The 230,686-nt window shown below is 71.2% G+C and carries 185 protein-coding genes, 5 tRNA genes, 4 pseudogenes and 1 riboswitch (2 of these 195 running past the window's edge); of the genes and pseudogenes, 132 read left to right on the forward strand and 62 right to left on the reverse strand.

Going from position 1 to position 230,686, the window contains the following annotated elements; all coding sequences use genetic code 11:
• Together ACIPSJ_RS14625 and ACIPSJ_RS14630 are read left to right on the forward strand one after the other, a co-directional pair.
• Positions 1–1,377 carry the 3' portion of a carboxylesterase/lipase family protein gene (locus tag ACIPSJ_RS14625; protein ID WP_401345876.1) on the forward strand. It extends 87 nt beyond the left edge of the window, so 1,377 of the gene's 1,464 nt are visible here — the last part of the coding sequence; the start codon falls outside the window, past its left edge; the stop codon is at positions 1,375–1,377.
• A 28-nt stretch (positions 1,378–1,405) separates the two neighbouring features.
• Complete coding sequence (locus ACIPSJ_RS14630; protein ID WP_355717062.1) at positions 1,406–1,903, forward strand: carboxymuconolactone decarboxylase family protein; 498 nt, start codon at positions 1,406–1,408, stop codon at positions 1,901–1,903.
• On the opposite strand, the gene ACIPSJ_RS14635 is transcribed toward ACIPSJ_RS14630, so the two are convergent.
• Positions 1,900–2,631, reverse strand: a complete 732-nt coding sequence (locus ACIPSJ_RS14635) for an alpha/beta fold hydrolase (RefSeq protein ID WP_401345878.1) — start codon at positions 2,629–2,631, stop codon at positions 1,900–1,902. The genes ACIPSJ_RS14630 and ACIPSJ_RS14635 overlap by 4 nt on opposite strands.
• Positions 2,632–2,785: 154 nt before the next feature.
• On the opposite strand from ACIPSJ_RS14635, the gene ACIPSJ_RS14640 reads away from it, so the two are divergent.
• The gene (locus ACIPSJ_RS14640) at positions 2,786–3,526 is read left to right on the forward strand and encodes a GntR family transcriptional regulator (protein WP_359218810.1); all 741 of its coding nucleotides are present in this window, start codon (positions 2,786–2,788) and stop codon (positions 3,524–3,526) included.
• Between the two features lie 42 nt (positions 3,527–3,568).
• On the opposite strand, the gene ACIPSJ_RS14645 is transcribed toward ACIPSJ_RS14640, so the two are convergent.
• A complete protein-coding gene (locus ACIPSJ_RS14645; RefSeq protein WP_355717068.1) occupies positions 3,569–4,357 on the reverse strand; it encodes an SDR family oxidoreductase in 789 nt (262 codons plus the stop codon).
• 352 nt (positions 4,358–4,709) lie between these two features.
• Here ACIPSJ_RS14645 and ACIPSJ_RS14650 point away from each other — a divergent pair, with 352 nt between their 5' ends.
• Positions 4,710–5,840, forward strand: a complete 1,131-nt coding sequence (locus tag ACIPSJ_RS14650; protein WP_359218814.1) for a VCBS repeat-containing protein — start codon at positions 4,710–4,712, stop codon at positions 5,838–5,840.
• A gap of 74 nt (positions 5,841–5,914) precedes the next feature.
• Here the strand turns inward: ACIPSJ_RS14650 and ACIPSJ_RS14655 are convergent, their stop codons facing one another.
• Positions 5,915–7,546, reverse strand: coding sequence for a multicopper oxidase family protein (locus ACIPSJ_RS14655; RefSeq protein ID WP_401345882.1), 1,632 nt, complete (start codon positions 7,544–7,546; stop codon positions 5,915–5,917).
• A gap of 223 nt (positions 7,547–7,769) precedes the next feature.
• Complete coding sequence (locus ACIPSJ_RS14660; RefSeq protein ID WP_365691975.1) at positions 7,770–8,423, reverse strand: N-acetylmuramoyl-L-alanine amidase; 654 nt, start codon at positions 8,421–8,423, stop codon at positions 7,770–7,772.
• Between the two features lie 60 nt (positions 8,424–8,483).
• Here ACIPSJ_RS14660 and mnmA point away from each other — a divergent pair, with 60 nt between their 5' ends.
• The gene (gene mnmA / locus ACIPSJ_RS14665) at positions 8,484–9,620 is read left to right on the forward strand and encodes a tRNA 2-thiouridine(34) synthase MnmA (RefSeq protein ID WP_359218819.1); all 1,137 of its coding nucleotides are present in this window, start codon (positions 8,484–8,486) and stop codon (positions 9,618–9,620) included.
• Here mnmA and ACIPSJ_RS14670 read toward each other — a convergent pair.
• A complete protein-coding gene (locus tag ACIPSJ_RS14670) occupies positions 9,596–9,922 on the reverse strand; it encodes a DUF427 domain-containing protein (RefSeq protein ID WP_401345885.1) in 327 nt (108 codons plus the stop codon). The genes mnmA and ACIPSJ_RS14670 overlap by 25 nt on opposite strands.
• 130 nt (positions 9,923–10,052) lie before the next feature.
• Between ACIPSJ_RS14670 and ACIPSJ_RS14675 the strand changes: the two genes are divergently transcribed.
• Together ACIPSJ_RS14675 and ACIPSJ_RS14680 are read left to right on the forward strand one after the other, a co-directional pair.
• On the forward strand, positions 10,053–10,592 hold the full coding sequence (locus ACIPSJ_RS14675) for a TIGR00730 family Rossman fold protein (RefSeq protein ID WP_359218822.1): 540 nt from the start codon (positions 10,053–10,055) through the stop codon (positions 10,590–10,592).
• 16 nt (positions 10,593–10,608) lie between these two features.
• On the forward strand, positions 10,609–11,307 hold the full coding sequence (locus ACIPSJ_RS14680) for an SDR family oxidoreductase (RefSeq protein WP_401345886.1): 699 nt from the start codon (positions 10,609–10,611) through the stop codon (positions 11,305–11,307).
• Between the two features lie 39 nt (positions 11,308–11,346).
• Here the strand turns inward: ACIPSJ_RS14680 and ACIPSJ_RS14685 are convergent, their stop codons facing one another.
• From ACIPSJ_RS14685 to ACIPSJ_RS14695, 3 genes are all read right to left on the reverse strand, one after another.
• A complete protein-coding gene (locus ACIPSJ_RS14685) occupies positions 11,347–12,570 on the reverse strand; it encodes a cytochrome P450 (RefSeq protein WP_401345889.1) in 1,224 nt (407 codons plus the stop codon).
• A gap of 157 nt (positions 12,571–12,727) precedes the next feature.
• Positions 12,728–13,930 carry a cytochrome P450 gene (locus ACIPSJ_RS14690; protein ID WP_359218828.1) on the reverse strand — a complete coding sequence of 401 codons (1,203 nt, stop codon included), beginning with the start codon at positions 13,928–13,930 and terminating at the stop codon, positions 12,728–12,730.
• A gap of 239 nt (positions 13,931–14,169) precedes the next feature.
• Positions 14,170–14,880: an IclR family transcriptional regulator gene (locus ACIPSJ_RS14695; protein ID WP_401345890.1), complete on the reverse strand. Its 711-nt coding sequence runs from the start codon at positions 14,878–14,880 to the stop codon at positions 14,170–14,172.
• Positions 14,881–15,189: 309 nt separating this feature from the next.
• Between ACIPSJ_RS14695 and ACIPSJ_RS14700 the strand changes: the two genes are divergently transcribed.
• The 7 genes from ACIPSJ_RS14700 to gatB all read left to right on the forward strand — a co-directional run bounded on the left by ACIPSJ_RS14700 (position 15,190) and on the right by gatB (position 24,617).
• The gene (locus tag ACIPSJ_RS14700) at positions 15,190–16,191 is read left to right on the forward strand and encodes a methionine synthase (RefSeq protein ID WP_401345892.1); all 1,002 of its coding nucleotides are present in this window, start codon (positions 15,190–15,192) and stop codon (positions 16,189–16,191) included.
• A 13-nt stretch (positions 16,192–16,204) separates the two neighbouring features.
• A complete protein-coding gene (gene ligA / locus ACIPSJ_RS14705) occupies positions 16,205–18,400 on the forward strand; it encodes an NAD-dependent DNA ligase LigA (protein WP_401345894.1) in 2,196 nt (731 codons plus the stop codon).
• 212 nt (positions 18,401–18,612) lie between these two features.
• On the forward strand, positions 18,613–20,844 hold the full coding sequence (locus ACIPSJ_RS14710; RefSeq protein WP_401345895.1) for a putative bifunctional diguanylate cyclase/phosphodiesterase: 2,232 nt from the start codon (positions 18,613–18,615) through the stop codon (positions 20,842–20,844).
• A gap of 207 nt (positions 20,845–21,051) precedes the next feature.
• Positions 21,052–21,348 (forward strand): Asp-tRNA(Asn)/Glu-tRNA(Gln) amidotransferase subunit GatC, encoded by a 297-nt coding sequence (gene gatC / locus ACIPSJ_RS14715; RefSeq protein WP_067164579.1) that lies wholly within the window; start codon positions 21,052–21,054, stop codon positions 21,346–21,348.
• Between the two features lie 6 nt (positions 21,349–21,354).
• On the forward strand, positions 21,355–22,848 hold the full coding sequence (gene gatA, locus ACIPSJ_RS14720; protein WP_359218838.1) for an Asp-tRNA(Asn)/Glu-tRNA(Gln) amidotransferase subunit GatA: 1,494 nt from the start codon (positions 21,355–21,357) through the stop codon (positions 22,846–22,848).
• Positions 22,845–23,087 carry a hypothetical protein gene (locus ACIPSJ_RS14725; RefSeq protein ID WP_089098594.1) on the forward strand — a complete coding sequence of 81 codons (243 nt, stop codon included), beginning with the start codon at positions 22,845–22,847 and terminating at the stop codon, positions 23,085–23,087. Before gatA ends, ACIPSJ_RS14725 begins: the two co-directional genes overlap by 4 nt.
• A gap of 15 nt (positions 23,088–23,102) precedes the next feature.
• Positions 23,103–24,617 (forward strand): Asp-tRNA(Asn)/Glu-tRNA(Gln) amidotransferase subunit GatB, encoded by a 1,515-nt coding sequence (gene gatB, locus ACIPSJ_RS14730; protein WP_355717105.1) that lies wholly within the window; start codon positions 23,103–23,105, stop codon positions 24,615–24,617.
• Between the two features lie 70 nt (positions 24,618–24,687).
• On the opposite strand, the gene ACIPSJ_RS14735 is transcribed toward gatB, so the two are convergent.
• On the reverse strand, positions 24,688–25,497 hold the full coding sequence (locus ACIPSJ_RS14735) for an SAM-dependent methyltransferase (RefSeq protein ID WP_401345899.1): 810 nt from the start codon (positions 25,495–25,497) through the stop codon (positions 24,688–24,690).
• A 186-nt stretch (positions 25,498–25,683) separates the two neighbouring features.
• Between ACIPSJ_RS14735 and ACIPSJ_RS14740 the strand changes: the two genes are divergently transcribed.
• The 5 genes from ACIPSJ_RS14740 to ACIPSJ_RS14760 all read left to right on the forward strand — a co-directional run bounded on the left by ACIPSJ_RS14740 (position 25,684) and on the right by ACIPSJ_RS14760 (position 30,988).
• Complete coding sequence (locus ACIPSJ_RS14740; RefSeq protein ID WP_401345902.1) at positions 25,684–26,001, forward strand: hypothetical protein; 318 nt, start codon at positions 25,684–25,686, stop codon at positions 25,999–26,001.
• A gap of 130 nt (positions 26,002–26,131) precedes the next feature.
• On the forward strand, positions 26,132–26,704 hold the full coding sequence (locus ACIPSJ_RS14745; protein ID WP_359218845.1) for a GNAT family protein: 573 nt from the start codon (positions 26,132–26,134) through the stop codon (positions 26,702–26,704).
• A gap of 35 nt (positions 26,705–26,739) precedes the next feature.
• Positions 26,740–27,387: a hypothetical protein gene (locus tag ACIPSJ_RS14750; RefSeq protein ID WP_401345905.1), complete on the forward strand. Its 648-nt coding sequence runs from the start codon at positions 26,740–26,742 to the stop codon at positions 27,385–27,387.
• A gap of 197 nt (positions 27,388–27,584) precedes the next feature.
• Positions 27,585–27,776: a hypothetical protein gene (locus ACIPSJ_RS14755; protein ID WP_355717119.1), complete on the forward strand. Its 192-nt coding sequence runs from the start codon at positions 27,585–27,587 to the stop codon at positions 27,774–27,776.
• A gap of 173 nt (positions 27,777–27,949) precedes the next feature.
• Positions 27,950–30,988: an AAA family ATPase gene (locus ACIPSJ_RS14760; RefSeq protein WP_401345907.1), complete on the forward strand. Its 3,039-nt coding sequence runs from the start codon at positions 27,950–27,952 to the stop codon at positions 30,986–30,988.
• Between the two features lie 112 nt (positions 30,989–31,100).
• On the opposite strand, the gene ACIPSJ_RS14765 is transcribed toward ACIPSJ_RS14760, so the two are convergent.
• Positions 31,101–32,249 carry a PQQ-dependent sugar dehydrogenase gene (locus ACIPSJ_RS14765; protein WP_359218850.1) on the reverse strand — a complete coding sequence of 383 codons (1,149 nt, stop codon included), beginning with the start codon at positions 32,247–32,249 and terminating at the stop codon, positions 31,101–31,103.
• 232 nt (positions 32,250–32,481) lie between these two features.
• Positions 32,482–33,480 (reverse strand): aldo/keto reductase, encoded by a 999-nt coding sequence (locus tag ACIPSJ_RS14770; RefSeq protein ID WP_401345910.1) that lies wholly within the window; start codon positions 33,478–33,480, stop codon positions 32,482–32,484.
• Positions 33,481–33,555: 75 nt separating this feature from the next.
• On the opposite strand from ACIPSJ_RS14770, the gene ACIPSJ_RS14775 reads away from it, so the two are divergent.
• The 6 genes from ACIPSJ_RS14775 to serA all read left to right on the forward strand — a co-directional run bounded on the left by ACIPSJ_RS14775 (position 33,556) and on the right by serA (position 43,523).
• On the forward strand, positions 33,556–34,506 hold the full coding sequence (locus ACIPSJ_RS14775) for a 2-hydroxyacid dehydrogenase (protein ID WP_401345912.1): 951 nt from the start codon (positions 33,556–33,558) through the stop codon (positions 34,504–34,506).
• Between the two features lie 402 nt (positions 34,507–34,908).
• Positions 34,909–37,923: a putative bifunctional diguanylate cyclase/phosphodiesterase gene (locus tag ACIPSJ_RS14780; RefSeq protein WP_401345914.1), complete on the forward strand. Its 3,015-nt coding sequence runs from the start codon at positions 34,909–34,911 to the stop codon at positions 37,921–37,923.
• A gap of 254 nt (positions 37,924–38,177) precedes the next feature.
• On the forward strand, positions 38,178–40,028 hold the full coding sequence (locus tag ACIPSJ_RS14785) for an acetolactate synthase large subunit (RefSeq protein ID WP_359218857.1): 1,851 nt from the start codon (positions 38,178–38,180) through the stop codon (positions 40,026–40,028).
• Between the two features lie 21 nt (positions 40,029–40,049).
• Positions 40,050–40,574, forward strand: coding sequence for an acetolactate synthase small subunit (gene ilvN / locus ACIPSJ_RS14790; protein ID WP_355717132.1), 525 nt, complete (start codon positions 40,050–40,052; stop codon positions 40,572–40,574).
• Positions 40,575–40,704: 130 nt separating this feature from the next.
• Positions 40,705–41,703 (forward strand): ketol-acid reductoisomerase, encoded by a 999-nt coding sequence (ilvC, locus tag ACIPSJ_RS14795; protein WP_393661246.1) that lies wholly within the window; start codon positions 40,705–40,707, stop codon positions 41,701–41,703.
• Positions 41,704–41,933: 230 nt separating this feature from the next.
• Entirely contained in the window at positions 41,934–43,523 is a 1,590-nt protein-coding gene (gene serA / locus ACIPSJ_RS14800) for a phosphoglycerate dehydrogenase (protein WP_355714219.1), read from the forward strand.
• 62 nt (positions 43,524–43,585) lie between these two features.
• Here serA and ACIPSJ_RS14805 read toward each other — a convergent pair whose 3' ends face one another.
• Positions 43,586–45,100, reverse strand: coding sequence for an MFS transporter (locus ACIPSJ_RS14805; RefSeq protein WP_401345918.1), 1,515 nt, complete (start codon positions 45,098–45,100; stop codon positions 43,586–43,588).
• Between the two features lie 98 nt (positions 45,101–45,198).
• Here ACIPSJ_RS14805 and ACIPSJ_RS14810 point away from each other — a divergent pair, with 98 nt between their 5' ends.
• Both ACIPSJ_RS14810 and ACIPSJ_RS14815 read left to right on the forward strand, forming a co-directional pair.
• Positions 45,199–45,774 (forward strand): TetR/AcrR family transcriptional regulator, encoded by a 576-nt coding sequence (locus ACIPSJ_RS14810; protein ID WP_359221438.1) that lies wholly within the window; start codon positions 45,199–45,201, stop codon positions 45,772–45,774.
• 124 nt (positions 45,775–45,898) lie between these two features.
• Positions 45,899–47,089: a hypothetical protein gene (locus tag ACIPSJ_RS14815; protein ID WP_401345921.1), complete on the forward strand. Its 1,191-nt coding sequence runs from the start codon at positions 45,899–45,901 to the stop codon at positions 47,087–47,089.
• A gap of 275 nt (positions 47,090–47,364) precedes the next feature.
• Here ACIPSJ_RS14815 and ACIPSJ_RS14820 read toward each other — a convergent pair whose 3' ends face one another.
• Entirely contained in the window at positions 47,365–48,624 is a 1,260-nt protein-coding gene (locus ACIPSJ_RS14820) for a PucR family transcriptional regulator (RefSeq protein ID WP_401345923.1), read from the reverse strand.
• A gap of 181 nt (positions 48,625–48,805) precedes the next feature.
• On the opposite strand from ACIPSJ_RS14820, the gene ACIPSJ_RS14825 reads away from it, so the two are divergent.
• Positions 48,806–49,732: a proline dehydrogenase family protein gene (locus tag ACIPSJ_RS14825; protein ID WP_359221443.1), complete on the forward strand. Its 927-nt coding sequence runs from the start codon at positions 48,806–48,808 to the stop codon at positions 49,730–49,732.
• A 60-nt stretch (positions 49,733–49,792) separates the two neighbouring features.
• The gene (gene pruA, locus ACIPSJ_RS14830) at positions 49,793–51,424 is read left to right on the forward strand and encodes an L-glutamate gamma-semialdehyde dehydrogenase (protein ID WP_401345927.1); all 1,632 of its coding nucleotides are present in this window, start codon (positions 49,793–49,795) and stop codon (positions 51,422–51,424) included.
• A 78-nt stretch (positions 51,425–51,502) separates the two neighbouring features.
• Here the strand turns inward: pruA and ACIPSJ_RS14835 are convergent, their stop codons facing one another.
• On the reverse strand, positions 51,503–52,351 hold the full coding sequence (locus ACIPSJ_RS14835) for a helix-turn-helix transcriptional regulator (protein WP_401345929.1): 849 nt from the start codon (positions 52,349–52,351) through the stop codon (positions 51,503–51,505).
• A gap of 86 nt (positions 52,352–52,437) precedes the next feature.
• On the opposite strand from ACIPSJ_RS14835, the gene ACIPSJ_RS14840 reads away from it, so the two are divergent.
• The 3 genes from ACIPSJ_RS14840 to ACIPSJ_RS14850 all read left to right on the forward strand — a co-directional run bounded on the left by ACIPSJ_RS14840 (position 52,438) and on the right by ACIPSJ_RS14850 (position 54,104).
• Positions 52,438–53,133, forward strand: coding sequence for an SDR family NAD(P)-dependent oxidoreductase (locus tag ACIPSJ_RS14840; protein WP_401345932.1), 696 nt, complete (start codon positions 52,438–52,440; stop codon positions 53,131–53,133).
• A 17-nt stretch (positions 53,134–53,150) separates the two neighbouring features.
• On the forward strand, positions 53,151–53,687 hold the full coding sequence (locus tag ACIPSJ_RS14845; RefSeq protein ID WP_401345934.1) for a GNAT family N-acetyltransferase: 537 nt from the start codon (positions 53,151–53,153) through the stop codon (positions 53,685–53,687).
• Positions 53,688–53,972: 285 nt separating this feature from the next.
• Positions 53,973–54,104, forward strand: a complete 132-nt coding sequence (locus ACIPSJ_RS14850; protein WP_015493350.1) for a hypothetical protein — start codon at positions 53,973–53,975, stop codon at positions 54,102–54,104.
• 79 nt (positions 54,105–54,183) lie between these two features.
• Here ACIPSJ_RS14850 and ACIPSJ_RS14855 read toward each other — a convergent pair whose 3' ends face one another.
• Entirely contained in the window at positions 54,184–55,749 is a 1,566-nt protein-coding gene (locus tag ACIPSJ_RS14855; protein ID WP_401345936.1) for a purple acid phosphatase family protein, read from the reverse strand.
• A 132-nt stretch (positions 55,750–55,881) separates the two neighbouring features.
• Here ACIPSJ_RS14855 and ACIPSJ_RS14860 point away from each other — a divergent pair, with 132 nt between their 5' ends.
• From ACIPSJ_RS14860 to ACIPSJ_RS14875, 4 genes are all read left to right on the forward strand, one after another.
• On the forward strand, positions 55,882–56,925 hold the full coding sequence (locus ACIPSJ_RS14860) for a 3-isopropylmalate dehydrogenase (protein WP_359221453.1): 1,044 nt from the start codon (positions 55,882–55,884) through the stop codon (positions 56,923–56,925).
• 239 nt (positions 56,926–57,164) lie between these two features.
• Entirely contained in the window at positions 57,165–58,271 is a 1,107-nt protein-coding gene (locus ACIPSJ_RS14865) for a branched-chain amino acid aminotransferase (protein ID WP_359221455.1), read from the forward strand.
• A 93-nt stretch (positions 58,272–58,364) separates the two neighbouring features.
• Entirely contained in the window at positions 58,365–59,438 is a 1,074-nt protein-coding gene (locus ACIPSJ_RS14870; RefSeq protein ID WP_355714262.1) for a hypothetical protein, read from the forward strand.
• 83 nt (positions 59,439–59,521) lie between these two features.
• Positions 59,522–60,754 carry a KamA family radical SAM protein gene (locus ACIPSJ_RS14875; RefSeq protein ID WP_401345940.1) on the forward strand — a complete coding sequence of 411 codons (1,233 nt, stop codon included), beginning with the start codon at positions 59,522–59,524 and terminating at the stop codon, positions 60,752–60,754.
• A 6-nt stretch (positions 60,755–60,760) separates the two neighbouring features.
• On the opposite strand, the pseudogene ACIPSJ_RS14880 reads toward ACIPSJ_RS14875, so the two are convergent.
• Positions 60,761–62,277: pseudogene (locus ACIPSJ_RS14880) on the reverse strand (cytosine permease).
• A gap of 126 nt (positions 62,278–62,403) precedes the next feature.
• Here ACIPSJ_RS14880 and ureA point away from each other — a divergent pair.
• From ureA to cimA, 8 genes are all read left to right on the forward strand, one after another.
• Positions 62,404–63,102 carry an urease subunit gamma gene (gene ureA / locus ACIPSJ_RS14885; RefSeq protein ID WP_401345942.1) on the forward strand — a complete coding sequence of 233 codons (699 nt, stop codon included), beginning with the start codon at positions 62,404–62,406 and terminating at the stop codon, positions 63,100–63,102.
• Entirely contained in the window at positions 63,099–64,811 is a 1,713-nt protein-coding gene (locus ACIPSJ_RS14890) for an urease subunit alpha (RefSeq protein ID WP_401345943.1), read from the forward strand. Before ureA ends, ACIPSJ_RS14890 begins: the two co-directional genes overlap by 4 nt.
• Before the next feature lie 34 nt (positions 64,812–64,845).
• Positions 64,846–65,883, forward strand: a complete 1,038-nt coding sequence (locus ACIPSJ_RS14895; RefSeq protein WP_365691035.1) for an agmatine deiminase family protein — start codon at positions 64,846–64,848, stop codon at positions 65,881–65,883.
• A 10-nt stretch (positions 65,884–65,893) separates the two neighbouring features.
• A complete protein-coding gene (locus tag ACIPSJ_RS14900) occupies positions 65,894–66,493 on the forward strand; it encodes a TetR/AcrR family transcriptional regulator (RefSeq protein WP_359221463.1) in 600 nt (199 codons plus the stop codon).
• A 136-nt stretch (positions 66,494–66,629) separates the two neighbouring features.
• A complete protein-coding gene (locus tag ACIPSJ_RS14905) occupies positions 66,630–67,916 on the forward strand; it encodes a TolB family protein (RefSeq protein WP_401345946.1) in 1,287 nt (428 codons plus the stop codon).
• A 62-nt stretch (positions 67,917–67,978) separates the two neighbouring features.
• On the forward strand, positions 67,979–69,103 hold the full coding sequence (locus ACIPSJ_RS14910) for a hypothetical protein (RefSeq protein WP_401345948.1): 1,125 nt from the start codon (positions 67,979–67,981) through the stop codon (positions 69,101–69,103).
• Positions 69,104–69,140: 37 nt separating this feature from the next.
• Complete coding sequence (locus ACIPSJ_RS14915; RefSeq protein ID WP_401345949.1) at positions 69,141–70,442, forward strand: MFS transporter; 1,302 nt, start codon at positions 69,141–69,143, stop codon at positions 70,440–70,442.
• 284 nt (positions 70,443–70,726) lie between these two features.
• Complete coding sequence (gene cimA / locus ACIPSJ_RS14920) at positions 70,727–72,337, forward strand: citramalate synthase (protein WP_359221468.1); 1,611 nt, start codon at positions 70,727–70,729, stop codon at positions 72,335–72,337.
• A 28-nt stretch (positions 72,338–72,365) separates the two neighbouring features.
• Here the strand turns inward: cimA and ACIPSJ_RS14925 are convergent, their stop codons facing one another.
• A complete protein-coding gene (locus ACIPSJ_RS14925) occupies positions 72,366–72,860 on the reverse strand; it encodes a hypothetical protein (RefSeq protein WP_359221470.1) in 495 nt (164 codons plus the stop codon).
• A 15-nt stretch (positions 72,861–72,875) separates the two neighbouring features.
• Positions 72,876–74,741: a ricin-type beta-trefoil lectin domain protein gene (locus ACIPSJ_RS14930; protein ID WP_401345952.1), complete on the reverse strand. Its 1,866-nt coding sequence runs from the start codon at positions 74,739–74,741 to the stop codon at positions 72,876–72,878.
• Between the two features lie 127 nt (positions 74,742–74,868).
• Here ACIPSJ_RS14930 and ACIPSJ_RS14935 point away from each other — a divergent pair, with 127 nt between their 5' ends.
• Together ACIPSJ_RS14935 and ACIPSJ_RS14940 are read left to right on the forward strand one after the other, a co-directional pair.
• Positions 74,869–77,880, forward strand: coding sequence for a glycoside hydrolase family 3 protein (locus ACIPSJ_RS14935; RefSeq protein WP_401345954.1), 3,012 nt, complete (start codon positions 74,869–74,871; stop codon positions 77,878–77,880).
• 39 nt (positions 77,881–77,919) lie between these two features.
• Entirely contained in the window at positions 77,920–79,296 is a 1,377-nt protein-coding gene (locus tag ACIPSJ_RS14940) for a hypothetical protein (protein WP_401345955.1), read from the forward strand.
• Between the two features lie 114 nt (positions 79,297–79,410).
• On the opposite strand, the gene ACIPSJ_RS14945 is transcribed toward ACIPSJ_RS14940, so the two are convergent.
• Positions 79,411–79,869 (reverse strand): MarR family winged helix-turn-helix transcriptional regulator, encoded by a 459-nt coding sequence (locus tag ACIPSJ_RS14945; RefSeq protein ID WP_401345957.1) that lies wholly within the window; start codon positions 79,867–79,869, stop codon positions 79,411–79,413.
• 185 nt (positions 79,870–80,054) lie between these two features.
• Between ACIPSJ_RS14945 and ACIPSJ_RS14950 the strand changes: the two genes are divergently transcribed.
• Positions 80,055–80,738, forward strand: a complete 684-nt coding sequence (locus ACIPSJ_RS14950) for a DUF899 family protein (protein WP_401345959.1) — start codon at positions 80,055–80,057, stop codon at positions 80,736–80,738.
• 63 nt (positions 80,739–80,801) lie between these two features.
• On the forward strand, positions 80,802–81,410 hold the full coding sequence (locus ACIPSJ_RS14955; RefSeq protein ID WP_401345962.1) for a YdeI family protein: 609 nt from the start codon (positions 80,802–80,804) through the stop codon (positions 81,408–81,410).
• A 55-nt stretch (positions 81,411–81,465) separates the two neighbouring features.
• On the opposite strand, the gene ACIPSJ_RS14960 is transcribed toward ACIPSJ_RS14955, so the two are convergent.
• Complete coding sequence (locus ACIPSJ_RS14960) at positions 81,466–82,062, reverse strand: YceI family protein (RefSeq protein WP_359221486.1); 597 nt, start codon at positions 82,060–82,062, stop codon at positions 81,466–81,468.
• A gap of 457 nt (positions 82,063–82,519) precedes the next feature.
• On the opposite strand from ACIPSJ_RS14960, the gene ACIPSJ_RS14965 reads away from it, so the two are divergent.
• Positions 82,520–84,115, forward strand: a complete 1,596-nt coding sequence (locus ACIPSJ_RS14965) for an acyl-CoA carboxylase subunit beta (protein WP_355714307.1) — start codon at positions 82,520–82,522, stop codon at positions 84,113–84,115.
• Between the two features lie 35 nt (positions 84,116–84,150).
• Positions 84,151–84,348 (forward strand): acyl-CoA carboxylase subunit epsilon, encoded by a 198-nt coding sequence (locus tag ACIPSJ_RS14970; protein ID WP_359221487.1) that lies wholly within the window; start codon positions 84,151–84,153, stop codon positions 84,346–84,348.
• A 164-nt stretch (positions 84,349–84,512) separates the two neighbouring features.
• Here ACIPSJ_RS14970 and ACIPSJ_RS14975 read toward each other — a convergent pair whose 3' ends face one another.
• From ACIPSJ_RS14975 to ACIPSJ_RS15010, 8 genes are all read right to left on the reverse strand, one after another.
• Entirely contained in the window at positions 84,513–85,094 is a 582-nt protein-coding gene (locus ACIPSJ_RS14975; protein ID WP_123973912.1) for an ATP/GTP-binding protein, read from the reverse strand.
• Complete coding sequence (locus ACIPSJ_RS14980; protein WP_359221488.1) at positions 85,075–85,644, reverse strand: DUF742 domain-containing protein; 570 nt, start codon at positions 85,642–85,644, stop codon at positions 85,075–85,077. The genes ACIPSJ_RS14975 and ACIPSJ_RS14980 overlap by 20 nt, the downstream gene beginning before the upstream one ends.
• Before the next feature lie 96 nt (positions 85,645–85,740).
• Positions 85,741–86,154 carry a roadblock/LC7 domain-containing protein gene (locus tag ACIPSJ_RS14985; protein WP_093825739.1) on the reverse strand — a complete coding sequence of 138 codons (414 nt, stop codon included), beginning with the start codon at positions 86,152–86,154 and terminating at the stop codon, positions 85,741–85,743.
• A 10-nt stretch (positions 86,155–86,164) separates the two neighbouring features.
• Positions 86,165–89,449 carry a nitrate- and nitrite sensing domain-containing protein gene (locus tag ACIPSJ_RS14990; protein ID WP_401345967.1) on the reverse strand — a complete coding sequence of 1,095 codons (3,285 nt, stop codon included), beginning with the start codon at positions 89,447–89,449 and terminating at the stop codon, positions 86,165–86,167.
• 387 nt (positions 89,450–89,836) lie between these two features.
• Complete coding sequence (locus ACIPSJ_RS14995; RefSeq protein ID WP_046729249.1) at positions 89,837–90,412, reverse strand: ATP/GTP-binding protein; 576 nt, start codon at positions 90,410–90,412, stop codon at positions 89,837–89,839.
• Positions 90,393–90,791 carry a DUF742 domain-containing protein gene (locus tag ACIPSJ_RS15000; RefSeq protein ID WP_019058642.1) on the reverse strand — a complete coding sequence of 133 codons (399 nt, stop codon included), beginning with the start codon at positions 90,789–90,791 and terminating at the stop codon, positions 90,393–90,395. The genes ACIPSJ_RS14995 and ACIPSJ_RS15000 overlap by 20 nt, the downstream gene beginning before the upstream one ends.
• A gap of 110 nt (positions 90,792–90,901) precedes the next feature.
• Positions 90,902–91,315 carry a roadblock/LC7 domain-containing protein gene (locus ACIPSJ_RS15005; RefSeq protein WP_023546525.1) on the reverse strand — a complete coding sequence of 138 codons (414 nt, stop codon included), beginning with the start codon at positions 91,313–91,315 and terminating at the stop codon, positions 90,902–90,904.
• 9 nt (positions 91,316–91,324) lie between these two features.
• Positions 91,325–95,293: a nitrate- and nitrite sensing domain-containing protein gene (locus ACIPSJ_RS15010; RefSeq protein WP_401345970.1), complete on the reverse strand. Its 3,969-nt coding sequence runs from the start codon at positions 95,291–95,293 to the stop codon at positions 91,325–91,327.
• A gap of 570 nt (positions 95,294–95,863) precedes the next feature.
• Here ACIPSJ_RS15010 and ACIPSJ_RS15015 point away from each other — a divergent pair.
• The 9 genes from ACIPSJ_RS15015 to ACIPSJ_RS15055 all read left to right on the forward strand — a co-directional run bounded on the left by ACIPSJ_RS15015 (position 95,864) and on the right by ACIPSJ_RS15055 (position 99,806).
• Positions 95,864–96,052 carry a hypothetical protein gene (locus ACIPSJ_RS15015; protein WP_355714315.1) on the forward strand — a complete coding sequence of 63 codons (189 nt, stop codon included), beginning with the start codon at positions 95,864–95,866 and terminating at the stop codon, positions 96,050–96,052.
• A gap of 123 nt (positions 96,053–96,175) precedes the next feature.
• Positions 96,176–96,961: a fumarylacetoacetate hydrolase family protein gene (locus tag ACIPSJ_RS15020; protein WP_355714316.1), complete on the forward strand. Its 786-nt coding sequence runs from the start codon at positions 96,176–96,178 to the stop codon at positions 96,959–96,961.
• Complete coding sequence (gene gltX / locus ACIPSJ_RS15025) at positions 96,945–98,429, forward strand: glutamate--tRNA ligase (RefSeq protein WP_401345973.1); 1,485 nt, start codon at positions 96,945–96,947, stop codon at positions 98,427–98,429. Before ACIPSJ_RS15020 ends, gltX begins: the two co-directional genes overlap by 17 nt.
• A 78-nt stretch (positions 98,430–98,507) precedes the next feature.
• The gene (locus ACIPSJ_RS15030; protein ID WP_401345975.1) at positions 98,508–99,239 is read left to right on the forward strand and encodes an HAD family hydrolase; all 732 of its coding nucleotides are present in this window, start codon (positions 98,508–98,510) and stop codon (positions 99,237–99,239) included.
• Between the two features lie 91 nt (positions 99,240–99,330).
• Positions 99,331–99,402 (forward strand) — tRNA-Gln (locus tag ACIPSJ_RS15035).
• A gap of 21 nt (positions 99,403–99,423) precedes the next feature.
• Positions 99,424–99,496: transfer RNA gene (locus ACIPSJ_RS15040), tRNA-Glu, on the forward strand.
• Between the two features lie 28 nt (positions 99,497–99,524).
• Positions 99,525–99,597: transfer RNA gene (locus tag ACIPSJ_RS15045), tRNA-Glu, on the forward strand.
• A gap of 21 nt (positions 99,598–99,618) precedes the next feature.
• Positions 99,619–99,690: transfer RNA gene (locus ACIPSJ_RS15050), tRNA-Gln, on the forward strand.
• 43 nt (positions 99,691–99,733) lie between these two features.
• Positions 99,734–99,806 (forward strand) — tRNA-Glu (locus ACIPSJ_RS15055).
• Between the two features lie 56 nt (positions 99,807–99,862).
• On the opposite strand, the gene ACIPSJ_RS15060 is transcribed toward ACIPSJ_RS15055, so the two are convergent.
• Positions 99,863–100,507 (reverse strand): MerR family transcriptional regulator, encoded by a 645-nt coding sequence (locus ACIPSJ_RS15060; RefSeq protein ID WP_401345978.1) that lies wholly within the window; start codon positions 100,505–100,507, stop codon positions 99,863–99,865.
• A 90-nt stretch (positions 100,508–100,597) separates the two neighbouring features.
• Here ACIPSJ_RS15060 and ACIPSJ_RS15065 point away from each other — a divergent pair, with 90 nt between their 5' ends.
• Positions 100,598–101,098: a DUF4188 domain-containing protein gene (locus ACIPSJ_RS15065; RefSeq protein WP_401345980.1), complete on the forward strand. Its 501-nt coding sequence runs from the start codon at positions 100,598–100,600 to the stop codon at positions 101,096–101,098.
• Positions 101,099–101,336: 238 nt separating this feature from the next.
• Here the strand turns inward: ACIPSJ_RS15065 and ndgR are convergent, their stop codons facing one another.
• Entirely contained in the window at positions 101,337–102,053 is a 717-nt protein-coding gene (gene ndgR / locus ACIPSJ_RS15070) for an IclR family transcriptional regulator NdgR (RefSeq protein ID WP_089098541.1), read from the reverse strand.
• 205 nt (positions 102,054–102,258) lie between these two features.
• Between ndgR and leuC the strand changes: the two genes are divergently transcribed.
• The 4 genes from leuC (at position 102,259) to ACIPSJ_RS15090 (ending at position 105,558) form a co-directional block, all read left to right on the forward strand.
• On the forward strand, positions 102,259–103,683 hold the full coding sequence (gene leuC / locus ACIPSJ_RS15075; protein WP_401345981.1) for a 3-isopropylmalate dehydratase large subunit: 1,425 nt from the start codon (positions 102,259–102,261) through the stop codon (positions 103,681–103,683).
• Positions 103,684–103,689: 6 nt separating this feature from the next.
• The gene (gene leuD / locus ACIPSJ_RS15080) at positions 103,690–104,283 is read left to right on the forward strand and encodes a 3-isopropylmalate dehydratase small subunit (protein WP_359221500.1); all 594 of its coding nucleotides are present in this window, start codon (positions 103,690–103,692) and stop codon (positions 104,281–104,283) included.
• Positions 104,284–104,569: 286 nt separating this feature from the next.
• Positions 104,570–104,800, forward strand: a complete 231-nt coding sequence (locus ACIPSJ_RS15085; RefSeq protein WP_355714330.1) for a hypothetical protein — start codon at positions 104,570–104,572, stop codon at positions 104,798–104,800.
• Positions 104,801–104,940: 140 nt separating this feature from the next.
• The gene (locus ACIPSJ_RS15090; RefSeq protein ID WP_359221502.1) at positions 104,941–105,558 is read left to right on the forward strand and encodes an HU family DNA-binding protein; all 618 of its coding nucleotides are present in this window, start codon (positions 104,941–104,943) and stop codon (positions 105,556–105,558) included.
• Between the two features lie 95 nt (positions 105,559–105,653).
• Here the strand turns inward: ACIPSJ_RS15090 and ACIPSJ_RS15095 are convergent, their stop codons facing one another.
• Positions 105,654–105,857 carry a hypothetical protein gene (locus tag ACIPSJ_RS15095; protein WP_359221504.1) on the reverse strand — a complete coding sequence of 68 codons (204 nt, stop codon included), beginning with the start codon at positions 105,855–105,857 and terminating at the stop codon, positions 105,654–105,656.
• Positions 105,858–105,867: 10 nt separating this feature from the next.
• Entirely contained in the window at positions 105,868–106,506 is a 639-nt protein-coding gene (cofC, locus tag ACIPSJ_RS15100) for a 2-phospho-L-lactate guanylyltransferase (protein WP_359221506.1), read from the reverse strand.
• A gap of 155 nt (positions 106,507–106,661) precedes the next feature.
• Here cofC and ACIPSJ_RS15105 point away from each other — a divergent pair, with 155 nt between their 5' ends.
• From ACIPSJ_RS15105 to ACIPSJ_RS15115, 3 genes are read left to right on the forward strand one after another with little or no spacing between them, the layout of a single operon-like run.
• Entirely contained in the window at positions 106,662–107,492 is an 831-nt protein-coding gene (locus tag ACIPSJ_RS15105; RefSeq protein WP_401345985.1) for a lysophospholipid acyltransferase family protein, read from the forward strand.
• Positions 107,489–108,499 carry an NAD(P)H-dependent glycerol-3-phosphate dehydrogenase gene (locus ACIPSJ_RS15110; RefSeq protein WP_355714345.1) on the forward strand — a complete coding sequence of 337 codons (1,011 nt, stop codon included), beginning with the start codon at positions 107,489–107,491 and terminating at the stop codon, positions 108,497–108,499. The genes ACIPSJ_RS15105 and ACIPSJ_RS15110 overlap by 4 nt, the downstream gene beginning before the upstream one ends.
• A gap of 59 nt (positions 108,500–108,558) precedes the next feature.
• Positions 108,559–109,716, forward strand: coding sequence for a D-alanine--D-alanine ligase family protein (locus ACIPSJ_RS15115; protein WP_401345988.1), 1,158 nt, complete (start codon positions 108,559–108,561; stop codon positions 109,714–109,716).
• A gap of 125 nt (positions 109,717–109,841) precedes the next feature.
• Here the strand turns inward: ACIPSJ_RS15115 and ACIPSJ_RS15120 are convergent, their stop codons facing one another.
• Positions 109,842–110,330, reverse strand: a complete 489-nt coding sequence (locus ACIPSJ_RS15120) for a DUF3515 domain-containing protein (protein WP_401345990.1) — start codon at positions 110,328–110,330, stop codon at positions 109,842–109,844.
• Between the two features lie 20 nt (positions 110,331–110,350).
• On the reverse strand, positions 110,351–110,584 hold the full coding sequence (locus tag ACIPSJ_RS15125; RefSeq protein ID WP_355714353.1) for an Lrp/AsnC ligand binding domain-containing protein: 234 nt from the start codon (positions 110,582–110,584) through the stop codon (positions 110,351–110,353).
• Positions 110,585–110,790: 206 nt separating this feature from the next.
• On the opposite strand from ACIPSJ_RS15125, the gene ACIPSJ_RS15130 reads away from it, so the two are divergent.
• Both ACIPSJ_RS15130 and thiD read left to right on the forward strand, forming a co-directional pair.
• On the forward strand, positions 110,791–111,756 hold the full coding sequence (locus tag ACIPSJ_RS15130) for a thiamine-phosphate kinase (protein WP_046733970.1): 966 nt from the start codon (positions 110,791–110,793) through the stop codon (positions 111,754–111,756).
• Positions 111,753–112,589, forward strand: a complete 837-nt coding sequence (thiD, locus tag ACIPSJ_RS15135) for a bifunctional hydroxymethylpyrimidine kinase/phosphomethylpyrimidine kinase (protein ID WP_401345993.1) — start codon at positions 111,753–111,755, stop codon at positions 112,587–112,589. Before ACIPSJ_RS15130 ends, thiD begins: the two co-directional genes overlap by 4 nt.
• Here the strand turns inward: thiD and ACIPSJ_RS15140 are convergent.
• The 3 genes from ACIPSJ_RS15140 to rpmB all read right to left on the reverse strand — a co-directional run bounded on the left by ACIPSJ_RS15140 (position 112,564) and on the right by rpmB (position 117,187).
• The gene (locus ACIPSJ_RS15140) at positions 112,564–113,790 is read right to left on the reverse strand and encodes an FAD-dependent monooxygenase (protein ID WP_401345995.1); all 1,227 of its coding nucleotides are present in this window, start codon (positions 113,788–113,790) and stop codon (positions 112,564–112,566) included. The two genes, thiD and ACIPSJ_RS15140, sit on opposite strands and share 26 nt — an antisense overlap.
• Positions 113,791–113,824: 34 nt before the next feature.
• The gene (locus ACIPSJ_RS15145; RefSeq protein ID WP_401345998.1) at positions 113,825–116,905 is read right to left on the reverse strand and encodes a BTAD domain-containing putative transcriptional regulator; all 3,081 of its coding nucleotides are present in this window, start codon (positions 116,903–116,905) and stop codon (positions 113,825–113,827) included.
• A gap of 96 nt (positions 116,906–117,001) precedes the next feature.
• Positions 117,002–117,187 (reverse strand): 50S ribosomal protein L28, encoded by a 186-nt coding sequence (rpmB, locus tag ACIPSJ_RS15150; protein ID WP_003993230.1) that lies wholly within the window; start codon positions 117,185–117,187, stop codon positions 117,002–117,004.
• 260 nt (positions 117,188–117,447) lie between these two features.
• Here rpmB and ACIPSJ_RS15155 point away from each other — a divergent pair, with 260 nt between their 5' ends.
• Positions 117,448–119,133 carry a DAK2 domain-containing protein gene (locus ACIPSJ_RS15155; RefSeq protein WP_401346000.1) on the forward strand — a complete coding sequence of 562 codons (1,686 nt, stop codon included), beginning with the start codon at positions 117,448–117,450 and terminating at the stop codon, positions 119,131–119,133.
• Positions 119,134–119,142: 9 nt separating this feature from the next.
• Here ACIPSJ_RS15155 and ACIPSJ_RS15160 read toward each other — a convergent pair whose 3' ends face one another.
• Entirely contained in the window at positions 119,143–122,055 is a 2,913-nt protein-coding gene (locus tag ACIPSJ_RS15160) for a tetratricopeptide repeat protein (protein WP_401346268.1), read from the reverse strand.
• An 8-nt stretch (positions 122,056–122,063) separates the two neighbouring features.
• Positions 122,064–123,890, reverse strand: coding sequence for an HSP90 family protein (locus tag ACIPSJ_RS15165; RefSeq protein WP_359221518.1), 1,827 nt, complete (start codon positions 123,888–123,890; stop codon positions 122,064–122,066).
• Between the two features lie 170 nt (positions 123,891–124,060).
• Here ACIPSJ_RS15165 and ACIPSJ_RS15170 point away from each other — a divergent pair, with 170 nt between their 5' ends.
• The 8 genes from ACIPSJ_RS15170 (at position 124,061) to mutM (ending at position 132,460) form a co-directional block, all read left to right on the forward strand.
• Positions 124,061–127,291 (forward strand): helicase-related protein, encoded by a 3,231-nt coding sequence (locus tag ACIPSJ_RS15170; RefSeq protein ID WP_401346003.1) that lies wholly within the window; start codon positions 124,061–124,063, stop codon positions 127,289–127,291.
• Between the two features lie 139 nt (positions 127,292–127,430).
• Complete coding sequence (gene rsmD, locus ACIPSJ_RS15175; protein WP_393540199.1) at positions 127,431–128,018, forward strand: 16S rRNA (guanine(966)-N(2))-methyltransferase RsmD; 588 nt, start codon at positions 127,431–127,433, stop codon at positions 128,016–128,018.
• A gap of 26 nt (positions 128,019–128,044) precedes the next feature.
• On the forward strand, positions 128,045–128,524 hold the full coding sequence (gene coaD / locus ACIPSJ_RS15180) for a pantetheine-phosphate adenylyltransferase (protein WP_355714369.1): 480 nt from the start codon (positions 128,045–128,047) through the stop codon (positions 128,522–128,524).
• Between the two features lie 58 nt (positions 128,525–128,582).
• The gene (locus ACIPSJ_RS15185) at positions 128,583–129,695 is read left to right on the forward strand and encodes a cell division initiation protein (RefSeq protein ID WP_359221521.1); all 1,113 of its coding nucleotides are present in this window, start codon (positions 128,583–128,585) and stop codon (positions 129,693–129,695) included.
• A gap of 133 nt (positions 129,696–129,828) precedes the next feature.
• Complete coding sequence (locus ACIPSJ_RS15190) at positions 129,829–130,479, forward strand: DUF177 domain-containing protein (protein WP_359221523.1); 651 nt, start codon at positions 129,829–129,831, stop codon at positions 130,477–130,479.
• 2 nt (positions 130,480–130,481) lie between these two features.
• On the forward strand, positions 130,482–130,655 hold the full coding sequence (gene rpmF / locus ACIPSJ_RS15195) for a 50S ribosomal protein L32 (protein WP_007493396.1): 174 nt from the start codon (positions 130,482–130,484) through the stop codon (positions 130,653–130,655).
• An 8-nt stretch (positions 130,656–130,663) separates the two neighbouring features.
• The gene (gene rnc, locus ACIPSJ_RS15200; RefSeq protein WP_359221525.1) at positions 130,664–131,515 is read left to right on the forward strand and encodes a ribonuclease III; all 852 of its coding nucleotides are present in this window, start codon (positions 130,664–130,666) and stop codon (positions 131,513–131,515) included.
• 84 nt (positions 131,516–131,599) lie between these two features.
• Positions 131,600–132,460: a bifunctional DNA-formamidopyrimidine glycosylase/DNA-(apurinic or apyrimidinic site) lyase gene (gene mutM / locus ACIPSJ_RS15205; RefSeq protein ID WP_359221527.1), complete on the forward strand. Its 861-nt coding sequence runs from the start codon at positions 131,600–131,602 to the stop codon at positions 132,458–132,460.
• Here mutM and ACIPSJ_RS15210 read toward each other — a convergent pair.
• Positions 132,433–132,852 carry a helix-turn-helix domain-containing protein gene (locus ACIPSJ_RS15210; RefSeq protein ID WP_365691118.1) on the reverse strand — a complete coding sequence of 140 codons (420 nt, stop codon included), beginning with the start codon at positions 132,850–132,852 and terminating at the stop codon, positions 132,433–132,435. The two genes, mutM and ACIPSJ_RS15210, sit on opposite strands and share 28 nt — an antisense overlap.
• An 81-nt stretch (positions 132,853–132,933) precedes the next feature.
• Complete coding sequence (locus ACIPSJ_RS15215; RefSeq protein ID WP_401346009.1) at positions 132,934–134,070, reverse strand: CAP domain-containing protein; 1,137 nt, start codon at positions 134,068–134,070, stop codon at positions 132,934–132,936.
• A 189-nt stretch (positions 134,071–134,259) separates the two neighbouring features.
• Between ACIPSJ_RS15215 and ACIPSJ_RS15220 the strand changes: the two genes are divergently transcribed.
• The 4 genes from ACIPSJ_RS15220 (at position 134,260) to ACIPSJ_RS15235 (ending at position 140,879) form a co-directional block, all read left to right on the forward strand.
• Positions 134,260–134,541, forward strand: coding sequence for an acylphosphatase (locus ACIPSJ_RS15220; protein WP_355714388.1), 282 nt, complete (start codon positions 134,260–134,262; stop codon positions 134,539–134,541).
• A gap of 383 nt (positions 134,542–134,924) precedes the next feature.
• Positions 134,925–135,128 carry a hypothetical protein gene (locus ACIPSJ_RS15225; RefSeq protein WP_093498859.1) on the forward strand — a complete coding sequence of 68 codons (204 nt, stop codon included), beginning with the start codon at positions 134,925–134,927 and terminating at the stop codon, positions 135,126–135,128.
• A gap of 257 nt (positions 135,129–135,385) precedes the next feature.
• Positions 135,386–139,213, forward strand: a complete 3,828-nt coding sequence (locus tag ACIPSJ_RS15230; RefSeq protein ID WP_401346011.1) for an AAA family ATPase — start codon at positions 135,386–135,388, stop codon at positions 139,211–139,213.
• A gap of 247 nt (positions 139,214–139,460) precedes the next feature.
• Complete coding sequence (locus ACIPSJ_RS15235) at positions 139,461–140,879, forward strand: sugar porter family MFS transporter (RefSeq protein ID WP_359221533.1); 1,419 nt, start codon at positions 139,461–139,463, stop codon at positions 140,877–140,879.
• 232 nt (positions 140,880–141,111) lie between these two features.
• On the opposite strand, the gene ACIPSJ_RS15240 is transcribed toward ACIPSJ_RS15235, so the two are convergent.
• Positions 141,112–142,083, reverse strand: coding sequence for an LLM class flavin-dependent oxidoreductase (locus tag ACIPSJ_RS15240; protein WP_359215874.1), 972 nt, complete (start codon positions 142,081–142,083; stop codon positions 141,112–141,114).
• A gap of 57 nt (positions 142,084–142,140) precedes the next feature.
• Positions 142,141–143,613, reverse strand: a complete 1,473-nt coding sequence (locus ACIPSJ_RS15245; protein WP_401346014.1) for a cytosine permease — start codon at positions 143,611–143,613, stop codon at positions 142,141–142,143.
• 128 nt (positions 143,614–143,741) lie between these two features.
• Between ACIPSJ_RS15245 and ftsY the strand changes: the two genes are divergently transcribed.
• Positions 143,742–144,935, forward strand: a complete 1,194-nt coding sequence (gene ftsY, locus ACIPSJ_RS15250) for a signal recognition particle-docking protein FtsY (protein ID WP_359215879.1) — start codon at positions 143,742–143,744, stop codon at positions 144,933–144,935.
• Positions 144,936–145,034: 99 nt separating this feature from the next.
• Here the strand turns inward: ftsY and ACIPSJ_RS15255 are convergent, their stop codons facing one another.
• Positions 145,035–145,691, reverse strand: a complete 657-nt coding sequence (locus ACIPSJ_RS15255; protein WP_359215882.1) for a bifunctional DNA primase/polymerase — start codon at positions 145,689–145,691, stop codon at positions 145,035–145,037.
• A 457-nt stretch (positions 145,692–146,148) separates the two neighbouring features.
• Between ACIPSJ_RS15255 and ACIPSJ_RS15260 the strand changes: the two genes are divergently transcribed.
• The 6 genes from ACIPSJ_RS15260 (at position 146,149) to ftsH (ending at position 155,769) form a co-directional block, all read left to right on the forward strand.
• The gene (locus ACIPSJ_RS15260; RefSeq protein WP_359215885.1) at positions 146,149–147,633 is read left to right on the forward strand and encodes a hypothetical protein; all 1,485 of its coding nucleotides are present in this window, start codon (positions 146,149–146,151) and stop codon (positions 147,631–147,633) included.
• Between the two features lie 331 nt (positions 147,634–147,964).
• Positions 147,965–149,305 carry an ammonium transporter gene (locus ACIPSJ_RS15265; RefSeq protein ID WP_359215888.1) on the forward strand — a complete coding sequence of 447 codons (1,341 nt, stop codon included), beginning with the start codon at positions 147,965–147,967 and terminating at the stop codon, positions 149,303–149,305.
• The gene (locus ACIPSJ_RS15270; protein WP_355726789.1) at positions 149,302–149,640 is read left to right on the forward strand and encodes a P-II family nitrogen regulator; all 339 of its coding nucleotides are present in this window, start codon (positions 149,302–149,304) and stop codon (positions 149,638–149,640) included. Before ACIPSJ_RS15265 ends, ACIPSJ_RS15270 begins: the two co-directional genes overlap by 4 nt.
• 35 nt (positions 149,641–149,675) lie before the next feature.
• A complete protein-coding gene (locus ACIPSJ_RS15275) occupies positions 149,676–152,135 on the forward strand; it encodes a [protein-PII] uridylyltransferase (protein WP_401346019.1) in 2,460 nt (819 codons plus the stop codon).
• 93 nt (positions 152,136–152,228) lie between these two features.
• Positions 152,229–153,776 (forward strand): signal recognition particle protein, encoded by a 1,548-nt coding sequence (gene ffh / locus ACIPSJ_RS15280; protein ID WP_355726792.1) that lies wholly within the window; start codon positions 152,229–152,231, stop codon positions 153,774–153,776.
• Between the two features lie 49 nt (positions 153,777–153,825).
• On the forward strand, positions 153,826–155,769 hold the full coding sequence (ftsH, locus tag ACIPSJ_RS15285) for an ATP-dependent zinc metalloprotease FtsH (protein ID WP_401346022.1): 1,944 nt from the start codon (positions 153,826–153,828) through the stop codon (positions 155,767–155,769).
• A 124-nt stretch (positions 155,770–155,893) separates the two neighbouring features.
• Here the strand turns inward: ftsH and ACIPSJ_RS15290 are convergent, their stop codons facing one another.
• Entirely contained in the window at positions 155,894–156,751 is an 858-nt protein-coding gene (locus tag ACIPSJ_RS15290; protein WP_359215899.1) for a methyltransferase domain-containing protein, read from the reverse strand.
• A gap of 565 nt (positions 156,752–157,316) precedes the next feature.
• Between ACIPSJ_RS15290 and ACIPSJ_RS15295 the strand changes: the two genes are divergently transcribed.
• The 19 genes and pseudogenes from ACIPSJ_RS15295 to ACIPSJ_RS15385 all read left to right on the forward strand — a co-directional run bounded on the left by ACIPSJ_RS15295 (position 157,317) and on the right by ACIPSJ_RS15385 (position 174,667).
• The gene (locus ACIPSJ_RS15295; RefSeq protein ID WP_093498845.1) at positions 157,317–157,913 is read left to right on the forward strand and encodes a hypothetical protein; all 597 of its coding nucleotides are present in this window, start codon (positions 157,317–157,319) and stop codon (positions 157,911–157,913) included.
• Between the two features lie 286 nt (positions 157,914–158,199).
• Positions 158,200–158,619, forward strand: a complete 420-nt coding sequence (rpsP, locus tag ACIPSJ_RS15300) for a 30S ribosomal protein S16 (RefSeq protein ID WP_123973851.1) — start codon at positions 158,200–158,202, stop codon at positions 158,617–158,619.
• Positions 158,620–158,624: 5 nt separating this feature from the next.
• On the forward strand, positions 158,625–158,864 hold the full coding sequence (locus ACIPSJ_RS15305) for an RNA-binding protein (protein WP_005479813.1): 240 nt from the start codon (positions 158,625–158,627) through the stop codon (positions 158,862–158,864).
• Positions 158,865–158,976: 112 nt separating this feature from the next.
• Positions 158,977–159,519 carry a ribosome maturation factor RimM gene (gene rimM / locus ACIPSJ_RS15310; RefSeq protein ID WP_359215903.1) on the forward strand — a complete coding sequence of 181 codons (543 nt, stop codon included), beginning with the start codon at positions 158,977–158,979 and terminating at the stop codon, positions 159,517–159,519.
• The gene (gene trmD, locus ACIPSJ_RS15315; RefSeq protein ID WP_355726802.1) at positions 159,519–160,352 is read left to right on the forward strand and encodes a tRNA (guanosine(37)-N1)-methyltransferase TrmD; all 834 of its coding nucleotides are present in this window, start codon (positions 159,519–159,521) and stop codon (positions 160,350–160,352) included. The genes rimM and trmD overlap by 1 nt, the downstream gene beginning before the upstream one ends.
• A 136-nt stretch (positions 160,353–160,488) precedes the next feature.
• The gene (gene rplS, locus ACIPSJ_RS15320; protein WP_123973848.1) at positions 160,489–160,839 is read left to right on the forward strand and encodes a 50S ribosomal protein L19; all 351 of its coding nucleotides are present in this window, start codon (positions 160,489–160,491) and stop codon (positions 160,837–160,839) included.
• Between the two features lie 47 nt (positions 160,840–160,886).
• Positions 160,887–161,582 carry a signal peptidase I gene (lepB, locus tag ACIPSJ_RS15325; protein ID WP_355726804.1) on the forward strand — a complete coding sequence of 232 codons (696 nt, stop codon included), beginning with the start codon at positions 160,887–160,889 and terminating at the stop codon, positions 161,580–161,582.
• A complete protein-coding gene (gene lepB / locus ACIPSJ_RS15330) occupies positions 161,575–162,663 on the forward strand; it encodes a signal peptidase I (RefSeq protein WP_359215913.1) in 1,089 nt (362 codons plus the stop codon). The genes lepB (ACIPSJ_RS15325) and lepB (ACIPSJ_RS15330) overlap by 8 nt, the downstream gene beginning before the upstream one ends.
• Complete coding sequence (gene lepB / locus ACIPSJ_RS15335; protein ID WP_355726807.1) at positions 162,554–163,561, forward strand: signal peptidase I; 1,008 nt, start codon at positions 162,554–162,556, stop codon at positions 163,559–163,561. The genes lepB (ACIPSJ_RS15330) and lepB (ACIPSJ_RS15335) overlap by 110 nt, the downstream gene beginning before the upstream one ends.
• Positions 163,562–163,652: 91 nt before the next feature.
• On the forward strand, positions 163,653–164,450 hold the full coding sequence (lepB, locus tag ACIPSJ_RS15340) for a signal peptidase I (protein ID WP_401346026.1): 798 nt from the start codon (positions 163,653–163,655) through the stop codon (positions 164,448–164,450).
• Positions 164,440–164,946 (forward strand): NUDIX hydrolase, encoded by a 507-nt coding sequence (locus ACIPSJ_RS15345; RefSeq protein WP_359215919.1) that lies wholly within the window; start codon positions 164,440–164,442, stop codon positions 164,944–164,946. The genes lepB (ACIPSJ_RS15340) and ACIPSJ_RS15345 overlap by 11 nt, the downstream gene beginning before the upstream one ends.
• Positions 164,947–165,002: 56 nt before the next feature.
• Entirely contained in the window at positions 165,003–165,311 is a 309-nt protein-coding gene (locus ACIPSJ_RS15350) for a DUF2469 domain-containing protein (RefSeq protein WP_008745401.1), read from the forward strand.
• Positions 165,312–165,443: 132 nt separating this feature from the next.
• Positions 165,444–165,815 (forward strand): YraN family protein, encoded by a 372-nt coding sequence (locus ACIPSJ_RS15355; RefSeq protein ID WP_355726813.1) that lies wholly within the window; start codon positions 165,444–165,446, stop codon positions 165,813–165,815.
• A gap of 1 nt (position 165,816) precedes the next feature.
• Positions 165,817–166,917: pseudogene (locus tag ACIPSJ_RS15360) on the forward strand (YifB family Mg chelatase-like AAA ATPase); the annotation flags it as partial.
• Between the two features lie 136 nt (positions 166,918–167,053).
• The gene (locus ACIPSJ_RS15365) at positions 167,054–168,613 is read left to right on the forward strand and encodes a serine/threonine-protein kinase (RefSeq protein WP_401346031.1); all 1,560 of its coding nucleotides are present in this window, start codon (positions 167,054–167,056) and stop codon (positions 168,611–168,613) included.
• 417 nt (positions 168,614–169,030) lie between these two features.
• Complete coding sequence (locus tag ACIPSJ_RS15370) at positions 169,031–170,302, forward strand: integrase (protein ID WP_401346032.1); 1,272 nt, start codon at positions 169,031–169,033, stop codon at positions 170,300–170,302.
• Positions 170,299–172,200 (forward strand): hypothetical protein, encoded by a 1,902-nt coding sequence (locus tag ACIPSJ_RS15375; RefSeq protein WP_401346033.1) that lies wholly within the window; start codon positions 170,299–170,301, stop codon positions 172,198–172,200. Before ACIPSJ_RS15370 ends, ACIPSJ_RS15375 begins: the two co-directional genes overlap by 4 nt.
• Positions 172,191–174,275 (forward strand): hypothetical protein, encoded by a 2,085-nt coding sequence (locus ACIPSJ_RS15380; protein ID WP_401346035.1) that lies wholly within the window; start codon positions 172,191–172,193, stop codon positions 174,273–174,275. The genes ACIPSJ_RS15375 and ACIPSJ_RS15380 overlap by 10 nt, the downstream gene beginning before the upstream one ends.
• Complete coding sequence (locus ACIPSJ_RS15385) at positions 174,272–174,667, forward strand: hypothetical protein (RefSeq protein ID WP_401346036.1); 396 nt, start codon at positions 174,272–174,274, stop codon at positions 174,665–174,667. The genes ACIPSJ_RS15380 and ACIPSJ_RS15385 overlap by 4 nt, the downstream gene beginning before the upstream one ends.
• 58 nt (positions 174,668–174,725) lie before the next feature.
• Here ACIPSJ_RS15385 and ACIPSJ_RS15390 read toward each other — a convergent pair whose 3' ends face one another.
• The gene (locus ACIPSJ_RS15390; RefSeq protein WP_401346038.1) at positions 174,726–175,367 is read right to left on the reverse strand and encodes an RES family NAD+ phosphorylase; all 642 of its coding nucleotides are present in this window, start codon (positions 175,365–175,367) and stop codon (positions 174,726–174,728) included.
• Positions 175,364–175,852 (reverse strand): hypothetical protein, encoded by a 489-nt coding sequence (locus tag ACIPSJ_RS15395; RefSeq protein ID WP_401346040.1) that lies wholly within the window; start codon positions 175,850–175,852, stop codon positions 175,364–175,366. The genes ACIPSJ_RS15390 and ACIPSJ_RS15395 overlap by 4 nt, the downstream gene beginning before the upstream one ends.
• Before the next feature lie 116 nt (positions 175,853–175,968).
• Here ACIPSJ_RS15395 and ACIPSJ_RS15400 point away from each other — a divergent pair.
• The 4 genes and pseudogenes from ACIPSJ_RS15400 to ACIPSJ_RS15415 form a co-directional block, all read left to right on the forward strand.
• Positions 175,969–176,484, forward strand: a pseudogene (locus ACIPSJ_RS15400) (ATP-binding protein); the annotation flags it as partial.
• Positions 176,481–177,626: a DNA-processing protein DprA gene (gene dprA, locus ACIPSJ_RS15405; protein WP_401346042.1), complete on the forward strand. Its 1,146-nt coding sequence runs from the start codon at positions 176,481–176,483 to the stop codon at positions 177,624–177,626. The pseudogene ACIPSJ_RS15400 and the gene dprA, both read left to right, overlap by 4 nt.
• A 312-nt stretch (positions 177,627–177,938) precedes the next feature.
• The gene (gene whiG, locus ACIPSJ_RS15410; RefSeq protein WP_355720435.1) at positions 177,939–178,781 is read left to right on the forward strand and encodes an RNA polymerase sigma factor WhiG; all 843 of its coding nucleotides are present in this window, start codon (positions 177,939–177,941) and stop codon (positions 178,779–178,781) included.
• A 116-nt stretch (positions 178,782–178,897) separates the two neighbouring features.
• Positions 178,898–179,455 (forward strand): helix-turn-helix domain-containing protein, encoded by a 558-nt coding sequence (locus tag ACIPSJ_RS15415; protein WP_359216188.1) that lies wholly within the window; start codon positions 178,898–178,900, stop codon positions 179,453–179,455.
• Between the two features lie 142 nt (positions 179,456–179,597).
• On the opposite strand, the gene ACIPSJ_RS15420 is transcribed toward ACIPSJ_RS15415, so the two are convergent.
• Positions 179,598–180,161 carry a peptidoglycan DD-metalloendopeptidase family protein gene (locus ACIPSJ_RS15420; protein WP_401346045.1) on the reverse strand — a complete coding sequence of 188 codons (564 nt, stop codon included), beginning with the start codon at positions 180,159–180,161 and terminating at the stop codon, positions 179,598–179,600.
• A gap of 273 nt (positions 180,162–180,434) precedes the next feature.
• On the opposite strand from ACIPSJ_RS15420, the gene rpsB reads away from it, so the two are divergent.
• From rpsB to ACIPSJ_RS15475, 11 genes are all read left to right on the forward strand, one after another.
• Complete coding sequence (rpsB, locus tag ACIPSJ_RS15425; protein WP_401346047.1) at positions 180,435–181,373, forward strand: 30S ribosomal protein S2; 939 nt, start codon at positions 180,435–180,437, stop codon at positions 181,371–181,373.
• Positions 181,374–181,505: 132 nt separating this feature from the next.
• Complete coding sequence (gene tsf, locus ACIPSJ_RS15430; RefSeq protein ID WP_355720443.1) at positions 181,506–182,342, forward strand: translation elongation factor Ts; 837 nt, start codon at positions 181,506–181,508, stop codon at positions 182,340–182,342.
• A 207-nt stretch (positions 182,343–182,549) separates the two neighbouring features.
• Complete coding sequence (gene pyrH, locus ACIPSJ_RS15435; protein ID WP_355720446.1) at positions 182,550–183,308, forward strand: UMP kinase; 759 nt, start codon at positions 182,550–182,552, stop codon at positions 183,306–183,308.
• A 130-nt stretch (positions 183,309–183,438) separates the two neighbouring features.
• Positions 183,439–183,996 (forward strand): ribosome recycling factor, encoded by a 558-nt coding sequence (gene frr / locus ACIPSJ_RS15440; RefSeq protein WP_046727856.1) that lies wholly within the window; start codon positions 183,439–183,441, stop codon positions 183,994–183,996.
• Positions 183,996–185,315 (forward strand): phosphatidate cytidylyltransferase, encoded by a 1,320-nt coding sequence (locus tag ACIPSJ_RS15445; protein ID WP_401346051.1) that lies wholly within the window; start codon positions 183,996–183,998, stop codon positions 185,313–185,315. The genes frr and ACIPSJ_RS15445 overlap by 1 nt, the downstream gene beginning before the upstream one ends.
• Before the next feature lie 159 nt (positions 185,316–185,474).
• Positions 185,475–186,719: a cytochrome P450 gene (locus ACIPSJ_RS15450; protein ID WP_359215942.1), complete on the forward strand. Its 1,245-nt coding sequence runs from the start codon at positions 185,475–185,477 to the stop codon at positions 186,717–186,719.
• A 16-nt stretch (positions 186,720–186,735) separates the two neighbouring features.
• Complete coding sequence (locus tag ACIPSJ_RS15455) at positions 186,736–187,524, forward strand: VOC family protein (RefSeq protein WP_359215945.1); 789 nt, start codon at positions 186,736–186,738, stop codon at positions 187,522–187,524.
• Positions 187,525–187,603: 79 nt separating this feature from the next.
• On the forward strand, positions 187,604–188,710 hold the full coding sequence (rlmN, locus tag ACIPSJ_RS15460) for a 23S rRNA (adenine(2503)-C(2))-methyltransferase RlmN (protein ID WP_355720453.1): 1,107 nt from the start codon (positions 187,604–187,606) through the stop codon (positions 188,708–188,710).
• Positions 188,711–188,730: 20 nt separating this feature from the next.
• Positions 188,731–188,838: riboswitch (TPP riboswitch) on the forward strand.
• A 72-nt stretch (positions 188,839–188,910) separates the two neighbouring features.
• On the forward strand, positions 188,911–189,990 hold the full coding sequence (locus ACIPSJ_RS15465) for a thiamine ABC transporter substrate binding subunit (protein ID WP_401346054.1): 1,080 nt from the start codon (positions 188,911–188,913) through the stop codon (positions 189,988–189,990).
• A 35-nt stretch (positions 189,991–190,025) separates the two neighbouring features.
• Positions 190,026–191,624 (forward strand): iron ABC transporter permease, encoded by a 1,599-nt coding sequence (locus ACIPSJ_RS15470; RefSeq protein WP_359215951.1) that lies wholly within the window; start codon positions 190,026–190,028, stop codon positions 191,622–191,624.
• Complete coding sequence (locus tag ACIPSJ_RS15475; RefSeq protein WP_359215955.1) at positions 191,624–192,649, forward strand: ABC transporter ATP-binding protein; 1,026 nt, start codon at positions 191,624–191,626, stop codon at positions 192,647–192,649. The genes ACIPSJ_RS15470 and ACIPSJ_RS15475 overlap by 1 nt, the downstream gene beginning before the upstream one ends.
• 135 nt (positions 192,650–192,784) lie before the next feature.
• Here ACIPSJ_RS15475 and ACIPSJ_RS15480 read toward each other — a convergent pair whose 3' ends face one another.
• The 3 genes from ACIPSJ_RS15480 to ACIPSJ_RS15490 all read right to left on the reverse strand — a co-directional run bounded on the left by ACIPSJ_RS15480 (position 192,785) and on the right by ACIPSJ_RS15490 (position 199,868).
• Positions 192,785–193,459, reverse strand: coding sequence for an LAETG motif-containing sortase-dependent surface protein (locus ACIPSJ_RS15480; RefSeq protein WP_359215958.1), 675 nt, complete (start codon positions 193,457–193,459; stop codon positions 192,785–192,787).
• Between the two features lie 192 nt (positions 193,460–193,651).
• Positions 193,652–194,806: an LOG family protein gene (locus ACIPSJ_RS15485; protein ID WP_401346058.1), complete on the reverse strand. Its 1,155-nt coding sequence runs from the start codon at positions 194,804–194,806 to the stop codon at positions 193,652–193,654.
• A 94-nt stretch (positions 194,807–194,900) separates the two neighbouring features.
• Positions 194,901–199,868 carry a LamG-like jellyroll fold domain-containing protein gene (locus ACIPSJ_RS15490; RefSeq protein ID WP_401346060.1) on the reverse strand — a complete coding sequence of 1,656 codons (4,968 nt, stop codon included), beginning with the start codon at positions 199,866–199,868 and terminating at the stop codon, positions 194,901–194,903.
• A gap of 329 nt (positions 199,869–200,197) precedes the next feature.
• On the opposite strand from ACIPSJ_RS15490, the gene ACIPSJ_RS15495 reads away from it, so the two are divergent.
• Both ACIPSJ_RS15495 and ACIPSJ_RS15500 read left to right on the forward strand, forming a co-directional pair.
• Positions 200,198–206,704 carry an RHS repeat-associated core domain-containing protein gene (locus tag ACIPSJ_RS15495; protein ID WP_401346063.1) on the forward strand — a complete coding sequence of 2,169 codons (6,507 nt, stop codon included), beginning with the start codon at positions 200,198–200,200 and terminating at the stop codon, positions 206,702–206,704.
• Between the two features lie 69 nt (positions 206,705–206,773).
• The gene (locus tag ACIPSJ_RS15500; protein WP_359215970.1) at positions 206,774–207,025 is read left to right on the forward strand and encodes a hypothetical protein; all 252 of its coding nucleotides are present in this window, start codon (positions 206,774–206,776) and stop codon (positions 207,023–207,025) included.
• Positions 207,026–207,097: 72 nt separating this feature from the next.
• Here the strand turns inward: ACIPSJ_RS15500 and ACIPSJ_RS15505 are convergent, their stop codons facing one another.
• From ACIPSJ_RS15505 to ACIPSJ_RS15525, 5 genes are all read right to left on the reverse strand, one after another.
• A complete protein-coding gene (locus tag ACIPSJ_RS15505; RefSeq protein ID WP_355720471.1) occupies positions 207,098–207,505 on the reverse strand; it encodes a VOC family protein in 408 nt (135 codons plus the stop codon).
• A 98-nt stretch (positions 207,506–207,603) separates the two neighbouring features.
• A complete protein-coding gene (locus ACIPSJ_RS15510; protein WP_401346066.1) occupies positions 207,604–208,968 on the reverse strand; it encodes a hypothetical protein in 1,365 nt (454 codons plus the stop codon).
• The gene (locus tag ACIPSJ_RS15515) at positions 208,950–209,690 is read right to left on the reverse strand and encodes an ATP-binding cassette domain-containing protein (RefSeq protein ID WP_359215977.1); all 741 of its coding nucleotides are present in this window, start codon (positions 209,688–209,690) and stop codon (positions 208,950–208,952) included. Before ACIPSJ_RS15515 ends, ACIPSJ_RS15510 begins: the two co-directional genes overlap by 19 nt.
• 203 nt (positions 209,691–209,893) lie before the next feature.
• A complete protein-coding gene (locus ACIPSJ_RS15520) occupies positions 209,894–211,276 on the reverse strand; it encodes an aspartate aminotransferase family protein (protein ID WP_355720480.1) in 1,383 nt (460 codons plus the stop codon).
• Positions 211,261–211,779: an Lrp/AsnC family transcriptional regulator gene (locus ACIPSJ_RS15525; RefSeq protein WP_351485096.1), complete on the reverse strand. Its 519-nt coding sequence runs from the start codon at positions 211,777–211,779 to the stop codon at positions 211,261–211,263. Before ACIPSJ_RS15525 ends, ACIPSJ_RS15520 begins: the two co-directional genes overlap by 16 nt.
• A gap of 165 nt (positions 211,780–211,944) precedes the next feature.
• On the opposite strand from ACIPSJ_RS15525, the gene ACIPSJ_RS15530 reads away from it, so the two are divergent.
• Together ACIPSJ_RS15530 and ACIPSJ_RS15535 are read left to right on the forward strand one after the other, a co-directional pair.
• Positions 211,945–213,384: a gamma-aminobutyraldehyde dehydrogenase gene (locus ACIPSJ_RS15530; RefSeq protein WP_359215982.1), complete on the forward strand. Its 1,440-nt coding sequence runs from the start codon at positions 211,945–211,947 to the stop codon at positions 213,382–213,384.
• Positions 213,385–213,860: 476 nt separating this feature from the next.
• Positions 213,861–215,054: an extracellular solute-binding protein gene (locus tag ACIPSJ_RS15535; RefSeq protein ID WP_359215985.1), complete on the forward strand. Its 1,194-nt coding sequence runs from the start codon at positions 213,861–213,863 to the stop codon at positions 215,052–215,054.
• A 7-nt stretch (positions 215,055–215,061) separates the two neighbouring features.
• Here ACIPSJ_RS15535 and ACIPSJ_RS15540 read toward each other — a convergent pair whose 3' ends face one another.
• The 4 genes and pseudogenes from ACIPSJ_RS15540 to glyA all read right to left on the reverse strand — a co-directional run bounded on the left by ACIPSJ_RS15540 (position 215,062) and on the right by glyA (position 221,390).
• The gene (locus ACIPSJ_RS15540) at positions 215,062–215,655 is read right to left on the reverse strand and encodes a sarcosine oxidase subunit gamma (protein WP_401346070.1); all 594 of its coding nucleotides are present in this window, start codon (positions 215,653–215,655) and stop codon (positions 215,062–215,064) included.
• Positions 215,645–218,793 (reverse strand): annotated as a pseudogene (locus ACIPSJ_RS15545) (sarcosine oxidase subunit delta family protein). The gene ACIPSJ_RS15540 and the pseudogene ACIPSJ_RS15545 overlap by 11 nt, the downstream one beginning before the upstream one ends.
• Positions 218,794–218,808: 15 nt before the next feature.
• Positions 218,809–220,059, reverse strand: a complete 1,251-nt coding sequence (locus ACIPSJ_RS15550; RefSeq protein WP_359215990.1) for a sarcosine oxidase subunit beta family protein — start codon at positions 220,057–220,059, stop codon at positions 218,809–218,811.
• Positions 220,056–221,390, reverse strand: a complete 1,335-nt coding sequence (gene glyA / locus ACIPSJ_RS15555; RefSeq protein WP_401346073.1) for a serine hydroxymethyltransferase — start codon at positions 221,388–221,390, stop codon at positions 220,056–220,058. Before glyA ends, ACIPSJ_RS15550 begins: the two co-directional genes overlap by 4 nt.
• A 153-nt stretch (positions 221,391–221,543) precedes the next feature.
• Between glyA and ACIPSJ_RS15560 the strand changes: the two genes are divergently transcribed.
• On the forward strand, positions 221,544–222,221 hold the full coding sequence (locus tag ACIPSJ_RS15560) for a GntR family transcriptional regulator (protein ID WP_401346075.1): 678 nt from the start codon (positions 221,544–221,546) through the stop codon (positions 222,219–222,221).
• A 66-nt stretch (positions 222,222–222,287) separates the two neighbouring features.
• Here the strand turns inward: ACIPSJ_RS15560 and ACIPSJ_RS15565 are convergent, their stop codons facing one another.
• The gene (locus ACIPSJ_RS15565) at positions 222,288–224,105 is read right to left on the reverse strand and encodes a helix-turn-helix domain-containing protein (protein ID WP_401346078.1); all 1,818 of its coding nucleotides are present in this window, start codon (positions 224,103–224,105) and stop codon (positions 222,288–222,290) included.
• A gap of 350 nt (positions 224,106–224,455) precedes the next feature.
• Between ACIPSJ_RS15565 and ACIPSJ_RS15570 the strand changes: the two genes are divergently transcribed.
• From ACIPSJ_RS15570 to ACIPSJ_RS15585, 4 genes are all read left to right on the forward strand, one after another.
• The gene (locus ACIPSJ_RS15570; protein ID WP_401346080.1) at positions 224,456–225,823 is read left to right on the forward strand and encodes an MFS transporter; all 1,368 of its coding nucleotides are present in this window, start codon (positions 224,456–224,458) and stop codon (positions 225,821–225,823) included.
• 82 nt (positions 225,824–225,905) lie between these two features.
• Positions 225,906–227,294: an NAD(P)/FAD-dependent oxidoreductase gene (locus ACIPSJ_RS15575; RefSeq protein WP_359216003.1), complete on the forward strand. Its 1,389-nt coding sequence runs from the start codon at positions 225,906–225,908 to the stop codon at positions 227,292–227,294.
• Between the two features lie 105 nt (positions 227,295–227,399).
• Entirely contained in the window at positions 227,400–228,302 is a 903-nt protein-coding gene (dapA, locus tag ACIPSJ_RS15580) for a 4-hydroxy-tetrahydrodipicolinate synthase (RefSeq protein WP_401346083.1), read from the forward strand.
• Positions 228,303–228,358: 56 nt separating this feature from the next.
• Positions 228,359–229,870 carry an aminobutyraldehyde dehydrogenase gene (locus ACIPSJ_RS15585; RefSeq protein ID WP_401346086.1) on the forward strand — a complete coding sequence of 504 codons (1,512 nt, stop codon included), beginning with the start codon at positions 228,359–228,361 and terminating at the stop codon, positions 229,868–229,870.
• A gap of 103 nt (positions 229,871–229,973) precedes the next feature.
• On the opposite strand, the gene ACIPSJ_RS15590 is transcribed toward ACIPSJ_RS15585, so the two are convergent.
• Positions 229,974–230,686, reverse strand: partial view of a LysR substrate-binding domain-containing protein gene (locus tag ACIPSJ_RS15590; RefSeq protein ID WP_401346088.1) — the 3' portion only. 214 nt of this gene lie beyond the right edge of the window; the window shows 713 of its 927 coding nt (coding positions 215–927); its start codon lies beyond the right edge, outside the window; it ends in the stop codon at positions 229,974–229,976.

The following is a 230,686-nucleotide window of genomic DNA, read 5'->3' on the forward strand; positions in this document are numbered from 1 at the left end:
CCCCCCGTCGGCGAGCTGCGCTGGCGCCCCCCGCGCCCGGCCGCGCCCTGGGACGGCGAACGCCGGGCCGACACCTTCGGCCCGGCCCCGCTGCAGCCCCAGCCGCCCCGCGACTCGATCATGTACCACGCCAACTTCGCCGACCGGCGGGCGCTGGTGATGAGCGAGGACTGTCTCTACCTGAACGTGTGGACCCCGGATCCGGCCCCCGCCGCCGGGCTGCCCGTGATGGTCTGGGTGCACGGCGGCGGCAACCGCTACGGCCACGGCGGCCAGGAGATCCACCACGGCCGCTCGCTGGCCCGGCGCGGCCTGGTCGTCGTCACCCTCAACCACCGGCTCGGCGCCCTCGGCTTCCTCGCCCACCCCGAACTCGCCGCCGAGGACGACCTGGGCGCCTCCGGCAACTACGGGGTGCTGGACATCGTCGCCGCCCTCACCTGGGTGCAGGAGAACATCGCGGCGTTCGGCGGCGACCCGGGCCGGGTCACCCTCGCCGGCAACTCCGCGGGCGCCGCCCACATCTGCCACCTCATGGCGGCACCGGACGCCCGGCACCTCTTCCACGCGGCGATCGGCCAGAGCGCCTCGGGCATCGGCCGGGCCGAGGGCCCGCTCCCGGACCAGGCCACCGCGCAGAAGCAGGGGCTGCGCTGGGCGGAGGACCGCGGCCTCGGCGTGCTGCGCCGGCTGGACGGCGTCGAACTCGTCCTCAAGGGCCACTTCGGGCCGGTCGTCGACGGCCGGGTCCTCACCGAACCGAGCGACGACGTCTTCGGCGCCGCCCGCCAGCACGCCGTCCCCCTCCTCGTCGGCACCAACGACGACGAGGGCTCGGTGTACGCCTCCCTGGACATCCTGCGCCGGCTGCCCGTCGAGCCCGGCACGGACGAGGTGTACCCGCTGCGCGGCGGCGACGAAGTCCGCCGTACGGCACGGCGGTTCACCGGCGAGAGCCGGTTCGGGTACCCGGTGTGGCACTGGGCGCGCACCCACGCGGCCCTCGCCCCCACCTGGATGTACCGCTTCACCCGGAGACCGCCGCTGCCCGCCGGCCTCCCGCTCGCCCCGCCCCGGGACGGGCTCCCCGACCACGGCGTCCACCACACCGCCGAACTGCCCTACGCCCTGGACACCCTGGACGCCCGCCCCTGGCCCTGGACCGACGCCGACCGTGAACTCGCCCGCACCATGGCCGACACCTGGGCCCGCTTCGTGACGGACCACGATCCGGGCGGGGGCGCGCTGCCCCCCTGGCCGCGGTTCACGGGGGAGCGGGCGATGGTGTTCGGAGGCGACGGCGTGGCGGTCGGTCCGGTGCAACGGCTGGACGCCCTACGGCTGTTGGACCGCGTTCCCCGCCCCCTGCTCGACTGAAGCCCAACGGAACGGAAGGACCCCCCCCATGGCACGACTCCCCGACACCGAAGGCAGCGGCGAGATCGCCGACCGCGTCCGCGCCCGGCGGGGCGGCGGCCTGCATCCGCTGGACCGGATGCTGCTGCACAGCCCGCCGGTGGCCGACGGCTGGAACAGCCTGCTCGGTGCCGTCCGGGGGCGGATGTCGCTGCCCGCCGACCTCCGCGAGCTGGTCGTCCTGCGGATCGCGGTCCTCAACCGGGCGCCGTACGAATGGCAGGCCCATGAGCCCGACGCCCGGCGGGCCGGGCTCGGGGACGAGGAGCTGGCCGAAGTCCGCAAGGAGAAGCCGGAGTTCGACGGGCGGACCGCGCGGGTCATCGCCTACGCCGACGCGATGACCCGCGATGTCCGGGTGCCCGACGCGCTGTTCGACGCCCTGCGGGCCGACTTCGACGACACCGAACTCGTCGAGCTGACGGCGACCGTGGCGGTGTACAACATGGTGTCCCGGTTCCTGGTCGCCCTGGACGTGCGGGCCTAGCCGCTCAGGAAGCGGAGCAGCAGAGGGTTCCACACGTCCGGCCGTTCCCAGTGCGGGTTGTGCCCGGCCTCCGCGACGATGTGCGCCTCCGCGTCCGCGAAGCGCCGTTCGAGGCGGCGCAGTCGCGACGGCGGGCAGTAGGGGTCGGCGTCGCCGGTGATCAGCAGGACGGGGAGGGCGAGGGCCTCCGGGGCATCCGGGGGCAGGGGCGGCGGGGGACCGATGGCGGTGCCCGCGCGGTCGTGGACCGCCCGCCAGGCGGCGACGCCGTCCGGGTTCCCGGCCCGGTACGCGGGGCCCAACTCCCTTGACTCGACGGGCAGGTGGGCGACGGCGTCCGGCACCGGGAGGTCCAGGGCGCTGCCCGAGAGGGTGAGGCCGAGCAGCCGGCCGGGGTGCGCGAGGGCGTGGGCCAGCGCGATCCGGCCGCCGGCCGCGGCGCCGACCACGTGGAAGGCGGTCAGGCCGAGCTGGTCGGCGAGGGCGGACAGGTCGGCCACGTCGTCGACGGCGGCGCCCGTGCCGGCGGCCGAGCCGCGGGCGCCGCGCCGTGAGTAGCCGATGACCCGGTGGCCCGCGGCGGCCAGCACCGGCCGCTGGTACGGCCAGCTCTCGCCGCTGCCGGAGTGCGGATGCAGCAGGATCACGGGAGGGCCGGAGCCGCCGGTGTCCCAGCACCAGAGGCTGCCGTTGCCCGATACTGGCACCCGGTGCTCCGTCACCACCATGCCTCACCGTGCCTCTTGAACCGAACGACGTATCGCTGTCGACAGACTATGGGTGAACGGGGTACTGGGCGGTACGAAAGTGCGATAGTGTCGACACCGTTGTGTCCGCTGTGAACCCGGAACCGGGCCGGACACGGACCAGGGAGGGCGCCGGATGGCCGATCAGGACACCCATGTCGTGCTCGCCCGCCTGCTGCGGCTGCGCGACCGGCGGGAGCCGCTGGTCGCGCAGATCGCCGAGTGGGTGGGCGCCGGGATCATCGAGGGGCGGCTGGCCGCGGGCCAGGACCTCAACAGCGTCGACCTGTCACGGCGGTTCGACACCAGCCGCACCCCTGTGCGCGAGGCCCTGATGGTCCTCGAACAGGAGGGCCTGGTCGAGATGAAGGCGCGCCGCCGGCCCCGGGTCGCGGCGCCCTCGCTCCAGGACATCCGGGACATCTACCAGGTCCGGCGGCAGCTCCTCGCCATGCTCGCCGGCCTCCTGGTGGACCGGGCCACCGACGAGGAACTCGCCGAACTGCGCGGCCGGGTCGAGAAGATGCGCGCACTCGCCGACGAGGGCGACGTGGACGCGTACTTCTGGGGCCATGTGCAGCTCCAGGAGCGGATGACCGAGATCGTCGGCAACGCCACCCTCAAGCAGATCCTCGACTCGCTGGCGCTGCGCACGCTCATGCTCCGCCACCTCAGCCTGACCCGCCCCGGCCGGCTCGCCTACAGCGTCGACGACCAGGAACGGCTGCTACAGGCCTGCGAGGAGCGCGACGGCGAGCTGGCCTCCGCGCTGATCGCGGGCGCGACGGTGCGGGCGCTGCGCTCGGTGGAGGAGCAGATCCAGGAGCAGGAGGCGGGCCGCAAGCCGTCACGTCGGCGGCGCACCCCGTCGACGTGACGGCCCACGGGTCCACGGCCCCCGCTCCGCCCGCCCCCGGTCTCACTTCGCCAGCACCCCGCCGTCCACCGGGAAGTTCCCGCCGGTGACCCACGCGGACTCGTCGGAGGCCAGGTAGACGGCGCACCAGGCGATGTCCTCGGGGGTGCCGACCCTGCCCAGCGGGATCCTGGCCAGCAGGGCCTCCTGGGCGGCGCCCTGGTGCGCGCCGGCCGATTCGGTGGCCGGGGTGCGCACCATGCCGGGGGAGATGGTGTTGGCGCGGATCCCGGCCGGGCCGCCCTCCACGGCCAGCTGCCGGGTCAGGCCGAGCACCGCCGACTTGCCCGCGCAGTGCGCGACCATGCCGAAGGTGCCGCTGCCCCGGAAGGCGTTCACCGAGGCGAAGTTGACGATCGAGCCGCCGCCGGACGCCACCAGGTGCGGCCAGGCCGCCCGCACCGGCAGGAAGACCACGTCGACCTCGCCGCGCAGGGTCGGCGTCCACTGCGCGTCGAAGTCCATCTCCGCCGTGCTCGCCATGTGCGGGGCGATCGCGCCCGCCGTCACCAGCACGTCGATCCGGCCGTACCGCTCGAACACCGCGTCCGCGCAGCTCCGCGCGTCCGCCGGGACCGTCATGTCCAGCGGGGCCATGACCTCGACCTTCACCCCGCGTTCCGCGGCCAGTTTCCGGGTCCGTCCGGCCGCGTCCGCGTCGATGTCGCAGCCGACCACGGTGGCGCCCTGCTCGGCGAAGAGCAGCGCGCAGCCCTGACCGATCCCCGCACCCGCGCCGGTGACGAGGGCGACCTTGCCGGTCAGGCGTTGTCCGGTCCGGGGATCGGTCATGGCGTTCTCCTCGTCGTGTGGGAAGCTCCTCCGCCATGTGTCTAGTGTCGACAGTAGGGCTTGGTCAAGAGGTATTGAGTCATTCACAGTGCAAGGTGTCGACACTGTGCCCTTCTTCGGGCAGACTGCGGGATCAACGGGAAAGGCCGCGCCTGAGGCGCGGACCCTGTGTGTTCGCGTCCAGAGAAGTCACAGGCCGACAAAGGCCGCGGCAAAGGCGCGCACTTTACGTTCCGTTGAACGGCCGGTCACGCGGTGCGCTGCCCCCCTGGAAACCGCGTGACCGGCCCCCCAGCCATCGAGCCGAACTGAGCCGTCCGATGAAATCCCCTGAATGGAAAGGCGGTACGGCATGACCCGGCACATCCGGATGCGGGCCGCCGTGGCCGGCGGGCTGCTGCTCGCCGCCGCGCTGCCGGCGCTGCCCGCCGTGGCCGCCGACGGCGGCTGTGTCCCCGCGTACACCCTGACCGGCTCCGCGACCGCCGCCACCAACACCCGGCATGTGGTCACCGCCGACCTCGACGGTGACGGCGCGCTCGACGTGGTCGCCGCCAACCTCGACGCCGACTCGGTGACGGTCCTGCCGGGCGACGGCGACGGGACGTTCGCGGCGGGCGGCACCTACGCGGTGGGGACCCGGCCGTACCAGACCGTGGTCGCCGACTTCGACGGCGACGGCCGCCCGGACCTGGCGACGGCCGACTTCGGCGGGGCCCAGGTGAGCGTGCTGCTCAACTCCGGTGACGGCACCTTCGGTACGGCCTCGGCGATCGACGTGTCCGGGTCGCCCCGGGCGCTGGCCACCGGGGACCTGAACGGGGACGGTACGGCCGATCTGGTGGTCGCGGAGCAGCAGACCAGCACCGTGCGGGTGCTGCTGGGCGACGGGGACGGCACCTTCACCGACGCGGGCCAGACCGCCACCGGCAGTCAGCCGCACGGTGTGGTCGTCGGGGACTTCGACGGTGACGGCGATGCCGACGTGGCCACCGCCAGCGTGGGCAGCGCGGGAGTGAGCGTGCTGCTCGGCGACGGCACCGGGGCCCTGGGGGCCGCCACCTCGTACGCGACCACCTCCCGGCTCTACTCCCTGGCCGAGGGCGACTTCGACGGCGACGGCAGCCCGGACCTGGCCGCGGTGAGCAACGGTGCCAACACGCTGGACGTGCTGCTCGGCGACGGCGACGGCACCTTCGCCGCGGCCACCGCCTACGCCACGCCCGCGCTGCCGGTCGCCGTGGGCGCCGCCGACCTGGACGGGGACGGCACCACGGACCTGCTGGTCTCCTCGCTGAAGGGGAACTCGGTCACGCCGTACACGGGAGCCACCACGGGCACCCTCACCCAGCTGACCGACGTGCCCGCCACCGGCGCCTACGACGCGACGGCGGCCGACCTGGACGGCGACGGCGTCCGCGACCTCGTGGTGGCGGACAGCACGGGCGGCCAGGTCGATGTGTTCCGGGGGGCCTGCCAGTGACCGGAACCTCACGAACGGCTGCCGCCGGCACTTCCACTGCCGGCGGCAGCCTCCCCGAGAGGCCGGTCCTGCGACTAGCTCTCGGTGACCATGAGGGACGCCATCATCCCCTCGTCCTCGTGCTGCAGGAGATGGCAGTGGAGCATGTACATGTAGGTGTCGTCGGAGAAGTCGGTGAACTCCATCGCGATCTCGATGGAGCCGCCGCCGACCACCTCGTAGGTGTCGTACCAGCCGAGTTCGACGCCGGTCGGATCCTCGCCGTTGATGGAGATCAGCTGGTACGGCACGTCGTGCAGATGGAAGGAGTGCTCCAGCTGCGTGCTGTTCTTGATCGTCCAGATCTCCTTGGACCCCAGCGTGGTGCTGATCATGGCCATGGAGGACATGCTCGTGCCGGCCGAGCCGTTGATCAGCATCGTCGCACCGGACTGGCCCAGGGTGATGGTGCGCGCGGTGAAGTCGCTGGTGTCGTACCGGTCGATGGTCCGCAGTGAGCTGGGCAGGTCGTCCGGAGTGTCGCTGCCGCTCGCGGTGACGGACAGGAAGTCGTACGTGCCGCTGCCGCCGCGGACCCAGCCGGTGGTGATGACCGCCTGGAGGGTGACGTCGTCCGAGAGGTCCATGACCATCTCGGCGCGGGCGCCGGCCACCAGCCGGATCTCGGTGACGTCGGCCGCCGACGCCAGGTAGCCCTGGTCGGTGGCGATCTGGGTCATCGTGCCGCCGTCGCTGCGCTGGATGGTGATGATGTCCGACGGCGAGGCGTTGAGCAGCCGGAACCGGGTCCGGGTCTTGGTCGCGGTGAAGGTGAGGGTGGTGTCGTCGACGTTGGTGCCGTTCACCAGCAGCGGGTAGCTCAGGCCGCTGCTGAGGTAACCGGTCAGGTCGTACTTGATGTCGCCGTCGGCGTCCACGGCCAGGCACTGGAAGATCAGCGGGATGTCGTCCGTGCCGTAGGTGCTGGGCAGGTCGGCGCTGGTGGTGTCGTCGCTGTCCTCGACGATGATCATGCCGGCCAGGCCGTGCACCGCCTGCTTCGCGGTGGTGCCCAGCGCGTGCGGGTGGTACCAGAGCGTCATCGGCTCGTCCTTGACCGTGAAGGTCGGCGACCAGGTCTCCCCGTCGGAGAACGCGACCTGCGGACCGCCGTCCATCTTGGCCGGGACGTGCGCGCCGTGGAAGTGGACCGTGGTGTCCTCGCCCAGGCTGTTGGTGATGTTGAGGACGTTGACGTTGCCCTTGGTCCACTTCATGGTCGGGCCGAGGAACGACTGGTTGTAGCCGGCGGTGGTGCTGGTGACACCGCTGAGCACCTCGGCGCTGCCGGTCTGCGCCTCCAGCGTGAAGGTGGTGGTGCTGTCGGAGGTGGTGCCCTCCAGGAGGTCCGGGACCGACAGGGTGGCGGTGTTGGTCGCGGCGCCGGCCTTGTTGCCGCTCGCGTCGGTCAGCAGGGCGAAGGTCGCGCCGGCCGCGCCGACGGCGCCGAGACCGACCCCGGCCATGCCGCCGAGGAACTTCCGCCGGTGCACGCCCTTGCCGCGCTTGACCGTCGCGGCCTTGGAGTGCTCGGCGTCGGTGACGCGCTCCGCCTTGGAGTGCTCCGGCTTGGCGTGGTCCGTGCCCTTGGCCCGCCGTCGCCTGCCGCGGGTTTCCTGCTCTTCGCTGCCCTCCGCCTCGAAGGCGGGATCTGTGGTGTGGGTCATGGCCCCGGATGTTTGACCTGGGGACTGTGTGAAATCTGAGGCGAAGTTAGGAGGGAACCGGGGTGACTGTGAGGCGGCCATGGACGCTGGTAATGCTGAACTCCCTTGAAAGCAAAAGGAGTTGATCAGGCGCAGCTGGCGCCCCGGGTGCGGGACGCAACGGACACAGGGGCCGCGCAGGGCATGCACATGATAACGATTCAGTCACAGGCGGAACTGGGGGTCAGGCCTGTCCGACCCGCCGGACAAGCCCCATGTACCGCTCCCAGTCCCAGTGCTTCCCCGGGTCGGTGTGGTCCGTCCCCGGCACCTCCACATGCCCGATCACATGCGCGCGGTCCGCCGGCATGCCGTACCGCCGGCATATCGCGGCCGTCAGCCGGGCCGAGGCCGCGTACATCGCGTCGGTGAAGTCCTCCGGGCGGTCCACGAACCCCTCGTGCTCGATCCCCACACTCCGCTCGTTGTACGACCGGTTCCCCGCGTGGAACGCCACGTCCAGCTCACGCACCAGCTGGGTGATCCGGCCGTCCTTGCGCACGATGTAGTGCGCCGCCGCCTGGTGCGCCGGGTCCTGGAAGACCTTCACCGCGCTCGCGTAGGGACCCTGGGTGACATGGACGACCACCCGGTCGATCCGGTAGTCGTCCGGCCGGTCCGCCGTCCGGTAGTTCGCCGGGGACGCCGCCACCCAGCGCGCGCCCCGGAAATCCACCGCGCCCGCCACCCGGGCCTTGCGCACCCCCGGCAGCCGCCAGTACAGCCGCGCCAGCTCGTCCCTGGTCAGCACCGCCGTGCCCACGGCGGCGGCCGCCCCGCCGACCAGCAGCGCCCGCCGCCCGAGCCGCCGGTCCTGATCACCCGTTCGCTCCCCCATGCGATCTCCAACGGATACTCGCGGGCCCCGGTTCCCGCGCCCCCGTACCCTGGAGGGGCTATGACTGACACCCCGCAGCGCACCCGCCCCCTCCGCGTCCTCGCCGCCATGTCGGGCGGCGTGGACTCCGCCGTCGCCGCCGCCCGCGCGGCCGACGCCGGCCACGACGTCACCGGCGTCCACCTCGCGCTCTCCGCGAACCCCCAATCCTTCCGGACCGGCGCGCGGGGCTGCTGCACCATCGAGGACTCCCGCGACGCCCGCCGCGCCGCCGACGTCATCGGCATCCCGTTCTACGTCTGGGACCTCGCCGACCGCTTCCGCGAGGACGTCGTCGAGGACTTCGTCGCCGAGTACGAGGCCGGCCGCACCCCCAACCCCTGCCTGCGCTGCAACGAGAAGATCAAGTTCGCCGCGCTCCTGGACAAGGCGCTCGCGCTCGGCTTCGACGCCGTCTGCACCGGCCACTACGCGAAGATCGTGACCCTCGCCGACGGCTCCCGCGAACTGCACCGCGCCTCCGACATGGCGAAGGACCAGTCGTACGTCCTCGGCGTCCTCGACGAGAAGCAGCTCGCCCACGCCCTCTTCCCGCTCGGTGACACCCTCACCACCAAGGAGGAGATCCGCGCCGAGGCCGAGCGCCGGGGCCTCGCGGTCGCCAAGAAGCCCGACTCGCACGACATCTGCTTCATCGCCGACGGCGACACCCAGGGCTTCCTCGCGAAGCGCCTCGGCAAGGCCGAGGGTGACATCGTCGACGAGACCGGCACCAAGCTCGGCACCCACGAGGGCGCGTACGGCTTCACCATCGGCCAGCGCAAGGGCCTGCGCATCGGCCACCCCGCCGCCGACGGCAAGCCGCGCTACGTCCTCGACATCTCCCCGGTCGACAACACCGTGACGGTCGGCCCCGCCGACGCCCTCGACGTCACCGGCCTCACCGCGATCAAGCCCCGCTGGTGCGGCACCGCCCCCACCGCCCCCGGCGTCTACACCGCCCAGCTCCGCGCCCACGGCGGCGAGACCGAGGTGAGCGCGGAACTCGTCGGCGGCGAACTGCGCGTCACGTTCACCGACCCGGTCCGCGGCGTCGCCCCCGGCCAGGCGATCGTCCTCTACGACGACACCCGCGTCGTCGGCTCGGCCACGATCGCCTCGACCGTCCGACGTCAGCCGGTGACCTCCACCTCGTAGAAGCACAGGTGGTCCTTGATCTGGGCGACATCGGCCTTCGGCTCGGGGTACGCCCAGACCAGGTCCGGCGCGTCCGGCAGGGACCAGTACGACGCGGTCCCCTTGAAGGGGCAGACGGTGTGCGTCTCGGAGGCCGTCAGCAGATCGAGCCGGACGTCCTCGGCGGGTATGTAGTAGCGCGGGGGACAACCGGTCTCGTGCAGCACAAGCGCCCGGTCGCTCTCGGCGAGAACCAGACCGCCGTGCGTGACACGGACGTGCTGGTCGCTGTCTTCAATGGTGATCGTGTGTCCTGAGGCCATATAAGGCTGACGCCGACAGACGTCGACTTGTTCCCGACACTCAGCGCAGCGCCCCTTCAGGGGCGCGGGGAACTGCGCGACCAGCCCCCACCCACCCGCAGCCGCGAAACGACTCTCCTACCCTGAACGCATGCGAATCTGTGTCTTCCTCTCCGCGGCAGATCTCGACGACCGCTACACCCGCCCCGCCAGAGACTTCGCGAAACTGATCGGCAAAGGCGGCCACTCCCTGGTCTGGGGCGGCTCGGACACCGGTCTCATGAAGGTCGTCGCCGACGGCGTCCAGGAAGCCGGCGGCAAGCTGACCGGCGTCTCCGTCGGCTTCCTCGCCCACAAGGCCCGCCCCGGCGCCGACGAGATGGTCATCGCCGCCGACCTCGCGGAACGCAAGCGCCTCCTCCTGGAGAAGTCCGACGCCGTCGTGATCATGGTCGGCGGCACCGGCACGCTCGACGAGGCCACCGAGATCCTGGAGCTCAAGAAGCACGGCCACACCGACAAGCCCGTGGTCCTGCTCAACACCGCCGGTTTCTACGACGGCCTCAAGGAACAGTTCCGCCGCATGGAGGCGGAGGGCTTCCTGCCGCGCCCCCTGTCCGAGCTGGTGTTCTTCGCCGAGGAACCCGCCGCCGCGCTCGCGTACCTGGAGGCGGACCCGAGCGCCCGCTGATGCGAGCATGGCCCTCATGGCAACTCATGTGATCACCGGTGCCGGTTCCGGCATCGGCGCCGCCGTGGCCCGCCGTCTGCACGCGCGCGGGGACGAACTCTTCCTGCACGCGCGCGACGCGGGCCGCGCGAAGGAACTGGCCGCCGAGTTCCCCGGCGCCCGCACCCTCGTCGGCGACCTGGCGGACCCCGACAAGCTCTCCTGGGCGTTCTCCCACCAGTCGCTCCCGGACCGGGTCGACTCGCTGCTGCACATCGCCGGCGTGGTCGACCTGGGCGGGATCGGCGAGCTGACCCCGAAGTCCTGGCGCCACCAGCTCAACGTCAACCTGATCGCACCGGCCGAGCTGACCCGCCACTTCCTGCCCCAGCTCCGCACCACCCGCGGCCATGTGATCTTCGTGAACTCCGGCGCCGGCCTCAGCGCGCACGCCGGCTGGTCGGCGTACGCGGCCTCGAAGCACGGACTGAAGGCGCTGGCCGACTCCCTCCGCCAGGAGGAGCACGGCAACGGCGTCCGGGTCACCTCGGTCTACCCCGGCCGCACGGCGAGCCCGATGCAGGCCAAGGTCCACCAGCAGGAGGGCAAGGAGTACGACCCCGCCCGCTGGATCGACCCGGAGTCGGTCGCGACCACGATCCTCACGGCGCTCGACCTGCCGGCGGACGCGGAGATCAACGACCTGACCGTGCGCCCCGGCCCGCTCCCTGGCTAGCACCACGGGCCTGGCCCGGCGCGGCGCGGCGCGGCGCGGTCAGCGCAGAGCCAGCCGGCCGCGGAAGTTCTCCGGCACCGGCGCGAACCTCAGAGCCATGGTGACCGTCTCCGGCCGGTCCACGGTGAGCCGGTAGCGCGTGCACAGCAGGTGGCACAGAGCCATCAGCTGGACGATCGCGAGGTTCGCGCCGACGCACTTCTTCGGCGCCCAGCCGAACGGCACGTAACTGGCGCGGTCCGCCGGTCCGTGCGGCGCGCCGGGCAGGAAGCGGTCCGGGTCGAAGACGTCGGGCCGCTCCCAGACCCGCTCGTCGCGGTGGATCAGATGCGGGCTCAGCAGATACCACTGCCCCGGCTCCAGCCGCGTGCCGCCCAGGTCGAACCCGAGTGTGGAGCGGCGCACCAGCAGCAGCGGCGGGCTCCACATCCGCAGCACCTCCTTCACGAACCGGTGCGTCACCGGCGCCGCCCGGGTGGGCGTCGTACGGAACTCCACCGGGTTCACGGCGCCCAGTTCGGCCTCCAGCCGGCGCTGCCACTCCGGGTGCCGGACGAACTCGTACAGGAGGCTGGCGAGGGCGGTTCCGGGCGGGCCCCCGATGGCGGTGAGGACGGTGGTCACCACGTCCAGCGCGCGGTCCATGCCCAGTTCCGGCAGCAGGTCCACGAACGGGTCGGCGAGGTCCGGCTCGCGCCCGCGCCGACCGCGGGCGCGCTGCCGCAGGACCCGGCGCACCACCAGCCCGGCCCGCACCTGGACGGCCACGTGCCGCAGCTGGTGCAGGACACCGCCCGGCACGGGCGACACCAGCCGCGCCAGCTTCATCTCCAGGTCCCGGCGCACCACTTCGGCCTCGCCCGCGGTGAGCCCGCCGAGCGCGACGGGCAGCAGCGAGCGCAGCGCGAGGTCCTGCATCAGCAGGGTCAGGTCGGTGTCCTGCCCGGCCCGCGCGTCCAGCACCCGCTCCATGCGGCCGATCAGCAGTGCGTGCTGCTCCGCCGTCGCCAGGGCGTGCAGCTGGGTCAGCCAGGTGGCGCGGATCCGGCTCCAGCGCACCTCGGGGCTGCGCCGCCGGCGCACCATGTCGACCAGGCGGTCGTGCAGGACGAACCGGTGCCAGTTCGCGGCGCTGACCCGGCGCGCCGCCTCCGGCTCGAAGACCCCGAGCCGCTGGTCGTCGACCCAGAAGATCCCCTCCTCCTGGGCACTGCGCAGCCGCAGGGAACTCAGGAAGTCCTCGGGGTGCTGCGGGGTGGTCATCGTGGGCGTCCCCTCCTGGGGGCGCGGGGAGCCGGCCGTACGGCGCCTCCCCGCGCCGGGCCGGTCAGATGTGGTGGTACAGGTACCAGAACTGCCCGTACGAGCGACGGACGTTGAGGACCGACTTCGTCTTGAGGTACAGCGCGCGCATGCTGGTTCACCTCCTCTCGGGACAGCCGTCGGGACGGCTCAGCACCGCGGTGAACCGCGGCGGAGCCAGCGCCGGACCCACCTGGGGCCCGCCGCCGTCAGAGGTGACCGACACCCGCCAGTCACGGGTCAGGAGTCCGACGAGGTCCTCCAGCAGCCGTACGGTGACGGTCGCGCCGGCGCAGGTGTGCGGACCGTGCCCGAACGGCAGGTAGGCCCCGTCGGGCGCGCCCTCGGCCCAGCGCTGCGGGAGGAACTCGTCGGGCCGCTCCCAGTGCCCGGGATGCCGGTGCACCAGATAGCTGCACACCATGAGCCGGTCCCGGGGCGTGACACGGGTCCCGCCCAGCTCCTGCGGCCGGGCCGGGGTGCGGGCGAACAGCCAGGCCACCGGCCACAGCCGCAGCGCCTCACGGACGATCCAGCCCGGTTCGGCCGCGGCCCGGTCCGGGTGCGTGCCGAGGAGCAGGACCGCCCAGCCGAGCGCGAACCCGACCGACCCGACGGTGGCGAACAGGAACGACAGATAGACCTCGACCAGCTCCGCGGGGTCCGCGTCCGGACCGCCCCCGTCCACGACGACGTCGAGCAGGTCGCGCGGTTCCGCCGGGCCGCCGGGTGGGCGCGGCGCCCGCTGCCGGGCGCGGACCTCGGTGCGCAGGACGCGCAGCGCGCGGCGGCGGAACAGCAGCCGGGACGGGGCGGGGCGGCGCCGCCGGGCACCCGCGAGGACCGCGCGGGTGACGATCGCCGCCACGGTCGTGCGCAGGTGCGCCGGTGCCTGCGGGTGCAGCAGCACCTCACGCAGGTGCCGCTCGACGAGCCGGTTCCCGGCGTCCGGCCACTCGCTGCGCGGCGCCAGCGACTCGGCGACGAGGCCGGGCAGTTCGGCCCGCCGTTCCCGCAGATGACGCTGGATCAGGCCGCGGGCCGCGCGGCCGATGGCGATCTGCGCGGAGCGCGGCCCGAAGACCCCGTGCCGGTGGTGGTAGAAGTCGGAGGTGTCCGCCACCACGCCGTGCCGGTTGCCCAGCACCGCGCGGGCCGCCTCGGGTTCGGCCACGCACACCGCGCCGCCCAGCGCCGAGCGCCACACGTCGGGCCCGCCGCCGAACTCCGCCGTCAGCAGGGCCAGCGGGTCGCGACGGCCGTCGGCCGGACCGGCGCCTACACCGTTGCCGGTCACGGGACGTGCGGACGACGACGTCATGGGTGTCCTCCCTGAGGGGTGCCGGGGACCGGCGCCGGGGCGAGCCGCCGCAGACCGGGGCTCCGGCACTTGGCGCCTCGGTCCGCGGACCCAGCCTGGGGGGCGGACCCCGCCCTGTCGCCGGTCGTGCCGTTGAGCGGAACGGCGACCGCGACGTCCGGGGCCCGAGGCCCAAGGTCCGGCGTCCGGGTTCGGGGTCCGAGGCCCGGTGTCCGGGGTGCGGGGTGCGGGGTTCGGGGTCAGTGGTGGCGGCCGAGTCCCGCCGTGATGGCCGACGCCGCGCGCCGGGCCGTGTCGGCGAGGCGTTCGAGGCGGTGGTCGGGGCCGGTCAGCACGCTCAGCGCCGCCACCGGCACGCCGTCCGCCGTGTACACGGGCACGGCGGCACAGCACACGCCGGTCAGCACCTCCTCGTGGTCGTAGGCGGCCCCGGACTCCCGGATCCGCCGGGCCTCCTCCGGCCAGGTCCGGGGCAGCGGGCCGGGTGCCGCTCCGGGACGGACCCAGGCGGTCAGGACCTTGCCGGCCGCCGTGTACCAGGGCCAGACCGGCCGGTCGTCGGGCAGCGGACGCGGCACGTCCGCGGTCGTCGTCCAGTCCAGGACCAGCGTCTGGCCCCGGTGCAGCACGGCGAGTTCGGCCGTCATGCCGGTGACGGCCGTCAGCCGCCGCAGCGGCCGCCGGGCGGCCGACCGCAGGCCCGGATACGGCTGCCAGCCCTGGCCCAGCCGGAACATGCCCGGTCCGATGCGGTAGCGGCCCGCGCTCCGTTCTACGGCGCCCAGTTCCGTCAGCTGGTCGAGCAGCCGGTACGCGGTCGTCTTGGGCAGACCGCACACGGCGGCCAGCGCGCTGACCCCGACGTCCTGCTCCTGGTCCAGGGCGTTCAGCAGGGCGAAGGCGCCTTCCAGGACACCGCGTCCGGCCGCCGCCGACAGCGGTCCGGCCACAGCCGCCGACTGCCCGGGCCGCCCCGGCCGTTCGGACGAAGGTGCCGAGGCCGTCGCGGTCGCACTCTCCGATCGATGCACGTGTCAACCCCCGTTTTCACGTGTGAACCCCGTCCGGTCGCCGGTCGGGGTGTGGTCATGAGCGCCACCCGCCGACGAACCGGCGCGAAACCGCCCGGACCAGGGTGGAGGCCGTGCATGGGCCGAATATTTGTCGAAACGTTGTCGCCCGGCCCGACGAGGTCATGGGACACCGCACACCCGGTGCCGCCCGCACACCGCGCCTCCCGCCCCGCTTAGGCTCCTCACGTGAACGCAAACACCGTCTTCGGCGCTGCCACCGGCGTCGGCTCGCTCCCCGGCACCGACGCCCGGGAGGCCGCAAAGACCGCGACCGGCAGCTTCGAGGACTTCCCCTTCCTGCCCGAACTGCCCGCCCGCGGCCCCGGCGCCGACATGATCGGCCGTACCGCGGGCCTGCTCGTGGAGCTGTACGCGCGCGTGGAGCCCAGCGGCTGGCGGATCGGCGACCGGCCGGGCCGGGACACCCGGCGGGCCCGCTCCTGGCTGGGCGAGGACCTGGACGCGCTGGAGGAGTTCACCCAGGAGTACGAGGGCCCGCTCAAGGTGCAGGCGGTCGGCCCCTGGACGCTGGCCGCCGCCCTGGAGCTGCGCAACGGCGAGTCGGCGCTCTCCGACCCCGGCGCCTGCCGGGACCTGGCCGCCTCCCTCGCCGAGGGCCTGCGGCTGCACCTCGCCGACGTCCGCGCCCGGATCCCCGGCGCCCACGTGGTCCTCCAGCTCGACGAGCCGTCCCTCACCGCCGTGCTGCGCGGCCAGGTCAGGACGGCCAGCGGCTACCGCACCCACCGGGCCGTGGACCGCCAGGTCGTCGAGGCCACCCTGCGCGAGGTGGTCGGCGTCCATGCCGACGGCCCGGTGGCCGTGCACTCCTGCGCCCCCGACGTCCCCTTCGCGCTGCTCCGCCGGGCCGGCGCCGCCGCCGTCTCCTTCGACTTCTCGCTCCTCACCGAACGTGACGAGGACGCCATCGGCGAGGCCGTCGAGGGCGGTACCCGGCTGTTCGTCGGTGTCGTGCCCGGCACGGACGCCGCATTGTCAGACCCTGCCGGTAGCGTCATGGGTGTCAGGACGCTGTGGCGCAGGCTGGGGCTGCGGCCGGGGCTGCTCGCGGAATCCGTCACGGTCACCCCGTCGTGCGGACTCGCGGGCGCTTCCCCCGGGTACGCCCGGCAGGCGCTCGCCCACTGCGTCCGGGCGGCGAGATCTCTCGCGGACAACCCAGAGTAACGGGAGGAACACGGTGGCCGGCGACCAGCAGCAGGCTCAGACGGCGGTGCCCGCCGAGGCACGGGAGAAGCACGCGCGGCTCGCCGAACAGATCGAGGAGCACCGCTTCCGGTACTACGTGAAGGACGCCCCCGTCGTCAGCGACGCGGAGTTCGACACCCTCCTCAAGTCGCTGGAGGCGCTGGAGGACCAGTACCCCGAGCTGCGCACGCCCGACTCGCCGACCCAGAAGGTCGCGGGCTCGTACGAGACGGAGTTCACCTCGGTCGAGCACCGCTCGCGGATGATGTCGCTGGACAACACGTTCAACGACGACGACCTCGCGGCCTGGGCCGAGCGCGTCCACAAGGAACTGGGCGACCAGGAGTACCACTTCCTGTGCGAGCTCAAGGTCGACGGCCTCGCCGTCAACCTCACCTACGAGCACGGCCGCCTCGTCCGCGCGGCGACCCGCGGCGACGGCCGCACCGGCGAGGACATCACGCCCAACGTCCGTACGATCGCGGAGATCCCGGACCGGCTGCACGGCGAGCAGGTCCCGGACCTGGTCGAGATCCGCGGCGAGGTCTACTTCCCGATGGAGAAGTTCGCCGAGCTCAACGAGCGCCTGGTCGCCGCCGGTGACAAGCCGTTCGCCAACCCGCGCAACGCGGCGGCCGGTTCGCTGCGCCAGAAGGACCCGCGGGTCACCGCCTCCCGCCCGCTGCACATGGTCGTCCACGGCATCGGCGTCCTGGAGGGCTTCGAGGGCCTGAACCGGCTCTCCGAGGGCTACGCCCTGCTGAAGACCTGGGGGCTGCCCACCTCCCCGCACAACCGGGTGGTCGACGACCTCGACGGGGTGCGGGAGTTCATCGCCTACTACGGCGAGAACCGGCACTCCGTGGAGCACGAGATCGACGGTGTCGTCGTCAAGCTCGACGAGATCCGTCTCCAGGGGCGGCTGGGCTCGACCGCGCGGGCGCCGCGCTGGGCGATCGCCTACAAGTACGCGCCGGAAGAGGTCAACACCAAGCTCGTCGACATCAAGGTGGGCGTCGGCCGCACCGGGCGGGTCACCCCGTACGCGCAGGTCGAGCCGGTCACGGTGGCGGGCAGCGAGGTCGAGTTCGCCACCCTGCACAACCAGGAGGTCGTCAAGGCCAAGGGTGTGCTGATCGGCGACACCGTGGTGCTGCGCAAGGCCGGTGACGTCATCCCGGAGATCCTCGGCCCGGTCGTCGACCTGCGGGACGGCACCGAGCGGGAGTTCGTGATGCCGGCCGAGTGCCCCGAGTGCGGCACCCCGCTGCGGGCCATGAAGGAGGGCGACATCGACCTCCGCTGCCCCAACGCCCGCACCTGCCCTGCCCAGTTGAGGGAGCGCGTCGCCTATCTCGCGGGCCGCGAGTGCCTGGACATCGAGCACTTCGGCGGGGTGGCCGCGGCCGCCCTCACCCGGCCGCTGGAACCGGCCGACCCGCCGCTGGTCGACGAGGGCGACCTCTTCGACCTCACGGTGGAGAAGCTGCTGCCCATCAAGGCGTACGTGCTGGACCCGGACAGCGGGCTGCCCAAGCGCGACCCCAAGACCGGCGAGGAGAAGGTCGTCACGGTCTTCGCCAACCAGAAGGGCGAGCCCAAGAAGAACACCCTCGCCCTCCTGCAGACCATCGAGGAGGCGAAGACCCGCCCGCTCGCCCGCTTCCTCAACGGCCTGTCCATCCGGCACGTCGGACCGGTCGCCGCGCAGGCGCTGGCCCGCGAGTTCCGCTCCATCGACCGCATCGAGCAGGCCACCGAGGAGGAGCTGTCGAACATCGACGGCGTCGGCGGCATCATCGCGACCGCGCTCAAGGAGTGGTTCGCGGAGGAGTGGCACCGCGAGATCATCCGAAAGTGGAAGGCCGCTGGAGTCCCGCTGGAGGACGAGTCCACCGGCGAGGACGAGGGACCGCGTCCCCTGGAGGGCCTCACCGTCGTGGTGACCGGAACCCTGGAGCACCACACCCGGGACGGCGCCAAGGACGCACTGCAGAGCCGCGGGGCCAAGGTGACGGGCTCGGTGTCCAAGAAGACGTCGTTCGTGGTCGTCGGTGACAACCCCGGATCGAAGTACGACAAGGCGATGCAGCTGAAGGTCCCGGTTCTGAACGAGGACGGATTTGTCGTCCTTTTGGAGCAGGGACCGGACGCCGCGGCCGAAGTAGCCCTTCCGACCGAGGAGTAGCGGTTGAAGGCCACCCGTTCGGCGCATACCAGATGCATACGGGTGGCCGGGGCGCAATCGGGCAACCGTCGACGACCGCTGCCCGTGAAAGCCTTCTGCGGCCTACTGTTGGGATGTGCGCCTGCCGTGCCCAGCTGCGGTCGGGGCATTCCCGTGCTCTGACGGGCACGGACCGCATGGCGTGGGCACCGCCGGCTGTGAGAGGGACGGGAATGGAACCGACCGAGAGCGCCGCTCCGGGCGCGCGGCTGCCGCTGCGCCGCCGGGCGTGCGCGTGGCGGGAGAGCCGCTGGGCGGTGCGCGGCGACCGGCGCCCGGGCCTTGCGGTGGCGAGCGGCGCGGCCGACGCCCGCGACCCGCTGCCGCTGGCCGCCGTCGAACCGCCGCCCGACCTGACCGACGGCGACCACGACCGGCACCTGTCCTGGCCCGCGCTGCCCGCCGGGGTCGTCGCCGCCGCCGCGTTCACCCTCGGCGCGGGCTTCTACCGCGCCTTCACCGACGACCACGCCCTCTTCCCGTCCGGCACGGTCGGCTGGTCGCTGGCCGTACTGACCGGCATCATCGTCGGCCACCTGGTGCTGCTCGGCCGCGCCCGCTGGTGGGGCGGCACCGGCTCCGGCGCCGCCCTCACCCTGGCCGTCCTCCTGCTCTACGGCTGGGTGCCGGCCGGCATGGTCAGCCTCACCGTCGTCGTGCTGGTCGGCATAGCCAGGCGCCACCGCTGGCGGCAGGGCGTCCTGCACGGCGCGGTGGACATCCTCGGCATCGGCGCCGGCGCGCTGGTGCTCGGCGCGTTCGGCCGCGTCCCCACCGTCGAGTCGCCCTGGAACCCGGCCGGCTGGAGCGTCTCCACCGCCCCCGAGGTCGTGCTCGTCGCGGTGGCCTATCTCGCCGTCACCCGCGCCCTGCTCTGGTACCTGCACGCACCGCGCGGCGGCGGAGTGCCCACCGTCGCCCGCACCGCCCTGATGCGCCAGGGCCTGGTGGCCGTCGCCCTGCTCGGCATCGCCCCGCTGATCTGCGTGGTCGCGATGGCCCAGCCGCTGCTGCTCCCGCTGTTCTCCATCCCGCTGGTCGCCCTCGACTCCACCCTGTGGATAGCCCGGGCCCGCGCCGAGGAGCAGCTGCGCGACCCGCTGACCGGGCTGCCCAACCGGCAGTGGCTCCTTGAGCGGATCTGGACCGCCCTCGACGACGCCGAACGCATCGGCGCCCGCTCGGCTCTCATGCTGATCGACCTCGACCGGTTCCGTTCGGTCAACGACACGCTCGGTCATCTCGCCGGTGACCGGCTGCTCCTCCAGATAGCCGACCGGCTGCGCGCCGCGCTGCCGCGCGGCGCGGAGGCGGCGCGGCTCGGCGGCGACGAGTTCGCGGTGTTACTGCCGGTCGCCGACTCCACGACGTCCGCGACGCGGGTGGCCCGCGGGCTGGTCACGGCGCTCTCCTCGCCGCTCGACCTCGACGGACTCACGCTCGTCCTGGAGGCCAGCGCGGGTGTCGCCGTCTTCCCGGACCACGCGCTCGACGCGGAGGGGATGCTGCGCCGGGCGGACGTGGCGATGTACCAGGCGAAGCGGGACCGCACCGGCGTCGAGGTGTACGAGTCCAAGCGGGACTCCAACACCCCGGACCGGCTGGGACTGTTGGGAGACCTGCGCCGCGCCCTGGACGCGCACGAGGTGCAGCTGCACTACCAGCCCAAGGTGCGCTTCGACGGGCAGGTGGCCGGTCTGGAGGCGCTGGTCCGGTGGGTCCATCCGGAGCGCGGCAAGGTTCCGCCGGACGAGTTCATAGCGATCGCCGAGTCCTCCGGCCTGATGCCCCATCTGACGGAGTACGTGCTGGAGACCGCGCTCGCGCAGGTCGCCGAGTGGCGGGCGCAGGGGCTGCGGGTGCCGGTGGCGGTGAACGTCTCGCCGCGTGACGTCCACACACCGGGGTTCGCCGGTTCGGTGGCGGCGCGGCTGGCCCGGCACGGGGTGCCGGCGGGGGCGTTGCAGCTGGAGATAACGGAGCATGTGCTCCTGGAGGACCCGCAGCGGGCCGCCGACACCCTCGCGGGGCTGACCGGGCACGGCGTGAAGATGTCGCTGGACGACTTCGGCACGGGGTACTCCTCGCTGGTGCATCTGCGGCGGCTGCCGGTGAGCGAGCTGAAGATCGACCGGTCGTTCGTGGCCCGGCTCGCCATCGACAACGAGGACGCGGAGATCGTGCGCTGCACGGTCGACCTCGCGCATTCGCTGGGGCTGCTGGTCGTCGCGGAGGGCGTGGAGGACGACGAGACGTGGGAGCGGCTGCGGGACCTGGGGTGTGACGCCGTGCAGGGGTGGCTGGTCGCCGCGGCGATGCCGCCGGAGGAGGCGACGGCGTGGTTGCTGGCACGAGGGTCGCGGGGGTGGCAGCGGCCGCGGGCGGCTCTGCCGGCGGCCGAGTAGCCGACCGCTGTGTGTGGGGGGCGGGCGCGAGCGCGCTGTGGTTGCTCGCGCACTTCCTCGCGCCCCTGAAGAGCCGGGCGCCGGGTCATCCACTACCTGCGGAGCGAGGCCCGGGGACACCCGTAGCTGAAACCGTTTAACGGCTACCCGGCGCCGCCCCATAGGATTGGCCCCAAACCACACACACTCACCCCAGAGGAACGCTGCATGCCTGGCATCACGCGCGAGGAGGTCGCCCACCTCGCCCGGCTGGCGCGTCTGGAGCTGAAGCCCGAAGAACTCGAACACTTCGCCGGCCAGCTCGACGACATCATCGGCGCGGTCGCCCGCGTCAGCGAGGTCGCCGACCAAGACGTACCGCCGACCTCGCACCCGCTGCCGCTGACGAACGTCATGCGCGCGGACGAGGTCCGTCCCTCGCTCACCCCCGCGCAGGCGCTCTCCGGCGCCCCGGCCCAGGAGCAGCAGCGTTTCAAGGTGCCGCAGATCCTGGGGGAGGACTAGACAGCCATGACGGACATCATCAAGCTCACGGCCGCCGAGACCGCCGCGAAGATCGCCTCCGGTGAGCTCACCGCGGTGCAGGTCGCCGAGGCCCACCTCGCCCGTATCGAGGCCGTCGACGAGAAGGTGCACGCCTTCCTGCACGTCGACCGCGAGGGCGCCCTGGCGCAGGCGCGTGCCGTCGACGAGAAGCGGGCCAGGGGCGAGAAGCTCGGTCCGCTGGCCGGCGTCCCGCTCGCGCTCAAGGACATCTTCACCACCGAGGGCATCCCGACCACGGTCGGCTCGAAGATCCTCGAAGGCTGGATCCCGCCGTACGACGCCACGCTCACCAAGCGGCTGAAGGCCGCCGACGTGGTCATCCTCGGCAAGACCAACATGGACGAGTTCGCCATGGGGTCGAGCACCGAGAACAGCGCGTACGGGCCGACCGGCAACCCGTGGGATCTCACCAAGATCCCCGGCGGTTCCGGTGGCGGCTCCTCCGCCGCCCTCGCCTCCTTCCAGGCGCCGCTCGCCATCGGCACCGACACCGGCGGCTCCATCCGCCAGCCGGCCGCCGTCACCGGCACGGTGGGCGTCAAGCCGACGTACGGGGCCGTGTCGCGGTACGGCATGGTCGCGTTCTCGTCCTCCCTTGACCAGGGCGGCCCGTGCGCCCGTACGGTCCTGGACGCTGCCCTCCTCCACGAGGTCATCGCCGGGCACGACCCGCTGGACTCCACCTCCATCGACACGCCCGTGCCGCCGGTCGTCGAGGCCGCCCGCAACGGCAGCGTCGAGGGCATGCGCGTCGGTGTGGTCAAGCAGTTCCGCGGCGAGGGCTACCAGGCCGGCGTCCTCCAGCGCTTCGACGAGTCCGTCGCCCTCCTCAAGGACCTGGGCGCCGAGATCGTCGAGCTGGACTGCCCGTCCTTCGACCTCGCGCTCTCCGCGTACTACCTGATCGCGCCCAGCGAGTGCTCCAGCAACCTCGCCCGCTTCGACGGCCTGCGCTACGGCCGGCGGACCGGCGACGACGGCTCGCACTCCGCCGAGGAGGTCACCTCCCTCACCCGTGAGGCGGGCTTCGGCCCCGAGGTGAAGCGCCGCATCATGCTCGGCACGTACGCGCTCAGCTCCGGCTACTACGACGCGTACTACGGCTCGGCCCAGAAGGTCCGCACGCTCATCACGCGCGACTTCGAGAAGGCCTTCGAGCAGGTCGACGTGATCGTGTCGCCGACGACGCCGACCACCGCCTTCGCGATCGGCGAGCGCGCCGACGACCCGATGGCGATGTACCTGGCCGACCTGTGCACCATCCCGACGAACCTCGCGGGCAACGCGGCCATGTCGCTGCCCTGCGGTCTCGCCCCGGAGGACAACCTCCCGGTGGGCCTGCAGATCATCGCCCCGGCGCTGAAGGACGACCGGCTTTACAAGGTCGGCGCCGCCGTCGAGGCCGCCTTCGTGGAAAGGTGGGGCCACCCGCTCCTGGAGGAGGCTCCGTCGCTGTGAGCAACGCACTGTCGAAGGCCAAGGGCTTCAAGAAGTCGAAGTCCGGCACGTACCTGTCCATGGCCACCACCGCCTTCGGTGCGGTCGGTGTCGCCAAGCAGATCAAGAAGGCCCGCGCCGAGCACGACACGCTCCGGCTCATCGACGCCACCGTGTCCGCCGTCGCGATCGTCACCGGTTTCGCCCTGCTGTACCGCGAGCTGAAGCGGCTGGGCGACGACGACGTCCTGCTGGGCTGAGAGGGAAGTTTCACCGTGACCACCACGACCGACCTGGTGTCGTACGAGGACGCGCTGGCGTCCTACGACCCCGTCATGGGCCTTGAGGTCCATGTCGAACTCGGCACCAAGACGAAGATGTTCTGCGGCTGTTCGACCGAGCTGGGCGCCGAGCCCAACTCGCAGACCTGCCCGACCTGCCTCGGCCTGCCCGGCGCGCTCCCGGTCGTCAACGCGACCGGCGTCGAGTCCGCGATCAAGATCGGTCTCGCGCTGAACTGCGAGATCGCCGAGTGGTGCCGCTTCGCCCGGAAGAACTACTTCTATCCGGACATGCCGAAGAACTTCCAGACCTCCCAGTACGACGAGCCGATCGCCTTCAACGGCTACCTCGACGTGCAGCTGGAGGACGGCGAGTCCTTCCGCGTGGAGATCGAGCGCGCCCACATGGAGGAGGACACCGGCAAGTCGACGCACGTCGGCGGCGCCACCGGCCGTATCCACGGCGCGTCCCACTCCCTGCTCGACTACAACCGCGCGGGCATCCCGCTCATCGAGATCGTCACCAAGCCGATCGAAGGCGCCGGTGAGCGCGCTCCCGAGGTCGCGCGGGCGTACGTCCGTGAGCTGCGCGAGGTCATCCGGGCGCTCGGCGTGTCCGAGGCCCGCATGGAGATGGGCCAGATGCGCTGCGACGTGAACCTGTCGCTGCGCCCGAACGGCACCGAGAAGTTCGGCACCCGTTCCGAGACGAAGAACGTGAACTCGCTGCGGTCCGTGGAGCGTGCGGCCCGTTTCGAGATCATGCGGCACGCGGCCGTGCTGAACGGCGGCGGGACGATCATCCAGGAGACCCGGCACTTCCACGAGGACACCGGGTCGACGACCTCGGGCCGCGTGAAGGAGGAGGCCGAGGACTACCGGTACTTCCCGGAGCCCGACCTGGTCCCCGTGGCGCCCTCGCGCGCGTGGGTCGAGGAGATCCGCACGGCGCTCCCGGAGCTGCCGCTGGCCCGCCGTACCCGGCTGCTCGCCGAGTGGGGCATCTCGGCCTTCGACATGCAGGCGATCATCAACGCCGGTGCGCTGGACCTGATCGTCGCCACCATCGACGCCGGGGCCGACGCGGCCTCCGCCCGCAAGTGGTGGATGGGCGAACTGGCCCGCAGCGCCAACGAGTCGGGCACCTCGCTCGACGAGCTGGCGATCACCCCGGCGCAGGTCGCCCGGGTCACCGAGCTGGTCTCGAAGGGTGACCTCAACGACAAGCTGGCCCGGCAGGTCATCGAGGGCGTCCTCGCGGGCGAGGGCACCCCGGACGAGGTCGTCGAGAAGCGCGGTCTGAAGGTCGTCTCGGACGAGGGCGCGCTGACCACGGCCGTCGAGGAGGCCATCGCCGGCAACCCGGGCGTCGCGGACAAGATCCGCGGCGGCAAGGTGGCCGCGGCCGGTGCCCTGGTCGGCGCGGTCATGAAGGCGACCCGCGGCCAGGCCGACGCGGCCCGCGTCAAGGAGCTGATCCTGGAGAAGCTGGGCGTCAGCGAGGGCTGAGCGGCAGCGGCACAGGACACGGTACGGCCCCGGAGGCAGCGCCTCCGGGGCCGTACCGTCTGCGCAGGGGCTACTTGCGGCGGCCGACGACCCGTGCGAAGCCGAGGGTGCGCCCCTGGTCGGCGCGGAGCATCTCCGCGCTCCGGGTCGCCATCCGGACGTGGAAGTCGTCCGTGCTCTCCTCGGCGACCACCTCGCACCACAGCAGCCAGTCCCGCCAGCCGTCCGGCTGCCAGTCGGCCGCCTCGACCTCGACGGCCCCGCTGCGGGTCCAGTGGCGGTGCCACCAGTCGACGGAGTGGAAGCACCAGAAGGCGGGCTCCCACCACGGCTTGAGATGCTCCGGCGGCTCGCTGCCGGCGATCTCCTCCTTCAGCGCCGGTACGACCACGCCGATCCGTCCGCCGGGCTTCAGCAGCCGGGTGAGCGTGGGCAGATAGAGGTCGTCGGTGCCGAAGTACTGGTAGGCGTCGATGCTCACGATCGCGTCGAAGCCGCCCTCGGCGAAGGGCAGGTCGTGGGCCTCGGTGCGCACGGGCTGCACCCGGTCGGCGAACCCGGCCTCGGCGATGCGCCGGGCGTTGTCGTCGGGCTTGACCCACAGGTCGGCGGCGGTGACCTGGGCGTGGAACTCCCTGGCCAGGAAGATCGAGGTCATCGCCCGGCCGCAGCCCAGGTCGAGCACGCGCGCGCAGGGGCGCAGGGCGTCCAGGCCGAGGGCGGGGGCCAGCCATTCCAGCAGCCACAGGGCGTGCGGGCCCATCTGGTTCTCGACGGCCCAGCGGGCGTCGTAGGTGCTGCTGAGCGGGTAACGGGGCAGGGTCAGACGGTCAGTGAGCGAGTCGTCCTTCGACGAGGGGGGAGAGACGGCGTCGAACATCGCTGAACGGGCTCCTTGTGATCTTCGTAGTGAAGGGCGATGCGTAGGAGCTCGTTCGAACCGGCAAACAATGCACCCGCTTCGGTCGTCGGCGAGGGGCCGAACAAGGCTGACCAGCGGAAGCTAGCAGTTGTGGAGGTGCTCCGCAGCCGCTTTCCCCAGGTGCGGGTACTACGCTCGCCCGCCATGACCGCACATGCCGAGTCCGGCACCGAACCGGAGACGACCGAGGTGGAGGCCGCGGACGACGAGGACCTCTACGAGGACGCCCGTCGGGCCCGCTGGACCGCCACCGTGACCGGGGCGCTGCTGGCCCTGATGGGGCTCACCGCCGCGCTGATGAGACTGAGCGGGGTGCCCGGGCTGGTGCCGGTCGCCTATGGCTCCGGGGCCGCCGTCTGCGTGGGCGCGTCGGCGCTGGGGGCCCGGGGCCGTACCCGCTGGGCCCTCTGGCTGATGATCCTGGGGACCATGGTGATGGCGCTCGGGGATCAGTTCGACTGAGGCGGCCGACGCGGCCGAGGCGACTTGTCCGGCCGGGGTGCCGGGCCGGTGCCCGGCCCGACCTGTCCGTCCGGGCCCGTGAGAGGCTCGGCGGGACGGCGCGGGCAACGGGAGAAGGAGCGGCGCGACGATGTATGTGACATCCCTGGGTGACGGTGCCGAGCTGCGGCCCCTGGAGGTCTGGCACGCCGGGGAGCTGCTGGCCAACATCGACCGGGGGCGCGAGTTCATCGGCCGGCACATCGCGCTGCCGGACGTGATCGGGGACCTGGAGCAGGCCCGCGCCTATCTGCGGTCCTACGCCGACAAGCGTGCCGTCGACGGCGGCAGCCTGCACGGGGTGTGGCTGGACGGGAAGCTGGCCGGCGGGCTGCTGTTCCGGGTGTGGGACACGCCCACCGGGGTCTGCGAGGCCGGCTGCTGGCTGGAGCCCGCGGCCGCCGGGCGGGGCCTGGTGACGCGTGGGATGCGTGTGCTTCTGGACTGGGCGTTTGACGAGCGTGGCATGCACCGTGTGGAGTGGCATGCGTCGTCGGTGAACGAGGCCAGCATCAACGTGGCCCGGCGGCTGGGCATGACCCGCGAGGGCGTGATGCGGGAGAACTACCCCCACCGGGGCGTGCGCACGGACACCGAGGTCTGGTCGGTGCTCGCCCCCGAGTGGCACGCGGTACGCGCCCGTACCGCCGAGCACGATCATTAAGAGACCTCTCAGACAGCGTCCGTACGGTGCGAGGTATGGGAACGAAGACTGTGGACGGAGCCGGGACCGGCGCCGAGGCGAAGAACGACGAGACGGCTACCGAGGAGAAGGCGGTGGATGTCACCAAGGCCTCCGAGGAGGCCGCTGAGCCGGAGACGGCCGAGGCGTCCGAGGCGGCGGAGTCCGCCGGGGCGGGCGACGAACTCGCCGCCGGCGGACCGGCCGACGACGAGGCCGACGACGAGGACGACGAGGAAACGCTCCTGCTGGACGAGGAGCCGGAGGGTCCCTCCGGTGTCGGCCAGGGCGCCGCTGCCGTCGTCTCCGTCGTGCTCGGCCTGGTCTCCCTCACGGGTGGCTGGATCGGCACGGTGGCCGCGGCCCGCGAGACCCTCATCGGCCAGCTCCAGACCTCGTCGACCGCGAGCGTCGCCAAGCAGGTCAAGGAGGTGTACGGCGACGCGTGGCAGACCACCGCGCTGTGGGCCGGCCTGTTCGCGCTGGTCGCGCTGATCACCGGTGTCGCGGTGCTCGTCCGGCCCGCCTTCGGCGCGCCCGGCAAGGCGCAGGCGCCGTGGATCAAGTCGGTCGCCTGGGCCGGTGTCGCGCTCGGCGTCATCGGACTGCTGCTGGCGGTCCTCAAGTACTCCGACGCACTCCTCGGCCTGCCCTCGACCAGCTGAGACAGCGCAGGTCAGAAGGGGCCTTAGGGCGTCCGTAAGCACCTTACGGACGACCTAAGGCCCCTTACGCGTGTCCGGGGTCCGGCGGCCGCCCGAAGATGCGGAACTCTCCCGATGTGGCACACCCCCCTGGGAGACGAGAGTGGAGACATCGCAGAAAGCGAAGCCCAACCACCCTCTCTCACAAGGGAAACACCATGTTCGAGTTCGAACTCCACCAGATCCGTTCCGCCGAACTGCGCCGGCAGGCCGAGCAGGACCGGCTCGTCCGCGAGGCCGTCCGCTCCCGCCGCGCCGCCCGCCGCGAGGAGGCGGCCCGACAGGCCGCCGTACCGGCGGAACCGCATACCGGCCGTCGCGGCCGGCGCCGGCTCCCGCGCGCCGCGTGACAGGGCGGCCGGGCGGCGCCGGCCGCCCGGAGACCGAGGACGCGCAAGCCGGTGGCCGTACGGGGGTCGTTCACCGGCTTGCGCCACGACAGTCGGAAAGTACGACATCGGTGCGTATGACAAGCGCACCGGCGCTGTGGAAAACCGCTGCCCTGTGTGACGGGCCGCGTGCGATGCTCTGGCCTGTGGAAACCAGGTCCGTGAGTCCCGTGTTCGTAGGCCGCAGCGACGAGTTGGACACACTGAACAGGGCGCTCGACCGCGCCGATGCGGGGGAGCCGCAGGCGCTGCTGGTCGGCGGTGAGGCCGGGGTCGGCAAGACCCGGCTGGTCGAGGAGTTCGCCACGGCCGCCTGCCGCCGGGGCGCGGTCGTCGCCCTGGGCGGCTGTGTGGAGATCGGCGCCGACGGGCTGCCGTTCGCCCCGTTCTCCACCGCCCTGCGCGCGCTGCGGGCCGCCCTGCCCGAGGAACTGGCCACGGCCGCCACCGGCCAGGAGGACGAGCTGGCCCGGCTGCTGCCCGAACTCGGCGAGGCCACCGCCGGCCGCCACGACGAACAGGGCATGGCCCGCCTCTTCGAACTCACCGCACGGCTGCTGGAACGGGTCGCCGCCGAGCGCACGGTGGTCGTCGCCCTGGAGGACCTGCACTGGGCCGACGCCTCCACCCGCCACCTCCTCGCCTACCTGTTGCGCACCCTGCGCACCGGCCGTCTCGTGGTCCTCGGCACCTACCGCGCCGACGACATCCACCGGCGCCACCCGCTGCGCCCGCTGCTCGCCGAACTCGACCGGCTGCGCACCGTCCGCCGGCTGGAACTCGCCCGGTTCAACCGCGAGGAGGTCGGCCGCCAGATCGCCGGCATCCTGGCCGCCGAACCCGACCCCACCCAGGTCGACGACATCTTCGAACGCTCCGACGGCAACGCCTTCTTCGTCGAGGAACTCGCCGTCGCCGCCACCGAGGGCTGCTGCACCGGCCTCACCGACACCCTGCGCGACCTCCTCCTGGTCCGGGTGGAGGCGCTGCCCGAGAGTGCCCAGCGGGTCGCCCGGATCGTCGCCGAGGGCGGCTCCACCGTCGAGTACCGGCTGCTGGAGGCCGTCGCCCAGCTCGCCGAGGACGACCTCATCGAGGCGCTGCGGGCCGCCGTCGGCGCCAACATCCTCAACCCCACCCCGGCCGGCGACGGCTACCGCTTCCGGCACTCCCTGGTCCGCGAGGCCGTCGCCGACGACCTGCTCCCCGGCGAACGCTCCCGGCTCAACCGGCGCTACGCCGAAGCCCTGGAGAGCGACCCGACGCTGGTGCCGGCCGACGCCCGCGTCACCCGCCTGGCCAGCTACTGGTACCAGGCCCACGACCCCGCCAAGGCCCTGCCCGCCGTTCTCGACGCCTCCGTGGTGGCCCGCGGCCGGCACGCCTACAGCGAGCAACTGCGGCTCCTGGAGCGGGCGATGGAGCTGTGGGACACCGCCCCCGAGGAGATCCGCGCGGCCCTGCGCCCCGTCGACTACACCGACGTCTACCCTCCGTGCGGCTGCGATCCGGCCACCACCCCGCTGCGCTATCTCGACCTGATGGCGGAGGCGGCGGTCGCGGGCCGCTTCTGCGGGGAGCGCGAACGTGCCCTGAAGATCACCAAGAAGGCGCTGCGGCTCGTCGAGGAGGAGGGCGACCCGCTGCGCGCCGCCTGGTTCTGGGTGCAGCGCTCCCGGCTGGTCCAGGCCCTGGCCCGGGGCGACGGCTGGCAGGAACTCGGCACCGCCCAGGACCTGGTGCGCGGCCTGCCGCCCTCCGAGGTGCACGCCGACGTGCTGGCCAACGCGGCCGCCTGGTCCATGCTCCACGAACCCGGCCCCGGTGCCTTCGCCGCCGCCGAACGGGCCGTGGAGTACGCCAGGATGGTGGGCGCCCGCGAGATCGAGCTGAACGCGCGCATCACCCTCGGCAGCCTCATGGTCAACGCGGGCGACGTCGAGCAGGGCCTGGCGGAGTTGCACCGGGTCAAGGACACCGCCCTCGGGGAGGGCGTGGTCCATGTCGCGGGCCGCGCCTATGTGAACCTCCCCTCCGAGCTGGACTCGGTCGGCCGCTCCCGGGAGTCCGTCCCGATCCTGCGGGAGGGTCTCGCCTTCGCTCGCCGGTACGGCCTGCTGGACTCCGAGGTGTGGGCCTGGGGCAACCTCTCCGAGTCGCTCTACGCGCTCGGCCAGTGGGACGAGGCCGCCGAAGCCGCGGCGGGCGCGCTCGGCTCCGCGGCCAGCGCCAAGCCCCGGGGCGCCGGCGCCCTGCGCCTCGCGCATATCGCCCTGGCCCGGGGCGACGCCGCCGAGGCCGCCCGCCAACTGGCCATCTCCGCCGCCCACTACGGCAGCCACGACCCGATGCCCCAGGCCCAGCTGCCCGTGGCCCGGATCGCCATCGGCGTCGCGGCCGAGGAGGGCCGGTTCCTCGACGCCCGCGCCGAGCTGGACCGCGCCCTGACGGCCGGCTTCCCGCCCGGCACCCAGCGCTACGGCTGGCCCCTGCTGCTGGCCGCCGCCACCGCCGAGGCCGACGCCCGCACCCTGCCCGCGGCGGCCGAGGGCCGCACCGGGGTCCTCGACCGGCTCACCGAGGCCGTCCGCAAGCTCACCACCGGCGCCCCCGTCTGGCAGGCGTACGAGCGCTGGACCCGCGCCGAACTGCACCGCGCCCGGGGCACCGACACGGCGGCGGTCTGGTCGGACGTGGTCACCGACTTCGAGCGCCTGGACCGCCCCTACGACCTCGCCCGGGTCCGGCGCCGTTTGGCCCAGGTCCTGCTCGAAGAGGCGTCGGGGGACGACGACCGGGACCGCGCCACCGAACTCCTGCGGCTGTCCGGGGCGGTCGCCGAGCACCTGGGCGCCCGTCCGCTCGCGGACGCCGTGGCCCTGCTCGCCCAGCGCGCCCGCCTCACCCTCACCGCCACCACCCCGCGCCAGGCCCTCGACCCGGCCGAGAACCTGGGCCTGACCAGCCGCGAGCGGGACGTGCTGCGCCTGGTCTCGGCCGGCCGCACCAACCGGCAGATAGCCGAGGAGCTGTTCATCTCCCCGAAGACCGCGAGCGTGCACGTCTCCAACATCCTCGGCAAACTCGGCGTCTCGGGCCGGGGCGAGGCGGCGGCGGTCGCGCACCGCCTGGAGCTGTTCCCACCCGGCCGCGGCGCCGCCGCCGGGCGGTGAGGCGCCGCCACCGGGCCGCCGGGCGCCGCCACCGGGCTGTCGGGCGCCGCCACCGGGCCGCTGGGTGCCGCCACCGGGCTGTCGGGTGCTGGCGCCGGGCCGCCGGGCGCCGCTACCGGACCTGAAGCTCCAGGATCCGGTCGTCCCCCGACTTCGGCCTGCCCCGCCCGTCCGTGTTGCTGGTCACCAGCCACACCTTGTCGCCGCCCGCCGCCACGACCGTGCGCAGCCGGCCGTACTCACCCGTGAGGAAGGCCTGGGGCGCGGCCGCGGCGGTCGTGCCGTCCAGCGGGATGCGCCACAGCCGCTGTCCCTTCAGGCCCGCCATCCAGATCACGCCGTCGACATACGCGATGCCGCTGGGGGAGGCGTCGTCGGTGTGCCACTGGGCGATCGGGTTCACGTACTCGGGGTCGTCCGACTTCCCCTCCGCCGCCGGCCAGCCGTAGTCGGCGCCGGGCTTGATGGCGTTCAGCTCGTCCCAGGTGTCCTGGCCGAACTCCGAGGCGAACAGCCGCTGCTTGTCGTCCCAGGCCAGGCCCTGCACATTGCGGTGGCCGTACGAGTAGACCGGGGAGTCGGGGAAGGGGTTGCCGGGGGCCGGCTCGCCCTCCGGGGTCAGCCGCAGGATCTTCCCGCCGAGCGACTTCTTGTCCTGCGCCAGACCGCGCTGCCCGCTCTCGCCGGTGCCGGCGTAGAGCATGCCGTCGGGGCCGAAGGCGATCCGGCCGCCGTTGTGGATGAACCCCTTGGGGATCCCCTTGAAGATCGTGTCGGGAGCGCCCAGCTGCTCCCCGGCCGGCTTGCCCTCGTCCCAGAGCATGCGCACGATCCGGTTGTCGGAGGCCGAGGTGAAGTACGCGTAGATCATGTGGTCCGAGGCGAAGTCGGGGGAGAGCGCGATCCCCAGCAGACCCCCCTCACCGGCCGCGGACACCCCGGAGACGACCCCCAGCTCGGTGATCTTCCCGGTCTTCACGTCCACCTTGCTGATCGTCCCGTCGTCCCGGTCGGAGACCAGCAGCCCGGACCCGTCCGGCAGCGACGCGAGCCCCCACGGCGACTTCAGCCCCGTGGCGACCGTCCGCACCACCTTGACGGACCCCTTGGCGGGAGCCGCGGACTCCGTGACGCCGCCGGAAGAGGCGGAAGCGGCGGAGCTGCCCCCGGCCCACGAAGGCGTGGGCAACTCCTCACCACCGCCCCCGGAGGAACACCCCGAGACCACCAGGATCCCCACCGCGACCAACACACCAGACACAGCTCGACGTTGCACGATCACGGTCCTCTCGACGGCCCCTCCCAGCCGACGCTAGTACAGCGCGTCCCAAAGGGGCGCGGGGCCGTATCGATGTGCGGCTCCGCCGCGTGGGCGCGACCACCAGTGAACCGACGGCAGCAGCGCCCCGCCAGGGGCGCGGGGAACTGCGCGACCAGCTACGACGGAGCCGCACCCGGCCGACGACGGACCGCGGCACTTCCACACCACCCACTCAGTCCCACGATCCCTGCGCGGCCGGCAGCCGCCCCAGCTCCGCCAGATCCTCCGCACTCAGCCGCACATCCACCGAGCCCGCGTTCTCCGCCACCCACCGGCCCTGCTTCGCCCCCGGCACCGGTACCACGTGCCGCCCCTGCGCCAGCACCCACGCCAGCGCCACCTGAGCCGCGGTGACCTCGTCCCCCTGCCGGCGGGCCACCCTCCGCAACTCCGCCACGATCGGCTGGTTCGCCGCCATCATCTCCGCCGTGAACCGCGGATGCCGCGCCCGCAGATCGTCCGGCTCGAACCCCTCACCCGGCGTGAGCGTCCCCGTCAGGAACCCGTTGCCCAGCGGCATCGCCGCCAGGAACCCCACGCCCCGCGCCTCGCACCACGGCAGCAGCGCCTCCAGCGCCTCCGGCGACCACACCGACAGCTCGGCCTCCACCGCACTGACCGGAAACACCTGCTGCACCCGCTGCAACTGCCGAAGGGTCGCGTCATGCAACCGCGCGCCGGACCTGCGCCCCCCGCGCGCCCCCACGGCGCACAACCCCAGCGCCCGCACCTTCCCCGCCTGCACCAGTTCCGCCATCGCGCCCCAGGTCTCCTCGACCGGCACCTCGGGGTCGGCGCGGTGCAACTGGTAGAGGTCGATCACATCGGTCTGCATCCGGCGCAGCGACGCGTCGCACGCCCGCTTCACATAGCCGGGCCGGCCGTTCGCCACGATGTGCTGGTCGCCGACGAGCAGCCCCACCTTCGTCGACACGAACGCCTCGGCACGCCGCTCCTTGAGCACCCGCCCCAGCAGCAGCTCGTTCGTGAACGGCCCGTACATGTCCGCCGTGTCGAGCAGCGTCACGCCCAGGTCCAGCGCCCGGTGCACCGCCCTCACCGACTCGTCACCCCGCTGCCGCGACCCGCTGTACGCCCAGCTCATCGGCATGCACCCGAGTCCGACGGCCCCCACTGCTAGCGCCCCCGCGCCGATCGTCCTGCGCTCCACCAGCCCGTGAACCTCCTTCTCCGGACCCCCAACCTAACCCGCTCGCCGACATACCCCTGACATAGCCTCCTGACCATGACCCACGACGCATGGCTCCCCATCCCGCTCGACGAGTTCACGGACCTGCCCGAAGGGCTCAATTACCTCTTCTGGGACGGTGACCAGGCCTTCCCCGGCGACCCCGCCGACTGCGCCGTCTACGTCGTCCCCTACATGAAGCGGCAGAACGTGAAGGCGCGGCCGCTGGCGGAGATGAGGAACGTCCGGCTCATCCAGACCCTCACCGCCGGTGTCGACGACATGATCGCGGCCCGTGACCTCATCGTCCCCGGGGTGCCCCTCTGCAACGCGCGGGGCGTGCACGACGCGAGCACCGCCGAACTCGCGCTCACCCTGACGCTGGCCTCGCTGCGCGGCGTCCCGGGGTTCGTGCGGGCCCAGCAGGAGGAGCACTGGGAGAGCGGCTTCCACCCCGCCCTCGCCGACAAGTCCGTCCTCATCGTCGGTTACGGAGCGATCGGTTCCGCCATCGAGGACCGGCTCGTGCCCTTCGAGGTTGCGCGGGTGGCGCGCGTCGCGCGCTCCGGGCGCGCCTCGGCGCGCGGTCCCGTGCATCCGCTCACCGAACTGCCGAATCTGCTTCCGGAAGCCGATGTCGTCATCCTCTCCACGCCCCTCACGGACACCACGCGTGGCCTGGTCAACGCGGAGTTCCTCGCACGGATGAAGGACGGTGCGCTACTGGTGAACATCGCGCGCGGTCCCGTCGTGGACACCAAGGCGCTCCTGGCCGAACTGGAGAGCGGCCGGCTCACCGCCGCCCTCGACGTCACCGACCCCGAGCCGCTGCCGGCCGGACACCCCTTGTGGCAGGCGCCCGGCGTGCTGATCAGCCCTCATGTCGGCGGCCCCACCTCGGCCTTCCTGCCGCGCGCCAAGCGCGTCGTCGTCGAGCAGTTGAACCGCTTCGTGAACCGGGAGCCGTTGCGAAACGTGATCCTTACGACGGGATCCACCGACAACTGACAATCCCAGCAACACGCGTGTAATCCGCTTCCGGTACGGTCCGCGACCTTCCGGGCGCGGTGCGTGCGCGTATTGCCGCTGGTCGTCACGGAGCGTAGAGAAGCTATGTCCCTGAGTGACGAGACTGGTGTATCGTCCCGACAGGGGCTGCGCCGCGCACCGTTCGGCGCCGGGGATGGACATTTCAGATTTGTGAGGGGGGCGACGGGCGATGCACGGCCTATGGACGAACGATCCGACGCGGCGGAGCCGCCGGCGGCGACCCTGGCGCACAGCTGCGCGCAGACGCGGCCACCACACCAGCCATCACCACCACCGCCGGCCCAGCGGGCGCGGGCGGCACCCTCACCCGGCGCACCGGGATCCGAGGGACCCGGGAACGGCGCGGGCCGGGAGCATCCGGTGACAGCGCCGACCTCTGTGACGACCACACTCCCCGGAGCGCTGCGGGCACAGCCTCCGGCGGGGATGCCGCACCCCCGGCCGCCGGTCACCGGCGGCGGGACCGGCGTGGTCCGCCAACTCGTCCTGGCCCTGGTCTGCGCGGGATACGCCGTCGGTTCCGCGTTCGACTGGGGCTCGAACCAAGTGGCCCTGTTCATGGGCGACTTCGGTCTGACCGCGGCCGCCGGCACCGCCGCCGTGTCGTGCTTCTTCTACGCCCGCTCCCCGCGGGTCCGCTTTCGACCTGCCTGGCTGCTGTTCGCCCTCTCCTCGGCGATGGCGGCCCTCGGCAACGCGGTCTGGGGGTGGTACGAGGTCGTGCTCCAGCGGCCGGTGCCCAGCCCCAGCTACGCCGACCTGTTCTTCCTGTGCTTCGCGCCGCCCGCCATCGTCGGCCTGCTGGTGCTGGCCAAGCGGCCGGTGAGCAAGGCCGGCTGGATCTGCCTGGGTCTGGACGCCTGGCTGATCGGCGGCTCGCTGCTCACCCTGTCGTGGAGCCTCGCGCTCGCCCAGGCCGCCCGGTTCGACGGGCCCAGCGTCGCGCACACCGCGCTCTCGCTGGCGTACCCGCTGCTGGACATCGCCCTGGTCAGCATGGTGCTCGCGCTGCACTTCCGGCGCTCGCCGGGCAACCGCACCGCGGTGAACACCGCGATCGGCGCGCTCGCCCTGACGGTGATGTGCGACGCCCTGTTCACCTCGCCGCTGCTGCACAGCAGCTACCGCTCCGGGCAACTGCTCGACGCGGGCTGGTTCGCCGGGTCGCTGCTGCTGGCGTACGCCCCGTGGGCCGCGCCCCGGCCGCAGGGCGCCCAGGAGCCCGACGGGCACACCCGCGTGGTCCACGAGCACGTGCCCGGGACCCGGGCCGCGACGCCCAGGCAGGTGCCCCCGCCCGCCCCGGGAGGTGATCACAGCCGGTACCCGGCGGGCCGCCCGCTGACCGGCTCCCTGGCCGCGCTCACCCCGTACCTGGCCGCCGCCGTGTGCACCCTGGGCATCCTCTACAACGTCCTCAACGGCCGCAGCCCCGACCATGTCGTCCTGATCACCGCCGGCTGCGTGGTGCTCGCGCTCGTCGTCCGCCAGGGCATCATGCTGCTCGACAACATCACCCTCACCCAGGAACTGGCGCACCAGGAGAACCACTTCCGCTCCCTGGTGCAGGGCTCCAGCGACGTCATCATGATCGCCGCGCCCAGCGGGGTCCTGCGGTACGTCTCCCCGGCCGCCGCCGGGGTCTACGGACGGCCCGCCGACGACCTGGTGGGCTCGGAACTGGCCAGCCTCATCCACCCGGAGGACCTGGGCTGCGTGGTACACGAGGTGCGCCGCTTCCTCGCCGCCCGCCCCCAGGAGGAACCCACCACCCGTATCGAGTGCCGCTTCCGGTCCGGTGAGGGCGGCTGGCTCAATGTCGAGTCCACCGTCAACCGGCACCACGGCGGCCTCATCTTCAACAGCCGGGACGTGACCGAAAGGGTGCGGCTGCAGGCGCAGCTCCAGCACAACGCCGAGCACGACCCGCTCACCGACCTGCCCAACCGCGCCCTGTTCACCCGGCGCGTCCAGCAGGCCCTGTCCGGCCGCCGCTCCTCCGACCGGGGCCCCGCCCTGAGGAACACGGCGGTGCTCTTCATCGACCTGGACGGGTTCAAGGCCGTCAACGACACGATCGGGCACCAGGCCGGGGACGAACTGCTCGTCCAGGCCGCGCGCAGACTCCAGGACGCGGTCCGCCAGGGCGACACCGCGTCCCGGCTGGGCGGCGACGAGTTCGCGGCGCTGATCGTCGGAGACCACACCCGTGACCGCAGTGCCCGGGAGCGGCACATCCTGGAGCTCGCCGACCGCCTCAGGGTGACCCTCTCCCAGCCGTATCTCATTGACGGCAACGATGTCCGTGTCAACGCGTCCATCGGTGTCGCCTTCGCCGAACCGGGTCTCGGCGCGGGCGAGCTGCTGCGCAACGCCGACCTGGCGATGTACCGCGCCAAGTCGGCCGGGAAGGGCCGCGTCGAGCTGTACCGGCCGCAGATGCAGCAGGACGTCGTACGCAAGGCGGAACTGGCCACCCGGCTGCGGGCCGCGCTGCACGACGGCGAGTTCGCGCTGCTGCACCAGCCCGTGGTCTGCCTGGAGAACGGCCGGATCGAGTCGGTCTCCGCCCAGGCGCGCTGGCGCTCCTCGCAGGGGGTGCTGTTCACCCCGGCCGAGTTCCTGCGGGTCGCCGAGGACAGCGACAAGACCGCCGAGCTGGACCGCTGGATCCTCCAGGAGGCGGTCGAACAGGCCGCCGAGCGGGCCGCCAACGGTCTGGTGGTGCCGATCGCCGTCCGCACCAGTGCCCGGCGGCTGCTCGACCGGTCCTCGCCGCTCGGCTCCGTGGAGGCCCTGCTCACCCGGCACGGCCTGCCGTCCGGGGCGCTGGTCCTGGAGCTGTCCGACACCGACCCCAGGGTCCCGCTGGACGAACTGGAGCGGCGCCTGACCGGGCTCAGCCGGCACGGTGTCCGGATCGCGCTGGACGGCTTCGGCAGCGGCTACGCGGCGATCACGGCCCTGCGCAAGCTCCCCGTCGACGTGCTCAAGCTCGACCGCAGCCTGGTCGAGGGCGTCGTCGAGTCGCCCCGGCTGCACAAGATCACCAGCGGGCTGCTGCGGATCGCCGGCGACCTGGGACTCCAGTCGGTGGCCGAGGGCGTCGACCTGCCCGAGCAGGTCACGGCGCTGCGCACGATGGGCTGCACCCACGGGATGGGCATGGCCTTCTCCGGCCCGGTGGACGAGTACCGGCTGCGCCGGGCGCTCGGATCCGGCCACTATCCGGTTCCGCACGCACCGGCCGAGCCGGCGTTCGCGGGCAGTGGTGCGGGCGGCGGCGCGGGGGTGTACACCAGTGGTGTGCCCGCGGTGCTCGGAGGCGGAAGTGCCCTTCGCTCACATAATGAGACTCCCGTCCCACCCGCTTGACACGTGGTGCGCGTCGGAGGGAGGGTCAGTCCCATGCGCACCCGAATTCTCGTACTTGGACAGCGCGTCGGCTGAGTTGGGTCCCACCGGAGAAGGCTCCGGAAAGCCCAGCGACCACACCGGCGCGCTCCCCTCGCTTGCCTTTTGGCACGAGGGGTTTTTTGTTGCACCAGCACCACCTGTACAGCATGCGTACGGCGGCAGAAAACCGTACGAACCTCGCAAAAACCCTCAGCATCGAGAAGAGAATGCCGATGACCGAGCAGAGCGCCGCGGCCCACCATCCGCAGCCGAGGCCCCGTTCCGGAGGACAGCAGCCCGCCCCCGTCGAGCACGTCACGGGTGCGAAGTCCCTCATCCGCTCCCTTGAGGAGGTCGGCGCTGACACGGTATTCGGCATTCCCGGCGGCACGATCCTGCCGGCCTACGACCCGCTGATGGACTCCACCCGGGTGCGCCATGTCCTCTGCCGTCACGAGCAGGGTGCCGGACACGCGGCCACCGGCTACGCGCAGGCCACCGGCAAGGTCGGCGTCTGCATGGCGACCTCGGGACCCGGTGCCACCAACCTGGTGACGCCGATCGCGGACGCGAACATGGACTCGGTGCCGCTCGTGGCGATCACCGGCCAGGTCGTCTCCGAGGCGATCGGCACGGACGCCTTCCAGGAGGCGGACATCGTCGGCATCACCATGCCGATCACCAAGCACAGCTTCCTGGTCACCAAGGCCGAGGACATCCCGCGGATCATCGCGCAGGCGTTCCACATCGCCTCCACCGGCCGTCCGGGCCCGGTTCTCGTGGACATCCCCAAGGACATCCTCCAGGCGAAGACCACCTTCTCCTGGCCGCCGGTCATGGACCTGCCCGGCTACCGCCCGGTGACCAAGCCGCACGCCAAGCAGATCCGCGAGGCCGCCAAGCTGATCACCGCCGCGAAGCGGCCCGTCCTGTACGTCGGCGGCGGTGTCATCAAGTCGCACGCCACCGCCGAACTCAAGGTCCTCGCCGAGCTCACCGGAGCGCCCGTCACCACCACCCTGATGGCGCTCGGCGCGTTCCCCGACAGCCACCCGCTGCACGTGGGAATGCCGGGCATGCACGGTGCGGTCACCGCCGTCACCGCGCTGCAGAAGGCCGACCTGATCGTCGCCCTCGGAGCCCGCTTCGACGACCGCGTCACCGGCAAGCTGGACAGCTTCGCCCCGTACGCGAAGATCGTCCACGCCGACATCGACCCCGCGGAGATCGGCAAGAACCGCGCCGCCGACGTGCCGATCGTCGGTGACGCCCGCGAGGTCATCGCCGACCTGATCCAGGCGGTCCAGAAGGAGCACAGCGAGGGGAACCAGGGCGACTACACCGCCTGGTGGAAGGACCTGAGCCGCTGGCGCGAGACCTACCCGCTGGGCTACGACCTGCCCGACAACGGCTCGCTCTCCCCGCAGCAGGTCATCGAGCGCATCGGGCAGCTCGCCCCGGAGGGCACGATCTTCACGGCGGGCGTCGGCCAGCACCAGATGTGGGCCGCGCACTACGTCCAGTACGAGAAGCCCGCCACCTGGCTGAACTCCGGCGGCGCCGGAACCATGGGCTACGCGGTCCCGGCCGCCATGGGCGCCAAGGCCGGCCGGCCCGGGCAGGCCGTCTGGGCGATCGACGGCGACGGCTGCTTCCAGATGACCAACCAGGAACTGACCACCTGCGCCCTGAACAACATCCCGATCAAGGTCGCCATCATCAACAACGGCGCCCTCGGGATGGTCCGCCAGTGGCAGACCCTGTTCTACAACCAGCGGTACTCCAACACCGTCCTGCACTCCGGCCCGGACGACGTCAACCCGGACGCCCGCGGCACCCGGGTCCCCGACTTCGTCAAGCTGTCGGAGGCCATGGGCTGCTACGCGATCCGCTGCGAGTCCCCGGACGACCTCGACAAGGTCATCGAAGAGGCGAACTCCATCAACGACCGCCCGGTCGTCATCGACTTCATCGTCCACGAGGACGCCATGGTGTGGCCGATGGTCGCCGCCGGCACCTCCAACGACGAGATCCTGGCCGCCCGGGACGTCCGCCCCGACTTCGGCGACAACGAAGACGACTGAGCGAGAGAGACGCAGAAGAACATGTCCAAGCACACGCTCTCCGTCCTGGTGGAGAACAAGCCGGGCATCCTCGCCCGGATCGCCGCGCTGTTCTCCCGCCGCGGCTTCAACATCGACTCGCTCGCCGTCGGGGTCACCGAACACGCCGACATCTCCCGCATCACGATCGTGGTCAGCGTCGAGGCGCTGCCGCTGGAGCAGGTCACCAAGCAGCTCAACAAGCTCGTCGAGGTGCTGAAGATCGTCGAGCTGGAGCCGGGTTCGGCCGTTCAGCGGGAACTCGTTCTGGTGAAGGTGCGCGCCGACAACGAGACGCGCTCCCAGATCGTCGAGATCGTCCAGCTGTTCCGCGCCAAGACCGTCGACGTCTCCCCGGAGGCCGTCACCATCGAGGCCACCGGCAGCAGCGACAAGCTGACCGCCATGCTCAAGATGCTGGAGCCCTTCGGCATCAAGGAGCTGGTGCAGTCCGGCACCATCGCGATCGGCCGCGGCGCCCGCTCGATCACCGACCGGTCGCTGCGCGCGCTCGACCGTTCTGCGTAAGGCTTGACACGGGCGGCCGCCGATCCGTCCCGGCTCACCGGCCGCCCGTATACCGAGACCCCGAGACTTCCCTTCCGCCCACCGTCATACGGTGGGACGCAACATCTGCACACCAAGGAGAGAACCCAAAGTGGCCGAGCTGTTCTACGACGCCGACGCCGACCTGTCCATCATCCAGGGCCGCAAGGTCGCGGTCATCGGCTACGGCAGCCAGGGCCACGCCCACGCGCTGTCGCTGCGCGACTCCGGTGTCGACGTCCGTGTCGGTCTGCACGAGGGCTCCAAGTCCAAGGCGAAGGCCGAGGAGCAGGGCCTGCGCGTGGTCACCCCGGCGGAGGCCGCCGCCGAGGCCGACGTCATCATGATCCTCGTCCCGGACCCGATCCAGGCCCAGGTCTACGAGGAGTCCATCGCCCCGAACCTGAACGACGGCGACGCGCTGTTCTTCGGCCACGGCCTGAACATCCGCTTCGGCTTCATCAAGCCCCCGGCCGGCGTCGACGTCTGCATGGTCGCCCCCAAGGGCCCGGGCCACCTGGTGCGCCGCCAGTACGAGGAGGGCCGCGGCGTCCCGTGCATCGTGGCCGTCGAGCAGGACGCCACCGGCAACGGCTTCGCGCTCGCGCTGTCGTACGCGAAGGGCATCGGCGGCACCCGCGCCGGCGTCATCAAGACGACCTTCACCGAGGAGACCGAGACCGACCTGTTCGGCGAGCAGGCCGTCCTCTGCGGTGGTACCTCCGCCCTGGTCAAGGCCGGTTTCGAGACCCTGGTGGAGGCCGGCTACCAGCCGGAGATCGCCTACTTCGAGTGCCTGCACGAGCTGAAGCTGATCGTGGACCTCATGTACGAGGGCGGCCTGGAGAAGATGCGCTGGTCGGTCTCCGAGACCGCCGAGTGGGGCGACTACGTCACCGGCCCGCGGATCATCACCGACGCCACCAAGGCCGAGATGAAGCAGATCCTCGCGGAGATCCAGGACGGCACCTTCGCCAACAACTGGATGGCCGAGTACCACGGCGGTCTGAAGAAGTACAACGAGTACAAGACCGCGGACTCCGAGCACCTGCTGGAGACCACCGGCAAGCAGCTGCGCAAGCTGATGAGCTGGGTGAACGAGGAGGCGTAAGCCTCAGCCGACGGGGCCGGAGCACACTGCTCCGGCCCCGTTGTCCACCCCGTCGAATCTCGGACGGGTGATCCTTCCGCAGAGGCGCAGGACGACTCCTGCCGCGCCACTACACTGCCGTACTACATACGCGTCAGGCCCACAGCGTCGTGCGTCTCCACGCGGCTAGCCAACCTCCACCGCCTGCGGCCGTCGGGACGGCCGTCCGCATTGGACCTGTGAGGACTCACGTGAGCTCGAAACCTGTCGTACTCATCGCTGAAGAGCTGTCGCCCGCCACCGTCGACGCGCTGGGCCCGGACTTCGAGATCCGGCACACCAACGGAGCAGACCGGGCCGAGCTGCTCCCCGCCATCGCCGACGTGGACGCGATCCTGATCCGCTCCGCCACCAAGGTCGACGCCGAGGCCATCGCCGCGGCCAAGAAGCTGAAGGTCGTCGCACGAGCCGGCGTCGGCCTGGACAACGTCGACGTCTCCGCCGCCACCAAGGCCGGCGTGATGGTCGTCAACGCGCCGACCTCCAACATCGTGACCGCCGCCGAACTGGCCTGCGGTCTCCTCGTCTCCAGCGCCCGCCACATCCCGCAGGCCAACGCCGCGCTGAAGAACGGCGAGTGGAAGCGCAGCAAGTACACCGGTGTCGAGCTCGCCGAGAAGACCCTCGGTGTCGTCGGCCTCGGCCGCATCGGCGCCCTGGTCGCGCAGCGCATGTCCGCCTTCGGCATGAAGATCGTCGCGTACGACCCCTACATCCAGCCCGCCCGCGCCGCCCAGATGGGCGTGAAGGTGCTGTCGCTGGACGAGCTGCTGGAGGTCGCCGACTTCATCACCGTGCACCTCCCGAAGACCCCCGAGACGGTCGGTCTGATCGGCGAGGAGGCGCTGCGCAAGGTCAAGCCGTCGGTGCGCATCGTCAACGCCGCGCGCGGTGGCATCGTCGACGAGGAGGCGCTGTACGCGGCGCTGAAGGAGGGCCGGGTCGCCGGCGCCGGCCTCGACGTCTACAGCAAGGAGCCGTGCACCGACTCCCCGCTCTTCGAGCTGGACCAGGTCGTCTGCACCCCGCACCTCGGCGCCTCCACCGACGAGGCCCAGGAGAAGGCCGGTATCGCGGTCGCCCGGTCCGTGCGCCTCGCCCTCGCCGGCGAGCTGGTCCCGGACGCGGTCAACGTGCAGGGCGGTGTCATCGCCGAGGACGTCAAGCCGGGCCTGCCGCTCGCCGAGCGCCTCGGCCGCATCTTCACCGCGCTCGCGGGCGAGGTCGCGGTCCGTCTCGACGTCGAGGTCTACGGCGAGATCACCCAGCACGACGTGAAGGTGCTGGAGCTGTCCGCGCTCAAGGGCGTCTTCGAGGACGTCGTCGACGAGACGGTGTCGTACGTCAACGCGCCGCTGTTCGCGCAGGAGCGGGGTGTCGAGGTCCGCCTCACCACCAGCTCCGAGGCGAGCGAGCACCGCAACGTGGTGACCGTGCGCGGCACGCTCGCGGACGGCGAGGAGGTGTCGGTCTCCGGCACGCTGGCCGGCCCGAAGCACCTCCAGAAGATCGTCGCGGTCGGCGACTACGACGTCGACCTCGCCATCGCCGACCACCTGCTGGTGCTGCGCTACGAGGACCGCCCGGGCGTCGTCGGCACCGTCGGCCGCATCCTCGGCGAGGCGGGCATCAACATCGCCGGTATGCAGGTGGCCCGTGCGGTCGCCGGCGGCGAGGCGCTGGCCGTGCTGACCGTCGACGACTCGGTCGACGCCGGTGTGCTGGCCGAGGTCGCCGAGGAGATCGGGGCCACCTCGGCCCGTGCGGTCAACCTCGTCTGACCCCGAGATGCACGGACGCCGGCCGGGCTGAGAGTCCCTCAGCCCGGTCGGCGTTCCGCTGTCTACGCGCTCTTGCGCAGGCTCACCCCCGCCCCCACCGCCGCCAGCACCAGCAGCACCGCCCCCGCGATCGCCGCCCCCCGCATCCCGCTGGTGAACGCCTCCCGCGCGGTCCGGACCAGGGCGTCTCCCGCGTGCCCCGGCAGCCGGCCCGCCGTGGCCAGCGCGCCGCCCAGCGTCTCCCGGGCCGGTGCCGGAGCCGTGGCCGGCATGTCGTGGCGGTAGACGGCCGTACCGATCGACCCCAGCACCGCCATCCCCAGCGCGCCGCCGAACTCCGCGCCGGTCTCCAGCAGTGAGGAGGCCGTGCCCGCCCGTTCCACCGGCGCTCCGCCCATCGCGAGGTCGGTCAGCTGGGACATGATCGCGACCATTCCGCAGGCGAGGACGCCGGCCCCGGTCAGCACCAGCCACAGCGAGTCGGTGCCGACGAGGGCGAGCAGCACGAACCCGGCCGCCATGGCCGCGAAGCCGCCCGCGACGACGTACCCCCGGTCGGCGCCGCGCTGCACCAGCTGGGCCGTGACCGGTCCGGCGACCCCGATGAACACCGAGGGCAGCAGGCTCCACAGCGCCGCCGCGAGCGGGCTCATCCCGAGGACCGACTGCAGGTACTGCGTGGTGAAGACGGCCGAGCCCATCATGGCGAGCGAGGCGACGAGGGTGAGGACCAGCGCCGGGGTGAAGCCGCGGCCCTTCAGCAGGGCCGGCGGGATCAGCGGGGAGCCGGTGGTGCGCTGGCGGTGGACGAAGAGGGCGGCGAAGAGCAGGCCGACGGTGACCGAGACGACGTACAGCGGGTGCCAGCCCTCGGAGGGGATCTCCTTCAGGCCGTAGATCACCGGGAGTACGGCGGCCAGCGAGAGCGGGACGCTCAGCCAGTCGAAGCGGCCGGGGGAGGGGTCGCGGGACTCCGGGAGCAGGAACGGGCCGAGGAGCAGGAGCAGGGCCATCGCGGGCAGGTTGACCAGGAAGACCGAGCCCCACCAGAAGTGCTCGACGAGGATCCCGCTCATCACCGAGCCGAGCGCGATCCCGCCGGTCATCACCCCGGACCACAGGCCGATCGCCTTCGCGCGCTGGCCGGGGTCGGTGAACATCGTGCGCAGCAGGGCCATCGTGGACGGCATCAGGGTCGCGCCGCCGAGGCCGAGCACCGCGCGGGCGGCGATCAGGGTCCCGGCGCTGTCCGCGTACGCGGCGAGCAGCGAGGCGCCGCCGAAGGCCGCGGCGCCGAAGAGCAGCAGGCGACGGCGGCCGACGCGGTCGCCCAGCGCGCCCATGGTCATCAGCAGGCCGGCCAGGACGAAGCCGTAGACGTCCAGGATCCACAGCTGCTGGGTGCCGCTCGGACGGAGGTCCGCGCCGATCGCCGGGAGGGCGAAGTAGAGGACCGAGACGTCCATCGAGACCAGGAGCAGCGGCAGCATCAGCACGCCGAGCGCGGTCCATTCACGGCGTCCCGCAAGGGTGCCGGTCTCACGTGGGGTGGTGGTCGTGCTCGTCGGGTTCGTCATGCCGAGGAATGTACGGGCGTATTAAACGCTTGTCTAGAACGAATGTATAAGTCATTCGTCTAGGACGGTTGTATGGATCCCGGGGTAGGGTGGTCCGCATGGGACACCGTGAGGATCTGCTGGAAGGCGCCAAGCGCTGCCTGCTGGAGAAGGGGTTCGCGCGGACGACGGCGCGCGACATCGTCAAGGAGTCGGGGACCAACCTCGCCTCGATCGGCTACCACTACGGCTCCAAGGACGCGCTGCTCGCGCAGGCCTACATCGCGCTGGTGGAGGAGCTGTCCTTCGACGGCGGCGACGCAGGGCTGACCGGAGCGCCCGGCTCCCTCGACCGGTTCCGCGAGGTGTGGTCGCACATCGTCGGCACCATGCGCGAGCCCGGCACGATGTGGCGGCTCAGCGTGGAGATCATGGCGATGGGCGATCAGCTGCCGGAGGTGCGCGACCAGTTGGCCCGCGCCCAGCGCGAGGGCGGCCGTGGACTGACCTCGCTGATGATGGGCGTACCGGAGGAGGAGGTCTCCGACGAGACCGCCGACACCCTCGGCCGCTTCTACATGACCCTCATGTCCGGCCTGATCTCGGCATGGACCTTCGACCCGAAGACCGCGCCCGACGGCGACGCGCTCACCGAGGGGCTGCGCCAGATCGTCGAGGCCGCCACCCGCACCTGAGCGCGGGGACCGGCCGGATGCCTCATCGGGCAGCCGACGCTGCCCCGGAGGGTCTGGACCGTCGCCGGCGCCGGCGGCTATCGACGTCAGGAGAACCGTTTCTGATCCCGGCGGAAGGTATCCCATGCACGCTCACGGCCACACCGGTGCGCGAGAGACCCGGAGGGAGCGTTCGCCGGCGCGGCCGACGGTCCGTCAGGAGCGGTCGCCGTCGCCGGGGCTGCTGGGCATGATGGGCACCGCAGGCAACGCCGCCGTGGCGGAGATGTTCCGCCGCTCCGGGCAGTCCGCCGGACCGTCCGGCCCGTCCGTGCAGCGCCAGACCGACGGGGACGGGAAACAGCTGGTCATCCAGGGCGACGACGGCCCGGTGACGGTCCGTTCCGCCTCCGATCTGCTGGTGTGGCTGATGAGCCACCCGACCCGCCCGGCGCCGGCGAACTACGCCGAACCCGACGTCCTGCGCCGGGTCCTGGCCCGGCTGGAGGGGGCCGGGGGTGCCGTCGGCGCGGCCGCGGTGTGGGCCGCGGTGCGCGCGGTCGTCACCCGGGTGGCCACGACCGCCAGCACCAGCAGCGAGAGCGACAGCGACGAGGAGGGCGGGTTCTTCCGCACCGCCCCGGCCCGGCGGAACACCGACAGCAGCAGCGAAGAGGAGTCCGAGGCCGAGTCCGAGACCGCCTCCGAGACCGGCGAGGACTGGGACGCGGGGCACTGGGACACGGACGAGTTCGGGGCGCCGGAGGCGGCCGAGTTCCGCCGGGAGATGCCCGAGGGCGACATCGCCGAACAGCAGCGGACGCTGAGCGCGTCGCTGTCCGGCTACCGGTTCGTGGGCTTCCACGGCACCAACGCGGAGAACGTCGGCGGTCTGATCATCGACGGCCCGGACGTGGCCCGGATCGCCTCCGGCCACGGCATCGGCAAGGGGCGCGGCTTCTACGTCGCCCCGGTCGTCGGCCCGCCCGGCGCGAAGGCCCCGGGCACCGCCGCCGCCAAGAAGGAGGCCCGGCTGTGGGGGCGGTTCCTGGTCGCCGTCTATGTCGCCGACGACGTCACGGTGGGTCACCACGCCGACGAGTCCGACGGCGGGGTCGAGTTCGAAGACACCGGCGCGTCGGGCAGCGGGCCGGAGATGGCCTACCACGGCTCCGACGAACTCGTCATCCCCGAGCAGCTGTTCGGCAAGATCAAGCTGGTCCGCAACGTGGACGACGTCACCATGCCGACCGCCTCCCGCCAGGCCGGCGCGGTGCCTTACGAGGACGGCGTCAGCGCCTACCGGAAGACCGCGAAGGGGAAGGGGCGGAGGTAGGAGGCGCAGGGCAGGGAGCGGCGGCACGGGCGGCACCTGGTCGTGCGGCCGGAGCGTGGTGGTGCGGGGGTGGTGTGGCCGAATGGCCGGGGCGTTGCGGTGCGGGCGGGGCATGGCTGTATCGCCGGGACGTGGCCGTGCCCCCGGCTACGGCCGTTCGGCCGGACGCCGCCGTAGCCGGACGCCGCCGTAGCCGGACGCCGCCGTAGCCGGACGCCGTCGTTGGCAGACACCGCCGCAGCCGGGAAGCGGCCGTACAGCCCGGAGACGAAGGCCTACAGCCGTGCCCCCTTCAGAGCCATGTGCAGCAGTAGGCGGTCCTCGCCGTCGTCCAGGTCGAGGCCGGTGAGCTGTTCGACGCGGGAGAGGCGGTAGTAGAGGGTCTGGCGGTGGATGCCGAGGGCCGCCGCTGTGCGGCCTGCCTGGCCCGCGCAGTCGAGGTAGGCCTCGGCGGTGCGGGCGAGTTCGCGGTGGGCCGGGGTGAGCAGGGGGCTCACGGCGCGGTCGTGGGAGGCCTCCGGTCCCAGGGCGGTCAGCAGCCGGTAGGGGCCGATGCGGGCCCACTCGGCGACCGGCCCGAACCGGGGCTCGGCCAGCGCGGCGCGGGTCGCGGCGGCGGCTTCCTGCCAGGCCGCGCCCAGTTCGGCGAGGCCGGTCCGGGCGTCGCCCACCCCCGCCGCGCGGCCCGGGGCCGCCAGGGCCGTCGACCCCGCGAATCCCGCGGCGACGGCGGCGGCCGTCCGCGCCCCGGCCCCGCGGGCCGCCGCCGAGCGGGCCTCCTCCGCGTCCTTGAGCAGCCGGGCGGCGGCCGTCAGGGCGGGGGTGACCACGTCGGTGCTGCGCAGCCGGACCAGTACGGCCAGGCTGTGGCCCGCCGTGCCCCAGGGCAGCGTGCACAGCGCGGTGGCGTGCGGGACCGTCCGCGGGGAGGGGGCGTCGTCCGGGTCGGCGGAGGGCCAGGGCGCGACGCAGACCACCGTGTGCGGGACGTCCGCGCGAGCGCCGAGGGCGGTCCGCAGCTCGGCCACCGCCGCGTCCCGATGCCAGCCGGGCTCCGCCGTGAGCACCGCCCGCAGCTCCCGGCCCAGCCCCGCCCCGGCCTGCGCCTCGTCCGCGAGCAGTGCGCCGATGCGCCCGGCCACCTCCATGGCCGCGGCCAGCTGGGCGTCCGTCGGGCCCGGGTCGTCGTCGAGCAGCCATACATAGCCGAGGACGACGCCCCGATGGCGTACCGGCAGACAGATCCGTCCCCGGTACACCCCGGCCTCCGGGGTCGGCGGGATGCGGACCGGTCCGGTCGCCCGGGTGATGCCGAAGCCCTCGAACCAGGCGCGGACCGCCGAGGTGGAGCGCCGGGTCAGGATCGAGCGGGTGCGGACCGGGTCCAGCGCCGACGGATCCAGGTCGCCCTCACTGTCGTACGCCCCGAAGGCGAGCAGTTCGAAGTCCCGGTTCTCCAGGGTCGCCGGGACGCCGAGGAGCTCCGAGATCTCGTCGACCAGCTCCTGGTAGTCACCCTTGAATTCCGACGTCACCCGGGCATTCTCCCGCAATTCACGGATGCCTTCATACATCTGTCTGAGATCCGTGGCACGGATGCGTGACAGCTGTCGATGGCCCACGATCGAAGGGATCCTTAACTTTCACGGTGGTTCCCCGTGCCGTATCCAAATCGTCGGATCGCGGCCGTTACGGCATGTGTTGTGGAGGTGCCCCGTGCTGGGTCCCGTGATTCTCGCCGCGTCGCGCAGCGACCGGATGCGTCGTCTGATCTCGGCGGCCCCGGTGACGAAGCAGGTCGTCGACCGCTTCATCCCCGGTGAGACGGTCGCCGACATCGTCCCGATCATCGAGGAGCTCACCGGCCGCGGCCTGGAGCTGACGATGGACGTCGTCGGCGAGGACATCACCACCCCGGAGCAGGCCGCCGCCGCCCGGGACGCCTACCTCGCGCTCGTCGAGCGGCTGAAGGACCTCGGCCTCGGCGAGCGCGTCGAGATGTCGGTGAAGCTGTCGATGTTCGGGCAAGCGCTGGAAGGCGGTCACGAGCTCGCCCTCGCCAACGTCCGCCCGGTCGTCGAGGCCGCCGCCGCGATCGGTACGACCGTGACCCTCGACGCCGAGGACCACACCACCCTCGACTCGATGTTCGCCATCCACGAGGAGCTGCGGACGGACTTCCCGCAGACCGGCTGCGTCATCCAGGCCTACCTCTTCCGCACCGAGGCCGACGCCCGCCGCCTCGCCGCGGCCGGCAGCCGCGTCCGCCTGGTCAAGGGCGCCTACAAGGAGCCCGCCGAGGTCGCCTACCAGCAGAAGAGCGAGATCGACAAGGCGTACGTCCGGATCCTGCGGACTCTGATGGAGGGCGAGGGGTACCCGATGGTCGGCTCCCACGACCCGCGCCTCATCTCCATCGCCCAGGAACTCGCCCGGCGCGCGGGCCGCAAGCCCGACGAGTACGAGTTCCAGATGCTGTACGGCATCCGGAGCGACGAGCACCTGCGGCTCGCCGCCGAGGGCCACCGGATGCGCGTCTACACCGCCTACGGCACCGACTGGTACGGCTACTTCATGCGTCGTCTCGCGGAGAAGCCGGCGAACCTGCGCTTCTTCCTCCGCTCGATGGTCAGCAAGGGCTGAGCCCGGCGAGCCCCGCACCAAGCCTCACCACCCGCTCAAGTTCAAGGAGTTACGGATCTCATGGACGCTGTGACCCAGGTCCCCACGCCCGTCAACGAGCCGGTGCACGGCTACGCCCCCGGCTCGCCCGAGCGCGCCCGGCTGGAGGCCAAGCTCAAGGAGCTGGCCGAGAACCCGATCGAGCTGCCGATGACCATCGGCGGCGAGAAGCGGCTCGGTGGCGGCGAGCCCTTCCAGGTCGTGCAGCCGCACCACCACAAGTCCGTCATCGGCACCGGGCACCACGCCACCCGGCAGGACGCCCAGGACGCGATCGACGCGGCCCTCGCCGCCGCGCCCGTCTGGCGCGCGATGTCCTTCGACGACCGCGCCGCGATCATCCTGCGCGCCGCCGAACTGCTCTCCGGCCCGTGGCGCGAGACCATCGCCGCCTCCACCATGCTCGGCCAGTCCAAGACCGCCCAGCAGGCCGAGATCGACTCGCCCTGCGAGCTGATCGACTTCTGGCGCTTCAACGTGCACTACGCCCGCCAGATCCTGGCCGAGCAGCCCCCGGCCAACTCCCCGGGCGTCTGGAACCGCATGGACCACCGCCCCCTTGAGGGCTTCGTCTACGCGATCACGCCGTTCAACTTCAGCGCCATCGCGGGCAACCTGCCGACCGCCCCCGCCCTCATGGGCAACGTGGTCGTGTGGAAGCCGTCCCCGACCCAGACCCACGCCGCCGTGCTGCTGATGCGGCTGCTGGAGGAGGCCGGTCTGCCCAAGGGCGTCATCAACCTCGTCACCGGCGACGGCATCGAGGTGTCCAAGGTCGCCCTTGAGCACCGCGACCTCGCCGGCATCCACTTCACCGGCTCGACCAAGACCTTCCAGTACCTGTGGAAGACGGTCGGCAACAACATCGAGAAGTACCGCTCGTACCCGCGCCTGGTGGGCGAGACGGGTGGCAAGGACTTCCTCGTGGCCCACCCGAGCGCCGACCGGGCCGTTCTCAAGACCGCCCTCACCCGGGGTGCCTTCGAGTACCAGGGCCAGAAGTGCTCGGCCACCTCCCGCGCCTACATCCCGGCGTCCATCTGGAACGACGGTTTCCGCGAGGAGTTCGCCGCCGAGGTCGACTACCTGACCATGGGTGACGTCACCGACCTGTCGAACTTCATCGGCGCCGTCATCGACGACCGCGCGTTCGCCAAGAACAAGGCCGCGATCGACCGCGCGAAGACCGACCCGTCCTGCGAGATCGTCGCGGGCGGCTCCTACGACGACTCGGTCGGCTACTTCGTCCGCCCGACGGTCGTCGTGTGCGGCGACCCGGACAACGAGGTCTTCCGCACCGAGTACTTCGGCCCGTTCCTCGCCGTGCACGTCTACGAGGACGACGAGTACGACGCGATGCTGACCCAGATGGAGTCGGTGTCCGACTACGCGCTGACCGGCTCGGTCATCTCCAACGACCGCGCCGCCGCCGCGTACACGATGGAGAAGCTGCGCTACGCGGCCGGCAACTTCTACATCAACGACAAGTCGACCGGCGCCGTCGTCGGCCAGCAGCCCTTCGGCGGCGGCCGTGCCTCCGGCACCAACGACAAGGCCGGCGCCCCGCAGAACCTCCTGCGCTGGACGCTGACCCGCGCGATCAAGGAGACGCTGGTCGCGCCGACCGACTACGCGTACCCGCACATGGGCTGATCCTCAGCCCCCCCGAGCACGGGCCGGGAAGCCTGACCCACGAGCAGGCTTCCCGGCCCGTTCCCATGCCCTGCCCGGCTAGAGCAGCGTGCGCAGCCGGGCCGCACCCTCGGTGTCCGGCGTCGCCGAGAGGATCACGATCTTCAGCTCGGAGTCGCAGTCCGTCAGGACGTCGCAGTCCACCTCCACCGGACCCGCCTGCGGATGCTCGACCGTCTTGCGGTCCGTGCGGTGGGCGGCGACCGTGCCGCGCGCCCAGAGCCGGGCGAACCGCTCGTTGCCCTCGGCCAGTTCGCGCACCAGCCCGGCCAGCCGGGCGTCCTGCGGGAAGCGGCCGGTGGCGCGGCGCAGGTCGGCCACGATCGCGAGGTCGGAGCCGTCGGCGTTGGCCACCCGTACCGGCCAGGACGAGAGGCGGGCCTCGCCGGCGCCGACCGGGAACCGCTCGCGGGCGAGGTTGCGCAGCTCGGGCGGGGTGGCCGCCGGGTCGCCGAGCAGCGCGGCCCAGCCGGGGTTCCACCACAGCAGCTGCCAGTGCGCGGTGAACACGCCGACCGCCACCCCGCCCAGCCGGTCCAGCACGCGGAGCACACCCGGCGGGAGGTGGTCCGGGACCGGGCCGCCGTCCGGCGGGACCAGCCCGGCCATCCGGTAGAGGTGCTCGCGCTCGGCGGCCGTCAGCCGCAGGGCACGGCACAGGGCGGCGACCACCTGCCCGGACGGCGCCGTGGCCCGGCCCTGCTCCAGCCGTACGACGTAGTCGACCGACACCCCGGCCAGCTCGGCCAGTTCCTCCCGGCGCAGCCCGGTCGCCCGGCGGGGGCGGCCGGTCGCAGGCACCCCCACGGCCGCCGGTGACAGCCGCTCCCGCCAGGTACGGATCGTCGGGCCCAGACCGTCCGCCTCTTTCCTCGCCATGGTCTCCATCCTGCCGCCTCCGGCATCCTGGTACCGCCGTTCCTACGGTCGAGGCGTCCCTGGCAGCGGGCCCGCGCCGGGCCGACGATCGACGCATGACCATCACCTTCATCACCGGGGCCAACAAGGGCCTCGGCCGCGAGACCGCCCGCCGTCTCACCGGGCTCGGCCACACCGTGCTCCTCGGCGCCCGCGACCCGGAGCAGGGCGCCGCGGCGGCCGCCGCGCTCGGTGCGCGGTTCGTCCGGATCGACGTCACCGAGGAGGCCTCCGTGGCGGCCGCGGCCGCCGACGTCGCCGCCCACGAGGGCCGGATCGACGTCCTGGTCAACAACGCCGGGGTCGCCGGCCCGCACGGCGACCCGGCGGAGCTGACCGCCGCCGACGCCCTCGGTGTCTTCGACGTCAACGTCTTCGGCGTCATCCGCACCACCACCGCCTTCCTCCCGCTGCTGCGCCGCTCGCCGGACCCCGTGATCGTCAACGTCAGCAGCGGCATGGGGTCGTTCGCGCTCACCCACGACCCGGAGCGCGTCGAGTCCACCGTCGTCTCGCCCCTCTACACCGCCTCCAAGTCGGCGCTGACCATGCTCACCACGCAGTACGCCAAGGCCCTGAAGGACATCCGCGTCAACGCCGTCGACCCCGGTTACACGGCGACCGACCTCAACGCGCACAGCGGTCCGCAGACCGTCACCGAGGGCACCGACGCGGTCGTCCGTCTCGCCACCGAGCCGCCCGGCGCCGGCACGGGCCGCTTCGTCGACCGCCACGGACCGGTCGACTGGTAGCTCCCGATACTGGGTTCATGTCACTTCGTATCGCGCACACCGCCGACCTCGACCCCGCCGAGCTCCGGGCCGCCCGTGACCTCCTGCACGGGGCCTTCGGCGGGGACTTCGGGGACAGCGACTGGGATCACGGGCTGGGCGGCCTGCACGTCCTCGTCCACGACGAGGAGGGACTCGCGGCCCACGGCTCGGTCGTGCAGCGCCGCGCCCGCTACCGCGACCGCTGGCTGCGCGTCGGGTACGTCGAGGCCGTCGGCGTCCGGGCCGACGCCCGCCGCAGAGGACTGGGCGGTCAGGTGATGGCCGCCCTGGAGGAGATCGTCGACCGGGCGTACGACCTCGGCGCGCTCGGCGCCAGCGACGACGGCGCCCGTCTCTACACCGCCCGGGGCTGGCGGCTCTGGTCGGGCCGGATCTGCGCCCTCTCCCCGGACCGGGGGATCGTGCGGCTGCCGGAGGAGGAGGGCTGTGTGTTCGTGCGTCCCGCCCGCGCGGGCGCCCTGGACCCGGCCCACGAGCTGGTCTTCGACTGGCGCGACGGGGATGTCATGTAGTCCGTTCGATCCGGCTGCCGTGGTCGCCCCATCCGCCGAAACCCCAGTTCACGGCCGTGTGACCCACTCCGCCGTCTCAGATAGTAGGAAGTCCGAGTAATTGTGCAGACAGATGCGGGCGGCTCCCTTACTTTTGTAGGAGCCGAACGTCTCGCTCGATCAAGCGAATGGCGGTCGTGAGCCGGGCCCCGTACAGGCAACCCCTGTGGCACCGCTCCCCGCCCCTTCCGGCGTCTCGTAACCCCCCTGCCGTACTCCACGTATGTGCTGAAGGAGTCGATTCCCATGGCCGAGACGACCGTCCGCCGCCGAGTCCGCCACGTGTCCCGCACGAGCGAGTCCGACCGCAAGAACGCCGCCGCCGCGCTGCAGCGCGCCCTCGACCGCCGCGACAACGGCGGCGAGACCGGCCACTGAGCCGAACCGCCCCTCCGATCGGGAGCCGCACCCGCACGGGGTACGGCGCGGCCGGGACAGCCGCGCCGTACCCTGCGGATCACCGCCCGCGCCGTACCTCGAAGTGGTCGATCCGCGCACCGCTCTGCGCGAGTGCCGACACCTTCAGCCTCGGGGCCGTACCGGTCTCCGCCTCGACCTTGAGGAAGGAGAAGCCGGTGTACCGCACCCGGGACCACTCCACCGTCTCCGCCACGCTGTGCTGCCCCTTGGCCCAGTGGGAGGTGTCCACCGCGCCGTGCCGGGTGACGTGCCCCTCGTAGCTGTCCCCGACCCCCGAGGGGAACCCGTACAGGCCGCGTCCGCCGCCGCCCGCCGTGACGTAGACGATGCCGTCCCGGGTCGGGTCGGTCGAGCCGCCGACCGGGACCGCGCGGCCGACCCCGCCGTCCTTCACCGCGTCCGTGCGTTCGTAGACGTGGTTGTGCCCGTTGACGACCAGGTCCACCTGGTACCGGGTGAACAGCGGCAGCCAGGCCGCCCGGATCCCGCCGTCGGAGGCGTGCGAGGACGTCGAGTACGCGCAGTGGTGGAAGAAGACGACCACGAAGTCCACGCCCTTCGCCGACCGCAGCTCCTTCAGCTTCTCCTCCAGCCATTTCGTCTGCCGGCCCCCGCTGTAGCCGAGGTTGGCGGGGATCTCGTACGACACGTCGTTCGCGTCCAGCGCCACGAAGCCGACGTTGCCGTAGGTGAACGCGTACACGCCCGGTGAGCCGTGCGGGTCGAAGCCGTTGTCCGGGAGGGCGAAGCGGGCGTACTGGCCGCCGTAGCCGTCGGGGGAGTACCAGGCCTCCATGTCGTGGTTGCCGGTCGTCACCATCCACGGCACCGAGCGGGCCACCGGGTCGTTCTGCTTCAGGAAGCGGTCCCACTCCTGGGCGTCGTAGCCGTCCGAGGTCTTCCCGGTGCCGTTGCCGTCCGCGTAGCAGATGTCGCCGGCGTGCAGGTGGAAGGCAGGCTTCTGCTTCAGCAGCGCGCTGTCACTGGCCCGGCCGGCCTGGCTGACGCCCTGGTCGCCGAAGGCCGTGAACACGAACCGCTCCGGACGCGCGGGCGCGGTGCGGAAGGAGGCGATGGCGGAGCGGTGGGCCGGGGCGGCCGGGTCCCAGCCCTCGTGGCCGACGCCGTAGTAGTACGTGGTGCCGGGCGTGAGGTCGTCCAGGGCCGCGTGCACGTAGTACTGCTCGACCACCGGGCGCACCCCCCGCACCCCGGGCGTGTGCAGATGCCGGATCTCCGCCGCGACCTTCTGGCCCAGGGCGTCCGGCCGCGACCCGATCCGCACGAACGGCTTCTTCACCGCGAACGGCACCTGCCAGGAGACCCGCATCCGCGTCCGCGGGTCGGAGCCGAAGGCGAGATGGCGGCCGAACGGCACGACCGCCGCGCCGCGGACCGCCGAGGTCGCCGGAGCCGGGTCCGCCGACTTCGCCGTCCGGGCGCAGCCGGCCAGCAGACTGCCGCCCGCCAGGGTGCCCGCCATCGCACCCGCCGACACCAGCGTGCGGCGGCTCACCAGCCGCGTGCGCAGATACTCGTACTGCTCGGCCATGCTCATCCGGGCGGCGAGCCGCGGCGGAATGCCGAAGTCGGGGATGTCCATACCGGGGACGATGCCCAGCGCGGGCCAACACCGGTCACACGTACGGGTGAACGCCCGGCGACGGAACGACGCGCCATGTCCGTATGACGGACAGCCTGTGTCATCCCATGGGACGAGGAGTAGGGTGCCGACATGTCTCGCAGCATCAATCTCGCAGTGATCCCCGGTGACGGCATCGGGCAGGAAGTCGTGGCCGAAGGCCTCAAGGTCCTCTCCGCCGTCCTCCCCGAGGACGTGAAGCTGGAGACCCAGGAGTACGACTTCGGCGCCCAGCGTTACCACGCCACCGGTGAGACCCTCACCGACGCCGACCTCGACGCGCTGAAGAAGCACGACGTCATCCTGCTGGGCGCGATCGGCGACCCGAGCGTCCCCTCCGGCGTCCTGGAGCGCGGCTTCCTGCTCAAGCTCCGCTTCGCCTTCGACCACCACGTCAACCTGCGCCCGTCGAAGCTCCTGCCGGGTGTCGCCACCCCGCTGGCCGGCGAGCCGCAGATCGACTTCGTCGTGGTCCGCGAGGGCACCGAGGGCCCGTACACCGGCAACGGCGGCACCATCCGCAAGGGCACCGAGCACGAGGTCGCCACCGAGGTCTCCGTCAACACGGCGTTCGGTGTCGAGCGGGTCGTCCGGGACGCCTTCGCCCGCGCCCAGGCCCGTCCGCGCAAGAAGCTCACGCTGGTCCACAAGAACAACGTGCTGACCTTCGCCGGGCACCTGTGGACGAACATCTTCAACAAGGTGGCGGCCGAGTTCCCCGAGGTCACCACGGACTACATCCACGTCGACGCGGCGACCATCTACCTGGTCACCGACCCCGGCCGGTTCGACGTCATCGTCACCGACAACCTCTTCGGCGACATCATCACCGACCTCGCCGCGGCCGTCTCCGGCGGCATCGGTGTCGCGGCGAGCGGGAACATCAACCCGAGCGGCGAGTTCCCGTCCATGTTCGAGCCGGTCCACGGTTCCGCGCCCGACATCGCCGGCCAGGGCAAGGCCGACCCCACCGCCACGGTCCTGTCCGTCGCCCTGCTGCTGCGCCACCTCGGCTACGAGGCCGAGGCCGCCCGCGTCGAGGAGGCCGTCACCGCCGACCTCACCGAGCGCCAGGGCAAGCCCGCCCGCTCCACCTCGGAGATCGGCGACGCGCTCGCCGTACGAGTAGCCGGCTGACCCGAGCCACTCGAAGCACCACTTCGAAGCCGCCGGGTCGCACACGTGCCCGGCGGCTTCCCCATGCCTGCCGCCGGGTGTCACCATCTACCCCGGTCCGCTTTCACCCCGATTCCATCCATCCCGGCCCTCGCGCGATAATCGAACGCGGAGCCGCGGTATGAGGGAATGCTCGGACGTCCTACGAGACAAGGGTGTGAGCGCGGCCCATCACTACAACCGGTGAAGGACTACCACTCATGACGACGCCCACGATCGAGCTCAAGCCGTCCGCGCACCCGACCGCCGCCGCCGAGCGCGAGGCGATCCTGGCCAGCCCCGGATTCGGCCGCCACTTCACCGACCACATGGTGACGATCAAGTGGACCGAGGGCCGCGGCTGGCACGACGGCCAGCTCGTTCCGTACGCGCCGATCCCCCTCGACCCGGCCACCAACGTCCTGCACTACGCCCAGGAGATCTTCGAGGGCCTGAAGGCCTACCGCCGTCCCGACGGCACGGTGGCCACCTTCCGCCCCGACCAGAACGCCAAGCGCTTCCAGCGTTCCGCCCGCCGGCTCGCCATGCCCGAGCTGCCGGTGGAGACCTTCATCGAGGCCTGTGACGCCCTGGTCCAGCAGGACAAGGACTGGGTCCCGGCGCACGGCGGCGAGGAGTCCCTCTACCTGCGCCCCTTCATGATCGCCACCGAGGTCGGCCTGGGCGTCAAGCCGGCCAACGAGTACCTCTTCCTGGTCATCGCCTCCCCGGCCGGCGCCTACTTCCCCGGTGGCGTGAAGCCGGTCTCCATCTGGGCCTCCGAGGACCGCGTCCGCGCCGTCCCCGGCGGCATGGGCGACGCCAAGACCGGCGGCAACTACGCGGCTTCCCTGCTCGCCCAGGCCGAGGCGGCGGCCCAGGGCTGCGACCAGGTCTGCTACCTCGACGCAGTCGAGCACAAGTGGGTCGAGGAACTCGGCGGCATGAACCTGTACTTCGTGTACGGCGCTGCATCCAATGAAAAGCCGGTGATCGTCACCCCCACCCTCACCGGGTCGATCCTGGAGGGCGTCACCCGCGACTCCCTCCTGACCGTCGCCCGCGACCTCGGCTACGAGTCCGAGGAGGCCCGGGTCTCCATCGAGCAGTGGCAGCGCGACTCCGAGAACGGCACCCTCACCGAGGTCTTCGCCTGCGGCACCGCCGCCGTCATCACCCCGGTCGGCACGGTCAAGCGCACGAACGCCGAGTGGCAGCAGTCGGGCGGCGAGCCCGGCCCGGTCACCCTCCGGCTGCGCGAGGCGCTGCTCGACATCCAGCGCGGCACGGCCGAGGACAAGCACGGCTGGATGCACCAGCTCGGCTGACCGGTCTTCCGACCGATCTTCGGCTGTCCGTTCGACGCGTATCACCTCCCCCGTACGGGTATCTCCTGATTCCACACGGGGGAGGGAACGCGAGTGAGCGGACGATCGCCGATGCCACGGCTGCGCTGGCTGATGCGCACGTTACGCACCCCGCGCCGCCCGCAGAGCCTCACCGTGCTCGGCCTGCTCACCGCCGTCGCGGGTCTGCTGCTGTGGCGGGCCTCCACGATGGACAACTACGGGCAGAACCTCGCCCTCAACCTCGGCACCGACATCGTCGGCGTGGTCGTCACCGTGTTCGTCATCGGCCCGCTGATCTCCCGGGCGCAGGAGGGCCGGGTCCGCGAGCACACCCGGCTGGACTACGAGTGGTTCGCCGCCCAGGTGTACGGCGCCACGTCCAACGTGAAGGTCCTGGACACCTTCTCCAACCTGTTCGGCCCGCAGTTCTCCGAACGGCTCTTCCGGGGCGTCAGATCCGCCACCGCGAGCGGCACCCGCGTCCAGATCCTGCTCCTGGACCCCGACTCGCTGGCCGTCATCCTGCGCGGCCGTGAACTGGGCGAGCAGAGCGCCGACATCCGCCGCGACATCATGCGCAACCTGCGCACCCTCGACGAGTTCGCCCGCCGTCTGGACGCCACTTCCCGGCAGCTCCTGGAGGTACGGCTGTGCGCCACCTCCCCCGGTGTCACCCTCTACCGCTGGGACGAGCGCTGTCTGGTCTCCTTCCTCACCGTCGGCCGGCTCTCCGGCGAGGGCGTGCAGCTGGAGGTCGCGGTCCGCTCCCCGCTCGGCACCTTCGTGGAGCAGCGCTTCGACGAACTCTGGCAGCAGGGCAAGCCGATGGAACGCTTCACCCACCTCCCCGTCACCCTCGTCGACGCCACCGACGGGCGACGGGAGTTCACCTGCCGCTTCGTCTTCCTGGAGGACCGGCTGTACGTCGCCGCCCCCGACCTCGTCACCTATCTGGCCCGCCGCCGGCTCGACCAACTCAGCGCGTACAGCGCGGCGCTGGACGCCACCGGGGCGCACGAGGTGATCGTCGTCGACGACGAGAGCGAGCTGCACCGGCGGCTCATCCACCACTTCGGGGAGAAGTACGATGCGCACGCGGCCGCCTTCGTGGAGTTGCGGCCGTCCACGGTCCTGGTCACGGAATAGAGGGCCCCCGCACCATGAGTTCAGCGCACCACCCCCGCTTTCGCGCCTTCACGCCCCGTGACCTGGACGGTCTGCTACGGCGTGTGTCCCTGACGGACGATCAGCGACTGGCGCTGCGGGCCGTCTCCTCGGTCCTGCCGTTCCGTACGAACGCGTATGTCGTCGAGGAGTTGATCGACTGGTCGGCCGTGCCCGAGGACCCGGTCTTCCGGCTGACCTTCCCGCAGGCCGGGATGCTGCCCGCCGCCGACGTCCGCCGGATGGCCGGGCTGCTGGCCGGGGAGGCGCCCAGGGCCGAGGTCCTGCGCGCCGCGCACGAGATCCGGATGCGGCTCAACCCGCACCCCTCGGGCCAGCTCGACGCCAACGTCCCGGTGCACGAGGGCCGCCGGCTCACCGGGCTACAGCACAAGTACCCGGAGACGGTGCTGGTCTTCCCGCGCCAGGGCCAGACCTGCCACGCCTACTGCACGTACTGCTTCCGCTGGCCGCAGTTCGTCGGCGAGGCCGACCTGCGCATCGCGACGGACGACATCGACGCCACCACCGGCTATCTCCGGGCCCACCCCGAGGTGAGCAGCGCGCTGATCACGGGCGGCGACCCGCTGGTGATGAGCACGGAGGTGCTGCGCCGCTATGTCGAGCCGCTGCTCGCGATCGACACGATCCGCTCGGTCCGCATCGGCACCAAGTCGCTCGCCTTCTGGCCGTACCGCTTCACCACCGACCGGGACGCCGACGACCTGCTCCGCCTCTTCGAACAGGTCGTGGCGAGCGGCCGCCATCTCGCCCTGATGGCCCACTTCACCCACCCCCAGGAGCTGCGCCCGCCCGTCGTACGGGAGGCGATGCGCCGGGTCCGCGACACCGGGGCCGTGATCCGCTGCCAGGGTCCGCTGGTGGCCGGGATCAACGACAGCGCGGACGCCTGGGCCGAGCTGTGGGAGCAGACCACCACGCTCGGTGCCGTGCCGTACTACCAGTTCGTCGAGCGGGACACCGGCCCGCAGGGCTACTTCGGCGTCCCCCTCGCCCGCGGCCACGCGATCTTCCGGGACGCCTACGCCCGCGTCTCCGGCCTCGCCCGCACCGTCCGCGGCCCGGTGATGTCGGCGATGCCCGGCAAGGTCTGCGTGGACGGCGTCGCCGAGGTGGCCGGCGAGAAGGTCTTCGTCCTCCACCTCATCCAGGCCCGCGACCCGGCCCTGGTCGACCGCCCCTTCTTCGCCGCGTACGACGAGGGCGCGACGTGGTTCACCGACCTCAAACCGGCGTTCGGCGCGACGTCGTTCCTGCCGGGGCTGGAGCCGGGGTGACGGTCCTCAGACGCCGGACCGGCTGGTGAGTGGTGCGGACCGGTTCTCGTCCTCGTGGCCGATACCCGTCCGGCCCGTGGTGAGCAGCAGGTAGACCGCCCCGCCCACGGCTCCCGACAGCAGGAAGCTGCAGTCCACCCCGCCCGTCAGCGACAGCAGCGGGCCCTCGTACGAGGGCAGGGAGACCGCCAGGAGGCCGACGCCCGCGCCGATCGCCCAGGATGCCGTCGCCTGGATGTTCCAGCCAGACCGGTACCAGTAGATGCCGCCCCGCGAGCGGCGGTTGAAGACCTGGAGGGCGTCCGCGTCGTACACGCCCCGGCAGCGGGCGAAGCCGATGAGGGTGATGACCGCCCACGGGGTGCCGATGGCGGTCAGCAGGAGGACGAAGGAGGTCATCGCGGACTGGGCGTTCCAGGCGATGGGGGTCCCCCCGGGCGCGAGCGAAGCCGAGCGTTTGGGGGAGGCCGACGAAGACGCAGGCGGTGGCGACGAGGGCGACCGTGTAGGTGGCGCGGGCCCGGGACGCGCGGGGCAGGATCGCGTCCAGGTCGAGGCCCATGGAGTAGAGCATCAGGCCCGCGTTGCCGACCGAGCCGGCGGAGGCGGAGAGGAGCAGGGGGACCAGGTACCAGGTGGGGGAGGCCGACACCAGGGGGCCCGCGTAGTCCGTCGCCGCCCGGGCCGCGTACGCGGTGAAGGTGCCGAAGAGCTGGGGGACCAGGAGGCCGAGGACCAGGCCCAGCCAGGTGCCGTGCAGGACCCGGCGGGAGGAGTGCCGGGCGGGGGAGATGTAGCGGGTGTAGTCGCCGAGGAGGGTGATGAAGGCGACCGGGCCGGAGAGGCCCGCGGCCACGGCCGCCAGGCACCACGTCGGCCAGAAGCCGCCCAGGAGGTAGCCGCCGGCCTCGGGGAGCGCGGCGGTGGTGAAGTGCGGGGCGCGAGGACGCCGAGGAGCAGCAGGGCCGTCATGCCGACGGCGAGGACCTTGGACATGGCGAGCAGCACCCGGTAGCCGTAGACCGCGCCCGCCACCGTCGCCGCCGCGAGCACCGTGTAGACGACGGCGTACGACCCGCCGTCCGCCGGGAGACCGAACAGCCGGCCCAGCACGCCCACCATCACGTCGCCGCCGATCCAGACGGTGAGCGCGGTGTAGCCGAGGGCGAGGAGCAGGCCCACCACCGAGCCGACCAGGCGTCCGCGCACCCCGAACTGGGCGCCGGAGGAGGTGGAGAGGTTGGTCGCGGTGCGCAGGGAGACCAGCGCGAGCGGCGCCGTGAACACCGTGCCGACCAGCGTGCCCGCCACGATCGCGCTCACCGACGACCACCAGCCGAGCCCGAAGGACGGCGGCAGCCAGCCGAAGATGATCACGCCGAGGCAGAGGTTGGAGCCGAGCAGGATCGAGACCAGGTCCTTGGGTCCGCTGGTGCTCCCCCACGCTCTCAACTGCGTTCGAGCGCGGGAGGTACCCCCATCCCGTCCGGGATGGTGTCGACTCCGCGCTGTTCTATCGGCATGGCTGGCTCCCTCGGATCACACTGCGTTTAGAACGGCATTCAATGTGAGTCATGACGTGGTGGTCGTCAAGGCTTTCCCTCGCCGAAGTCTTTGATTAGAGTGGCGTTCCAAATGAAGGGAACGAGATGCGGCTGACCCCCACGGAACGTGACCGGCTGCTGCTCTTCGGAGCCGCCGAGCTGGCCCGTGCCCGGCGTGCCCGGGGCCTGAGGCTCAACGTGCCGGAGGCCACCGCGCTGATCGCGGACACCGTCTGCGAGGCCGCCCGGGACGGCAGGCGGCTCGCCGAGGCGATCGAGGCGGCCCGCTCCGTCCTCGGCCCGGCCGACGTGCTGCCCGGCGTCGCCGACATCGTCACCGAGGTGCACGTCGAGGCCGTCTTCGACGACGGGTCGAGGCTCGCGGTCGTCACCGACCCGATCGGGGGCGGGGGACTGGGCGAGGAGGGTCCGGGCGCACTGCTGCCGGGGCCCGAGCACGCCGACCCCGAGGCGGTCGTACGGCTGACCGTCACCAACACCGCGTCCGTGCCCGTCTCCGTCACCTCGCACTTCCACTTCTTCGAGGCCAATCCGCGTCTCGACTTCGACCGCGCCGCGGCCTACGGTCTGCGGCTCGCCGTGCCCGCCGGGTCGTCCGTGCGGTTCGGGCCGGGGGAGTCGCTGGAGGTCGGTCTGCTGCCGATCGGCGGCGGCCGGGTCGCCATCGGCTTCGCCGGGCTCGTCGACGGACCGCTGGACGCGCCCGGCGCCCGCGCGGAGGCCCTGCGCCGGGCCGCCGCCTGCGGCTACCTGGGCATTCGAGAGCAGGAGACCGAGCGATGAGCCGTCCCGGAGGCCACCCCGCCGAGGCCCGCCGCCTCACCCCGCACGAGTACGCGGCCACCCACGGCCCCCGGGCCGGCGACCGGATCCGGCTCGGCGACTCGGGGCTCGTGATCCGCGTCGAGGACGACTCCCAGCGCTACGGCGACGAGTTCCTGGCCGGGTTCGGCAAGACGGCCCGGGACGGGCTGCACCTCAAGGCCGCCGCCGTCCGGGAGACCTGTGACGTCGTCGTCAGCAATGTCGTCGTGATCGACGCCGTGCTGGGGATCCGGAAGGTGTCCATCGGCATCCGCGAGGGGCGGATCCGCGCGATCGGGCGGGCCGGGAACCCCGACACCCTCGACGGGGTGGACGTCGTGGTCGGCACCGGGACGTCCATCGTGTCCGGGGAGGGGCTGATCGCCACCGCGGGGGCCGTCGACACCCATGTCCATCTGCTGTCGCCGCGGATCATGGAGGCCTCGCTGGCCTCCGGTGTCACGACGATCATCGGGCAGGAGTTCGGGCCGGTGTGGGGCGTCGGCGTCAACTCGCCCTGGGCGCTGAAGCACGCGTTCGGCGCCTTCGACGCCTGGCCGGTCAACATCGGCTTCCTCGGGCGCGGTTCGTCCTCGCACGCGGCCCCGCTGGTCGAGGCGCTCGCCGAGGGGGGCGCCTCCGGCTTCAAGGTGCACGAGGACATGGGCGCCCACACCCGCGCCCTGGACACGGCCCTGCGGGTCGCCGAGGAGCACGACGTCCAGGTCGCCCTGCACAGCGACGGGCTGAACGAGTGCCTCTCGGTCGAGGACACCCTCCGGGTGCTGGAAGGCCGCACCATCCACGCCTTCCACATCGAGGGCTGCGGCGGCGGCCACGTGCCGAACGTGCTGAAGATGGCCGGCGTCCCGAACGTCATCGGCTCCTCCACCAACCCCACCCTGCCCTTCGGCCGGGACGCGGTCGCCGAGCACTACGGGATGATCGTCTCCGTCCACGACCTGAAGACCGACCTGCCCGGCGACGCCGCCATGGCCCGCGACCGCATCCGCGCCGGGACCATGGGCGCCGAGGACGTGCTGCACGACCTGGGCGCGATCGGCATCACCTCGTCCGACGCGCAGGGCATGGGCCGGGCCGGGGAGACCGTCCGCCGTACCTTCGCCATGGCCGGGAAGATGAAGGCCGAGCTGGGCGCCCCGGACGTCGGGCACGACAACGAGCGCGTGCTGCGCTACATCGCCAAGCTGACCATCAACCCCGCGATCGCCCACGGGCTCGCGCACGAGGTCGGCTCGATCGAGGTCGGCAAGCTCGCGGACATCGTGCTGTGGAGCCCCGAGTACTTCGGCGCCAAGCCGCAGCTCGTCCTCAAGTCCGGCTTCCCCGCGTACGGCGTGACCGGCGACCCGAACGCGGCCACCGACACCTGCGAACCCCTCGTCCTGGGGCCGCAGTTCGGGGCCCACGGCGCGACCCCCGCCGAGATCTCGGTGGCCTTCGTCGCTCAGGCGGCCCTCGACCAGGGCCACGACACGATGCCCACCCGGCGCCGCCGGGTCGCCGTCCGCGGCACCCGCGGCATCGGCCCCGCCGACCTGCGGCTCAACTCCCGCACCGGAGCGGTCGACGTCGACCAGCGCACCGGCCTGGTCACCCTCGACGGCGAGCCCGTCCGCTCGCAGCCCGCCGACTCCGTCTCCCTCAGCCGTCTGTACTTCCTGTAAACGTCTGTCATCGTCACCTTCTGTGAGGACCCCCATGAACAAGGCAGCCTCCGACGGGTTCCGGATGCCCGCCGAGTGGACCCCGCACGAGCGGACCTGGATGGCCTGGCCGGGCCCCAACCCCACCTTCGACGACCCGGACGACCTCCTCGCCTCCCGGATGGCCTGGGCCTCGGTCGCCCGCACCGTCCTGCGCTTCGAACCGGTGACGGTCGTCTGCGGCCCCGGCCAGTCGGCGCACGCCCAGACGCTGCTCGGCCCCGGCGTCGACACCGTCGAACGGGACCTCGACGACGCCTGGATGCGGGACATCGGTCCCACCTTCCTGACGAACGGGCGTGAACTCGCCGCCGTGGACTGGACGTTCAACGGCTGGGGCGCCCAGCACTGGGCCCGCTGGGAGCACGACGCGAAGATCGCCGCGTACGTCTCCGACCTCGCGGGCGCGAAGACGTACGCCTCGAAGCTGGTCAACGAGGGTGGCGCGATCCATGTCGACGGCGAGGGGACCGTGCTGCTGACCGAGACCGTGCAGCTGGGGCCCGAGCGCAACCCGGGCTGGACGAAGGAGGAGGTCGAGGCGGAGATCCACGGGATGCTCGGCACCCGCAAGGCGATCTGGCTGCCCCGCGGCCTCACCGGCGACTACCCCCCGCACGGCTTCGGCACCCTCGGGCACGTGGACATCGTCGCCGCCTTCGCCCGCCCGGGAGTCGTGGTCGCGCACTCCCAGCCGGACCCCGCACACCCGGACCACGAGGTGACCCAGGAGGTCATCGGCCTGCTGCGGTCCCAGACCGACGCGCGCGGCCGCACATTGGAGGTGGTCGAGGTCCCGGCCCCCACCGTCCTGGAGGCGGACGGCCACTGGGCCGACTACTCCTACATCAACCACTACCTCTGCAACGGCGGGGTCGTGCTCTGCGGCTTCGACGACCCGCGTGACGAGATCGCCGCGGGCATCTTCCGCCGCCTCTTCCCCGAGCGGACGGTGACCCTGGTGGACGCCCGTACGATCTTCTCCGGCGGTGGCGGTATCCACTGCATCACCCAGCAGCAGCCGAGGATCTAGGAGCCCGACCATGGCCGGTGCGCGTCGGAACGCCCCGCCCCGCGAGGACGTGCTCGCCGCCGCCATGACGATGATCGCCGGACGCGGCCTGGAGAAGCTCACCATGGCCGCCCTCGGCCGCGAGGTCGGCATGAGCAGCGGCCACCTCCTCTACTACTTCCACTCCAAGGACGAACTGCTGCTCCAGACCCTGGAGTGGAGCGAGGGCCGGCTGGGCACCGAACGCGGCCGGCTCCTCACCCGGCGCGGCACCGCCCGCGAACGCCTCGACGCGTACGTCGACCTGTACGTCCCCGAGGGGCACCGCGACCCGCACTGGACTCTCTGGCTGGAGGTCTGGAACCGCTCGCAGAACGCCGACGAGGCCGCCCGCGACCGGCAGGCCGCCATCGAGGGCGCCTGGCACCGCGACCTGGTGGCGCTGCTCGCGGAGGGCGTCTCCGCGGGCGAGTTCCGCCCGGTCGACCCCGACCGCTTCGCCGCCCGCCTCCGCGCCCTGCTCGACGGCTTCTCCATCCATGTGGCGATCGGGCTGCGCGGCACCGGCCGGGCGCAGGTTCTCGGCCACGTACGGGAGTTCCTGGAATCGGATCTTCTCGCGGACGCGTGACCTTCCGACCGGGTTGTACGCAATAAGGGTGATTGACCCCGCTTGTGCGGTGCGGTTGCATCCTGGTGAGCCCTCGGTACAGAGCCCTCGGCACGGGGCCGGGGACCCGGGGGACCACACGACCACGGGGGTCATCATGTCCACTGCCGTACGCACGCACTTAGGCAGCGCCGCGCTGGGCGGCGCCGTGCTGCTCGCGCTCACCGGGGCCGCGGTCCCGGCCGCCGTCGCGGCACCGCATCCCTCCACCACCCGCGTCAGCGTGGGTCCGGGCGGCAGGCAGGCAGACGCCGCCTCCGCCGCCCCCGCGCTGAGCGCCGACGGCCGCTACGTGGCCTTCGCCTCGGCCGCCGGCAACCTGGTCCGCGGCGACCACGACACCGTCACCGACGTCTTCGTGCGCGACCTGCGCACCGGCCGCACCGAGCGGATCGCGAAGGGCCCGGCGAGCAGCCCGGCCCTCAGCGGCGACGGCCGCTACGTCGTCTTCGTGACCTCGGCCGCGCTCAAGAAGAGCGACGACAACGGTGTCGACGACATCTACCTCTACGACCGCCGCACCCACCGCACGGAACGCATCAGCACCGGCCACCCCACGGACTGGGCGCCGAACCAGATGCCCGCGATCAGCGCGGACGGCCGGGTCGTCGCCTATGTCAGCGACGCTCCGGACGTCGTGCCCGGCGACACCAACGGCCGCGCCGACGTGATCGTCCACGACCGCCGCACCGGCCGCGACGAACTGGTGCAGTACTCGACCTCGGGCGTGCTCGCGGACGCCGACGCCCTCTCTCCCTCCCTCAGCGCGGACGGCCGGTACGTCACCTTCGACACCCCGGTCAACCTGGACCCCACCCAGGTGGACACCTCCAAGACCAGGACGGTCTACGTCCGTGACCGGCGCACGCAGACCACCGAGCAGATCAGCCGCCCGACGGGTTACGCCTACAAGAACTACGCCGACGACTCCTCGATCAGCGGCAACGGCCGCCTGGTCGCCTTCGGGTCCGGCCTCTACAACCTGGTCCCGGGCGACACCAACAAGCAGTCCGACATCTTCGTCTACGACCGCACCCGGCAGGCCACGGTCCGCGTCAGCACCGCGGCCGACGGCACCGAGGCCGACGGCCCCAGCTGGGACGCGAGGCTGAGCGCCGACGGCCGCGAGGTGGCGTTCACCTCCACCGCCACCAACCTCGTCCCCGGCGACACGAACGGCGTCGCCGACATCTTCGTCAAGGATCTCAGGACCGGCGCGATCAGCCGCGTCAGCCTCGGCGCCGGCCAGTCCGACGGCACCTCGTACAGCGTCGCGCTCGACGCCGACGGCCGGGTGGCCGCCTACGTCTCGACGGCCACCGACCTCGTCCGGGGCGACACCAACGGCGTCGCCGACATCTTCGTACGGAACACCGGGCGCTGAACGACCCGCCCGGACGGGTTGAGCACCCACGACCGACCAGCACACCACGGGGGATCACCACCTTGAACGTCCGCACCCGCGCCGCCCTCGCCGCCGCCCTGGCCGCCGCCGCCCTGGCCGCGACCGGGGCGACGGCCACCGCCGCACCCGCGGTACCGCGTACGGAGGCCGTCAGCGTCACGCCCTCCGGGAAGGCGGGTGACGGCGCCTCCACCGGCGCGGTCATCAGCCGCGACGGCCGCTACGTCGCCTTCTCCTCCACCGCCACCGACCTCCTCCCCGGCGCCCCGCACGGCGGCCTCTTCGTCCGTGACCTGCGCACCGGAAAGCTGACCCACCCGGCCGACGGCACCGACCCGTCGCTCAGCAAGGACGGCCGCTTCCTCGCGTACACGAACACGGGCCTGCACCTGCTGGACCGCCGCACGGGCCGCACCGAACGCCTCGACACCGGCCTCCCGGCGGGCTTCGGCGCGGGCGGTCACGCCTACCTGAGCGGCACCGCCCGCTACGCCGTCTTCACCGCCGCCAGCGGCGCGGACGGCCCGGTCGTCTTCCTGCGCGACCGCGTCAAGCACACCACCGAGCGGATCAGCCAGCCCAAGCCCACCTGGGAGCCGCGCGGCGCCGGCCACGCCACCGTCAGCGACGACGGCCGCCGGATCGTCTACCAGTACACCTACTCCAACGGCCCGCGCGGCGACGACTGGAGCGACATCTGGCTCTACGACCGCTCCACCGGCGCCCGCACCCAGCTCGACCGCTCCACCGACGGCTCGCCCACCACCCGCGAGTCCCTGAACCCCGCGCTCAGCGCCGACGGCCGTACCGTCGTCTTCGAGTCGGCCGACACCCATCTGGTTCCGGACGACACCGACAACAGCTGGAACGTGTTCGTCCACCACCTCGCCACGGGCCGCAACGACCGCATCCAGGGCTACGGACGGGACGCGGCGGTCAGCGCGGACGGCCGGTACGTCACCCTCACCACCCACGAGGGCTCGGCATATCCCCTGTACGCGCGGGACTTGCGGAACGGCACCCGCGCCCTGGTCGCCACCGAGGGACAGGTCGTGCCCGGGGGAGTGACGGCCCGCCGGATCGCCTTCACGTCGTACGACGGGACCCTCGACCCGCGCGGCGACGACAACAACGAACAGGACGTCTTCGTCAGGCATTTGCAGTAAAGGAATCGCGCGTTCGCCCGCCGGGCAGGAACGGCCCATGGGACGACAACACTGGAAGAAGATCTGGGTTGGCTCGGCAGGCAACATGGTCGAGTGGTTCGACTGGTTCGTGTACGCGAGCTTCGCCACCTACTTCGCCGGGGCGTTCTTCCCGAGCGGGAATCCCACCGCGCAACTGATGAACACGGCCGGCATCTTCGCCGTCGGGTTCTTCATGCGCCCGGTGGGCGGCTGGCTACTGGGCCGGGTAGGCGACCGGAAGGGCCGCAAGGCCGCGCTGACCCTCACCGTCACCCTGATGTCGGTGTCCGCGCTTCTCATCGCGGTCGCCCCGACCTACGACGTCGCCGGATACGGCGGGGCCTTCGTGCTGCTCGTCGCCCGCCTGCTGCAAGGGCTCTCGGTGGGCGGCGAGTACGCGGCCAGCGCCACCTATCTGACGGAGGCCTCCGACCCCCGGCGGCGCGGCTTCGCCTCCAGCTTCCAGTACGTGTCGATGACGGCGGGCCAGCTCGCGGGCCTCGGCCTGCTGATCATCCTCCAGCACACCCTCTCCGACACCGCGCTGCACGACTACGGCTGGCGGATCCCCTTCGCCGTCGGCGCGCTCGGGGCCGCCGTCGTCTTCTACCTGCGCCGGACCATGCTGGAGACCGAGGTCTACGCGGAGGACACCTCGCACGCGGCGGAGCGCGGCACCCTGCGCGCGCTGTGGCAGCACCGGCGGGAGGCGTTCCTGGTCATCGCGCTGACCATGGGCGGCACGGTGGCCTACTACACGTACACCACCTACCTGACGAAGTACCTCTCCAACTCCGCGGGCCTGTCCAAGGAGACCGCGACCCTGGTCTCCTTCACCGCGCTCACCGTCTTCGCCTGCCTCCAGCCGCTCGCCGGCGCCCTCTCCGACCGCATCGGCCGCCGCCCCCTCCTGATCACCTTCGCGGTCGGCTCCACCGTCCTCACCGTGCCGGTCCTGACCCTCCTCAAACGCGTGAACGGATACTGGCCCGCCCTCGGCCTCTCCCTGGTCGCCCTCGTCGTGGTCACCGGGTACACCTCGATCAACGCCTGCGTGAAGGCCGAGCTCTTCCCGACCGGCGTCCGCGCCCTGGGCGTGGCCCTGCCCTACGCCCTCGCCAACGCCCTGTTCGGCGGCACCGCCGAATACATCGCCCTGTGGTTCAAGAGCGCCGGGATCGAGTCCGGCTTCTCCTGGTACGTGGCGGGCTGCGCCGCCGTATCGCTTGTGGTCTACGTCACCATGCGGGAGACGAAGGACCTGGATCTGGCGCGGGTGGCGTCCCGCGAGGCACCCAGTGTGACGACCGCATCCTGAGACGGTGAGTGAGCCGGGGGCGGGGCTGTGCCAGACTGCCTCCGTGCTCTCGTTCGCCACGATTATTGGCAGCAGGCGCGCCGGTCCGCAGTGACCACCACGTACGACCAGGTACGGGTGGCCATCGTCGTCCTCGACCCGCGCGCAGACCTCTCGCACCCGCGAGGGGTTTTTTCGTTTTCCGGCCCACCTTCAGCCGGAGGACAGGCGCGAGGGACCATGGAGGGACGGTGGAGCCGGTCATTCCGGTACGACCGAGATTCGACATCAGGAGCCTTGAGACCATGACCGAGACGGAAACCAACGAGCTGGACGACTCGTTCCACGTCTTCGACACCACGCTGCGCGACGGCGCGCAGCGCGAGGGCATCAACCTCACCGTCGCGGACAAGCTGGCCATCGCCCGGCACCTGGACGACTTCGGCGTGGGCTTCATCGAGGGCGGCTGGCCGGGCGCCAACCCCCGGGACACCGAGTTCTTCGCCCGCGCCCAGCAGGAGATCGACTTCAAGCACGCCCAGCTGGTCGCCTTCGGCGCGACCCGCCGGGCCAACGCCAAGGCGGCGGAGGACCCCCAGGTCAGGGCGCTGCTGGAGTCCGGCGCCCCGGTGATCACGCTGGTCGCCAAGTCCCACGACCGGCACGTCGAGCTGGCCCTGCGCACCACCCTCGACGAGAACCTGGAGATGGTCCGGGACACGGTCTCCTTCCTGAAGGGCCAGGGCCGCCGGGTCTTCGTCGACTGCGAGCACTTCTTCGACGGCTACCGCGCCGACCCCGAGTACGCCAAGGCCGTCGTCCGCGCCGCCTCCGAGGCCGGCGCCGATGTCGTCATCCTTTGCGACACCAACGGCGGCATGCTGCCCGCCCAGGTCCAGGCCGTCGTCTCGACCGTGCTCGCCGACACCGGCGCCCGGCTCGGCATCCACGCCCAGGACGACACCGGCTGCGCGGTCGCCAACACGCTGGCCGCCGTGGACGCGGGCGCCACCCACGTCCAGTGCACCGCGAACGGCTACGGCGAGCGGGTCGGCAACGCCAACCTGTTCCCGGTGGTCGCCGCCCTGGAGCTGAAGTACGGCAAGAAGGTGCTCCCCGACGGCCGGCTCCGCGAGATGACCCGCATCTCCCACGCCATCGCCGAGGTCGTCAACCTCACGCCCTCCACGCACCAGCCCTACGTCGGGGTCTCCGCCTTCGCCCACAAGGCCGGCCTGCACGCCTCCGCGATCAAGGTCGACCCGGACCTGTACCAGCACATCGACCCGGAGCAGGTCGGCAACACCATGCGGATGCTGGTCTCCGACATGGCAGGGCGCGCCTCCGTCGAGCTCAAGGGCAAGGAACTCGGCATCGACCTCGGCGGCGACCGCGAGTTGGTCGGCCGGGTCGTCGAGCGGGTCAAGGAGCGCGAGCTCAAGGGGTACACCTACGAGGCCGCCGACGCCTCCTTCGAGCTCCTGCTGCGGGCCGAGGTCGAGGGCAGGCCGCGCACCTACTTCCGCGTCGAGTCCTGGCGGGCCATCGTCGAGGACCGCCCCGACGGCACCCACGCCAACGAGGCCACGGTCAAGCTCTGGGCCAAGAGCGAGCGCATCGTCGCCACGGCGGAGGGCAACGGCCCGGTCAACGCCCTGGACCGGGCCCTGCGCGTCGCCCTGGAGAAGATCTACCCGCAGCTCGCCAAGTTCGACCTGGCCGACTACAAGGTCCGCATCCTGGAGGGCAAGCACGGCACCGAGTCCACCACCCGGGTGCTGATCTCCACCACCGACGGCAGCACCGAGTGGTCCACGGTCGGCGTCGCCGAGAACGTCATCGCCGCGTCCTGGCAGGCCCTGGAGGACGCCTACACCTACGGTCTGCTGCGCGCGGGCGTGGAACCGGCGGAGTAGACCCCCGGTCCAGAAGGGCCGGCAAGGTTCAGCAGGAGTCCTCGGCGAGCTTCTCGAACTCGCCGAGGCTCATCGCCCGGCCGTCGGCCCAGACCTGGCCGGGCTTCAGCTTCGCCAGGTCGGTCGTGCGGAACGTCAGCGTGACGCTGTACTCGTAGTTGAACTCGCCCTTCATGAAGCCGAGTCGATAGGTGTACGCGGCCACCGTGTGCTGGGTCCCGGTGTGCTGCGCGTGCCAGTCGGCCGGCGGGTCGAAGAGCGGGAAGCTCGCGTCACCGGTCCGCAGCGTGTCGTCGACCGACCAGCCGGACAGATCCCGCCCGGAGCCGTCCCGGGCCCGGGTGCCGGTGAGTCCCAGACCCTCGATCCGGTCGTCACCGCACGGCCGGATCAGCGCGTGCGGCTTCCCGTCCTGCCCGACCCGCACCGCGGCCAGCGGAAGGTCCTCGGCCACACACCCGCTCAGCAGCAGCGCACCGGCGACCGTGCCCAGCACGGCCGCCGCCCCCGTCGCACGCCTCATGGCACTCCTACCGTCCTACTGCAGATGCCACTTCTGGTTGGCGGCCCCCGTGCAGGACCAGATCTGCGCCCGGGTCGCGTTCGCCGACGAGTTGCCCGTGACGTCGAGGCACTTGTTCGCCGCCGTATTCACGACATCACCGGTGGAGGAGCTGTACGACCACTGTTGCGCACCGGTTCCATTGCAGTCGTACAACTGCACCTTCGCCCCGTCCGCCGTCGAACCCGAGGTCACGTCAAGGCACTTGCCGAGCGCGCGGACCGTGCCGTCGGACTGGACGGTCCACTGCTGGGCGGTGGAGCCGTTGCAGTCGTAGAGCTGGACGGCCGTGCCGTTGGTGCTCGAACCGCCCGCCACGTCCAGGCACTTGCCCGCCAGCCCGACGAAGGCCCCGCTCTGGCCGGAGCCGCCCGACTGGGTGCCGGACCAGGTGAAGGTCGCCGAGGTCTTGCCGGGGAGCGAGTAGGTGGCGTGCTGCGAGCCCCAGTTGATGGTCATCGTCCTCGCGCTGGACGAGTCGTTGTAGGCGATCAGGGCCTTCGAGCCGTCCGGGTTGCGCCAGGCCACGTTCGGCACCGAGGCGGACGCCGTGGAGGCGATCCGCTGGGCGCCCGGCCGGACGAACTTGGTGAGGTGGCCCATCGTGTAGTACTCGACGGTGTAGTCGACCGTGCCGCTCGCGCCGTCCCCGTTGTGCACGGTGATCAGGCCGGTGCAGGTGCCGCAGCCGCCGTTGTGCGGGCCCATGTTCTGGTCCACCGCGAGCGACCACTTGGTCACCGACTTCGCCCAGTTGCGGGTGTAGTCGATGATGTTGTTCATGTCCTCGCGCTGCTGGTTGGCGATCCAGGTGCCGCCCGAGTGCTCGGTGCCGAAGGCGTCCAGCGTGGGGTACTGGTTGTGCACGGTGGTCTGCTTGGTGACGTCACCGCCGTAGCCGTGCCAGGCGATCCCGCCGAAGTTCGGGCTGTTGCGGATGGTGGCGTCGTCGACGGACGCGGCCGCGTAGGAGTCGTAGACGTCCCAGTTCCAGTCGTGGGCGAGGACCTTGGTGGACAGCCCGGCCGCCTGGAGCCTGGGCAGCAGCTCGCTCTTGAGGAAGTACTGCAGGCCCGAGGCGTTCCAGCTCATCGACGGGTAGCCGGAGCAGCAGGTGGGCTCGTTCTGCGGGGTCACGTAGGAGACGTCGACGCCCTGCGCCTGGTACGCCTGGAGGTACTTCACGAAGTACGAGGCGTAGGCCCCGTAGTCCTCCGCCTTCAGCCAGCCGCCGTTGAGTGAACCGCTGTCCTTCATCCAGGCCGGCGCCGTCCATGGCGAGGCCATGACAGTCAGGGAGGGGTTGAGCTGGAGCGCCTGCTTGGTGAGCGGGACGACGTCCGCGAGGTCGTGCGAGATGGAGAAGCCGTTCAGGTTCGGGTCGGTCTGCCCGGCGGGTATGTCGTCGTACGTGTACCCGTACCGGGCCAGGTCCGAGGCGCCCATCGGATTGCGCAGGAACGACAGTCCGATGCCGTCGGCCGGCGAGAACAGCTTCCTCATGGTCGCGTCCCGGGTGGCCTGGGACAGCGCCCCGCTGCTGTTCATCAGCCAGGCCGCGGTGTCCGTGAAGGACGCGCCGCCGCCGGTGAAGGTCTGGTAGCGGGTGTTCTCGTCGACGGTGATGTTGTCGCCGCTGCCGCCGGTCCCGGCGGAGAAGGCGAACGGCGTCTGCGCCTGGAGGCCGCGCGTGACATGGCGCCCGGCGGAGTCGTCGGTGGTGGTGAGGTACGCGGTGACCTGTTCACCGGCCGCGTGCGCCGGTGGTACGACCGCGCTGAAGCCGGCCGCGGTGAGCAGCCCGGCGAGCACCAGACGCAGGGTGTGGGGGGTTCTTCTCATCGACACATCGCCCTTCCTGACGGGACGTCTTGACGGGTGTGCGAGCCGTTAGTTAACTCACGTCGTGATCTAAGCCATGAGTGAACTGTGAGAGCCCCGAGTGAACCAGAGAGTCGAGGGAAGGTCCATGCCAAGAGCCGCCCTGCTCGTCTCCACCGCCCTGCTCGCAGCCCTGATGCCCCTGTCCGCGGCCCGCGCCGCGGACGATCCGAGCCCCACTCCCGTGGACCGCTTCGAAGGCGAGGTGCCCTTCGCCGCCCAGCCCGCCGAGGGCATCTTCACCTGGGGCGGCGACAGCGACGACCCGCCGCAGCTCCGGTTCGCCGACCGCGCGGACGCCCCCGAGGGCGCCAAGGTCCTCGCCGGGACCTACGACATCAGCGGTTACGGCGGCTTCACCCACGACTTCGCCGCCACCGAACCCGCCCACGACTGGTCCGCCCACAAGGGCATCCGCTTCTGGTGGGACGGCCAGGACAACGGCAGGAAGACCGCCTTCGAGATCAAGGACGGCGGCGCCGACGGCGAGGCCTCGGAGCTCTGGACGACCTCCTTCACCGACGACTTCACCGGCTGGAAGCAGATCGAGATCCCCTTCACGGACTTCGTCTACCGCACCGACTACCAGCCCGTCGGCGGTATCGACCACGTCCTCGGCCTGACCCGGATGTGGGGGTACGCGGTCACCCTCCCCGTAGGGGTCCAGGGCCGGTTCGCCATGGACGACGTGGAGCTGTACGGCAAGGCCGACCAGTCCCTGCGGGCCTCCGTCACCACGGACGCGGCCGTCTACCCGGTGCGCGAGGGCGGCACGGCGTCGGTGAAGGTCACGGTCGCCACCACCGGCTCGGCGCCGCTCGACGAACCGGTGACCGTCGGCTACGAGACGGCCGGCGGCACCGCCGACTCCGGCAAGGACTACACCCCGGTCTCCGGCACCCTCACCTTCCCGGCCGGCACCGCCTCCGGGGCCACCCAGACCATCAAGGTGCCGACGCTGAAGGACCGTTCGGCCGAATCCGCGGAGACCATTCCGCTGAAGCTCACGGTCACCGGCGCCAAGGCCCCCGCCGAGACCCCGCAGGTCGTCGTCGACGCCCACGGACTGCCGTACCTGAACAGCAAGCTGCCCGTGAAGAAGCGGGTCGCCGACCTCCTCTCCCGGATGTCCCTGGAGGAGAAGGCCGGACAGATGACCCAGGCCGAGCGCGGCGCGGTCGGGACCGGCGGTGACGTCACCGCCTACGACCTCGGCTCGCTGCTCTCCGGCGGCGGCTCCACCCCCACGCCCAACACGGCCGCGGCCTGGGCGCGGATGATCGACTCCTTCCAGCTCCGGACACAGGCCACCCGGTACCAGATCCCGCTGATCTACGGCGTCGACGCGGTGCACGGCCACAACAACCTGGCCGGCGCCACGATCATGCCGCACAACATCGGCATCGGCGCCACCCGCGACCCGCAACTGGCCGAGCAGGCGGGCGCGGTGACGGCCTCCGAGGTCCGCGCCACCGGCGTCCCCTGGGACTTCGCCCCCTGCCTCTGCGTCACCCGCGACGAGCGCTGGGGCCGCTCCTACGAGTCCTTCGGCGAGGACCCGGCCCTGGTGAAGTCCATGGAGACGGTCATCCAGGGCCTCCAGGGACGCGCGGACGGACGTGACCTCAAGGACAACGACAAGGTCCTCGCCACCGCCAAGCATTTCGTCGGCGACGGCGGCACCGCGTACGGCTCGTCCACGACCGGGTCGTACACCATCGACCAGGGCGTCACCACGGTCACCCGGCAGCAGCTGGAGGCGATCCACCTGGCGCCGTACCAGACCGCCGTGGACCGGGGGATCGGCACGGTCATGCCCTCGTACTCCTCGCTCGACATCGTCGGCGACGGCCAGGGCCCGGTGAAGATGCACGCCCGCGCCGACATGATCAACGGGGTGCTGAAGGACCGGATGGGCTTCAAGGGCTTCGTGATCAGCGACTGGAACGCCATCGACCAGCTGCCCGGCGACTACGCGTCCCACGTCAGCACGTCGGTCAACGCGGGTGTCGACATGATGATGGTCCCCTACAGCTACCAGGACTTCACCGCCACCCTGATCGACCAGGTGAAGGCGGGCCAGGTCAGCGAGCGGCGGATCGACGACGCGGTCTCCCGCATCCTCACCCAGAAGTTCGAGCTGGGCCTCTTCGAGCACCCCTACGCCGACACGAGCAACGCCGCGCGGATCGGCTCCGCGAAGCACCGGGCCGTCGCCCGGCAGGCCGCCGCCGAGTCCCAGGTGCTGCTGAAGAACTCCGGGAGCGTCCTGCCCCTGAAGAAGTCGCAGAAGGTCTACGTCGCCGGGTCCAACGCCGACGACCTCGGCAACCAGACCGGCGGCTGGACCATCACCTGGCAGGGCCAGTCCGGCACCCACACCACCGGCACCACCATCCTCCAGGGAATGAAGAACGCCGGGGGAGACGTCACCTACTCCCAGGACGCCTCCGCGCCGACCAGCGGGTACGACGTGGGCGTGGTCGTCGTCGGCGAGACCCCCTACGCCGAGGGCGTCGGGGACGTCGGCAACGGCAACGACCTGGCGCTGTCCGCCGCCGACCAGGCCGCCGTGGACAAGGTGTGCGCGGCCATGAAGTGCGCGGTGCTGATCGTCTCCGGACGGCCGCAGCTGATCGGCGACCGGCTCGGCGAGATCGACGCCCTGGTGGCCTCCTGGCTGCCGGGCACCGAGGGCGACGGCGTGGCCGACGTGCTCTACGGCCGGAAGGCCTTCACCGGTCAGCTCCCGGTCACGTGGCCGAAGTCCGAGGCGCAGCTGCCCATCAACGTGGGCGACGCGTCGTACGACCCGCAATACCCCTACGGCTGGGGTCTGACGACCCTGACCAAGGCCCCGCAGGGCGGTACGGCCACCCTGAAGGCGCTCGGGGCCGCGGCCCGGGCCGCCGAACGCAGGGGAGCCGACGCGACCGGCCGTGACCTGGTCACCCGGGCGCGGCTGCTGGTCCAGGCGAAGGTCGGCCAGTCGGTCACGGCCGCCGTCTCCAAGCCCTTCGCCGACGCGGACCATCTGCTGCTGACCGGCAGGTACGCGGCCGCGGTGGAGAAGCTGGCGGAGGCGTACCGGGCAGCGTAGGAAATGTTCGCTTTGGGAGGCTTCGGGTAATTTCGAAGCATGAAGTCCGTGCGACGGACCCGAAGCCTCCCAGGGCTGCTGCTCGCCGTGCTGGCGCTGGTCGCCCTGACCCTGGGCGCCCCGCAGGCCACCGCGGCCACCGGCGTCTCGGCGATCGCCGACGCCCTGCGCAGGAGCCCCGTGTACGTCGACCCGGCCGCCGCCGGCCAGCTCTCCACGGCCGACGCCGACACCCTGGCCCGGCAGATCAAGGACGCCGACAAACCCCTGTTCATCGCCGTCCTGCCGGCCGGCTACCCCACCCAGGACCTCTTCACGAACCTGCGCACCGCCACCGGCGTCACCGGTCTGTACGCCGTCCGGCTCGGCGACCGCTTCGACGCCCGCGCCGACTCCGCCGTCCTGCCCCGGACGGCCGTGCGGAACCTGGTCACCAGCGTCCAGGGCGAGAGCGCCAAGGCCCAGCTGACCGACTTCACCGGCCGCGCCCTGGCCAACATGGGCGGCAAGGCGCCGTCGAGCTGGGGCGGCGGGAGCGCGGGCGGCTCGGGGGTCTCCAGTACGGCGCTGATCACGATCGGAGCGGTGGTCGTGGCCGGCGGGGCCGGCGCGTACGCCCTGGCCCGCCGCAACCGCCGGCGCCGCGAGGAGGAACAGCGGGCCGCCCTGGACCGGCTCCGGGTGGTCGTGGACGAGGACATCACCGCGTTCGGCGAGGAACTGGACCGCCTCGACTTCCACCCGGCCGAGGCGGGCGCCGACGACGCGATGCGCGCCGACTACGAACGCGCGCTGAACGCCTACGAGCAGGCGAAGTCCGCCATGGCCGACGCCCGCAGACCGGAGGACGTCCGGGCCGTCACCCAGGCCCTGGAGGACGGCCGGTTCTCGCTGGCCCAGCTGGCCGCCCGCCGCGAGGGCCGCCCTCTTCCCGAACGCCGGCCCCCGTGCTTCTTCGACCCCCGGCACGGCCCCTCCGTGACGGACGCCGCCTGGACCCCGCCCGGCGGCGCGCCCCGCGAGGTCCCGGTCTGCGCGGCCGACGCCACCCGCCTCGCCGACGGCCGCGACCCGGTGGTCCGCGAGGTCGACACCGAGTACGGCCGCCGCCCCTACTGGGACGCGGGCCCGGCCTACGGCCCCTGGGCGGGCGGCTACTTCGGCGGCGGCATCCTGCCCGGCCTCCTCCTCGGCACCGCGCTGGGCGGCTGGATGTCCGCCCCGGCCTACGCGGCCGACTACGGCACCGGCTACGGCGACTTCGGCGGCTACGGCACCGGCGGCTACCAGGGCGGCGACGTGTCGGGCGCGGACTTCGACCCCGGGGACTTCGGCGACTTCGGAGGCGGCGGCGACTTCGGCGGCGGGGGCGGGGGCGGGGGCGGGGACAGCGGGGACTTCGGCGGCGGCTTCTGACCCGCGTGACCTCCGCATCGCCGTCGGCGCGCTCCTCTCCGTGGCCTCGGCCTGGTGGCTGCTCCCGGTACCGAAGCGCCCTGCGGCGAGCCCGGTTCGGGCCGCCGCGTCGGGCTAGTGGTGCCAGGCCTGCCCACCGGTGTTGCGGATGAAGCGCTGCAGCACCTTCAGGGTGACGAGGTACTCCTCGTCCGAGATGCCCGCGTGCCGTTCCGCCCGCAGCTTGTCCTGCACGGCCGCGGCCTCGTCGAAGAACACCCTGCCCTCGCCCGTGATGCGCAGGCGGCCCTCGGCGTCCTCAGTGATCCACCCCTGCGCGATGACCGTATCGATCTCCGACTCCATGCCCGCCGAGCCCGTGTCCAGGTAGTTCCGCAAGATGCCGGACACCTCGGCACGAGTCCTGACCTCGTCGGCCCGCGCGACCTGCGCGAGGACCCACCACTGCGGCTGAGTGACACCGATCCCGGCGAGCGCGGCACGGGTGCGGTCGACGACAGCCTTGAAAGCGGCCCAGCTCCAGTAGCCGATGGGCTGCTGGATCAGTTCGGCATCGGTGTGCGAGTACTCCACGGCCGGTCCCTCCGTCTCCGCCTGCCTGCTCCTGATGAACCCGACCGTAAAAACCCAACCTCACTTGAGGTCAAGACCCTTCGGCGCGCTTCCCGAAGTTCCGCCCGCGCCTCACGACAGGAGCGATCGAGGTTGCCGTCCTAGACTTGAGGGCCTGGGAGGGGACCCCGTTCCAGGAGGACGCGATGGCGCGGCAGACGAGGCTGGCCGGGGAGTCCGAGGAGTATCTCGGCGCCCGGGAGGAGCTGCGGCTGGCCGAGATCGAACTCATGCGGCACCGTGAGGAGGTCGCGGCCCGGCGTCGGGCGCTCCCGCGGGGCCCGTCCGTCGACGACTACGTCTTCCTCGAAGGCCCCTCCGACCTCGACGCCGGTGACGCCCCGGTCCGTGAGGTCGCGTTGAGCGAGTTGTTCTCCGGGCCCGAACGGCCGCTGATCGTCTACCACTTCATGTACGGCAAGCTCCAGACCAGCGCCTGCCCGATGTGCACGCTGTGGATCGACGGCTACAACGGCATCGCCCACCACGTGGCCCGCAACGCGGACTTCGTCATTGCCGCGGCCGCCGACCCGCCCACCCTGCGGACGTACGCCCGCGATCGTGGCTGGCACCGGCTGCGGCTGCTCAGCTGTGGGGACAGCACGTTCAAGTACGACCTGGGGAGCGAGGACGAGGACGGTGCGCAGGACTCCACGGTCTCCGTCTTCACCCGCGACGGCGACGGCACGGTCCGGCACAGGTACTCCGCCCATCCGCGCATGGCCGACGACATCCAGGAGCGCGGCATCGACCTGCTGACGCCCGTCTGGCACCTGCTCGACCTGACCCCGCAGGGGCGAGGGGACTGGTACCCGAGCATCGACTACTGACTGACTACTGGACTACTGAGTATTAGGACGGGTGCCGACCTAATCCCTCCCTACGGTGTGGCCATGACCGCACTCGACACCGCCGAGACAGCCCCCGCCCTGGCCTTCGCCACCACCTCCGGCCTGGACGACTGGCTCGCCGCCCACCCCGCCCCGCATCCCGGCCTCTGGGTGAAGGTCGCCAAGAAGGGCTCGGGCCTGGTCTCGGTCACCTGGGGCGAGGTCAACGACGTCGCGCTGTGCCACGGCTGGATCACGGGGCAGCGCAAGGCGCTCGACGCGACGTACTTCCTGCAGAAGATCACCCCGCGCAGGCCGGGCAGCCTCTGGTCCCTGGTCAATGTGCGCAGGGTGGCGGAGCTGGCCGAGGCCGGCCGGATGCGCCCCGCGGGGCTCGCGGAGGTGGCCGCCGCCCGGGCGGACGGGCGGTGGGCCGCGGCGTACGAACCGCAGAGCGAAGCGCGGGTGCCCGAGGACCTGGCGGCGGCGCTGGAGCGGAACCCCGAGGCGGGGGCGGCCTTCGACGCCCTCGGGCGGACGGAGCGGTACCAGGTGATCTTCGGACTGCTCACGGCCCGCACCGCGCGGGGCCGGGCGGCGAGGCTGGCCGCCGCCCTGGCCGAGCTGTCCTCCCGGGCGGGGACACGGCCCCGGACGTCGCCCCGGACATGACCGAGCGCCCGGCCTCCGCACGGGGGAGCGGAGGGCGGGCGCTACGGGGAGGGGTTCACGCGTTCTTGATCGCGGAGATGTCGAAGTTCAGCTTGATCTTGTCGGAGACCAGGACACCGCCGGTCTCCAGCGCCGCGTTCCAGGTCACGCCCCAGTCGGAGCGCTTGATCTCGGCCTTGCCCTCGAAGCCGACGCGCTCGTTGCCGAACGGGTCCTTCGCGGCGCCGTTGAACTCCAGGTCGATGGTGACCGGCTTGGTGACGCCGAGGATGGTGAGGTCGCCGGTGATGCGGTAGTCCTCGTCGCCGAGGGCCTCCGCCGAGGTGGAGCGGAAGGTCATCGTCGGGAACTCGTCGATCTTGAAGAAGTCCGCCGACTTCAGGTGACCGTCGCGGTCGGGGCTGCCGGTGGTGATGCTGTCCATCTTGATGTCGAGCGAGGCGGTGGACTTGGACGGCTCCGTGCCGTCCAGGTGCAGGGTGCCCTCGAACTCCTGGAAGCTGCCCTTGACGTTGGTGACCATCGCGTGGCGGGCCACGAAGCCGAGCGTGGTGTGCGCGGGGTCGATGGTGTAGTCGCCGGTCAGCGCGGCGGTGTCGGCGGTCGTGCCGGCGGCGGTCGTCTCGTCGCTCTTGCGGCCGAAGATGCCCATGACGTGCTCCTTGAGGGGACGGGTCGTGCCTTCCGAGCGGGGAATGCCGAAGACGCGGACCGTTGATGTTTAACGTTCAACGAACTTAACGCAGCCCACCGTAGACCCATTCCATTCAACCTTCAACATCATCCGCTCGCGTGTCGCGGTCATTACTCACCGTAACGTCGGGTGGTGCATATCGCGACGAGACGGGGCGCCGCGGCGGGGGGTGCGGATAAGGTGCGGGAGACGCCGTCCGGGGTCCGCGTCACCCGGCGGGTGGTATGGGCCACCTGCGAATGTGAGCCGGGTCTCAGGTGCCGCCTTTGTGGCACCCCTACAACGGTGCAGCCCCCTGAGCAGTCGGAACGGCTGCATGTCGTTCTGGTTCTGTTCAGTGCTTCCAGGAAAACGCGTCGGAGACTGTACGGAGTCGACGTCTCGCATTGCTTGGTGTCCTTCGTAAGGTCGCTACATGACCGTTTTGGAAGAGACGACGGGCGAGCCCACCGGCGAACCGACGGACGCGCGCGGGCGGGTCGCCGAGCTGCACGAGATCCGTGCGGCGGCTGTGGCGGGCCCCAGCGAGAAGGCGACCGAGGCGCAGCACGCCAAGGGCAAGCTGACGGCTCGGGAGCGCATCGAGCTGCTCCTGGACCCGGGTTCCTTCCAGGAGGTCGAGCAGCTGCGCCGGCACCGTGCGGTCGGCTTCGGCCTGGAGGCCAAGAAGCCGTACACCGACGGTGTCATCACCGGCTGGGGCACGGTCGAGGGCCGTACGGTCTTCGTCTACGCCCATGACTTCCGGATCTTCGGCGGCGCGCTGGGCGAGGCCCACGCCACCAAGATCCACAAGATCATGGACATGGCCATCGCGGCCGGCGCCCCGCTGGTGTCGCTGAACGACGGCGCCGGCGCCCGTATCCAGGAGGGCGTCTCCGCGCTCGCCGGCTATGGCGGCATCTTCCAGCGCAACACCAAGGCGAGCGGTGTCATCCCGCAGATCTCCGTGATGCTCGGCCCGTGCGCCGGCGGCGCGGCCTACTCGCCCGCGCTCACCGACTTCGTCTTCATGGTCCGCGAGACCTCGCAGATGTTCATCACCGGACCGGACGTCGTCAAGGCGGTCACCGGCGAGGAGATCACCCAGAACGGGCTCGGCGGCGCCGACGTCCACGCGGAGACCTCCGGCGTCTGCCACTTCGCGTACGACGACGAGGAGACCTGCATCGCGGAGGTCCGCTACCTCCTCTCCCTCCTCCCGCAGAACAACCGCGAGAACCCGCCGCGCGTCGAGTCCACGGACGCCGTCGACCGTCGCAGCGACGTCCTCCTGGACCTGGTCCCGGCCGACGGCAACCGGCCGTACGACATGGCCAAGGTCATCGAGGAGATCGTCGACGACGGCGAGTACCTGGAGGTCCACGAGCGCTGGGCGCGGAACATCATCTGCGCGCTGGCCCGGATCGACGGCCAGGTCGTGGGCATCGTCGCCAACCAACCGCAGGTGCTGGCAGGCGTCCTGGACATCGAGGCGAGCGAAAAAGCTGCGCGCTTTGTCCAGATGTGTGACGCTTTCAATGTTCCGATCGTCACCTTCCTGGACGTACCGGGCTTCCTCCCCGGCGTCGACCAGGAGCACGGCGGGATCATCCGCCACGGCGCGAAGCTCCTCTACGCCTACTGCAACGCGACCGTGCCGAGGATCTCGCTCATCCTGCGCAAGGCGTACGGAGGTGCCTACATCGTCATGGACTCCCAGTCGATCGGCGCCGACCTCACGTACGCGTGGCCGACCAACGAGATCGCGGTGATGGGCGCGGAGGGCGCGGCCAACGTGATCTTCCGTCGGCAGATCGCCTCCGCCGAGGACCCCGAGGCCATGCGGCAGAAGATGGTCAAGGAGTACAAGGCCGAGCTCATGCACCCCTACTACGCGGCCGAGCGCGGCCTGGTCGACGACGTCATCGACCCGGCCGAGACCCGAGAGGTGCTCGCCAAGTCGCTGGCGATGCTGCACACCAAGCACGCCGACCTGCCGTCCCGTAAGCACGGCAACCCCCCGCAGTAATCCCGCGGAAACCTCTCTCACGGAGACTGACACCCATGAACGTGCCTGACATCCGCGTCGAGAAGGGCAACGCCGACCCGGAGGAAGTCGCCGCCATCACGGCGGTCCTCCTGGCCCGCGCGGCCGCCCGGCCGACCGCCGACACCGAGCAGACCCACCGAGGCCGCCCCAAGGCCGGCTGGCGCCGCCTGGAGCGCGAGAACGGCTTCCGCGCCCCGCACAGCTGGCACTGAGCCCTTCACGCACGTGACCACGGCCCCGCTCCCCCTTCCGGGAGAGCGGGGCCGTGGTGTGTCCGGAGAGGCTCCGAGGCGGAACCGCGCGGAACCGCGTACGGGTACGGATACGACAGAGGGGCCCCTCCCGTCCGGGAGGGGCCCCTCTGTGGAGATCGTCGCTAGCGCAGGCGCGCCATGAGCGCGTGTTCCACCAGGGTGATCAGGGCCGACTTGGCGTCCGCGCGGTGGCGGGCGTCGGTCGTGATGATCGGGGTGTCCGGGCCGATCTGGAGCGCCTCGCGCACCTCTTCGGGGTTGTACGGCTGGCTGCCGTCGAAGCCGTTGAGGGCGACGACGAACGGCAGGCCGCTGTTCTCGAAGTAGTCGACCGCGGGGAAGCAGTCGGCGAGGCGGCGGGTGTCGACCAGGACGATGGCGCCGATGGCGCCGCGTACCAGGTCGTCCCACATGAACCAGAACCGGTCCTGGCCGGGCGTGCCGAACAGGTACAGGATCAGGTCCTGGTCCAGGGTGATACGGCCGAAGTCCATGGCGACCGTGGTGGTCGTCTTGTCCCCGGTGTGGGTGAGGTCGTCGATGCCGGCAGACGCGGACGTCATCACGGCCTCTGTGCGCAGCGGGTTGATCTCCGAGACGGCACCGACGAACGTGGTCTTGCCCACGCCGAAGCCGCCCGCCACCACGATCTTCGCTGAGGTGGTGGAGCGGGAAGGACCGCCGCTAGAGCTTGCGAAGTCCACTGAGCACCCTTTCGAGCAGTGTCACGTCTGGCTGGCCGCCGGCGTTCTCGTCGCCGCCGGGCTGATGGATGGCGACCAGGCCCGCCTCCGCCAAGTCGGCGACGAGGATCCTGGCCACGCCGAGAGGGATCGACAGCAGGGCCGAGACTTCGGCCACCGACTTGATCTCCCGGCAGAGGTTGCAGATCCGCTGATGCTCGGGCAGTTGGCCCTGCATCTGGTGCGGCTGCGCGGTGGTGTGCACCAGCGCCTCGATGGCGAGCTGGTACCGCGGGCGGGTCCGGCCACCGGTCATGGCGTACGGACGCACCAGGGGGTTGTTCGACCCCGAGGCCGGCGACGGCTCGGGACGGCGCTGCGGCTGTACCGGCTGGATGCGCGGCGCCGGCGGCTGGTCGTACGGCGAGGGACCAGGGCCCTGCGGTGCGTACGGCTGCCGGTGGCTCGGCGTGGAGGGGAAGTTGTACCGGTTCGCGGAACCGTCGCCCTGGCCCTGGGCAGGACCGTACGACCAGTTGCCGTTATTCGAACCGCCTGGGGGTGTTGCCACTTTCTCTCCTCCTCCGACCGTGCCGGGCACCCATCCTTGTGGAGCCGCGTCCCGAAACCTTACGGCCCCGGGACGCGAAAACGCACCGCCTGACTGTTAGTTGAGAAGGCTTCCTTGGAGTTCCTGACGCAGATCCGGGGTAAGGACGGTACCCGCGCGGTCCACCAAAAGGGCCATCTCGTACCCAATCAGGCCGATGTCGGCCTCCGGGTGGGCGAGGACCGCCAGCGAGGAACCATCAGAAACGGACATGATGAAGAGGAATCCCCGCTCCATCTCCACAACCGTCTGGTTCACGCTGCCACCCTCGAAGATCCGGGAGGCGCCTGCCGTCAGAGACGTCAGACCGGAGGCGACGGCCGCGAGCTGGTCGGCACGGTCGCGGGGGAAGCCTTCGGACATCGCCAGAAGGAGTCCGTCGGCGGAGACCACCACCGTGTGGGACACCCCCGGGGTGTTGTCCACGAAGTTGGTGATCAACCAGTTCAGGTTCTGTGCCGCCTGGCTCATCGGGCTCACACTAACGCTCCTGGTTGTAGGTGCTGTCAGGACCGAAGCCCTGGCCGTTCGTTTCACTGCCTGCGTTGCGCCCGCGCTCGACGCCGCGACGCAGGTTGCTCAGCCTGCCCCGGATGTCCTCCGGGGCGCGGGAGACCTGTGGGCCTCCCTGAGGGGTGCTCTCGGCGGCTCCCTCGACCAGGTTGGCCTTGGGCACCCGCCTCGGCAGGCCTGAGGAGGTGACCCCGCCCGCCTTGGGCTTGCGCAGCTGCGAGGCCTGCTGCCAGCGCTCGTCGTTCTGGGAACGCCAGTTGCTGTCGCCGCCCGTCGCCGGAGCCGGTGCCGCCGGTGCGGGATGAGTCTGCTGTGCGGCCGGTGCCTGCTGTACGGGACCCGTGCCGTTCGCGTGGCCCGTGCCGCCGCCGGTGGAGCCCCGGCGGGGCAGCCCGGCATCGGTCAGCTGGTGGCCTGCGGAAGGGGCCGCTCCCGGACGGTCGAAGCCTACGCGGTTCCGCTCGTCCACGTCACCGGCCTGCACCGATTCCGCTTCCGGAGCGTACTGGGCCGGGTAGCCGTTCTGGTAACCGTCCTGCTGCGGCCAGTCGTCCTGGTAGGACTGCTGCTCGCCGAAGGCCGGGAAGGACTCGGAGGCGGCGGCGTGCGCGGCCGCGGGCTTCTCCTGGACCGGTTCCGGATAGGCGGGCTCGGGGTAGCCGCCGCCGGTGGAGAAGGCGTCCGGCGAGAACGGGTCGTTCTGCGGCAGGCCGCCGTTCGGCGCGTAGTACTGCTGCTCGTCGTACGCGCCCTGCGACTGCTCCTGGTACGCCGCCGGGGAGTCGAAGCCCGCGGGCTGCTCCTGGAAGGCCGTACCGGCGCTGTCGTAGCCCTGCCGGCCCCTGTCGAACTCGTCGACGTACGACGGGATCTCAGAGGTCTCCTGAGGGCTCTGCGGGGCCTCTGCGCCCTGCGCGGGCCCCGCCTGGGCCTCCAGGGCCGCACGGCGCTCCTCGCGCATCAGGGAGCGGCCGACGGGGTCCAGGTCGCGGATGTCGTCGGGGACCTCCACGTACCGGCTGTCGTCGAAGCCGAGTTCGGCGGCCGTACGCATCGGCTGGAGCTGCGGCTGGCTGAAGTTCTCGGCCTGGAACTGCTGCTCCGGGATGATCTGCGAGACGGTGAACTCGTCGCGGTCCAGCTGCTGTTCGCCGCCACCGCCGTGGGTGATCGCGTCCGGCAGCATGACCAGCGAGGTGGTGCCGGCCTGCTCGCCCGAGGGGCGCAGCTGGACCCGGATGCCGTGCCGGTCGGACAGCCGGCCGACCACGAAGAGGCCCATGCGCTGGGAGATCGCGGCGTCCACGGTCGGCGGGTTGGCCAGCTTGTGGTTGATGTCCGCGAAGTCCTCGGCGGTGAGGCCGATGCCCTTGTCGTGGATCTCGATCATGATGCGGCCGTCGGGGAGACGGGTCGCGGTGACGCGGACCTTGGTCTGCGGGGAGGAGAACGTCGTCGCGTTCTCCAGGAGCTCGGCCAGCAGGTGCACGAGGTCGGTGACCGCGCGGCCGTGGATCTCGGCCTCCGGGACGCCGGACAGCTCGACACGCTCGTACTGCTCCACCTCGGAGGAGGCGGCGCGCAACACGTCGACCAGCGGGACCGGCTGGTCCCAGCGGCGGCCCGGCTCCTCGCCGGCGAGGACCAGGAGGTTCTCGCCGTTGCGGCGCATACGGGTCGCGAGGTGGTCCAGGCGGAAGAGGTTCTCCAGCTGGTCCGGGTCGGCCTCGTTGTTCTCCAGGTCGGTGATCAGGGTCAGCTGGCCCTCGATCAGCGACTGGTTGCGGCGCGACAGGTTGGTGAAGATCGCGTTGATGTTGCCCCGCAGCAGGGCCTGCTCGGCGGCGAGCCGCACGGCCTCGCGGTGGACCTGGTCGAAGGCGCGGGCGACTTCGCCGATCTCGTCGGTCGTGCTGATGGGGATCGGTGCCACCCGGGTGTCGACCCGGCCGGGGTCGGTGCGGGAGAGCTGGTCGACCAGCATCGGCAGGCGCTGCTCGGCGATGCCGAACGCGGCGTTGCGCAGCTGGCGCATCGAGCGGGACATCTGGCGGGCCACCATGCCGGCCAGGATGAACGCCGCGAGCAGCGCGACCACGACCGCGGCACCGGTGATGAACGCCGAGGTCTTGGCGTCGTCGGCGATGCCGGAGGCCTCGCTCACCGCCTTGTCGGCCATGTCCGACTCGATGGTGCGGTAGGCGTTGTACTTGAGGGTGTTGACCGCCCACCAGTTCTCGGCGGTGATGCCCTTGGTGGCCAGCGCCTGCCGGGTGGACGGGTCGGTGTTCTGCAGCGTCGCGAGCGCCGAGACCATCGCGGTCGAGTTGGACGGCGGGGCCACGTAGTTCGGGTCCTTGGCCTTGGCCTGCTGGACCATCGCCGCGCCGTCGCTCTTGATCTTCTTCTGGAGATCGGTCAGCTTCTGCGCGTCCGCCTCGGTACCACCGCCGATGTACTCCTCGACGGCGATGCCTTCGAGGTAGGCGTACGAGGAGAGGGCGACGCGCTGCGAGGCCAGGTTGCCGGCGTCCGGGCCGGGCTTGATCAGCAGGTGCATGCCGATCGAGCGCTCCAGCGACAGCGCCGCCTTGGTGAGCGAGATGGCGTAGACGGTACGGCCGTAGGACGTGATGTTTCCGGTGCCCAGGCCGAGCTCGTTGGCGAACTCCATCAGGGGGTGCGCGATCTGCGTGTACCCCTCTTCGGTCTGCACACCGGTGAGATCGGTGGTGTACGCGGCCTTACGCAGGTTCGTGAGCGAGGGCTCCGCCTCACGGAACAGCTTCAGACGGCGTTCCAGACCGGCCTTCTGCGGCATGTTCTGCGCCGCCGCGTCGAAGGCGTCGGCGGCCTTGTCGGTCTCCGCGCGTGCCGCGGTGACCGTGGCCTTGTCCTTGTTCAGGAGCAGCGGCGCCGCGGTGATGTCACGCTCGTTGTAGAGGGCGTCGCCGTAGCTGAGGGCGGCACGGACCAGGCGCGCGGTGTTCTCCGCGTCCTGGGCTTCCTGCCAGGTGTCGATGGAGCTCTTCACCTGGAAGCCGCCCATCACGAGGCCGACGACCACGGGTATGAGCAGAATCGCGTTCAGCCTGGTCGGCACGCGCCAGTTCCGCGGGGAGAAGCGACCGCCGCTCTTCGCGGGCGCGGCCGGTGGTTCCGCGGCTGGCACAGGGGTGGGCGCCGCAGCGCGCGGCGGCGGGGTGAAGTTGCCCCGTGCCGACGGCTCGGGACCGTTCTTGCTTCGCCTCACTCGACCAACAACCTCTCGGCGGCGGGCACCTGTCGTCGTGCCGCAGTCTCTCAGAGCCCGGTGTGTCACAGACCACTACTCAGTACGTCTTTGACTATTGGGCAGTTCAGGCATTCCAGCACGGGGGCCTGCGCACTTCCAAACACCGGAAACCGGCGGAGTACGCTGATGTAAGCCCCAGATAAAACGGTCATAAAGAGCGAGCCCCGCCAAAAGGCGGGGCCGATGTGAGCGCAGCGGTACCGCGTGACCGCGACGCGTGGCGATACCACTGGATTCCTCTGCCGAAACGTTATGAACACCGGAGCCGACCGTGTCAAAGGCCACAGTCGGCTCCGGTTTCCTTACGACAACTGTCGTATGCGACGTCGGACTTGCCTACGCCTACTACCGCAGTCGTGCCATGAGGGCGTGCTCCACCAAGGTGATCAGCGCGCTCTTCGCGTCCGCGCGGTGCCGGGCGTCCGTCGTGATGATGGGCGCGTCCGGTCCGATCTGCAGCGCCTCGCGCACCTCTTCCGGAGTGTAGGGCTGGTGCCCGTCGAAGCCGTTGAGGGCGATGACGAACGGCAGGCCGCTGTTCTCGAAGTAGTCGACCGCGGGGAAGCAGTCGGCGAGGCGGCGGGTGTCGACCAGGACGACGGCGCCGATGGCGCCCCTGACCAGGTCGTCCCACATGAACCAGAACCGGTCCTGGCCGGGCGTGCCGAACAGGTACAGGATCAGGTCCTGGTCCAGGGTGATACGGCCGAAGTCCATGGCCACCGTGGTGGTGGTCTTGTCCCCGGTGTGGGTCAGGTCGTCGATGCCCGCCGAGGCGGACGTCATCACGGCCTCCGTGCGCAGCGGGTTGATCTCGGAGACCGCTCCCACGAACGTGGTCTTGCCGACGCCGAAGCCGCCCGCCACCACGATCTTCGCGGAGGTGGTGGCCCGGCCTCCGTCAGAGCTTGCGAAGTCCACTGAGCACCCTTTCGAGCAGCGTCACGTCCGGTGCGCCGCCGTTGTTCTCGTCGCCGCCCGGCTGGTGGATGGCGACCAGGCCGGCCTCGGCGAGGTCGGCCACCAGGATCCGGGCCACGCCGAGCGGCATGGCGAGCAGGGCCGACACCTCGGCCACCGACTTCACCTCACGGCACAGGTGGCAGATGCGCTGGTGCTCCGGGAGCAGCCCCATGAGCGCTGCCGGGTCGGCCGTGGTGCTGATCAGCGCCTCGATGGCGAGCTGGTAGCGCGGCCGGGTCCGGCCGCCGGTCATCGCGTAAGGACGTACCAGCGGCTGGTCGCCCTCGTCCCCGTACGGCTCCGCGTACGGATCATGAGAGGCGGTGGGCGGGGTCATCGTTCCTCCGGGCGGGACAGCAAGTCGGTCAGTCGTGCCGTCGGACGTGGCCGGTGGGGGGATTGTGGCGGCCGGACGGTGATTTGGTGAGGTGGGTTGGATCCAGGCTGTCAGTGGAGCAGACTGCCTTGCAGTTCGGCGCGCAGATCGGGCGTGAGCACCGCGCCCGCGCGGTCGACCAGCAGTGCCATCTCGTAGCCGACGAGGCCGATGTCGCACTCCGGGTGGGCCAGTACGGCGAGGGACGAGCCGTCGGAGACGGACATCAGGAAAAGGAAGCCGCGTTCCATCTCGACGACCGTCTGCGCCACGGTGCCGCCCTCGAAGATCCGGGAGGCCCCGGCCGTCAGCGAGGTGAGCCCGGACGCGACGGCCGCCAGCTGGTCGGCACGGTCGCGGGGGAAGCCTTCGGACATCGCCAGAAGGAGGCCGTCGGCGGACACGACGACGGTGTGGGACACCCCCGGGGTGTTGTCCACGAAGTTGGTGATCAACCAGTTGAGGTTCTGTGCCGCCTGGCTCATCGGACTCAACTAACGCTCCTGCTGGTGAGTGGGGTTCGGGAAGCTGCCGGTCTGCTGGCCGGGTGCGGCCTGCCTACCCTGCGCGATACCCCGACGGAGATTGGTCAGCCGGCCGCGGACGTCATCAGGCGCACGCGAGACCTGCGGACCGGTGTGGTGCTGTTGCTGCTGCGCCGTGCCCGGCACGAGGTTCGCCCGGGGCACCCGGCGCGGCAGACCGGAGGTGGTGACACCGCCCGCCGCCGGCTGCCGTACACGCTCCGCCTGCCGGACGAGGTCGTCGTTCGGAGAGGTGCGCCAGGCTGCCTGGGCGGGACGCTGGGGGGCCGCGGCCGCGGGGGCCGGCGGCTGGGTGGGCAGCGGCGGAATCGACGCCGGGCCGTTCCCGTTGGTGTTGCCGTTGCTCTGCGGCTGCTGCTGGTCCTGCTGGCCGCCGTGGAACCAGTTGGTCTCCAGCGTGTCGTACAGCGGGGTACGACCGTCACCGGGACCGCTGGCCGGCGGCAGCGCCTCGGGCTCCTGGCGGGCCGGCGGGACCGGCGGACGCTGGGCGGCGCCGAAGTCGGCACCGCGTCCGTTGGTCTGCGGGCGCTCGAACTGACCCGTGGTGTGCTGGCCGTTGCCGTTCTGGCCGTTGCCGTTCTGGCCGTGGTTCCCGTAGCCGTTCTGGCGGCCGGGCAGGGAGTGCTGTCCGGTGGAGCCACCGTCGAAGGACGGCGTGGCGAACTGGCCGGTGGAGCCGTTGTCGTAGGCCTGCGGTGCGGCGTACTGCCCGGTGTTCTGGGCCCCCGCCTGCGAGCCGCCCGATCCGCCGAAGACGTCGGAGCGGACGAACTGGCCCGAGTCCTGCTGGCCGTTGACGTTCGGGCGGGGGAACGAGCCGGTGTCGTGCTGGCCGTTCACGTTCGGGCGCGGGAACGATCCCGTGTCCTGCGGTCCGTTCGCGCCGGGCCGCGGGTACGAGCCGGTGCTCTGCGGGCCGGTCGTGCCCGGTCGCGGGTACGAGCCGGTGTTCTGCGAGCCGTTCGGCGCGTTGAAGTCCGGGCGGGGGAACTCGCCGGTCGACGAGGCCTGCGGGATCGCCGGCATCTGCGAGGTGGCGCCGAGATCCTGCCGGTCGTCGATGCGGGGCATCTGCGCGGTGTGGCTCGGGTCCTCGTCGTGGCCGCGCGGGGTGTCCAGCGAGGCACGGGAGAGCGGCGGCTGGGCGTTGTCGTCGCTCCAGCTGGGTCGGCCCTGCGGCGGGTTGCCGCCGGGCAGTTCGGCCCGCGGGCCACCGCGCGGCGGCAGCTGGGGCTGACGGCCCTGGTCGGAGGAGTTCGCGGAGCGCTGCGGCGGGACCGGGCCACGGTTGCCGAAGGCATCCTGACCACCGAAGGGGTCCTGCGGGTTGCCGAACGCGTCCTGGCCGCCGAAGGCACCGCCACCGGACCGGCCCTGCTGCGGGGCCTGCGGTCCACGCGGCGCGCCGCCCTGGGCACCGGGACGGCCGCCGTTCTGGCCCGCGCCGGGCAGCGCGGCCCGGGGACCCTGCCCCGCGCCGACCTGGCCGCGCGGGCCGGCACCGGCACCGAGCAGTCCGCCGCCGGAGGGCCCGCCCGAACCGAGCGCGCCACCGCGTCCGCCGGCCGTACCGGCACCGCCGAGGGCCGGGGCGGGGGCACCCGCGCCGAGCGAACCGCCGGCACCGCCCTGGCCGCCTCCGCGGCGGGCGGCGGACGCACCGGCCGCGGCCTGCGCGGCGGCGGGACCACCGGCGGTCGCCGGGGCGCCGGGCTTGCCGGGAGCGGGCTTCTTGCCGCCCTGGGCGACGTCGACCGGGAGCATGACCAGCGCGGTCGTACCACCGGAGTCGGACGGGCGCAGCTGGATGCGGATGCCGTGCCGCTGGGACAGACGACCGACCACGAACAGACCCATGCGGCGGGAGACCGAGACGTCCACGGTGGGCGGCGAGGCGAGCCGCTCGTTGATCGCCGCGAGGTCCTCGGGGGAGAGGCCGATGCCGGTGTCGTGGATCTCGATCAGCACCCGGCCGTCGGGCAGGGCGTGACCGGTGACCTTGACCTTGGTCTGCGGCGAGGAGAACGAGGTGGCGTTCTCGAGCAGCTCGGCGAGCAGGTGCACGAGGTCGTTGACCACGCGGCCGGCCACTTCGGTGGTCGGCACGGCGGCCAGTTCGATGCGCTCGTACTGCTCCACCTCGGACGCGGCGGCGCGGAGCACGTCGACCAGCGGGACCGGGCGGGTCCAGCGGCGGCCGGGCTCCTCACCCGCGAGGACCAGAAGGTTTTCACCGTTCCGGCGCATACGGGTCGCGAGGTGGTCGAGCTTGAAGAGGGAGGACAGCTGGTCCGGGTCGGCCTCGCGGGACTCCAGTTCGGAGATGAGCGAGAGCTGACGCTGGATGAGGCCCTGGGAGCGGCGCGAGAGGTTGGTGAACATCGCGTTGACGTTGCCCCGCAGGAGGGCCTGCTCGGCGGCGAGGCGGACCGCCTCGCGGTGCACGTCGTCGAAGGCCGCGGCCACCTGGCCGATCTCGTCCCGGGAGTGCACACCGACCGACTCCACGGACGTGTCGACGTCCTGCGGGTCGGACTCGGAGAGCTGCTTGACCAGCTCGGGCAGGCGGTCCTGGGCGACCTTGGTGGCGGTCTCCTGGAGGCGGCGCAGCGAGCGGATCATGGAGCGGGCCACGATGAAGGCGCCGACCAGCGACACGCCGAGGACGAGCAGGATCAGCGCACCGGAGATGATCGCTTCCCGCTCGGAGGAGGAGCGCAGCTCGCGGGCCTTCTGCTCCATGTCCTCAAGCAGGGTGTGCTCGATCTTCTGCATCTGGTCGATCTTGGTCGAGCTGTCGTCCACCCAGTCGCGGTACGACCGCTTGGAGAGCTCGTTCAGACCGTTCTGGGCGCCGAGGGCGCGCTTCGCGTAGGTGTTCGCGGACTCGATCGTCGGGTTGTTCTCGTCGATCGGCTTGAGCAGTTCGGCCGCGTTGCCGGCGTAGATCTTCCGGAAGATCGTGAGCTCGGAGGTCTCGCTCTCCTGGGCCGACTCGCCGTAGAGGCGGTCGTTCTCGGAGAGGTCGCCGGGGCTCGTGTTGTTGGCGGGCAGGGCCGCGGCGATGACGGCGCGCTGCACGGACGCGTACTCCTTGGCGGTGGAGAACGCCGCCAGGGCGCGGGTGCGCTGGATCATCTCCGGGTTGCTGGAGGCCTGAGCCATGTCCTGCGAGAGGTCGATCAGCTGGGTGATCAGCCGGTGGTAGGCCTCGACCGTCTGGGTCGAGTTCTCCTTCTGCTGATACGCGTCCTTGCGGATCTTCGCCAGGTCGTCCAGCTGGCCGGCCAGACCGACGAGGCTGTCGCGGACGCCCTGGAGCTGACCGTTCTTGCTCGCGGTGTCGATTTCCTCGGAGGCGTTGAGGAAGTTCTCGCGGGCCTGGTCGGTGGTCTCCTCGAGGCCCTTGACCGTGACGTCGTTGGTCGACGCGCCGTGCGCCAGCAGACCGGCGGACTTGTCACGCTCGTTCTGGAGCTCCTGGGCCAGCTCGGTGGCCTGCGTGGTCATGTCCGTCAGCAGCTTCATGTTGTCGAGCTGCTGGATGTCGTCGAGCGAGGTGTTGATGCGCACCGCGCCGAGCGTCGTCGCCGCCACCACGGGGAGCGCGAGCAGCGACACCAGGCGTGTGGAGATACGCCAGTTGCGCAGGGCTATCCGCGAGCCGGGGTTCGACGAAGCCTTCGGGGGCTTGATCGTGGGCGTCGGTGTGACGGCCGGCTGGGGGCCCGTGGACCCCGAAGACGCCGATACGGCGGGGCGCCCGGAGCGCTCACCGCCGTCACCGCCACCGCCGGCCGGGGCCGTGCCCGGCCCCAGGTTCTGGGCGTGCTGGGGGGAGGAACCGCGGTCGGTCCCGCCGTGCGCCTCCGGCTCCGCCGGAGCGCTGCCATCCCTCTTGAATCGTCCCTGCACTAGCGTCGCAACCTCTGGACCAGGCGCCCCTCCGCTGAACGGAGGGACACGGTGTCGGCGTTGTACGGGGAGCGCCCTGAATGCGCCCCCTGTTGGTCGTGAGTGTGACCGGCGCTGGCTCCCCCTGTCTCGCCGCCACTCGGCGCTGCGTTGCGCCCCCTGCGCGCCGGCTCGATCCTGCGGCGGTTCCGTGGAATTCCAGCACAGTGCCGGATCTCCAACAAGGGCCGTGGGCCGAGCTGTGACCTCCGTGACAGCGTGTGAGTGACACGTTACGAGATGTCGAAGCCGAGCACGTACATAACGGACGTATCCCTGCCAGTCGCGGGCACGCGAGGGGTGTCCCAGTCGCCATGATCAGGAGCGGAATGACAGCTTCAGTTCGTCAATGTCCGTTTCGTTGCGCTGACTTGTCGGCCTGGAATGACCGGTTTGCCCTCGGCTTCGTGAGCAAACTCACACGCAGATCACAGCCGCTCGACGGCTTCCGTCGGGAATTGGATGTTTAGCCTGGCGCTTTACAAGAGGGAAGTCTCTGCCAACCCACACACGACGGGGTCTCGTACAACCGTGAAGACGACGATGATGTTCCGCAACATAGCCAACCCCCGGCGCACCACCCTCGCCCACCTCAAGGACGCCGAGGAACTGCAGACCCCCGAACTGCCCGAGCACTCCCTCGACCTCCCCGCCCAGACCGCCAACCCCCGGCGCACGATCCTCATGGAGGTCCCGGCCGGGACCTCGGTCGCGGAGTAGTACGAGGCACGGCCGCCGTTCACTCAGCCACCCGGTCACCGGGTTATTCCACGGCGGCCACCCCTCACCACGTTAGCCTGGGGCGTCAGACTCCAGCCGGTTCAGTGAGGGGCGCAGGATCCCGTGCGCATCGCCAGATTCTCCATCGACGGGAACGTCGCCTTCGGCGCGGTCGAGGGTGACAAGCAGGACGAACTCGTCCTCGACATCATCAAGGGCATTCCGTTCACGGACTTCGAGCTCTCCGGGACCAAGGTCCCGCTGAGCAAGGTCCGGCTCCTGCCGCCGGTGCTCCCCAGCAAGGTCGTCGCCTACGGCCGCAACTACGCGGAGCACGCGAAGGAGCTGGGCAACGAGGTCCCGGACGCCCCCTTCGCCTTCTTCAAGCCGTCCACCTCGGTGACCGGCCCCGGCGACGAGATCCAGTACCCGTCCTTCTCCCAGGACCTCCACCACGAGGCCGAACTGGCCGTGGTCATCGGCCGGCTGTGCCGCGAGGTCCCGCGCGAGCGCGTGGCGGACGTCATCCTCGGCTACACCTGCGCCAACGACGTCACCGCCCGGGACGTCCAGAAGCGCGAGAAGCAGTGGGCCCGGGCCAAGGGCTTCGACACCGCCTGCCCGCTCGGCCCCTGGGTGGAGACGGACCTGGACCTCGCCACCGCGTCCGACCTGACGATCCAGCTCACGGTCAACGGCGAACAGCGCCAGCTCGGCCGTACGAGCGAGATGATCCACTCCATCGAGGACCTGATCGTCAACATCACCGAGGCCATGACGCTGCTCCCCGGCGACGTGATCCTCACCGGCACCCCGGCAGGGGTCGGCCCCCTGAACGTCGGCGACGAGGTCGCCGTCACCATCGAAGGCATCGGCACTCTCACCAACAAGGTTGTCAAGCGTGGCTAGCGCACCCGTCCGCGTACGTTTCTGCCCCTCGCCCACCGGTAACCCCCATGTGGGCCTGGTCCGCACCGCCCTGTTCAACTGGGCGTTCGCCCGGCACCACCAGGGCACCCTGGTCTTCCGCATCGAGGACACCGACGCGGCCCGCGACTCCGAGGAGTCGTACAACCAGCTGCTCGACGCGATGCGCTGGCTGGGCTTCGACTGGGACGAGGGCCCCGAGGTCGGCGGCCCGCACGCGCCGTACCGTCAGTCGCAGCGCATGGACATCTACGCCGACGTCGCAGCCAAGCTCCTCGACGCCGGTCACGCCTACCACTGCTACTGCTCCCAGGAGGAGCTGGACACCCGCCGCGAGGCCGCCCGCGCCGCCGGCAAGCCGTCCGGCTACGACGGCCACTGCCGCGACCTGAGCGCCGAGCAGGTCGAGGAGTACCAGGCCCAGGGCCGTACCCCCATCGTCCGCTTCCGGATGCCCGACGAGACGATCACCTTCACGGACCTGGTCCGCGGCGAGCTGACCTTCACCGCGGAGAACGTCCCGGACTACGGCATCGTCCGCGCCAACGGCGCCCCGCTGTACACGCTGGTCAACCCGGTCGACGACGCGCTGATGGAGATCACCCACGTCCTGCGCGGCGAGGACCTGCTCTCCTCCACCCCCCGCCAGATCGCCCTCTACAAGGCGCTGACCGAGCTCGGGATCGCGAAGCAGACCCCGGCCTTCGGCCACCTTCCCTATGTCATGGGCGAGGGCAACAAGAAGCTGTCCAAGCGCGACCCGGAGTCGTCCCTCAACCTCTACCGCGAGCGCGGCTTCCTCCCCGAGGGACTGCTCAACTACCTCTCCCTGCTGGGCTGGTCGCTCTCCGCCGACCAGGACATCTTCTCGGTCGGCGAGATGGTCGCGGCCTTCGACATCGCGGACGTCCAGCCCAACCCGGCCCGCTTCGACCTGAAGAAGTGCGAGGCGATCAACGCCGACCACATCCGCATGCTGGACGTGAAGGACTTCACGGAGCGCTGCGCCCCCTGGCTGAAGGCCCCCTTCGCCCCCTGGGCCCCGGAGGACTTCGACGAGGCGAAGTGGGAGGCGATCGCCCCGCACGCCCAGACCCGTCTCAAGGTGCTCTCCGAGATCACCGACAACGTCGACTTCCTGTTCCTGGCGGAGCCGGTCGTCGACGAGGCGTCGTGGACCAAGGCGATGAAGGAGGGCAGCGACGCCCTGCTGGTCACGGCCCGCGAGAAGCTGGAGTCGGCCGACTGGAGCTCCCCGGAGTCCCTGAAGGAGGCCGTCCTGGCCGCCGGCGAGGCCCACGGCCTCAAGCTCGGCAAGGCCCAGGCCCCGGTCCGGGTGGCCGTCACCGGCCGCACCGTCGGCCTGCCGCTCTTCGAGTCCCTGGAGGTCCTGGGCCAGGAGAAGACGCTGGCGAGGATCGATGCGGCCCTGGCGAAGCTGGCCGCGTAACGCACACGCGGGGGAGGGGCGGCTCCGGTTCATGCCGGTGCCGCCCCTTCGTCGTACCCACCCGGTACCGTCGGCGGTATGACGATCAGGGCCGTGGTCTGGGACGTGGACGACACTCTCTTCGACTACACCGGCGCCGACCGCGAGGGCATGCGGGCGCATCTGGTGGCGGAGGGGCTGCTGCCGGCGTACGGGAGCGCGGAGGCGGCGCTGGTGCGGTGGCGGGAGATCACCGACGGGCAGTGGGCCCGGTTCTCGGCGGGTGAGGTGAGCTTCGAGGGGCAGCGGCGGGACCGGGTGCGGGTCTTCCTGGACGCGGAACTGAGCGACTCCGAGGCCGAGGCCTGGTTCGGCCGCTACCTGACGCACTACGAGGCCGTCTGGGCCCTCTTCCCGGACGTCCTGCCTGCCCTCGACGCGCTCGCGGCCAGCCACCGGCACGCCGTGCTCTCCAACTCCAGCATCCACGTCCAGGACCGCAAGCTGCGCACCCTCGGGGTGCACGACCGCTTCGAGGCCATCCTCTGCGCCGCTGAGCTGGGCGTCTCCAAGCCCGCGGCCGGCGCCTTCCTCGCGGCCTGCGAGGCGCTGGAACTCGCCCCGCACGAGGTGGCGTACGTCGGCGACCATCCGGAGATCGACGGGCGCGGTGCCGCCGACGCCGGGCTGCTGTCGGTGTGGATCGACCGCCATGGGCCGGTGACCGGTGCCGACGCACCGGCGGGGCCGCACCGGATCGCCTCCCTCGCCGAACTGCCCGCGATCCTCCGCGCGGATACCCGTTTTGGAGCCCCGTCCACCTTCAGGTAATGTTCTTCCTGCGCCGCCGGGGAGCGGGCCGAAAGGCCGGAACCGGAGGAGCGAAACTAGAACAAGGTCCCCTCAGGGGCTTGCGTTCCAGTGGCCTATGGTGTAATTGGCAGCACGACTGATTCTGGTTCAGTTAGTCTTGGTTCGAGTCCAGGTAGGCCAGCTCGCAGAGCTCATCTGCAAAGCCCCCGTTGTGTAGCGGCCTAGCACGCTGCCCTCTCAAGGCAGTAGCGCCGGTTCGAATCCGGTCGGGGGTACGGAGATCTTCTACGGATGATCGCTAGGGCCCCCGTTGTGTAGCGGCCTAGCACGCCGCCCTCTCAAGGCGGTAGCGCCGGTTCGAATCCGGTCGGGGGTACGAACTGGTCTAAACCATCATTGGTCTATGGTGTAATTGGCAGCACGACTGATTCTGGTTCAGTTAGTCTTGGTTCGAGTCCAGGTAGACCAGCTCGGACCTGCGGCGTTGTACTTTCAACGCGTGCAGTGTCCACGCCCCCGTTGTGTAGCGGCCTAGCACGCCGCCCTCTCAAGGCGGTAGCGCCGGTTCGAATCCGGTCGGGGGTACTTCAAGAAGGCCCTTCGCTTCGGCGGAGGGCCTTTCTCGTGGCCTCCGCGGCGCCCTACTCGAAGCCGTACCGCCGCGCCGTCTCCTCCTCCTGCGCCAGCCGGTGCAGCGCCTGGAGCATCGGCTCCACCAGCACCGCGCTGGCCACCGCCGCCTCCACCCGCTCCTCCTCCGTCGGATGCGTCTCCAGGAAGTCCAGATCGGCGATCGCCGCCTGATGCATCAACTTCGCACGCGATACGAGGAGTTCGGCGTCCCAGTCGTAGCCGAGCCGGCGGAACGCGGCCACCGCCACCACCAGCTGGCGGTAGGCGGGGGAGATGGTCGTGAGCTGCTTGGCGTTCTCCCAGCCCAGGGTGTCCAGCAGCGCGGCCACCTCCCGGTGCGCGGCCCGCACGCACTCGTCGTCCTCGTCCGGCTCCGGCACCTGCGGCAGCGCCCACAGGGCCGCGCCCACCCGGATCGTCCGGCCCAGCGAGTCGTCGTCGACATGGCCCAGCACCTCACGGATCGTCGCGACGGGAATCCGGCCCACCTGGATCATCGCCCGCACCAGGCGCAGCCGGCGCAGATGCCCCTCGTCGTACTCCGCGGTCGTGGCGTTGACCTGGCGGCCCGGCGGCAACAGCCCTTCGCGCAGGTAGTACTTGATCGTCGCGGCGGACACCCCGCTGCGCTCGCTCAACCGGGCAAGCCGCATGTCTTGCGCCCCTCCTTGGTAAGTGCCACTATCCAAGCACTCAACCAAAGGATAGTGCTGCTATCCGACAGATCCGGGGGTGGTGCCGTCATGTTCGCCAAACCGATTCCGGGGCGGACCACCGCGGCGCGCGAGGGCGACGCGGTGGTCCTGCTGATCGGCATGCGCATCAACCACTTCTGGGCGGTCCACCAGTGGTTCCCGGTCATGCTGTCGATGTTCCGCATGCTGGCCGAACTGGCGCGGGACCCCGGCCGGGGGCTGCTGGGACGCATCCTGCTGACGGCCTCGCCGCGCACGTACTACGTCGTCCAGTACTGGGAGTCCAAGGAGAAGCTGTACGCGTACGCGAGCGAGGTGGGGCTGCTCCACCACAAGGTGTGGGGCGCCGTGAACCGCAAGGAGAAGGCGGGGAAGCTGCGCGCGCACGTGGGCCTGTGGCACGAGACCTACATCGCACCCGAGGGCGCCTACGAGTCGATCTACTTCGACATGCCGGAGTTCGGCCTGGGGGCGGCGAGCGGGGTGGTGCCGGTCGAGCGGCGGGGGCGCTATGCGAAGGACCGGTTCGCTCACCGAAGCGCCCCGTAGGGGCGCGGGGAACTGCGCGACCAGCCACGACGGCGTCGCGGACGGCTGACGGCCTGTGGTGGCGGATTCCGCGCCGTGGGGGCTTCGCGCGGTGGAGCGGGTGCGGGCAGCACGTGGCTGGTCGCGCAGTTCCTCCCCCAGCCTTCGGCCGGGGGTACCCCCAGCGCCCCTGAGTTTCTCTACTCCCCTCGGAAGAGACCTGCCGCGGCGTTGAGGCCGGCCTCTCCCGTCAGGGGTGTCAGCCTGTGCGGCGCAGGGCCTCGGAGAGGCGTGCTGCCGCGTCGATGACGGCCTGGGCGTGCATGCGGCCGGGGTGGCGCGTGAGGCGCTCGATGGGGCCGGAGACGGAGACGGCGGCGACCACCCGGTTGGAAGGGCCGCGCACCGGCGCGGACACCGACGCGACGCCCGGCTCGCGTTCGCCGATGGACTGGGCCCAGCCGCGGCGGCGGACGCCGGAGAGGGCCGTCGCCGTGAAGCGGGCGCCCTGGAGGCCGCGGTGGAGACGCTCGGGCTCCTCCCAGGCCATCAGGATCTGCGCCGAGGAGCCGGCCTTCATGGTGAGCGTGGAGCCGACCGGCACCGTGTCCCGAAGGCCGGACAGGCGTTCCGCGGCGGCCACGCAGATCCGCATGTCGCCCTGCCGGCGATAGAGCTGCGCGCTCTCGCCGGTGATGTCCCGCAGATGCGTGAGCACCGGGCCCGCCGTCGCGAGCAGGCGGTCCTCGCCGGCCGCAGCGGCCAGCTCCGCGAGTCGGGGGCCGAGAATGAAACGGCCCTGCATGTCGCGTGCCACCATGCGGTGGTGTTCCAGAGCCACGGCCAGCCGGTGGGCCGTGGGTCGTGCCAGTCCGGTGGCCCCGACCAGACCCGCGAGGGTGGCCGGACCGGACTCCAGGGCGCTCAGGACAAGGGCCGCCTTGTCCAGCACGCCGACGCCGCTACTGTTGTCCATGCAACGATACTCACGTCTCACTCTGTGAAACGCAAGTTCAATTTTCCGTGGAACGCGCCACCCTGGAATCACACAGTGGCCCGCGGACCAACGGGCCCGGCGGCGGACGCCCGGAACCACGACTTCAGGGGCCCGGAACACGGGCAGCCGCTTCCTCAAGATCTCTAGTTGGGCCGGTGCACGTCTGCCGGCCGGAGGGAAAGCGATGGGTAGGACACTCGCGGAGAAGGTCTGGGACGACCACGTCGTCCGGCGCGCCGAGGGCGAGCCCGACCTCCTCTTCATCGATCTGCACCTGCTGCACGAGGTGACCAGCCCGCAGGCCTTCGACGGGCTGCGTCAGAACGGCCGCCCGGTGCGCCGCCTCGACCTCACCATCGCCACCGAGGACCACAACACCCCGACCCTCGACATCGACAAGCCCATCGCGGACCCGGTCTCCCGGGCCCAGCTGGAGACGCTGCGCAAGAACTGCGCCGAGTTCGGGGTGCGTCTGCACCCGCTGGGCGACGTCGAGCAGGGCGTCGTGCACGTCGTCGGCCCGCAGCTGGGTCTGACGCAGCCGGGTACGACCGTCGTCTGCGGTGACTCCCACACCTCCACGCACGGTGCCTTCGGCGCCCTCGCGTTCGGTATCGGCACCTCCCAGGTGGAGCACGTGCTGGCCACCCAGACGCTGCCGCTGGCCCGCCCGAAGACCATGGCCATCACGGTCGACGGCGAGCTGCCCGACGGCGTCACCGCCAAGGACCTGATCCTGGCGATCATCGCCAAGATCGGTACCGGCGGCGGCCAGGGCTACATCCTGGAGTACCGCGGCGCCGCCATCGAGAAGCTCTCGATGGAGGCCCGGATGACCATCTGCAACATGTCGATCGAGGCCGGCGCCCGCGCGGGCATGATCGCCCCCGACGAGACCACCTTCGCGTACATCAAGGGCCGCGCCCACGCCCCCGAGGGCGAGGACTGGGACGCCGCGGTGGCGTACTGGAAGACCCTGAAGACGGACGAGGACGCGGTCTTCGACGCCGAGGTCCACATCGACGCCGCCGCCCTCTCCCCGTTCGTCACCTGGGGCACCAACCCGGGCCAGGGCGCCCCGCTTTCGGCGGACGTCCCCGACCCGGCTTCGTACGAAGACGCTTCGGAGCGCCTCGCCGCCGAAAAGGCCCTGGAGTACATGGGGTTGGCGGCCGGCCAGCCGCTGCGCTCCATCAAGGTGGACACCGTCTTCGTAGGTTCCTGCACCAACGGGCGGATCGAGGACCTGCGCGCCGCCGCCGAGATCGTCAAGGACCGCAAAGTCGCCGACGGCGTACGGATGCTGGTCGTCCCCGGCTCCGCCCGGGTCGGTCTGCAGGCCGTTTCCGAGGGCCTGGACGTCGTCTTCAAGGACGCCGGCGCCGAATGGCGGCACGCGGGCTGCTCGATGTGCCTCGGCATGAACCCCGACCAGCTGGCCCCGGGTGAGCGCTCCGCGTCCACCTCCAACCGCAACTTCGAGGGCCGGCAGGGCAAGGGCGGGCGTACCCACCTGGTGTCGCCGCAGGTCGCGGCCGCCACGGCCGTCCTGGGCCACCTGGCCTCCCCGGCCGACCTGTCCGACGCCCGTACGCCCGCTGGAGTCTGATCAGCCATGGAAGCATTCACCACGCACACCGGCCGGGCCGTCCCGCTGCGCCGCTCCAACGTCGACACCGACCAGATCATCCCTGCTCACTGGCTCAAGAAGGTGACCCGGGACGGTTTCGAGGACGGTCTGTTCGAGGCCTGGCGCAAGGACGAGAACTTCATCCTCAACCGCCCCGAGCGGCAGGGCGCCACGGTTCTGGTCGCCGGCCCCGACTTCGGCACCGGCTCCTCCCGTGAGCACGCCGTCTGGGCGCTGCAGAACTACGGCTTCAAGACCGTGATCTCCTCCCGCTTCGCCGACATCTTCCGCGGCAACTCGCTGAAGAACGGCCTGCTCACGGTGGTCCTGGACCAGAAGATCGTGGAGGCCCTGCAGGAGCTCTCCGAGAACGACCCCGAGGCCGAGATCACCGTCGACCTGGAGGCCCGCGAGGTGCGCGCCGAGGGCGTCACCGCCTCCTTCGAGCTGGACGAGAACTCCCGCTGGCGGCTGCTGAACGGCCTGGACGACATCTCCATCACCCTCCAGAGCGAGGCGGACATCGCCGTGTACGAGGCCAAGCGTCCGTCGTACAAGCCGCGGACGCTCCAGGTCTGACCCGGCCACCCCCAGGGGTGCCGCCACACAACTGAACACGGCTGTTTTCAGCCACCGCAACACTCCGCCTGTACCCCCGATCGCCACGATTGGGGGTACAGCCATGTCTGCACCCGAACGGACGCTCGCGTTGTCGCAGCTCTTGCCAACTTCCCACGTTAGGGCGGATGTTGTGAGGGTACGTGAGTGCTGTGTCCGTGGCTTCCGCAAGTGCCCGGAAGGCCATTTGAGGCGGCAGTTGCACCCTGCGCAGGCGACAACTCGCCCCAGATGGCACAATCTGTGCATGGAACACGACGGCCAACTCCAGCTCTATGCGGCGGTCGCGGGCCAACTCAAGGAAGCGCACACAAAAGTGCGCGCACTGCAAGTCCCGGAGGGCGTACGGATGGCGCTGACCCGGAAGCTGCTGGTCATTACGGCCGCGGCCAAACACGACGTCGCCGACGCGGCACGGCGGCTCGAACGGTTCAACGCGGACCTCGACGCGGGTCGAATCCCCGAAGAGGAACGCTGACTGGACCGCCCGAGCCGACCGAGTCCGTTGCGGCACAAGGGTGATAAGCCCGTTTCGTGTTTGATTTGCGGTATATATCTGCCTAACGTGCGAAAAAGCTTGAACACATTCGTTCTGGCGATGTCTCCGAAGGGGAAGACGTGAACAAGGCGCAGCTCGTAGAAGCGATTGCCGACAAGATGGGCGGCCGCCAGCAGGCCGCCGAGGCTGTCGACCATGTCCTGGACGCCATCGTCCGCGCGGTCGTCGCAGGTGAGCGGGTCTCGGTCACCGGCTTCGGGTCCTTCGAGAAGGTGGACCGCCCCGCCCGCTACGCCCGCAACCCCCAGACGGGCGAGCGGGTTCGGGTCAAGAAGACCTCCGTGCCGCGCTTCCGGGCCGGCCAGGGCTTCAAGGACCTGGTGAGCGGCTCGAAGAAGCTGCCGCGCGGCGGCGAGGTCGCGGTCAAGAAGGCGCCCAAGGGCAGCCTGACCGGCGGCGCTTCGGCGACGGTCAAGAAGGCGGCGGCGAAGAAGACCACCGCCAAGAAGGTGACCGCGAAGAAGGTCACGGCGAAGAAGGTGACCGCGAAGAAGACCACGGCCGCGGCGAAGAAGACCACGGCGACGGCGAAGAAGACGGCCGCCAAGAAGACCACGGCGACGGCCAAGAAGACGGTCGCGAAGAAGGCGCCGGCCAAGAAGGTCACCGCCAAGAAGGCGCCGGCCAAGAAGTCGACGGCCCGCAAGGCTGTCGCCAAGAAGGCCGCCGCTCGCTGAGCTGCGGAGACGTCGGGTTACTCACGCGACGGGCCGGACTCCCCCGGGGAGTCCGGCCCGCGGTGTGTTCGGGGTGGGGCCCTGAGTTCCTCGCCTCAGAGCGTCTGCAAGGTCACCAGGGTGATCCGGAGGTCTCCTCCGGCCCCCTCCGTCTCGATCCGCACCCGTTGCCCCGGCCTGAGCAGCCGCAGGCCGCCCGCGTCGAAGGCGTTGCCGTCGAACGGGACCGGGGTTCCGTCGTCGAGGAGTACCTGGCCGCTGCGGGTCTCGGGGTCGTACGTGTATGCGGTCGCCTGCATGAAGGGCAGCCTACTGGTCCGGGATCAGCAGGCGGGCGGCCACCGCGGCGGTGCGGGGGCCCACGCCCAGGGCCAGGGCCGCGCGCAGGTCGGCGCCGGTGTCCACGTCCTGGCGGACCGAGTCCACGCCGACCAGGCGCAGTTCCTCGGCGCCCGAGCCGCGGTGGCGGGCGCGGGAATCCGGGCCGAATACGGGCGCCAATTCATGGCCGGGGGTCGCCGCCAGCAGGGTGGTGCCGATTGCCGCGGTGTCCGGGAGAAAAGCACGCGGGAATTCCGCGGCCGCGTCGAGCACCCGGGACAATTCCAGGGGGCGCAGCGCCGGGAGATCGGCGTTCAGGGCCGCCACGGGGCTTTCCGGTCGCGATGCCCGGACGGCCGCCGCCCCGTGCCGCAGTGCCGCGTTCAGGCCGCTTCCCGGCGGGTCCGGGACGATGCGCGCCCCCAGCGCCGACAGTTCGCGGCCGGCCAGCGTGTCGTCCGTGACGACTGCCACATCCTTCACCGACTGGCAGGCCAGGGCGGCCGCCACCGTGTCCTGGGCGAAGGCGAGGGCCAGTGACGGACGGACACCGTCCGCCGCGGTGTCCGCGAGCCTGCTCTTGGCGCGGGCCAGAGGTTTGAGCGGGATGACCAAGGTCCACTGCACAGTCGTACCGTCCCTCCCTTGTTGCCTCATTGTCACCCGGGCCCACCGGGTGGCCGCGACACCGAGGCGTACGGTGTTCTCGACAGGCCGGCGGGCCGGGGCCACACTTCTTCCCGATCCCAGGCCGGGAAGAAGTCCTAGAGGAAGGTGTCCGCGTGCCCCGCCGGAGAATCGGCTTCTGGTACCGCTTCGCTGCGGTGCTCTGCAAACCTCCGCTGGTGGTTCTGATCAAGCGGGACTGGCGTGGAATGGAGAACATTCCGGCCGAGGGCGGTTTTATCACCGCGGTGAACCACAATTCCCACATCGACCCCTTCGCCTACGCCCACTATCAGTACAACACCGGCCGCGTTCCGCGATTCCTGGCGAAGAGCGGGCTTTTCAAGAAGGGATTCGTCGGCGCCGCCATGCGGGGCACCGGCCAGATCCCCGTCTACCGCGAGTCCACCGACGCGCTCAGCGCCTTCCGGGCCGCGATCGACGCCGTGGAGCGCGGCGAGTGCGTCGCCTTCTACCCCGAGGGAACGATCACCCGCGACCCCGACCAGTGGCCCATGGCCGCCAAGACCGGTGCCGCCCGGGTCGCCCTGCAGACCAGGTGCCCGGTGATCCCCGTCGCCCAGTGGGGCGCCAACGAACTGCTGCCGCCGTACGCGAAGAAGCCCAGCGTGCTGCCCCGCAAGACGCACCACGTGCTGGCCGGCCCGCCGGTCGACCTCACCCGCTTCTACGACAAGGAGATGACCCAGGACCTCCTCAAGGAGGCGACCGAGGTCATCATGGCCGCCATCACCCGCCAGCTGGAGGAGATCCGCGGCGAGAAGGCCCCCGAGACCCCCTACGATCCACGCCAGGTGCGGATCGAGCAGCGGCGCCGGGCGCGTGCGTCGCAGAGCGGTCCGGAAGAGTCTCAGAGCGGTCTGGAAGAGTCTCAGAGCGGTCTGGAAGAGTCTCAGAGCGGTCTGGAAGAGGAGAGCGGCAAGTGAGCAAGCCTGCCAAGGCGGCGGTCTTCAGCGCGGGTTCGTGGGGTACGGCCTTCGGGATGGTGCTCGCCGACGCCGGGTGCGACGTCACCCTGTGGGCGCGGCGCGCGGAGGTGGCGGAGGCCATCAACTCCGGCCGTACCAACCCCGACTACCTGCCCGGCGTGGAACTCCCCGAGAACCTGCGGGCCACGACCGACCCCGCCGAGGCCGCGGCCGGCGCCGACTTCACGGTCCTGTCGGTGCCCTCCCAGACCATGCGGGCCAACCTCGCCGACTGGGCGCCGCTGCTCGCGCCCCACACGGTCCTGGTGTCCCTCATGAAGGGCGTCGAACTCGGTACGACCATGCGGATGAGCGAGGTCATCGCGGACGTCGCCAAGGTCGGCCAGGACCGTATCGCCGTGGTCACCGGCCCCAACCTGGCCCGTGAGATCGCCGCCCGGATGCCGGCCGCCGCCGTGGTCGCCTGCACCGACGAGACGGTCGCCCAGCGGCTCCAGGCCGCCTGCCACACCCCGTACTTCCGCCCGTACACCGAGACCGACGTGATCGGGTGCGAGCTGGGCGGTGCCGTGAAGAACGTCATCGGCCTCGCCGTGGGCATCGCGGACGGCATGGGGCTCGGCGACAACGCCAAGGGCTCGCTCATCACGCGCGGCCTGGCGGAGACCGCGCGGCTGGGCAGCGCGCTCGGCGCCGACCCGCTGACCTTCTCCGGACTCGCCGGTCTCGGCGACCTGGTGGCCACCTGCTCCTCGCCGCTCTCCCGCAACCACACCTTCGGCACCAACCTCGGCAAGGGCATGACCCTGGAGGAGACCATCGCGGTCACCCGGCAGACCGCCGAGGGCGTCAAGTCCTGCGAGTCGGTGGCCGATCTGGCCCGCCGGCACGGTGTGGAGATGCCGATCACCGAGACGGTCGTCGACATCGTGCACGAGGGCAAGCCGCCGGTGGTCGCCCTCAAGGAGCTGATGTCGCGCAGCGCGAAGCCCGAGCGACGCTGAGCGAACCCGCACGGCGGACGCTGTCTCGGGGCCCTACCACCGGGTACTCTCAACGCGATATGAGCACCGAGAACCTCCCCCAGAGCCCTGAGCAGCCCGCCCGTAAGCCGCGTGTGGCCGTCGTGTTCGGCGGTCGCAGCTCCGAGCACGGGATCTCCATGGTCACCGCCGGCGCCGTCCTCGCGGCCATCGACCGGACGAAGTACGACGTCCTGCCGATCGGTATCACCCGGGAAGGCCGCTGGGTGCTCACGGCCGACGAACCGGAACGCATGGCGATCTCCGACCGCCGTACGCCCGAGGTCGGCGACCTGGCCGAGTCCACCGAGGGCGGCGTGCTGCTCCCCGTCGACCCGGCCAACCGCGAGGTCGTCTACAGCGAGCCCGGCTCGGTGCCCAAGGCGCTCGGCGAGGTCGACGTCGTCTTCCCGATGCTGCACGGCCCCTACGGCGAGGACGGCACCCTGCAGGGCCTCCTGGAGCTCTCCGGCGTCCCCTACGTCGGCTCGGGCGTGCTCGCCTCGGCCGTCGGCCAGGACAAGGAGTACATGAAGCGGGTGTTCACCACCTTCGGGCTCAAGGTCGGCCCGTACCTGGTGATCCGTCCCCGCGAGTGGCAGCAGGACGAGTCCGCCGCCCGCAAGCGGATCGTCGACTTCGCCGGCGAGCACGGCTGGCCGCTGTTCGTGAAGCCCGCCCGCGCGGGTTCGTCGATCGGCATCACCAAGGTCGACGACCTCTCCGGCCTGGACGAGGCGATCGCCACCGCCCAGGCCCACGACCCGAAGATCCTCGTCGAGGCGGCGCTGCGGGGCCGTGAGATCGAGGTCGGCGTCCTGGAGTTCGAGGACGGCCCGCGCGCCTCGGTCCCGGCCGAGATCCCGCCGCCCTCCGAGCACGCGTACTACGACTTCGACGCCAAGTACATCGACTCCACCCCCGGCATCGTCCCGGCCCCCCTCACCCCCGAGGAGACCGCCGAGGTCCAGAAGCTCGCGGTGGACTCCTTCGAGGCCGCGTCCTGCGAGGGCCTGGTCCGCGCCGACTTCTTCCTCACGGACGACGGCGACTTCGTCATCAACGAGATCAACACCATGCCCGGCTTCACGCCGATCTCGATGTACCCGCAGATGTGGCAGGCGAGCGGTATCGCCTACCCCGAGTTGATCGACCGCCTGGTCCAAGCAGCCCTGAACCGTTCAACCGGGCTTCGCTAGAAACCCCCCGAGCTGAAGCGCCCCGCCAGGGGCGCGGGGCTGTATTCGATTTGCGGCTCTGCCGCGTGGGCGCGAGCAACCACGCACAACCCGCACCCGACGCACTGCTTCAGCCGCTACGGCGCCTAGTCGGCAATCCCCTCAGGCACCGCTTCCTTGACGGCAGGCGCCAAGCTCACCAGCGGCGCCATGCCGTCCCCCGTCCGCCCCGCCGGGATCGTCACCTCGACATACGCCTTCCGCAACGTCGTCGTGAACCGGAACGACTTGTCGGACCGCTGTTCCAGCAGCCACCCCACCCCGTTCACCTCGACCCCGTCGGCCTCCGGATCGGCCATCTTCGCAGGCCGCTCGACACCGCACCGCAGTATGATCGCCGGGTCGCCGCCCCACCCGGCTGTCAGCGGAGAGGCCGGTTCCGGATCGCGTCGGCCCAGCTTGTCGACCTTCGCCGGCAGCACCTGGTCAAGGCGATCGCAGAGCTTCGTGACCGCGGCGCCCGGAGTGGGAACCGCCACCGACGGAGCGTCGTCTGCTGATGAGCAGCCCGCGGCCGCGATCAACAACAGAGCGAACGCGGGCAGACCGAATGGCCGGTGACGGATGAAGTTCACCGGCCAAGCGTAGACGGGGGCTACAGATGGACGACCGGGCAGGTCAGGGTACGCGTGATGCCGTCCACTTGCTGGACTTTCGCGACCACGAGCCGACCGAGTTCGTCGACCGTCTCCGCTTGCGCGCGCACGATGACGTCGTACGGTCCTGTCACATCCTCGGCCTGGAGGACTCCAGGGATCTTGCTGATGATCTCGGCGACGGTCGACGCTTTGCCGACCTCCGTCTGGATCAGGATGTACGCCTGTACCACGGAACCTCCAGGGCGGCCACGAGGATCATGTGGGGAAAAGGAACGGCCACGGTATCGCGTCGCCGCTCACCACGGGGAGACCTGCGAGGACAGGGCTTGCGCGCCAGGGTGCAGGCACGACAGAAGTTGACGGTCACCTCGACCGTATCCAGGACGACGATGACGCGCGAGCGGGCACGGCAAGGCACAGAAGGGGCGCAAGCACAATGAAGGGCACTGTTGGTGAGCTAGGTGAGTTCGGGCTCATCAGGGAGCTCACCTCCCGTCTCACCACCACTCCGGCGGTCCGGGTCGGCCCGGGCGACGACGCCGCGGTGGTCGCCGCGCCCGACCGCCGGGTCGTGGCGAGCACCGACATCCTCCTTGAGGGCCGGCACTTCCGCCGTGACTGGTCCACCGCCTACGACGTCGGGCGCAAGGCCGCCGCGCAGAACCTCGCCGACATCGCCGCCATGGGCGCCGTGCCGACCGCCCTGCTGCTCGGCCTGGTCGTGCCCGCCGAACTCCCGGTGACCTGGCCCAGCGAACTGATGGACGGCATCCGCGACGAGTGCCAGGTGGCCGGTGCCTCGGTGGTCGGCGGCGACGTGGTCCGCGGCGACACGATCATGGTGTCGATCACCGCCCTCGGCGACCTGCGCAACCAGGAGCCGGTCACCCGGGCCGGCGCCCAGCCCGGCGACCTGGTGGCCGTCACGGGCTGGCTGGGCTGGTCCGCGGCCGGCTACGCGGTGCTCTCCCGCGGCTTCCGCTCGCCGCGCGCCTTCGTGGAGGCGCACCGGCGCCCCGAGCCGCCGTACCACGCGGGGCCGGCCGCCGCCGGACTCGGCGCCACCGCGATGTGCGACGTCAGCGACGGACTGATCGCCGATCTCGGGCACATCGCCGAGGCCAGCAAGGTGCGGATCGACATCCGGTCCGGCGCGATCGACGTCCCGACCCAGATGAACGACATCGGCCAGGCCGTCGGCGTCGATCCCATCCAGTGGGTGCTGACCGGGGGAGAGGACCACGCGATCGTGGCCACCTTCCCGCCGGACGTGAAGCTGCCGGCCCGCTGGAAGGTCATCGGCGAGGTCCTCAACCCGTCCGCGCTGCCCCAGGTGACGGTCGACGGGGCGCCCTGGACCAGCAAGGGCGGCTGGGACCACTTCGGGGACATCGAGTCATGAGCGTCCCGCGCGTCCCGCGCGTGCTGACCGTCGCGGGTTCCGACTCCGGCGGCGGCGCCGGGATCCAGGCGGACCTGAAGACGATGCTGGCGCTCGGCGTGCACGGCATGAGCGTGATCACCGCGGTGACCGCGCAGAACTCCCGGGGCGTGCAGGGCGCTTGGGAACTTCCGGTCGAGGCCGTCCGCGCCCAGTACCGCAGCGTGGTCGACGACATCGGCGTGGACGCGGTGAAGACCGGGATGCTGGCCTCGGCCGAACTCGTCCAGGCGGTCGCGGAGTTGATCGCAGGGACCGACGCGCCCGTGGTGGTGGACCCGGTCGGCGTCTCCAAGCACGGCGACCCGCTGCTCGCCGCCTCCGCCCTGGACTCGGTCCGCACCCAGCTGCTCCCGGTCGCCACCGTCGCCACCCCCAACCTCGACGAGGTGGCCCAACTCACCGGCGTACACGTCGAGTCGGAGGCGGATCTGCGACGGGCCGCGGCGGCCGTCCTGTCGTACGGACCGCGGTGGGTGCTGATCAAGGGCGGTCACCTCCCCGGCGAAGCCGTCGACCTGCTCACCGACGGCACGGCGGAGCACCTGCTGCGTGCTCCCCGGCACGACAACCGGCACACCCACGGCACGGGCTGCACCCTCGCGTCCGCGATCGCGTCGCAGCTGGCGAAGGGGCGGTCCGTGCCGGAGGCGGTGGCGGCGGCCAAGGAGTACGTCACCGGGGCGATCGCGGCCGGGTTCGCGCTCGGCACCGGGATCGGGCCCGTGGACCACGGCTGGGCCCTCGGGGCGGAGACCGGGGCGGGGCTCAGAAGGGGTAATCCCGCAGCTTGATGTCGGTCGCCGCCTTCTCCGTCATCTTCTTGAAGAAGCGGGCCAGCGGCCGGGAGGCGAGCACCCGGTACATCCGGTCCCGGTTGCGGATGCGCCGCTCGGTCGGGGGCGCGAAGAACGGGCCGGCGTTCCCGGAGATCTTCTGGCAGCCCTTGGCGAAGTCCCGGATCCGGGACTCGTACTCGGCGAACGCGGTGCGGTGGTCGCCGCCCGCGAGCGCGAGTTCGCCCGCGAGGACGTACGCCCCGACGACCGCCACCCCGGTCCCCATCCCGCCCATCGTCGCCCCGTACCCGGCGTCCCCGAGCAGCACCACCCGCCCCTTGACGAGCCGGTCCACGTGGATCTGGGCGATCGCGTCGAAATACAGGTCGTCGGCCTCCTCCAGGGCCTTGAGGACGGCCGGGATCTCCCAGCCCATCCCGGCGAAACGGTCCGCGAGGATCCGCTTGATCGCCGGGACGTCCCTGCGGTCGTACGACAGCTCCTCGGACCGGAACACCAGCAGCGCGCCCGCGCGGTCCGGATCGCCGTCGTAGTTGCCGACGACGACCGCGCGGCCGGGCTCGCTGTAGACCCGGCCGGTGCGGTCCAGGCCCAGGTGGTTGGGGACGTCGAAGCCGGCCACGTAGTGGTCGAAGAAGCGCAGGTAGCGGGACTCGTCGCCGAACACGAGCCGGCGGGTGTTCGAGTGCAGCCCGTCGGCGCCGACGACCAGGTCGAAGCGGCGCGGCGCGCCCTTCTCGAAGGTGACGTCGACCCCGTCGGCGTCCTCCGCGAGCGTGGCGATCGAGTCGCCGAAGACGTACTCGACGTCGTCCTTGGTGCGCTCGTACATGAGCAGCGCGAGGTCGCCGCGGAAGATCTCCACGTCACCGCTCATCAGCTCGGCCGGGAGGTCCACGCGCGGGCTGCCGTCCGCGTCGACGACCGTCTGGCGGCCCATGTGGGTCTGGCGGGCGTGGATGTCGTCCCAGAGGCCCATGGCGGTCAGGACCGTGCGGTGGACATGGCCGCGGAAGTCGACCGCGAAGCCGCCGCCGCGCAGCCCCGGGGCCCGCTCGACGACCGTGACGCGGGCACCGCGCCGGGCGAGGCCGAGGGCGAGGGCGGGACCGGCGACGCTGGCGCCGGAGATCAGGACGTGGAGGTGGGCGAGGTTCTTCGTGTGCTGCGTCTGCTGCTGCGTCTGCTCCGTCATGCGACGAGCCTCGGCGGGGGCGCTGACCGTCTCCCTACCGTTCGCTGACCGCCGCTGACCGTTGCCGCAGGCCCTGCCGGAACGCCTCCTCGTAAGCCTCGGGCGACAGCCGCGCCCGTACCTCCTCCTCGACGCGTACGACGTCCGGGTCGCCCCCGCTGCGGGCGCCCCGCAGTCCCGTCCCGGCGCCCAGCAGCACGGCGGCCCGGCCGGCCGAGCCGGCGACGGAGGCCAGCGCCTCGGCCGCGTCGGCGAGTTCCAGGTCGCCCGGGCCGTCGACGGCCAGTTCGGCGGCCTGCCGGAACCAGTCGCGGGCCTCCTCGGTGTCCCCCTCGGCGGCGGCCGTCCGGCCGAGCCCGATGAGGATCCGGACGGTCTCGCCGACGCTGAACCAGTTGGCGGCACACTCCTGGAGGGCGGTCTCGTACCGCGCACGCGCGCGTGCCGTGTCCCCGGCCAGCCGGGCCGCGTCACCGAGGCCGCGCCGCGCGGCGGCCACCTTGTCGGGCAGCCCGGCCCCCCGGGCGAGCGTCAGCGCCTCCTCGAAGTGCGCCTCGGCGGCGGCCGTGCCGCCCTGGTGCAGGAGCACGGTGCCCCGGGTGCGCAGCAGGTCGGCCGTCTCCTCGGGGGCGGCCAGCTCCCGCATGTACGCCAGTCCCTCGTCGAGCAGCTCCAGGGCGTGCCGGGAGTCCCCGCGCGCGTGGGCGAACGCGCCGAGCGGGTCGAGGCAGTTGGCCATGCCCCAGCGGTCGCCCGCGGCCCGGTAGCCCGCCAGCGCCCGGGTGAAGTACTCCTCGGACTCCTCGGGGCGGCCGGCGAACTGCGCCCGGAAGCCCAGGCCCACGTCGAGCAGGGCGCGCGCCCAGGGGGAGCCGCCGGCCAGGGTGAGGGCGTGCGGGTCGGCGGCGGGCCGCGGACCGGCCGCGACCGCCCACAGCACCAGGACGTACGGCAGCCGCAGCGGCTCCCGGTACGCGTTGAGAACGGCGTCCACGCGCGCGATGAGCTCCGGTTCCTCGCCCGCGCCGGAGAGCGCGTTGATCACGCACAGCGCGTACTCCTCCTCCAGGCCGGGCGGCGGCGAGTCCCCGACGGCGGCCAGCAGCTCCCGTGCCGTGCCCATCCGCGCGCCGTGCAGCCCGCGCAGCCGCCAGAACCAGGAGAGGGGGCCCATCAGGCGCAGGGCGCCGTCCGTGTCGTGGCGCACCAGGTGGCGCAGGGCCGCGTCCAGGTTGTCGTGCTCGGCGGCCAGCCGGGCCAGCCAGGGCAGCTGTTCGCCGCCGCGCAGCCGCGGCTCGGCCTGCTCGGCCAGCCGCAGGAAGTACCCGGCGTGCGCGTCCCCGAGGGCCTCCGGGTCCGGCAGGCTCTCGGCGGCGAAGGCCCGGATCGTCTCCAGCATCCGGTAGCGGCCCTCGGACACCCCCGCGGCCTCGGACACCCTCGCGGCCTCGGCGACCGCCGTGACCTCGACGACCTCCGCGACCTCCGCGACCTCCGCGACCTCCATGATCTCCACGAACGACTTCTCGACCAGCGAGGCCAGCACGTCCTCCGGGTACGGCAGCCCGCACACCGCCTCGACGGCCGCCAGCGTCGCGCCCCCGGAGAACACCGTCAGCCGCCGTGCCAGCTCCCGCTCCTCCTCGTCCAGCAGGTCCCAGCTCCACTCCACGACCGCGCGCAGGGTGCGGTGCCGGGGTGCCTTGGAGCGGTCACCGCGGGAGAGCAGCCGGAAGCGGTCGTGGAGGCGGTCGGCGAGCTCGTCGGGGGTGAGGGTGCGCAGCCGGGCCGCCGCCAGCTCGATGGCCAGGGGCAGCCCGTCGAGGGCGGCGCAGATGTCCGCCACGCGCGCGTGGCCGTCGAAACCGGGACGCACGGCACGGGCCCGGTCCAGGAAGAGCCGCACCGCCGGTTCCGGCGGCAGCGGGGGCACCGGGACCAGGATCTCGCCGGTGATGCCGAGCGCCTCCCGGCTGGTGGCGAGCACCCGGACCCCCGGGCAGGCGGCGAGCAGCAGGGCGGCGGTCCTGGCGGCCGCCTCCACCAGATGCTCGCAGTTGTCGAGGACGAGCAGCAGCTCGCGGTCCTCCAGGGCGGCCAGCAGCCGGTCCGTGGTGTCGGCGGCGGGACTGCGGAAGCCCTCGCGGACCCCGAGGGCGGCCAGGACGGCGTACGGGATCCGGGAGCCGTCGGTGAGGGGCGCCAGCTCGACGAAGCAGGCGCCGGGGTGGTGCTGGGCCGCCTCGACCGCCAGCCGGGTCTTGCCCGCGCCGCCGGGGCCGGTCAGCGTGACCAGCCGGGCGTCGGCCAGCAGGGCGGCGATCCGGCCGAGCTCGGGCTCACGGCCGACGAACCGGGTGAGCTGGACCGGCAGCCGGGGCCGCCCGGGTTCCGTGCCCCGCAGCAGCTCCAGGTGGAGGGCGGCCAGCTCCGGCGAGGGGTCGGCGCCCAGCTCGTCCGCGAGCGTGCGGCGGGCCTCCTCGTACACGGTGAGCGCCTCGGCGGGCCGCCCGCCCGCGTGCAGGGCCCGCATCAGCTGACCGTACAGCCGCTCGCCCAACGGCTGGGCGGCGAGCAGCGCGCGCAGCTCCGGTACGAGCTCGGAGCCCCCGCCGAGCGCCAGATCCGCCTCGATCCGGTCCTGGACGGCGGCCGTCCGCAGCTCGTCCAGCCGCGCGGCCTCGGCGGACGCCTCCGGGAGGTCGGGCAGCGCGGGGCCGCGCCACAGGGCGAGGGCGTCCCGGAGCAGGGCGGCCGCCCGCGCGGGGTCCCCGGCGGCGAGGGCGGCACGTCCGGCCGCGGACCGTTCTTCGAACAGGTGTGCGTCCATGGAGCCGGGGGCGACGGCGATGCGGTACCCGGTGGACGTGGCCTCGATCTCGGCGTGCGGGGCCAGCCGCCTGCGCAGCCGCGAGACCTGGGACTGGAGCGCGTTGGCGGTCCCGCCGGGCGGCTCGGTGCCGTACAGGCCGTCGGTGAGGCGCTGCGCGGAGACCGCGCGCCCGGCGTCCAGAAGGAGCAGGGTGAGCAGCGCACGGGGGCGGGGACCGCCGGGGTCGACAGGGGTGCCGTCGTCGGTGCGTACGTCCAGGGGACCCAGGATGCCGAAGCGCATCCCGGCATTTTAGATACGGCAAAAAGCCGGCCCACCTCTCGGTGGACCGGCTCTGTGCAGCGAACCAGCGGTGGCCGCGCGCTCAGCGACAGTGCGTCAGCGCGAGACCTTGCCGGCCTTGATGCACGAGGTGCAGGCGTTCACGCGCTTCGGCGTCCCGCCGACCACGGTACGCACACGCTGGATGTTCGGGTTCCAGCGACGGGACGTACGGCGGTGCGAGTGCGAGATGTTGTTGCCGAAGCCCGGCCCCTTGCCGCAGACGTCGCAGTTGGCAGCCACGGGTCACTCCAAAGACTTCAGATGCACTTACGGTTGAATCCCGGCGTGCCGGGATCGAGACCCTGAGGATCAGAGATCTTGAGTGGCGTTGCCAGGGGAATGGCCCGATCAGATCGGGCAACCGGAGCAGCATACAACGGCTGCGTCGGTTAGACGAAACTAGCATGGCAGCTCAGGGGCCGACTCCCGGCCCACTACCGGTGGACACCCCTTCGGGGTCTACGCTGCGTCCCACGTCCGGCCAGCTCAAGGAGGCGCAGGTGGCGCAGGTGCCGCAGACATTCTTCGATGCTCTGGCGGTACGCACCTGGTGCGGCCTGTCGCTCGGCGCGCTCGGCCGGGCCCGCGAGGAGATCGACGCGATCAACGTCTACCCGGTGGCCGACGGCGACACCGGCACGAACCTGTATCTGACCCTGGAGTCGGCCACGGGCGCCGTGGAGGCCGTCTTCGCGGGTTACGAGCTGGGCGAGGAGATCCCGACCCTCGCCGACGCCGTCCGCGCGATGGCGCACGGCGCGCTCATAGGCGCGCGCGGCAACTCCGGCACGATCCTCGCCCAGCTGCTGCGCGGCATGGCCCACGTCCTCACCGGGGGCGGGGCGCCGGGTGAGACGACTCACATCGACGGCGACGGGCTGCGGCTCGCCCTGCGGCACGCCGCCGACTCCGCCCGCCGGGCCGTGGCCCACCCCGTCGAGGGCACGGTGCTGTCGGTCGCGGCGGCCGCCGCGGACGCGGCCGACACGGCGGAGGGCGACTGCGGGACGATCGCCCGGGCCGCCTACGACGGCGCGTGCAAGGCGCTCGCGGCGACCCCCGGCCAGCTGGCCGCCCTGGAGCGGGCCGGAGTGGTCGACGCCGGCGGCCGGGGCCTGGTCGCGGTGCTCGGGGCGCTGGTGGAGGCGTTCACCGGGGAGGCGGTGGTCTTCGACCCGCATGCCTACGCGGCCGTCCCGACCGCCCCCGCGCCCGTGGACGCCGTGTCCGACGCCCGGGCCGCCGCCTGCGCCGAGGCCGCCGCCGGACCCGCCTTCGAGGTCATCTACCTCCTGGAGGCCGGGGACGGCGCCGTGGACCGGCTGCGAGCCCGCCTCGACGCCCTCGGCGACTCCCTGGTCGTGGTCGGCGGCGACGGCCTGTGGAACGTCCATGTGCACGTCGACGACGCCGGCGCCGCCGTGGAGGCCGGCGTCGAGGCCGGGCGGCCGTACCGGATCCGGATCACCCACTTCGGCGCCGGGGACGCGCACGCCGGCGGGGAGCGGCCGCCGCGCGAGCGGGTGCAGCGGGCCGTGGTGGCCGTCGTACCGGGGGAGGGGCTGGCCGCGCTGTACGCCGAGGCCGGCGCGACCACCGTGCTCGCGCGCCCCGGGGAGCCGCCCGCCAGCGGGGAGCTGGTGGACGCCGTACGGCGCGCCCACGCGCGCGAGGTGGTGCTGCTGCCCAACGACGCCGACCTGCGGCACACGGCGGCCGCGGCGGCCGAGCAGGTCCGCGCGGACGGCATCCGGGTCGCCCTCATCCCGACCCGCTCTGCGGTCCAGGGCATCGCCGCGCTCGCCGTGCACCTGCCGGACCGCCGCTTCGACGAGGACGTCGTCCAGATGACCTCGGCGGCGGGCGCCACCCGCTACGCCGAGGTCGTGGTCGCCGAACGGCAGTCCTGGACCATGGCCGGCATCTGCCAGGCCGGGGACGTGCTGGGCCTGATCGACGGCGACGTGGCGGTCATCGGCTCGGACGTGACCGCCACCGCCGAGACCGTCCTGGACCGCATGCTCCAGGCCGGCGGCGAGCTGGTCACCCTCGTCCTCGGCGACGAGGCGCCCGAGGGCGTCGCCGAGCGCCTGGAGGCACGCGTGCGCGAGGCGTACCTCGCCGTCGACACGGTGGTCTACGCCGGCGGCCGGCAGGAGGCCCCGCTCCTCATCGGCGTCGAGTAGACCGGCCGCTCACTCCTCGGTGGGCTCCAGCAGCTGCCGGGCCTCCGCCCGCCGGGCCCGGACCGTCTCGTCGGCCGGGTCGGCGCCCTCGTAGGCGTCCAGCACCGCACGCGCGCGTGCCGCCGCGTCCGCCGGCCGGCTCAGATCGGCCTCCAGCCAGCCCGCCGCGAGTTCGGCGCCGGTACGGCCGTGCAGCCCGTCCTCGCCCAGCGCGGCGAACACCGACACCGCCGCCGCCATCTCGGCGAGCGCCGCCTCGAACGCCTCCTGGATCGCCGCGTCCTCGGCGTCCTCCGGGACGGACCGGGCCAGCAGGTCGCCGAACTGCCGGTGCGTGTGCCCGAGTTCGGTGGCGAGCCGCTCGGCCGCGGCCGGGTCGCCCACGGTCTCCAGCGCCGACTCGCACTCCCGGACCGCGTCCGCCATCAGCTTCCGCGCGCCCTCCAGGCCCGCATCGGTACGCAGCGCCAGCCACGCGCGGGCCCGCAGCGAGCGGACCAGGAAGTGCACATTGCCCACCGCCCGCCACAGCTCGCCCGCGCGCGCGTACGCCCGGTCGGCCTCGACGGGCAGGTCCGCGTTGCCCAGCGACTCGGCGGCCAGGTGCGCGAGGGTGGCGTGGTCGTGCTGCTCGGGCCAGTGCCGGGCGATCTCGGCCGCCTGCAGCCGCCGTTCGGCCGCCGCGTGGTGCTCGCCGAGCTCGCTCAGACAGTCCCCGAGCCACCACTGCGTCTGCACCACCGCGCCGTCACCGTGCTTCTCGGCGCTCAGGTCGCCCAGCGCCGACTCCAGCACCTCGGCGGCCTCCGCGAACCGCCCCTGGCGCAGCAGGAAGCCGCCCAGCTGGTGCCGGGCCCAGGCACCCAGGGTGCCGCTCTCCCCGGCCTCGTCGGCCCAGTGCGCGGCCTGAAGGGCGTGTTCGGCGGCCTCCTCGGCCGCCCCTCGTCCGCCGACCACCTCGGCGAGCTGGAGATGCAGCTGGGCCCGCCCGACCGGCTCCACGTACGGCCCGCCGTGCTCCAGGGCCGAGCGCAGCGCCCGCTCCGCCTCGGCCAGGTCGCCCTGCTCATGGGCGAGCGCGGCCACCCGCACCTCGTACTCGACCGCGAACCAGGGCAGCTCGGCACCGGCGAACTGCGTCGCCGCCTGCCGGAACAGCTCGCCCGCCCGCTCCCCGTCCCCGGCGTGCTCGGCCAGCTCGGCGAGCATCGCCCGCCCCTCTGCCGCCCGCGACACCAGCCGTACGTCGGCCCCGCCGCGCCCGCCGACCAGCGCCAGCAGCTCCCGTACGGCCTGCTCGGCGTCGGCCGCGCCCTCGGACCGCTCGTGCACCAGCCGCATCAGGATCCGCGCCCTGCTCATCAGCACGGACGCCGTCTGCCGCACCCCGGTGGCGTCGTCGGCGTACAGCGCGAGGATCCGGTCGTACGGATCGGTGATCGCGGCCAGCGCCTCGTCCAGCTCCCCGGCCAGCGCCCGTACGTACGCCGCACGCCCGCGTGCCGCGATCGCCTCGCCCTCGTCGCCCGCCTCCGCGTACAGCTCGGCGGCCCGCTCGAACAGCTCCACGCCCTCCGGGCCGCGCCCCATCGCCGTGTGATCGGTGATCTCCGCGCGGACGTACGTGTCCACCTCGGTCTCCTCGGCGGCCTCCGCGACCGCCGCCCAGGCCTCCATGGCGTGCGGCTGAAGGGTGTCCGACAGCCGCCGGGCCTCGGCGAGCAGCGCGGGCAGCTCCAGACGCTCCTCCGGCTCCTGGGGCGCGGGCGCCCGCAGCACCGGCGCGACCGGCCCGGCGGGCGCCGTCCGGGCCGCCCGCACCCCCAGCGGCAGCCGCTCCACCAGCGGCCGCTGGGCCATGCGCTCGCGCACCTGGTCGCCGACGTGGGAGGTGCCGTTGCGGGCGTCGAACCGCGCGGCCAGCTCCAGCGCCTCCGCGCGCGCGTGGACGGCGAGTTCCCCGGCGGTCCACGTCCGCCCGGCGGGCCCCGGCACCCGCTGCCCGTCCAGGCCCAGCCCGGACAGCCGGTCCATCAGCAGCGCCACCACCGCCATGAAGTCCATCCGGCTGCGCGGCTGCCCGGTGTCCGTGAAGTAGGCGGGACGTTCCGCCAGCAGCTCCAGACCGCGCGCCTCGTTGCCGGTCAGCGCGCAGAACTCCACATGGTCCGCGTAGGCGCCCCGCATGCTCTCCATCGGCCGGACGAGCCGGAACCCCCGCAGGTGATGCGCACGGGCCTCGTCGACCCGGCCCAGCCGCAGCAGCGGGACCAGGGAGGAGGCCAGCACCGTGTGCGGCTCGTGGGCGCAGCTGTACTCGCCCTCCAGCACCGGCCGCCACAGCTCCAGCGCCGCCTCGTCCCGGCCGTTCTTCAGCTGCCAGCCGCCCTGCCCGTGCAGCTCGCACGCGTGGCAGTCGGCCATCCGGTCCCGGTCCGCCGCCAGCCAGGCCGCGTACGCCCGCTCCGCACGGGCCAGGTCCCCGATGTGCCCGGCGACACTGAACTCCGCACTGCGCACCGCACGCTCCGAGTGCCCGGCGAGCCGGTAGCGGTGCTCCATCTCGCCCAGCCACTTCTCGATCGAGGCGAGCGGGATGTGCGGCTGGTCGAGCATGCCGGCCGACATCCACTTGAAGACCCAGTGCAGCGAATGCGTCTCGTACTCGTCGAAGTCCTCGGGCCGCTCGTCCCACAGCCGCAGCAGCCGCGCGAACGGGACGAACATCTTGTCCTTCTCGGAGCTGTAGTTGTAGACCTTCAGCTGGTGCCCGAGCGCCTCGATCACGGCGAGCGGGACGTTCAGCTTCTCGGCCTCCAGCAGCAGCTGCTCAGCGCGCGCGTTGCGGGCGGGCCCCTCCGGCTCCTCGGAGTTCTCGGCCATCGCGCGGCGCAGCGAGTCGAAGTCCGTGACCCTGCCGATTTCGCCCATCAGCGGTCACCCTCCCCATGAGTGGCCCATTCCAGGAGGCCGATGAACGAGCGGTTGATCAGCGCCGAGTCGGCGGGCCGCAGCGGGCGCTGCGCCATCAGCAGCGCCTGCCCGTACAGCGACTCGGTCGCGGTGCCGATCAGCTCCGGGTCCTTCAGGGAACTGATCCGGCGGATCAGCGGGTTGAGGTGGTTCAGCACCAGCCGCGCCCGGGGCGCGCTGCCGCGCAGCGAACCCAGGATGCCCGCCCACAGGTCGTCCGCCTGCTCCTCGGCCTCCGCGCGGGCCTGCTCATGGCGGGCGGCGCGGTCGTCGAGGTGGAGGGCGGGGACGGAGAGGGGGTGGAAGGACCTCAGTACAATGTCACATTGCAGTGGGTCCAGCTTGGCCCGCGCCGCCGCCAGGAACCCCGCCACCGCCAGCTCCTCCGCCGGGTCCACCGCGTCCAGATGCGCGGTCACGGTGTCCGCGTCCAGCTCCGCGACCACCGTCCCCGGCCGCACCGACGGCAGCGCCTCGACCAGCTCGCTGTCGTACGTGTAACCGCCGTTGATCACCCCGATGCCCTGCGCGGAGGCGATCGGGGCGACCTGCCGGTACTCCTCGACCGACCGCGTGAAGTGCACCACCGGGTGCCGCTGCGCGAACTCCTCCAGGGACAGCTGCCCGTCGGTGGTCTCGAAGGGGAGCCACGGCAGCATCGTCCGCAGCATCTCGCCGTCGTGCCGGGCCAGCGACTTCACGCCCAGGTGGTGCACGGACAGGAACGCGGAGAGCCGTTCCGGATCACCCGCCGCGAGACCGGTCAGCCAGGACCGAATCCTTTCGCCGAGCGCCTCCCGTACGGCGGCCAGCGTCTCGTCCTCGTACAGCGACTCGCGCGAGGCGGTCGGCCGCAGACTGTCCGTGTCCAGCACACAGCGCACGAAGAACGCCCAGTCCGGCAGCAGCTGTTCGGCCCGCTCCGTGAGCAGCATGCCCTTGAGGTGCACCCGGTGCGTGGCCCGTTGCGCCGGGCTCACCGCCGACGGCAGCACGTACGCCACGCCCCGGATCCCGGCCAGCGGCACGTCCAGCGCGATCGAGTCCAACGGCGTGAACCCGAACAGCTCATGACAGTGCCGGGCCAGCGCCACCCGCCGGGTGCTGGGGGAGGGGTACGACCGGTCCCAGGGCGCCGGCAGGTCGGTGACCGCCTCGTCGCCCACCCGGACGTCGTACGGCAGCAGCGAACCGAAGTCCCGCGCCAGCGCGAGCACCCGCCGCTCGTCCAGCCACTCCGCCGCACCCGCCCGGGCCACCAGATGCACGGTGGTGCCGGGCTCCGGACGGGCCTCGGGCGCCAACGTCCGCACGGTGTACGACCCGTCGTCGCGTGCCGTCCACTCCACGGGCGGCGCGTCCGGCGTCCGGGCGCTGCGGCTGACCACCCGGATCCGCTCCGCGACCACGAAACACGCCAGCAGCCCGATGCCGAACTGCCCCAGGAAGTCGGAGCGGGCCTCCTGCAGCCCGTCCCCGCGCTTGGAACTCCGCCCGATGGTCGCGAGCAGGGTGTGCACGTCCGACTCGGTGAGCCCGACGCCGCTGTCCTCCACCCGCAGCGAACTGCCGTCCGCGAACAGCCGCACCCGCGCCGGGGCGTCGGGCTGCTCGGCCCGTCTCGCGGTGATCGCGTCCACCGCGTTCTGCAGCAGCTCGCGCAGGTAGACCTTGGGGCTGGAGTACAGGTGATGGGAGAGCAGGTCCACCAAACCACGCAGGTCGACCTGGAACGTATGGGGTGACTGTGATGCCTGGGATGACTCTGAGGTCTGGGAATCCATCGTCGCTGCGCCGGAGGGGGGAAGACGTGGTCGGCGCGGGGTCGGGCGGTCCCTTGGTGGGGTGGTGACCGCGGAAGGATGGCCGGAGCGCGCCATCCTATGACTCAAAACGACCGTCTGACCAGGGGTTTCCCGAACCGTATCCGGCATTGTCAGTGGTGTGGTGTGCAATGGATCTCGTGCCCGCACTGGAAGAACCACTGAAACAACCGCTGAAGTCAGTGCTCGGCCCCGCCACCGCGAAGGTGATGGCCGAGCATCTCGGCCTGCACTCCGTCGGCGACCTCCTGCACCACTACCCCCGCAGATACGAGGAGCGCGGCCAGCTCACCCACCTCGCCGACCTGCCCATGGACGAACACGTCACGGTGGTCGCCATGGTCGCCGACGCCCGCCTCCACACGTTCGCCTCCTCCAAAGCCCCCCGGGGCAAGGGCCAGCGCCTGGAGGTCACGATCACCGACGGCAGCGGCCGGCTCCAACTGGTCTTCTTCGGCAACGGCGTGCACAAGCCCCACAAGGAACTCCTGCCGGGCACCCGCGCGATGTTCGCCGGCAAGGTCTCGGTCTTCAACCGCCGTCTCCAACTGGCACACCCGGCGTACGAACTGCTCCGCGGCGAGGACCCCGCCGAATCGGTCGAGACCTGGGCCGGCGCCCTGATCCCGCTCTACCCGGCCACCGCCAAGCTGGAGTCCTGGAAGATCGGCAAGGCGGTCCAGACCGTCCTCCCCAGCGCCCAGGAGGCCCTCGACCCCCTTCCCCCGACCCTCCGCGAGGGCCGCGGTCTGGTCTCCCTCCCCGAGGCCCTCCTCAAGATCCACCGCCCGCACACCAAGGCGGACATCGCCGCCGCCCGCGACCGCCTCAAGTGGGACGAGGCCTTCGTCCTCCAGGTCGCCCTGGCCCGCCGCCGCCACGCCGACGCCCAACTCCCCGCGGTCGCCCGCCGACCCTCCCCCGACGGCCTCCTCACCGCCTTCGACGACCGCCTCCCCTTCACCCTCACGGACGGCCAGCAGAAGGTCTCCAAGGAGATCTTCGACGACCTGGCGACGGAACACCCGATGCACCGGCTGCTGCAGGGCGAGGTCGGCTCGGGCAAGGCGCAGCCCCTCGACTCGCTCGTGCTCACACCCGCTGGTTTCCGTCGGATGGGGGACCTGAGCGTGGGGGACGAAGTGGTCGTGCCCGAGGGGGAGATCGCGTTGATCGACGGCGTGTTCCCGCAGGGAGAGCGGGACGTCTGGCGCTTGGTCCTGTCCGACGGAAGTTCCGTGGAGTGCGACGACGAACACCTCTGGATCGTCGGCACGAGCTGTGCGTGGCACCGGGGCCAGGCTCCCAAGGTCATGACGACGCGAGAGATCCGTCTGGACACGTTCAAGGCCAATGGATCATCGAAGTGGTACATCCCTGTGGCAGCGCCGGTGGATCTCGGACACGACTCCGGCCTGCCGCTGGATCCGTACCTGTTCGGTCTCCTGCTGGGGGACGGTTCGTTCCGCCACAACCTGCGTCTGTCCACCATCGACGACGAGATCCGTGATGCCGTGGCAGCCGCGGTGGCGCCTGAATGCCGCCTCGTCCCGGTGAAGGGCTCCCACTGCGACTACACGATCCAGCTGACGCGACGCGCCGGTGGCGTCCGCAATCCCGTCATTCAGACCCTGCGGGACCTGGATCTGTGGGGTATGACGTCGCACGGCAAATTCGTGCCGGACGATTTCAAGAACACTTCTGTCAAGAATCGCCTGGCCCTGTTGCAGGGCCTCCTGGACACAGACGGCACCATCCACGCGGACGGCTTGAGCATCTCGCTCTGTTCCGCTTCGCGCAGGCTTGCCGACGATGTGGCCTGGATCGTTCGTTCGCTGGGTGGCCGTGCGCGCGTACTGCCGAAGCGAGCGGCTTTCAACGTCTCGGTGGCTCTGCCTGACGAATACGTGCCGTTCCGGCTGACCCGTAAGGCAGATCGGGTACGCCCCAGGCCGAAGTACAACACCTTCCGACGCGGAATTCGATCAGTCGAGCACGTGGGCCGAAAGCCCGTCCAGTGCATCAGCGTCGCCCACCCGAGCCACGCGTACGTGACCGATAATTTCACGGTCACCCACAACACGATGGTGGCCCTCCGCGCCATGCTCGCCACCGTCGATGCGGGTGGGCAGGCCGCCATGCTCGCGCCTACCGAAGTGCTCGCCCAGCAGCACCATCGTTCCGTCGTCGAGATGATGGGTGACCTGGCCGAGGGCGGGATGCTGGGCGGGACCGAGCACGCCACCAAGGTGGTCCTGCTGACCGGCTCCATGGGGGCCGCCGCTCGCCGGCAGGCCATGCTGGACCTGGTCACCGGGGACGCGGGCATCGTGATCGGCACCCACGCCCTGATCGAGGACAAGGTCCAGTTCCACGACCTCGGCCTGGTCGTGGTCGACGAACAGCACCGCTTCGGCGTCGAACAGCGCGACGCCCTGCGCGGCAAGGGCAAGCAGCCCCCGCACCTCCTCGTCATGACCGCCACCCCCATCCCGCGCACGGTCGCGATGACGGTCTTCGGCGACCTGGAGACCTCCGTCCTGGACCAGCTCCCGGCCGGCCGCTCCCCGATCGCCACCCATGTCGTCCCCGCCGCCGACAAGCCCCACTTCCTGGCCCGCGCCTGGGAGCGGGTGCGCGAGGAAGTCGGCAACGGCCACCAGGCGTACGTCGTCTGCCCCCGCATCGGCGACGAGGAGGACGACCCGAAGAAGGCCAAGAAGTCGGCCGAGGACGAGGCGGAGAAGCGCCCGCCGCTGGCCGTCCTCGACGTGGCCGACCACCTGGCCAAGGGCCCGCTGAGCGGCCTCCGGGTGGAGGTCCTGCACGGCCGTATGCACCCGGACGACAAGGACGCGGTCATGCGCCGCTTCGCGGCGGGCGACACCGACGTCCTCGTCGCCACCACCGTCATCGAGGTCGGCGTCAACGTCCCCAACGCCACCGCCATGGTGATCATGGACGCCGACCGCTTCGGCGTCTCCCAGCTCCACCAGCTGCGCGGCCGGGTCGGCCGAGGCTCCGCCCCCGGCCTCTGCCTCCTGGTCACGGAGATGCCGGAGGCGAGCGCGGCCCGCCAGCGCCTGACGGCCGTCGCCTCCACCCTGGACGGCTTCGAGCTCTCCCGTATCGACCTCGAACAGCGCAGAGAGGGCGACGTACTCGGCCAGGCCCAGTCCGGCGCCCGCTCCAGCCTCCGCGTCCTGGCCGTGATCGAGGACGAGGAGATCATCGCGGAGGCGCGGGAAGAGGCGACGTCCCTGGTGGCGAAGGACCCTGAGCTGACCGACCTCGCCGGCCTACGAACAGCCCTGGACGCCCTCTTGGACGAGGAGAGGGAGCAGTACCTGGAAAAGGGGTGAGTGAACGTGCCCCGACAGGGGCGCGGGGAACTGCGTGACCAGCCACGCACGAGCCGCACTCGCCAACGGCGGCCAAGCACCCCCCTCCCTGAGGCTGCCAGACTGGACCCGTAAAGCCGCCCCCGAAGAAGGACCCCAAATGACCCGCGTGATCGCCGGCCAGGCAGGCGGACGGCGCCTCTCGGTGCCGCCCGGCACAGGAACCCGGCCCACTTCGGACCGCGCACGCGAAGGCCTCTTCTCCACCTGGCAGTCCCTCCTCGGCGGCCCCCTGGACGGCGAACGCGTCCTGGACCTCTACGCCGGTTCCGGAGCCGTGGGCCTGGAGGCGCTCTCCCGGGGCGCCGGTCACACCCTCCTCGTGGAGGCCGACCCCAGAGCCGCCCGCGTCGTACGAGAGAACGTCAAGAATCTGGGCCTGCCCGGCGCCGAGGTACGGGCGGGCAAAGCTGAACAGATCATCCAGAACCCGGCGCCGGCGCAGCCGTACGACATCGTGTTCCTCGACCCCCCGTACGCGGTCACAGATCACGATCTTCGGGAGATTCTCCTCACACTCCACTCTGGGGGCTGGCTCGCGCCGGACGCGCTCGTCACCGTGGAGCGCAGCACCAGAGGTGGCGTTTTCAACTGGCCGGCAGGTTTCGAAGACCTCCGGTCCCGTCGCTACGGCGAGGGAACGTTTTGGTACGGTCGCGCCGCCTCTACGTGCGAAGACGCACGATGACCGGACCGGAGAGCGAGGGATCACAAGTGCGCCGCGCCGTCTGTCCCGGGTCGTTCGACCCGATCACCAACGGACACCTCGACATCATTGCCCGCGCGTCCCGTCTGTACGACGAGGTCTACGTCGCGGTGATGATCAACAAGTCCAAGAAGGGCCTGTTCGAGATCGACGAACGGATCGACCTGATCCGCACCGTCACCGCCGACTACGGCAACGTCCGCGTGGAGGCCTTCCACGGCCTCCTCGTCGACTTCTGCAAGCAGCGCGAGATCCCCGCCATCGTCAAGGGCCTGCGGGCCGTCAGCGACTTCGACTACGAGCTGCAGATGGCGCAGATGAACAACGGCCTGACCGGCGTCGAGACGCTGTTCGTCCCCACCAACCCCACCTACAGCTTCCTCTCGTCCTCCCTGGTCAAGGAAGTGGCCCAGTGGGGCGGAGACGTATCGCACCTGGTTCCCGCGCCTGTTTTCGAGGCCCTCAACAAGCGTATTCACAGGGACTGATGGGGCTACAGTCGTCCCGTCCGTCTCCAACACAGCTGTAGAGAGTGGCGAGCGCAGGGTGGACGTACAGAAGAAGCTCGACGAGGTCGTGGCCACGGTCTCCGGTGCCCGGGCCATGCCCATGTCGGCGTCATGCGTGATCAACCGCGCCGACCTGCTCGCGATGCTCGAAGAGCTGCGCCAGGCGCTGCCCGGCTCCCTCGCCCAGGCCCAGGAGCTCATCGGTGACCGGGACCAGATGGTCGAGCAGGCCCGGATGGAGGCCGAACGGATCATCGAGACCGCGCACGCCGAGCGCGGCTCGCTGATCTCGGGCACCGAGGTGGCCCGCCGCTCCCAGACGGAGGCCGACCGGATCCTCGGCGAGGCCCGCCAGGAGGCCGAGGAGGTCCGCGCCGAGGCCGACGACTACGTCGACTCCAAGCTCGCCAACTTCGAGGTCGTCCTCACCAAGACCCTCGGCTCGGTCGGCCGGGGCCGCGAGAAGCTGCTCGGCACCGGCCCCGGCCTCGACGAGCAGGGCTACGAGGACGAGGACGCCCCCGAGCGCAGCCACGACCCCGAGACCCTGCGCCGGGACGCGGACGCCTACGTGGACGCCAAGCTGGGCGCCTTCGAGGCGGTCCTCGCCAAGACCCTGGAGGCCGTCGGCAAGGGCCGCGCCAAGCTGCACGGCCGGATCGCCACCGACGCCCTCGGCGCCCTGGCCGACGACAACACGACCTTCCAGCACTCCAGCGACGCCGACTACCTGGCCGACCTCGCGGCCCTCGCCGACCAGGACGACCGGGCGGCCCAGGCGGCCCAGGCGGCCCAGGCCGAGCAGCCCGCCGCCGCCCAGCCCCAGAGCCGGCCGCAGTACGACCAGCAGCCCGTGGCGCAGGATCCGTACGGCTACCCCCAGCAGCAGCCCGTCTACGCCCAGCAGGACGCGTACGGCTACCAGCAGGACCCCTACGGCTACCAGCAGGCCGACCCCTACGCGGCGGCCGCCTACCAGGGCTACGACACCGGCCAGCAGCCCGTCTACGACCCCGCGCAGCAGCCGGCCCAGCAGATCCCGCACCAGTCGCACCAGCAGTCGTACGACCTCGACGAGACCAGCCTCTTCGACACCAGCATGATCACTCCGGAGCAGCTGAGGGCGTACGAGCAGGGCCGGGGCCTGTAGGAACCGGGTGGATTGGGCCGACAGCGAAAGGTCCAGTATCCTGGCTCTTCGGTCGCGTCTACGTCCGCGATCAGCGCTGCCCGGGGAGTCTCTCCGGACGGCGTCCCTCTGAGCTCGAAGATCGAAAGCAGGAATGGCTCCTCACTCGCGCCTCGACCACCGCAACCCGTTCGTGTTCGACACACACGAGCTGGGGCGGCGTCCCGGTGCGCTGCAGCGCCTGACCCGCACGATCGACGCTCCCCAGGACTTCGGTATCAAGGGGGTCATCGGAGTGCCGGAAGGCGCCCCGGTGGAGCTCGCGCTCCGGCTCGAGTCGGTCATGGAAGGTGTGCTCGTCACTGGCACCGCCCGTGCACAGGCCGAGGGGGAGTGCGTAAGGTGTCTGGAGCCGGTCGGGCAGGAGCTCGAAGCGGACTTCCAGGAACTGTTCTCGTACCCTGACGCCGACGACCGGGGCCGTGTGATCGCGGAACCGGGCGACGACGCCGAGGACGACGAGGACAGGTTCTTCATCGAGGACGGCTTGTTCGACCTCGAACCCGTGCTGCGTGATGCGGTGGTGCTCGCACTGCCGATGCAGCCGGTGTGCCAGGACGACTGTCCGGGCCTGTGCTCCGAGTGCGGAGCCCGGCTCGCGGACGACCCGGACCACCACCACGATGCCGTCGACATCCGTTGGGCGGCTTTGCAGGGACTCGCCGGTTCCACCAAGGACGGCGAGAAGGACGAGATGAGCGGCGCTGACGCGGAAGCGGGCGTCGACGAGAAGCAGGAGAAGTAGCCGTGGCTGTTCCGAAGCGGAAGATGTCGCGCAGCAACACGCGCCACCGCCGGTCGCAGTGGAAGGCTGCGGTCCCCACCCTGGTTGCGTGCGAGCGCTGCCACGAGCCCAAGCTGCAGCACATCGCGTGCCCGTCTTGCGGCACCTACAACAAGCGCCAGGTCCTCGAAGTCTGAGCGGCCAGGTGAGAGGCACTGTGTCCAGTCCAAAGAAGGGCGAAGAGCCCAAGGCGGACCCGTCCGCCAAGAAGAAAGCGGACAGCACGGCCTCGTCCCACACGCTTCTGGAAGGGCGGCTCGGCTACAAGCTCGAGTCCGCCCTTCTGGTGCGTGCACTGACCCACCGTTCCTACGCGTACGAGAACGGCGGTCTGCCGACGAACGAGCGGCTGGAGTTCCTCGGTGACTCCGTCCTCGGTCTCGTCGTCACGGACACGCTGTACACCACCCACCCCGATCTGCCCGAGGGCCAGCTGGCCAAGCTCCGGGCCGCGGTGGTGAACTCGCGTGCGCTCGCGGAAGTGGGCCGCGGCCTCGACCTGGGTTCCTTCATCCGGCTCGGCCGCGGTGAAGAGGGCACGGGCGGCCGGGACAAGGCGTCCATCCTCGCCGACACCCTGGAAGCGGTGATCGGCGCGGTCTATCTCGACCAGGGCCTCGATTCGGCGTCCGAGCTGGTGCACCGGCTCTTCGACCCGCTGATCGAGAAGTCCTCGAACCTCGGAGCCGGCCTGGACTGGAAGACCAGTCTCCAGGAGCTCACCGCGACGGAGGGCCTCGGCGTGCCCGAGTACCTGGTCACGGAGACCGGCCCCGACCACGAGAAGACCTTCACTGCTGCCGCCCGCGTCGGAGGCGTCTCGTACGGCACCGGCACCGGCCGCAGCAAGAAGGAGGCGGAGCAGCAGGCCGCCGAGTCCGCCTGGCGCGCGATTCGCGCCGCGGCGGACGAACGCGCCGAGGCCAAGGCGGCCGAGCAGGCCGCCGCAGCCGAAGCCGAGGAGGACGACGGTCCGTCGTCCGCCGCCTCCGCCTGACGAACAGCGCAGCCCGAGCGCCCGCCCCGGCAGTACGGGGGCGGGCGCTCGGATCTTCCCCCACGGTCCGCTACGGGAGTCCCGATGCCCGAATTGCCCGAGGTAGAGGTCGTACGGCGCGGCCTGGAGCGGTGGGTCGCCCATCGCGAGGTGGCCGAGGCCGAGGTCCTGCACCCGCGCGCGGTACGACGGCACCTCGCCGGCGCCGACGACTTCACGCACCGCCTCAAGGGCCACCGGGTCGGCACCCCGAGCCGGCGCGGCAAGTACCTGTGGCTGCCGCTGGAGGACACGAACCAGTCGGTCCTCGCCCACCTCGGCATGAGCGGCCAGCTGCTGGTCCAGCCGCACGCGGCCCCGGACGAGAAGCACCTGCGCATCCGCGTCCGGTTCGCCGACGAGGTCGACACCGAACTCCGCTTCGTCGACCAACGCACGTTCGGCGGACTGTCGTTGCACGACAACACCCCCGACGGGCTGCCGGACGTCATCGCGCACATCGCCCGTGACCCCCTCGACCCGCTGTTCGACGACGCGGCCTTCCACCAGGCGCTGCGCCGGAAGCGGACCACCATCAAGAGGGCGCTGCTCGACCAGTCGTTGATCAGCGGAGTCGGCAACATCTACGCGGACGAGGCCCTTTGGCGCGCCCGCGTCCACTACGAGCGCCCCACCGCCGGCTTCACCCAGCCGCGCACGGCCGAACTCCTCGGTCATGTACGGGACGTGATGAACGCGGCCCTGGCCGTGGGCGGCACCAGCTTCGACAGCCTGTACGTCAACGTCAACGGCGAGTCGGGGTACTTCGACCGCTCGCTGGACGCGTACGGCAGGGAAGGGCTGCCCTGCCGGCGGTGCGGTACGCCGATGCGCAGGCGGGCCTGGATGAACCGGTCCAGCTACTTCTGCCCGAAGTGTCAGCGGCCGCCGCGGGTCTCGTCGTAGCGCTCGCGGGCGGTCAGTACCTCGTCCATCCGGCTCTCCACGAAGTGCACGATGGACAGCAGGCGTTCGGCGACCTCGCGGCCGAGCGGGGTGAGCTCGTAGTCGACGCGGGGCGGGTTGGTCGGCTGCGCCTCGCGGTGCACCAGGCCGTCGCGCTCCAGCGCCTGGAGCGTCTGGGAGAGCATCTTCTCGCTGACGCCGTCCACACGGCGGCGCAGCTCGTTGAACCGGAACGAGCCCTCGTGCAGCGCGCTCAGGGTCAGTCCGCCCCAGCGGCCCATGATGTGTTCGAGGGTGGTGCGCGAGGGACAGGCCCGGGCGAAGACGTCGTACGGGGGAAGCGGCTCCGGTGTCTCCCGCGTCTCCTCCGGACGGTCCTGGGTGGTGGTCATGCGTTTCAGCGTACGGGAGCACAGCGCTAACCGACAGGGTGCGCTAACCGTCGGTTAGCGCACCCGTGGCTCCTGGTCCGGTCAGTAGCCGAAGTCCTGCGTCCACCAGGGGCCGCCCGAACCGAAGTGCACACCGACCCCGAGGGTCTTGAAGTCGCAGTTCAGTATGTTGGCGCGGTGGCCCTCGCTGTTCATCCAGGCGTCCATGACGGCCTGGGCGGTGGCCTGGCCCCGGGCTATGTTCTCGCCGCCGAGGTTCGATATGCCGGCGGCCGCGGCCCGGTCCCACGGCGTCTTGCCGTCCGGGTCGGTGTGGTCGAAGAAGTCCCGGGCGGCCATGTCGTCGCTGAACGCCTCGGCCAGCTTGGTCAGCGAGGAGTTCGCGGACAGTGCGCTGCAGCCGACCTTGGCCCGCTCCTCGTTCACCAGCTTCAGCACCTCGGCCTCGACCACGGCCTCCTGGGAGGTGGTGATCGGCGCGGCGGTCTTCACCGGCGCCTTCGTGGCCGTCTTGGAGGGCGTGACCGTCGGCTCCTCGGAGGGGGTGGCGCTGGTCTTCGGCTTCTCGGTGGCCGTCTTCGTCGGGGTGGGCGACGCGGACGCGGAGGCGGAGTCCGACGCGGAGGCGGACGCGGACCGGGTCGGCGAGCCGGCGCGCTGGGTGTCACGGCTGGTGGAGGAGCCGGTGTCACGGCTCTCGGCGCTGCCGGAGGTGCCGCCCTGCTCGGCGGCCGTGTTGCTGGGCGCGCCGTCGGCCTGCACCCGCTCGCCGCCGGTCGTGCTGTTGGAGCCGCCGAGCTTGTAGTTCTCCAGGCCCGGCACCACACCGGTGGCCACCGCGACCGTGCCGATGGCGACTGCGGCCGAGACCCCGAGCAGGCCCGTGGCCACGGGCCGCCCGCCCTTCTTCCGGCGCCGGTGACCGCCGCCGGAGGGGGAGCCGCCTCCCGGGGTGAACTCCTCGGCCGGGAACTCGGCGGTGTCCATGAAGCGGGCGTAGTCGTCCTCGGTGGCGAACAGGTAGGCCGAGCTGCGCGCGTTGGTGTCGGCGTACTCCTCCTGCTCGCGCAGGTAGGCCGCCGTACCGGTGCCGTAGCGGAGGCCCGCGTACGAGTCCTGCGGGTTGTGGCCGCCCGTGTACGAGCCGTTGTTCTCCGTGACCCCCGTGGCGCGGCCCGTGGCGGCGCGGCCGGCGGCGGAGCGTCGGTGGCGTCCCATGTCCTTGCCTTCTTCCCTCGTCCTCGCGGTCGGGGTCGACCAGGGGCCGGTGTGGCCAGTGACTCCATCTGGTCAACCAGACTCACCCGATCGAGTGAGTTTCATATGAGATTCATTGGGTGGGGACGGTACCCCATACCGCTGAGGGAGGAGGTGTCCCGAGTGACATTGGCCGGTTAGGTTGCACCCATGAGCGAGGATGTGCGACTGGTCGCCTGGGTCCGTGGGCGTGTGCAGGGTGTGGGATTCCGCTGGTTCACGCGGGCGCGGGCGCTGGAGATCGGCGGGCTGAGTGGTTTTGCTCTCAATTTGGGGGACGGTCGCGTCCAGGTGGTCGCGGAGGGCCCCCGGGAGGGCTGCGAAGGACTGCTCGACTGGCTCCAGGGCGATGACACGCCCGGGCGGGTGGAGGGTGTCACCGAGATCTGGGACACACCCCGGGGCGGCTACGACGGCTTCGCCATCCGCTGAGCCCGCTCTGTAAAGCCGCGCAGGAGAAAGCGGAGCGATCTGCCACCGGCATGTGCCCCGAGCAGAAATGGCCTGGTGGTTGCCAAGAATCGCCGCGCGTGGCAGGCTCCGCAGGTAAAGATGATCGCCACGCCCTGAGGGCCCCGCAGGAGTCGCAGCGCCGCCCGGCCAGGGTGGGCCGCCCCCGGGTTCGCCTGCCAATACAGGGCGTGATCGTGTTGACCGTCAAACTTTTTGGTGAGACGCTGAAAGCCCCGCGCACCTTAGCTGTTTGGCATGGCGCAACAGTCGAGCAACACTCGAATGTGTCAAGCACCGCGGGTGCGAATCCCTCACGACCCACACCGCTACGGTCGGTCACTCAGTGTGGAGGACCATCCATCATGGCAAAGGCGCTTCTCGGTTACGTCGGCGGCTCCGACCCGCGACTCCTCGCCGAGATGCGACGGCTCCAGCAGCGTGTCCAGGACCTCGAATCCGAGCTCGTACGGATTCAGGCCGAGAACGACGCGCTGACGGCTGCCGCTTCTCCCGACAGGATCATGGAGAGCATCGACGCAAACCAGGCGGAGCCTGCGCTCACCTGATCGCTGCATCGCTCCACAACAGCACATGCGGCGGTTGGGCAGCCCTTTCAACCGCTTGAGTTGTCAAGATGTGCAAGGGACGCCCCGGCGTCCCTTCTTTCTTGCCCCCGACCTGACCCGTGCCCCGACCCGCTTGTAGCCCCGCGCATCCTTTCACCTTCTTTAACGTCTGGTGTGCCCTGCATGTTCATGCGCGAAACCGCGGGGTTGCGAGGCTTCGTGGAGTGGGGTAGCGGGGCCAGGTAGAGTCCGACGGCGTGCACCTCAAGGCCCTGACCCTTCGCGGGTTCAAGTCGTTCGCCTCGGCGACCACGCTCCGGTTCGAGCCGGGGATCACGTGTGTCGTCGGTCCGAACGGCTCGGGCAAGTCCAATGTCGTCGACGCGCTCACCTGGGTCATGGGCGAGCACAGCGCCAAGTCGCTGCGCGGCGGCAAGATGGAGGACGTCATCTTCGCCGGCACCACCGGCCGCCCTCCGCTGGGCCGCGCCGAGGTGTCCCTGACCATCGACAACTCCGACGGCGCCCTGCCCATCGAGTACGCCGAGGTCACCATCACGCGGATCATGTTCCGCAACGGCGGCAGCGAGTACCAGATCAACGGCGACACCTGCCGCCTCCTCGACATCCAGGAGCTGCTCTCCGACTCCGGCATCGGCCGCGAGATGCACGTCATCGTCGGCCAGGGCCAGCTCGACTCCGTCCTGCACGCGGACCCCATGGGCCGCCGCGCCTTCATCGAGGAGGCCGCCGGCGTCCTCAAGCACCGCAAGCGCAAGGAGAAGGCCCTGCGCAAACTGGACGCGATGCAGGCCAACCTCGCCCGCGTCCAGGACCTCACCGACGAACTCCGCCGCCAGCTCAAGCCCCTCGGCCGCCAGGCCGCGGTCGCCCGCCGGGCCGCCGTCATCCAGGCGGACCTCCGCGACGCCCGTCTGCGGCTGCTCGCCGACGATCTCGTACGACTGCGCCAGGCGCTCCAGACCGAGATCGCCGACGAGGCCGCCCTCAAGGAACGCAGGGAGGCCGCCGAGCAGGAGCTGAAGAAGGCCCTCCAGCGGGAGGCCCTCCTGGAGGACGAGGTACGGCGGCTCACCCCGCGCCTGCAGCGGGCCCAGCAGACCTGGTACGAGCTCTCCCAGCTCGCCGAACGCGTCCGCGGCACGATCTCGCTGGCCGACGCCCGGGTGAAGAGCGCCACCTCCGCGCCCCCCGAGGAGCGGCGCGGCCGCGACCCCGAGGACATGGAGCGCGAGGCCCACCGGATCCGGGAGCAGGAGGCCGAACTGGAGGCCGCCCTGGAAGCGGCCGAGCGCGCCCTCGACGACACGGTCGCGCACCGCGCCGAGCTGGAGCGCGAGTTGGCCCTGGAGGAACGGCGCCTGAAGGACGTCGCCCGCTCCATCGCCGACCGGCGCGAGAGCCTGGCCCGGCTGAACGGCCAGGTCAACGCGGCCCGCTCACGCGCCGCGTCCGCCCAGGCGGAGATCGACCGCCTGGCCGCCGCCCGCGACGAGGCCCAGGAACGGGCGGTCGTCGCGCAGGAGGAGTACGAGGCGCTCAAGGCCGAGGTCGACGGCCTCGACGCCGGCGACCACGAACTCGGCGAACAGCACGACCACGCGAAGCAGCGGCTCGCCGAGGCAGAGGCGGCCCTGACCGCCGCCCGCGAGGCCGCCACCGCGGCGGAACGCAGCCGCGCCGCCACCCAGGCCCGCCACGAGGCGCTGGCGCTGGGCCTGCGCCGCAAGGACGGCACGGGGATACTGCTCGGCGCCCGCGACCGCCTCACCGGCGTCCTGGGCCCGGCCGCGGAACTGCTCACCGTGACCCCGGGCCACGAGGTCGCCCTGGCCGCGGCCTTCGGCACGGCAGCGGACGCGATCGCGGTGACCACCCCGGCCTCAGCAGCCGACGCCATCCGCCTGCTCCGCAAACAGGACGGCGGCCGCGCGGCCCTGCTCCTGGCGGGAGCCCCTGACGACACGACGCCCCGCACTGCAGCGCCCCAAAGGGGCACGGGGAACGGCGCGATCAGCCACGACGGCGCCGCAGCCGACGACGGACCGACCACGGCACCGGACAACACCCCCGGCTGGTCAGCGCCCCTTGGGGGCGCGGGGAACGGCGCGACCGGCCACGACGGTGCCGCGGCGGACCGACGACCGGCGGCAGCACTGGACAACACCGGCACCTGGTCAGCGCCCCTCGGGGGCGCGGGGAACGGCGCGACCGGCCCCCACGCACCCGTATCCGACCGACGACCCCACCCGGCTCCCCTCGGGGCAAACCACGCGGCGGACCTGGTCCGGGGCCCGGCCGACCTGATGCCCGCCGTACGGCGCCTGCTTCGCGACATCGTCGTCGTCGACACCCTCGAAGCCGCAGAGGACCTCGTCTACCGCCACCCCCACCTCACCGCCGTCACCGCCGAAGGCGACCTCCTCGGCGCCCACTTCGCCCACGGCGGCTCCGCCGGTGCGCCCAGCCTCCTCGAAGTGCAGGCCTCGGTCGACGAGGCCGCCGCCGAACTGGAGGAGCTGGCCGTCCGCTGCGAGGAGCTGGCCGAGGCACAGCAGACCGCCCAGACACGGCGCAAGGAGTCCGCGGCCCTCGTCGAGGAACTGGGTGAGCGGCGCCGCGCCGCCGACCGGGAGAAGTCGGCCGTGGCCCAGCAGCTGGGCCGGCTCGCCGGACAGGCCCGCGGCGCGGCCGGCGAGGCGGAACGCTCTACGGCGGCGGCCGCCCGCGCCCAGGACTCCCTCGACAAGTCCCTGGAAGAGCTGGAGATCCTGGCCGAGCGGCTCGCCGTGGCCGAGGAGATGCCCGTCGAGGAGGAACCGGACACCTCGGTACGCGACCGGCTCGCCGCCGACGGCGCCAACGCCCGGCAGACCGAGATGGAGGCCCGCCTCCAGGCCCGTACCCACGAGGAACGCGTCAAGGGCCTGGCCGGCCGCGCCGACTCCCTCGACCGCGCCGCCCGCGCGGAACGCGAGGCACGCGCGCGTGCCGAGCAGCGCCGGGCCCGGCTGCGCCACGAGGCGGCCGTCGCCGAGGCCGTCGCCGCCGGCGCGCGGCAACTGCTCGCGCATGTCGAGGTCTCCGTCGGCCGCGCCGAGCGGGAGCGGGCGGCTGCCGAGGCCGCGAAGGCACAGCGCGAGCAGGAGCTGACCGCCGCCCGCTCCGCCGGCCGCGACCTCAAGGCCGAACTCGACAAACTCACGGATTCAGTTCACCGGGGCGAGGTACTCGGCGCCGAGAAGCGGCTGCGCATCGAGCAGCTGGAGACGAAGGCGCTGGAGGAACTGGGTGTCGAACCGGCGGGGCTGGTCGAGGAGTACGGGCCCCATCAGCTCGTGCCGCCCTCGCCCCCCGCCGAGGGCGAGGTGCTGCCGGACGACCCCGAGCACCCGCGCAACCAGCCCAAGTCCTTCCACCGGGCGGAACAGGAACGCCGGCTCAAGGCGGCCGAGCGGGCCTACCAGCAGCTCGGCAAGGTCAACCCGCTCGCCCTGGAGGAGTTCTCGGCCCTTGAGGAACGGCACAAGTTCCTCAGCGAGCAGCTGGAGGACCTGAAGAAGACCCGCGCCGACCTGCTTCAGGTCGTGAAGGAGGTCGACGAGCGGGTCGAGCAGGTCTTCACGGAGGCCTACCGGGACACGGCCCGCGAGTTCGAGGGCGTCTTCAGCCGCCTCTTCCCGGGCGGCGAGGGACGGCTGATCCTCACCGACCCCGACAACATGCTCACCACGGGCGTGGACGTCGAGGCCCGGCCGCCGGGCAAGAAGGTCAAGCGGCTCTCCCTGCTGTCGGGCGGCGAGCGCTCGCTGACCGCGGTCGCGATGCTGGTGTCCATCTTCAAGGCCCGCCCCAGCCCGTTCTACGTCATGGACGAGGTCGAGGCGGCCCTGGACGACACCAACCTGCAGCGGCTGATCCGCATCATGCAGGAGCTCCAGGAGTCCTCGCAGCTCATCGTGATCACGCACCAGAAGCGCACGATGGAGGTCGCCGACGCGCTGTACGGCGTGTCCATGCAGGGCGACGGTGTGTCGAAGGTCATCAGCCAGCGCCTCCGCTGAGTTTGCGTGTGCCATACACCGGTCTGACCTGCACGCCCCCTTCATAAGTTCAACTGTTGAACACGAACACCTTCACCATGCCTTCAAGCTCACATCACCCCGTCTATTGACTTCGAAACTTGAAGGCATAGTCTCTGCAACGTTGCTTTTACCTTCAGGTGTGAGCGGCGCGCACGTATGCGCCACTTGAACCTGACAGGGCTCACCCCCACCCCGGCAGCGCTGCCGGGGGCCCGAGGAGTTTCTTGTGACCAGCACTGCGCAGGCACCCCAGTCAGGAGCCGGGACGGCTCACCCCGATCATCTCGGGCATGTCATCTTCATCGCGGCGGCGGCCGCGATGGGCGGATTCCTCTTCGGCTACGACAGTTCCGTCATCAACGGCGCCGTCGAGGCGATCCGGGGCCGCTACGACATCGGGTCCGCGGCCCTGGCGCAGGTCATCGCCGTCGCGCTGATCGGCTGCGCCATCGGCGCCGCGACCGCCGGCCGCATAGCCGACCGCATCGGCCGTATCCGCTGCATGCAGATCTCCGCCGTGCTGTTCACCATCAGCGCCGTCGGTTCCGCACTGCCCTTCGCCCTGTGGGACCTCGCCTTCTGGCGGATCGTCGGCGGCTTCGCCATCGGCATGGCCTCCGTGATCGGCCCCGCCTACATCGCCGAGGTCGCCCCGCCGGCCTACCGCGGCCGTCTCGGTTCCTTCCAGCAGGCCGCGATCGTCATCGGCATCGCCATCTCGCAGCTGGTCAACTGGGGTCTGCTCAACGCCGCCGGCGGCGACCAGCGCGGCAAGCTGATGGGCCTTGAGGCCTGGCAGGTCATGCTCGGCGTCATGGTGGTCCCGGCCGTCCTCTACGGCCTGCTCTCCTTCGCCATCCCCGAGTCCCCGCGCTTCCTGATCTCCGTCGGCAAGCACGACCGCGCCCGCGAGATCCTCGAAGAGGTCGAGGGCAGGAGCGGCGACCTGGACGCCCGCGTCGCCGAGATCGAGCACGCGATGAAGAGCGAGCACAAGTCCACGTTCAAGGACCTGCTCGGCGGCTCCTTCTTCTTCAAGCCGATCGTCTGGGTCGGCATCGGCCTCTCGGTCTTCCAGCAGTTCGTCGGCATCAACGTCGCGTTCTACTACTCCTCGACCCTGTGGCAGTCGGTGGGCGTCGACCCGACGGACTCGTTCTTCTACTCCTTCACCACGTCGATCATCAACATCATCGGCACCGTGATCGCGATGATCTTCGTGGACCGCATCGGCCGCAAGCCGCTGGCGCTCATCGGCTCCGTCGGCATGGTGATCGGCCTCGGCCTGGAGGCGTGGGCCTTCTCCTACGACCTGGTCGACGGCAAGCTGCCGGCCGCGCAGGGCTGGACCGCCCTGATCGCCGCGCACATCTTCGTGCTCTTCTTCGCCCTGTCCTGGGGTGTGGTCGTCTGGGTCTTCCTCGGCGAGATGTTCCCGAACCGGATCCGCGCCGCCGCGCTGGGTGTCGCCGCCTCCGCGCAGTGGATCGCCAACTGGGCCATCACCGCGAGCTTCCCGTCGCTGGCCGACTGGAACCTCTCCGCGACCTACGTGATCTACACGGTCTTCGCGGCCCTCTCCATCCCCTTCGTCCTCAAGTACGTCAAGGAGACCAAGGGCAAGGCCCTGGAGGAGATGGGCTGACCCGCCCACCCTCCCCGAACTCGAGGAGAAGGGCCAAGTCCCCGCTGCCCCTCTCCTCGTACCCTCCGCCGCCCCGCCCGGTCACTGCCCGGGCGGGGCGGCGGTTCTCCTGCCCCGCACCCCTCCCGTCCGCCACCGCACCACTTCGCTCCGCCACCACGGCGACCCACCACGGCGCCGCCCGGCGGTGCCGAGTTCTCCCGTCGTCACCTGCCGAGAGGCCTCGCCGCCGCTACGCCTCCAGCGCCGGAAGGACGGTCTCCGCGAAGAGGCGCAGGCTTCGCCAGCCCTCGTCGACCGGCATGCCGCCGGCCAGTGGGTGCAGCACCAGGTTGTCCAGCCCCGCCGTCACGCACTGCTCGGGGGTGAGGATGCGGTACACGCCCTCCGCGCGGAGTTCCGGCACGGTCGTGGCCGTCGAGCGCACGGCCGAGCGGATGTCGCCGGACTGCCAGGAGGCGTAGGTCCGGGCCTCGTGCAGGAAGTGTTCGCCGTACCGGGCCCACGCCCGGTCCGGGTCCTCGGCGATGTGCAGCAGCGGGGTCTCGGCCGTGGGCATCATGGTCCAGCCCTCGGTGCCGTACTCGGTGAGCCGCTCCTTGTAGTAGGCCTCCAGCTCCGGCAGATGCGCGCTCGGGAAGAACGGCAGGCCGAGGCGGGCGGCGCGGCGGGCCGCGGCGCGGGAGGAGCCGCCGACCAGGAGGAGGGGATGGGGGTCGGTGAGGGGGCGGGGCGTGACCCGTACCGTACGGCCCCGGTACTCGAACTCCTCGCCGGTCCAGGCCTTGAGCAGCGTCTCCAGCAGTTCGTCCTGCAGCTTCCCCCGCCGCTTCCACTCCACGTCGAACAGGGCGTACTCCTCGGGCCGGTAGCCGATCCCGGCCACCGTCACCAGCCGCCCCCCGCTGAGCAGGTCGAGGACCGCGATGTCCTCCGCGAGCCGCAGCGGGTCGTGCAGCGGGCCGATCACCGCCGACACGGTCACCGCGATGGTCCGGGTCGCCCCGAACACCGCGCCCGCGAAGGCGAACGGCGACGGCAGCCAGTTGTTGTCGACCCCGTGGTGCTCCTCGGTCTGGACGGTGGTGACGCCGTGCTCGTCGGCGTACCCGGCCATGTCCAGGGCCGCTCGGTAACGGGCGCCCAGGGACGCCCGGTCGGCGCCGGGCTCGACGAGGTTGAAGCGGACGACCGAGACGGGCATGGGAGTTCCCCTTCACCTTGGCCGGGCTGGTGTGCGGGGACAGTAGCTGACGGTGCGTCAGACAGCCAGAGGCGTGGGGTTCCTGGGCGCCGCCGGCACCACCGCCGGCTTCGGCAGCACCGCGTACAGCAGACCCGAGACGACGATGGTCGCCACCCAGCCGAGGCCGTACCGGCCGACGGGGTTGTTCGCGGCGAACGGCCCGGTGAACCAGTCGCACCTGGTGAAGAGCAGTCCCGCCGCCAGACCGAGCGCCCAGGCCGTCACGGCGGCGGGGGAGAAGCCCGCCCGGTACCAGTAGGCGCCGGCCGGGCTCGTGTCGAGGAGGGCCGTGGCGTCGTACTCCCGACGGCGGAGCATGTCGACGCCGAACACGCCCACCCACGCCGAGAACGCCACCGCCAGCAGTGACAGGAACGCGATGAAGGAACCCAGGAACGAGGTCGCCGCCAGCATCAGGACACCGCCGAGGACCAGCGAGATGACCGCGTTGACGGAGACCGCCCAGGGGCGGGGGATCCGGAAGCCGAGGGTCTGGGCGGTGAAGCCCGCCGAGTACATCGACATCGCGTTGATCAGCACCATCCCGGCCAGGGCGATGAGCAGGTAGGGCACGGCGAGCCAGAGCGGGAGGACCGCGCCCAGGAAGGAGACCGGGTCGGCCGTCCTGGCCAGGTCGGGCATGCGCGAAGCCGTCACCGCGCCCATCAGGACCAGGGGGAGTACGACGATCCCCGCGCCGCCGACCGTGTTGCGTACGATCGCCGCCGAGGAGGCCGTACCCGGCAGATAGCGCGTGAAGTCCGGGGCCGCCGGAGCCCAGCTCATCCCGCCCGCCGCGATCAGCCCGGCCCCGGTGACCATCGCGGCCGCGGAACCGGCGTCCTGCCCGAACACCCTGTTCCAGTCCGTCTTCACGATCAGCCGGCCGAGGACCAGCACGGAGAAGGCGCCGAACAGCCAGGTCGCCCAGCGGTTGCAGCGCCGTACCGCCCTGATGCCCATGCCCGAGATGGCGAACGTGGCGATCACGAAGAGCAGCAGCGCGACGACGACCAGCGCGGTGTTGCGCCGGACGCCGAACAGGATGTCCAGGACCGTCAGCAGTGCGTAGGCGCCGGTCACCGCGTTGATCGTCTCCCAGCCCCAGCGCGCCACCCAGATCAGCGTGCCGGGCAGCAGGTTCCCGCGCTGGCCGAAGACCGCGCGGGACAGCGCCATGCCCGGCGCGCCACCGCGTTTGCCCGCGATGCCGACCAGCCCGACCAGGCCGTACGACACGATCGGCGCGGCGGTGCCCACGACCAGGATCTGCCAGAAGTTCAGCCCGAAGGAGACCGCCAGGCCCGCGCCCATGGTCACCAGCAGGACGGTGATGTTGGCGGCGATCCAGGTGGGGAGCAGGCCGCGGGTCGTCGCGGTGCGCTCGGCGTCCGGGACCGGTTCGATGCCCCGGGTTTCGAGGCCGTGGTGCTCCAGGGACTCTTCGAGATGTTCGAGCGGGCCGTCGTGATGGGCGGTGGTGCTCATGGTCAATCATCGTACGTTAGTCCGACTAATCCGCTCAAAAGGGATGATCGGTATCGGAGAATCATCCGGAAACTCCTTCGCGAGGGAACAAAGTCGGCCGCGAGGGTGGGATGGATACTGGACGGGTTATGGAAACCGTCATCCTTGCTGTAGTCATCGCCGTGGTCGTGCTCGGCGCGCTCGGCGGGCTCGTCATCGGCAGCCGGCGCAAGAAGTCGCTGCCCCCGCCGCCCCCCGCCGCGCCCGACATCACCGCGCCACCGGCCGAGCCGCACGTCGGCGACGAGGCCGAGACGCCGCGCGACGAAGCGCGCCGGACGATAGAGGAGGTCGACCTTCCCGACGGCTCGGCTCCCGTCGTCGTGGAAGAGCCCGCCGCCCCCGAGATCGAGATCCCCGAGCCCACGGCCGGCCGCCTGGTCCGGCTGCGCGCCCGGCTCTCCCGCTCCCAGAACGCGCTCGGCAAGGGGCTGCTCACGCTGCTCTCGCGCGAGCACCTCGACGAGGAGACCTGGGAGGAGATCGAGGACACCCTGCTCACCGCCGACGTCGGTGTGCAGCCCACCACCGAACTGGTCGACCGGCTGCGCGAGCGCGTCAAGGTGCTCGGCACCCGCACCCCCGACGAGCTGCGCGGCCTGCTGCGCGAGGAACTCCTCAAGCTGGTCGGCACCGACGCCGACCGCACGGTGAAGACCGAGCCCGAGGACCGCAAGCCCGGCATCGTGATGGTCGTCGGCGTCAACGGCACCGGCAAGACCACCACCACCGGCAAGCTCGCGCGCGTGCTCGTCGCCGACGGCCGTACGGTCGTCCTCGGCGCCGCCGACACCTTCCGGGCCGCCGCCGCCGACCAGCTCCAGACCTGGGGCGAGCGGGTCGGCGCCTACACCGTGCGCGGCCCCGAGGCCGGTGACCCCGCCTCCGTCGCCTTCGACGCGGTGAAGGAGGGCAAGGAGATGGGGGTCGACGTCGTCCTCATCGACACCGCGGGGCGGCTGCACACGAAGACCGGGCTCATGGACGAGCTCGGCAAGGTCAAGCGGGTCGTCGAGAAGCACGCCCCGCTGGACGAGGTGCTGCTCGTGCTCGACGCCACCACCGGGCAGAACGGCCTGGTGCAGGCCCGGGTCTTCGCCGAGGTCGTGGACATCACCGGGATCGTGCTCACCAAGCTGGACGGCACCGCCAAGGGCGGCATCGTGATCGCGGTCCAGCGTGAACTGGGCGTCCCGGTCAAGCTCATCGGCCTCGGTGAGGGCGCGGACGACCTGGCGCCGTTCGAGCCGGAAGCGTTCGTGGATGCCCTTATCGGTGACTGACCCGAGGGGGGTGCGGATACCCCCCGACCGCGTGAGAGGCGCCCGGCCCCCAAGGTGCACTGGTGGGGGACGGGCGCTTCGGCGTACGGGCCTCGCGGGCTACGCCCGCGACCGGTGTGCCACGTAGGCCAGCGTCCCCAGCAGCAGCCTCGCGGCGGGCGGCCGGGTCGCCGAGTCCAGGGCCGGCGGGCACAGCCAGCGCGCCGGGCCCAGGCCGCCCCGGTCCGACGGCGGAGCCGTGATGTGGCTGCCCGGGCCGAGGCCCCGCAGGTCGAGGGAGGTGGGGTCGTCCCAGCCCATGCGGTAGAGCAGCGCGGGCAGTTCGGCGGCGGAGCCGGGGGCGACGAAGAACTGGGTGCGGCCCTGCGGGGTGGCGGTGACCGGGCCGAGCGGCAGGCCCATGCGCTCCAGGCGGACCAGGGCGCGGCGCCCGGCGGGCTCGGCGACCTCGATCACGTCGAACGCGCGGCCGACCGGCAGCATCACCGCGGCGCCGGGGAACTCGGCCCAGGCCTTGGTGACCTCGTCCAGCGTGGCTCCGGCGGACACCTGGGACGCGAAGTCCAGCGGGTGCGCCCCCGGCGCGGGACAGTCGCCGTGCCCGCAGGAACAGACGCCGGCCGCGGCCCGGGCACCCGGCACCACGTCCCAGCCCCACAGGCCGGTGAACTCGGCGACGGCGGTGCAGTCCGATGAACGACCGCGCCGGCGTGTGCCGGAGCGGATCTCGCGAATGCCGCCGATCGTGAAGCCCATGCCCCCTCCAACGGGTCCGGCGCGCCGGTGGTTACGACACGGAACGGGACGGAAACGGAACGTGACGCTACGGCTCCGCCTTCCCCTCCGCCCGCAAGGTCAAGACAGCGCCCTGAGGCGCCTTGGGTGGTGCACCTGGGGACACGCGCCCCCGGGTGCATCGTTCCGCCTACTCCCGGCCGTCCTATGTCAAGTGAATCGCGCCAAGGCCATCGTGAGTTCATTCGAAGGGGTGGCGAATGGTGGCGTTTCCGGGATCGCCATGGCTGGAGCAGTGATCGTAGGATTACTTTGAGTGCACGAGGCCTGGGGGCACATGCTCTCGTGGGTATGCCGGAGGCAACTCGGCATCCCGTTCGAAGGGTGAGAACTACCGGACGGGCAGCCGTATTTACCGGCATTCTGATAGGGCTTGGCGCATCCGGCATCAAGTGGTCTCAGGGATGGGGGCGTTCCAGTGGGCGGCAACGGCGGAAGCGGGACGACCGCGACCAGTACCGACAAGCGCCCCAATGAGCTGCTCAACTCGTGGTTCGTGCGCAGCGGCTGGTCCAAGGGCGAGCTGGCACGGCAAGTGAACCGCAGGGCACGCCAGTTGGGCGCCAACCACATCTCGACGGACACGTCCAGGGTGCGTCGCTGGCTCGACGGGGAGAACCCGCGCGAGCCGATCCCCAGGATCCTCTCCGAGCTGTTCTCCGAGCGGTTCGGCTGCGTCGTCTCCGTCGAGGACCTCGGTCTGCGGGCCGCCCGCCAGTCACCCTCCGCGACCGGCGTCGACCTGCCCTGGACGGGCCCGCAGACAGTGGCCCTGCTCAGCGAGTTCTCGCGCAGCGACCTCATGCTGGCGCGGCGCGGCTTCCTCGGAACCTCGCTGGTCCTGTCGGCGGGCCCGTCCCTCATCGAGCCCATGCAGCGCTGGCTGGTGCCCTCGCCCGGCTCCCCGCAGTCGGCCCCCGAGTCGGCGGCCGACGCCCGCCGCCCGGGCCGCCTCTCCAAGCCCGAGCTGGAGCTCCTGGAGTCCACCACGGTGATGTTCCGCCAGTGGGACGCCCAGTGCGGCGGCGGGCTGCGCCGCAAGGCGGTCGTCGGCCAGCTGCACGAGGTCACCGACCTCCTCCAGGAACCCCAGCCCGAGGCCACCGAGCGCAAGCTCTTCAAGGTCGCCGCCGAACTGGCCGAACTGGCCGGCTGGATGTCGTACGACGTCGGGCTCCAGCCCACCGCCCAGAAGTACTTCGTGCTCGCCCTGCACGCGGCCAAGGAGGCCGGTGACAAGCCGCTGGGTTCGTACATCCTCTCCAGCATGAGCCGCCAGATGATCCACCTCGGCCGGCCCGACGACGCCCTGGAGCTGATCCACCTCGCCCAGTACGGCAGCCGGGACTGTGCGAGCCCGCGCACCCAGTCGATGCTGTATGCGATGGAGGCCCGCGCCTACGCCAACATGGGCCAGCCCGGCAAGTGCAAGCGCGCGGTCCGGATGGCCGAGGACACCTTCTCCGAGGCGGACGAGTGGGACGAGCCGGATCCCGACTGGATCCGCTTCTTCTCCGAGGCCGAGCTGTACGGCGAGAACAGCCACTCCTTCCGGGACCTCGCCTATGTCGCGGGCCGCAGCCCGACCTACGCCTCGCTCGCCGAGCCGCTGATGCAGAAGGCCGTCGAGCTGTTCGCGAAGGACACCGAGCACCAGCGGTCGTACGCGCTCAACCTCATCGGCATGGCCACCGTGCACCTGCTGCGCGGCGAGCCCGAGCAGAGCACGGTTCTGGCCTCCGAGGCCATGGGCATCGCCAAGAAGGTGCGCTCCGAGCGCGTCAACACTCGTATTCGAAAGACCGTCGACTCGGCCGTCCGGGACCACGGCGACCTCGCGGCCGTCGTCGACCTCACCGAGCAGCTCGCCGTCGACCTCCCGGAGACCGCAGAAGCGGTCTGAACCTCGGCAATCCCAAGACCCCGGCCGCGGCCGGCCCTCCGGAACTGCCCGACTCGGCTCCCCCACGCCAGGTCATCGGAAGGCCGACCGCGGCCGGTTCCTTTCCTCCGAGGGAAGGTTGCGCCACGATAACGATCCCGCAGCGGGACATCTCGCAATTCATCTACCCGTAACACGCCAGGCGCCTTCGTCACTCCGGCGAAACAACGAGGGGCAACGACCGAAACCGCGCTGCGCCAATCTCATGGCGCATAACCGGCCCACCCCCCGCTTGACCGGACCGCTCACGCTCCGACCCGCACGGGGCCGTACAACCGACGAGGAGACGCCGATGGCATCAGCCGCCATCACGCTTGCCGCGGAGGCACCCAAGCTGTCCTCCGCGAACACGGGCTTCATGCTCATCTGCTCCGCCCTGGTGCTGCTCATGACGCCGGGACTCGCCTTCTTCTACGGCGGCATGGTCCGCGTCAAGAGCACCCTGAACATGCTGATGATGAGCTTCATCAGCATCGGGATCGTCACCATCCTGTGGGTGCTCTACGGCTTCTCCCTGGCCTTCGGCTCCAGCAACGGCTTCATCGGCTTCAACTCCGACTGGCTGGGCCTGAGCAACATCGGCCTGACGGAGCTCTGGGACGGCTACACGATCCCGATCTTCGTCTTCATGGTCTTCCAGATGATGTTCGCGGTCATCACGCCGGCCCTGATAAGCGGCGCCATCGCGGACCGCGTCAAGTTCTCGGCCTGGGCGCTCTTCGTCGCCCTGTGGCTCACGGTCGTGTACGTCCCGGTCGCCCACTGGGTCTGGGGCGCCGACGGCTGGGCCTACAAGCTCGGTGTGATCGACTTCGCCGGTGGTACCGCGGTCCACATCAACGCCGGTGCCGGCGCCCTCGGCGTCATCCTGGTCATCGGCAAGCGCGTCGGCTTCAAGAAGGACCCGATGCGCCCGCACAGCCTCCCGCTGGTCATGCTCGGCGCCGGTCTGCTGTGGTTCGGCTGGTTCGGCTTCAACGCCGGCTCCTGGCTCGGCAACGACGACGGCGTCGGCGCGCTGATGTTCGTCAACACGCAGGTCGCCACCGCCGCCGCCATGCTCGCCTGGCTCGCCTACGAGAAGATCCGGCACGGCGCGTTCACCACCCTGGGCGCCGCCTCCGGCGCGGTCGCCGGTCTGGTCGCCATCACCCCGTCCGGTGGTGCGGTCTCCCCGCTCGGCGCGATCGCCGTCGGCGCCATCGCCGGTGTCGCCTGCGCCGCCGCCGTCGGACTGAAGTTCAAGTTCGGCTACGACGACTCCCTGGACGTCGTCGGCGTCCACATGGTCGGCGGCATCATCGGCTCCCTGCTCATCGGCTTCTTCGCCACCGGCAAGGGCCAGTCCACCGCGACCGGCGTCTTCTACGGCGACCACTCCTTCACCCAGCTGTGGAAGCAGTTCGCCGGTGTCGGCGCGGTCCTCGCCTACTCCCTGGTCGCCTCGGCGGTCCTCGCCTTCCTCCTCGACAAGACCATCGGTATGCGGGTCAGCGAGGACGAAGAGGTCTCCGGCATCGACCAGGCCGAGCACGCCGAGACTGCATACGACTTCAGCGGCGCGGGTGGCGGTGTCGTCAGCACCGTCTCCGGAGGGTCGCTGGCCGGCACGAGCAAGAAGGTGGACGCATGAAGCTCATCACCGCCGTCGTGAAGCCCCACCGGCTCGACGAGATCAAGGAGGCCCTGCAGGCCTTCGGCGTCCAGGGCCTCACGGTCACCGAGGCCAGCGGCTACGGTCGGCAGCGCGGTCACACCGAGGTCTACCGTGGTGCCGAGTACACGGTCGACCTGGTGCCCAAGATCCGCATCGAGGTGCTGGCCGACGACGCCGACGCCGAGCAGCTGATCGACGTCGTCGTCAAGGCCGCCCGCACCGGCAAGATCGGTGACGGCAAGGTCTGGTCGGTCCCGGTCGAGACCGCCGTACGGGTCCGCACGGGCGAGCGCGGCCCGGACGCGCTGTAGAACAGAACCATCTGCATACAGGCAGGAGTCGCTGGGTGACGGGTACGGAAGTTCGGAACGACGCGGAGAACACGGGACCCAGCGGCTACGCGGCGGCCCGGCTGCGCCTCCTCACCGAGGGGGCGCGGTCCGGGCCGCCGCGCCGTACCGCCCTCGCCGAGCTGACCGACGAGTGGCTGACCGGCCTGTTCGCGGCGGCCACCGAAGGCATCAGAGGCGGTGTCTCCCTGGTCGCCGTCGGCGGCTACGGCCGCAGCGAGCTCTCCCCGCGCAGCGACCTCGACCTCCTGCTGCTGCACGACGGCGGCGACTCCGGCGCGGTCGCCGCGGTCGCCGACCGGCTCTGGTACCCCGTCTGGGACCTGGGCCTGGCCCTCGACCACTCCGTGCGCACCCCCGCCGAGGCCCGCAAGACCGCGGGCGAGGACCTCAAGGTCCAGCTCGGCCTGCTCGACGCCCGGCACATCGCCGGCGACCTCGGTCTCACCTCGGGACTGCGCACCGCGATCCTCGCCGACTGGCGCAACCAGGCGCCGAAACGTCTTCCCGAACTCCAGGAGCTGTGCGCCGAGCGCGCCGAACGCCAGGGCGAGCTGCAGTACCTCCTGGAACCCGACCTGAAGGAGGCCCGCGGCGGCCTCCGCGACGCCACCGCGCTGCGCGCCGTCGCCGCCTCCTGGCTGGCCGACGCCCCGCGCGAGGGCCTCGCCGACGCCCGCCGCCGCCTCCTCGACGTCCGCGACGCCCTGCACCTCACCACCGGCCGGGCCACCGACCGCCTGGCCCTCCAGGAGCAGGACCAGGTCGCCGCCGAACTGGACCTCCTCGACGCCGACACCCTGCTGCGCCAGGTCTACGAGTCCGCGCGCGTCATCTCGTACGCCAGCGATGTCACCTGGCGCGAAGTGGGGCGGGTGCTGCGCTCGCGCGCCGTCCGCCCGCGGCTGCGCGCCATGCTCGGCGGCGGCAAGCCGGTCCCCGAGCGCTCCCCGCTCGCCGAGGGCGTGGTGGAGCAGGACGGCGAGGTGGTGCTCGCCCGCGCCGCCCGCCCCGAACGCGACCCCGTGCTCCCGCTGCGCGCCGCGGCCGCCGCCGCCCAGGCCGGCCTCCCGCTCTCCCTGCACGCCGTACGGCGTATGGCCACCACCGCACGCCCCCTGCCCACGCCCTGGCCCGCCGAGGCCCGCGAGCAGCTGGTCACCCTGCTCGGCTCCGGCCGCCCCACCGTGGACGTCTGGGAGGCGCTGGAGGCCGAGGGCCTGATCACCCGCCTGCTCCCGGACTGGGAGCGGGTGCGCTGCCGGCCGCAGCGCAACGCCGTGCACATCTGGACCGTCGACCGGCACCTCATCGAGACCGCCGTCCGCGCCTCCGAGTTCACCCGCCGCGTGCACCGCCCCGACCTCCTCCTGGTGGCCGCCCTGCTGCACGACATCGGCAAGGGCTGGCCCGGCGACCACTCGGTGGCCGGCGAGATCATCGCCAAGGACGTGGCCGCCCGGATCGGCTTCGACCGCGCGGACGTGGCGGTCCTGTCGACACTCGTACGCCACCACCTCCTGCTCATCGAGACCGCCACCCGGCGCGACCTGGAGGACCCGGCCACGGTCCGGTTGGTCGCCGAGGCGGTCGGCACCCAGGGCACCCTGGAACTGCTGCACGCCCTCACCGAGGCCGACGCGCTGGCCACCGGACCGGCGGCCTGGTCCTCCTGGCGCGGCTCCCTCGTCGCCGACCTGGTGAAGCGGGTCTCGGCGGTCCTCGCCGGCGACGACACCACCGACGCTCCCGAGCCGGGCGCCCCCACGGCCGAGCAGGAGCGGCTGGCCATCGAGGCCTTCCGCACCGGCGGCCCGGTCCTCGCCCTGCGCGCCCAGACCGAGGCGACGGCGACCGAGGACGAGCCCTCCGGCGATCCCGAGCCGCTCGGCGTGGAGCTGCTCATCGCCGTACCGGACCAGCCGGGCGTCCTGCCGGCCGTCTCCGGCGTGCTGGCCATGCACCGGCTCACGGTCCGCACCGCCGAGCTGCGCGCCCTGGAACTGCCGAACGACGTCGACGACGGCACGGTCCTGCTGCTCGACTGGCGGGTCGCGGCCGAGTACGGCTCCCTGCCGCAGGCCGCCCGGCTCCGCGCCGACCTGGTGCGGGCCCTGGACGGCTCGCTCGACATCGCCGGCCGCCTCGCCGAACGGGACGCGGCCTACCCGAGGCGCCGGGGCTGGGTGGCCCCGCCGCCGCGCGTGACGGTGGCCTCCGCGGCCTCCCGGCACGCCACGGTGTTCGAGGTACGCGCCCAGGACGCCCCCGGCCTGCTCTTCCGCATCGGGCGGGCGCTGGAGGACGCGGAGGTACGGGTGCGCAGCGCCCATGTCAGCACGCTGGGCGCCAACGCCGTCGACGCCTTCTACGTGACCGGCACCGACCACGCGCCGCTGCCCGCCGAGGAGGCGGCCTCCGTGGCCCGCAAACTGGAGGAGACTCTCAGGGGCTGATCGCACGGTCGTGCACGGTGGGGACTACTTCCTTGCGCGGCCGGATACCCTGGAAGACGCTCACCGCCCCCGACTCCGAGGACCGACGCCGCCGTGTTCGACACTCTCTCCGACCGCCTTTCAGCGACCTTCAAGAATCTGCGCGGCAAAGGGCGTCTGAGCGAAGCCGACATCGACGCCACGGCCCGGGACATCCGCATCGCGCTCCTCGAAGCCGACGTGGCCCTCCCGGTCGTCCGCACGTTCATCAAGAACGTCAAGGAACGGGCCCTCGGCTCCGAGGTCTCCAAGGCGCTGAACCCGGCCCAGCAGGTCCTGAAGATCGTCAACGACGAGCTCGTCACGATCCTCGGCGGCGAGACCCGGCGGCTCCGCTTCGCCAAGCAGCCGCCCACCGTGATCATGCTGGCCGGTCTCCAGGGTGCCGGTAAGACCACCCTCGCGGGCAAGCTCGCCCACTGGCTCAAGGAGCAGGGCCACTCCCCGCTGCTCGTCGCCGCCGACCTCCAGCGCCCCAACGCCGTCAACCAGCTCAGCGTGGTCGCCGAGCGCGCCGGTGCCGCGGTCTACGCGCCCGAGCCGGGCAACGGCGTCGGCGACCCGGTCAAGGTCGCCAAGGACTCCATCGAGTTCGCGAAGGCCAAGGTCCACGACATCGTGATCGTGGACACCGCCGGCCGGCTCGGTATCGACCAGGAGCTGATGCAGCAGGCGGCCGACATCCGGGACGCCGTCTCGCCCGACGAGATCCTCTTCGTCGTCGACGCCATGATCGGCCAGGACGCCGTCACCACCGCCGAGGCCTTCCGCGACGGTGTCGGCTTCGACGGCGTGGTCCTCTCCAAGCTCGACGGTGACGCCCGCGGTGGTGCCGCGCTCTCCATCCGCCAGGTCACCGGCAAGCCGATCATGTTCGCGTCGAACGGCGAGAAGCTCGACGACTTCGACGCGTTCCACCCGGACCGGATGGCCTCCCGCATCCTCGACATGGGTGACCTGCTCACCCTGATCGAGCAGGCGGAGAAGACGTTCAGCCAGGAAGAGGCCCAGAAGATGGCCTCCAAGCTGGCGTCCAAGAAGGGCCAGGACTTCACCCTGGACGACTTCCTGGCCCAGATGGAACAGGTCAGGAAGATGGGCTCCATCTCGAAGCTCCTCGGGATGCTGCCGGGCATGGGCCAGATCAAGGACCAGATCAACAACCTGGACGAGCGGGACGTCGACCGCACCGCCGCGATCATCAAGTCGATGACCCCGGGCGAGCGCCAGGACCCGACGATCATCAACGGCTCCCGCCGCGCCCGTATCGCCAAGGGTTCCGGTGTCGAGGTCAGCGCGGTCAAGGGACTCGTCGAGCGGTTCTTCGAGGCCCGCAAGATGATGTCCCGCATGGCCCAGGGCGGCGGGATGCCGGGCATGCCGGGGATGCCGGGCATGGGCGGCGGCCCCGGCCGTACCAAGAAGCAGCCGAAGCAGGCCAAGGGCAAGCAGCGCTCCGGCAACCCGATGAAGCGCAAGCAGCAGGAGCTGGAGGAGGCCCAGCGCCGCGAGGCCGCGGCCCAGGGCGGCGCCTTCGGCCTGCCGCAGCAGGGCGCTCAGGACTTCGAGCTGCCGGACGAGTTCAAGAAGTTCATGGGCTGAGTTCACCTGTGCGGGTGCCGGGGGTTGGTCCGTGTCGTACGGTCCGCATATGACCAACCCCGCGCCGCCGCGCAAGTCACCCGACCAGCCCTGGCGTACCGAGGGGGCTCCCGAGGAGCCCCCGAAGCCGCCGAACGGCGGGCGTCGGATGCACGGTGGCTGGTGGCGGCTCATCGTCACGGCACTGGTCGTGTATCTGCTGGCCAACCTGGTGCTGTCCTACTTCGACGAGGCGAACGAGCCGACCGTCTCGTACACCGAGTTCAGCAAGCAGGTGGACGCGGGCAACGTCGAGAAGATCTACGCCAAGGGTGACTCGATCCAGGGCCAGCTCAAGAAGGAGCAGAAGAACCCCGAGGGCGGCGGGAACTACACCAAGTTCAACACCGAGCGCCCCTCGTTCGCCGGCGACGACCTCTGGACCAGCCTGACCAAGCACAACGTGACGGTCACCGCCGAGCCGGTCGTCCAGCACCGCAGCTTTCTCGCCAATCTGCTGATCTCACTGGCGCCGATCATCATCCTGGTCGCGGTGTGGGTCTTCATCGCCCGCCGGATGAGCGCCGGGCTCGGCGGCGCGGGCGGCATGCTGGGCCGCAAGGCGCCGCCCAAGCCGGTCGAACTGGAGCCCGGACAGCAGCGGACCACCTTCGAGGACGTGGCCGGCATCGACGAGGTCGAGGGCGAGCTCAACGACGTCGTCGACTTCCTGAAGAACCCCGACGCCTACCGGAAGATGGGCGCCAAGATGCCGCGCGGTGTGCTGCTCGCCGGCCCGCCCGGCACCGGCAAGACCCTGCTCGCGCGGGCCGTCGCCGGCGAGGCGGGGGTGCCGTTCTTCTCCGCCTCGGCCTCCGAGTTCATCGAGATGATCGTCGGCGTCGGCGCCTCACGCGTGCGGGAGCTGTTCGCCGAGGCCCGCAAGGTCGCCCCCTCCATCATCTTCATCGACGAGATCGACACCATCGGCCGGGCCCGCGGCGGCGGCGCCTCCATGGGCGGCCACGACGAGCGCGAACAGACCCTCAACCAGATCCTCACCGAGATGGACGGCTTCTCCGGCTCCGAGGGCGTCATCGTCATCGCGGCCACCAACCGCGCCGACATCCTCGACCCGGCGCTCACCCGCCCCGGCCGCTTCGACCGGGTCGTCCAGGTCTCGCCCCCCGACCGCACCGGCCGCGAGGCCATCCTCCAGATCCACACCCGCCAGATCCCGCTCGCCGAGGGCGTCGACCTCGCCCAGGTCGCCCGCACCACCCCCGGCATGACCGGCGCCGAACTGGCCAACCTCGCCAACGAGGCCGCCCTCCTCGCCGTCAAGCGCAAGCAGGACAAGGTCACCCAGTCCGACCTCTCGGAGGCCCTGGAGAAGGTCCAGCTCGGTGCCGAACGGCCCCTGGTCATGCCCGAGGAGGAACGGCGCAGGACCGCCTACCACGAGAGCGGGCACGCCCTGCTCGGCATGCTGCAGCCCGGCGCCGACCCGGTCCGCAAGATCACCATCGTGCCGCGCGGCCGCGCCCTCGGCGTCACACTCTCCACGCCGGACGCCGACAAGTACGCGTACACCGAGGAGTACCTGCGCGGCCGGATCATCGGCGCCCTCGGCGGCATGGCCGCCGAACAGGTCGTCTACGGCGTGATCACCACCGGCTCGGAGAGCGACCTGGAGCAGGTCACCGGCATCGCCCGCGGCATGGTCTCCCGCTGGGGCATGAGCGAGGAGGTCGGCCGCCTCTCCGCCCTCCCCAGCGACGCCCAGCAGGCCTACGGCCTCGCCGCCGCCCCCCAGACCCTCGACGCCATCGACACCGAGATGCGCCGGATCGTCGACGAGTGCTACGAGGAGGCCCGCCGCAAACTCCGCGACCACCGCGGCCAGCTGGACGCCCTCGCCCAGGCCCTCCTGGAGAACGAGACCCTGGAGGAGGCGGACGCCTACCGCATCGCGGGAATCACCCGCCTGACCAAGGACCTGGACGAGTCCTGACCGTCCAAACGCCTCAGCTGTAGCGCCCCGTAGGGGCGCGGGGAACTGCGCGACCAGCCACGACGGCGCCGCAGACGAACGACGGCGGTACCCCCCTCAAGGAGGCGGCCCCCTCAGCGGAGCGTCAGCGCACGCGCGCGACCAGGTACCGGAACACGTTCGGCATCCACACCGTGCCGTCCGGCCGCTGGTGCGGGTGGAGCGCCTCGGCCAGCTCCTTGCCGACCTGCTCCTGGTCGGTCGCCGCGATCGCCGCGTCGAACAGCCCCGTCGACAGCAGCCCCCGTACCGCGCTGTCCGCGTCGGCGTACCCGAACGGGCAGGAGACCCGCCCCGAACCGTCGATCCGCAGCCCCGCCCGCTCGGCGACCTCCTCCAGATCGTCCCGGCGGGCCGGACGCCACGTGTTCGTACTGCGCAAAGGATCGGCCAATTTCGCGGCCACCCGCAGCACGGACGAGGTCGCACAGCGCTCCGGCGGACCCCAGCCGACCAGCACCACGGCCGCCCCGTGCCGCGCCAGCGGCGTCGCCTCGGCGAGCAGGCCGGCGAGCCCCTCGGAGTCGCCGGCCAGGCAGCCGATCGGGTCGAAGGCGGTGATCAGGTCGTACGCCGGTGGCCGCGCGCCCGCCAGGTCCCCGGGCGTGCCCTCGACGATCCGGGCGGCGCCGCGCGAGCGGGCGCCCGGGGCCGGGTCGGGCAGCAGGCGCTCACGGGCGAGGGCGAGGCGTTCGGGGGAGGAGTCGACACCGGTGACCGCGGCCCCTCTGGTCGCCGCCATCAGCAGGGCGAGACCGGAACCGCAGCGCAGGCCGAGCAGCCGGGTGGCGGGGCCCACTTCGAGTCGCTCGTGGACGGTCTCGTAGAGCGGGACCAGCATCCGCTCCTGGATCTCGGACCAGTCACGCGCGCGTGCCCACAGGTTCACGCGGGGGGTCGAGTCCGCGTGAGACCGGTGCTGCCGCACGAGCGTAGGTGTCATAGGTAAGCGCCCCAATCCGCCGAGAGTTACGCACTGACCGATTCCGTGGCCCCCGTGCCGTGCGCTCGCACTTCCCACCTATGCCACATAACTCCGGGCTCGCGATGGCGTCCAGGGGTCGCGGGTCCCGGCTTGTGCGGGCGCTGTGACTGTGGCGAGATTTCACATCCCGGCAACGTGGGGCTCTACCATCGGACCCGTGACACGGCGGTTCTGGCCATGGTCGGCCGCCCCGGGGGACCGGCCCGGCGCCGGACGACGACGGGCTCCGGAGTAACGTCGGGGCCCTCGGCGACGCTGACCGGGGTAGCGTCCTCCGCCACGAGAGCGACCGAAACGCCTCTTGCGCCTCCGCCGACCACAGCCTCCCCGGCGTCCGGGCCGGGAGTACGCGTCGGGTCGTACGTCAGACTACGCACCGGCTTGGTACGAGCTGTGAGGCTTCTCCGCAGATCAGCGCACCCGTACTCGTCTCCACGCATCAGCGGCAACTGACGGGTACGTGCAAATTATTTGGGATGGCCCGGAATAGGAACACAGCGGCACCCCCGCTCGTTGTCATTACGTGAGCACGACACAGACACCACCTGTTCTCGCCGCAGAGCTGGCAGAGGCGTGGGCCGACATTCAGCGGTACCACCCCGAGCTGCCCGACCTTGCCGCGCCAGAGTCCCTGATCGGGGAGTCGTCGTCCGCGTGCGGTCACGAGCTCTCCTTCGAACGGCTGCTCCATGAGGCAGTCCACGGCATCGCCGCTTCCCGCGGAGTCCGCGACACCTCCCGGGCCGGCCGCTACCACAACCGCAGATTCCTCGCGATCGCCGAGGAGCTGGGCCTGGACCACCCCGACGAGCCGCATCCCAGCAGCGGCTTCTCGCTGGTCACGCTCAACCCCGAGGCCAAGCGCCGCTACCGCCCGACCATCGAGAGACTGCAGCGCGCTCTCAAGGCGCACACGGTGGCCACCTCCGCCGACACCTCGCGCACCTTCCGCGGCCCGGCCGCCCGCCACGGTTCGTCCGGCGGCGGCGTCCGGGTCAAGGCGGTGTGCGACTGCGGCCGCAACGTCCGGGTGGTCCCGTCGGTCCTGGCCCAGGCCCCCATCGTGTGCGGCGGCTGCGGCAAGCCGTTCCGCATCCCGGAGGTCGTCGGAGCGGCGTGACTCCGGCGGACGACTGCTCGTGGCAGCCGTAGCCATCGCCGCGCCGTGACGCCGGTCGGCGCACCCGACGTAACCACCTCCACGCCGGGTGCGCTTCCGGTGTGCCCTCGTACGGCCGCCGGACGGAGCGACCCGCAGGGTGTGGCACAATGGCTAGCTGTACTCGACAGCCGCACAGGACCCCTCTCTCCTCCGGCTGACGCGTCCATCGGGCACTCGGGTACCGCAACCCCACGCGGCAGTCTCGCCGTGCCCAACCACGTCAAAACCAGGAGAACCCACTCCCGTGGCAGTCAAGATCAAGCTGAAGCGTCTGGGCAAGATCCGTTCGCCTCACTACCGCATCGTCGTCGCCGACTCCCGCACCCGCCGTGACGGCCGTGCGATCGAGGAGATCGGCAAGTACCACCCGACCTACAACCCGTCGGTCATCGAGGTGGACGCCGAGCGCGCCGCTTACTGGCTCGGCGTCGGCGCCCAGCCGACCGAGCCCGTGCTCGCCATCCTGAAGAAGACCGGCGACTGGCAGAAGTTCAAGGGCGAGCCCGCCCCGGCTCCGCTGCTCGTGGCCGCTCCGAAGGCCACGCGTCCGTCGTTCGAGGCGCTCGGCGGTGACGACGAGGGCAAGGGTGAGGCGATCACCCAGAAGAAGAAGGCTGAGAAGAAGGACGAGGCCGCGGCTGAGTCCGAGTCGACCGAGGCCTGAGCAGCATGCTCGAAGAGGCGCTTGAGCACCTCGTGAAGGGCATCGTCGACAACCCCGACGATGTGCAGGTCGCCTCGCGCGACCTGCGCCGTGGACGCGTGCTGGAGGTCCGGGTGCACCCCGACGACCTCGGCAAGGTGATCGGCCGCAACGGCCGCACCGCGCGTGCCCTGCGCACCGTCGTGGGCGCCATCGGCGGTCGCGGAGTCCGCGTCGACCTCGTCGACGTCGACCACGTCCGCTGACGCTTATCGCAACCGGCTCGGGCCGGGGAGGGCCGTAACCGGCTGTCCCCGGCCCGCAGTCGTATGAGCAGGCAGAGCAGGCCGAGCAGGAGATGACAGGAGAACAGGCACAGTGCAGCTCGTAGTCGCACGGATCGGCCGCGCCCACGGCATCAAGGGCGAGGTCACCGTGGAGGTACGTACCGACGAACCGGAGCTCAGGCTCGGGCCGGGCGCCGTACTCGCCACCGATCCCGCCGGCGTGGGACCGCTCACCATCGAGACGGGCCGCGTGCACAGCGGCCGCCTGCTCCTGCGCTTCGAGGGCGTCAAGGACCGCACCGGCGCCGAGGCCCTGCGCAACACCCTCCTGATCGCCGAGATCGACCCGGAGGAACTGCCCGAGGGCGAGGACGAGTACTACGACCACCAGCTCATGGACCTGGACGTGGTCACCGTCGACGGCACCGAGGTCGGCCGGATCACCGAGATCTCGCACCTGCCGTCCCAGGACCTGTTCATCGTCGAGCGCCCCGACGGCAGCGAGGTGATGATCCCCTTCGTCGAGGAGATCGTCGTCGAGATCGACCTGGAGGAGCAGAAGGCGGTCGTCGCGCCCCCGCCCGGCCTGATCGACGACCAGGCGGAGATCGCTTCTTCTCGGGACGAGTCGTAATGCGCCTCGACGTCGTCACGATCTTCCCCGAGTACCTGGAACCGCTGAACGTCTCGCTGGTCGGCAAGGCACGCGCGCGTGGACAGCTCGACGTCCATGTGCACGACCTGCGCGAATGGACCTACGACCGGCACAACACCGTGGACGACACCCCGTACGGCGGTGGCCCCGGCATGGTCATGAAGACCGAGCCCTGGGGCGACGCCCTCGACTCCGCGCTCGCCGACGGCTACGAGACCGGCTCGCACGCCCCCGCGCTGATCGTCCCCACCCCCAGCGGCCGCTCCTTCACCCAGGAACTCGCGGTCGAGCTCTCCGAGCGGCCCTGGCTGATCTTCACACCGGCCCGCTACGAGGGCATCGACCGGCGGGTCATGGACGAGTACGCCACCCGGATGCCGGTGTACGAGGTGTCCATCGGCGACTACGTGCTCGCCGGCGGCGAGGCGGCCGTACTGGTGATCACGGAGGCCGTGGCGCGGCTGCTGCCCGGCGTCCTCGGCAACGCCGAGTCGCACCGGGACGACTCCTTCGCGCCCGGCGCGATGGCGAACCTCCTGGAGGGCCCCGTCTACACCAAGCCGCCCGTCTGGCGCGGCCGGGACATCCCCGAGGTGCTGGTCAGCGGCCACCACGGCAAGATCGCCCGCTGGCGCCGGGACGAGGCCCTGAAGCGGACCACCGCCCACCGGCCCGACCTGATCGAGCGCTGCGACCCCAAGGGCTTCGACAAGAAGGACCGCGAGATGCTCTCCATCCTGGGCTGGGCCCCGGACCCGGAGGGCGCCCCCCACGGCCGATTTTGGCGCAGGCCAGAGGGCGTGGAAGAATAGGTCGCTGTTGTGCGTCCGTCCGGCGTGCGCCCCTGCCGCAGGGGGACACGACGCCCGCCCCGACCCGCACGGCAGACCTCATGGAACACCTAGTTTCCGTTGATGACCTGTGGCATCAGCGAGGAAAGCAGACGAAATGTCTCACCTGCTCGACACCGTCGACTCCGCGTCGCTGCGCAGCGACGTCCCGGCCTTCCGCCCGGGTGACACCGTCAACGTCCACGTCCGCGTCATCGAGGGCAACCGCTCCCGTGTGCAGCAGTTCAAGGGCGTTGTGATCCGCCGCCAGGGCAGCGGTGTCCGCGAGACCTTCACGGTCCGCAAGGTCTCCTTCTCCGTCGGCGTCGAGCGCACCTTCCCGGTGCACACCCCGATCGTCGAGAAGATCGAGCTCGTCACCCGTGGTGACGTGCGTCGCGCCAAGCTCTACTACCTGCGCGACCTGCGCGGTAAGGCCGCGAAGATCAAGGAGAAGCGCGAGCGCTGATCTCGCGCGACGGGATTCTCATCGGGGCCGGATAGCATCGGGCCCCGATGGACACCGAAGCACAGCCGACGGAGCGCGACCGCTCCTCCTGCCCCGAACCAGGGGCTGTGGAGGGCCGGTCGCGTTTCGCGTTGCTGACCCGGGTCACCGACTGGCTGCCAGGCGGCCGGATCACCCTGACCCTCTTCACCTGCCTGGCGTTTTTGCTCGTCCTCAACACTTTCGTGGCGCAACCATTCCAGATTCCCAGCGGATCCATGGAACAGGGATTGAGGATCGGAGACCGCGTTCTCGTAAATAAGTTGGCGTACGGTTTCGGTGCCGAGCCGCGCCGCGGCGATGTCGTCGTGTTCGACGGAGCCGGGTATTTCGGGGACGCCGACTACATCAAACGCGTTGTCGGTGTGGGAGGAGACCATGTGGTCTGCTGCGACAAGAAGGGGAGGATCGAAGTGAACGGCCGGTCGGTCGACGAGACCGCGTTCCTCTATCCGGGGGACACCCCCTCCACGGTCCCCTTCGACGTCGTCGTCCCCGGCGGGAGGATCTTCGTCCTTGGTGACCATCGCAGCGACTCCAGCGACTCCCGCGACCACCTCGGCTCGCCCGGGGGCGGCATGATCCCCGTCAAGAAGGTCATCGGCCGGGCCGACTGGATCGTCTGGCCGTACGCGCACTGGACCCGCCTCACCCGTCCCGCCGCCTACGCGCGCGTGCCGGCGGCGGGAGCGGCCCATGGGTAACCGCGGCAAACCGCGCGGCGTGCCCACCGACGCCGTCTCCACCCTGCTGCCCACCGGGGCCCGGCGCGCCGCCAGCCCGTCCGGCGGCCGGAGCCGCGCGGAGCGGCGCCAGCTGCAGCGCAAGGTGAAGCGCAAGCGCCGGCGCGGCGCGATGCGGGAGGTACCGCTGCTGGTCGGGGTGGCCGTCCTGATAGCGCTCGTGCTGAAGACCTTCCTCGTCCAGGCCTTCGTGATCCCCTCGGGCTCCATGGAGCAGACGATCCGGATCGGCGACCGCGTCCTCGTCGACAAGTTCACCCCCTGGTTCGGGTGGCAGCCGCACCGCGGGGACGTCGTCGTCTTCCACGACCCGGGCGGCTGGCTGGCCGACGAGCAGACCACCAAGACGAACGACCCGGTTGGCGTCAAACAGGTCAAGGAAGGGCTCACCTTCATCGGGCTGCTGCCCTCCGCGAACGAGAAGGACCTCATCAAGCGGGTCATCGGGGTCGGCGGCGACCACGTCAAGTGCTGCGACTCGCAGGGCCGGGTGACCGTCAACGGCGTACCGCTGACCGAGGGCGCCTACCTGTATCCCGGGAACGCGCCGTCCACCCAGGAGTTCGACATCACCGTGCCGCAGGGCCGGCTCTGGGTGATGGGCGACCACCGGGGCAACTCGGCCGACTCCCGGGCGCACCAGGACACCGACTACGGCGGCACGGTCCCGGTGAGCAACGTGGTGGGCCGGGCCAAGTGGATCGGCTGGCCGTTCGGCCACTGGGCCTCGCTCGATGAACCTAAAACCTTCGCAAGCGTTTCTGACTCTGTGTCGGGGTCGACCGCGTCCCCCCAGGTGTCGCATAGGGTTGCCTCCGACGATCCGAACGGATACATCCAACTCCCGACCCCTGCGGAACTCCCGCTCGTTATGGGAGTGGTGGGCCTGCGCCGGGGATGGCGCGGGCGGCGGCACAGAGTAAGGAGCTGGCGTGGGGGATGTGGCGGTTGGCGCACGGTCGGGACACGACGGCGAGGAGCACAGCGGGCGCCCCGAGGAGAATGTCCCCAGCGCAGACAGCGGTCTGACCTCCGGGAATGACACCGGCGCGGCCAAGGACGGCGGTCCGGCGGACGTGCTGTCCTCCGGCGGCGCGGGCGGCGGCCGGGACGGGGAGCCGGGCGACTCGGCGGCGCCCGCGCCGAAGAAGCCCCGCTCCTTCTGGAAGGAGCTGCCGATCCTGATCGGTATCGCGCTGGTGCTGGCGCTGCTGATCAAGACGTTCCTGGTGCAGGCGTTCTCGATCCCCTCGGACTCGATGCAGAACACCCTCCAGCAGGGTGACCGCGTCCTGGTCGACAAGCTCACCCCGTGGTTCGGCTCCAAGCCGGAGCGGGGCGAGGTCGTGGTCTTCCACGACCCGGACGACTGGCTGGCGGGCGAGCCCACCGCCCAGCCGAACGCGGTCCAGACCTTCCTCAGCTGGATCGGCCTGATGCCGTCGGCCCAGGAGAAGGACCTCATCAAGCGGGTCATCGGCGTCGGCGGCGACACCGTCTCCTGCAAGGGCAGCGGCCCGCTCATGGTCAACGGCCATGCGCTGAACGAGCCTTATGTGTACCCGGGCAACACCCCGTGCAGCGTCGACGACCAGGGCGGCCAGTTCACGGTGAAGGTGCCCAAGGGCTACATCTGGGTGATGGGCGACCACCGCCAGAACTCCCGCGACTCGCGCTACAACCAGTCGGACAAGCACCACGGCATGGTCCCGGTGAAGGAGGTCGTCGGCCGCGCCATCGTCAAGGCCTGGCCGATCAACCGCTGGGGCACGCTGCCGGTCCCGGACACCTTCGACCAGTCCGGCATCAACACGCAGTCGTCCGCCGCCGCCTCCCTCTCGGTGGCCCCGCAGGGTGTGGCCGTCGCGGCCGTCCTGCCGGTCGCGGTGTGGCGCCGCCGGCGGGGCGAGCGGGTCGGGTCCAAGTTCGAGAAGCGGTAACCGGCACATGTGAAACCCTTGGGGAGCTTGTGACCAAGGGCGCCGGAGAAGGGCTGCCCCTGCCCGGTACCGCCGGGTAGGGTGCGGCCTCATGGGTGGCGAGAGCACGATACGTACGGCCCCGCGCAGCGGTGCGGGCACCAGCACGGGCACGGCGCAGACCGGCAGCAGGCTCGGACATCGGTTGTCCGGGATCGCCGTCGCGCTGGGCATCGTGCTGTTCCTCGGGGGATTCGCCTGGGGCGCGGTGGTGTACCGGCCGTACACCGTCCCCACCGGGTCGATGACGCCGACGATCAACGCCGGGGACCGGGTCCTCGCCCAGCGGATCGACGGCAGCGAGGTGCGCCGGGGTGACGTCGTCGTCTTCCACGACAAGAGCTGGGTCACCAACGCGGACGTCGTCAAGCGGGTGGTCGCGGTCGGCGGGGACACGGTCTCCTGCTGCACGGACGGCAAGCTGACGGTCAACGGCAAGCAGATCGACGAGCCGTATCTGCCGGCGGGCAGCCTCGCCGAGATCCAGGACTTCCCGTCGGTCACCGTGCCCAAGGGCCGGCTCTTCCTCCTCGGCGACGAGCGCCAGGGCTCCCTGGACTCCACCGCCCACCTCACGGACGCGGCGAAGGGCACGGTCGCCACCAGTGCCGTGACCGCCCGGGTGGACTCGATCGTCTGGCCGATGAAGGGCATGCTCAAGCGTCCGACCGGCTTCGAGACCCTGGGCAGCCTCTCCCGGCCGGGTCCGATCCGCACCATCGAGATCATGATCGTGGCCGGTGCCGTGCTGGTCCTCGCGGGCGCCGCGTACGGCCCGGTCGCGAACCTGCTGAGCCGTTCCCGCACCCGTGGCCGCACCGACCGTACGGAGCCCGCCGGTGCCCGCTGAGGCGCTGTCCGAGGGCGGCCTGCGCAAGGTGGCCCGGGTGGTCCTGCTCGACCCCGACGACCGCATCCTGCTCCTGCACGGCCACGAACCGGACGACCGGGCCGACGACTGGTGGTTCACGCCCGGCGGCGGACTGGAGGGCGACGAGACCCGTGAGCAGGCCGCGCTGCGGGAACTCGCGGAGGAGACCGGCATCACGGAGGTCGAACTCGGCCCGGTGCTGTGGCGGCGGATGTGCTCCTTCCCGTTCGCCGGCCGCCGCTGGGACCAGGACGAGTGGTACTACCTGGCCCGTACGACGCAGACGTCCGTCCGGGCCGACGGCCTGACCGAGCTGGAGCGGCGCAGCGTCGCCGGAGCACGCTGGTGGACGTGCCAGGAACTGACCCGGGCACATGAGACGGTGTATCCGACCAGACTCGCCGAGCTGTTCCGTAGGCTGCTCGACGAAGGTCCCCCCGTCGGACCCGTGACCCTTGACACGGAAATCGTCTAGGGGCGCGCGGGACTGGCGCACAATGGTGGGATCGCACGGCTGAAGGGGAACATGCCATGAGCGCCGAGGACCTCGAAAAGTACGAGACCGAGATGGAGCTGAAGCTCTACCGGGAGTACCGCGATGTCGTCGGTCTGTTCAAATACGTGATCGAGACCGAACGGCGCTTCTACCTCACCAACGACTACGAGATGCAGGTGCACTCGGTCCAGGGCGAGGTGTTCTTCGAGGTGTCCATGGCGGACGCCTGGGTCTGGGACATGTACCGGCCGGCCCGTTTCGTGAAGCAGGTCCGTGTCCTCACGTTCAAGGACGTGAATATCGAGGAGCTGAACAAGACCGACCTGGAGCTTCCGGGCGGCTGAGCCGGGGTGCGACCGGAGTCGTGGTCGGTCGCTCGTGCGGGTGACGGAGTTGTCCACAACCGCTGAGTAACTCACCAAGATCAACTTCTGGGTGGGGGATGCGTGACGGTTGGCGCCGGAGGTGGTGCCGACATGAACACGAATCGGGCACGCAGTGCACTCGGCAAGTACGGCGAGACGCTGGCCGCGCGGCGGCTGACGGAGGCCGGTCTGACGGTCCTGGAGCGCAACTGGCGCTGCGGCAGGACGGGCGAGATCGACATCGTGGCGCGGGACGGCGACGTCCTGGTCGTCTGCGAGGTCAAGACCCGGCGGGCGGGTGTCTTCGAGCACCCCATGGCCGCGGTCTCCCCGGAGAAGGCGGAGCGGCTGCGCGGCCTCGCCGAACACTGGATCCACGCCCACGGCGGGGCACCGCCGGGCGGCGTCCGCATCGACGTGGTCGGTGTGCTCCTGCCCCAGCGCGGCGCACCCGTCGTCGAGCACGTGCGGGGGGTGGCCTGAGATGGGCTTCGCGCGTACCTGCTCGGTGGCCCTGGTGGGCGTCGAGGGCGTGGTGGTCGAGGTCCAGGCCGACCTGGAACCCGGCGTCGCCGCGTTCACGCTGGTGGGGCTCCCGGACAAGAGCCTCACGGAGAGCAAGGACCGGGTCCGGGCGGCGGTCGTCAACTCGGGAGCGACCTGGCCTTCGAAGAAGCTGACGGTGGGGTTGAGTCCGGCGTCGGTGCCCAAGAGCGGCAGCGGCTTCGATCTGGCGGTCGCCGCGGCCGTCCTCGGGGCGGCCGAGCGGATCGATCCCCGGGTGCTCGCCGAGATCGTGATGATCGGAGAGCTGGGCCTGGACGGCCGGGTACGGCCGGTCCGGGGCATCCTGCCGGCCGTGCTGGCCGCCGCCGACGCCGGATACGAGCAGGTGGTCGTCCCGGAGAGCGCGGTGCCGGAGGCATCGCTGGTGCCCGGGGTGTCGGTGCTGGGCGTCCGCAGCCTGCGGCAGCTGATCGCGGTCCTCACCGACGAACCGGTGCCCGACGAGGAGCCCGTCCCCGGAGAGATCCGCCCCGACCCCTTCATCGCGGGGCTGGCCCTCCCCGGTATGGGACTCGGCACCGGCATGGTGACCGGCGAGCATGCGCCGGATCTGGCGGATGTCGCCGGGCAGCATGTGGCCCGGGCCGCCCTGGAGGTGGCCGCGGCCGGGCGGCATCACATCTTCTTCAAGGGCCCGCCCGGCGCCGGCAAGACCATGCTGGCCGAACGGCTGCCGGGACTGCTGCCCGAGCTGAGCCGGCAGGAGTCCCTGGAGGTCACGGCCGTCCACTCGGTGGCCGGGATGCTGCCGCCCGGTCATCCCCTCGTGGACAGGGCGCCCTACTGCGCCCCGCACCACTCGGCCACCATGGCCTCCCTGGTCGGCGGCGGAACCGGCCTGCCGCGCCCGGGAGCGGTGTCCCTGTCCCACCACGGTGTGCTCTTCCTCGACGAGGCCGCCGAATTCCACAGCAGCGTCCTGGACGCCCTGCGCCAGCCGCTGGAATCGGGGCACGTCGTGGTCGCCCGGGCCGCCGGGATACTGCGGATGCCCGCGAGGTTCCTCATGGTGGCCGCTTATGCGTTGACGGACGGTGTCCACCGGAAGGCAGGGGTCTTCCAGGGGGAGCGGGCACCGCGACGGGAAAATATTGACGCGAGCGCAATGAAATGACTATTGTTGCGGTGGGGGCAACGATTGTCTGGAGGTGGGCATGGCACGTCTGGGTGGCGTGAGCGAGGTGGCCGAACTGCTCGGCGTCAGTCGGCAGCGGCTGGGGATCTTGAGGAGCGGCGGTAGCTTCCCGGATCCGGTGGCGGATCTCGCGGTCGGGCCGATCTGGGACCTCGACGAGATAGCTGCGTGGATGAGTTCAGGACTCCGGCGGACGTCTGCGGGGCGCCCGTCTGCCGCCGAGTCGCAGAAGCTCCTCGGTGATCGTTTCGCGCTTGAGGATCAGATCGGCACGGGCGGCTTCGCCGACGTCTTCCGAGCTCTCGACCGCAAGACGGGCGATCTCGTTGCGGTGAAGGTGCTCCGGGACGTCGATAACATCGACACCGAGGAGGTGCACCGTTTCAAGCGGGAGCTGCGGTTCCAGACCGGCCTGTCGCATCAGAACGTGATCCCTGTACTTGCGCAGGGGGACTGCAGCGGTCGTGATGAGATCTGGTACGCGATGCCACTCGCGACCGGCAGCCTCTTGGACGTCATCGCCGAGTTCAAGGACAACCTTGCTGCGATCGCCGACGTGATGCGGCAGCTCTGCGCGGGACTGACGTACGTCCACAAGACCGGGATCCTCCACCGCGATCTGAAGCCCGCCAACATCCTTCGGACTGCCGCTGGAGGGTGGGCGATCAGCGACTTCGGTCTCGCCCGCGAGAGCGAGCTGATGAGCAAAGCCCTTACCTCCACCCTTCGGCAGGGCCTCGGCACCGGTGTCTACGCCGCCCCCGAACAGCTGATGCGTCCGAAGGACGCCGACGCCCGGGCGGACGTCTACTCACTGGGGAAGATCCTTCAGCACCTGCTGACCGGCGAACTGCCGATCTCCGACGACTCGATCAAGAACGGACCGCTCCGCCCGGTGATCCTTCGTGCGACCGCCCGGCACGACAAGCGGTATGAGACGCCGGCGAAGCTCATGGATGCGATCGAGCGCGCCCTTGAAGCGGACAAGATCACCTGGCGGTCACCGGAGGACGTCGCCAACACCTTCATGGCCAGGATGCAGACCCCGGGCGTCGACGCCATCGCCGTCGAGGAATTCGTCAGTTGGGCACAGCGCGTAGATCCAAAGGACGACGTGGCCCAGTACGAGGTCCAGCGAGTACTGACCGGCATGACGGCTGAGACCATCGCCTTCGCCTGGCAGAACGACAGCCCCGGCTTCCTCGCCGTCTACGAGAACTTCTGCTCCTACGTCAACCACCGTGACTTCCCGTTCACCTACTGTGACGTGCTCGCCGACTTCTGCCGACGGACGGTCCAGACGACCAACGACAACGAGATCCTGCGGCTGACCGTTGGCACGCTGCCCGAACTGGGCCGCTCACACAACCGCTGGCACGTCCAGGGCGTACTCGCCAACATCTTGCAGCCCATCCGCGACGCGGAAACCGCTCTCGTGGCTCTCGAAGCCCTCCAGGCTGCTGAAACTCACGACGTGACCTGGGCCATCAACGACTTCGTCCAGCGCTCACTGCACCCCCTCCTCAACGAGGGCATCAAGGTCATCAAGGCACGCGGCGTGAACCTCCTGGCATCCTGACAAAGAGGTTCTGGAGCGATATGTCGTGGTGGACAGTGTCCACTCGCGCCGAACATCGTTCTGCTCTACGTGAAGCAGGAACGAATCAAGTGGCGTATGGGCGTGACACGGCGCAGACGTCGGCTTCCTCGTGAACCTCGGCCCCTCCTGCAGGAGTTGCTGGAATCCTGCGACACGACGGAGATGGCTGCCTGGCTGGATGCCGAGGGGATCGCTGAGAACACGCCGTTCCTGATCGCGCCCGACGCCACATACGACGTCGAGATGAACGGTCACTGGACCTCGGCTCGGATGGCCGGCGCCTCTCGGCATACGCAGTGGGGCTCCGCGCGGGAGATGCGTACGTTCTGCGACTTCCTCTGGAACCACCGGCCGCCCGTCCTGACAGGGGCAGAGGGGACAGATTCCCAGGTAATCGTGCGGCCCCGCGGATGGCGCGATGCCACGGTTCGGGACCGGGAGGTCTACGAGTTCTGGCGGTGCGACGACCCGAAGGGATCGAGGCTGCTCGGCTCGTCCTGGAACCACGCGGTGACGATGGCCGACGGCTTCTACAAGTGGGCCTGCGGTCCTCGACGCAAGTACACGGACGAGAACCCCATCGAGCAACGTCCCCGCCGGCACCGGCAGGGTGAATCGAGCAGGCGTCGCCGCAAGGGCGGGGAGACGGAGGAAACAGCGGCGGACAAGCGGCCGAACGCCCGCCGCAAGAAGGTCGTCTGGCTGACCCCGGAGCAATACCGCACCTGGCGGGACATCGGGATCCGCGGCTACCTGCCGTCGGGGGTGAAGGACCCGGCTTTCCGGGGCAAGCGCACGGCCCGGAACGCCGCCTACAGCGATCTGATGGTCCGCACTGGGCTGCGGCTGGAGGAACAGTCGGCACTGACCTTGTTCGAACTGCCCGACCACGACGGGCTGAGCGCCTACTACCGGTTCTGGCTGCCGGAGGAGATCGCCAAGGGCGGGTCTGGCCGCGACATCTACGTCCCTGACGGCGGCCTGCGCTCGATCGTGGACTACGTCGAGATCGACCGGGCCGACGCGGTGGCCCGGGCCCAGGCCGCGGGCCGCTACGAGGTGGTCGAGGACAAGCTGATCGTGGAGCCGGGGACCGACCGGGTCCGCATGGGCGAGGAGTGGCACCAGGTCGCGGACCTGGACGCCGAGGAGAGGCTGCGGCTGTTCACCCGCACCGAGCACGGCTTGGAGCCGGCCGCACTCTGGCTCGCCGAGGATGGCATGCCGCTGACGCTCCACGCCTGGAAGTGGGTGTTCAGGGAGGCCAGCCGCCGCTGCCGTCGGCTCGGGGTGAAGATTCACTGCCATCCGCATGCCCTGCGGCACAGCTTCGCCGTGGTGACCTTGGAACAGCTTCAGCGAGCTCATCTGGAGTCGCTGGCGCAGATGGAACCTGCTCAGCGCCGTCATTACCGGATGATCTGGGGCGACCCGCTGGACTGGGTCCGCATCAGGCTCGGTCACGCGAGCTTGGAGACCACCCAGCAATACCTCCACACCCTGCGTGAACTGGAGATGGAGACCCGTCTGCTGCTGGTTCCCGACCTCTGGGAACACCCCGACCGGCAATACCTGGCGGAGATGGCCAAGGCCGTGGAGGCCGAGGAATGCCGCACGATCGAGGATGCCTGGAACGAGGACAGCTTCTTGGCGGAGGAGTGGGCATGACCGACGGCCCGGACACCCTGCTGCCAGCGCCAAGGACGGCGCCCGGTCGCGGTGCAGTCCAGCCGGACGACATCTACGAGCCGCCCCCCGTGGTCGAGGCTCTGGCCGCCGGCGGGATCGTCGTCCACTTCGCGGGCAAGGACCACCGCACGGCGGTGTTCTCCTTCGAGGGACTTCCCCTGCCCGAGCTCCACGAGGATCTGGCCCGCGCGTTCGCGGCACGCTTCGGCAAGAACCAGCTCAACACCGTCGCCAGCGCCAACGGCCAGTGGACCGTCATTCGGCGCCTGGTGCGGTTCCTGGGCTCCCTGCCCCGTCCGCCGCGGAACCTGTCCCGGCTGACGGGTGCCCAGCTCAAGCGCTACCGGATGCACGTCCAGGCGGGGATGAGCGACCGGTCGACGTTCGAGCACTTCAAGCTGGTGCACTCCCTGCTGCGGAAGATTCCCGCGCACCAGCTGCGGCCCGAGGTCCTGGATGCGATCTGGCAGGTCGAGCGGGTCGACCGGCGCAGGGTCCGGAGCAAGCCCGGCTACGACGACGCGACGTTCCACAAGATCGTGACCGCGGCCCGCAGCTCGGTCATCGACATCTACCAGCGCATCCGTGAAGGCGAGAGGCTGCTGGCCCGCTTCGAGAGCGATCCTACCCAGCTGACCTGGGAGGAACTCAACCGCGGGGCGGAACTCGCCGAGATCGCCCGCACCGGCCGCATCCCGCGCTTCCCGCAGCGCAGTGACAACTGGCGATCGGCGAACCTACCCAACAACGCGGCCCGGGTGCGGACTGCACGGCAGTTGTTCCTCACCCACGACGACATCATCCCGCTGGTCGTGTTCGGGGTCGCCGTCACCGGACGCAACGCGGAAACGATCAAGGAACTTCCCGTCGAGCATCGGCTCCTCGACGGACAGGCAGTCGCCCTGGAGATCGTCAAGCGCCGCCGCGGGGCCGATCGCTGGTTCGAGGAGGTGACCTGGGACGTCGGCCGCGAGAGCGACCGGCTCAAGACTGCGGGCGGCTACTACCTGTTCTGCGAACGGTTGACCCGCCGCGGCCGCCAGTCCAGTCGGTCACCACTGATCTGGTCGGTCTGGACGAACGGGACGATGAATGGCAAGGACCTCACCGGCGGCCACAAGAACCCCTTCGATATCCGACTCAACTTCACCTCCACCCTGACCGGTTGGGTCAAGACACGGCCCGAACTGCGTGACCTTCCGGATTTCGTCCTCGATCTGAACCGGCTCAAGACCACGCTGGACCGGATCAACACCCGGGCCGCGGGTGGACACCTGCCGTCCTCGACCCGTTCGAACACCCAGGACGTCCTCTTCCGCAACTACCTTGCCGGCGACCCGGACGTCCAGGACTGGGCCGGGGACGTGGTCACCGAAGCCCTGGAGGACGCCGAGGACGCTGCCCGCACTGCCTACCGGCAGGCCCGCAAAGCGACCGGTGAGCTGAAGGTCCTCACCGGCCCGGTCGACGAAGCTCGCCGGCACGCGGGCACCGCCGCTGCCGACATCGGCCTGGACGAGGACACGGTCCGCGAGGTCCTCGACGGCGACAGGGACACCGCGTTCGCGGCCTGCACCAAGACCACCGATGACTGCCGCGATTCGTTCCTGACCTGCTTCGCCTGCCGCAACGCGGTCTCCACTGCTAGCCACCTGCCCGCTCAGCTCGCCCTCCTCGACGAACTCGCTGACCTCTGGGAGGGCACCGACCGCGAGACATGGTGGCGCCGCTTCGGACAGGCCTGGCTGGCCATCAACGAGGACATCCTGCCCCGGTTCACTCCGCAGGAGCGGGCCGCCGCCGAGGCGGCCAAACCCCCAGACCGGGTTCTTGCTCTCCTCGACGGCCCCGGCGAGGAGGACACCACATGGGTCTGACCCAACGTGCCCTGCCCGACACACCCGTCGGCCCGGACGCCTTCGTCCTGGGAAGGCGTCGCCTTCGCTCCGGCTTCCGCCGCAGCGACACCTCGCGCTTCTGCGACGACGTCTGGCGGCTGGCACCGGTGCTGCACCAGCGTCAGCAGGCCTCGCTGATCCTGAACTTCCCGGCCATCCCGGCCCGCTTCCGGCCCGCGGTCAAAGTGCTGTTCTACGCCCTGTTGAACAACAAGCCCCCGGCCGGGGAACGGCAGCTGGGGGTGGTGACCATCCACGGCTACTTCCAGGCCTTCAAGGAATTCCTCGACTGGCTGGACCCGCAGCACCACGACCGCTTCTCCTCCCTCACCCCCGTGGACCTCTGCCAGTTCCAGAAACACCTGCTGGCTACGGTCTCCTCAGCCAAACAGCGGGCCAACCATCGTCGCTCCGTCCGCCTGCTCTGGACCTGGCGGGAACACCTCGCAGACGATCACATCCCTGTCGATCCGGATCGGCTGGAGGACGACTGGAACGAGGACAACTCCCGCGCGCGCAGGCGGGAGAACGCCAACCCGCGCATCCCCGAACAGGTCATCAGCCCTCTGGTGGTCTGGTCGCTCAGGTTCGTCGATGACTTCGCCGACGACATCCTCGCCGCCCAGGACGAATGGCTTGCCCTGCAGAAGAAGACCCGCCGTGACTCGCACAGCGGCCATGGCGCCCGCCGTCGGCTTGCCGCTCTCATGCGGCGATACCAGGCAGACCGGCGACCGCTGCCCGGCGGCACCGAGGGGCAGCACGGGATCAACATTCGCCATCTGGCCCGTGAGGTCGACTGCGACCGGCAGTCGCTGATGGCCCCTGCTTCCTGGGGGCTGATCGAACAGGCCCGCGAGGACGTCGGCGTCGACGACTCGACCTACCTGCGGACCGAGATCCGCGGTCTGCTCGACGGCGAGCCCTGGCTGAAGCGGATCTCCTACGACGAGGACCTGGTCGTCCTCGTCCGTATCCTGACCGCAGCCGCCTACACCCTCATCGCCTACCTCTCCGGCATGAGAGACAGCGAGGTCAAGCACATCCGCCGCGGCTGCCTGACCACTGACGCGGACCGAACCGGCAAGATCACCCGCCGCAAGATCATCAGCATGGCCTTCAAGGGCGAGGGCACCCCGCTCGGAGTCGAGGCCACCTGGGTCGTCGGCCGTCCCGTCGCCAGGGCCGTCGAAGTCCTCGATCGGCTTCAGCCCAAGCGGCAGCGCTGGCTGTTCGCGGTCCCGCCCAGCTCCCATTCCCACAAGGCGCCCCGCACCACCGAGGCGAAGACGACCAAGGCCACCAACAATGACCTCAACCTGATGGTCACCTGGATCAACGACTACTGCCGCCAGCACGGCCGCACCGACCACATTCCCGACGTCAGCAGACGTCCCTGGCGGCTCAGCACGGCCCAGTTCCGCCGGACCCTGGCCTGGTTCATCGGCCGCCGCCCCGGCGGCAGCATCGCCGGCGCCATCCAATACCGCCATCTCAGCATCCAGATGTTCGAGGGATATGCCGGCACCTCCAAGTCCGGGTTCCGAGCCGAAGCCCAGCAGGAGGCATTGCTGGCCCGAGGCGAAGGGCTCTCTCTGATGGTCGACCGCCACGAGCACGAACGTCTCCGCGGCCCCTCCGCCGACGAAGCCCGCGTCCGCCTGGACAAGTTCGGCGACCGCGTCCGCTTCCTCGGCAAGACGCCCGACGACAACCAGATGAAGAAGCTCATGGAACGAAACGACCCCCGGATCTATCCCGGCCGATTCGTCACCTGCACCGACAACCCCAACCGCCGGCTCTGCCGCCTGCCCGGAGAGAAGGACATGAACCCCGACCCTGGCCAGTGCAAGCCCCTGACCTGCCGCAACGTCGCCTTGACCGACTCCAACGCCCAGGCATGGCTCCAGCGCCTGGCCGAACTGGACGCACGACTCCAAGCCTCGGACGCGCTGGCACCGCGCGTTCGTGTCCGCCTCGAAGAAGACCGCGCTGAAATCCAGGCCTTCCTCACCCGGGCTGGTGTCCTCGAACCCGCGGACGCCTCGACATGAGGAAACACACGCTGACCACCGCGACGGTCGCCGAGGCCGTCGAAGGCATTCTGGCCCAGGCCGCCCGGAACGGGAAAGCCGCCACCGTCACCGCTCTTGCGAACAGGCTCGGCGTCCAACGTCAGACCCTCTACCGCGACTTCGGCCCCGCCGTCACCGATTTCCTGTCACGGGACGCAGCACGACGCATCCGACAACCGCAACCACGCAGGGAGCTCACCGACCGAGAGACCATCGCCCGACTCCGCCGAGAGAAGGATGAGCTCACCCGCCACGTCCACATCTACGAGGACTACATCCGGCTGCTGACCATCGAGAACAGGAAGATGCGGAACGAGCTGGCCGCGTTCAGCGGCGTCGTCCGACTCTCTGACTACCGCTCCCACGAATGATCGACCAGCCGGTGGGCGCAACTGCACATGGCAGCCGAGCCCACCGGCCAGCGACTCCTCACCACGGCAGGGGAACCGCCGGGACCACAAGAATCTTGAAGCGCCTCTTCATCTCGTCCAGGAGCGCCTCGGAGATCGGCTCAGGTCCGCCGTCCGGCTCAGGCTTGCCATACTCCAGAAGCCCGGGTCCGGAGCCTTGTTCGCCAGGCGGACCGAACAAGGCAACTGCAGTCTCTGAGAATCCTGGGTGATGCTGGGCGCGATACTGCACACCGTTGAACCCGGCTTTCCAGAGAGCCAAGGCCCACTGCTGCGACAGCTGATAGCTGCCGTCAGCAGAAAGGTCACCGAAGATTCCGTAGTTGCCGACGACTGACTCATGGGTGACGTCGGCGATGCGACCGACGGCACCTGGAACGAACTGCAGCTCACTCATTCGGCGGTCGTTCACGAGCTGCTCGGAGAGCGGACTGAAGCCGCTGAGCGTCTCCAGGAAGGCGCCGGTCTCACTCTCAGCCAGATAACACGTGCCGAACTCGCCGTTCGCCCCACGCGGGTCGTCCCACCGGAAGACACCCTTCATGCCGAAGTACCTTGCGTCCCGGGCAGCCCGGTGGATGCGGAAAAGGCTGTGCTGAACTTCCGCTGTCGGGAAGTCAGCCAGCTCGCGCGGATCCTCCGGAGGAAAGTTACTTGTCACGACGCGAGCCTCTCTGCCGCACGGCGAGCCACAGCGAGAACAGGCTCCGAGTCCGGCTTTCGAGCCAGCCATTGTCCTGGCGTCAGGCCGTTCAGCTCGCTGGACGCGGTGTTGATCCAAGCACTCACCGCATAGGGATCGAGGTGCCCGAGGGCTTCGCGGAAGATCTTGAAGATGTCGGTGGCGTCGGGGGACACGGACCAATCTGGTCGGAACTGCCACACGGGGAAGTGTGTGGTTCCTCGGCCGGGGAGGCCAAGCAGCCTCCCAGCTGCAACGCGCTTGGCGAGCGCTTGTCGGCTCACTCCCATCATCAAACTCAGGCGAGAGGTATCGATCATCTCGCCAACACTTGCGGCCCAGATCATCGGGGCAAGCACCGACTGAGCGGCCTGCTGCCCCAGATGTCGGGCGACCACGGGACGCATAGGGTCCCAGATGGATTCAGGGAGGGTGCTCACCTCTTCGATGAACCCCTTGATCATTTCTTCTCTAGCTTCTGTCACATCTCCAGAGTGCGTCAACCCGTCAACCCCGTCAACCCGTCAACCCTTCTTCAGGAGGTCGCGGACAACGGACGCGAGAATCACCTAGCCATAACCTGGCCGCCAACCCCTGCCCCTGCGGCCGGTACGGCACCGCCGGTGACGTCTGCGAGTGCCGGCCCTCCTCGATCAAGCGGTACCGGGCCCGGCTCTCCGGCCCCCTGATGGACCGGGTGGACCTCCGGGTGACCGTCGAACCGGTCGCCCGGGCGGAACTGCTGCGGCTCCACACCGGTGCAGAGACCTCCGCCGCGGTGGCCGACCGGGTGCGCACGGCCCGGGAACGGGCCGCCGGCCGCTACGAGGGCCTGCCCTGGCGCACCAACAGCGAGGTCCCCGGCCATGAGCTCCGCACCCGCTGGCATGTCCAGCCGGGCGCGCTCCACAAGGCCGAACTGGACCTCGACCGGGGTCTGCTCACCGCCCGCGGCCTCGACCGGGTGCTCCGGGTCGCCTGGACCCTCGCCGATCTGGCGGGCCACGACCGGCCCACGGCCAATGACGTCAACCTGGCTCTGGAGCTGCGCACCGGTGTCCGCCGCGGTGCGGTCCTGGAGGGGATCGCCCCATGAGCGACGCCGAACGGCTCGCCCGGGTCCTCCTGGCCCGGGTCGCCGAGCCCGGGGACGAGGTGGTCGGGCGGTGGGTGCGGGAGTGGGGTGTGGGGGAGGTGGTGGGGCGGCTGTGCGGCGGGGGCGCGGCGCTGCCCGGTGTCGGTGACAAGCGCTGGGCGGGGCTGCTGGCCCGGGCGGCGGTGGCCGACCCCCGCGCGGATCTGGCCGTCGCCCGGGAGGCCGGCGCGCGGTTCGTGGCCCCCGGTGACGCGGAGTGGCCCAGCCAGCTCGACGACCTCGGCGACGCCCGCCCCCTCGGCCTGTGGGTGCGCGGCCGGCCCAGCCTGCGGATGTGGGCGCTGCGGGCGGTCGCCGTCGTCGGGGCCCGGGCCTGCACCGAGTACGGGGCGCACATGGCGGCCACCCTCGCCGCGGGGCTCGCCGAGCACGGCTGGGTGGTGGTGTCCGGCGGCGCCTACGGTGTGGACGGCGCCGCCCATCGCGGAGCCCTCGGCGCCGGCGGGGCCACCGTCGCCGTGCTGGCCTGCGGGGTCGACCGGCCCTACCCCCGCGGACACACCGAACTGATCGGCAGGATCGCCGAACAGGGACTCGTGGTGGGGGAGTTGCCGCCCGGCGAGCACCCGACGCAGAGCAGATTCGTGCTCCGCAACCGGGTCATCGCGGCCCTCACCCGGGGCACCGTCGTGGTGGAGGCCGCCCACCGCAGCGGCTCCCTGGTCACCGCGCGGGCGGCCCAGCGGCTCGGCCGCTTCACCATGGGCGTGCCCGGGCCCGCCACCAGCGGCCTCTCGGCCGGGGTGCACGAATTGCTCCGGGGGGAGGCCGTCCTGGTCACCGACGCCGCGGAAGTCGTCGAACTCGTGGGTGACATGGGCGCGCTGGCCCCGGCCAGACGCGGCCCCGTCCTCCCGCGTGACCTGCTGGAACCCGCCGCCCGGCGGGTCCTGGCCGCCCTGCCGGGGAACCGGCCGGCCGCACCCGAAGAGGTGGCACGAGGCGCGCAGACGTCCGAGGACGAGGCCGTCGCCAGGCTGTACGAACTCCGAGCACTTGGTTACGTCGAACGACACGGCGACGGCTGGAAGTTGACACGCCAGGCGATGATCTCGGTCCGGGACGGTCGGAGTCGGTGCTGACCGAGCGTGTTCGGCCGTCCGGGGGAACACCCGACGCCCTTGGGAATTCCCGGAGTTGACACCTCCTGGTGATCACACAGAGCGACGCGCCGAGCGCGGCCGGACGCGCCGTACAGGGGGTTCGCGCAGGGGTGGAGCCGCACTGTTCGCGCACCGCGACTCCTCAGTCACGCTACGCTCACGAAAGCCCCGACGCAGACCGCGCCAACCGACATCGGACCGACACCTCGCCCAGTACACCCTCCTCGGCTCATCACGCAGCACATCACAGCACTTCCTGGCACTTCACGGCAGAACGGCACAAGGCGACGAATGCCCCAGCACACCTCCGGGTCCGACCGGGCGGCCATCCCCCCAGCCGCCCGCGACGGTGGCAGCGTGCGGCCGCCCGCTCCCTCGACGCTCGACGAGCTGTGGCGGTCGTACAAGGCGACAGGGGACGACCGGCTGCGGGAGCAGCTGATCCTGCACTACTCGCCGCTGGTCAAGTACGTGGCCGGGCGGGTGAGCGTCGGTCTGCCGCCCAATGTGGAGCAGGCCGACTTCGTCTCCTCCGGGGTGTTCGGGCTCATCGACGCGATCGAGAAGTTCGACGTCGACCGGGAGATCAAGTTCGAGACCTACGCGATCACCCGGATCCGCGGCGCCATGATCGACGAGCTGCGGGCGCTGGACTGGATCCCCCGTTCGGTGCGGCAGAAGGCCCGCAACGTCGAGCGGGCCTACGCGACCCTGGAGGCACGGCTGCGGCGGACGCCGACGGAGGGCGAGGTCGCCGGTGAGCTGGGCATCGAGGTCGACGAACTGCACGCGGTGTTCAGCCAGTTGTCGCTGGCCAACGTGGTGGCGCTGGAGGAGCTGCTGCACGTCGGGGGCGAGGGCGGGGACGGGCTCAGCGTCATGGACACGCTGGAGGACACCGCCGCGGACAACCCCGTGGAGGTTGCCGAGGACCGGGAGCTGCGGCGGTTCCTGGCGCGGGCCATCAACACCCTCCCGGAACGCGAGAAGACCGTGGTGACCCTCTACTACTACGAGGGCCTCACGCTCGCCGAGATCGGGAACGTGCTGGGGGTCACCGAGAGCCGGGTCAGCCAGATCCACACCAAATCGGTGCTGCAGCTGCGGGCGAAGCTGGCGAGTTTCGGCCGCTGACCGGCGGCTTTCGAGCCGCGGTCGCCGGGAGTGACCCGTGTCCCCGTCGTGCTGTCTCCCCTCCGGCGCGGCGCGTCCGTAGAGTGGTTGACGTGCCAAGGATTCGAGCGGCCTCCGTGGCCGAGCACCGGTCGATGCAGCGAGCCGCCCTGCTGGACGCGGCGCGGTCCCTCCTGTCCGAGGGCGGGACGGAGGCGCTGACCTTCCCGGCGCTCGCCGAGCGGACGGGGCTGGCCAGGTCGTCCGTCTACGAGTACTTCCGCTCCCGGGCCGCGGTCGTCGAAGAGCTGTGCGAGGTCGACTTCCCCGTGTGGGCGGCGGAGGTCTCGGCGGCGATGCGGGGCGCGGCCTCCGCCGAGGGCAAGGTCGAGGCGTATGTGCGCCGGCAGCTGGCCCTGGTCGGCGACCGGCGGCACCGGGCGGTGGTCGCGATCTCGGCGAGCGAGCTGGACGCGGGGGCCCGGGAGAAGATCCGCGCCGCGCACGGCGGGCTGGTCGCGATGATCGTGGAGGCCCTGGGGGAACTGGGTCACGAGCAGCCGCGACTGGCGGCGATGCTGCTGCAGGGGGTCGTGGACGCCGCCGTACGCAGAATCGAGCTGGGCGCTGCCGAGGAGCCGGACGTCATCACGGACGCGGCCGTGGCCATGGCACTGCGGGGCGTGCGGGGCTGAGGGGAGCGGGGGTTCGCTCACCGGCGCTGGCAGGGGTGCCGCTGAGCGAGCCGGAAGAGACCGCAGCCGCAGCGCCCCGTCAGGGGCGCGGGGAACTGCGCGATCAGCCCCCACCCACCCGCGGCCGCGCATCCGGCGGCGATCACCCCTCCGGCAGCGGCACCCCCAACACCGGCAGCAGTCGGGACGGGCCGACGTCCAGGAGCCACGGCGGCAACAGCAGCAGAGGGTCCAGATACGTCTCCCCGCGCAACAGCCCCCAGTGCACACACGCACGCGCACCGCAATGCGCGCCCGCCGGCTCCACGGTCCCCACCACCTGACCCGCCGCGACCTCGTCCCCCTTCTTGACCGTCGCCGCCACCGGTTCGTAGGTCGTGCGCAGATCCGTCCCCGTCAGGGCCACCGACACCACCCCCCTCCCCGCCACCCGCCCCGCGAAGAACACCCGGCCCGCAGCGACCGCCCGTACCGGCTCGCCCGCGGACGCGCCCACGTCGACGCCGCGGTGCCCGGGGCCGTAGACCGTCGCAGGCGGCTCCCAGCCGCGCAGGACCGGTGGCCGTAACCCCACCGGCCAGGCGCGGGCGATCGCCGGTACCGGTGGTGACGGAGGGGCGTCCGCCCGCGCCGCCGCCACCGCCAGGACCAGCGGCAACACCGTCGCCGCCGCCACCCACCGCATCATCCGTCGCGTGATCTCCATGCCCGAACCGTCTCGCACCCCCGCCGATCATGGCCGATACCTGTGGATTACTCCCGGGTTGTGGACAGCGGCGTCACCCGGTACCCCGCGGGTCCCGTACACTTCTGTTGGCGATCCGGGTCACCGGGTCGACTTCGCACGCCCCGACATCGGGTCAGTAACACGATCCGGGTCAGCGCTTCTCGGTCCTTCGCGGCACAGCGCACACGGGCGTCAGGCGCGGGAGCCGTCCGGTACCCGCGGCACAACCGAGAAACTCAAGGAGATACGGCCATGGCCGTCGTCACGATGCGGGAGCTGCTGGAGAGCGGCGTCCACTTCGGTCACCAGACCCGTCGCTGGAACCCGAAGATGAAGCGCTTCATCTTCACCGAGCGCAACGGCATCTACATCATCGACCTGCTCCAGTCGCTGTCGTACATCGACCGCGCCTACGAGTTCGTCAAGGAGACCGTCGCCCACGGCGGCACGGTCATGTTCGTCGGCACGAAGAAGCAGGCGCAGGAGGCCATCGCCGAGCAGGCGACCCGCGTCGGCATGCCCTTCGTCAACCAGCGCTGGCTGGGCGGCATGCTCACCAACTTCTCGACCGTCTACAAGCGTCTGCAGCGCCTCAAGGAGCTCGAGCAGATCGACTTCGAGGACGTCGCCGCGTCCGGTCTGACCAAGAAGGAGCTTCTCGTGCTCTCGCGCGAGAAGGCCAAGCTGGAGAAGACCCTCGGCGGTATCCGCGAGATGTCCAAGGTTCCCAGCGCCGTCTGGATCGTGGACACCAAGAAGGAGCACATCGCGGTCGGTGAGGCCCGGAAGCTCAACATCCCGGTCGTCGCGATCCTCGACACCAACTGCGACCCCGACGAGGTCGACTACAAGATCCCGGGCAACGACGACGCGATCCGCTCCGTCACCCTGCTCACCCGCGTGATCGCCGACGCGGTCGCCGAGGGCCTCATCTCCCGCTCGCGTGTCGCCACCGAGGGCAAGGGCGACAAGGCCGCCGGCGAGCCGCTGGCCGCGTGGGAGCGCGACCTGCTCGAGGGCGAGAAGAAGGCCGACGAGGCGGAGAAGCCGGCTGAGGCCGCTGCCGAGACCCCGGTTGCCGAGACCCCGGCCGCCGAGGCTCCGGTTGCCGAGGCTCCGGTTGCCGAGGCTCCGGCCGCCGAGACCGAGGCTGTCGCCGAGGCCCCGGCCGCGGACGCCGAGCAGGCCTGACCCGTCAGCGTTGACGGCGGGGGCGGCGACATCCCGTACGCCCCCGCCGTTCACCCATAGGTTCGCGCTCTACATCTCGGTGTAGATCGTGGATCGGGCAGATCTTCCGACTTCGAGAAAGACTTACGACTCATGGCGAACTACACCGCCGCTGACGTCAAGAAGCTCCGCGAGCTCACCGGCGCCGGCATGATGGACTGCAAGAAGGCGCTGGACGAGGCCGAGGGCAGCGTCGACAAGGCCGTCGAGGCGCTCCGCATCAAGGGCCAGAAGGGCGTCGCCAAGCGCGAGGGCCGCTCCGCCGAGAACGGCGCCGTGGTCTCCGTCATCGCCGACGACAACTCCTCCGGTGTCATCGTCGAGCTGAAGTGCGAGACGGACTTCGTCGCCAAGGGTGACAAGTTCCAGGCCGTCGCCAACCAGATCGCCGCGCACGTCGCCGCGACCTCCCCGGCCGACCTCGACGCCCTGCTCGCCTCCGAGATCGAGCCCGGCAAGACCGTCCAGGCGTTCGTGGACGAGGCCAACGCCAACCTCGGCGAGAAGATCGTCCTGGACCGCTTCGCGCAGTTCTCCGACGGCTTCGTGACCGCGTACATGCACCGCACGATGCCCGACCTGCCCCCGCAGATCGGTGTCCTCGTCGAGCTGGACAAGCCGAACGCCGAGGTCGCCAAGGGCATCGCGCAGCACATCGCCGCGTTCGCCCCGAAGTACCTCGCCAAGGAGGACGTGCCGGCCGAGGTCGTCGAGACCGAGCGCCGCGTCGCCGAGGAGACCACCCGCGCCGAGGGCAAGCCCGAGGCCGCGATCGCCAAGATCGTCGAGGGTCGTCTGAACGGCTTCTTCAAGGACGCCACGCTGCTCGGCCAGCCGTACGCGCTCGACAACAAGAAGTCGGTCCAGAAGGTTCTGGACGAGGCCGGTGTCACCCTGAAGCGCTTCTCGCGCATCAAGGTCGGCATCTGAGTCCGTACCGCGATCGACGCGCGACCCGCGGGGAAATCCCGATAGGGTCGTTCGACAGCAGTCGTCCGTACGCACCGCCACACCCAGGGCGTGACGGACGGCGGCAGATCTGACGAGGAGGCCATTGCCGCGCATGGGCAGCGAAAAGCGACCCCACCGGCAATGGCCTTCTTCGTATGTGCACCACGTGAAAGAGGCGGGATCTCCATGACCACCAAGGCCCAGAAGAGCGACGACGGCAAAGTACGCGGCCGGTTTCTGCTGAAGCTGTCCGGAGAGGCCTTCTCCGGCGGGGGCGGCCTGGGCGTGGACCCCGACGTGGTGCACAAGATCGCCCGTGAGATCGCGGCCGTCGTCCGCGACGGCGCGCAGGTCGCCGTCGTCATCGGCGGTGGCAACTTCTTCCGTGGCGCCGAGCTCCAGCAGCGCGGCATGGACCGGGCCCGCTCCGACTACATGGGCATGCTCGGCACCGTGATGAACTGCCTCGCCCTCCAGGACTTCCTGGAGAAGGAGGGCATCGACAGCCGGGTACAGACCGCGATCACCATGGGTCAGGTCGCCGAGCCGTACATCCCGCTGCGCGCCGTGCGCCACCTGGAGAAGGGCCGCGTGGTCATCTTCGGCGCCGGTATGGGCATGCCGTACTTCTCCACCGACACCACCGCCGCCCAGCGCGCCCTGGAGATCGACGCCGAGGCGCTGCTCATGGGCAAGAACGGTGTGGACGGGGTCTACGACTCCGACCCCAAGACCAACCCCGACGCCGTCAAGTTCGACGCCCTCGGCTACGGCGAGGTCATCACCCGCGAGCTGAAGGTCGCCGACGCCACCGCGATCACGCTCTGCCGCGACAACAAGCTGCCGATCCTGGTGTTCGAGCTGCTGGCGGAGGGCAATATCGCCCGCGCCGTCAAGGGTGAGAAGATCGGCACGCTGGTGGGTGACCAGGGCGGCCGGGCCTGACCGGCTCCGCCTGACGCACCCTGACCGGGGGATGGACAATGTCCTGCCGGTCGGGAACCGTGCAGGAAAGAAGACGCGACGCAGCCGGCCGCCGCAGCCGGGCCTTACTCAAGACACGCAGGAGCAAGTGGTGATCGAAGAGACCCTCCTCGAGGCCGAGGAGAAGATGGAGAAGGCCGTCGTGGTCGCCAAGGAGGACTTCGCCGCGATCCGCACCGGCCGTGCGCACCCGGCGATGTTCAACAAGATCGTGGCCGACTACTACGGCGCGCCGACGCCGATCAACCAGCTGGCCTCGTTCTCCGTGCCGGAACCGCGCATGGCTGTCGTGACCCCGTTCGACAAGACGGCCCTGCGCAACATCGAGCAGGCGATCCGCGACTCGGACCTGGGCGTCAACCCGAGCAACGACGGCAACATCATCCGGGTGGTGTTCCCCGAGCTCACCGAGGAGCGCCGCCGCGACTACATCAAGGTCGCCAAGAGCAAGGCCGAGGACTCCCGGGTGTCGATCCGCTCCGTGCGCCGCAAGGCCAAGGAAGCGATCGACAAGCTCGTCAAGGACGGCGAGGTCGGCGAGGACGAGGGCCGCCGCGGGGAGAAGGAGCTCGACGACACCACGCACAAGTACGTCGCGCAGGTGGACGAGCTCCTCAAGCACAAGGAAGCGGAGCTTCTCGAAGTCTGATGAACGACTCATCCTGGGGAGCCCCGCCGCCCGCCGGGCCGCAGACCGGGCAGGCCGGACCGCAGGCCGGAGCCGGGTACTGGGCGCCGACCGATCAGGGCACCGGCCAGGGGTACGACTACGGTCAAGCCGCCGGTCAGGGGTACGCGCACGGCTCCGGGCAGGGGTACGGGCACGGTCATGCCCAGGGCTACGGCCAGGGGTATGTCCAGGGAGCCGCCCCGGCGGGTCCCGCGTACGATGCGCATGACGCGCAGCAGACTCGCCCCATGCCCATCGTGCCCGACGACGTACCCGCGTACGGCTCAGACCAGGACGACGATCGGGGGGCCGCTCGGCCGGGCGGCCCCTTGTTCCGAGACGAGGCGTTCCGCGAGGGGACGTTCCACGACGGGACGTCCCGCAACGACACCCCGTCGGCGCAGCCCCTGCCTCACGCGGCGGCGCCGCAGAATCCGGAGCCCATGCCCGACGCCCCCCAGCCGGCGCCCGCGCCGCAGAAGAAGAGCGCGGGTCGTGACCTGGGTGCGGCCATAGGGGTCGGCGTCGGACTGGGCGTCGTGATCGTGGCGTCCCTGTTCGTCGTCAAGGCCGTCTTCGTCGGCGTGGTCGCCGTCGCGGTCGTGGTGGGTCTGTGGGAGCTGACCAGTCGGCTCCAGGAGCGCAAGGGCATCAAGGCGCCCCTGGTCCCGCTGGCGCTCGGCGGTGCGGCGATGGTGGTCTCCGGCTACGCCCGTGGAGCCGAGGGAGCCTGGGTCGCCCTGGCTTTCACCGGGCTCGCGGTCCTGGTCTGGCGGATGACGGAACCTCCGGAGGGCTATCTCAGGGACGTCACCGCGGGCCTCTTCGCGGCGTTCTACGTCCCGTTCCTGGCGACGTTCGTCTCCATGATGCTCACCGCCGACGACGGTCCGCGGCGGGTGGTCACCTTCCTGCTCCTCACCGTGGTCAGCGACACCGGCGCCTACGCCGTCGGCTGGCGCTTCGGCACCCACAAGCTCGCCCCCCGCATCAGCCCCGGCAAGACCCGCGAGGGCCTGGTCGGCGCGGTGCTGTTCGCCATGGTCGCGGGCGCGCTGTGCATGCAGTTCCTGATCGACGACGGCACCTGGTGGCAGGGCCTGCTGCTGGGCCTCGCGGTCGCCGCCAGCGCCACCCTCGGCGACCTCGGCGAGTCCATGATCAAGCGCGACCTGGGCATCAAGGACATGGGCACCCTCCTCCCGGGCCACGGCGGCATCATGGACCGTCTGGACTCGCTCCTGCCGACGGCTCCGGTGGTGTGGTTGCTCATGGTGCTGTTCGTCGGCAGTGGGTGACGTAGACCCGTCGTCGTAGACGAGCCCCCGTCCTTCGCAGGGCGGGGGCTCGTCGGCTGGGCGGCCCCGGATGACGCAGCAGAAATCGCATGGTCGGACAGGCCGGAGGCAGACTCCCTGTGAGGACGCTGTGTCCTCCGACGCGCAGGGAGTGTGCCCATGCCCCTCGACCCGGCCCCGGCCTCCACCCCGTCCCCGACCTCGCCGCCTCCGCCGGTGCGGTTCTGGTCCGTCGACGACCTGCCCGCCCTGGACCCCGACCCGTTCCTGGACGAGATGATGCGCGAGGAGCCGGTCACCCGGATCAGGCTCGCGCACGGCGAGGGGCACGCCTGGCTGGTCACCCGGTACGAGGACGTCCGCTTCGTCACCTCCGACCCGCGCTTCTCGCGGGAGGCGGTCGTCGGCCGCGACGTCACCAGCATGCGCCCGGAGCCCGTCGCCTCGCAGACGGCCGGCCTGCAGTACATCGACCCGCCCGGACACAACCGGCTGCGCCGGGTCGTCGCCCGCGCCTTCACCGGGCGGGCCATGCAGCGGCTGCGGCCGATGGCCGAACGCAGGGCCGCCGAACTCCTCGACGCGATGGCCGAGGCGGGCCCGCCGGCCGACCTCATGGAGCAGCTGCACGGCCCCTTCCCGATCGCCGTGATCCGTGACTTCCTCGGCGTCGACGAGAAGGACTGGCACCGCTGGGCGGCGACCGGTGAGGCGCTGCTCTCCGCCGGCCCCGACGCCGAGGAACGCGCCAAGGCGGCCGCCCGCGCCACCCGGGCCCGGATCGCCGAACTGCTCCAGCGCCGCCGCGCGGAGCCCCGCGACGACCTCGCCGGAGTGCTGGCGCAGGCCGCGGCCGACGGCGAGCTGACCGACGACGAGGCGATCTCCCTGGCCACCGCCATCCAGGTCAGCGGCGGCCACGCGGTCCGCAACAACAGCGGCTCGATGATGTACGCGCTGCTGAGCCGCCCCCACCACATGGACCGGCTGCGCCGCGAGCCGGAGCTGCTCCCCAAGGCCGTGGACGAGCTGTTCCGCTACGTCCCGCACCGCAACGGCGTCGGCATCCCACGGGTCGCCGTCGAGGACGTCGAGGTCGGCGGCCAGCTGATCCGGGCCGGCGAGGTCGTCTACAACGCGTACGTCGCCGCCAACCGCGACCCCGCGGTCTTCCCCGACCCCGACGTCCTGGACTTCGACCGCACGAACGGCCCCCACCTCGCCTTCGGGCACGGCCCCCACCACTGCATGGCCGCGATCATGGCCCGGATGGAGGCCGAGATCATGATCGGCTCGGTCCTCACCCGCTTCCCCGGCATCCGGCTCGCCGTACCGCCGCGCGAGGTCGAGTTCCAGCGCCAGGGCCTGATCCGCGGACCGCGTACGCTGCCCGTGACCTGGTGACCGAGGAGGCCACGCGATGCTGACGACCACCTATGTGCCCGGCGCCCCGAACTGGCTCGACCTGGGCAGCCCGGACACCGGGGCGAGCGCCGCCTTCTACGCCGCCGTCCTCGGCTGGGAGCACCGGTCGGCGGGACCGGAGGCGGGCGGCTACGGCTTCTTCCTCCAGGACGGCAGGACGGTCGCGGGCCTGGGCCCGCTCACCGAGGAGGGCGCGAGCCCCTCCTGGACGCCGTACTTCCACACCCCGGACGCCGACGCCACCGCCAAGGCCGTGGAACAGGGCGGCGGCCGGGTCCGGGTCGCCCCGGGGGACGTCTTCACCTTCGGACGGACCGCCGCCTTCACCGACCCCACCGGCGCGGACTTCGCGGTCTGGCAGCCCGGCGACACCCAGGGCCTGGACCTGGTCGGCGCCCCCGGCAGCCTCGCCCGGGCGGAGCTCTACACCACCGACGCGAGCACGGCGAAGGCCTTCTACACCTCGCTCTTCTCCTGGCAGACGCGCGATGTGCCGATGGGCCCCGGACTGACCTACACCGTCCTCACCCCGGCCGGCGCCGGCCCGCAGGCGGCCCTGGGCGGACTGATGCAGCTGCCCCAGGCCAACCTCGACGCCGGTTCGACGCCGGAATGGCACCCGTACTTCGAGGTGACCGACTGCGACGCCACCTCCGCCAGAGCCGTCGAGGCCGGAGCCGTCGTCCTCATCCCGGTCACCGAGGCACCGGGCATCGGCCGCTTCGCCATGTTCCTCGACCCCGCCGGCGCCCTCTTCGCCCTCATCACGACGGCCCGGGCCTGAGCCCCGCCCCCACCGGGCCCCACCGGGCGAAACCTTCGGTCACAGGTCACCCAAATGGATCTGCGACACTGGTACCACCATGCCCAAGCCCGGAGAACTCACTTTCGTCGCCCCGCGCGGAGCCAAGAAGCCGCCGCGGCATCTCGCCGATCTCTCGCCCGCCGAGCGCAAGGACGCGGTGGCCGAGACGGGGGAGAAGCCGTTCCGTGCCAAGCAGCTCTCGCAGCACTACTTCGCGCGGTACGCGCACGACCCCGAGCAGTGGACGGACATCCCGGCCGGCTCCCGGGAGAAGCTGCGCGAGGCGCTGTTCCCCGAGCTGATGACCGTCGTACGGCATCTGTCGACGGACGAGGGCACCACCCGCAAGACGCTGTGGCGGCTGTTCGACGGCACGCTCGTCGAGTCGGTGCTGATGCGCTACCCGGACCGGGTGACGATGTGCATCAGCTCGCAGGCGGGGTGCGGGATGAACTGCCCGTTCTGCGCGACGGGGCAGGCGGGTCTGGACCGGAACCTGTCCACCGCGGAGATCGTCCACCAGATCGTGGACGGGATGCGGGCGCTGCGGGACGGGGACGTGCCCGGCGGTCCCGCCCGGCTCTCGAACATCGTCTTCATGGGGATGGGCGAGCCGCTCGCCAACTACAAGCGGGTGGTCGGCGCCATCCGGGCGCTCACCGATCCCGCCCCGGACGGTCTCGGGCTCTCGCAGCGGGGCATCACCGTCTCGACCGTCGGACTGGTCCCGGCCATCAACCGGTTCGCCGACGAGGGCTTCAAGTGCCGGCTCGCGATCTCCCTGCACGCGCCCGACGACGAACTGCGCGACACCCTCGTCCCCGTGAACACGCGGTGGAAGGTGCGCGAGGTGCTCGACGCCGGGTTCGAGTACGTCGAGAAGAGCGGCCGTCGGCTCAGCATCGAGTACGCCCTCATCCGGGACATCAACGACCAGGCGTGGCGCGGTGACCGGCTCGGCCGGCTGCTCCGCGGCAAGCCCGTGCACGTCAACCTGATCCCGCTGAACCCGACGCCGGGCTCCAAGTGGACCGCCTCGCGGCCCGAGGACGAGAAGGCGTTCGTCGAGGCGATCGCCGCCCACGGGGTGCCCGTCACCGTACGGGACACCCGTGGCCAGGAGATCGACGGCGCCTGCGGTCAGCTCGCGGCCACCGAGCGGTAGGATCTGGCCACCACATCTTCATATTCCGACAGGGGAGCGCCACAGCGCTGAGAGTGCGGCAATCGGGCCGCAGACCCTCTGAACCTCGCCCAGGTCATTCTGGGTAGGAAGTTCGGTCATCACTCAAGCTGTTGCGCCCTGCCCGCACACCGCGGGCAGGGCCGCGTCTCTTCCTGGTCCACCCCAGGAGGAAAACACCAGTGCACACCACGCACACCAAGGCCTTCGTGGCCGCGGCCATAGGGCTCGGTCTCGTCACGCTGTCCGCGTGTTCGTCGTCGTCGGGTTCGGCGGCCGACTCCAAGACCGTCACCCTCGTCAGCCACGACTCGTGGGCCGTCTCCAAGAACGTGCTCCAGGACTTCGAGAAGCAGTCCGGCTACCAGGTGAAGGTCCTCAAGGACGGCGACGCCGGGCAGGCCGTCAACAAGGCGATCCTGACCAAGGACAACCCGCAGGGCGACGTCTTCTTCGGCGTCGACAACACCCTGCTGTCCCGCGCCCTCGACAACGGGCTCTTCCAGCCGTACGCGGCGAAGGGGCTGGCGCAGGTCGGTACGGAGTACCAGCTCGACGCCGGCAAGCACCGGGTCACGCCCATCGACTACGGCGACATCTGCGTCAACTACGACAAGGCGTACTTCAGCGCGCACAAGCTGACCCCGCCCACCTCGTACGCCGATCTCGTCAAGCCGCAGTACAAGAACCTCCTCGTCACCGAGAACGCGGCCACCTCCTCGCCGGGGCTGGGATTCCTGCTCGGGAGCGCGGCTCAGTACGGGGACAGCGGCTGGCAGGACTACTGGAAGAAGCTGAAGGCCAACGGCGTCAAGGTCGTCGACGGCTGGGAGCAGGCCTACAACGAGGAGTTCTCCGGCTCCGCGGGCGGCAAGAAGGCCAAGGGCGACCGGCCGCTCGTGGTGTCGTACGCCTCCTCCCCGCCCGCCGAGGTGATCTACGGCGACCCGAAGCCCAGCACCGCGCCCACCGGTGTCGCGACCGGCACCTGCTTCCGGCAGATCGAGTTCGCCGGGCTGCTGAGCAACGCCGGGAACAGCAAGGGCGGCAAGGCGCTCATCGACTTCCTGGTCTCCAAGGAGTTCCAGGAGGACATGCCGCTGAACATGTTCGTGTACCCGGTGGTGAAGGGCGCTAGCGTGCCCGCCGAGTTCACCGAGTACGGTCCCGCCGCCCAGGACCCCGAGACCATGGCGCCCGACAAGATCGCCGCCAACCGTGACCAGTGGGTCAAGACGTGGACGTCACTCGTACTGAAGTAGCGGCCGGGCGCGGGAGCGCGGCGCGGCTCGGGCTGATGCTCGTGCCCGTCGCGTTCTTCGGTGTCTTCTTCGCCTGGCCGGTCGCGGCGATCGTGACCCGCGGCCTGAAGGCCGACGGGGTCTGGCGGTTCGGGCGGATCGCCGACGTCCTCGGCCAGTCCGACATCCGGCACGTGCTCTGGTTCACCACCTGGCAGGCGCTCGCCTCCACCGCGCTCACCCTGCTGGTCGCGCTGCCCGCCGCCTACGTCTTCGCCCGCCTCGACTTCCCGGGCAAGCAGGTGCTGCGGGCCGTGGTGACGGTCCCCTTCGTGCTGCCGACGGTGGTGGTCGGGACCGCCTTCCTGGCGCTCGTCGGGCGCGGCGGACTGCTCGACGAGCTGTGGGGCGTACGACTGGACACCACCGTCTGGGCCATCCTGCTGGCGCATGTCTTCTTCAACTACGCCGTGGTCGTACGGACCGTGGGCGGGCTCTGGGCCCAGCTGGACCCCCGGCAGGAGGAGGCCGCGCGGATGCTCGGCGCCTCCCCGCTGGGCGCCTGGCGGAAGGTCACCCTGCCCGCGCTCGCGCCCGCCGTGGCCGCCGCCGCGCTGATGGTCTTCCTGTTCACCTTCACCTCCTTCGGCGTGGTGCAGATCCTCGGCGGCCCCACCTTCTCCACCCTCGAAGTGGAGATCTACCGGCAGACCTCGGAGATCTTCGACCTCTCCACGGCCGCCGTCCTCACCATCGTGCAGTTCGTCGCGGTCGGCGCGATCCTCGCCGTGCACGCGTGGACGGTACGGCGGCGGGAGAGCGCGCTGCGCCTGGTCGCCCCGGAGGTGACCGCGCGCCGGCCGCGCGGGACCGGGCAGTGGGCGCTGCTCGGCGGGGTCCTCGCCACCGTCGCCGTCCTCCTCGTGCTGCCGCTGGCCGTGCTGGTACGGCGCTCGCTCGACGGCGGGTTCGGGTACTACCGGGCGCTGGGCGACGCCGACGGCGGCACCTTCCTGGTCGCGCCGATCGAGTCGGTGGTCAACTCCCTGCAGTACGCGGCCGCCGCCACGGCCATCGCCCTGGTGATCGGCGGGCTCGCCGCCGCCGCGCTGGCCCGGCGGGACGCGGGGCGGCTGGTACGGGGGTTCGACGCGCTGCTGATGCTGCCGCTGGGCGTGTCGGCCGTGACCGTCGGCTTCGGGTTCCTCATCGCGCTCGACAGGCCGCCGCTGGATCTGCGCCAGTCCTGGATCCTCGTCCCGCTCGCGCAGGCGCTGGTCGGCGTGCCCTTCGTCGTCCGGACCATGCTGCCCGTGCTGCGGGCCGTGGACGAGCGGCTGCGGGAGGCGGCGGCGGTGCTCGGGGCCTCGCCGTGGCGGGTGTGGCGGGAGGTCGATCTGCCGCTGGTGCGGCGGGCGCTGCTGATCGCGGCGGGCTTCGCCTTCGCGGTGTCGCTGGGGGAGTTCGGGGCGACCGTGTTCATCGCGCGCCCCGACAACCCGACGCTGCCGGTCGCGGTGGCCCGGCTGCTGTCCCGCCCGGGAGATCTCAACTACGGCCAGGCGATGGCCCTTTCCACGATTCTGATGGTGGTGTGCGCGGTGGCGCTGCTGGTGCTCGAACGGCTGCGGACCGACCGGACGGGGGAGTTCTGATGACCCTTCTCGAACTGGAGCGGGCCACCGTGCGGTTCGGCGGGCGGGCCGTGCTCGACGCCGTCGGTCTCGCCGTCGCCGAGCACGAGGTGGTGTGCGTGCTCGGCCCGAGCGGGAGCGGCAAGTCGACGCTGCTCAGAGTGGTGGCCGGGCTGCAACCGCTGGACTCCGGGCGGGTGTTGCTCGACGGCCGGGACCAGACGCGGGTGCCGGCGCACCGGCGGGAGGTCGGGCTGATGTTCCAGGACCATCAGCTGTTTCCGCAGCGGGACGTGGGCGGGAACGTGGCGTTCGGGCTCCGGATGCGCGGCGCCGGCCGCGCGGAACAGGCCGAGCGGGTGGGCGAGTTGCTGGAGCTGGTGGGGCTTCCGGGCGCGGACCGGCGGGCCGTCGCCGGGCTCTCCGGCGGTGAGCAGCAGCGGGTGGCGCTGGCCCGCGCGCTGGCGCCCCGGCCCCGGCTGCTGATGCTCGACGAACCCCTCGGCCAGCTCGACCGCTCGCTGCGGGAGCGGCTGGTGGTCGAACTCCGGGAGCTGTTCGGGCGGTTGGGCACGACCGTGCTCGCCGTCACTCACGACCAGGGCGAGGCGTTCGCGCTGGCCGACCGGGTGGTGGTGATGCGGGACGGCCGGATCGCCCAGTCCGGCACGCCTCTTGAGGTGTGGCAGCGGCCCGCCGACGCGTTCGTGGCCCGCTTCCTCGGCTTCGGCAACGTGGTCCCGGCGACCGTCGGGGGAGCGGTCGCGGTGACGCCGTGGGGGAAGCTGCCGGTGCCCGGGGACGCGCCCGAGGGGGCGCACACGCTGCTGGTCCGGCCCGCCGGCGTACGGCTGGTGGCGGCCGACGCGGGGCTGCCCTGCACGGTGACCGCCCGCACCTTCCAGGGCACCCATGTCACCGTCCACCTCCAGCCCCAGGACGGCGGCCCCCGGCTGGAGGCGGCCTGCGCGCTGCGGGAGGCCCCGGAGGCGGGGGACGCGGTGGGCGTGGAGTTCGACGCGGCGGAGACCGTCGTACTGGACTGACGCAGACCGCCGTGCCGCACCGAGGCCCCCGGGAAACGGCCGAGGCCCGTCCCCCGGGGATGCGGGGACGGGCCTCGACGGTGTGCTGGGTGGTGCCGGCGGTGCTGGCGTTACGGTGTTGCTCGGGGAAGTACGTCAGCTGCCGCTGTGGGCACCGCGACGGCGCATGCCGAACCAGACGGCGCCACCGCCGACCGCGACCAGCGCGGCGGCGATACCGGCGATCAGGCCGGTGTTGGAGTTGGCACCGGTCTCGGCGAGGTTCGACTCACCGACGGCCGGGGACGGCGCGTTGCTCGACGTGCCGGCCGGGGCGGTGCTGCTCTCCGACTCCGACGGAGCCGGGGAGTCCGACTCGGCCGGGGTGGACTCCGACGCCGACGGCGACGGCGTGGCCGACTCCGACGGGGACGGGCTGGAGCTCTCCTCCGTGGTGCACGCGGTGGAGGGGGTGGTCAGGTTGGGCGTGATGTCCTTGTCGATCTTGTACTTCTCGGTGTCGACGACCACACGGACCCGGTACTCCGCGTTCGGCTTCCAGTCCTCGGAGAAGGTGACCTTCGTACCCTCCTTGGAGCCCTTGACGGTCTGGGCCTCGCCGACCTGCTTCGCGTCGGCCCCGTTGTTCTCGAGGAAGACGGTGATGGTGGCCTCCGTACCGGAGGCGTCCGTGTCGGTGACGACGATGGAGCCCTTGGCGCCGTCGCAGGTGGCCTCGGCGGAGAAGTCGGAGATGTTGCACGCGAGGGCGGAGCCGGAGACGCCCAGCGTCAGCGCGGCCGACGCGGCGGCGACACCCAGGATGCGCACGGAACTACGTGCACTGCGGCGGGATATGGACACGTTTGTCCTTACTGAGTGCATAACTGCGGGGGGCTGAGGGGAAGTTGACGCAACGGTGAGGTGAGGCATCAGAATTCCCAAGAGGCTCACAGGTCTATAAGCGCTCTGTAAGTAGTGTCAATGCATATGCGGTCCACAGGCGTTGACTTTGCCTGCTGTTTAATTGCTGAGACGTTTCACCGCTTGTGAAGCTTGCTCGATCCGGTCAACCAGGGCGATACGGGACGCCATCGCGCGCTCCCCGGCGAGCGAGGTCAGCAACTGCCAGGCAGGCAGCCTCTCACTCCAGTGCGCCTCGTCCACGAGCACCATCGGGGTCGGTTCGCCCCGCGACTCGTAGTAGTTGGGCGTCGCGTTGTCGAAGATCTCCTGTACGGTCCCGGCCGCGCCCGGCAGGAACACCACACCGGCGTTGGAGCGGGCCAGCAGGCCGTCCTCGCGGGTGGCGTTGGCGAAGTACTTGGCGATGTGCGCGGCGAAGGCGTTCGGCGGCTCATGGCCGTAGAACCAGGTGGGGATGCCCACCGAGGGGCCGCCGTCCGGCCAGCGCTCGCGGACCTCGAAGGCGGCGCGGGCCCAGTCGGTGATCGACGGCCGGAACGACGGGGCCTTGGCGAGGAGCCGGAGCGCCTCCTCCAGCATCCCGTCGTCGAAGGGGGCCGCGTACGCGCCGAGGTTCGCCGCCTCCATCGCGCCCGGGCCGCCCCCGGTCGCCACCGTGTACCCGGCGCGCGCGAGTTCGCGGCCGAGCCGGGCGGCACCGGCGTACGCGTCCGTGCCGCGCGCCATGGCGTGCCCGCCCATCACGCCCACCACCCGGGCGCCGGCGAGGAGTTCGTCGAGCGCGTCGGAGACGGCGTCGTCGTGGATCGAGCGGAGCATCGAGGCGAATATGTCGCCGTCCGACCTGGTCCGCTGGAACCAGGCGTACGAGCGGGCGTCCGGCGTCGCCTCGTAGCCCTCGGCGAGCGACTCGAACAACTCGTCGGGCGTGTACGCGAAGGCGCGGTACGGGTCGAAGGGGAGGTTCGGCACCGGCGGGAACACCAGGGCGCCCGAGGCACCGACCCGGGCGGCGGCCTCGGCCGACATCGGGCAGCCGAGGAAGACGGCGCCGGTGGTGTCGGTGGTGAGCAGGACGTCCGTACGGTCCGTCAGATCGACGGCCTGGACGCGGTACTGGGCGAGCGTGCCGTGCCCGGCCACGACCTCGTCGAACTCGGCGAGCGACTCGATCTCGCGGTCGTGGGCGGCACGGTGGGGCCGCGTGGGCTGCGGCTGGGCGGGGCCGGACTGGGCGGGTGTCGGATGCACCCGCCCACTCTAGGTGTCGGCACTGCGCCGCCGCCCGGTGGCCGTCGAGGCCACGGGGCGGCGGCGCCGGCCGGTCAGGGGTGCCGGGTCGGCGTCACAGCAGCTGGCGGTTCAGCGCGTCGGCCTCCTCCGGGGTGAGGGCGTAGTTCCAGGCCTGGACGTGGCTGACGGCGCCGGGTACGAAGTCGGTGGCGGCGCCGTCGTACTTGCTTCGGCCGACCGTGAAAGCACCGGGGGAACTCCAGGAGGTGGCTCCGGTGACCGTGGCGGCGAGGACACCGTTGACGTACAGCTTGGCCGTCTGAGTGGTGGCGTCGTAGGTGCCGAGGAGTTGCGTCCAGGTGCCCGCGGTGGCGCCGGCGGCGTAGGCGTTCCAGAAGCCGGTGTCGGCGGTGTCGCTCTTGCTGAGGCTGAACGACCAGCCGGGAGTGCCGTTGTAGCTGTCGTTGTACTGGAGCATGAAGGGACTGGTCTGGCTGCCGTCCTGGGCGGCGATGGTGGCGTTGTGGCTGGGCAGCGAGGACATGTCGACCCATGCGGAGACGGAGTAGCTGCCGGTCGTGTTCAGCGCGCTGGTGCCGGAGGCGGCGTAGCCGCTGGTCCCGTCAAGGCTCAGTACCTCGCCGCGGGTTGTGTCGTTGGTCCAGGTGGTGCCGCCGCTCAGGCTGAGCGGATTGTTGCCGACGGTGGGATCGGGCATCGCGTAGGCGGTGTCGGTGGGCGCGGTGTCGTTGGCGAAGGTGTAGCCGTCGCCGTCGTCCAGGTTCCAGGTGTTGTGCGGTGAGTCGTAGGCGCCGACGACGGCACCGATGCCCGCCGGTTTCGGGTTGATGTGATCCCAGCTGTCCGCGCCGGGCGCCAGCTTCTCCTCGCCGTTCGTGGTGTCGATCGTGGCCAGGGCCGAGTCGATGTCGGTGACGAAGACGGGTGGGGTGTCCCACCAGCCACCGAGGTTGGAGCTGCGCAGCCAGTCGTTCACCGACGAGCGGTAGCCGTCGACGGTCGTGGTGCAGGGGTCGTTGACCGGGGACGACGTCGATGTGCCGCCGCCCGGGTAGCCGTCGCAAGGGGTGAGTGTGCTCACGGTCGTGCCTATGCCCCAGGCGGTCAGCTGCTGTACGAGGGCCGTGTAGCCGTTGGTCTCCAGGTCGACGTCCGTGCGGCCGCCTTCCAGCACGTCTTCGAGTCCTTCGTAGACGAGGACGCTGTTCATGCCGGGCTGATCGAGCACGTCACGGTCGATACGGGACAGGAGCGAGGGGCCGGTGGCCGGCGGAGTGCCGTCCGCGTAGTCGCTCATGATCTGGTTCGAGGCGATGCCTTCGGTGATCTCGCCGAAGGACTGACCGGTGGAGGCGTCGGCGCGCTGCAGCACGTCGTCGATCAGCGTGCCGCTCGGGTAGGAGTTGGCGCGCGGTGTGTCGACCTCACCGTCCCCGACGATGGCACGAGTGGGGGCGCCGGCGGTCGTGACGTCGACACCGGTGAGCAGGTCCGTGACCGGAGTGCCTTCCCACTTGGAGCTGGTGAACGGGGTGCCCGTCGTGTTGGTCGTGTTGTCACCGGTACCGGGGTCGGCGAGGTACTCCAGCCCCGTGTCGTCCAGGGAGTGCCCGACGATCGCGGTGACCGAGTTCGTCAGGTAGTACGAAACGAGCAGGAATCTGTTCCGGGTCACGGTGAAGGGCAGCGGATCGCTGTAGATCATGCCGCCGGCCGGCACGGTGACGCTCTGGCTGCCGGAGAAGGTCAGCGAGGTCGGGGTGGAGACGGGCACCGACGAGGGCTCGTAGGGGTCGGGCGAGGTGTCCGACGACGTGGCGACGGTGGCGTGTCCGATCGACAGCTTCGAGGACCCCAGCGCGTTGTCGAGCTTGATCCGCACGGTGTTGCCCGAGACGGACGGACGCAGCGCGATCCGGAACGTCTGGTTGCCGAACGGCCCCATGGCGCCGTCCTCCCCGTCAGTGGGGCCGGCCCAGGCTCCGGTCCAGGTCTGGCCGCTCGGTGCGGCCACGCTGGTGCCGTTGGACTCCGCTGTACGAACAGTGGTGTTGCGTGTCGCGAGGGAGAAGATGTGCAGCGAGGGTGTCTGGTTGCCGATGTGGTTGCCGATGTCGGGCAGGGTGACCGACGCGATGGTCCTGGCCGGGTCGAGGGGGACGGAGAACGCGTACAGCCGCCGCTTGCTCGCGGTCTGGCCGCTGGGGTTGTTGCGGTGCGGCAGGACCACCGCGGCGATCGAGTCGTCGGCGACGGTCCAGCCGGGCACGGTCAGGGCATATGAGGCGGAGGTGCCGTCGGTGTAGTTGATGGTGCCGGTGGCGGCGCACGGCCCGTCGGGCGTGGTCCCGGTGAAGCAGTAACTGCCGGTCACGGAACTCCCGGCGGGCACGTAAGGCGCCGTCGCCTGGCCGTCGATGGCACCGGGGTCGGTGGCGTTGGAGTACGAGGACGAGGCCAGGAACTCCAGCGCGTTGCCGGAACCGTTGTAGGCGACGGTCTGGTTGGCGGCCAGTACGTTGTCCTTCTGCCCGGATCCGAAGGCGGGCAGTGTGAACGTGGCGCCGTCGATGGTGACCTTGCCGCCCGAGGTCCAGCCGACGTTGTTCAGGTCGGTGGCGGAGTAGCTGCCGCCGGTGCCGTCCATGTCGGCCTGCGACGGTGTGGCGTCGGCGCTGATGCCGGTGTTGTTGTAGCAGGCGGTCAGGCTTGTGCAGGTGCTGGCGGTGTGGCCCCTGGCCAGGAAGCGGTACGGGTGGGTGGCGGAGAAGTCTCCGGCCGCGTCGATGGCGTAGACGTACAGGGTGTGCGGGCCGGGCGCGTACGGGGTGACGGTCACCTTCCCCGCGTTGCTGCTGGCCGGGACGGTCTGGGAGGCCGGCGGAGTGACCGTGGGGTCGAGGCCGACGTCGAGCGAGTAGACGAACTTCGTCGCGCTGGCGCCGCCGCTCGTGGCCACGTCGAAGGTGCCCGCGGTGCCCGCCACCGCACCGGCCGCACCCCCGTTGTCGGTGTCGGGGTAGAGGCTGTTCTCCGAGGTGACGGTCGGCTCGTCGGGGGCGGTGGGCTGGGCGACGAAGTGGCAGATCGAGGAGTAGGCGGAGGTGTCCTCACCGTCGGTGACCTTCGCCTGCCAGTCGACGATCTTTCCGTTCGTCAGGGCGCTGGTGAAACTGGAGGGCAGTGAGAAGGCGGCGTAGCTGCCACTGGCGAGGTTGTCGCCGCTGAGCCCGGTGGCCTTGGTGGTGGAGCCGTCGACCCAGTACTGGAAGGTGGCCCGCAGCTTGTCGCCGTCACCGTCGCTGACCTTGGCCTTGAGCACCGGCGGGGTGGAGGCGACGGTCTTGCCCATGTACGGGTACGGGGACTTGGTGTCGCAGCCCGCCGAGTGCGCGCCGGACACCGCGGACATGGTGCCGACGGACGGCACGTTCGGGATGGTGTTGTAGAAGATCTCCAGGCTGGGGTTGTCGGTGAAGCGCGAGAAGCCCGACGCGCTGTGGGAGCTCTCGGCGGAGTCCTCCTTCAGCGTGACGGCGAAGGTCGAGGAGTGCCCGGCCGCGTCGGACTTGATCGGCGTGAGCACGTTCAGCCCGTGGGTGACGTCGCCGTTGGACGGGCAGAAGGTGGGGTTCCAGGCGCGGGCGTACGAGGCCGACGTGGAGTAGCTGTTGAAGCCGGGCCGGTTCGACCAGTCGGTCCCCTTGCCGAAGCCACCGGACCAGTGCAGGTCGACGGTGTAGCTGCTGGAACAGGAGGCGGAGTAGACCTCGGTGGCGTTCACGGTCGCGGTGTTGATGTGCGCCCCGTACAGGGTGGAGGACAGCTTCCACTGGTACAGCGCGTGCTCGCTGCCGGCGGCGCAGTCGCCCTCCGACCAGCCGTTGTAACCCACGCCCAGCCGGCCGGAGTCGGACAGCGCGTCGGTCTTGTCGTAGAACGAGGTGTTGGGGCAGCCCTGCTTGATCTCGTCGAAGTGCGGGGCGGCCGGGTCGTACGGGTGCCAGTTGAAGGTCGGGTCCACGTACACCGGGAAGACGGTCTTGCTGCCGGTCAGCAGCCGCGCGTCCGGTCTCAAGGTGATCGCCTTGGCGGATGCGCGCAGGGCGACCGGCGCCTGGCGGGCGGCCAGCCCCGGGTGGGCTGCGTCCGAGGCGTCCGCCGCGACCTTGGCGCCCGCGGTCCTGCGAGCGCTGCTTCCCATGGGCCGCAGGGTGGTGTCGGAGTCCCACATCTGCGCGGCCGGGGCGTCCATCACATCACGGCCGTGGGTGTCCAGCAGGCTCAGCCCGCCGTCCGGGGCACCGCGCAGCCGGCCTCCCCCGACCGCGGTGCCCAGCTTCAGGGACTTCAGCGCGGGATCGGCGGCCGCCGACCTGTTCCTGACCACCAGGGTGTCGGTGAACCCTCCGGCCCCGGTCGCCGCCACCGCCAGGTCCACGCCGGGAAGGACCGAGCGGTACGTGGCCGTCGTGCCCTTCACGACCGGGGCGGGCAGCCGCCCGGGCCAGGCGACGGACACCGTCGCGTCCCCGTAACGGGTGGTGACCAGCGGCGAGTTGCCGCCCGTGGAGAACGAGACACTGCCGTACGCGGTCGCGGCCGGTGCCAGGCGTCCGTCGGCGGAGGTGTGCAGCCGCAGGTCGATCGGCACCCAGCGGCCGTGCTGCCTGGTGCGCACCGGCTTCGGGTTGCCGTCCAGTTCGAAGCCGCCCGTGGGCAGCGCCCGCACCCGCTGGACGGGAGTCGTCAGCGCATCGACCGTGACCTTGTCCCCGGTACGCCGCGCGCCGGCGGCCGCCTGCTCCATGGCCCGGCGCTGCGCCGGGGTGGGACCGAACCCGTCCGGCAGCGTGGGGAGGTGAGGGTCCTTCACCGGATGGCTGGCCCGCACGGCTCCGGGCTTGCCCGGGGGAGCGCCGTGCGCGCTCCGACTGGCGGCGACTGCCTGTGCCGGCATGACGCCGACCGCCACGGCCAGCGCCACGAGTCCGGTCAGTGCGGCCCGTCGTGCGCGGGACGGCCGGTGGCGACCGCCGCGCATGCGGTGAAGGGGCATGAAGAATCCTTTGGTTGCTGATCCCGAGGGACAGCAGTCGAAAGTAGGAAGTGCCACCCCCTTCCGACCAGAGGAGATGAGACATGAATTGGGCGAACTCGACTGCAATACCGCCCATATTCGATCTCATAGGTTTCTCAAAGAAACACCCATGAACAGGTTCTGGTGATCACGCCGGTGGGGGCCACCGGGATACGTTCCCGCTCGTTTCGAACACACAGCGGCGGCACAGACGACGTGCGGGGGGCGGGACCGTGGCAGGCACCAGAGCGTGGGCGATACGGGCCAAGAGACCAGGAAACGGCGGGCGGTTGGGACGCGGCCGGGTCGTGGCACTCGTGGCCGCCGTACTGGCCCTCTCCCTGCCGGGCACCGGCCCGCTGGCCGCGGCAGCCACCCCCCGGCACGCCCCGACCCCGCCGCACACGAAGCCCGCTGCCGTGCACTTGGTGCGCTCGCACTACCGCGCCCCCCGGCACATGCCGACCTACCGGACCCCGAAGGTCGGCTGGCCCGCCGGCACCGCCACCCTCGCCGTTCCGCGGACGGGCGGCAGGACCGCCGACGCGGGCTCACTGCCGGTACGGATCGGGCGAGCCGGTCACAGCGGCTCCCCGGACCGGGTCCAAGTACGACTGCTCTCCCACCGGTTCGCCACGGCCGCGGGCGTGCACGGCGTGCTGCTGAACCTCAGGGGCACCGCCCCCGCCGGCGGTGCCGTGACCGGCCCGGCGGGCGGCAAGGTCGCGGTGAACCTGGACTACTCGGCGTACGCGGGAGCGTTCGGCGGTGACTTCGCCTCCCGACTGCACCTGGTGCGGCTGCCCGCCTGTGCACTGACCACCCCAGAGGTCCGCTCCTGCCGCACCCAGACCCCGCTGGTCTCCCACAACGACACGCGCGGCCACACCCTGCACGCCGACGTGACCCTGCCGGGCGCGCGGACCACCGGCTCCCGGCAACCCATCGCCCCCGACGCCGAAGCGGCCGCGCTGCGGACCCAGGGCGCGGTGGTGGCGGCGACCTCGGACAGCGGCGGCGGAGGCGGCGACTTCTCGGCCACCTCGCTGAGCCCGTCCGGCTCGTGGCAGGCCGGCGGCAGCTCCGACGGCTTCGAGTGGTCGTACCCGATGTCGGTCCCCGGGGTGCCCGGCGGCATGGCACCGAAGCTCGGATTGAGCTACAACTCGCAGGCTGTCGACGGTCTCATCTCCTCCACCAACAACCAGGCGTCCGTGGTCGGTGACGGCTTCGGCCTCCCGGCCAGTTTCGTCGAGCGTTCGTACAAGTCCTGCAACGAGAACCCGGCGGGCAGCACCAAGACCCGGGACTACTGCTGGTCGGACGACAACCAGCTGACGCTCTCGCTCAACGGCCAGACGTCCACGCTCATCAAGGACGACAAGAAGGGCACGTACCACCCGGCCGGCGACTCCGACGAGAAGGTCGAGTACCTCACCGGCGCGAGCAACGGTGCGCAGAACGGTGAGTACTTCCGGGTCACCACCGACGACGGCACCCAGTACACCTTCGGCCTCGACGAGCTGCCCGGCTGGGCCACGGGAGACACGAAGACGAACTCCGTCCTGACCGAGCCCGTCTACGCCACCGCGTCGGGTCAGCCCTGCTACAACGCCACGTTCTCCAGCTCCTGGTGCCAGCAGGCCTACCGCTGGAACCTGGACTACGTGAAGGACACCCACGGCGACGTGATGTCCTCCTTCTACACGGTCGACACGGCCTACTACGCGCGCGACCTCGGCACCACCGCGAACACCCCGTACAGCAGGGACTCCCGCCTCACCCGCATCCAGTACGGCCAGCGCGACAACTCCGTCTACACGACCAGCCCCGCCGCCCAGGTCAACTTCACCTACAACGGCCGCTGCAAGACGTCCGCGACCGGCTGCGCGACCTCCACGCTGTCCTCGTCGACGGCCGCGGACTGGCCGGACGTCCCGTACGACCTGAACTGCGCCAGCGGCGCCACCTGCAACGTGAACTCGCCGACCTTCTGGTCCGAGTACGAGCTGAGCACGGTGCAGACGCAGGCGCTGTCCGGCACCACCGAGACCAACGTCGACAAGTGGGACCTCACCTACTCCTTCCCGGCGACCGGTGATTCGACCTCTCCGGCACTGTGGCTGTCCACCCTGGTGCACACCGGCCAGGACACCACCGGCGGCAGCTCCACCGCGCCGATCGCGATGAAGCCCGTCACCTTCACCGGCACGCCGCTGTCGAACCGGGTGAACGTCACCAACGGCTACCCGCCCATCACCCGCCACCGGCTCAACACGATCACCACCGAGACCGGTGCGATCATCAACGTCAACTACTCCGCGCCCGACTGCACATCCGGCACCCCGTCCGACCCGAGCACCAACACCAGGCGGTGCTACCCGGAGTACTGGACGCCCACCGGCCAGACCAGTCCGATCATGGACTGGTTCAACAAGTTCATCGTCACCGGCGTCACCCAGCAGGACCCCACCGGCGGCGGCGTCAACGACACCATCGCCACCCACTACACCCCCATCGGCGGCGGTGCCTGGCACTACGACACCAACCCGCTGACGAAGTCCTCGCAGCGCACCTGGAACCAGTGGCGCGGCTACCAGGGCATGACGGTCACCACGGGCACCGCCCCCGATCCCGTCACGCAGACCGACACCACGTTCTTCCGCGGCATGGACGGCGACACCCTGCCCGGCGGCGCCACCCGCTCGGTGAGCATCACGGACTCCCGCGGCGATGCCCCGGTCAAGGACTCCAACCAGTTCGCCGGCCAGACCTACGAGTCGATCACGTACAACGGCAGCGGCAGCGGCAAGGTCGTCAGCGACGCCGTCACCACCCCGTGGACGTCGGCCGCCACCGCCACCCACGCCGTCTCCGGGCTGCCCGACCAGCAGGCGTTCCTCACCGGCACCGCGGACAGCAAGGTCTACACCCCGCTGGCCGGCGGCGGCACCCAGGTCACCGAGACCGCCTTCACCCATGACGGGTACGGCCGCGTCACCCGGACCGACGACCACGGCGACGTCTCCACCACGGCCGACGACCTGTGCACGACGAACAGTTACGCGGACAACACCGCGAAGTGGATCCTGGACACCACCGCCGAGGTCCGCACGGTGTCCGTCGACTGCGACACCACGCCGACGCTGCCGAAGGACGCGGTCTCCGACACCCTGACCTTCTACGACCTCTCCACCACCCTGGGCGCGGCCCCGGGCGTCGGCGACCCGACCTCGACGCAGAAGGCCACCTCCTACACCGGTTCGACCCCCGTCTACACGACGACGGCCAGCAGCACCGTCGACCAGTACGGGCGCCCCGTCACCTCGACCGACGCCGACAAACGCACGGTCCGCACCACGTACGCCCCGACGACCGGTGCCGAACCGACCTCCGTCACCGAGACCGACCCGCTGGGCTACGCCACCGTCAAGACCTACGACCAGGTGCGCAACCTCCCGCTGTCGGTGACCGACCCGGCCGGCTACAAGGCCTCCGGCACCTACGACGCGCTGGGCCGCCTCACCCAGGTCTTCAATCCCGGCATCACCTCGCCGGTCACCAAGTACGTCTACACGCTGAGCAACACCGCTCCGTCGACGATCAACACCCAGTCGCTGAACGACGACGGCACCTACCGCAGCGCGACCATGCTCTACGACGCGCTGCTGCGGGTGCGGGAGACCCAGACCCCCACCCCCGACGGCAGCCGGGAGGTCAGCGACACCGTCTACAACACCATCGGCCAGGTGGCCAAGACGGCCAGCCCGTACAACGCGAGCGGCGCCCCGGACAACACCCTGGTCCAGGCGCAGGACGGCCAGATCCCCTCGGAGACCGGCTACACCTACGACGGAGCGGGCCGTAAGACGGTCGCCACCGCCTACAAGCTCGGCTCCGAGACCTGGCACACGACCACCGTCTACGCCGGCAACTTCACCACCACGGTCCCGCCGTCCGGTGCCACGGCCCAGAGCCTGCTGACCGACGCCCGCGGCCGTGTCACGGACCTGTACGAGTACCACGCCGGTGCGGCCGCCGATCCGGTGAACGACACCGCCTCGGACTACTCGGACACGAAGTACACCTACTACCCCGACGGGAACCGGGCCTCGGAGACCGACGCCGCCGGCAACACCTGGTCCTGGAAGTACGACCTGCTCGGCCGGGAGACGTCCGCCTCCGACCCCGACAGCGGCACGGGCACCACGGCCTTCGACGACGCCGGGATGGTGCTCAACACCACCGACTCGCGCGGCAAGCAGGTCTCGTACAGCTACGACGGGGACGGACGCAAGACCGGCGCGTACGACACCAGCGGCGGCGTCGCGCAGTCGGCCGCGAACCAGATCGGCGCGTGGACGTACGACACCCTCAAGAAGGGCATGCCCACCGCCAGCACCTCCTACCAGATGGGCACCGGCAGCCCCTCGGTCACCACGGTGGCCCTGGCGTACAACTCGCTGGGCAAGGTCGCCGCGGAGAAGACCACTCTGGCGAACCTGCCGGCCGACGAGGCGGCGCTGGCCCCCGCCGCCGGCTACACCACCGGCTACACCTACAAGCCGACCGGCTCACTGGCCACCGAGGCCGACCCGGCCGAGGGCGGTCTGCCGGCCGAGACACTCACCACCGGCTACGACACGTTGGGGGAGCCCACCAGCCTCAGCAGCAGCGGCACGAACGCCTGGACCTACGTCAGCGCCGTCGGCTACTCCGAGTCCGGCCAGCTGCTCCAGTACACCTTCGGCCCCTCCACCGACTGGGTCGCGCTGTCGCTCGGCTACGACGAGCAGACGGGCGCGCTGACGGACGCCCAGACCACGGACTCCACGAGCGGCACCGTGGTGGACCACACGCGCTACACCTGGGGCGATGCGCGGATCTCCAAGGGCGCGGGCCTGCTCACGGCCGTCAGCGACGCACAGGACGGCGGAGCCGTCACCGACACCCAGTGCTACACCTACGACTACGCCGACCGGCTGAGCAGCGCCTGGACCGCCACCGACAACTGCGCCGCCGTTCCCGCCGCGGGGGCGAGCAGCACCGTCGGCGGCCCGAACCCGTACTGGCAGAGCTGGACCTACACCGCCGACGGCCTGCGCAAGACGCAGACCGACCACGCCACCACGGGCACCACCGCCGACGACACCACGACCACCTACAACTACCCGCCCGCCGGTTCGTCGACCGACCAGCCGCACACTCTCACCAGCACCACCGCCACCGGCCCCGGCGCCGCCGCGAACACCGCCTCGTACACGTACGACACGGCGGGCGACACCCAGAGCATCAGCGGTGGTGCGGCCGGGAAGCAGGACCTCACCTTCAACGACCAGGGCAAGCTCGCCACCGACGCCACCAGCAGCGGCACCACCAGCTATCTGTACGACGCGGCCGGCGGCCTCGTCCTGCGCACCGACCCCGGCAAGGCCACGCTGTTCATCGCGAACGCCCAGATCGTCGAGGACACGACGACCCACACCCTCTCGGGCACCCGCTACTACTCGGTCGCCGGCCACACCATCGCGGAGCGCACCAGCTCGGGCGACATCCAGTACCTCATCCCGAACCGGCAGGGGACCGACACCCTCGCCGTCGACTACCAGACCCAGTCCGTCACCCGCCGCCAGTACCTGCCCTTCGGCCAGACCCGCAGCGGCTCCGCGAGCACGTTCCCGAACGGCACGGGCTTCGTGGGCGGCACCCCCGACCCGGCGACCTCGCTGGTCAACCTCGGGGCCCGGGAGTACGACCCGTACACCGGCCGGTTCCTCTCGGACGACCCGGTGTTCGAGTCCATGGACACGAACGAGCTGCCCGGCTACGACTACGCGGGCAACGACCCCGTGACCCTGTCCGACCCGACCGGCCAGGACAACTGGTGGGCCGATCCCACGATGAACAAGCCGGTCGATCCGGGCGGCACGCCGATCTCGCAGAGCCTCGCCGACGAGCAGGGTTTCGGCAGCCTGTGCAACGCGCACAACTGCTCGAACTACCACCCGCATCCCGTCTTCATCTCGCCCCACTTCGGCTTCAGCGCGAACACCCCGAACATCAAGCAGCTGGCCGCGGCGTTCGCGAAGGAACTGAAGACGCACTACGACAAGATGTTCGACCCCCGTGCGGCGACGTACAAGATGCCCGACAAGCTGCTCTCGTACGGCACCGAGGTCGGCACCTGGGACGACGTGTGCAAGGGGAAACCGGGCCTGTGCTCCAAGTCGTTCGCCGACGAGGTGAGCGGGCTGCACGCGGCACTCGACAAACAGGCCAAGGCGAACGAACGCGGCACCATGTGCATGTTCTTCGGCGAGTGCCACTGGTGGAAGGTGACGGCGGCCGGCGCCCTCTACTTCCGCACGATGCGTGCCGGGGCGGACGGAAAACCGATGCTGGGCAACTCCGGACGCACCCTGGGAGGCCGGCCGGCCGACTATGAGGACAATCTGGACGAGGACGGGAACATCGTCGTCGAGGACGGCGGAGACACGCCCCCGGGTCTCTCGACCACCCAGGACAATCTGGCGAAGATGCACTACTCGAGACGGCCGAACTGGCTCCCGGGCGGTCAGTCCAAGGACCCGCTCTGGGCCATCAAGGGCAGTGCGCTCTCCTCGCGAGGGCTGTCCGCGCGGCCGGAGAGCGACAACAAGTTCCACGTCATGCTCGGGCCCGACGAGAACGGCGTGTCACCCGACGAGTACAACGCGCGGATCCAGTCCACCCAGGGCGACTGGATGGCCGTCAACGCCGAGTCGATGGAGGATGTCCAGGCATTCCTGAGCGAAGTCGAAGGCATGGAAGAGTAGCGGTGCCGGGCAGACCGCCCGCTCAGACTCATTGGTGGTGAGGACTTGGTCTGGAGACTGGAAGACGGCATGGAGCTCAAGGATGTGCTGGCCGACTGGCTCGACGATGACGTCGCGGCGTTCCGGCTCGGTGTCTTCATGGGTGTCTTTCCGCGTGACCAGAAGTTCTCCTCGGTGAAGCGGATGTTCTGGATCGACGGATATCCCCTGGGAGACATGCTGTTGGAAATTCTCGACCGGATGGCGCGGGCCGGAGTGCTGCTCAAGAACGAGGACGATGTGCAGTACAAGTGGAATCCGGCTCCCACCGACCTGTCGTGAAGGCGTAGTCGGCCGCATGGGCCGGGCTCGTCCGCCCGGTCCATGCCAGGCACGGGATTCCGCTCTGCGGGCTCAGCCCTGGACCGCCGCCGGGTCCATCCACATGACCTCCCAGGAGTGGCCGTCGAGGTCGTCGAAGGAGCGGCCGTACATGAAACCGTGGTCCTGGACGTCGTCGTTGGCGGTGCCGCCGGCCGCGACCGCCTTCTCCACCAGCTCGTCGACCTTCTCGCGGCTCTCCGCGCTCAGGCAGATCAGCACCTCGCTGGTCTTGCGGGAGTCGGCGATCTCCTTCTTGGTGAAGTCGGCGTAGCGCTGCTTGCCGAGCAGCATCGCGATGATCGTGTCGCTGATCACGACACAGGAGCAGTCGTCGTTGCTGAACTGCGGGTTGATCGTGTAGCCCAGCTCCGTGAAGAACTTCCGCGACGCGGCGACGTCGTCGGTGGCCAGGTTCACGAAGATCATCTGCTGGTACATGGGGGCCTCTCCCTCGGGTGTGACGTGCTGTTCGGGGGGTTAGACCGGGGGGTGCCGCGAAAGTCATCGGCGGTTGCCGGATTTCTTCGTACGGCCTTTCAGGGGGCGAGCGGCAGTGCGGCGAGGTCGGCGATCAGCAGGGTGAGGGGGCCGAAGAGGGCCAGCAGGGCGCCGGCGCGCAGGGCGGCCGCACCGCGCAGCACCGTGGCCGGGGCGCCCAGCCGGAGCAGGGCCTCGGTGGTGCCGGCGCGGGACTGGCGGGCCTCCACGGCCGCGGTGAGGAGGGTGGCCACCGTGCAGCCGGCGACCACCAGGCCGCCGAGGGCGGTGAGCGGGCCGAAGGCGGGGGCGGCGTCGTCGTAGCCGTAGAGCGTGCCGGCCGCGAAGGCCGCGGAGGCGACCGCGCAGACGACACCGAGGGGGCGGCCGATCCTCGTGGCCTCCGCCATCAGGACGCGGCCGGCGAGGAGGCGGCGGGCGCCGGGGCGGGCGGTCTGCAGGAGCCGGCCGCAGAGGTGGGTGAGACCGGGGGCGGCGAGGACCAGGCCGAGAGCGGTGAGCGACCAGCCGGCCAGGCCGCCGGCGGGGCCCACGACGAGGCCGCCGGGGAGGGTGGTGCGGGGGGTGGCCCCGGTGGTGCCGGCGTAGGACTCGACGGCGAGCCCGGCGGCGAGGACGGCGATGCCCCAGGGGAGGCCGGTGGGGGGCTGGGTGGGTACGGAAGGGGCGGGTACCGGGCCCTCCGCGGTCGCCGGGACGTCCTGTGGGGCGGAGGAGGGGGCGTCCTGCGGGGAAGCCTGGGTGTCCTCGTCGGCCGCGTCGGCGTCGGCGGGACGGGACGGGCGTTTGAAGAGGCGGGCGCCGAAGCGGCCGTAGGCGCCGAAGGTCTCCTCGGGGGTTCCCGTGCCGTACGCGCCGAAGCGGCCGTACGCGCGGCGGCCCGGGTGGGGGAGGTCCCGGGGACGGAGGGCCAGGGCCACGGCGGCGGAGGCGAGTACCGGGGGGACGCCCAGGAGGGTCAGGGCCGCGGGGAGGGGCAGGGACTTGTCCGCCGCCAGGAAGTCCTTGGCCGCGCCGTCGAAGGGCATGCCGGTGAGGTCGCCCCGCAGGTGGAGGAAGACCAGGAGGGCCAGCAGGGAGCCCAGGACGCAGGCGAGGGCCGTGTTCAGGGCGGCGACGGCCATCAGCCGGGCCGGGCCCAGGCCGAAGGCGGAGAGGCCGGGGCGGGGCCTGGTGCCGGGGTCGGTGCGGGCGACGGCGACCGCGAGGTGCACCGTGGCGGCGAGCGGGATCGCGCACCAGGACAGCCGCAGGAGCGCCCCCGTCGGGTTCCCCGGGTGGGCCAGCGCGTAGCCGAGCGCGGACAGCAGCAGGAAGCCCGTGCCGGCGGCCGCCGTCGCCACCAGGAGGCGGCGCAGGTGGACGGCCGGGTGGGCGACGCGGGTCAGACGGAGAGCGAGCACTCGGCCCGGCCTTCCGACTCGGTGACCGGCGGCAGGTGGACGGTGTTCACCCGGCGGCCGTCCAGGAGCGGGATCCGGCGGTCGGCGAGGTCCGCCGTCTCCGCGTCGTGCGTGGCGAGGACGACCGTGATGCCGTGCGAGCGGGCCGCCGTGGTGAGGGTGCGCAGGACGTGCGCGCGGTCCGCGCGGTGCAGGGGGGCCGTCGGCTCGTCCGCGAAGAGGATCGTGGGGGCGGGCGCGAGGGCGCGGGCGATGGCGACGCGCTGGCGTTCGGCCTGCCGGAGTTCGGCCGGGCGGCTGCGGGCCCTGTCGCCCACGTCCAGGCGTTCCAGCCACTCCAGCGCGGCCACCTTGGCCCGGCGGCGGCCGGTGCCGCGCAGCATCAGGGGCAGCGCCGTGTTCTCCCAGACGTTCAGTTCGGGGACGAGCACCGGCGCCGGGTCGATCCAGCCGAAGCGGTCGCGGCGCAGCCGTTCACGGGTGACCGGGCCCATCCGGTGCACGGCCGTGCTGTTGAACCAGACCTCGCCGCCCTGCGCCGGGACCAGACCGGCCAGGCACCTCAGCAGCGTGGTCTTGCCGCTGCCGCGCGGACCGGTGACGGCGAGGATCTCGCCCTCCCGCACACCCAGCGAGATGCCGAGGATGCCCGGCGAGCCGTCCTCGTGGCTGAAGTGCAGGGAGCGTGCCCACAGCACGTCGTTGTCCGGCGGGGCCTCCATGCGCGTACACCTCGGTTCTGATCCGTTTTGCCGTGCCTTCCCACGTCCGGGGGAACGAAGGCAGGGCCGATCGGTCACGTGCACGCTAGGCGGGCGGGCGGGCGGAGCCCGGACAGCACACGGCCCCGGGCCGCCGTTCTCACTCGAACGGACGGCGCCGGGGCCGGTTCAGACAGCTGATCCGATGATCGGAATTCCGATGATCAGAGCTTCGTCCACGCCTCCGTGAGGGTGGCGCGCAGGATCTGCTCGATCTCGTCGAAGGTCTCCTGGTTGGAGATCAGCGGCGGGGCGAGCTGGACGACCGGGTCGCCGCGGTCGTCGGCACGGCAGTACAGGCCGTTCTCGAACAGGGCCTTCGAGAGGAAGCCGTACAGGACGCGCTCGGTCTCCTCGTCGTTGAAGGACTCCTTGGTCGCCTTGTCCTTGACCAGCTCGATGCCGTAGAAGAAGCCGTTCCCGCGGACGTCGCCGACGATCGGCAGGTCGTGCAGCTTCTGCAGGGTGGAGAGGAAGGCACCCTCGTTGTCGAGGACGTGCTGGTTGAGGTTCTCGCGCTCGAACAGGTCGAGGTTGGCGAGGCCGACGGCCGCGGAGACCGGGTGGCCGCCGAAGGTGTAGCCGTGCAGGAAGGTGTTGTCGCCCTTGTAGAACGGCTCGGCGATCTTGTCCGAGACGATGCAGGCACCGATCGGCGAGTAGCCGGACGTCATGCCCTTGGCGCAGGTGATCATGTCCGGGACGTAGCCGAACTTGTCGCAGGCGAACATCGTGCCCAGGCGGCCGAAGGCGCAGATGACCTCGTCCGACACGAGCAGCACGTCGTACTTGTCGCAGATCTCGCGGACCCGCTGGAAGTAGCCGGGCGGGGGCGGGAAGCAGCCGCCCGCGTTCTGGACCGGCTCCAGGAAGACGGCCGCGACCGTGTCCGCGCCCTCGAAGAGGATCTCCTGCTCGATCTGGTCGGCGGCCCAGCGGCCGAAGGCCTCCGGGTCGTCGCCGAAGAGCGGGGCGCGGTAGATGTTGGTGTTCGGCACCTTGTGCGCGCCGGGGACCAGCGGCTCGAAGGGGGCCTTCAGGCCCGGCAGGCCGGTGATGGACAGGGCGCCCTGCGGGGTGCCGTGGTAGGCGACCGCGCGGGAGATGACCTTGTACTTGGTCGGCTTGCCCTGCAGCTTGAAGTACTGCTTGGCCAGCTTCCAGGCGGTCTCCACGGCCTCGCCGCCGCCGGTGGTGAAGAAGACCTTGTTCAGGTCGCCCGGCGCGTAGTCGGCGAGGCGCTCGGCCAGCTCGACGGCCTTCGGGTGGGCGTACGACCACACCGGGAAGAAGGCCAGCTCCTGGGCCTGCTTGAAGGCGGTCTCGGCGAGCTCCGTGCGGCCGTGACCGGCCTGGACCACGAACAGACCCGCGAGACCGTCGAGGTAGCGCTTGCCCTTGTCGTCGTAGATGTAGGTGCCCTCACCCCGGACGATGGTCGGGACGGGGGAGTGCTCGTACGAGGACATGCGGGTGAAGTGCATCCACAGGTGGTCGTACGCGGTGCGGCTGAGGTCCTTCTGGGTCACGGTTATCGGGTTCCCCACATGTAGGTCTGCTTCTTCAGCTTCAGATAAACGAAGCTTTCGGTGGAGCGCACGCCGGGCAGCGCCCGGATGCGTTTGTTGATGACGTCCAGCAGGTGGTCGTCGTCCTCGCAGACGATCTCCGCGAGGATGTCGAACGAGCCCGCGGTCATCACCACGTACTCGACTTCCGACATGGCGCTCAGCGCGTCCGCGATCGACTCGACATCGCCCTCGACGTTGATGCCGACCATCGCCTGCCGGCGGAAGCCCACGGTGAGCGGGTCCGTGACGGCGACGATCTGCATGACGCCCTGGTCCAGCAGCTTCTGGACGCGCTGGCGCACGGCCGCCTCGGACAGGCCGACGGCCTTGCCGATCGCGGCGTACGGCCGGCGGCCGTCCTCCTGGAGCTGCTGAATGATGGCGAGGGAGACGGCATCCAGCTGGGGGGTGCCGTTCCTGGACTCGCGGGACGAGTCCCTCTGGTCTGCGCTTCGACTGGCCACGACCTCACTGTGCACGACGTCTCGACGGTTCCGCAAGGCCGTATCGATGAAATTCGTTGTTTGAGGTGGCTGGGATTGCGGATTTCGCAGACATGGCGGCCGTGGGGGTGTTGAAAACGTGGGATCGCGGATTAGTGTGGGTGTCTCAGTCAATGGACACCCGAACTTGGAGGGCCGGCAGTGAGCACCGAGCTGCGTCGTCTGCGCAATTACATCGACGGTGAGTTCCGGGACGCCGCCGACGGGCGGACCACCGAGGTGGTCAACCCCGCCACCGGTGAGGCGTACGCGACCGCGCCGCTGTCCGGCGAGGCCGACGTCGACGCGGCGATGGCGGCCGCGGCCGCGGCCTTCCCGGGCTGGCGCGACACCACTCCGTCGGAGCGCCAGAAGGCCCTGCTGAAGATCGCGGACGCGTTCGAGGAGCGGGCCGAGGAACTCATCGCGGCGGAGGTGGAGAACACCGGCAAGCCGACCGGGCTCACCCGCTCCGAGGAGATCCCGCCGATGGTCGACCAGATCCGGTTCTTCGCCGGTGCGGCCCGGATGCTGGAGGGCCGCTCGGCCGGCGAGTACATGGAGGGGATGACCTCCATCGTCCGCCGCGAGCCGGTCGGTGTCTGCGCGCAGGTCGCGCCCTGGAACTACCCGATGATGATGGCCGTGTGGAAGTTCGCGCCGGCGATCGCGGCGGGCAACACGGTGGTCCTGAAGCCGTCGGACACGACTCCGGCGTCGACCGTCCTGATGGCCGAGATCCTCGGCGGGATCCTGCCCAAGGGTGTCTTCAACGTCGTCACGGGCGACCGTGACACCGGCCGCCTGATGGTCGAGCACCCGGTCCCGGCGATGGCCTCCATCACCGGCTCCGTGCGGGCCGGCATGCAGGTCGCCGAGTCCGCGTCCAAGGACCTCAAGCGGGTCCACCTGGAGCTGGGCGGCAAGGCGCCGGTCGTCGTCTTCGAGGACACGGACATCGCCAAGGCCGTCGAGGACATCTCCGTGGCCGGCTACTTCAACGCCGGCCAGGACTGTACGGCGGCCACCCGGGTGCTGGTGCAGGAGTCCATCCACGACGAGTTCGTGGCGGCGCTCGCGAAGGCCGCCGCCGAGACGAAGACCGGGCAGCCGGACGACGAGGACGTGCTGTTCGGGCCGCTCAACAACCCCAACCAGCTGAAGCAGGTCTCCGGCTTCATCGAGCGGCTGCCCGCCCACGCCAAGGTCGAGGCCGGTGGCCGGCGGGTCGGTGACAAGGGGTACTTCTACGCGCCGACCGTCGTGTCCGGGCTGAAGCAGGACGACGAGATCATCCAGAACGAGGTCTTCGGGCCGGTCATCACCGTCCAGTCCTTCACGGACGAGGACCAGGCCGTTCAGTGGGCCAACGGCGTCGACTACGCGCTGGCGTCCTCGGTGTGGACCAAGGACCACGGGCGCGCGATGCGGATGTCCAAGAGGCTGGACTTCGGGTGCGTGTGGATCAACACGCACATTCCGCTGGTCGCGGAGATGCCGCACGGCGGGTTCAAGAAGTCGGGGTACGGCAAGGACCTGTCGGGGTACGGGTTCGAGGACTACACGCGGATCAAGCATGTGATGACGTCGCTGGAGGGCTGAGTCCGGCCGCGGGCGCGTGGGCGAGACCAGCCCCGCGCCCCTATAGGTGAGTTGCGCTGCCCGGGGTTGCAAAGCCGCCCCGGGCAGCGCTCTTGCCGTCAGGCCTACCAAGCCGTCAGGCCCGCCTGCGACAGGATCGGCTGATCGAGGCGCTGTTGACGCTGACGCGCAGTCAGCGGGGGCTGGAGCGGAGGGAGTCGGTGGACCTCGCGGAGGTGTCGCCGACAACGCCGTACGGCACGACCTCCCGGAGGGCGGCTGGGCTGTTCCAGCCGTTCGGTCGGCTCGGCGCGGGGGCCGGGTGCGGGCGCACACGCACCCCACGGGAGGACTCACCGTCGAGCCGGCCCTACCGCCGGTGACCGCCGATGTAACCCGGTGTTGACCGGGGCCATCGACAAGGTGTCCGGTCCGCGTCGGGTGGCTCGACGCACCGTCGATTGCCCGATCAACGCCGTCGGCGGCATGCTGCACAGGTGCCCCAGAATCCTCCTCGAACGCCCGCGCTCTCCCGTCGCTCCCTGCTGCGCGCGCTCGGCGGCACCGCCGCGCTGGGCGCGCTGGCCGGCTGCGGGGTGCCCGCCGCCTATGTGAAGGCCGGCGACCGTGCCGTCACCGACCTGTCCGCCCGGGACCACCGGCTGGTCTTCGCGAACTGGCCGCTGTACATCGACGTGGACGACGACAACCCGAACAAGCGGCCCACGCTCGACGCCTTCCAGAAGCGCACCGGGATCTCCGTCGACTACATCGAGGAGATCAACGACAACGACGAGTTCTTCGGCAAGATCAGCCCGGCGCTGATGAACCACCAGTCCACCGGCCGGGACATCATCGTCATCAGCGACTGGATGTGCGCGCGGTTCGTCCGCCTGGGCTGGGTCCAGCAGATGGACCGCGCCCACCAGCCGAACGTCGCGAAGTACCTGGACCCGCTGCTGCGCAACCCCGCCTTCGACCCGGGCCGCCTCCACACCGTGCCCTGGCAGTCGGGCATCACCGGCATCGCCTACAACCGCCGGAAGCTGGGCCGCGAGATCCGGCACGTCAAGGACCTGTGGGCGAGCGACCTCAAGGGCCGGGTGACCCTGCTCTCCGGCCTCGACGAGGCGTTCGCGCTGCTGATGCAGGGCAACGGCGTCGACATCACCCAGTGGACGGCCGACGACTTCTACGCCGTCTGCGACGAGGTGCAGCAGCAGGTCGACCGCGGCCAGATCCGCCGCTTCACCGGCAACGACTACACGAAGGACCTGGTCAGCGGGGACGTCCTGGCCTGCCAGGCGTACTCCGGCGATGTCATCCAGCTCCAGGCCGACAACCCCGACATCCGCTTCCTCGTCCCCGAGGAGGGCGCGGAGCTGTGGTCGGACTCGCTGATGATCCCGGACCGCGCCGCCCACAAGGCCAACGCGGAACGGCTCATCGACTACTACTACGAGCCGGAGGTCGCCGCCGAGCTGGCGGCCTGGGTCAACTACGTCTGCCCCGTCCCGGCCGCCCAGCAGGTCCTCGCCGACTCCAAGGACAAGGACACCGCGGCCCTCGCCGACAACCCCCTCATCTTCCCGAACACGGCCATGCGCGAGCGCCTCGCCATCGCCCGCGACATCACCTCGAAGGAACGGGTGGACTTCGCCAAGCGGTGGAACTCGATCGTGGGGTTGTAGGGGGCGATCATCCGCCGTCTTCCCGGTACTCCGTGCAGGCGTCGGTCAGCCAGGCGGCCAGGTAGGCGGCGAAGGAGGCGCGGACCAGGAGGCGGAGGTCGCAGGGTGTCTCGTCGCGTACCAGGAGGGTGACCGGGGCCTGGGCCAGCAGGGTGGTGAGGCAGGAGCCGGCCGGGGTGACCCTGGGGTCGAGGTCGATGGCGCAGCCCTGGGCCAGCACGGTGCGGACGAGGTCACCGGAGAGGGCCAGCGTCGTACGCTGCGCCGAGACGTCGGTGACGGTGGCGAACGCGTCGCCGACGGCCGAGCGCAGCTGGGCGGAGAGGTCGTTGCGACGGCCCTCCGGGGCGATCAGCAGCCATTCGTCCGGGCCCGTCCACAGCACCTCGACGTCGCCGGACCGCTCGGCGCGCAGGGGGCCGGGCAGGGGGACGCCCAGGCAGGACTCGACGGCCTGGGCCGCGGCGCCGCCCGGCTCCAGGCGGAGGGTGAGGTGGGTCAGGAAGGGCAGCTCCCGTACCTCGATGCCGGCCGGCAACCGGGCCAGGGTGTCCTGCCACTCGGACAGCGGGCTGAAGCGGGCGGGTGTCTCAACCGTCACGGCGAGCTCCCTCCTTGTCGAAGAGCACGGGGTCGGTCACGGTCACCGGGACGGTCCGGCCGTCGAGCGGGACGTAGAGGGTTTCACCGATGCGACGGGTTCCCGAACGCACCAGGGCCAGGGCGAACGTCCGTCGCAGGGCGTCGCTGCGGTAGCTGGAGGTGACGTGGCCCAGCATGGGCACCGGGGGTGCCGGGATGTCGCTGGTGGCGATGATCTGGGCGCCCTCGGGGAGCAGCACGTGCTCGTCGGCCGGGAGCAGGCCGACCAGCTGCTTGCGGTCCTCGCGCCGGTTCTCCGCGCGGGTGAAGGACCGCTTGCCGACGAAGTCCGGCTTCTTCTTCGACACCACCCAGGACATACCGAGGTCCTGCGGGGTGACGGTGCCGTCGGTGTCCTGCCCGATGATCGGGTAGGCCTTCTCGGCGCGCAGCACGTGCATCGTCTCGGTGCCGTACGTCGTGAGGCCGAACTCCTCGCCGGCCGCGCAGAGGGCTTCCCACACCGTGATGCCGTACCAGGCGGGCACGTTGATCTCGTAGGCGAGCTCACCGGAGAAACTGATCCGGCAGACCCGGGCCGCGACCCCGGCGACGGTGGTGTCCTGCCAGGACATGAAGGGGAAGGCGTCGTTGTCGACGGCCAGGTCCGGGGCGACCAGGGCCAGGACGTCGCGGGAGCGGGGGCCGACCAGGGGGATCGTCACCCAGTGTTCGGTGACGGAGGTCAGGTGCACCCGCAGGTCGGGCCACTCCGTCTGGAGCCACTCCTCCATCCACTCCAGGACCTTGGCCGCGTTGCCGGTGGTCGTGGTGAGCAGGAACTCCTGCTCGGCGACCCGGATCACCGTGCCGTCGTCGATCGCCATGCCGTCGACGCCGCACATCACGCCGTAGCGGACCCGGCCCGCCTTGAGGGTGCTCATCAGGTTCGTGTAGAGCCGGTCCAGCAGCACGCCGGCGTCCGGGCCCCGCACATCGATCTTGCCGAGGGTGGAGCCGTCCATCATCGCGACGCCGGTGCGGGCGGCCCGGCACTCGCGCAGCACGGCCTCCTCCATGGTCTCCCCGGCCCGCGGGTAGTACCAGGGGCGCTTCCACTGGCCGACGTTCTCGAACAGGGCGCCGTGCGCGACGTGCCAGGGGTGGATCGCCGTCACCCGGACCGGGTCGAAGAGCTCGCCGCGGTTGCGGCCCGCGAGGGCGGCGAAGGAGACCGGCACGGCCGGCGGGCGGTAGCGGGTGGTGCCGAGGTCGGCGACGTCCACGCCCAGCGCCTCGGCGACGATGCCCGAGGTCATCACGCCCGAGGTACGGCCCTGGTCGTGGGCGGTGCCGATGGTGGTGTACCGCTTGACGTGCTCGACCGAGCGCAGGCCCGCCCCGGTCGCCCGCAGCACGTCGGAGACGGCCGCGTCGCGCTGCAGGTCGACGAACTGGAGCGCGCCGTCCTGGTCGTCGTGACGGTCCTGGGGGCTCGGCACCCGCCAGAGCACCCGGGCGGGCGCACCGTCCGGGAGCGGCGCGGTGGCCGGCAGGGCGACCTCCGGGGCCGTCCTGCCGAGCGCCGACAGGGCCTGCCGGGCCGCGTCCACGCCGTCCGCGAGGCAGCCGGAGAGGGTGAAGGTGCCCCCGGCCGCCCCCGCCGTGCGGACGGCACCGGGCGTGTCGGCGGGCACGAAGGCGCCGATCCCGGCGTCGTAGCGCAGGGTGCCGCGGGCCTGGCTGAACAGGGCGACCGCCGGGTTCCAGCCGCCGGAGACCAGCAGCAGGTCGCAGTCGACGCCGTGCCGCTCGCCGAGCCGGCCCTCGCCGAAGGGCGCGACATGGGCGCGGGTGACGCGTTCGATGCCGCTGGTGCCGGTGACGACCTGGCCCGCGCGGATGCCGATGCCGCGTTCGGCGCAGGCGGTCCGCCAGTGCTCCGGCACCTGTTCGCGTACGTCGACCACCGCGGCGATCCGCACACCCGCGTCGGCCAGTTCGAGCGCTGCCGGGTAGGCGCTGTCGTTCGTGGTGAAGACGACGGCCCGTGAACCGGGCAGGACGCCGAAGCGGTTGAGGTAGGTGCGGGCCGAGCCGGCCAGCATGATCCCGGGCCGGTCGTTGTTGTCGAAGGCGACCGGACGCTCGTAGGCGCCGGTGGCGTACACGACCTGCCGGGAGCGGATCCGCCAGATCCGCTGCCGGGAGACGTGGGCGGGTGCCGCCGCGCCGAGGTGGTCGGTGCGCTTCTCCAGGGCGAGGACGAGTCCGTCGTCGTAGTGGCCGAAGGCGGTGGTGCGCGGCAGGATCCGTACGTCGGCGTGGCCGGCGAGCTCCGCGAGGACGGAGCCGGCCCATTCACTCGCCGGTGCGCCGTCGATCAGTTCCTGGGTGCCGAGCAACGAACCGCCCGGCTGCGGGAGTTCGTCCACGAGGATGACCCGGGCGCCGGTCCGGGCGGCGGCCAGGGTGGCGGCCAGTCCCGCCGGGCCCGCGCCGACGACCAGGAGGTCGCAGTGGGCGTGCAGGGTGTCGTAGCGGGCGGTGTCCGGCTCGGTGCTCAGCCTGCCCTGGCCGGACAGGCCCCGGGCGACCAGGCCGTCGTACAGCTCGACGGTGGTGGCGGTGAGCATCGGCTCGGGGAAGGGGAACTCGATCTGGACGAGCGCGTTGGGTTCCTCGGCACCGGCGGCCAGGATCCCGCGCGGGCGGCCGTGCTTGATGCTGTGGGCCACGTGGTGGACGCCGTTGGCGAGCAGGGCCGAGGCGAGGGTGTCGCCGGGGTGGCCGGTGTAGGCGGTGCCGTCGAAGGTGAAGGAGAGGGCGGTGGCGCGGTCGACGTGGCCGTGGCCGGGGGCGCGGAAGGGGGTGTTCATCGGGTGGCCTCCTGGTCCTTCGCCCCGGGCACGGACACGGAGAGGAACTCGTGGGTGACGGTGTCGCGCACGGCGTTGAACCAGCGGCGGCAGCCGGCCGCGTGGACCCAGCGTTCGGCGAACGGGCCCTTGGGGTTGTCGCGGAAGAAGACGTACTGGGCCCACTGTTCGTCGTCGAGGGCGTAGGGGTCCTCGGGGTAGGCGACGTGCGCCTGGCCGCCGTAGTGGAACTCGATCTCCTCGCGGTCGCCGCACCAGGGGCAGGTGATGAGCTGCATGCCGGTACTCCTCGCTCAGTGGGCCACGGCGGCGGCGCCGTGCTCGTCGACCAGGGCACCGGTGGTGAAGCGGTCGAGGGTGAAGGGCGCGTTGTAGGGGTGGGGTGTGCCGGTGGCGACGGTGTGCGCGAAGCACCAGCCGACGCCCGGGGTGGCCTTGAAACCGCCGGTGCCCCAGCCGCAGTTGAGGTAGAGGCCCTCGACCGGTGTCAGGCCGACGATGGGGGAGGCGTCCGGGGTGGTGTCGACGATGCCGGCCCAGGTGCGCAGCAGGTGGGCGCGGGCGAAGACGGGGAACAGCTCCAGGGCGGCGGCCATCTGGCGCTCCAGGATGTGGAAGGCGCCGCGCTGGCCGTAGCCGTTGTAGCTGTCGATGCCGGCGCCCATCACCAGCTCGCCCTTGTGCGCCTGGGAGACGTACACGTGCACGGCGTTCGACATCACCACGGTCGGGTGGACGGGTTCGAGGAGCTCCGAGACCAGCGCCTGCAGCGGGTGGCTCTGCAGCGGCAGCCGCAGCCCGGCCATGGACGCGAGCACGGAGGAGTGCCCGGCCGCCGCGAGCGCGACCTTCCCGGCGGCGATGGGGCCGCGCGTGGTCCGCACGCCGCGCACCCGGCCGTCGGCGATGTCGAGGCCGGTGACCTCGCAGTCCTGGATCAGGTCGATGCCGTACGCGTCGGCCCTGCGGGCGAAACCCCAGGCCACGTAGTCGTGCTTGGCGATGCCGGCGCGCGGCTGGTAGGTCGCGCCGAGCACCGGATAGCGCACGTCCGGCGAGATGTTGACGATCGGGCAGACCTTGGCGACGTCCTCCGGCTCCAGCCACTCGGCGTCGATGCCGTTGAGCTGGTTGGCGTAGACCCGGCGCTTGCTGTCGCGGATGTCCTGGAGGGTGTGGGCCAGGTTGAGCACACCGCGCTGGCTGAAGAGGATCGGGTAGTCGAGGTCCTCTTCGAGGGTCTCCCAGAGCTTGAGGGAGTGCTCGTAGATGCCGGAGCTCTCGTCCCAGAGGTAGTTGGAGCGGATGATCGTGGTGTTGCGGGCCATGTTGCCGCCCGCGAGCCAGCCCTTCTCCAGCACGGCGATGTCGGTGATGCCGTGGTTCTTCGCCAGGTAGTAGGCGGTGGCCAGGCCGTGCCCGCCGCCGCCGACGATCACGACGTCGTACGACCGCTTGGGGTCGGGGTTGCGCCACAGGAACTCGGGGTGGTCGGGGAGGACGTCGCCGGGCGTGGCGGGGGCGGTGTCGGGTGCGTGCGTCACCGGGCGGCCTCCTCGGCCATGAGCTGCGGGGCGGTGGGGTAGAGCGGGAAGCGGTCGGTGAGGAGCTGGACGCGGCGGCGCAGTCCGGCGGCGACCCGGTCGTCGAAGCCGGGCAGGAAGGCCGTGGCGACGATGTCGGCGACCTCGGTGAACTCCTCCCTGCCGAAGCCGCGGGCGGCCAGGGCGGGGGTGCCGATACGGACCCCGGAGCTGACCATCGGCGGGCGCGGGTCGAAGGGGACGGCGTTGCGGTTGACGGTGATGCCGACCTGGTGCAGCCGGTCCTCGGCCTGCCTGCCGTCGAGTTCGGAGTGGCGCAGGTCGACCAGGACCAGGTGGACGTCGGTGCCGCCGGTCAGCACGCTCACCCCGGCCGCCCTCGTGTCCTCGGCCAGCAGTCGCTCCGCCAGGATCGCCGCCCCTTCCAGGGTGCGGGCCTGCCGCTCCGCGAACTCCGGCCGCGCTGCCATCCGGAACGCCACGGCCTTCGCCGCGACGACGTGTTCGAGGGGGCCGCCCTGCTGGCCCGGGAAGACCGACGAGTTGATCTTCTTGGCGAGTTCGGCGGTGGACAGGATCACTCCGCCGCGGGGACCGCCGAGCGTCTTGTGGGTGGTCGTGGTCACCACGTGCGCGTGCGGTACGGGGGAGGGGTGCAGTCCGGCCGCGACCAGGCCCGCGAAGTGCGCCATGTCGACCATCAGGTAGGCGTCGACCTCGTCGGCGATCCGGCGGAACTCCGCGAAGTCCAGGTGGCGGGGGTAGGCCGACCAGCCGGCCACGATCAGCTTCGGCCGGTGCTCGTGGGCGAGCTTGCGGACCTGGGCCATGTCGATGCGGTGGTCGTCCTCGCCGACCTGGTAGGCCGCCACCTTGTACAGGCGGCCGGAGAAGTTGAGCCGCATGCCGTGGGTGAGGTGGCCGCCGTGCGCCAGGTCCAGGCCGAGGATCGTGTCGCCGGGCTGCAGCAGGGCGGCCATGACGGCCGCGTTGGCCTGGGCGCCGGAGTGCGGCTGCACGTTCGCGGCCTCGGCTCCGAACAGCGCCTTGATGCGGTCGATCGCGATCTGCTCGATGACGTCGACGTGCTCGCAGCCGCCGTAGTAGCGGCGGCCGGGATAGCCCTCGGCGTACTTGTTGGTCAGGACCGAGCCCTGGGCCTGCATGACCGCGAGCGGTGCGAAGTTCTCGCTCGCGATCATCTCCAGCGTGCCGCGCTGCCGGGCCAGTTCCGCGTCGATCGCCGTGGCGATCTCGGGGTCGAAGTCGTCGAGCCGGGCGCTGAGCACCGCGGAGCGGGCCGCTTGCTGGTCGGGGGCGTGGGCAGTCATGAGAACTCCCTGAGGACCTGAAGACCGAAGACCTGAAGACCGAAGACCTGAAGACCGAAGACCTGGGGACCGACTGGAAGGTGACTGATATATCAACCTGCTGTTGCGATACGCTAAGAGGACGGATCGGCCCGCGTCAAGGGAGGGCTTGGTGTGACTTCGTCGTCCGTCACCGGTCAAGGTGCTGGTCAAGGTGCTGGTCAGGGCGAGGGAACGCTGGCCGACCAGGCCTATCGCGCCATCTCGGACCGTCTGGTGACCCTCCGGATCCGCCCCGGGGAGCCCATCAACGACGAGCGGATCGCCACCGAGCTCGGCTTCGGGCGCACCCCCGTCCGCGAGGCCCTCAAGCGCCTCGAACACGAGCGCCTGATCGTCGCCTACCCCCGGCGCGGGACCTTCGCCACCGAGGTGCAGATCGCCGACCTCGGGCACATCTCCGAGGTCCGCCGCCGGCTGGAGCCCCTCGCCGCGGGCCTGGCGGCACAGCGGGCCGGCGCGGCCGACCGCGCCGCCCTCGACCGGCTGCTGGCCCGGCTGGCGGACGTCTCCGACTCAGGCACCGACCTGATCCGGCTCGACATGACCCTGCACCGCGCCATCTACGCCGCGACCCGCAATCCCTACCTCGAAGACACCCTGATCAGGTACGACAACCTCGCCACCCGCATCTGGTGCCTGTTCCTCGACCGGCTCCCGGGCCTCGCGGGCCATGTGCACGAGCACGGCCCCCTGCTGCGCGCCGTCATCGAGGGCGACGCGGAGAAGGCCGCTGCCCTGGCCCAGGGGCATGTGGAGGGGTTCGAGGCGGCCGTGCGGAGCGTCATCTGAGCCGCGGCGCGCGTGCCGCCGGCGGCAGCCTCGCCGGTACGACGGCCTTCGGCCGGCCGGTCCGCGTCAGTTCGCCGCCGCGCCCCGCGGCTCCCCAGGCCGCAGCCGGGGCCTGCCCGCCAGCGTGGTCCACAGGTAGGGGGCCACGTCGTCCTCGGAGAGCTGGGCGATCATGTAGCGGACACAGCGTTCGATCTTGACCCGCCACAGCCGCGCCGCCTCGTTCCCGTCCGCGTCACGCAACGCGTCGTGGACGGCCGTGTCCTCGCTCGCGATGGTGTCGCAGGCCTGGCTGTAGTTCATGTCCAGGACCGTGACGAACATCCGCAGCCGGGCCGTGAGGCGCTCGAAGGTGTGGGCGGCCTGGGGAAGGTCCGCGATCCGGGCGAGGGCGTCCTGGTAGCGGAGGTCGACCTCCCGGATGCGCAGGTGGTCGTTGTCGCGGGCCGCCGCGTGCACCTCCGCCAGGGCGGCCGAGGCCGGCGCGAGGTTCTCACGGCCCAGCATGGCGATGCGGCGCATCAGCAGGGCACCGAGGCTCGCGCGCAGGGCATAGAGGTCGAGGACGTCCTTCGCGGTGATGTCGGGGATCGCGGTCGCACCGCCCGGCAGCAGATCGAGCATGCCCTCCTCGGCCAACGCCCGCAGGCCCGCGCGGACGACCCGGCGGGAGAGGCCGAGGCCGTGTGCGAGCGGAGCCTCCCGGACGCGGTCGCCCGGCCGGCAGCCGGTCGTCAGGAGGGCCTCGCGCAGCAGCCCGATGACGGGATCGGAGGTGACGGGCGCGCCCGGCGCGGCGTCGAGCGCGGTGATCCGCGCCGCTTCGGGCGGGCCGGGCGGGACGAGTGAGCGGGTGTCCGGGGTGTTCGAGTCATTGTCGGGGCCGCAGATGGCCGGGATGACGTACGACGGACGCGGTGGGGCGACACGGGTGAAGGGCGCCGCGGACGGGGTCCAGGTGGTGGACCAGGTCAGCAGGGCGTCGCGCAGCCGGGGCGTACGGGACGCCGGCTCGCGGGGGAGCCGGTCGTCGGCGGCGAGGAAGCGGTGCGCCTCCTCGGTCCACGCCTCCGAACCGGGCGCATGGTGCCAGCGCCCGGAGCCGTCCGGCCGACCGGCGGCACCGGACAGCCCGTGGGCCAGCAGGTGCACGCTCGTCCCGGCACCCACGGCCGACGTCACCTGTTCCACGAACGCCCGCAGCCCGGGTACCTCCCCGAGGTGCCGCTCGCCCCGCAGCGCCGCGAAGGCGCAGACCACGGCCAGGACATGGGCCGCGTCCCGGTCCTGCCCGAACAGCCGGCCGGCCACGGGCACCGCCGGGCCGCGCGCGGACGGACCCCGCCCGGACCGGGCCGTCACGGCGAGCACGCACACCGGGGGCGCCGTGAACAGCCCCACCGCCTCCTCGGCGCGGTCCGGCAGGGACCACGCCCGGCGCGGGCCGACCTGCACACGCGCCCCCGGCTGGGCACGGTAGGTCCGCCAGATCCGGCTCACCGTGCTCTGGCTCAGACCGGTCTCGGCCGCCATCGAACGGGTCGACCAGCCCCGTGCGGCACCGGGCGGCGGCGGGGTGAGGGTACGGACGAGGACGTGCGCCACCGTGTCGTCGTCGGCCGCCGGCGGGCGTCCCGGCCGGGGTTGCTCGTCCAGGCCGGCCAGCCGCTCGGCGAGGAAACGGCCGCGCCACTTGCCGACCATGTCGCGGGAGACGCCGAGGTGTTCGGCCACGGCGGTGCTGGTGGCCCCGCCCGCACAGGCCAGCACGATGCGGGCGCGCAGGGCCCGCGCCTGTGAGCAGGAGCGACTGCGGGTCCACAGCAGGAGTGCGGCCCGTTCGTCCTCGGTGAGGACCACGGCGTCACGGGGGCGGCCGGCCATGCGGCAACCGTAGCCGAACTTCTGACTCGGAAGTACCCCCGAACCCCCGCGGAGGCGGGGCCATTGTTGGCCCGCCACGGCCTTCACATACTTCGAGGCAACCCGGTGGCCATGCCGCCGGCGTCCCCCGGAAACCGAGAATTCGCCTCGCCACCACGACTCCGGCCGCCCGTCCGTACGCAGGACGGGCCGAAGGACGCAGTACCGGCCCGGCCGGCCCGCGCCGGCCTCCCCCGCAGGGCGGTACCAGCGCACCTGGAGTCGTGGTCCTCCCCGCAAGCCATCGATCCCCGCCTGGACCGGGCGTACCTTCGAACAGGTACGCCCGGGTATCGCTCCCGGAGGCCGTGATGACAGAAATCGCAGGAAACAAGGTGGACGACGCGCCCCTGTCGCGCTTCCACAAGAAACTGGCGCTGTACTCCTCCGGGGGGCCGTTCCTCGACGGCTATGTGCTGAGCATCATCGGCGTCGCCATGGTGCAGATCACCCCGCGACTGCAGCTGTCCAGCTCCGCCCAGGGCCTGATCGGCGCGTCGGCGCTCATCGGCATCTTCCTCGGCGCCTTCGCCGGCGGGTACCTGACGGACAGGTTCGGCCGGCAGGTCCTCTACACCATCGACCTGGTCGCCATCATCGTCTGTTCCGTGGCCCAGTTCTGGGCCGACGACCCGGTGTGGCTGTTCGTGCTGCGGCTGCTGATCGGCATGGCCGTGGGAGCCGACTACCCGATCGCGACCTCGCTGCTGGCCGAGTTCACGCCCCGGCGCTACCGGGGTCCGCTGCTGGGCGGTCTGGTCGTCATGTGGTTCGTGGGTGCCGCCGTCGCGTACATCGTCGGCGAGCTGCTGCTGAAGACGGGCGACGACGGGTGGCGGTGGATGCTCGCGAGCGCCGCGCTGCCGGCCACGGTCATCGTGCTGCTGCGCCTGGGCACGCCCGAGTCCCCGCGCTGGCTGGCGAACAAGGGCCGGACCGAGGAGGCCGAGGACGTCCTGCGGAAGGTCTACGGTCCTGACGCGTCGATCGCCGACCTGCCGGAGGAGGAAGAGCGCGAGAACGTCGACCTCAAGGCGATCCTGCGCTCCGGCTACGGCGGGCGGATGCTGTACATCTCCGTGTTCTGGACCTGTTCCATCGTGCCGCTGTTCGCCGTCTACGCCTTCGGCCCGGCCATCCTCGGCGCGCTGCACCTCGAAGGCTCGCTCGCCAACGTCGGCTCGGCCCTGATCACCGTCATGTTCCTGGTCGGCTGTGTGATCGCGCTGTTCTTCGTGAACCGGGTGGGCCGCCGCCCGCTGGTCATCCACAGCTTCGTCTGGTCGGGCCTGGCGCTGCTGCTGCTCGGGATCTTCCCGGACGCGCCCGCCGCCGTGATCATGGTGCTGTTCGCCGCCTACGCGGTCGTCATCGGCGGCACCCAGATCCTGCAGTGGGTCTACCCGAACGAGCTGTTCCCGACCGAGGTACGCGGATCCGCGGTCGGTCTGGCCTCCTCCGCCAGCCGGATCGGTGCCGCCGTCGGCACCTACCTGGTCCCCATGGCCCTGACCGGCTGGGGCATCGGCGGCACCATGATCGCGGCCGCCGCCATCAACGCCGTCGGCGCCGCGGTCTCCGTCCTGTGGGCGCCCGAGACCCGCGGCATGGCCCTGCACGAGGCCGCCGCCCTGTCATCCACGCCGGCGGAGCCGGTCGGCCGTCCCGCCGCCGTCTGACCGCCACCGGCGGGGCCCCACGAGTGGGGCCCCGCCGGGCAGCCGAGCCCTCTCCCCCTTTTGAACGCGCAGGAGGTTTTCCATGAAGGACGTGGTCATCGTCGGTGGTGGCATCGCGGGTCTGGCCGCCGGCTGGCGGCTGCGGCACTGGGACACCCTGCTGCTGGAGTCCGAGGGCCGGGTGGGCGGCCGTATCCGCTCGGAGCGCCGCGGCCCGTACTGGCTGAACTGGGGCGGACACGTCTACGCCGGCGGCGACTCCGCGACCGGCTGGCTGCTCGACAACACCGGCGTCGACTCGGTCCCGGTGCCCGGCTCGCTGGCGGGTCTGGCGATGAACGGCAAGCTGCTGCTCAAGGGCCGCGTGGAGACGTACCCCTTCCGCATCCCCATGTCCATGGCAGCACGGGTCGGCATGGTCACGGCGGGCGCCAAGGTCGCGCTGCGGGTGGCGCGTTACGCGCGGATCGTGCGGCGGCGGCGCGACGAGACCCCCGCCCAGCACCAGCAGCGGATCTACGACTTCATGAACGACCGCTCCTTCAAGGACTTCATCGGCGACCTCCCCGAGGACGCCGAGGCCCTCTTCAAGCCGACGGTGACCCGCTCCTCCGCCGACATCGACCAGCTCTCGGCCGGCGCCGGCGTCGGCTACTTCAGCCTGGTGTGGAACATCGGCGGCGGTCTCTCGCAGAGCATCCTGGGCGGTCCGTCCACCCTGACCGAGTCCATCGCCGCGGCCCTGTCCGACCGGGTGCGGCTGAACGCGACCGTCGACGAGATCGTCCAGAAGGACGCCTCGGTCGTGGTCCGTTACCGGCAGGACGGCGTCGAGCGGGAGACCGAGGCCCGCTACGTGGTCCTGGCCACCCCGGCGACCGTCAGCCACCGGATCGCCGTCGACCTGGACCGGGACGTCCGCGAGGCCCTCTCGAAGATCGTCTACGGCCCCTATGTCAGCGCCGCCTTCCTCTCCGACGAGAGCGGCCGTCAGGTCTGGGACGACGCCTACGGCATCGCCGCCCCCAAGCGCTCCTTCAACGTCGCGCTGAACATGTCCAACGTCGTCCACGGCTACGCACGGGAACGGCGGCCGGGCAGCAGCATCATGACCTTCTCGCCCGGCAGCCTCGCCCGCGAACTGCTGGAGCACGACGACGACACCGTCCGCCGGATCTACCTGGACGACCTGGATCAGGTCCTGCCCGGCTTCGCCGGCCACGTCGTGGAGGCCGAGGTCCAGCGCTGGCCCACCGGCGCCCCGTACTGCTTCCCCGGCCGCGGAAAGCTCCAGCAGACCCTGACCCGCCGCAGCGGCCGGGTGTTCCTGGCCGGCGACTACCTCGGCACCCTCTACACCGAGACCGCCATCCAGACCGGCCTCTCCGCCGCGCACGAGGTCCGCAGCCTCCTCGCCACCGGCCGGCAGACCGCCGCGCGCGACCTGGCTCCGGCGCGCAGCGCGTCGTAGACCCACCGCCTCTCCTTTCTTCACCGCCCCGTTCTCCACCGTCTCTCCTTCCTCCACCGCCCCCTTCTCTCCCCCCCCCCCCCCGAAACCGAGGAGATCCCAGAAATGTCGGCACAGCTCAGCGGTGTCCTGACCGCACTCGCCTCCCCCTTCGCCGCGGACGGGCGGCTCGACGAGAAGGTGCTGCGCCGCCTGGTCGACCGCAGCATCGACGGCGGGGTCGACGGCGTGGTCGCCTGCGGCTCCACCGGGGAGTTCGCCGCGCTCACCGGTGACGAGCGGCGCCTGCTCGTCGAGACCGTCGTCGACCAGGCCGCCGGACGCGTCCCCGTCGTCGCCCAGACCGGCGCGGTGAGCACCAGGGAAGCGGTCGGACTGTCCCGGCACGCGGAGGCCGCCGGCGCCGCCGTCCTCATGGTCGTCACCCCGTACTACGAGCCGCTGACCATGGACGAGACCCTGCACTACCTGCGCACGGTCGCCGACGCCGTACAGATCCCGGTCATGCTCTACAACCTGCCGGGTGCCACCGGCGTCAACCTCGACCCCGACACCGTCGGACGGCTCGCCCGCGAGGTCGAGAACATCCGGTACATCAAGGACACCAGCGCCGACATGGCCCAGGCCGGACGGCTCATCCACCATCACGGCGACGTCATCTCGACGTTCGTCGGCTGGGACAGCCTCCTCCTCCAGGCGCTCACCGAAGGCGCGGCCGGTGTCATGGCCGGGACCGCGAACGTGATGCCGGCCGAGCTCGTCTCGGTCCACCGCGCCCTGCTCGCCGGCGACCTCGACCGGGCCCGGGCCGAGTGGGCGCGGCTCTACCCGCTGATGGACGCGATCATGTCCGCCCCGTTCATCCAGGCGGTCAAGGTGGCGCTGAACGCGGCCGGGGTCCCGGTCGGCGGCCCCCGCGAACCGCTGCTCGGCCTCGACGCCGCCACGACGGCCAGGATCTCCTCCCTGGTCGGGTCGACGCTGCCGCACCCGTCCGCCGCGCACTGACGAACCGCACGACAGCCACCGCGTTTCCGGCCGTACGACACGAGGAGCCACCGCTCATGACCACTGCCGCCGACCCCACGCCGGCCACCGTCCGGCGCGCCGCCGACCCGTCCCCCCTGATCGGCGCCGCCGATCTGCCCCCGGCCCGGCACTTCGTCGACGGGACCTTCGTCGAGCCGTCGACCGACCGGGTCATCGACGTGGTCGACCCGAGCACCGAGGACGTCATCGCCCGGGTGCCCGAGGGAACCGCCGAGGACGTCGACCGGGCGGTGGCCGCCGCGCTGGCGGCCGCGGGCCCGTGGGCACGGCGGCTCCCCAGGGAGCGCTCCGAGCTGCTGCACGCCGTCGCCGACCGGCTCGCCGGGAACACCGAGTTGCTGGCGCGGCTGGAGTCGGCGAACACCGGCAAGCCGCTCGCGGTCTCGACGGACGACGTCGGCCAGGCGGTCGACACCTTCCGGTTCATGGCGGGCGCGGTGCGCGCGGCCACGTCCCTGGCCGCCGGCGAGTACGCCGAGAACCACCTGTCGGTCATCCTGCGCGAACCGCTCGGCGTGATCGGTGTGATCACCCCCTGGAACTACCCCCTCCTCATGGCGGCCTGGAAGATCGCCCCCGTCCTCGCCGCCGGCAACACCCTGGTCCTGAAGCCGTCCGAGCAGACTCCGCTGACCACCCTGAAGTTCGCCGAACTCGTCGCCGACCTGCTGCCGGCCGGTGTGCTGAACGTGGTGAACGGCTACGGCGCGACGGTCGGTGCCCGGCTCGCCGAGCACCCGGACGTCGACATGATCGCCCTGACCGGTTCGGTCGGCAGCGGCCGTGCCGTGGCCCGCGCCGCCGCCGACACCCTCAAGCGCGTCCACCTCGAACTCGGCGGCAAGGCCCCGGTGATCGTCTTCGAGGACGCCGACCTCACGGCCGCCGCGTCCGCGCTGCGCGTCGCCGGTTTCTGGAACTCGGGCCAGGAGTGCGGCGCCGCCTGCCGCGTCCTCGTCCATGAGTCGGTCGCGGGTGAGTTCATCGAGCGACTCGTCGGCGAGGTACGGGCGTTGGTCGTCGGCGAGCCTGCCGCCGGAGCGGACGTCGAGGTCGGCCCGATGGTGTCGAAGGCCCACTTCGACCGGGTCACCGGATTCCTGGAACGGGCGAAGAAGGAGGGGTTGCGGGCGGCGACCGGCGGCGGGGCCCTGGACGGGCCCGGTCACTTCGTGGCCCCGACCGTCCTGGTCGACGTCCCCGAAGGGACCGAGGCGGCCCGCGAGGAGATCTTCGGCCCGGTCGTCACGGTGGAGACCTTCACCGACGAGGACGAAGCGGTCCGCCGCGCCAACGACGTCCCGCTCGGCCTCTCGGCGTCCGTATGGACCGAGAACGCCCGCCGCAGCCACGACATCGCCGCCCGCCTCGACTTCGGCACCGTCTGGGTCAACTCCCACCTCGTCCTCGCCAGCGAAGTCCCCTGGGGCGGCTTCAAGGGCTCCGGCTACGGCCGCGACCTGTCGATCTACGCCCTCGACGACTACACGCGCACCAAGCACGTGATGCACCACCACGGCCGCTGAGCCGCCGAGCCGCGCCGGTGGGGCCGCCGGGTGGCCGTTGACGAGGGGGGATGGCAAGACACCATCGCGGTATTGATGCAGCCGAGTGTTGTCACGGCGGTGCTCAGGCGCCCGGCGCGGGAGCCCCTTCCGGTGCGGGCGCCGTCTGTGAGGCGTGGTCGGCGAAGCGCCGGGCGGCCGGCGGGAGGGTGCGGGAGGCGAGGCGGGCGATGCCGATGTCGCGGGCGGCCCGGACGTCGGTGAGGCTGAGGTAGCGGATGGGCAGGTCCGGGTTGGTCTCCGGGGCCGCCGCGGCCTCCGGCGCGGCCGGGATCAGGGAGACGCCGAGGCCGGCCGCGACCAGGCCGCGCAGGGTCTCCACCTCCTCGCCCTCGAAGCCGACGAGCGGACTGAAACCGGCCTGGTGGCACAGGGTCTCGGTGACGCTGCGCAGGCCGTAGCCGGGCTTCAGCACGATGAACTGCTCGGCGGACACCTCGGCCAGCCGGATCCGCCGGCGCTGCGCGAGCCGGTGCCGGGCCGGGACGGCGAGCCAGAGGGGCTCGACCAGGAGCCGGCGCCAGGTGATGAGCGGGTGGCCGGGGTCCTTGCCGGTGATGATCAGGTCCGCCGTGGCGTCCAGGAGGTGCTGGGCGAGACCGTTCTCGTCCGCCTGGTGCAGTTCGAACCGGACGGCGGGGAACCGCTGCCGGAAACCCGTGACCAGCTCCGGCACCAGCCAGGTGCCCAGGGTGTGCAGAAAGGCCAGCGACACCACACCCGTGTCGGGGTCGACGACCTCGGCCACGGCCCGCCGGCCCCGGTCGTAACCGTCGA

Origin of the sequence: Streptomyces sp. NPDC090088, assembly GCF_044747345.1 — a bacterium.
Lineage (GTDB): Bacteria > Actinomycetota > Actinomycetes > Streptomycetales > Streptomycetaceae > Streptomyces.

Coding starts and splice junctions, on each gene's coding strand:
- ACIPSJ_RS14630 (WP_355717062.1), top strand. CDS start 1,406: ATGGCACGACTCCCCGACACCGAAGGCAGCGGCGAGATCGCCGACCGC.
- ACIPSJ_RS14635 (WP_401345878.1), bottom strand. CDS start 2,631: ATGGTGGTGACGGAGCACCGGGTGCCAGTATCGGGCAACGGCAGCCTC.
- ACIPSJ_RS14640 (WP_359218810.1), top strand. CDS start 2,786: ATGGCCGATCAGGACACCCATGTCGTGCTCGCCCGCCTGCTGCGGCTG.
- ACIPSJ_RS14645 (WP_355717068.1), bottom strand. CDS start 4,357: ATGACCGATCCCCGGACCGGACAACGCCTGACCGGCAAGGTCGCCCTC.
- ACIPSJ_RS14650 (WP_359218814.1), top strand. CDS start 4,710: ATGACCCGGCACATCCGGATGCGGGCCGCCGTGGCCGGCGGGCTGCTG.
- ACIPSJ_RS14655 (WP_401345882.1), bottom strand. CDS start 7,546: ATGACCCACACCACAGATCCCGCCTTCGAGGCGGAGGGCAGCGAAGAG.
- ACIPSJ_RS14660 (WP_365691975.1), bottom strand. CDS start 8,423: ATGGGGGAGCGAACGGGTGATCAGGACCGGCGGCTCGGGCGGCGGGCG.
- mnmA (WP_359218819.1), top strand. CDS start 8,484: ATGACTGACACCCCGCAGCGCACCCGCCCCCTCCGCGTCCTCGCCGCC.
- ACIPSJ_RS14670 (WP_401345885.1), bottom strand. CDS start 9,922: ATGGCCTCAGGACACACGATCACCATTGAAGACAGCGACCAGCACGTC.
- ACIPSJ_RS14675 (WP_359218822.1), top strand. CDS start 10,053: ATGCGAATCTGTGTCTTCCTCTCCGCGGCAGATCTCGACGACCGCTAC.
- ACIPSJ_RS14680 (WP_401345886.1), top strand. CDS start 10,609: ATGGCAACTCATGTGATCACCGGTGCCGGTTCCGGCATCGGCGCCGCC.
- ACIPSJ_RS14685 (WP_401345889.1), bottom strand. CDS start 12,570: ATGACCACCCCGCAGCACCCCGAGGACTTCCTGAGTTCCCTGCGGCTG.
- ACIPSJ_RS14690 (WP_359218828.1), bottom strand. CDS start 13,930: ATGACGTCGTCGTCCGCACGTCCCGTGACCGGCAACGGTGTAGGCGCC.
- ACIPSJ_RS14710 (WP_401345895.1), top strand. CDS start 18,613: ATGGAACCGACCGAGAGCGCCGCTCCGGGCGCGCGGCTGCCGCTGCGC.
- gatC (WP_067164579.1), top strand. CDS start 21,052: ATGCCTGGCATCACGCGCGAGGAGGTCGCCCACCTCGCCCGGCTGGCG.
- gatA (WP_359218838.1), top strand. CDS start 21,355: ATGACGGACATCATCAAGCTCACGGCCGCCGAGACCGCCGCGAAGATC.
- ACIPSJ_RS14735 (WP_401345899.1), bottom strand. CDS start 25,497: ATGTTCGACGCCGTCTCTCCCCCCTCGTCGAAGGACGACTCGCTCACT.
- ACIPSJ_RS14740 (WP_401345902.1), top strand. CDS start 25,684: ATGACCGCACATGCCGAGTCCGGCACCGAACCGGAGACGACCGAGGTG.
- ACIPSJ_RS14745 (WP_359218845.1), top strand. CDS start 26,132: ATGTATGTGACATCCCTGGGTGACGGTGCCGAGCTGCGGCCCCTGGAG.
- ACIPSJ_RS14750 (WP_401345905.1), top strand. CDS start 26,740: ATGGGAACGAAGACTGTGGACGGAGCCGGGACCGGCGCCGAGGCGAAG.
- ACIPSJ_RS14755 (WP_355717119.1), top strand. CDS start 27,585: ATGTTCGAGTTCGAACTCCACCAGATCCGTTCCGCCGAACTGCGCCGG.
- ACIPSJ_RS14760 (WP_401345907.1), top strand. CDS start 27,950: ATGCTCTGGCCTGTGGAAACCAGGTCCGTGAGTCCCGTGTTCGTAGGC.
- ACIPSJ_RS14775 (WP_401345912.1), top strand. CDS start 33,556: ATGACCCACGACGCATGGCTCCCCATCCCGCTCGACGAGTTCACGGAC.
- ACIPSJ_RS14785 (WP_359218857.1), top strand. CDS start 38,178: ATGACCGAGCAGAGCGCCGCGGCCCACCATCCGCAGCCGAGGCCCCGT.
- ilvN (WP_355717132.1), top strand. CDS start 40,050: ATGTCCAAGCACACGCTCTCCGTCCTGGTGGAGAACAAGCCGGGCATC.
- ACIPSJ_RS14805 (WP_401345918.1), bottom strand. CDS start 45,100: ATGACGAACCCGACGAGCACGACCACCACCCCACGTGAGACCGGCACC.
- ACIPSJ_RS14810 (WP_359221438.1), top strand. CDS start 45,199: ATGGGACACCGTGAGGATCTGCTGGAAGGCGCCAAGCGCTGCCTGCTG.
- ACIPSJ_RS14815 (WP_401345921.1), top strand. CDS start 45,899: ATGCACGCTCACGGCCACACCGGTGCGCGAGAGACCCGGAGGGAGCGT.
- pruA (WP_401345927.1), top strand. CDS start 49,793: ATGGACGCTGTGACCCAGGTCCCCACGCCCGTCAACGAGCCGGTGCAC.
- ACIPSJ_RS14835 (WP_401345929.1), bottom strand. CDS start 52,351: ATGGAGACCATGGCGAGGAAAGAGGCGGACGGTCTGGGCCCGACGATC.
- ACIPSJ_RS14840 (WP_401345932.1), top strand. CDS start 52,438: ATGACCATCACCTTCATCACCGGGGCCAACAAGGGCCTCGGCCGCGAG.
- ACIPSJ_RS14845 (WP_401345934.1), top strand. CDS start 53,151: ATGTCACTTCGTATCGCGCACACCGCCGACCTCGACCCCGCCGAGCTC.
- ACIPSJ_RS14850 (WP_015493350.1), top strand. CDS start 53,973: ATGGCCGAGACGACCGTCCGCCGCCGAGTCCGCCACGTGTCCCGCACG.
- ACIPSJ_RS14855 (WP_401345936.1), bottom strand. CDS start 55,749: ATGGACATCCCCGACTTCGGCATTCCGCCGCGGCTCGCCGCCCGGATG.
- ACIPSJ_RS14860 (WP_359221453.1), top strand. CDS start 55,882: ATGTCTCGCAGCATCAATCTCGCAGTGATCCCCGGTGACGGCATCGGG.
- ACIPSJ_RS14865 (WP_359221455.1), top strand. CDS start 57,165: ATGACGACGCCCACGATCGAGCTCAAGCCGTCCGCGCACCCGACCGCC.
- ureA (WP_401345942.1), top strand. CDS start 62,404: ATGCGGCTGACCCCCACGGAACGTGACCGGCTGCTGCTCTTCGGAGCC.
- ACIPSJ_RS14890 (WP_401345943.1), top strand. CDS start 63,099: ATGAGCCGTCCCGGAGGCCACCCCGCCGAGGCCCGCCGCCTCACCCCG.
- ACIPSJ_RS14895 (WP_365691035.1), top strand. CDS start 64,846: ATGAACAAGGCAGCCTCCGACGGGTTCCGGATGCCCGCCGAGTGGACC.
- ACIPSJ_RS14900 (WP_359221463.1), top strand. CDS start 65,894: ATGGCCGGTGCGCGTCGGAACGCCCCGCCCCGCGAGGACGTGCTCGCC.
- ACIPSJ_RS14905 (WP_401345946.1), top strand. CDS start 66,630: ATGTCCACTGCCGTACGCACGCACTTAGGCAGCGCCGCGCTGGGCGGC.
- ACIPSJ_RS14915 (WP_401345949.1), top strand. CDS start 69,141: ATGGGACGACAACACTGGAAGAAGATCTGGGTTGGCTCGGCAGGCAAC.
- cimA (WP_359221468.1), top strand. CDS start 70,727: ATGACCGAGACGGAAACCAACGAGCTGGACGACTCGTTCCACGTCTTC.
- ACIPSJ_RS14925 (WP_359221470.1), bottom strand. CDS start 72,860: ATGAGGCGTGCGACGGGGGCGGCGGCCGTGCTGGGCACGGTCGCCGGT.
- ACIPSJ_RS14930 (WP_401345952.1), bottom strand. CDS start 74,741: ATGAGAAGAACCCCCCACACCCTGCGTCTGGTGCTCGCCGGGCTGCTC.
- ACIPSJ_RS14935 (WP_401345954.1), top strand. CDS start 74,869: ATGCCAAGAGCCGCCCTGCTCGTCTCCACCGCCCTGCTCGCAGCCCTG.
- ACIPSJ_RS14940 (WP_401345955.1), top strand. CDS start 77,920: ATGAAGTCCGTGCGACGGACCCGAAGCCTCCCAGGGCTGCTGCTCGCC.
- ACIPSJ_RS14950 (WP_401345959.1), top strand. CDS start 80,055: ATGGCGCGGCAGACGAGGCTGGCCGGGGAGTCCGAGGAGTATCTCGGC.
- ACIPSJ_RS14955 (WP_401345962.1), top strand. CDS start 80,802: ATGACCGCACTCGACACCGCCGAGACAGCCCCCGCCCTGGCCTTCGCC.
- ACIPSJ_RS14960 (WP_359221486.1), bottom strand. CDS start 82,062: ATGGGCATCTTCGGCCGCAAGAGCGACGAGACGACCGCCGCCGGCACG.
- ACIPSJ_RS14965 (WP_355714307.1), top strand. CDS start 82,520: ATGACCGTTTTGGAAGAGACGACGGGCGAGCCCACCGGCGAACCGACG.
- ACIPSJ_RS14970 (WP_359221487.1), top strand. CDS start 84,151: ATGAACGTGCCTGACATCCGCGTCGAGAAGGGCAACGCCGACCCGGAG.
- ACIPSJ_RS14985 (WP_093825739.1), bottom strand. CDS start 86,154: ATGAGCCAGGCGGCACAGAACCTGAACTGGTTGATCACCAACTTCGTG.
- ACIPSJ_RS15000 (WP_019058642.1), bottom strand. CDS start 90,791: ATGACCCCGCCCACCGCCTCTCATGATCCGTACGCGGAGCCGTACGGG.
- ACIPSJ_RS15005 (WP_023546525.1), bottom strand. CDS start 91,315: ATGAGCCAGGCGGCACAGAACCTCAACTGGTTGATCACCAACTTCGTG.
- ACIPSJ_RS15030 (WP_401345975.1), top strand. CDS start 98,508: ATGACGATCAGGGCCGTGGTCTGGGACGTGGACGACACTCTCTTCGAC.
- ACIPSJ_RS15060 (WP_401345978.1), bottom strand. CDS start 100,507: ATGCGGCTTGCCCGGTTGAGCGAGCGCAGCGGGGTGTCCGCCGCGACG.
- ACIPSJ_RS15065 (WP_401345980.1), top strand. CDS start 100,598: ATGTTCGCCAAACCGATTCCGGGGCGGACCACCGCGGCGCGCGAGGGC.
- ndgR (WP_089098541.1), bottom strand. CDS start 102,053: ATGGACAACAGTAGCGGCGTCGGCGTGCTGGACAAGGCGGCCCTTGTC.
- leuC (WP_401345981.1), top strand. CDS start 102,259: ATGGGTAGGACACTCGCGGAGAAGGTCTGGGACGACCACGTCGTCCGG.
- leuD (WP_359221500.1), top strand. CDS start 103,690: ATGGAAGCATTCACCACGCACACCGGCCGGGCCGTCCCGCTGCGCCGC.
- ACIPSJ_RS15085 (WP_355714330.1), top strand. CDS start 104,570: ATGGAACACGACGGCCAACTCCAGCTCTATGCGGCGGTCGCGGGCCAA.
- ACIPSJ_RS15095 (WP_359221504.1), bottom strand. CDS start 105,857: ATGCAGGCGACCGCATACACGTACGACCCCGAGACCCGCAGCGGCCAG.
- ACIPSJ_RS15115 (WP_401345988.1), top strand. CDS start 108,559: ATGAGCACCGAGAACCTCCCCCAGAGCCCTGAGCAGCCCGCCCGTAAG.
- ACIPSJ_RS15130 (WP_046733970.1), top strand. CDS start 110,791: ATGAAGGGCACTGTTGGTGAGCTAGGTGAGTTCGGGCTCATCAGGGAG.
- thiD (WP_401345993.1), top strand. CDS start 111,753: ATGAGCGTCCCGCGCGTCCCGCGCGTGCTGACCGTCGCGGGTTCCGAC.
- ACIPSJ_RS15140 (WP_401345995.1), bottom strand. CDS start 113,790: ATGACGGAGCAGACGCAGCAGCAGACGCAGCACACGAAGAACCTCGCC.
- ACIPSJ_RS15145 (WP_401345998.1), bottom strand. CDS start 116,905: ATGCGCTTCGGCATCCTGGGTCCCCTGGACGTACGCACCGACGACGGC.
- ACIPSJ_RS15165 (WP_359221518.1), bottom strand. CDS start 123,890: ATGGATTCCCAGACCTCAGAGTCATCCCAGGCATCACAGTCACCCCAT.
- ACIPSJ_RS15170 (WP_401346003.1), top strand. CDS start 124,061: ATGGATCTCGTGCCCGCACTGGAAGAACCACTGAAACAACCGCTGAAG.
- rsmD (WP_393540199.1), top strand. CDS start 127,431: ATGACCCGCGTGATCGCCGGCCAGGCAGGCGGACGGCGCCTCTCGGTG.
- ACIPSJ_RS15190 (WP_359221523.1), top strand. CDS start 129,829: ATGGCTCCTCACTCGCGCCTCGACCACCGCAACCCGTTCGTGTTCGAC.
- mutM (WP_359221527.1), top strand. CDS start 131,600: ATGCCCGAATTGCCCGAGGTAGAGGTCGTACGGCGCGGCCTGGAGCGG.
- ACIPSJ_RS15210 (WP_365691118.1), bottom strand. CDS start 132,852: ATGACCACCACCCAGGACCGTCCGGAGGAGACGCGGGAGACACCGGAG.
- ACIPSJ_RS15215 (WP_401346009.1), bottom strand. CDS start 134,070: ATGGGACGCCACCGACGCTCCGCCGCCGGCCGCGCCGCCACGGGCCGC.
- ACIPSJ_RS15220 (WP_355714388.1), top strand. CDS start 134,260: ATGAGCGAGGATGTGCGACTGGTCGCCTGGGTCCGTGGGCGTGTGCAG.
- ACIPSJ_RS15225 (WP_093498859.1), top strand. CDS start 134,925: ATGGCAAAGGCGCTTCTCGGTTACGTCGGCGGCTCCGACCCGCGACTC.
- ACIPSJ_RS15240 (WP_359215874.1), bottom strand. CDS start 142,083: ATGCCCGTCTCGGTCGTCCGCTTCAACCTCGTCGAGCCCGGCGCCGAC.
- ACIPSJ_RS15245 (WP_401346014.1), bottom strand. CDS start 143,613: ATGAGCACCACCGCCCATCACGACGGCCCGCTCGAACATCTCGAAGAG.
- ftsY (WP_359215879.1), top strand. CDS start 143,742: ATGGAAACCGTCATCCTTGCTGTAGTCATCGCCGTGGTCGTGCTCGGC.
- ACIPSJ_RS15255 (WP_359215882.1), bottom strand. CDS start 145,691: ATGGGCTTCACGATCGGCGGCATTCGCGAGATCCGCTCCGGCACACGC.
- ACIPSJ_RS15265 (WP_359215888.1), top strand. CDS start 147,965: ATGGCATCAGCCGCCATCACGCTTGCCGCGGAGGCACCCAAGCTGTCC.
- ACIPSJ_RS15270 (WP_355726789.1), top strand. CDS start 149,302: ATGAAGCTCATCACCGCCGTCGTGAAGCCCCACCGGCTCGACGAGATC.
- ftsH (WP_401346022.1), top strand. CDS start 153,826: ATGACCAACCCCGCGCCGCCGCGCAAGTCACCCGACCAGCCCTGGCGT.
- ACIPSJ_RS15290 (WP_359215899.1), bottom strand. CDS start 156,751: ATGACACCTACGCTCGTGCGGCAGCACCGGTCTCACGCGGACTCGACC.
- ACIPSJ_RS15305 (WP_005479813.1), top strand. CDS start 158,625: ATGCTCGAAGAGGCGCTTGAGCACCTCGTGAAGGGCATCGTCGACAAC.
- trmD (WP_355726802.1), top strand. CDS start 159,519: ATGCGCCTCGACGTCGTCACGATCTTCCCCGAGTACCTGGAACCGCTG.
- rplS (WP_123973848.1), top strand. CDS start 160,489: ATGTCTCACCTGCTCGACACCGTCGACTCCGCGTCGCTGCGCAGCGAC.
- lepB (WP_355726804.1), top strand. CDS start 160,887: ATGGACACCGAAGCACAGCCGACGGAGCGCGACCGCTCCTCCTGCCCC.
- lepB (WP_359215913.1), top strand. CDS start 161,575: ATGGGTAACCGCGGCAAACCGCGCGGCGTGCCCACCGACGCCGTCTCC.
- lepB (WP_401346026.1), top strand. CDS start 163,653: ATGGGTGGCGAGAGCACGATACGTACGGCCCCGCGCAGCGGTGCGGGC.
- ACIPSJ_RS15350 (WP_008745401.1), top strand. CDS start 165,003: ATGAGCGCCGAGGACCTCGAAAAGTACGAGACCGAGATGGAGCTGAAG.
- ACIPSJ_RS15355 (WP_355726813.1), top strand. CDS start 165,444: ATGAACACGAATCGGGCACGCAGTGCACTCGGCAAGTACGGCGAGACG.
- ACIPSJ_RS15365 (WP_401346031.1), top strand. CDS start 167,054: ATGGCACGTCTGGGTGGCGTGAGCGAGGTGGCCGAACTGCTCGGCGTC.
- ACIPSJ_RS15375 (WP_401346033.1), top strand. CDS start 170,299: ATGACCGACGGCCCGGACACCCTGCTGCCAGCGCCAAGGACGGCGCCC.
- ACIPSJ_RS15380 (WP_401346035.1), top strand. CDS start 172,191: ATGGGTCTGACCCAACGTGCCCTGCCCGACACACCCGTCGGCCCGGAC.
- ACIPSJ_RS15385 (WP_401346036.1), top strand. CDS start 174,272: ATGAGGAAACACACGCTGACCACCGCGACGGTCGCCGAGGCCGTCGAA.
- ACIPSJ_RS15395 (WP_401346040.1), bottom strand. CDS start 175,852: ATGATCAAGGGGTTCATCGAAGAGGTGAGCACCCTCCCTGAATCCATC.
- dprA (WP_401346042.1), top strand. CDS start 176,481: ATGAGCGACGCCGAACGGCTCGCCCGGGTCCTCCTGGCCCGGGTCGCC.
- whiG (WP_355720435.1), top strand. CDS start 177,939: ATGCCCCAGCACACCTCCGGGTCCGACCGGGCGGCCATCCCCCCAGCC.
- ACIPSJ_RS15420 (WP_401346045.1), bottom strand. CDS start 180,161: ATGGAGATCACGCGACGGATGATGCGGTGGGTGGCGGCGGCGACGGTG.
- rpsB (WP_401346047.1), top strand. CDS start 180,435: ATGGCCGTCGTCACGATGCGGGAGCTGCTGGAGAGCGGCGTCCACTTC.
- tsf (WP_355720443.1), top strand. CDS start 181,506: ATGGCGAACTACACCGCCGCTGACGTCAAGAAGCTCCGCGAGCTCACC.
- pyrH (WP_355720446.1), top strand. CDS start 182,550: ATGACCACCAAGGCCCAGAAGAGCGACGACGGCAAAGTACGCGGCCGG.
- ACIPSJ_RS15445 (WP_401346051.1), top strand. CDS start 183,996: ATGAACGACTCATCCTGGGGAGCCCCGCCGCCCGCCGGGCCGCAGACC.
- ACIPSJ_RS15450 (WP_359215942.1), top strand. CDS start 185,475: ATGCCCCTCGACCCGGCCCCGGCCTCCACCCCGTCCCCGACCTCGCCG.
- ACIPSJ_RS15455 (WP_359215945.1), top strand. CDS start 186,736: ATGCTGACGACCACCTATGTGCCCGGCGCCCCGAACTGGCTCGACCTG.
- rlmN (WP_355720453.1), top strand. CDS start 187,604: ATGCCCAAGCCCGGAGAACTCACTTTCGTCGCCCCGCGCGGAGCCAAG.
- ACIPSJ_RS15470 (WP_359215951.1), top strand. CDS start 190,026: ATGCTCGTGCCCGTCGCGTTCTTCGGTGTCTTCTTCGCCTGGCCGGTC.
- ACIPSJ_RS15475 (WP_359215955.1), top strand. CDS start 191,624: ATGACCCTTCTCGAACTGGAGCGGGCCACCGTGCGGTTCGGCGGGCGG.
- ACIPSJ_RS15490 (WP_401346060.1), bottom strand. CDS start 199,868: ATGCCCCTTCACCGCATGCGCGGCGGTCGCCACCGGCCGTCCCGCGCA.
- ACIPSJ_RS15500 (WP_359215970.1), top strand. CDS start 206,774: ATGGAGCTCAAGGATGTGCTGGCCGACTGGCTCGACGATGACGTCGCG.
- ACIPSJ_RS15505 (WP_355720471.1), bottom strand. CDS start 207,505: ATGTACCAGCAGATGATCTTCGTGAACCTGGCCACCGACGACGTCGCC.
- ACIPSJ_RS15515 (WP_359215977.1), bottom strand. CDS start 209,690: ATGGAGGCCCCGCCGGACAACGACGTGCTGTGGGCACGCTCCCTGCAC.
- glyA (WP_401346073.1), bottom strand. CDS start 221,390: ATGACTGCCCACGCCCCCGACCAGCAAGCGGCCCGCTCCGCGGTGCTC.
- ACIPSJ_RS15565 (WP_401346078.1), bottom strand. CDS start 224,105: ATGGCCGGCCGCCCCCGTGACGCCGTGGTCCTCACCGAGGACGAACGG.
- ACIPSJ_RS15570 (WP_401346080.1), top strand. CDS start 224,456: ATGACAGAAATCGCAGGAAACAAGGTGGACGACGCGCCCCTGTCGCGC.
- ACIPSJ_RS15575 (WP_359216003.1), top strand. CDS start 225,906: ATGAAGGACGTGGTCATCGTCGGTGGTGGCATCGCGGGTCTGGCCGCC.
- dapA (WP_401346083.1), top strand. CDS start 227,400: ATGTCGGCACAGCTCAGCGGTGTCCTGACCGCACTCGCCTCCCCCTTC.
- ACIPSJ_RS15585 (WP_401346086.1), top strand. CDS start 228,359: ATGACCACTGCCGCCGACCCCACGCCGGCCACCGTCCGGCGCGCCGCC.